Annotated in this window: 187 protein-coding genes, 1 tRNA gene, 1 other RNA gene and 1 pseudogene (1 of these 190 running past the window's edge); 115 read left to right on the plus strand and 75 right to left on the minus strand. The window is 65.2% G+C overall.

The features are described from left to right. The first annotated feature begins 91 nt into the window (after positions 1-91). Positions 92-1,096 (plus strand): pyridoxamine 5'-phosphate oxidase family protein, encoded by a 1,005-nt coding sequence (locus tag FQU96_RS09845; protein WP_218574671.1) that lies wholly within the window; start codon positions 92-94, stop codon positions 1,094-1,096. On the opposite strand, the gene FQU96_RS09850 is transcribed toward FQU96_RS09845, so the two are convergent. Both FQU96_RS09850 and FQU96_RS09855 read right to left on the minus strand, forming a co-directional pair. Beyond that, positions 1,090-2,628, minus strand: a complete 1,539-nt coding sequence (locus FQU96_RS09850; RefSeq protein WP_146540731.1) for an aldehyde dehydrogenase family protein — start codon at positions 2,626-2,628, stop codon at positions 1,090-1,092. The two genes, FQU96_RS09845 and FQU96_RS09850, sit on opposite strands and share 7 nt — an antisense overlap. Before the next feature lie 17 nt (positions 2,629-2,645). Further along, positions 2,646-3,812 (minus strand): saccharopine dehydrogenase family protein, encoded by a 1,167-nt coding sequence (locus FQU96_RS09855; protein WP_146540732.1) that lies wholly within the window; start codon positions 3,810-3,812, stop codon positions 2,646-2,648. A gap of 95 nt (positions 3,813-3,907) precedes the next feature. Between FQU96_RS09855 and FQU96_RS09860 the strand changes: the two genes are divergently transcribed. The 6 genes from FQU96_RS09860 to FQU96_RS09885 all read left to right on the plus strand — a co-directional run bounded on the left by FQU96_RS09860 (position 3,908) and on the right by FQU96_RS09885 (position 9,521). Continuing rightward, a complete protein-coding gene (locus FQU96_RS09860; RefSeq protein ID WP_146540733.1) occupies positions 3,908-4,360 on the plus strand; it encodes an Lrp/AsnC family transcriptional regulator in 453 nt (150 codons plus the stop codon). Positions 4,361-4,578: 218 nt separating this feature from the next. Next, positions 4,579-5,493, plus strand: coding sequence for a MurR/RpiR family transcriptional regulator (locus FQU96_RS09865; RefSeq protein WP_146540734.1), 915 nt, complete (start codon positions 4,579-4,581; stop codon positions 5,491-5,493). Beyond that, complete coding sequence (locus FQU96_RS09870) at positions 5,493-6,137, plus strand: cysteine hydrolase family protein (protein ID WP_146540735.1); 645 nt, start codon at positions 5,493-5,495, stop codon at positions 6,135-6,137. Before FQU96_RS09865 ends, FQU96_RS09870 begins: the two co-directional genes overlap by 1 nt. 17 nt (positions 6,138-6,154) lie before the next feature. Further along, complete coding sequence (locus FQU96_RS09875; protein ID WP_255467937.1) at positions 6,155-7,453, plus strand: glutamine synthetase family protein; 1,299 nt, start codon at positions 6,155-6,157, stop codon at positions 7,451-7,453. After that, on the plus strand, positions 7,453-8,208 hold the full coding sequence (locus FQU96_RS09880; RefSeq protein WP_146540737.1) for an N-formylglutamate amidohydrolase: 756 nt from the start codon (positions 7,453-7,455) through the stop codon (positions 8,206-8,208). The genes FQU96_RS09875 and FQU96_RS09880 overlap by 1 nt, the downstream gene beginning before the upstream one ends. Then, positions 8,205-9,521, plus strand: coding sequence for an aspartate aminotransferase family protein (locus FQU96_RS09885; protein WP_146540738.1), 1,317 nt, complete (start codon positions 8,205-8,207; stop codon positions 9,519-9,521). The genes FQU96_RS09880 and FQU96_RS09885 overlap by 4 nt, the downstream gene beginning before the upstream one ends. Positions 9,522-9,536: 15 nt before the next feature. Here FQU96_RS09885 and FQU96_RS09890 read toward each other — a convergent pair whose 3' ends face one another. From FQU96_RS09890 to FQU96_RS09910, 5 genes are all read right to left on the minus strand, one after another. After that, on the minus strand, positions 9,537-11,210 hold the full coding sequence (locus FQU96_RS09890; protein WP_146540739.1) for an ABC transporter ATP-binding protein: 1,674 nt from the start codon (positions 11,208-11,210) through the stop codon (positions 9,537-9,539). Continuing rightward, positions 11,207-12,091, minus strand: a complete 885-nt coding sequence (locus FQU96_RS09895) for an ABC transporter permease (RefSeq protein WP_146540740.1) — start codon at positions 12,089-12,091, stop codon at positions 11,207-11,209. The genes FQU96_RS09890 and FQU96_RS09895 overlap by 4 nt, the downstream gene beginning before the upstream one ends. Further along, positions 12,091-13,032: an ABC transporter permease gene (locus FQU96_RS09900; protein ID WP_146540741.1), complete on the minus strand. Its 942-nt coding sequence runs from the start codon at positions 13,030-13,032 to the stop codon at positions 12,091-12,093. The genes FQU96_RS09895 and FQU96_RS09900 overlap by 1 nt, the downstream gene beginning before the upstream one ends. Before the next feature lie 109 nt (positions 13,033-13,141). Continuing rightward, positions 13,142-14,785, minus strand: a complete 1,644-nt coding sequence (locus FQU96_RS09905; protein WP_255467938.1) for an ABC transporter substrate-binding protein — start codon at positions 14,783-14,785, stop codon at positions 13,142-13,144. A gap of 51 nt (positions 14,786-14,836) precedes the next feature. After that, entirely contained in the window at positions 14,837-16,273 is a 1,437-nt protein-coding gene (locus FQU96_RS09910) for an amidase (protein ID WP_178130422.1), read from the minus strand. Between the two features lie 326 nt (positions 16,274-16,599). Between FQU96_RS09910 and FQU96_RS09915 the strand changes: the two genes are divergently transcribed. Both FQU96_RS09915 and FQU96_RS09920 read left to right on the plus strand, forming a co-directional pair. Continuing rightward, positions 16,600-18,036, plus strand: a complete 1,437-nt coding sequence (locus FQU96_RS09915) for an amidase (protein ID WP_146540743.1) — start codon at positions 16,600-16,602, stop codon at positions 18,034-18,036. Positions 18,037-18,101: 65 nt separating this feature from the next. Then, entirely contained in the window at positions 18,102-19,712 is a 1,611-nt protein-coding gene (locus FQU96_RS09920) for an ABC transporter substrate-binding protein (protein WP_146540744.1), read from the plus strand. A gap of 16 nt (positions 19,713-19,728) precedes the next feature. Here the strand turns inward: FQU96_RS09920 and FQU96_RS09925 are convergent, their stop codons facing one another. The 5 genes from FQU96_RS09925 to FQU96_RS09945 all read right to left on the minus strand — a co-directional run bounded on the left by FQU96_RS09925 (position 19,729) and on the right by FQU96_RS09945 (position 25,054). Beyond that, a complete protein-coding gene (locus FQU96_RS09925) occupies positions 19,729-20,736 on the minus strand; it encodes a DUF808 domain-containing protein (RefSeq protein WP_146540745.1) in 1,008 nt (335 codons plus the stop codon). A gap of 214 nt (positions 20,737-20,950) precedes the next feature. Continuing rightward, positions 20,951-21,610 carry a dihydrofolate reductase family protein gene (locus FQU96_RS09930; protein ID WP_146540746.1) on the minus strand — a complete coding sequence of 220 codons (660 nt, stop codon included), beginning with the start codon at positions 21,608-21,610 and terminating at the stop codon, positions 20,951-20,953. A gap of 110 nt (positions 21,611-21,720) precedes the next feature. Next, a complete protein-coding gene (locus tag FQU96_RS09935) occupies positions 21,721-23,100 on the minus strand; it encodes an FAD-containing oxidoreductase (RefSeq protein ID WP_146540747.1) in 1,380 nt (459 codons plus the stop codon). A gap of 27 nt (positions 23,101-23,127) precedes the next feature. After that, positions 23,128-24,519, minus strand: a complete 1,392-nt coding sequence (locus FQU96_RS09940) for an amidase (RefSeq protein WP_146540748.1) — start codon at positions 24,517-24,519, stop codon at positions 23,128-23,130. Between the two features lie 52 nt (positions 24,520-24,571). Further along, positions 24,572-25,054, minus strand: coding sequence for a cupin domain-containing protein (locus FQU96_RS09945; protein ID WP_146540749.1), 483 nt, complete (start codon positions 25,052-25,054; stop codon positions 24,572-24,574). A 242-nt stretch (positions 25,055-25,296) separates the two neighbouring features. On the opposite strand from FQU96_RS09945, the gene FQU96_RS09950 reads away from it, so the two are divergent. The 3 genes from FQU96_RS09950 (at position 25,297) to FQU96_RS09960 (ending at position 26,618) form a co-directional block, all read left to right on the plus strand. After that, complete coding sequence (locus FQU96_RS09950) at positions 25,297-25,626, plus strand: helix-turn-helix transcriptional regulator (protein ID WP_146540750.1); 330 nt, start codon at positions 25,297-25,299, stop codon at positions 25,624-25,626. Continuing rightward, positions 25,623-26,129 (plus strand): SRPBCC domain-containing protein, encoded by a 507-nt coding sequence (locus tag FQU96_RS09955; protein WP_146540751.1) that lies wholly within the window; start codon positions 25,623-25,625, stop codon positions 26,127-26,129. Before FQU96_RS09950 ends, FQU96_RS09955 begins: the two co-directional genes overlap by 4 nt. A gap of 75 nt (positions 26,130-26,204) precedes the next feature. Then, positions 26,205-26,618 carry a GFA family protein gene (locus FQU96_RS09960; protein WP_146540752.1) on the plus strand — a complete coding sequence of 138 codons (414 nt, stop codon included), beginning with the start codon at positions 26,205-26,207 and terminating at the stop codon, positions 26,616-26,618. Between the two features lie 4 nt (positions 26,619-26,622). On the opposite strand, the gene FQU96_RS09965 is transcribed toward FQU96_RS09960, so the two are convergent. Both FQU96_RS09965 and FQU96_RS09970 read right to left on the minus strand, forming a co-directional pair. Beyond that, the gene (locus FQU96_RS09965) at positions 26,623-26,919 is read right to left on the minus strand and encodes a LysR substrate-binding domain-containing protein (RefSeq protein WP_146540753.1); all 297 of its coding nucleotides are present in this window, start codon (positions 26,917-26,919) and stop codon (positions 26,623-26,625) included. Positions 26,920-27,109: 190 nt separating this feature from the next. Further along, the gene (locus FQU96_RS09970; RefSeq protein WP_146540754.1) at positions 27,110-28,315 is read right to left on the minus strand and encodes an elongation factor Tu; all 1,206 of its coding nucleotides are present in this window, start codon (positions 28,313-28,315) and stop codon (positions 27,110-27,112) included. 582 nt (positions 28,316-28,897) lie between these two features. Between FQU96_RS09970 and purT the strand changes: the two genes are divergently transcribed. The 4 genes from purT (at position 28,898) to FQU96_RS09990 (ending at position 33,407) form a co-directional block, all read left to right on the plus strand. Then, positions 28,898-30,106: a formate-dependent phosphoribosylglycinamide formyltransferase gene (gene purT, locus FQU96_RS09975; RefSeq protein WP_255467940.1), complete on the plus strand. Its 1,209-nt coding sequence runs from the start codon at positions 28,898-28,900 to the stop codon at positions 30,104-30,106. A 147-nt stretch (positions 30,107-30,253) separates the two neighbouring features. After that, positions 30,254-31,240, plus strand: coding sequence for a zinc-binding dehydrogenase (locus FQU96_RS09980; protein WP_146540755.1), 987 nt, complete (start codon positions 30,254-30,256; stop codon positions 31,238-31,240). Positions 31,241-31,254: 14 nt separating this feature from the next. Next, complete coding sequence (locus FQU96_RS09985) at positions 31,255-32,238, plus strand: GntR family transcriptional regulator (protein WP_178130423.1); 984 nt, start codon at positions 31,255-31,257, stop codon at positions 32,236-32,238. Positions 32,239-32,282: 44 nt separating this feature from the next. Continuing rightward, a complete protein-coding gene (locus tag FQU96_RS09990; protein ID WP_146540757.1) occupies positions 32,283-33,407 on the plus strand; it encodes a PotD/PotF family extracellular solute-binding protein in 1,125 nt (374 codons plus the stop codon). A 117-nt stretch (positions 33,408-33,524) separates the two neighbouring features. Here FQU96_RS09990 and FQU96_RS09995 read toward each other — a convergent pair whose 3' ends face one another. Next, entirely contained in the window at positions 33,525-35,321 is a 1,797-nt protein-coding gene (locus tag FQU96_RS09995; protein WP_146540758.1) for a hydantoinase B/oxoprolinase family protein, read from the minus strand. Beyond that, positions 35,318-37,396, minus strand: a complete 2,079-nt coding sequence (locus tag FQU96_RS10000; protein WP_146540759.1) for a hydantoinase/oxoprolinase family protein — start codon at positions 37,394-37,396, stop codon at positions 35,318-35,320. Before FQU96_RS10000 ends, FQU96_RS09995 begins: the two co-directional genes overlap by 4 nt. Before the next feature lie 296 nt (positions 37,397-37,692). Between FQU96_RS10000 and FQU96_RS10005 the strand changes: the two genes are divergently transcribed. From FQU96_RS10005 to FQU96_RS10015, 3 genes are read left to right on the plus strand one after another with little or no spacing between them, the layout of a single operon-like run. After that, entirely contained in the window at positions 37,693-38,802 is a 1,110-nt protein-coding gene (locus FQU96_RS10005) for a sugar ABC transporter substrate-binding protein (RefSeq protein WP_146540760.1), read from the plus strand. After that, positions 38,799-40,385, plus strand: a complete 1,587-nt coding sequence (locus FQU96_RS10010; protein WP_218574672.1) for a sugar ABC transporter ATP-binding protein — start codon at positions 38,799-38,801, stop codon at positions 40,383-40,385. The genes FQU96_RS10005 and FQU96_RS10010 overlap by 4 nt, the downstream gene beginning before the upstream one ends. A 2-nt stretch (positions 40,386-40,387) precedes the next feature. Then, complete coding sequence (locus tag FQU96_RS10015; RefSeq protein ID WP_146541618.1) at positions 40,388-41,398, plus strand: ABC transporter permease; 1,011 nt, start codon at positions 40,388-40,390, stop codon at positions 41,396-41,398. 196 nt (positions 41,399-41,594) lie between these two features. On the opposite strand, the gene dinB is transcribed toward FQU96_RS10015, so the two are convergent. Beyond that, the gene (gene dinB / locus FQU96_RS10020; RefSeq protein ID WP_146540761.1) at positions 41,595-42,842 is read right to left on the minus strand and encodes a DNA polymerase IV; all 1,248 of its coding nucleotides are present in this window, start codon (positions 42,840-42,842) and stop codon (positions 41,595-41,597) included. Positions 42,843-42,878: 36 nt separating this feature from the next. Here dinB and FQU96_RS10025 point away from each other — a divergent pair, with 36 nt between their 5' ends. Next, positions 42,879-43,583 (plus strand): 2'-5' RNA ligase family protein, encoded by a 705-nt coding sequence (locus FQU96_RS10025; protein ID WP_146540762.1) that lies wholly within the window; start codon positions 42,879-42,881, stop codon positions 43,581-43,583. Continuing rightward, complete coding sequence (locus FQU96_RS10030; protein WP_146540763.1) at positions 43,580-44,197, plus strand: glutathione S-transferase family protein; 618 nt, start codon at positions 43,580-43,582, stop codon at positions 44,195-44,197. Before FQU96_RS10025 ends, FQU96_RS10030 begins: the two co-directional genes overlap by 4 nt. Here the strand turns inward: FQU96_RS10030 and FQU96_RS10035 are convergent. From FQU96_RS10035 to FQU96_RS10045, 3 genes are read right to left on the minus strand one after another with little or no spacing between them, the layout of a single operon-like run. Further along, entirely contained in the window at positions 44,194-44,601 is a 408-nt protein-coding gene (locus FQU96_RS10035; RefSeq protein ID WP_146540764.1) for a PaaI family thioesterase, read from the minus strand. The two genes, FQU96_RS10030 and FQU96_RS10035, sit on opposite strands and share 4 nt — an antisense overlap. Next, positions 44,598-45,509, minus strand: coding sequence for a haloalkane dehalogenase (locus tag FQU96_RS10040; RefSeq protein ID WP_146540765.1), 912 nt, complete (start codon positions 45,507-45,509; stop codon positions 44,598-44,600). Before FQU96_RS10040 ends, FQU96_RS10035 begins: the two co-directional genes overlap by 4 nt. 31 nt (positions 45,510-45,540) lie before the next feature. Next, a complete protein-coding gene (locus FQU96_RS10045) occupies positions 45,541-46,941 on the minus strand; it encodes an amidase (RefSeq protein WP_146540766.1) in 1,401 nt (466 codons plus the stop codon). 151 nt (positions 46,942-47,092) lie between these two features. Here FQU96_RS10045 and gcvA (FQU96_RS10050) point away from each other — a divergent pair, with 151 nt between their 5' ends. From gcvA (FQU96_RS10050) to FQU96_RS10060, 3 genes are all read left to right on the plus strand, one after another. After that, a complete protein-coding gene (gcvA, locus tag FQU96_RS10050; protein WP_255467944.1) occupies positions 47,093-48,004 on the plus strand; it encodes a transcriptional regulator GcvA in 912 nt (303 codons plus the stop codon). 408 nt (positions 48,005-48,412) lie between these two features. Further along, positions 48,413-49,780, plus strand: coding sequence for a Hint domain-containing protein (locus FQU96_RS10055; RefSeq protein ID WP_146540768.1), 1,368 nt, complete (start codon positions 48,413-48,415; stop codon positions 49,778-49,780). A gap of 88 nt (positions 49,781-49,868) precedes the next feature. After that, positions 49,869-50,741 carry an FkbM family methyltransferase gene (locus FQU96_RS10060; protein ID WP_146540769.1) on the plus strand — a complete coding sequence of 291 codons (873 nt, stop codon included), beginning with the start codon at positions 49,869-49,871 and terminating at the stop codon, positions 50,739-50,741. Here FQU96_RS10060 and FQU96_RS10065 read toward each other — a convergent pair. From FQU96_RS10065 to FQU96_RS10085, 5 genes are all read right to left on the minus strand, one after another. Continuing rightward, positions 50,722-52,392, minus strand: a complete 1,671-nt coding sequence (locus tag FQU96_RS10065) for a glycosyltransferase family 4 protein (protein ID WP_146540770.1) — start codon at positions 52,390-52,392, stop codon at positions 50,722-50,724. The two genes, FQU96_RS10060 and FQU96_RS10065, sit on opposite strands and share 20 nt — an antisense overlap. Positions 52,393-52,487: 95 nt before the next feature. Continuing rightward, positions 52,488-53,711, minus strand: coding sequence for a glycosyltransferase (locus FQU96_RS10070; RefSeq protein ID WP_146540771.1), 1,224 nt, complete (start codon positions 53,709-53,711; stop codon positions 52,488-52,490). Next, the gene (locus tag FQU96_RS10075; RefSeq protein WP_178130424.1) at positions 53,711-54,757 is read right to left on the minus strand and encodes a hypothetical protein; all 1,047 of its coding nucleotides are present in this window, start codon (positions 54,755-54,757) and stop codon (positions 53,711-53,713) included. Before FQU96_RS10075 ends, FQU96_RS10070 begins: the two co-directional genes overlap by 1 nt. Beyond that, on the minus strand, positions 54,754-56,058 hold the full coding sequence (locus FQU96_RS10080; RefSeq protein WP_178130425.1) for a glycosyltransferase family 4 protein: 1,305 nt from the start codon (positions 56,056-56,058) through the stop codon (positions 54,754-54,756). Before FQU96_RS10080 ends, FQU96_RS10075 begins: the two co-directional genes overlap by 4 nt. A 273-nt stretch (positions 56,059-56,331) precedes the next feature. Beyond that, positions 56,332-57,336 (minus strand): polysaccharide pyruvyl transferase family protein, encoded by a 1,005-nt coding sequence (locus FQU96_RS10085; protein ID WP_146540774.1) that lies wholly within the window; start codon positions 57,334-57,336, stop codon positions 56,332-56,334. A gap of 359 nt (positions 57,337-57,695) precedes the next feature. On the opposite strand from FQU96_RS10085, the gene FQU96_RS10090 reads away from it, so the two are divergent. The 3 genes from FQU96_RS10090 (at position 57,696) to FQU96_RS10100 (ending at position 61,605) form a co-directional block, all read left to right on the plus strand. Next, the gene (locus tag FQU96_RS10090) at positions 57,696-58,691 is read left to right on the plus strand and encodes a polysaccharide pyruvyl transferase family protein (RefSeq protein ID WP_146540775.1); all 996 of its coding nucleotides are present in this window, start codon (positions 57,696-57,698) and stop codon (positions 58,689-58,691) included. Between the two features lie 30 nt (positions 58,692-58,721). Beyond that, positions 58,722-60,179, plus strand: coding sequence for a lipopolysaccharide assembly protein LapB (locus tag FQU96_RS10095; protein ID WP_146540776.1), 1,458 nt, complete (start codon positions 58,722-58,724; stop codon positions 60,177-60,179). Positions 60,180-60,378: 199 nt separating this feature from the next. Then, the gene (locus FQU96_RS10100; protein ID WP_146540777.1) at positions 60,379-61,605 is read left to right on the plus strand and encodes a hypothetical protein; all 1,227 of its coding nucleotides are present in this window, start codon (positions 60,379-60,381) and stop codon (positions 61,603-61,605) included. Positions 61,606-61,634: 29 nt separating this feature from the next. On the opposite strand, the gene FQU96_RS10105 is transcribed toward FQU96_RS10100, so the two are convergent. The 3 genes from FQU96_RS10105 to FQU96_RS10115 form a co-directional block, all read right to left on the minus strand. After that, positions 61,635-62,960 (minus strand): hypothetical protein, encoded by a 1,326-nt coding sequence (locus FQU96_RS10105; RefSeq protein ID WP_146540778.1) that lies wholly within the window; start codon positions 62,958-62,960, stop codon positions 61,635-61,637. A 65-nt stretch (positions 62,961-63,025) separates the two neighbouring features. Further along, the gene (locus FQU96_RS10110) at positions 63,026-64,366 is read right to left on the minus strand and encodes an HlyD family type I secretion periplasmic adaptor subunit (RefSeq protein ID WP_146540779.1); all 1,341 of its coding nucleotides are present in this window, start codon (positions 64,364-64,366) and stop codon (positions 63,026-63,028) included. 2 nt (positions 64,367-64,368) lie between these two features. Further along, positions 64,369-66,099, minus strand: coding sequence for a type I secretion system permease/ATPase (locus FQU96_RS10115; protein ID WP_146540780.1), 1,731 nt, complete (start codon positions 66,097-66,099; stop codon positions 64,369-64,371). A gap of 291 nt (positions 66,100-66,390) precedes the next feature. Between FQU96_RS10115 and FQU96_RS10120 the strand changes: the two genes are divergently transcribed. Together FQU96_RS10120 and FQU96_RS10125 are read left to right on the plus strand one after the other, a co-directional pair. Further along, positions 66,391-67,017 (plus strand): methyltransferase domain-containing protein, encoded by a 627-nt coding sequence (locus tag FQU96_RS10120; protein ID WP_146540781.1) that lies wholly within the window; start codon positions 66,391-66,393, stop codon positions 67,015-67,017. A gap of 21 nt (positions 67,018-67,038) precedes the next feature. Then, on the plus strand, positions 67,039-69,561 hold the full coding sequence (locus FQU96_RS10125) for a glycosyltransferase family 2 protein (protein ID WP_146540782.1): 2,523 nt from the start codon (positions 67,039-67,041) through the stop codon (positions 69,559-69,561). Here FQU96_RS10125 and FQU96_RS10130 read toward each other — a convergent pair. The 5 genes from FQU96_RS10130 to FQU96_RS10150 all read right to left on the minus strand — a co-directional run bounded on the left by FQU96_RS10130 (position 69,524) and on the right by FQU96_RS10150 (position 74,529). Further along, on the minus strand, positions 69,524-70,783 hold the full coding sequence (locus FQU96_RS10130; protein WP_178130426.1) for a glycosyltransferase: 1,260 nt from the start codon (positions 70,781-70,783) through the stop codon (positions 69,524-69,526). The genes FQU96_RS10125 and FQU96_RS10130 overlap by 38 nt on opposite strands. Then, the gene (locus FQU96_RS10135; protein ID WP_146540784.1) at positions 70,770-71,606 is read right to left on the minus strand and encodes a SapC family protein; all 837 of its coding nucleotides are present in this window, start codon (positions 71,604-71,606) and stop codon (positions 70,770-70,772) included. Before FQU96_RS10135 ends, FQU96_RS10130 begins: the two co-directional genes overlap by 14 nt. After that, positions 71,603-72,358 carry a SapC family protein gene (locus tag FQU96_RS10140; RefSeq protein ID WP_146540785.1) on the minus strand — a complete coding sequence of 252 codons (756 nt, stop codon included), beginning with the start codon at positions 72,356-72,358 and terminating at the stop codon, positions 71,603-71,605. The genes FQU96_RS10135 and FQU96_RS10140 overlap by 4 nt, the downstream gene beginning before the upstream one ends. A gap of 158 nt (positions 72,359-72,516) precedes the next feature. Then, a complete protein-coding gene (locus FQU96_RS10145; RefSeq protein WP_146540786.1) occupies positions 72,517-73,578 on the minus strand; it encodes a calcium-binding protein in 1,062 nt (353 codons plus the stop codon). Positions 73,579-73,665: 87 nt separating this feature from the next. Beyond that, complete coding sequence (locus tag FQU96_RS10150) at positions 73,666-74,529, minus strand: hypothetical protein (RefSeq protein ID WP_146540787.1); 864 nt, start codon at positions 74,527-74,529, stop codon at positions 73,666-73,668. A gap of 658 nt (positions 74,530-75,187) precedes the next feature. On the opposite strand from FQU96_RS10150, the gene FQU96_RS10155 reads away from it, so the two are divergent. Continuing rightward, positions 75,188-75,547: an ArsC family reductase gene (locus FQU96_RS10155; RefSeq protein WP_146540788.1), complete on the plus strand. Its 360-nt coding sequence runs from the start codon at positions 75,188-75,190 to the stop codon at positions 75,545-75,547. Here the strand turns inward: FQU96_RS10155 and FQU96_RS10160 are convergent. Beyond that, positions 75,544-76,434, minus strand: a complete 891-nt coding sequence (locus FQU96_RS10160; protein WP_146540789.1) for a LysR family transcriptional regulator — start codon at positions 76,432-76,434, stop codon at positions 75,544-75,546. The genes FQU96_RS10155 and FQU96_RS10160 overlap by 4 nt on opposite strands. A 153-nt stretch (positions 76,435-76,587) precedes the next feature. Between FQU96_RS10160 and wrbA the strand changes: the two genes are divergently transcribed. Beyond that, entirely contained in the window at positions 76,588-77,187 is a 600-nt protein-coding gene (gene wrbA, locus FQU96_RS10165; RefSeq protein ID WP_146540790.1) for an NAD(P)H:quinone oxidoreductase, read from the plus strand. Between the two features lie 101 nt (positions 77,188-77,288). Continuing rightward, on the plus strand, positions 77,289-77,675 hold the full coding sequence (locus tag FQU96_RS10170) for a RidA family protein (RefSeq protein ID WP_146540791.1): 387 nt from the start codon (positions 77,289-77,291) through the stop codon (positions 77,673-77,675). Positions 77,676-77,679: 4 nt separating this feature from the next. On the opposite strand, the gene FQU96_RS10175 is transcribed toward FQU96_RS10170, so the two are convergent. Beyond that, entirely contained in the window at positions 77,680-78,915 is a 1,236-nt protein-coding gene (locus tag FQU96_RS10175) for a porin (RefSeq protein ID WP_146540792.1), read from the minus strand. Between the two features lie 171 nt (positions 78,916-79,086). Here FQU96_RS10175 and FQU96_RS10180 point away from each other — a divergent pair, with 171 nt between their 5' ends. Both FQU96_RS10180 and FQU96_RS10185 read left to right on the plus strand, forming a co-directional pair. Next, entirely contained in the window at positions 79,087-80,382 is a 1,296-nt protein-coding gene (locus tag FQU96_RS10180) for a dicarboxylate/amino acid:cation symporter (RefSeq protein WP_255467946.1), read from the plus strand. Then, positions 80,379-81,545, plus strand: a complete 1,167-nt coding sequence (locus FQU96_RS10185; RefSeq protein ID WP_370461361.1) for a pyridoxal-phosphate dependent enzyme — start codon at positions 80,379-80,381, stop codon at positions 81,543-81,545. Before FQU96_RS10180 ends, FQU96_RS10185 begins: the two co-directional genes overlap by 4 nt. A gap of 51 nt (positions 81,546-81,596) precedes the next feature. On the opposite strand, the gene FQU96_RS10190 is transcribed toward FQU96_RS10185, so the two are convergent. Continuing rightward, a complete protein-coding gene (locus FQU96_RS10190) occupies positions 81,597-82,400 on the minus strand; it encodes an alpha/beta fold hydrolase (RefSeq protein ID WP_146540793.1) in 804 nt (267 codons plus the stop codon). Between the two features lie 88 nt (positions 82,401-82,488). Between FQU96_RS10190 and FQU96_RS10195 the strand changes: the two genes are divergently transcribed. Continuing rightward, complete coding sequence (locus FQU96_RS10195; RefSeq protein WP_146540794.1) at positions 82,489-83,832, plus strand: PLP-dependent aminotransferase family protein; 1,344 nt, start codon at positions 82,489-82,491, stop codon at positions 83,830-83,832. A gap of 6 nt (positions 83,833-83,838) precedes the next feature. Here the strand turns inward: FQU96_RS10195 and FQU96_RS10200 are convergent, their stop codons facing one another. Together FQU96_RS10200 and FQU96_RS10205 are read right to left on the minus strand one after the other, a co-directional pair. Next, a complete protein-coding gene (locus tag FQU96_RS10200) occupies positions 83,839-84,588 on the minus strand; it encodes an MBL fold metallo-hydrolase (RefSeq protein ID WP_146540795.1) in 750 nt (249 codons plus the stop codon). Between the two features lie 8 nt (positions 84,589-84,596). Next, on the minus strand, positions 84,597-85,331 hold the full coding sequence (locus FQU96_RS10205; RefSeq protein WP_146540796.1) for an MBL fold metallo-hydrolase: 735 nt from the start codon (positions 85,329-85,331) through the stop codon (positions 84,597-84,599). Positions 85,332-85,406: 75 nt separating this feature from the next. On the opposite strand from FQU96_RS10205, the gene FQU96_RS10210 reads away from it, so the two are divergent. The 9 genes from FQU96_RS10210 to FQU96_RS10250 all read left to right on the plus strand — a co-directional run bounded on the left by FQU96_RS10210 (position 85,407) and on the right by FQU96_RS10250 (position 91,680). Further along, complete coding sequence (locus FQU96_RS10210; RefSeq protein WP_146540797.1) at positions 85,407-86,429, plus strand: phosphonate dehydrogenase; 1,023 nt, start codon at positions 85,407-85,409, stop codon at positions 86,427-86,429. After that, positions 86,426-87,325, plus strand: coding sequence for a LysR family transcriptional regulator (locus FQU96_RS10215; protein ID WP_178130427.1), 900 nt, complete (start codon positions 86,426-86,428; stop codon positions 87,323-87,325). Before FQU96_RS10210 ends, FQU96_RS10215 begins: the two co-directional genes overlap by 4 nt. 237 nt (positions 87,326-87,562) lie before the next feature. Next, entirely contained in the window at positions 87,563-87,805 is a 243-nt protein-coding gene (locus FQU96_RS10220; RefSeq protein WP_146540799.1) for a hypothetical protein, read from the plus strand. 316 nt (positions 87,806-88,121) lie between these two features. After that, positions 88,122-88,361: a bacteriocin gene (locus tag FQU96_RS10225; protein ID WP_255467947.1), complete on the plus strand. Its 240-nt coding sequence runs from the start codon at positions 88,122-88,124 to the stop codon at positions 88,359-88,361. A gap of 362 nt (positions 88,362-88,723) precedes the next feature. Then, positions 88,724-88,957: a hypothetical protein gene (locus FQU96_RS10230; protein WP_146540800.1), complete on the plus strand. Its 234-nt coding sequence runs from the start codon at positions 88,724-88,726 to the stop codon at positions 88,955-88,957. A gap of 9 nt (positions 88,958-88,966) precedes the next feature. Further along, positions 88,967-89,203 (plus strand): hypothetical protein, encoded by a 237-nt coding sequence (locus FQU96_RS10235; protein ID WP_146540801.1) that lies wholly within the window; start codon positions 88,967-88,969, stop codon positions 89,201-89,203. A gap of 112 nt (positions 89,204-89,315) precedes the next feature. Beyond that, on the plus strand, positions 89,316-90,206 hold the full coding sequence (locus FQU96_RS10240) for a S1C family serine protease (protein WP_178130428.1): 891 nt from the start codon (positions 89,316-89,318) through the stop codon (positions 90,204-90,206). A gap of 77 nt (positions 90,207-90,283) precedes the next feature. Further along, positions 90,284-91,057 (plus strand): sulfite exporter TauE/SafE family protein, encoded by a 774-nt coding sequence (locus tag FQU96_RS10245; protein WP_146540803.1) that lies wholly within the window; start codon positions 90,284-90,286, stop codon positions 91,055-91,057. Continuing rightward, positions 91,054-91,680 (plus strand): TIGR02466 family protein, encoded by a 627-nt coding sequence (locus FQU96_RS10250; RefSeq protein WP_146540804.1) that lies wholly within the window; start codon positions 91,054-91,056, stop codon positions 91,678-91,680. The genes FQU96_RS10245 and FQU96_RS10250 overlap by 4 nt, the downstream gene beginning before the upstream one ends. 31 nt (positions 91,681-91,711) lie before the next feature. Here the strand turns inward: FQU96_RS10250 and FQU96_RS10255 are convergent, their stop codons facing one another. Further along, positions 91,712-92,734 carry a LysR family transcriptional regulator gene (locus FQU96_RS10255; protein ID WP_146540805.1) on the minus strand — a complete coding sequence of 341 codons (1,023 nt, stop codon included), beginning with the start codon at positions 92,732-92,734 and terminating at the stop codon, positions 91,712-91,714. Between the two features lie 141 nt (positions 92,735-92,875). Between FQU96_RS10255 and FQU96_RS10260 the strand changes: the two genes are divergently transcribed. Further along, positions 92,876-93,259 (plus strand): nuclear transport factor 2 family protein, encoded by a 384-nt coding sequence (locus FQU96_RS10260; RefSeq protein WP_146540806.1) that lies wholly within the window; start codon positions 92,876-92,878, stop codon positions 93,257-93,259. A gap of 106 nt (positions 93,260-93,365) precedes the next feature. On the opposite strand, the gene FQU96_RS10265 is transcribed toward FQU96_RS10260, so the two are convergent. The 3 genes from FQU96_RS10265 to FQU96_RS10275 are packed head-to-tail and all read right to left on the minus strand — an operon-like array spanning position 93,366 to position 95,703. Further along, on the minus strand, positions 93,366-94,781 hold the full coding sequence (locus FQU96_RS10265) for an amidase (RefSeq protein ID WP_146540807.1): 1,416 nt from the start codon (positions 94,779-94,781) through the stop codon (positions 93,366-93,368). A 35-nt stretch (positions 94,782-94,816) separates the two neighbouring features. Next, entirely contained in the window at positions 94,817-95,257 is a 441-nt protein-coding gene (locus FQU96_RS10270; protein WP_178130429.1) for a VOC family protein, read from the minus strand. Between the two features lie 35 nt (positions 95,258-95,292). Further along, entirely contained in the window at positions 95,293-95,703 is a 411-nt protein-coding gene (locus FQU96_RS10275) for a RidA family protein (protein WP_146540809.1), read from the minus strand. A gap of 193 nt (positions 95,704-95,896) precedes the next feature. Here FQU96_RS10275 and FQU96_RS10280 point away from each other — a divergent pair, with 193 nt between their 5' ends. From FQU96_RS10280 to FQU96_RS10295, 4 genes are all read left to right on the plus strand, one after another. Further along, positions 95,897-97,255: an MFS transporter gene (locus tag FQU96_RS10280; protein ID WP_218574673.1), complete on the plus strand. Its 1,359-nt coding sequence runs from the start codon at positions 95,897-95,899 to the stop codon at positions 97,253-97,255. 32 nt (positions 97,256-97,287) lie between these two features. Beyond that, complete coding sequence (locus tag FQU96_RS10285; protein ID WP_146540810.1) at positions 97,288-98,112, plus strand: CmcJ/NvfI family oxidoreductase; 825 nt, start codon at positions 97,288-97,290, stop codon at positions 98,110-98,112. 114 nt (positions 98,113-98,226) lie between these two features. Next, positions 98,227-98,859 carry a TetR/AcrR family transcriptional regulator gene (locus tag FQU96_RS10290; RefSeq protein ID WP_146540811.1) on the plus strand — a complete coding sequence of 211 codons (633 nt, stop codon included), beginning with the start codon at positions 98,227-98,229 and terminating at the stop codon, positions 98,857-98,859. A gap of 74 nt (positions 98,860-98,933) precedes the next feature. Continuing rightward, the gene (locus FQU96_RS10295; RefSeq protein ID WP_146540812.1) at positions 98,934-99,350 is read left to right on the plus strand and encodes an MmcQ/YjbR family DNA-binding protein; all 417 of its coding nucleotides are present in this window, start codon (positions 98,934-98,936) and stop codon (positions 99,348-99,350) included. Between the two features lie 11 nt (positions 99,351-99,361). Here the strand turns inward: FQU96_RS10295 and FQU96_RS10300 are convergent, their stop codons facing one another. After that, entirely contained in the window at positions 99,362-100,906 is a 1,545-nt protein-coding gene (locus FQU96_RS10300) for a winged helix-turn-helix domain-containing protein (protein ID WP_146540813.1), read from the minus strand. A gap of 187 nt (positions 100,907-101,093) precedes the next feature. Here FQU96_RS10300 and FQU96_RS10305 point away from each other — a divergent pair, with 187 nt between their 5' ends. Together FQU96_RS10305 and FQU96_RS10310 are read left to right on the plus strand one after the other, a co-directional pair. Then, positions 101,094-102,914 carry an NAD(P)/FAD-dependent oxidoreductase gene (locus tag FQU96_RS10305; protein ID WP_146540814.1) on the plus strand — a complete coding sequence of 607 codons (1,821 nt, stop codon included), beginning with the start codon at positions 101,094-101,096 and terminating at the stop codon, positions 102,912-102,914. 88 nt (positions 102,915-103,002) lie between these two features. Next, the gene (locus FQU96_RS10310) at positions 103,003-103,974 is read left to right on the plus strand and encodes a hypothetical protein (RefSeq protein ID WP_146540815.1); all 972 of its coding nucleotides are present in this window, start codon (positions 103,003-103,005) and stop codon (positions 103,972-103,974) included. 5 nt (positions 103,975-103,979) lie between these two features. Here FQU96_RS10310 and FQU96_RS10315 read toward each other — a convergent pair whose 3' ends face one another. The 5 genes from FQU96_RS10315 to FQU96_RS10335 all read right to left on the minus strand — a co-directional run bounded on the left by FQU96_RS10315 (position 103,980) and on the right by FQU96_RS10335 (position 109,686). Further along, complete coding sequence (locus FQU96_RS10315; protein WP_146540817.1) at positions 103,980-104,312, minus strand: YnfA family protein; 333 nt, start codon at positions 104,310-104,312, stop codon at positions 103,980-103,982. 102 nt (positions 104,313-104,414) lie between these two features. Next, positions 104,415-104,726 carry a phosphoribosyl-ATP diphosphatase gene (hisE, locus tag FQU96_RS10320; protein ID WP_146540820.1) on the minus strand — a complete coding sequence of 104 codons (312 nt, stop codon included), beginning with the start codon at positions 104,724-104,726 and terminating at the stop codon, positions 104,415-104,417. Between the two features lie 20 nt (positions 104,727-104,746). Beyond that, on the minus strand, positions 104,747-104,944 hold the full coding sequence (locus FQU96_RS10325) for a hypothetical protein (protein ID WP_146540822.1): 198 nt from the start codon (positions 104,942-104,944) through the stop codon (positions 104,747-104,749). Between the two features lie 212 nt (positions 104,945-105,156). After that, positions 105,157-109,005 carry an autotransporter domain-containing protein gene (locus FQU96_RS10330; protein WP_146540824.1) on the minus strand — a complete coding sequence of 1,283 codons (3,849 nt, stop codon included), beginning with the start codon at positions 109,003-109,005 and terminating at the stop codon, positions 105,157-105,159. Positions 109,006-109,293: 288 nt separating this feature from the next. After that, positions 109,294-109,686 carry a TfoX/Sxy family protein gene (locus FQU96_RS10335; protein WP_370461362.1) on the minus strand — a complete coding sequence of 131 codons (393 nt, stop codon included), beginning with the start codon at positions 109,684-109,686 and terminating at the stop codon, positions 109,294-109,296. Between FQU96_RS10335 and gcvA (FQU96_RS10340) the strand changes: the two genes are divergently transcribed. Beyond that, entirely contained in the window at positions 109,628-110,767 is a 1,140-nt protein-coding gene (gene gcvA, locus FQU96_RS10340; protein ID WP_370461363.1) for a transcriptional regulator GcvA, read from the plus strand. The two genes, FQU96_RS10335 and gcvA (FQU96_RS10340), sit on opposite strands and share 59 nt — an antisense overlap. On the opposite strand, the gene FQU96_RS10345 is transcribed toward gcvA (FQU96_RS10340), so the two are convergent. Further along, positions 110,673-111,356: a haloacid dehalogenase type II gene (locus FQU96_RS10345; RefSeq protein WP_146540828.1), complete on the minus strand. Its 684-nt coding sequence runs from the start codon at positions 111,354-111,356 to the stop codon at positions 110,673-110,675. The genes gcvA (FQU96_RS10340) and FQU96_RS10345 overlap by 95 nt on opposite strands. A gap of 183 nt (positions 111,357-111,539) precedes the next feature. Further along, a complete protein-coding gene (locus FQU96_RS10350) occupies positions 111,540-113,720 on the minus strand; it encodes a lytic transglycosylase domain-containing protein (protein WP_178130430.1) in 2,181 nt (726 codons plus the stop codon). A 227-nt stretch (positions 113,721-113,947) separates the two neighbouring features. On the opposite strand from FQU96_RS10350, the gene FQU96_RS10355 reads away from it, so the two are divergent. The 14 genes from FQU96_RS10355 to FQU96_RS10420 all read left to right on the plus strand — a co-directional run bounded on the left by FQU96_RS10355 (position 113,948) and on the right by FQU96_RS10420 (position 129,732). Continuing rightward, positions 113,948-115,195: a branched-chain amino acid ABC transporter substrate-binding protein gene (locus FQU96_RS10355; protein ID WP_178130431.1), complete on the plus strand. Its 1,248-nt coding sequence runs from the start codon at positions 113,948-113,950 to the stop codon at positions 115,193-115,195. A gap of 151 nt (positions 115,196-115,346) precedes the next feature. Beyond that, positions 115,347-116,294 (plus strand): branched-chain amino acid ABC transporter permease, encoded by a 948-nt coding sequence (locus FQU96_RS10360; protein ID WP_146540834.1) that lies wholly within the window; start codon positions 115,347-115,349, stop codon positions 116,292-116,294. Next, on the plus strand, positions 116,291-117,634 hold the full coding sequence (locus FQU96_RS10365) for a branched-chain amino acid ABC transporter permease (RefSeq protein WP_146540836.1): 1,344 nt from the start codon (positions 116,291-116,293) through the stop codon (positions 117,632-117,634). The genes FQU96_RS10360 and FQU96_RS10365 overlap by 4 nt, the downstream gene beginning before the upstream one ends. After that, positions 117,631-118,383 carry an ABC transporter ATP-binding protein gene (locus FQU96_RS10370; RefSeq protein WP_146540838.1) on the plus strand — a complete coding sequence of 251 codons (753 nt, stop codon included), beginning with the start codon at positions 117,631-117,633 and terminating at the stop codon, positions 118,381-118,383. Before FQU96_RS10365 ends, FQU96_RS10370 begins: the two co-directional genes overlap by 4 nt. After that, on the plus strand, positions 118,383-119,078 hold the full coding sequence (locus tag FQU96_RS10375; protein WP_146540840.1) for an ABC transporter ATP-binding protein: 696 nt from the start codon (positions 118,383-118,385) through the stop codon (positions 119,076-119,078). The genes FQU96_RS10370 and FQU96_RS10375 overlap by 1 nt, the downstream gene beginning before the upstream one ends. Before the next feature lie 98 nt (positions 119,079-119,176). Continuing rightward, positions 119,177-121,063: a bifunctional serine/threonine-protein kinase/formylglycine-generating enzyme family protein gene (locus FQU96_RS10380; RefSeq protein WP_178130432.1), complete on the plus strand. Its 1,887-nt coding sequence runs from the start codon at positions 119,177-119,179 to the stop codon at positions 121,061-121,063. Positions 121,064-121,176: 113 nt separating this feature from the next. Continuing rightward, positions 121,177-122,058, plus strand: coding sequence for a 4-hydroxy-tetrahydrodipicolinate synthase (dapA, locus tag FQU96_RS10385; RefSeq protein WP_146540845.1), 882 nt, complete (start codon positions 121,177-121,179; stop codon positions 122,056-122,058). Positions 122,059-122,133: 75 nt separating this feature from the next. After that, a complete protein-coding gene (gene smpB, locus FQU96_RS10390) occupies positions 122,134-122,607 on the plus strand; it encodes an SsrA-binding protein SmpB (RefSeq protein ID WP_146540847.1) in 474 nt (157 codons plus the stop codon). A gap of 15 nt (positions 122,608-122,622) precedes the next feature. Then, the gene (locus tag FQU96_RS10395) at positions 122,623-123,138 is read left to right on the plus strand and encodes a sigma-70 family RNA polymerase sigma factor (protein WP_146540849.1); all 516 of its coding nucleotides are present in this window, start codon (positions 122,623-122,625) and stop codon (positions 123,136-123,138) included. A gap of 72 nt (positions 123,139-123,210) precedes the next feature. Beyond that, entirely contained in the window at positions 123,211-124,182 is a 972-nt protein-coding gene (locus FQU96_RS10400; protein WP_146540851.1) for a FecR domain-containing protein, read from the plus strand. 206 nt (positions 124,183-124,388) lie between these two features. Then, complete coding sequence (locus tag FQU96_RS10405) at positions 124,389-126,758, plus strand: TonB-dependent siderophore receptor (RefSeq protein WP_178130433.1); 2,370 nt, start codon at positions 124,389-124,391, stop codon at positions 126,756-126,758. A gap of 22 nt (positions 126,759-126,780) precedes the next feature. After that, positions 126,781-128,169 carry a PepSY domain-containing protein gene (locus FQU96_RS10410; RefSeq protein WP_146540855.1) on the plus strand — a complete coding sequence of 463 codons (1,389 nt, stop codon included), beginning with the start codon at positions 126,781-126,783 and terminating at the stop codon, positions 128,167-128,169. Positions 128,170-128,246: 77 nt separating this feature from the next. Beyond that, positions 128,247-129,032, plus strand: a complete 786-nt coding sequence (locus FQU96_RS10415) for a class II aldolase/adducin family protein (RefSeq protein ID WP_146540857.1) — start codon at positions 128,247-128,249, stop codon at positions 129,030-129,032. 19 nt (positions 129,033-129,051) lie between these two features. Further along, positions 129,052-129,732, plus strand: a complete 681-nt coding sequence (locus FQU96_RS10420; protein ID WP_146540859.1) for an SDR family oxidoreductase — start codon at positions 129,052-129,054, stop codon at positions 129,730-129,732. A 93-nt stretch (positions 129,733-129,825) separates the two neighbouring features. On the opposite strand, the gene thiE is transcribed toward FQU96_RS10420, so the two are convergent. From thiE to tkt, 7 genes are all read right to left on the minus strand, one after another. Continuing rightward, entirely contained in the window at positions 129,826-130,473 is a 648-nt protein-coding gene (gene thiE, locus FQU96_RS10425; protein WP_146540861.1) for a thiamine phosphate synthase, read from the minus strand. A 26-nt stretch (positions 130,474-130,499) separates the two neighbouring features. Then, positions 130,500-131,420, minus strand: a complete 921-nt coding sequence (locus FQU96_RS10430) for a class I fructose-bisphosphate aldolase (RefSeq protein ID WP_146540863.1) — start codon at positions 131,418-131,420, stop codon at positions 130,500-130,502. A gap of 128 nt (positions 131,421-131,548) precedes the next feature. Next, positions 131,549-132,475, minus strand: coding sequence for an allantoinase PuuE (locus FQU96_RS10435; RefSeq protein WP_146540865.1), 927 nt, complete (start codon positions 132,473-132,475; stop codon positions 131,549-131,551). 17 nt (positions 132,476-132,492) lie between these two features. After that, a complete protein-coding gene (locus FQU96_RS10440) occupies positions 132,493-132,969 on the minus strand; it encodes an ureidoglycolate lyase (RefSeq protein ID WP_146540867.1) in 477 nt (158 codons plus the stop codon). 9 nt (positions 132,970-132,978) lie between these two features. Next, on the minus strand, positions 132,979-133,446 hold the full coding sequence (locus tag FQU96_RS10445; RefSeq protein WP_146540869.1) for a hypothetical protein: 468 nt from the start codon (positions 133,444-133,446) through the stop codon (positions 132,979-132,981). 141 nt (positions 133,447-133,587) lie between these two features. Then, positions 133,588-134,595: a type I glyceraldehyde-3-phosphate dehydrogenase gene (gene gap, locus FQU96_RS10450; RefSeq protein WP_146540871.1), complete on the minus strand. Its 1,008-nt coding sequence runs from the start codon at positions 134,593-134,595 to the stop codon at positions 133,588-133,590. 53 nt (positions 134,596-134,648) lie between these two features. Then, the gene (gene tkt, locus FQU96_RS10455) at positions 134,649-136,667 is read right to left on the minus strand and encodes a transketolase (protein ID WP_146540873.1); all 2,019 of its coding nucleotides are present in this window, start codon (positions 136,665-136,667) and stop codon (positions 134,649-134,651) included. Positions 136,668-136,935: 268 nt separating this feature from the next. Here tkt and FQU96_RS10460 point away from each other — a divergent pair, with 268 nt between their 5' ends. The 6 genes from FQU96_RS10460 to FQU96_RS10485 all read left to right on the plus strand — a co-directional run bounded on the left by FQU96_RS10460 (position 136,936) and on the right by FQU96_RS10485 (position 140,416). Further along, positions 136,936-137,169 (plus strand): hypothetical protein, encoded by a 234-nt coding sequence (locus FQU96_RS10460; RefSeq protein ID WP_146540875.1) that lies wholly within the window; start codon positions 136,936-136,938, stop codon positions 137,167-137,169. 89 nt (positions 137,170-137,258) lie between these two features. Beyond that, positions 137,259-137,615 (plus strand): cell division protein ZapA, encoded by a 357-nt coding sequence (locus FQU96_RS10465; protein WP_146540877.1) that lies wholly within the window; start codon positions 137,259-137,261, stop codon positions 137,613-137,615. 46 nt (positions 137,616-137,661) lie between these two features. Continuing rightward, positions 137,662-137,817: non-coding RNA, 6S RNA (ssrS, locus tag FQU96_RS10470), on the plus strand. A gap of 73 nt (positions 137,818-137,890) precedes the next feature. Further along, a complete protein-coding gene (locus tag FQU96_RS10475; RefSeq protein ID WP_370461366.1) occupies positions 137,891-138,934 on the plus strand; it encodes an amidohydrolase in 1,044 nt (347 codons plus the stop codon). Between the two features lie 10 nt (positions 138,935-138,944). Next, complete coding sequence (locus FQU96_RS10480; RefSeq protein ID WP_178130434.1) at positions 138,945-139,694, plus strand: bifunctional 2-polyprenyl-6-hydroxyphenol methylase/3-demethylubiquinol 3-O-methyltransferase UbiG; 750 nt, start codon at positions 138,945-138,947, stop codon at positions 139,692-139,694. A gap of 140 nt (positions 139,695-139,834) precedes the next feature. Continuing rightward, positions 139,835-140,416, plus strand: coding sequence for an SGNH/GDSL hydrolase family protein (locus tag FQU96_RS10485; protein WP_146540883.1), 582 nt, complete (start codon positions 139,835-139,837; stop codon positions 140,414-140,416). A 31-nt stretch (positions 140,417-140,447) separates the two neighbouring features. Here the strand turns inward: FQU96_RS10485 and FQU96_RS10490 are convergent, their stop codons facing one another. After that, complete coding sequence (locus tag FQU96_RS10490; RefSeq protein WP_178130435.1) at positions 140,448-141,209, minus strand: mechanosensitive ion channel family protein; 762 nt, start codon at positions 141,207-141,209, stop codon at positions 140,448-140,450. Positions 141,210-141,542: 333 nt separating this feature from the next. Between FQU96_RS10490 and FQU96_RS10495 the strand changes: the two genes are divergently transcribed. Further along, positions 141,543-142,145 carry a 5-formyltetrahydrofolate cyclo-ligase gene (locus FQU96_RS10495; RefSeq protein WP_218574674.1) on the plus strand — a complete coding sequence of 201 codons (603 nt, stop codon included), beginning with the start codon at positions 141,543-141,545 and terminating at the stop codon, positions 142,143-142,145. Positions 142,146-142,149: 4 nt separating this feature from the next. Here the strand turns inward: FQU96_RS10495 and FQU96_RS10500 are convergent, their stop codons facing one another. Beyond that, positions 142,150-143,301, minus strand: a complete 1,152-nt coding sequence (locus FQU96_RS10500; protein WP_178130436.1) for an aromatic ring-hydroxylating dioxygenase subunit alpha — start codon at positions 143,299-143,301, stop codon at positions 142,150-142,152. Between the two features lie 178 nt (positions 143,302-143,479). On the opposite strand from FQU96_RS10500, the gene FQU96_RS10505 reads away from it, so the two are divergent. Next, the gene (locus FQU96_RS10505) at positions 143,480-144,289 is read left to right on the plus strand and encodes a TIGR00282 family metallophosphoesterase (RefSeq protein ID WP_146540891.1); all 810 of its coding nucleotides are present in this window, start codon (positions 143,480-143,482) and stop codon (positions 144,287-144,289) included. Between the two features lie 488 nt (positions 144,290-144,777). On the opposite strand, the gene FQU96_RS10510 is transcribed toward FQU96_RS10505, so the two are convergent. Further along, entirely contained in the window at positions 144,778-145,785 is a 1,008-nt protein-coding gene (locus FQU96_RS10510) for an NADPH:quinone reductase (RefSeq protein WP_146540893.1), read from the minus strand. Next, positions 145,782-146,426: a DJ-1/PfpI family protein gene (locus tag FQU96_RS10515; RefSeq protein WP_146540895.1), complete on the minus strand. Its 645-nt coding sequence runs from the start codon at positions 146,424-146,426 to the stop codon at positions 145,782-145,784. Before FQU96_RS10515 ends, FQU96_RS10510 begins: the two co-directional genes overlap by 4 nt. Positions 146,427-146,611: 185 nt before the next feature. Between FQU96_RS10515 and FQU96_RS10520 the strand changes: the two genes are divergently transcribed. From FQU96_RS10520 to ftsH, 13 genes and pseudogenes are all read left to right on the plus strand, one after another. Further along, positions 146,612-147,370 (plus strand): YebC/PmpR family DNA-binding transcriptional regulator, encoded by a 759-nt coding sequence (locus FQU96_RS10520; RefSeq protein WP_146540897.1) that lies wholly within the window; start codon positions 146,612-146,614, stop codon positions 147,368-147,370. 11 nt (positions 147,371-147,381) lie between these two features. Continuing rightward, a pseudogene (gene ruvC, locus FQU96_RS10525) lies at positions 147,382-147,840 on the plus strand (crossover junction endodeoxyribonuclease RuvC); the annotation flags it as partial. 176 nt (positions 147,841-148,016) lie between these two features. Further along, positions 148,017-148,634 (plus strand): Holliday junction branch migration protein RuvA, encoded by a 618-nt coding sequence (ruvA, locus tag FQU96_RS10530; RefSeq protein ID WP_146540901.1) that lies wholly within the window; start codon positions 148,017-148,019, stop codon positions 148,632-148,634. 110 nt (positions 148,635-148,744) lie between these two features. Next, complete coding sequence (gene ruvB / locus FQU96_RS10535; RefSeq protein ID WP_146540903.1) at positions 148,745-149,794, plus strand: Holliday junction branch migration DNA helicase RuvB; 1,050 nt, start codon at positions 148,745-148,747, stop codon at positions 149,792-149,794. Further along, a complete protein-coding gene (ybgC, locus tag FQU96_RS10540; RefSeq protein WP_146540905.1) occupies positions 149,791-150,237 on the plus strand; it encodes a tol-pal system-associated acyl-CoA thioesterase in 447 nt (148 codons plus the stop codon). Before ruvB ends, ybgC begins: the two co-directional genes overlap by 4 nt. A 244-nt stretch (positions 150,238-150,481) precedes the next feature. Continuing rightward, the gene (tolQ, locus tag FQU96_RS10545; protein WP_255468005.1) at positions 150,482-151,141 is read left to right on the plus strand and encodes a protein TolQ; all 660 of its coding nucleotides are present in this window, start codon (positions 150,482-150,484) and stop codon (positions 151,139-151,141) included. Then, the gene (gene tolR / locus FQU96_RS10550; protein ID WP_218574675.1) at positions 151,141-151,656 is read left to right on the plus strand and encodes a protein TolR; all 516 of its coding nucleotides are present in this window, start codon (positions 151,141-151,143) and stop codon (positions 151,654-151,656) included. The genes tolQ and tolR overlap by 1 nt, the downstream gene beginning before the upstream one ends. A gap of 17 nt (positions 151,657-151,673) precedes the next feature. Next, positions 151,674-152,681 carry a hypothetical protein gene (locus FQU96_RS43035; protein WP_146540909.1) on the plus strand — a complete coding sequence of 336 codons (1,008 nt, stop codon included), beginning with the start codon at positions 151,674-151,676 and terminating at the stop codon, positions 152,679-152,681. Between the two features lie 41 nt (positions 152,682-152,722). Further along, on the plus strand, positions 152,723-154,060 hold the full coding sequence (gene tolB, locus FQU96_RS10560; RefSeq protein WP_146540911.1) for a Tol-Pal system beta propeller repeat protein TolB: 1,338 nt from the start codon (positions 152,723-152,725) through the stop codon (positions 154,058-154,060). 264 nt (positions 154,061-154,324) lie between these two features. Further along, positions 154,325-154,789, plus strand: coding sequence for a peptidoglycan-associated lipoprotein Pal (gene pal, locus FQU96_RS10565; protein ID WP_255467949.1), 465 nt, complete (start codon positions 154,325-154,327; stop codon positions 154,787-154,789). A gap of 261 nt (positions 154,790-155,050) precedes the next feature. Beyond that, on the plus strand, positions 155,051-155,854 hold the full coding sequence (gene ybgF / locus FQU96_RS10570; RefSeq protein ID WP_146540915.1) for a tol-pal system protein YbgF: 804 nt from the start codon (positions 155,051-155,053) through the stop codon (positions 155,852-155,854). A 27-nt stretch (positions 155,855-155,881) separates the two neighbouring features. Beyond that, a complete protein-coding gene (gene tilS, locus FQU96_RS10575; RefSeq protein ID WP_146540918.1) occupies positions 155,882-157,213 on the plus strand; it encodes a tRNA lysidine(34) synthetase TilS in 1,332 nt (443 codons plus the stop codon). Positions 157,214-157,265: 52 nt separating this feature from the next. Continuing rightward, positions 157,266-159,197, plus strand: coding sequence for an ATP-dependent zinc metalloprotease FtsH (gene ftsH, locus FQU96_RS10580; RefSeq protein ID WP_146541625.1), 1,932 nt, complete (start codon positions 157,266-157,268; stop codon positions 159,195-159,197). 60 nt (positions 159,198-159,257) lie between these two features. Here the strand turns inward: ftsH and FQU96_RS10585 are convergent, their stop codons facing one another. Beyond that, complete coding sequence (locus tag FQU96_RS10585) at positions 159,258-160,208, minus strand: NAD(P)-dependent oxidoreductase (RefSeq protein ID WP_146540920.1); 951 nt, start codon at positions 160,206-160,208, stop codon at positions 159,258-159,260. A 65-nt stretch (positions 160,209-160,273) separates the two neighbouring features. Between FQU96_RS10585 and FQU96_RS10590 the strand changes: the two genes are divergently transcribed. After that, positions 160,274-160,618 carry a helix-turn-helix domain-containing protein gene (locus FQU96_RS10590; protein WP_146540922.1) on the plus strand — a complete coding sequence of 115 codons (345 nt, stop codon included), beginning with the start codon at positions 160,274-160,276 and terminating at the stop codon, positions 160,616-160,618. Between the two features lie 185 nt (positions 160,619-160,803). Next, complete coding sequence (locus tag FQU96_RS10595; protein WP_178130437.1) at positions 160,804-161,391, plus strand: serine protease; 588 nt, start codon at positions 160,804-160,806, stop codon at positions 161,389-161,391. A gap of 21 nt (positions 161,392-161,412) precedes the next feature. Here FQU96_RS10595 and FQU96_RS10600 read toward each other — a convergent pair whose 3' ends face one another. From FQU96_RS10600 to glmM, 5 genes are read right to left on the minus strand one after another with little or no spacing between them, the layout of a single operon-like run. After that, positions 161,413-161,868, minus strand: coding sequence for a hypothetical protein (locus FQU96_RS10600; protein ID WP_146540926.1), 456 nt, complete (start codon positions 161,866-161,868; stop codon positions 161,413-161,415). Between the two features lie 56 nt (positions 161,869-161,924). Next, a complete protein-coding gene (thiD, locus tag FQU96_RS10605; RefSeq protein ID WP_146540928.1) occupies positions 161,925-162,746 on the minus strand; it encodes a bifunctional hydroxymethylpyrimidine kinase/phosphomethylpyrimidine kinase in 822 nt (273 codons plus the stop codon). Continuing rightward, positions 162,743-163,009 (minus strand): hypothetical protein, encoded by a 267-nt coding sequence (locus FQU96_RS10610; protein WP_146540930.1) that lies wholly within the window; start codon positions 163,007-163,009, stop codon positions 162,743-162,745. Before FQU96_RS10610 ends, thiD begins: the two co-directional genes overlap by 4 nt. Positions 163,010-163,030: 21 nt before the next feature. Beyond that, positions 163,031-164,020 (minus strand): DUF2332 domain-containing protein, encoded by a 990-nt coding sequence (locus tag FQU96_RS10615; protein ID WP_146540932.1) that lies wholly within the window; start codon positions 164,018-164,020, stop codon positions 163,031-163,033. Positions 164,021-164,033: 13 nt separating this feature from the next. Next, positions 164,034-165,401 carry a phosphoglucosamine mutase gene (gene glmM / locus FQU96_RS10620; protein ID WP_146540934.1) on the minus strand — a complete coding sequence of 456 codons (1,368 nt, stop codon included), beginning with the start codon at positions 165,399-165,401 and terminating at the stop codon, positions 164,034-164,036. Positions 165,402-165,666: 265 nt separating this feature from the next. Between glmM and FQU96_RS10625 the strand changes: the two genes are divergently transcribed. The 8 genes from FQU96_RS10625 (at position 165,667) to FQU96_RS10660 (ending at position 175,587) form a co-directional block, all read left to right on the plus strand. Further along, positions 165,667-166,794: a TRAP transporter substrate-binding protein gene (locus tag FQU96_RS10625; RefSeq protein WP_178130438.1), complete on the plus strand. Its 1,128-nt coding sequence runs from the start codon at positions 165,667-165,669 to the stop codon at positions 166,792-166,794. Positions 166,795-167,058: 264 nt separating this feature from the next. After that, positions 167,059-167,487, plus strand: coding sequence for a CBS domain-containing protein (locus FQU96_RS10630; protein WP_146540939.1), 429 nt, complete (start codon positions 167,059-167,061; stop codon positions 167,485-167,487). Between the two features lie 574 nt (positions 167,488-168,061). Beyond that, positions 168,062-169,825 (plus strand): BTAD domain-containing putative transcriptional regulator, encoded by a 1,764-nt coding sequence (locus FQU96_RS10635; RefSeq protein WP_178130439.1) that lies wholly within the window; start codon positions 168,062-168,064, stop codon positions 169,823-169,825. Positions 169,826-170,025: 200 nt separating this feature from the next. Then, positions 170,026-170,232: a hypothetical protein gene (locus FQU96_RS10640; RefSeq protein WP_146540943.1), complete on the plus strand. Its 207-nt coding sequence runs from the start codon at positions 170,026-170,028 to the stop codon at positions 170,230-170,232. A gap of 197 nt (positions 170,233-170,429) precedes the next feature. Continuing rightward, positions 170,430-171,206 carry a DUF6065 family protein gene (locus FQU96_RS10645; RefSeq protein WP_146540945.1) on the plus strand — a complete coding sequence of 259 codons (777 nt, stop codon included), beginning with the start codon at positions 170,430-170,432 and terminating at the stop codon, positions 171,204-171,206. A gap of 278 nt (positions 171,207-171,484) precedes the next feature. Beyond that, positions 171,485-173,260 carry a dihydroxy-acid dehydratase gene (gene ilvD, locus FQU96_RS10650; protein ID WP_146540947.1) on the plus strand — a complete coding sequence of 592 codons (1,776 nt, stop codon included), beginning with the start codon at positions 171,485-171,487 and terminating at the stop codon, positions 173,258-173,260. Positions 173,261-173,392: 132 nt separating this feature from the next. Beyond that, complete coding sequence (locus FQU96_RS10655) at positions 173,393-174,376, plus strand: tripartite tricarboxylate transporter substrate binding protein (RefSeq protein ID WP_146540949.1); 984 nt, start codon at positions 173,393-173,395, stop codon at positions 174,374-174,376. Positions 174,377-174,393: 17 nt separating this feature from the next. Then, positions 174,394-175,587, plus strand: a complete 1,194-nt coding sequence (locus tag FQU96_RS10660; RefSeq protein WP_146540951.1) for an aromatic ring-hydroxylating dioxygenase subunit alpha — start codon at positions 174,394-174,396, stop codon at positions 175,585-175,587. A gap of 16 nt (positions 175,588-175,603) precedes the next feature. On the opposite strand, the gene FQU96_RS10665 is transcribed toward FQU96_RS10660, so the two are convergent. From FQU96_RS10665 to FQU96_RS10675, 3 genes are all read right to left on the minus strand, one after another. Continuing rightward, positions 175,604-176,323, minus strand: coding sequence for an alanyl-tRNA editing protein (locus FQU96_RS10665; RefSeq protein WP_146540953.1), 720 nt, complete (start codon positions 176,321-176,323; stop codon positions 175,604-175,606). 41 nt (positions 176,324-176,364) lie between these two features. Next, complete coding sequence (locus FQU96_RS10670; protein WP_146540955.1) at positions 176,365-177,225, minus strand: AraC family transcriptional regulator; 861 nt, start codon at positions 177,223-177,225, stop codon at positions 176,365-176,367. 64 nt (positions 177,226-177,289) lie between these two features. Beyond that, entirely contained in the window at positions 177,290-180,229 is a 2,940-nt protein-coding gene (locus FQU96_RS10675; protein WP_146540957.1) for an AAA family ATPase, read from the minus strand. Between the two features lie 122 nt (positions 180,230-180,351). Between FQU96_RS10675 and FQU96_RS10680 the strand changes: the two genes are divergently transcribed. From FQU96_RS10680 to FQU96_RS10690, 3 genes are all read left to right on the plus strand, one after another. Continuing rightward, positions 180,352-181,602, plus strand: coding sequence for a vanadium-dependent haloperoxidase (locus tag FQU96_RS10680; protein WP_146540959.1), 1,251 nt, complete (start codon positions 180,352-180,354; stop codon positions 181,600-181,602). Between the two features lie 64 nt (positions 181,603-181,666). Beyond that, the gene (locus FQU96_RS10685; RefSeq protein ID WP_178130440.1) at positions 181,667-182,851 is read left to right on the plus strand and encodes an acyl-CoA dehydrogenase family protein; all 1,185 of its coding nucleotides are present in this window, start codon (positions 181,667-181,669) and stop codon (positions 182,849-182,851) included. 1 nt (position 182,852) lies between these two features. Further along, complete coding sequence (locus FQU96_RS10690) at positions 182,853-183,173, plus strand: antibiotic biosynthesis monooxygenase (RefSeq protein ID WP_146540963.1); 321 nt, start codon at positions 182,853-182,855, stop codon at positions 183,171-183,173. Here FQU96_RS10690 and FQU96_RS10695 read toward each other — a convergent pair. Beyond that, a complete protein-coding gene (locus FQU96_RS10695) occupies positions 183,168-184,271 on the minus strand; it encodes an acyltransferase (protein ID WP_146540965.1) in 1,104 nt (367 codons plus the stop codon). The genes FQU96_RS10690 and FQU96_RS10695 overlap by 6 nt on opposite strands. Before the next feature lie 23 nt (positions 184,272-184,294). Then, positions 184,295-186,100, minus strand: coding sequence for an alpha/beta hydrolase (locus FQU96_RS10700; protein WP_146540967.1), 1,806 nt, complete (start codon positions 186,098-186,100; stop codon positions 184,295-184,297). 187 nt (positions 186,101-186,287) lie between these two features. Here FQU96_RS10700 and FQU96_RS10705 point away from each other — a divergent pair, with 187 nt between their 5' ends. The 11 genes from FQU96_RS10705 to FQU96_RS10755 all read left to right on the plus strand — a co-directional run bounded on the left by FQU96_RS10705 (position 186,288) and on the right by FQU96_RS10755 (position 221,978). Then, positions 186,288-186,677, plus strand: coding sequence for a hypothetical protein (locus FQU96_RS10705; RefSeq protein ID WP_146540969.1), 390 nt, complete (start codon positions 186,288-186,290; stop codon positions 186,675-186,677). 136 nt (positions 186,678-186,813) lie between these two features. After that, complete coding sequence (locus tag FQU96_RS10710) at positions 186,814-188,070, plus strand: LL-diaminopimelate aminotransferase (protein WP_146540972.1); 1,257 nt, start codon at positions 186,814-186,816, stop codon at positions 188,068-188,070. A gap of 18 nt (positions 188,071-188,088) precedes the next feature. Further along, positions 188,089-189,387 carry a homoserine dehydrogenase gene (locus tag FQU96_RS10715; protein ID WP_146540974.1) on the plus strand — a complete coding sequence of 433 codons (1,299 nt, stop codon included), beginning with the start codon at positions 188,089-188,091 and terminating at the stop codon, positions 189,385-189,387. A gap of 62 nt (positions 189,388-189,449) precedes the next feature. Then, positions 189,450-190,439, plus strand: a complete 990-nt coding sequence (glpX, locus tag FQU96_RS10720; RefSeq protein WP_218574677.1) for a class II fructose-bisphosphatase — start codon at positions 189,450-189,452, stop codon at positions 190,437-190,439. A 176-nt stretch (positions 190,440-190,615) separates the two neighbouring features. Further along, entirely contained in the window at positions 190,616-192,427 is a 1,812-nt protein-coding gene (gene recJ / locus FQU96_RS10725; RefSeq protein ID WP_146540976.1) for a single-stranded-DNA-specific exonuclease RecJ, read from the plus strand. A gap of 60 nt (positions 192,428-192,487) precedes the next feature. Continuing rightward, positions 192,488-192,563: transfer RNA gene (locus FQU96_RS10730), tRNA-Glu, on the plus strand. A 1,304-nt stretch (positions 192,564-193,867) separates the two neighbouring features. Next, on the plus strand, positions 193,868-216,109 hold the full coding sequence (locus FQU96_RS10735) for an Ig-like domain-containing protein (protein WP_178130441.1): 22,242 nt from the start codon (positions 193,868-193,870) through the stop codon (positions 216,107-216,109). Positions 216,110-216,143: 34 nt separating this feature from the next. Continuing rightward, on the plus strand, positions 216,144-217,649 hold the full coding sequence (locus tag FQU96_RS10740) for a TolC family protein (RefSeq protein ID WP_146540980.1): 1,506 nt from the start codon (positions 216,144-216,146) through the stop codon (positions 217,647-217,649). A gap of 9 nt (positions 217,650-217,658) precedes the next feature. Continuing rightward, the gene (locus FQU96_RS10745; RefSeq protein ID WP_178130442.1) at positions 217,659-218,480 is read left to right on the plus strand and encodes an efflux RND transporter periplasmic adaptor subunit; all 822 of its coding nucleotides are present in this window, start codon (positions 217,659-217,661) and stop codon (positions 218,478-218,480) included. 4 nt (positions 218,481-218,484) lie between these two features. Then, positions 218,485-219,861, plus strand: a complete 1,377-nt coding sequence (locus FQU96_RS10750; protein ID WP_146540984.1) for an efflux RND transporter periplasmic adaptor subunit — start codon at positions 218,485-218,487, stop codon at positions 219,859-219,861. After that, positions 219,861-221,978 carry an HlyD family efflux transporter periplasmic adaptor subunit gene (locus FQU96_RS10755; protein WP_146540986.1) on the plus strand — a complete coding sequence of 706 codons (2,118 nt, stop codon included), beginning with the start codon at positions 219,861-219,863 and terminating at the stop codon, positions 221,976-221,978. Before FQU96_RS10750 ends, FQU96_RS10755 begins: the two co-directional genes overlap by 1 nt. A gap of 48 nt (positions 221,979-222,026) precedes the next feature. On the opposite strand, the gene FQU96_RS10760 is transcribed toward FQU96_RS10755, so the two are convergent. Further along, the gene (locus FQU96_RS10760) at positions 222,027-222,578 is read right to left on the minus strand and encodes a carboxymuconolactone decarboxylase family protein (RefSeq protein ID WP_146540988.1); all 552 of its coding nucleotides are present in this window, start codon (positions 222,576-222,578) and stop codon (positions 222,027-222,029) included. Positions 222,579-222,803: 225 nt separating this feature from the next. Here FQU96_RS10760 and FQU96_RS10765 point away from each other — a divergent pair, with 225 nt between their 5' ends. Then, a complete protein-coding gene (locus FQU96_RS10765; protein WP_178130443.1) occupies positions 222,804-223,229 on the plus strand; it encodes a phasin family protein in 426 nt (141 codons plus the stop codon). A gap of 10 nt (positions 223,230-223,239) precedes the next feature. Here the strand turns inward: FQU96_RS10765 and FQU96_RS42155 are convergent, their stop codons facing one another. Continuing rightward, a complete protein-coding gene (locus FQU96_RS42155) occupies positions 223,240-223,461 on the minus strand; it encodes a hypothetical protein (protein WP_178130444.1) in 222 nt (73 codons plus the stop codon). A 46-nt stretch (positions 223,462-223,507) separates the two neighbouring features. On the opposite strand from FQU96_RS42155, the gene FQU96_RS42160 reads away from it, so the two are divergent. After that, positions 223,508-225,295 (plus strand): hypothetical protein, encoded by a 1,788-nt coding sequence (locus FQU96_RS42160; RefSeq protein WP_178130445.1) that lies wholly within the window; start codon positions 223,508-223,510, stop codon positions 225,293-225,295. A 27-nt stretch (positions 225,296-225,322) separates the two neighbouring features. Here the strand turns inward: FQU96_RS42160 and FQU96_RS10785 are convergent, their stop codons facing one another. Next, complete coding sequence (locus FQU96_RS10785; protein WP_146540998.1) at positions 225,323-228,901, minus strand: ABC transporter ATP-binding protein; 3,579 nt, start codon at positions 228,899-228,901, stop codon at positions 225,323-225,325. A 121-nt stretch (positions 228,902-229,022) separates the two neighbouring features. Here FQU96_RS10785 and FQU96_RS10790 point away from each other — a divergent pair, with 121 nt between their 5' ends. Further along, entirely contained in the window at positions 229,023-229,970 is a 948-nt protein-coding gene (locus FQU96_RS10790; protein ID WP_146541000.1) for a LysR family transcriptional regulator, read from the plus strand. A gap of 114 nt (positions 229,971-230,084) precedes the next feature. Beyond that, on the plus strand, positions 230,085-230,686 hold the 5' portion of the coding sequence (locus tag FQU96_RS10795; protein WP_146541002.1) for an aspartate aminotransferase family protein. Its footprint extends 706 nt past the window's final position; the window shows 602 of its 1,308 coding nt (coding positions 1-602); the start codon lies at positions 230,085-230,087; its stop codon lies off the right edge, out of view.

Below are 230,686 nucleotides of genomic sequence, written 5' to 3' on the forward strand. Positions count from 1 at the left end.
CCTTCGCCGGCCAAATATGCGAACGACTCGCAACTGCACCAGGGTGCCCGCCTCGGCCGCGGGTGGCGTACCGGATGAAAGAGGCCCGTCGTTGAGCGATCGCATCGAAACCGTCGCTGCGCTGGAAGGCGTGGTCGGCAAGACGCCGCCGCCGGTGAACCTCAAGGTCATCGACCATCTGGACGAAACCGCGCTGCGGTGGATCGCGGTATCGCCGCTGGCCTTCGCCGGGTTCGGCGACGGCGCTTCCATCGCCATCACGCTGGCCGGCGGCAACCCCGGTTTTGCTAGTGGGGATCGCGCCGGCTTGCGCTTGCCGCTGGCGATGCTCGACGATCCTGCGCTGGTCGAACCCGGCCGGGCTTTCAGCTCGCTGTTCCTGGCGCCCGGCATCGGTGAAACGCTGCGCGTGAACGGTCGCGTCGCCGAGGTGCGTGACGGCGACGCGCTGGTCACCGTCGAGGAATGCTATGTCCACTGTGCCAAGGCGTTGATCCGGTCGGGCTTCTGGTCGGCCACGCCCGTCGAGGCCGAGGCGAACGCGGTGGCGGACGTCGTGGCGGGCGCGCGCTTCATGGCACTGGCCACCATCGACGCCGGCGGCCGCGCCGATCTCAGTCCCAAGGGCGATCCGGCGGGCCGCATGGTGCGGCTCGACGATGGTTGCCTCTGGTTCGCCGACCGGCCGGGCAACCGGCGCACCGACAGCTTCCGCAACATCATCGTCCAGCCCCGCGTCGCGGCGGCGCTGCTCGTGCCGGGTTCACACAGCGTGGCGATCGTGCGCGGCACCGCGCGTCTCACCACGGACGAGGCTGTGCGGGCGCGCTTCACGGTACAGGACAAGGTGCCGCGTCTGGCCATCGGCATCGAAGACCTGGCGATGGAGCTGCGCCCCAGCCCGGCGCTCGAGCGCGCTCGCCTCTGGCCGGTCGGCGAGCGCGCAGCGGATATCAATCCCGCCGGCATGTTCGCGGCCCACGTCAAGCTCAACAAGAACAAGGGCCTTGCGGCACGACTGGCGGGCGCGGTGGTGTCGATCCCGGGCTTCATGCAGAAGGGGTTGGATAAGGACTACAAGTCCAACCTCTACTGATCGACGTCGAAGGCGACTCCCTGGGCCAGCGGCAGGGTGGTGCCGTAGTTGATGGTGTTGGTCGCGCGCCGCATGTAGGCCTTCCAGGAGTCGGAGCCGGCCTCGCGGCCGCCGCCGGTGTCCTTCTCGCCGCCGAAGGCGCCGCCGATCTCGGCGCCCGAGGGGCCGATGTTCACATTGGCAATGCCGCAGTCCGAGCCGCCCGCCGAGACGAAAGTTTCGGCCTCGCGCATGTCGAGAGTGAAGATCGACGAGGACAAGCCGGCATCGACAGCGTTCTGAAGCGCGATCGCGGCGGACAGCTCCGTGTAGCGCACGACGTAGAGAATGGGTGCGAATGTTTCTTCCAGCATCGGGCCTGTCTGATCCGGCATCTCGACCAGGGCGGGCCGCGCGTAGTAGGCCTGCGGCCATTGCGGGCGTTCGCAGCGCTCGCCGCCATGCACCGTGCCGCCGGCGTCGCGCGCCGCTTGCAGCGCCCGCTGCATCGCCTGGCCGGCCGCGGCGTCGATCAACGGGCCGACCAAGGTGTTGGACTCAAGCGGGCTGCCGATCGCGATCGTCCCGTAGACCTTGGTCAGCCGCGGCAGGAACGCATCGTAGATGCTGTCGTGCAGGAAGAGGCGGCGCAGCGTGGTGCAGCGCTGGCCGGCGGTGCCGATCGCGGCAAAGGCGATCGCCCGCAGCGCCAGGTCGAGGTCGGCCGATGGCGTGACGATGGCCGCGTTGTTGCCGCCGAGTTCCAGGATGGCGCGCGCAAACCGCTTGGCCAGGCGTGGCGCGACAGCGCGACCCATCGCCGTCGAGCCGGTCGCGGACACGACCCGCACGCGCTCATCGTCGGTCAGGATCTCGCCCAGCGCCGGGCCGCCGAGGAGCAGGCTGCTGAGACCCTGCGGCGCGTCGCTGCCGAACCGCGCCATTGCGCGATCGAGGATCGCCTGCGTCGCGAGCGCGGTGAGAGGGGTCTTTTCGGAGGGCTTCCACACGACGGGATCGCCGCACACCAGCGCCAAGGCGGCATTCCACGACCACACCGCCACGGGAAAGTTGAAGGCGGAGATCACGCCGCAGACGCCCAGCGGATGCCAGGTTTCCATCATGCGATGGTTCGGGCGTTCGCTGGCGATCGTGAGTCCGTAGAGCTGGCGGGATAGGCCGACGGCGAAGTCGCAGATGTCGATCATCTCCTGCACTTCGCCACGCCCTTCCGACAGGATCTTGCCGGTCTCCAGCGTGACGAGACGGCCGAGATCATCCTGTGCCCGGCGCAGTTCCTCGCCGAGCAGGCGGACCAGCTCGCCGCGCCGGGGCGCCGGCACATGGCGCCAGTGCAGGAATGCCGCCTGCGCCTGTGCGATGACGGCCTGGGCGTCGGCCGGCGACGTTTCATGGACCTGCGCAATGATCTCGCCGGAGATCGGCGTGCGGACGGCCAGCGCGCCACCGACATGGTGTTCGCGCGGGACACCGAGCCGGTGCAGGAGCGCGGTCGTTTCCGCGGCGAGATCCGATCGAGCCATTGACGGCATGGTTGTCATCTCCCGGTCTAGGCCGCGGTCCGGCCGGTTTCATGGATGGTCTGGAAGACTTCGGGGGCAGGTGAATGGACGGGATCATGTCGATCGGCCTGGATGACGTAGGGGCGTCCGAACCGGTTCGACAGGAAGGCATCGAGGTCGATGTCTTCCTGGCGCACGAAGCCCTGCCCGGGGATCCTGCCGGCGACCAGAAGATCCAGCACGGCGCAGATGCTCGTCGCCGTGGTGATCTGGATGGCGCTGCGGACCTGACCGTCGATCTCGCCGCCGTAGATCGTGTTGGCGTAGGTCTCCTGGACAAGCCGGCCCGCGCGCCTGCCCGCGACGGTGACGGAGATGACGACGACATCCTGCGTGGTCGAGGGCAGCGCGTGTTCCAGGATGTCCTTGAGGACATGGCGGCGTTCGCGCAGGCGCAGATCGCCCAGCAGGGTTTTCATGATCGCGGCGTGGCCGGGGTAGCGGACCGTCCGGTAGTTCAGTTCGCGGACGCGGCCCAGATAGGTGTCGCACAGCGTGCCCAGGCCGCCCGACGTGTTGAAGGCTTCGTATGCTGTGCCATCGAGCGTCAGCTCCTCGAGGTCCTCCAGCGGCGGCACCTGCCGCCGCACACCGCCGACGATCGCCTCGCAGGGTTCGCAGTATTCGTTGATGACGCCGTCCGTGCTCCAGGTCAGGCTGTATTTGAGCGCGTTGGCGGGAAAGCGCGGCAGCGCGCCGACGCGCAGCCGGATGCTGTCGAGCGTATCGAAGCGCTGCACCATGTCATGGGCGACGATCGACACGAACCCGGGCGCCAGGCCACATTGCGGGATGAAGGCTGTCACGGCGCCCTGCGCCAGTTGCTGCACATGATCGGCGCTGGCGACGTCTTCCGTGAGATCGAGATAGTTCACGCCAACGCGTCGGGCGCTTTCGGCGATGCGCGTGGTCAGATGGAACGGCGCCGCCGAAAGGACGGCAAACTTGCCGAGCAGCAGGCGGTCGAGCGATTCGGCTGCCGCCTCGATGTCGACCGCGGCGGTGAGGATGCCGGTGGCGGGCGCGATGCGGTCGAGCTGCGCGCGGTCCCGATCGATCACGGTGACGCGATAGTCGCCGCTGTGCACCAGCAACTCGGCGATGGTGACGCCGATCTTGCCCGCGCCGATGACTGCGATGTCCGTTCTGCTCATGGTACGCCCCTGGTTCGACCTGCCGGCAGTGTTGACGGACATCGATTCGGACGCTACCGGCAGATCGACGAAAATGAAGAGGGGCCGACGGCACTATGACCGACCTGATCGGCAGAACGCAGGCTGACGGCACTGACCGGCAGATCCTGGCTCTTCTGCGTGAGAATGCGCGAGCATCGACGGCGGAGTTGGCACGCCGGCTCGGCCTGTCGCGCACGACGATCCAGAGCCGGATCGAGCGACTGGAGCGGGCGGGCATCATTGTCGGCTACACGGTGCGCATCGCGGAGGAGCACGAGCGGGGTCAGCTCAAGGCCTACATCATGGTGACCTTGCAGCCCAAGCAATCGGGCTCGATCGAAGCGGCGTTGCGGAAGATGCCGGAAGTGCGGTCGTTGCATGCGGTCAGCGGACCTTTCGATCTTGTCGTCGTCGCCGTGGCACCATCGGTCGACGAGATGAATGCAACGATCGATCGCATCGGCGCGCTGACTGGTGTCGAACGCACCACCTCGGCCGTCGTTCTCTCGACGCGGATCGATCGTTAGCCGCCCCTGCATCAGGCTTGCCACCCGATCCGAAATGTAGGATAATCTTCAAAGTCTGAATGTTGTCGGAAAAATGTTGATTCGATTACCATCACCATCGTAAAGGGCGGTCATGGCAGGATGATCGTCGCGATGCGCGGGGGAGGGGCGTCAGCGAGCGCGAATGCATCCACTGCACCGGCTTCGGCATCGAGTTCACGCGATTGAGGACGCTGACAGTGGCGGTACGCGACTTGCTGATGAGGGAAGACCTCCCGCTGACGCCTTCGGAAGAGAAGATCGTTCGACTTCTCCTGGCCGAGTATCCCACATCGGGGCTGGGCACGGCGACCAGCCTCGCGCGCCGTGCCGGGGTCAGCGATCCCACGGTGGTTCGCCTGGTGATGAAGCTGGGATTCAGCGGTTTTCCTGACTTCCAGGCGAAACTGTTGGCGGAAGTCGAGGCGCGGCTTCACTCGCCCCTGCTGATGATGGAATCGAAACGCGCGCCGAAGGCGAGCGGAAGTCCCATCGTCACGTACCTTCGTTCCGTCGGCGAAGCGATCGAGAAGGCGCAGACCTCGGCACCCCTGCAGAGCTATGACCGGGCGGCGCGCCTGATCATGGGCGCCAAGGGGGAGGTCTTCACGCTGGGCGGCCGTTTCAGTCGCCATGTGGCCGGCATGTTTGCCGGCCATCTCGTGCAGTTGCGTCCGAGTGTGTCCGATATCGGCGCCGTTTCCGCCCAGACGTTTGACATTCTGGCCGAAGCCAGTAGCCGCGATGTCCTGATCGCATTCGACTATCGCCGCTATCAATCCGACGTCGTGGCGTTCGCGCGCCAGGCCAACGGCCGCGGCATCAGGATCATCCTGTTCACCGATCCGTGGCAGTCGCCGATCGCAGCCTTCTCGGAAGTGACGATCGTCAGTCCGGTGGAAGTGACATCGCCGTACGACACGCTGGCGCCGGCCGTCGGCCAGATGGAGGCGCTGGTCGCGCGCATCGTGTCGCTGGCCGACAGCGGCACGCGCGAACGCATCGAGCGGCTGGAGAAGGTGCGGGAGCAGAATGCGGTCACGGTGGATGACGCGGATGCCGAAGAAACCGCGCGGCCGTCGGCACGGAAGCCGAGAAAGGACCGAAACGCGTGATGGATCCGCCATCCCGACGGGATGCGATGTTCCGCAAGGGGCAGACCGCGGTTCTCGTCGTCGACATGCAGGTCATCTGGCTCGAGCCTGGCGCGGATCCGTTCCACCCCGAGCACGGACCGGACCACTATTTCTATCGCCAGACCGCCGCCACGACGATCCCCAATGTCCAGCGGATCCTGAAGGCGGCGCGCGCCAATGGAGTCGAGGTCGTTCACACGATCATCCAGAGCCTGACGGAAGACGGCCGCGACCGCTCGCTCGACCACAAGCTGACGCCGATTCACGTGCCGCCGAGCCTGCCGGCAGGGCGGCCTGTTGCGGCCCTCGCGCCGGTCGGCGACGAGATCGTGCTGCCGAAAACCTCGTCGGGCGTCTTCAATTCGACCAACATCGACTACGTCCTGAAGAACCTCGGCATCCGCTACCTGATCGTCGTCGGCGTCATGACGGATCAGTGCGTGGATATGGCGGTCCGTGACGCGGCCGATCGCAGCTACCTGGTGACCTGCGTTGCCGACGCCTGCGCGACGGCCTCGGAGGAACGGCATGAAGCGGCTCTCAGGGCCTTCGGCGGCTATTGCTGGGTCACGGATACCGACACCGTCGTTGCGCGCATTGAAGCCCTCGGGAAGGATGCATGAAATCGCCTGAAGCCCTGGTGAACGTGGTGACGACCGATCTCGGTGCGATCACACGTGGACGCCCCGTTGTCGAAAGCAGGCTCGAGAAGATCGCCCAGACCGGAGTCGGGTGGGTGCCGGCGAATCTCTCCATTACGCCGTTCAACTCCATTGCCGATCCGAATCCCTGGGGATCGACAGGAGATCTGCGGCTGATTCCCGACCTCGCCGCGCGTTTCCGCACCGCCAGCAGCGGCGCTGCGACACCGTTCGACATGGTCGCGGCCGATATCGTCGAGCTCGACGGCACGCCGTGGATCGGCTGTTCGCGGACCTTGCTGAAAGACGCGCTCGCCGATCTGAAGGCGGAAGCCGGGCTCGTGACGAAAGTGGCGGTGGAACAGGAGTTTCGCATCTTCGATGCCGGCTTCGGTGCAGCGCATGCCTTTTCGATCGGTGCCATGCGGCGGGCCGATCCGTTCTGTCCCACCCTGCTGGCGGCCCTGGAGGAGGCCGGCGTGGAGCCGGAGATGATCCTGGCCGAATACGGCAGCGAGCAGTTCGAGATCACCCACGCGCCCACGGATGCTCTGGCAGCCGCCGACCGTGCCGTCGCCATTCGGGAGATCACCCGGGATACCGCTCGCGTGAAGGGCTGGCGCGCCTCGTTTGCGCCCAAGACCGCACTGACCGAGGTCGGCAATGGCGTCCATATCCACTTCAGCTTTGTCGATACCGACGGACGTCCCGCGACCTACGATCCTGCAGGGGCGGGCAGTCTCTCGCGGCAGGCCGGCGCATTTTGCGCCGGCGTCTTGAATCATCTGCCGGCAATGACGGTTCTGACCGCATCGAGCGTGCCGTCCTACTATCGTCTCAAACCGCACAACTGGAGTTCTTCGTACACGTGGCTCGCCGATCGGGATCGCGAAGCAAGTCTGCGGATCTGTCCGACAGTGACGATCGGCGGCCGCGATCGCGCGCCTCAGTACAACATCGAGTTCCGCGTTGCCGATGCGACCGCGAACCCGTACCTGTCCCTTGCGGCCCTCGTTCGCGCCGGGCTGGACGGGCTGCGGCGCAGCCTGAAAGCACCGCCGCTGGTGACCGGCGATCCGACGCTGATGGGTGATGAGGAGCGAAAGGCCCTGGGCCTTGTGCGTCTGCCGCAATCCCTGCCAGAGGCGTTGGATGCGTTTCTCGCCGACAAGACCGTAACGGGCTGGTTCCATCCACTGCTCGTCGAAACCTTCGACGGGGTCAAGCGCCATGAGATTGCGCGATTGGCCCCGCTCGAAGACAGCGCGGTCTGCGACCTCTACGGAACCCTCTTCTGATGGATGTCGACGCAAAGTCGGCTGTCGAGGTTGTCAACGAAGCCGGCACATCGCAGATCGTGCTGCTGTGCGAGCACGCGTCGAACCATATACCGCGGGCGTACCATGCTCTCGGCTTGGAGGCGTCGCAGCTTCGCCGTCATATCGCCTGGGACATCGGCGCGGCCGGGCTGACGCGACTGCTGTCGCGGCGACTGGACGCACCGGCCTTTCTCGGCACCCACTCCCGGCTGCTCATCGATCTCAATCGGCCGCTGGGATCGAGCGACAGTATCCCGGTGTGCTCGGAAGACACGGATATTCCCGGCAACGCCGACCTCGGCGAGATGGAGAGGGAACACCGGGCACGGACGATCTTCACGCCGTATCATGACCGAGTAGCCGCGCACCTCGATCGTCGCGCACGGCAGGGAATGCCGACGTGCCTGCTGACGATCCATAGCTTCACACCGGTGTTCCTCGGCGTGTCGCGGCCATGGCATGCCGGCGTTCTGCATGGCGCGATGGACGGTTTCGCGCTGTCGATCCTGCGGAGCCTCCAGGCGGATCACGGATTGCATGCCGGCGCGAATGTTCCCTACGCCGTGAACCGGGACGACGATTACGCCATCCCGGTTCATGGCGAGGATCGTGGGATACCGTCGGCCCTGATCGAAATCAGGCAGGACCTCCTCGAGAGCGAGTCGGCGCAGCAAGCATGGAGTGTCCGCCTCGCGGCGACTCTGGGCAAAATTCTGGCGGAGAAAACCTCATGAGCAATCTCGGCCTTCGGCAGCGGGATGCCGCGGCGGTCGCGCAAATCGGCAAACTGCGTTTTTCACCGCTGAGCCTGATCGGCGGTCGCGGCAATCGGCTCATCGAAGAGGGCGGGCGGTCGTTGCTGGATCTGTCCGGCTCGGCGGGGCCGGCGATCCTGGGTTACAGCAACCCCAGGATTGCCGAGGCGGTCGAACGCGCCGTCAGGGACATGGCCGGTGCCAGCCTCCTGCTCTATCCCAACGGTCCCGCCGTGGCGCTCGCGGAACGCCTTCTCGCGATCACGCCGGGCGGGGAGGATCGTCGCGTATGGTTCGGGCATTCCGGTTCCGACGCCAACGACTGCGCCCTGCGTGTCGTCGTTCACGCGACGCGGCGGCCGCGCATTATCTCCTTCATCGGCTCCTATCACGGGAACCTGTCGGGCTCGATGGGAATCAGCGGGCACACCGCCATGACCCATACGCTGCCGCGGCCCGGCGTGCTGCTGCTGCCTTACCCGGACATGTTTCACCGGCGGTTCAGTGCCGAGGACGTCCTGGCGCAGCTCGACTATCACTTCGAGACGAGCTTTCCACCCGACCAGGTCGCAGCGGTATTCCTCGAGCCGCTGATGTCCGATGGCGGCTTCATCGTGCCGCCACCGGGTTTCCTGGCGGCGCTGCAGGAACGTTGCCGCCGGCACGGGATCAAGATCGTGGTCGACGAAGTGAAGGTCGGTCTCGCCCGTACCGGCCGGATGCACTGCTTCGAACACGAGGGCCTGTCGCCGGACCTGGTCGTGTTTGCGAAGGCACTGGGCGGCGGGCTGCCGATTTCCGCCGTCGTGGGACCCAGCGACATCATGGATTGCGCGCCGGCCTTCGCGCTGCTGACGACAGCCGGCAACCCGGTATCTGCCGCGGCCGGCAACGCCGTCCTCGACGCAATCGCGGAGGAGGGCCTTGTCGAACGCTCGGCCAGGGTGGGCAACCTGCTTCAGGAAGGCCTACGTCGGCTGGGCGACAAGTACGACATCGTGGGCGATGTGCGCGGCCGCGGCCTCGCCTTCGGCATGGAGCTTGTCGCCAACCGGGCAACGCGGGAAGCCGTGCCGGCGACAACGACAGCCAAGATCATCTACCGGGCCTATGAACTGGGCGCCGCCATGACCTATGTCGGCCTGAAGGCGAACGTGCTGGAGTTCATGCCGCCGTTGACGCTGACCGAGGACGAGGCGCACGAGGCGGTCGCCATTGTCGACCAGTCGATCGCCGATGTGCAGGCCGGCAAGGTGAGCGACGAGCAGGTGGCGTCCTTCATGATGTGGTAGGCCCGCCCCGGTTCCTCAGGGTGAGGCTTGTGCCAGTTCGCGGAAATTGGCGAAGTCCCAGCCGCGTCCGGGGGCCGCGCCGATGAGCGCCCGCGTGTAGTCGTGCTGCGGTCTCAGCAGCACGTTGGCAGCCGTGTCATGCTCGACGATGCGGCCCTTCTGCATCACCATCACTTCGTCGCAGACCTGGGCCGCGACCCGCAGATCGTGGGTGATGAACAGGATCGCGATACCGAGCTTCGCCTGCAGGTCGCTCAGCAGTGCGAGCACCTGCGCCTGCACCGACACGTCGAGTCCTGAGACGGCTTCGTCCGCCACGAGCAGGCTGGGCTCCATGGCGAGCGCCCGTGCAATGGCGATGCGCTGCCGCTGGCCGCCGGAGAACTGATGCGGAAACCGTTCCAGCGTGTCTTCCGGCATACCGACCATCGCAAGCAGCTCGGTGGCACGGGCCAGGGCAGTGTTCCGGTCGATCCCGAGATTGACCGGCCCCTCGATCAAGCTGCGCGCGATGGTCCAGCGCGGATTGAGCGAACGGAACGGGTCCTGGAACACGATCTGGACATGCTTGCGGTAAGGCTTGAGCGCCCGCGGCGGCAGTGTCGCGATATCGGTGCCGGCGATCCGTATCTTGCCGCTGGACGGGTCGATGAGCCTCACGATACAGCGTGCGACCGTCGACTTGCCCGAGCCGCTCTCGCCCACGATGCCGACCGTTCGACCAGGATGGACCGTGAAGTCGACTTCCTGGGCCGCAACATGCGGGCGGCTACGGCTGAAGATGCCAGCTTCGCCATACACTTTCTGAAGGCCCTGGACGGTGAGAATGGCCTCACCTTCCTGCGTGTCCCGAGGCGTCCGCGGCGTCAGGCTCGGCACCGCCCGGAGCAGCTGTTTGGTATAGGCGTCTCGCGGTTGACGCAGCACAGTCTCGATAGCCCCGTTTTCCACGATCCGGCCGTGCTTCATCACGTGGACCGTATCGGCGATGTCGGCCACGACACCCATGTCGTGCGTGATGAACAGCACGGCGGTGCCATGCCGCTGCTGCAGTTCGTCGATGAGTCCCAGGATCTGCTTCTGGGTCGTCACATCCAGCGCCGTGGTCGGCTCGTCTGCGATCAGCAGTCTCGGTTCGAGGATCAGGGCCATCGCGATCATGATGCGCTGGCGCTGGCCTCCGGAGAGCTGGTGCGGATAGGAAAGATAGATGCGTTCGATGTCGGGCAGGTGCACCTGAGCCAGCATGTCGAGCACGCGCGTTCGCCGGTCCCGGGCGGGCAGGGCAGTGTGTGCCTCCAGAACCTCCTCGATCTGCTCGCCGACGCGCATCAGCGGATTGAGCGCCGTCATCGGCTCCTGGAAAATCATCGAGATCTTGTGTGCCCGCAGCGCGCGGATGGCTGACGGCCCGAGATCCAGCAGGTTGCGGCCTTCGAACCCGATGCCGCCGCCGGTCGCTTCGAGCGACCCTTTGGGCAGCAATCCCATGATCGACAGCGAGGTGACGGACTTGCCGGAGCCCGACTCGCCGACCACGCAGGCCGTCTCGCCGGCACGGATGCGAAGGGAGACGCCGCCGAGCACCGTTGCGGCGTCGGGGTGTCCGGCAAACCCGACCGTCAGGTCGCGCACATCCAGCACGACCTCCGCATCGGTGAAGGAGCGATTCTTGAACTGGACGGTCATTCCCCACGTTTCCGCAGACGGGGATCCAGGCGGTCGCGCGCGGCATCACCCAGAAGATTGACGGAGAGGACACAGAGCGACAGCATCAGGCCCGGCCAGAGGATCAATGTCGGCTTGATCTGGAAGTAGCTGCGGCCTTGCGCGATGATGTTGCCCCAGGTCGGTATCTCGCTTGCGACGCCGGCGCCCAGGAATGACAGGATGGCTTCCGTCAGGATCGCGGAGGCGCAGACGTACGTTCCCTGTACGATCAGCGGTGCCAGCGTGTTGGGCATCAGGTGCTGGAACAGGATCTTCGGCATGGACGAGCCGAGTGCGATCGCAGCCTCGACATAGGGCTCCTCGCGTGCCGACAGCACAACGGAGCGTACAAGCCGCACGACACGGGGTACTTCGGGGATGGCGATCGCAGCCATGACCGACCAGAGGCTGGGTCCGTTCAGCGCCACGAGGGCGATCGCGATCATGATCGAGGGGATCGCCATCAGGCCGTCCATGATGCGCATGACGATCGCGTCCGCGCGCCGGAAGAAGCCGGCGACGAGTCCGATGGCAAGACCGATGCCGATGCTCGCCACGGCGACGCTGACGCCGATGACAAGCGAAATCCGGCCGCCGGTGATCACGCGCGAGAGGATGTCGCGACCATAGGAATCGGTACCCAGCGGATGCAGGCTGCTCGGCCCCTTCAGGCGCTGCGTGGCATCCATCAGCAGCGGGTCATGCGGTGCGATAAGGGGAGCAAAGACCGCCGACAGGATGATGAGAACGAGCACGGCCAGCGCAATTGTGGGACCGATACCCAGGCGGGCATGGCGCGGCAGCGTGATGGCGTTGAGCAACCACTGCAGGCCGGCTTCCGGTTTCGGCGCTGCGGCCATCAGTAGCGGATCCTCGGGTCGATGAAGGCGTAGCTCAGGTCGATCAGGAGATTGATCAGGACATAGATGCCGCTGGTCAGCAGCGTCATGGCCTGGATGACCGGATAGTCGCGGGCGAGGATGGCATCGACCGTCAGGCGGCCGATGCCTGGAATGTTGAACACGCTCTCGGTCACGACCGCGCCGCCGATCAGCAGTGCGAAACCGGTGCCGATGATGGTCAGGATCGGAACAGCGGCGTTGCGCAACGCATGCCGGAACAGAACCCAGCTTTCCTTGATGCCCTTGGCGCGCGCCGTGCGGATGAAGTCCTCGCCCAGGACCTCGAGCATGGAGGTGCGGGTCATGCGGGCGATCAGTGCGATGAACACGGTCGCCAGAGCGAGACACGGCAGGATGGCGCGTACGATGAACTGGCCGAAATCCTGGGTCGGTGCGACATAACCCTGGACCGGAAGCCAGCGCAGCTCGAGCGAGAAGACGAGGATGAAGGTATAGCCGATAACGAAGACCGGGACCGAAAAGCCGAGGACGGAGAAGCTCATCACCGCATAGTCGGCCCAGGTGCGGTGGCGCCATGCTGCGATCACGCCCAGCGGCACCGCGATGGCGATGGTCAGGATGAGCGTGAGGATGGCGATGTTCAGCGTCGGCCAGATGCGTTGGGCAATCATCCCGGTGACGGGACTGCCCGAGATCAGCGATGTGCCGAAATCACCCTGCGCCAGCAGTCCCAGCCAGCGCGCGAACTGTACGGGAAGGGAATCGGCGAGACCCAACGACTGCCGGATCCGTTCGAGCTGTTCGGCCGTTGCCGTGTCGCCCGCCAGGATCGCCGCCGGGTCGCCCGGTGTGAGCCGCAGGAGAAGGAATACGCAGACGACGACAATCGCCATCACCGGAACGATGGCGAGCACGCGCCGGATGAAATAGCCAGTCATCAACCTCTTCCGGTATCGCTCGGACGACTACAGATGGCGGGCCGTCCGACCGGCGGTGATCGGACGGCGTTCGCTTGCGATAGGGCGACGGTGATCGGCGCCTGGCCGATCAGCGTGCCTTCTCCAGGTTCCAGAACACCGTCACCGGTCCTGGGATCATGCCTGTGAGCTTGCGGCTGCGGGCCTGGGGGTTGAACCAGTTGCCGAGGGGAACGTAGGTGACGTTCTCCATCACGTGCTTCTGGATACGGGCCGCGACGTCCTTTTGCGCTTCGGCCGTGGAGGCCTCGGCGAACGCGCGGCGCATCGCTTCCAGCTCCGGATCATTCGGCCATCCCAGGTAGCCCTGGTCGCCGCGCGCATCCAGCAGGTTGCTGTACAGCGGCGAGTTGATGTCGAGCACATGGAAGCTTGAGAAGAACATGTTCCAGCCGCCTTCCGAGACCGGCTTCATGCTGGTGAGCCGGATCGTGCGCGTCTGGAAGTCGAGCTCCTTGACGTCGACCTTGAAGCCGGCCCGGCGCAGCGCCTGCACGCCGGCGTCATTGGGAGCGGCCAGCACGGGGAGGTCCGATGCCTTGAAGACGACGATCGGTTTGCCGTCGTAACCCGCCTCATCAAGGAGCTTCTTGGCACCCTTCGGATCACCGCCGCTGGTCAGCGTCTCGGCGCCGACGCTGCTGGCATAGGGGGCATTGCATCCGAAGATCGCGCCGCAGGGCTTGTAGTATTCCGGATCGCCGATGGCGATCTTCAGGAGCTCTTCCTGGCCCAGGGCCCGCAGCGCGGCCTGCCGGATCTTGACGTTGTCGAAGGGCGGATTCTTGAAGTTCATCCGGGCGATGAACTGGTAGCCGATGGTGTCCCGCTTTTCCACGACGATGTCGGGATTGTTGGCCATGACCGGCAGCAGATCGGCCGGCGGCATCTCGATATAGTCGATTTCGCCCGCCGACAGCGCGTTGATGGCCGTGAGCGAGTCGGGCATCGTGATCCACTCGACGCGATCGACCTTGGCAACCTTGCCGCCGGCCAGCCAGCTTGGCGCTTCGCTGCGCGGCACGTAGTCCTTGAATTTCTGGTAGACGGACTTCACGCCAGGCTGGAATTCCGCATCCACGAAACGGAAGGGACCGGAGCCGATGTGCTGCGGGATGGCCTCCGACGCGGGCGTCTTGGCGAGCCGCGCGGGCATGATGAAGGCGGGAACCGTCGACATCTTGCTGAGGACGCCCAGCAGCGCTGGAAACGGCTTCTTGAGGGTCCAGACGATGGTCTTGTCGTCCTTGGCCTCCAGGCTTGCCGTTTCCGAGAACAGCATCCTGCCGCCTGTATCCTTGCTGCCCCAGCGCTGCAGGGAAGCCACGGCGTCGGCGGCGGTCACGGCGGCCCCGTCGTGGAACTTCAAACCGTCGCGCAGGGTGAACGTATAGACCTTGCCGTCCGGCGATATCGTCCAGCTCGCCATCTGCGGCTGCGGGCGGAACTGATCGTCCTGGGCGATCAGGACGTCGTAGATAAGATAGGCGTGGTTCCGCGTGATGTGCGAGTTCACCAGGATCGGGTCGAGGTTGCGCAACGCCGAATGCATCACCACCTTGACCGTGCCGCCCTCGGCGCGCACCTCCGAAAGCCCGACGAGCGCCGAGCCCGGAAGCACGGCCGTGGTTGCGAGCGCGGCACCGATCGCGACGCTGCGCATGTCGGTGCGAAGCGTCGTCCAGGTTCTTGTCAAATCCTCAATGAAGCGCATGAAAAATCCCCCCTTGTTTCTGTCCGGGCACGACAGGCTGTGTCTTAACAGTCACACCCGGAATGGCGTTTGACGCAGCCGATCCATCCACGGCGACCTCTTTTCGATCTGCTCGCCAAGCTTGAGCAGCGTCGCCTCGTCGCCGATCCGGCCGATGAACTGGACACCGACGGGAATGTTGTCGCTCGCGACATGGAGCGGCAGGTTCAGTGACGGCTGGCCGGAAACGTTGAATGGACGGGTGAATACGGCGTTCGGTCCGCTGCGACGGTCATATTCTGCGACATCGGTCAGCGACATGTCGAAGTAGCCCGGCGGCTTGGGCAGCGTTGGCAATGTCGGTGCGATCAGGACGTCGACATCATCGAGACCCAGGACAATCTCGCGGCCAAACTGGCGTAGTTTCTCCAGGTCGGCGGCATGCTGGGCCGCGGTGAACTGGCCGCCGAACTCGGCAATGGCCCAGGTCAGGGGCTCGACGTCGTCCTGTGTGACCTTGCGTCCGAGGAATCCCTCGCAGCTCTCGAAGATGGCCTTCGTGAGAGCCGATGTGAGGCGGCGCATCGTCGTATGGAGCGCAGACACATCGTAGCGGAAGGCCTTCTCCACGACATCGTGGCCCAGGTCGCGGCACAACTGGGTAGCCTTGACGACGGCCTTCGCCACGTCGCTGTCGAGCGGCTTGCCGTCCGGCTCGGCCGTGACGAAGCCGATCCGCAGACGATCGACGGGGCCGCCGAGCATGGAGAAGTAGGGCGTCCCGGGCATTGGCAGGAAATAGGGATCACCGGGCAGCGAGCCACCGACGGCATCGAGGAAAGCCGCCGTGTCGCGCACGCTGCGCGAGACGCAGCCCAGCACACCCATGCCGTACCATGTATCGACCGCGCCGGGACCGAACGGAACGCGTCCCCGGGAGACCTTGAGGCCGACCAGTCCGTTCACCGAGGATGGAATGCGGATCGAGCCGCCGCCGTCGGAGGCGTCGGCGATCGGAACCATGCCGGCTGCCACGGCAACCGCGGATCCGCCGCTGGAGCCACCGGGTACGATGCGCGGGTTCCAGGGATTGATGGAGGCACCGTGCAAGCGGGGTTCGGTCGTCGGGCAGAGCCCGAACTCCGGCAGGTTCGACTTTCCGACAGCGATCAGCCCGGCGGCCGCCATCCGGTCGGCGAAATAGGAGTTAGGGCCCGTGGGGGCGTCCTTGAACAGCTTGCTGCCGTTGGTGACCGGGAACCCTTCATACTGGGTCGAGAGATCCTTGATGACGAAGGGGACGCCGGATAGCGGCGTGTTCGCAAGAGGGCCTGCGGCGCGCTTGCGCGCGTGATCGTAGGTCTTGAAGACGACCGCATTGACCTTCGGGTTCTTCTCTTCGATGCGCGCGATCGATTCCTCGACCAGCTCCGTCGCCGATATCTGCTTCGACTTGATCAGTTGCGCGAGACCGACGGCATCGTTGCCTTCATAGACGTCGTTGATCACATCCAACCTCATGCAGGGCGTATGGAATTGACCCGGGCCATCGTTGAATCCGCTCGATGCCGGTATGTTAATTTTACTACATAATAGACGGATTCATACGATCTTGTATACAGTCCTTCATTTGAGTGTCAATAGGCTCGGGCCGCGCGCGACCGGCGCTGGAGTGCGAAAGATGTCGGCAATCTGCATGGAATTTGCCGCCGATTGATGCACGCGCGCCAAGCGTTCCGAAGGGAATGGCGCTGTTTGAAGAGAAACATACAGAAATTTGACAATTATGTAGTTCTGTATGTTAATCGACATATAGAAGACAGAAAGGCGAGCGGATGATCGGTGAAGTTTACGAAAAGACAGATGCGGTAGGCCTGTCCCGTCTGATCGCGTCGAAGCAGATATCGCCGAGCGAACTGGTCGATGAGGCGATCAAACGCATCGAAGACAAGAACCCCCGGTTCAACGCCATTGTCTTCAAGTCCTATGACTATGCGCGACGGCAGGCGGCCGGGCAGCTGCCGGCGGGACCGCTGTCGGGTGTTCCGTTCGTCATCAAGGACCTGTTCACACAGTACGAGAACTTCCCGGTGACCAACGGCAGCCGGTTTCTCGATGGCTTCGTCGGGTCCCGGACGTCGTTGTTTGCCGATCGCATGAAGGCGGCGGGACTGATCGCGCTGGGCAAGTCGAACGTGCCGGAGATGGGGGCTGCTCCCACGACAGAGCCGGCCTTCCACGGCCCGACCATTAACCCGTGGAACAAGCGGATCGTGCCCGGCGGCTCCAGCGGTGGATCCGCGGTCGCTGTTGCATCGGCAATGGTGCCGATTGCGGATGCGTCCGACGGCGGCGGGTCGATCAGGATACCTGCATCTCTCAATGGGTTGGTCGGGCTGAAACCGTCACGGGGACGCGTGCCCTATGGACCTGACATCGTCGACATCTGGTACGGCAGCGCAGTGTTCGGGTGCGTGTCCCGCAGCGTCAGGGACACCGCCGCCTTCCTCGATGCCGTGGGCGGCTCGTTGCCTGGCGATCCCTATTTTCTACCCGATCCGGAAACGTCGTATTTCACGCAGGCCGATACGCCGCCGGGGCGGCTGAAGATCGGCTTCGTTGCGTGCGAGCCAGACGGTCAGCCCTTGCATGAAGAGGCGGGCAGGGCCGTGGCAGGCGCAGCGCGGCTTTGTGAAAAGCTGGGACACGACGTAAGCGAGGCAAGCTTCCGCTATGACGTCGACCGCATGCGCAAGACCATGCGCAGGGTGACGGCGGTCCTGAACGCCGGTTTCTTCGTATCCTGCGCCCAGTCGCTGGGCCGCCAGGTGACCGAGGCGGACGTCGAGCCGGTAACGTGGGCGCTCTACCAGTTCGGACTGGGAATCACGGGGGCGCAACACGCCGACGATATCGCGGCGCTGCGGCTCATGGGCCGCGACATCGTGCAGGATCTCCACGACTGGGACGTGCTGATTTCGCCCGTGTTGCCTGTTCCACCGAGGGACCGCGGGTGGTTTGACATGTCCCTGAAGGACCTGGCCGAGTACGACGCCCGTGTCGGCCACAATGGCATCTTCACGAGACCCTTCAACATCTCCGGCCAACCGGCCGTGTCACTGCCTCTGCACTTCACATCGGATGAAATTCCGATCGGGGTTCAGTTCGCCGGCCGGATCGGCGACGAGGCGACGCTGATCAAACTGGCAAGCCAGCTGGAGAAAGCCCAGCCGTGGATGGGCCGACTGCAGAAGACGCCGTTCAGGGCTTAGGCCTCCCAGCCCTTTTTGGCAGACATCCCTTCGGGCCCAACTGCATCACCGTGAGGAAGCACGTCATGCGCTTTGTCCGATTTCTGGTCGGAACCGTCATTGCGAGCCGCGGACGCGCTTCGCTGCTCGGCATGTTACTGCTCGCCCTGGCGCTGCCGGACGCCTACGCCAAGGGCGGCACCGTCAAGGCGGTCCTGCACTCCGGGTTGCGCAATCTCGACCCGGTCATGGTCATCTCCCATATCACCCGCAATCACGCATACATGATCTATGACGTGCTGATTGCGCAGGACGAGCACTTCCAACCGCAGCCGCAGATGGCGAGCTGGACGATATCGCCGGACGGCAAGGTCTATACGTTCACCTTGCGCGACGGCTTGAAGTTCCACGACGGGGCCGCCGTGACCGCTGCCGACGCCGTGGCGTCGCTGCAGCGCTGGGGCAGCAAGGACAGCGGTGGTCAGATGGTGTTCGCCGCCACCGAGAGCCTCACGGCCACGGACAGCCGGACCATCGTCTGGACGCTCAAGACGCCGTTTCCCGCCCTGCTCAATGTCGTCAGCAAGATGTCGACCATTCCGGCTTTCATCATGCCGCAGCGGACCGCCAGCACGCCGATCGACAAGGCCATTACCGAACATATCGGTTCGGGACCGTTCAAGTTTGTGGCCGCCGAGTTCCAGCCCGGCGTCAAGTCCGTCTACGAGCGCTTCGCCGACTACGTTCCGCGCCAGGAACCGCCCAGCTGGCTCGCTGGCGGCAAGGTCGTCAAGGTCGATCGCGTCGAATGGATCACGATGCCCGACCCGCAGACCGCTGTGAATGCGCTGGCGGGCGGTGAAATCGACTACATCGAGATGCCGCAAACCGACCTGCTGCCGATTCTCGACGGCAATCGCGATGTGGTCGTCGAACGGCGCGATGCCGTCGGCTACGAACTTCTGCTGCGCATGAACTTCAAGCATCCGCCCTTCGACAATCTGAAGATGCGGCAGGCCGTCCTGAAGGCGCTCAATCAGCGCGACATCCTGAAGATCATGTTTGGTGACGAGAAATACTACCGGGTGTGCGGTGCGATCTTCGGATGCGACTCGCCGCTGGCCAGCACGGCGGGATCGGAGAGCCTGACGGGCAGCGGCGATCTGGCGGCAGCCCGCAAGCTGATTGCCGAGGCAGGCTATGATGGAACGCCGATCATCGTCGTCAAGGCGACCGACGTGTACGACAACGCGACGGCGGTGGATGCCGTGACCCAATTGCTGCGCAAAGCTGGACTCAAGATCGAGGTCCAGGAAATGGACTGGCAGACACGGGCCATTCGCGTGACCAACAAGAAGCGCCCCGCTGAAGGCGGATGGAACTTCTTCCTGTCCAGCTTCCATATCCTGGACATCAATTCGCCGATCTACAGCTCACCGCTGAACGCCAGGGGAGAGCAGGGTTGGCTCGGATGGCCGGACGATCCGGTCCTCGAAGGCATGCGTGCCGAGTTCGCGGCGGCGCCGACACAAGAGGCCCAGAAGGCCGTCGCCGCCCGCATCCAGGCCCACGTGCTGGAGAACGTGATCTATGTCCCGCTCGGCAACTGGCTCAACGCACAAGCGCGCTCCGCCAAGTTGACCGGCATGATCCCCGGGCCGGTAACGGTGTTCTGGAATCTCGAGAAAGCCCGGTAGAAGCGGGCCGACCCTGTCAGGTCCGGTAGCGTGGGAGGATCCGGCGGGTGAGCGATTTGAACTGCCGCCACAGCGGCGACAGCACCTTGCTGGTCAGCGGGATGGCGAGGAGGCCGATACCAAATCCCGCCACGCCAGCTCCCGCGGCCTCCACCAGCCATGACACGAAGCCCCCGGCAACGGGAACTGCGCGCGCAGCGGCAATACCGGCATCATGAAGCGCATGGCTGGGCCAGCCGAGGCCATATTCTTCAAGACCATGCAGAACGATGCCCCCGCCGACCCAGATCATGGCCGCCGTGCCAACGATAGCCAGCCCGCTCAACAGGTATGGCATGCCATTGACGAGCGCGCGGCCGACCATGCGCAATGGCGCGCCCAGGCGCGAGCCGGGCGATAGACGAGCCAGCGCCAGGCCTGCATCGTCTGCTTTGACGATCAGGGCGACGACGCCGTAGACCGCCACCGTGATGATGGCACCGACGAAAGCAAGGATGATCGCTTGTCGCCCGATGCCGTCGCCGGGAAGGGTGGCAAGCGTAATGGCCATGATTTCGGCTGACAGAATGAAGTCCGTCTTGATCGCACTGGCGATCCGCTCGTCTTCCAGGGTCTTGGCGTCGAGAGCGATCGTTTCAACTTCGGCCTCGTGGGCATGTGCCTCGTGCGGGAAGAAGTGCTCGTAAACCTTTTCGGCACCCTCGTAGCAGAGGTATGCACCGCCAATCATCAGCAGCGGCGTTATGGCCTGAGGCAGCAGCAGGCTCAGGATCAGCGCTGCGGGCAGGAGGATGAGGAGCTTGTTCTTGAGCGAGCCGAGCGCGATCCTGCCGATGATCGGCAGTTCGCGCGCCGGGTTGAAGCCGGTCACATAGCGCGGGGTGACGGCTGTATCGTCGATCACCACGCCGGCGGCTTTCGCGCCGGCCTTCGTGGCCTGGGTGGCGACATCGTCAAGCGAGGCGGCGGCCATCTTCGCCAGCGCCGCGATATCGTCGAGAAGAGCCATCAGGCCAACGCTCACAGAAGCCCTCCCCGAATGCGGCGACACGACCGACATAACGCGGCGCCACCAGCTTGTCGAGGTGCCCTCCAGGCCCCAATGGCCTTTTTCCTAACGACTGCGTTTGACCGTTGAATGACAGGGTTCTGCGGGCTTTCCCACACGAGAAGCGCCAGCACGCGCCCGAAAGTCGAACAACCAGCGGGGGGCGACAAGCGTCACCCCGCGTCGCTGGTCAGGTGAGCTTGCGTCGGCGCTCGAGTTCGGCCGCGCTCGGCTCGGCGAGCCCGAAGTCACCGGTTTTGACCAAGCCGTCGGGCGTGTAGTTCGCCACGATCACGCCTGTGGGGTAGGACTGCGACTTTGCGAGCTTCAGACCCATGGGCACGGCACCGTCGCCGAAGAGGCGCTTGCCCTTGCCGAGCACCACCGGGAAGATCAGCACGCTCAGTTCGTCAACCAGACCCGCCGTCCACAAGGTCTGCAACAGGTTGCTCGAACCCTGGACAAGAAGGTCGGCGCCGGTGTCGCCCTTCAGCTTCTTCAACGACGCGACGATATCTTCGCCCAGCAGCTGACTGTTCTGCCAGGCGAGCGTCGGCTTGGCACGCGACGCGACGTATTTCGTCACCCGGTTGAAGACCGGGGCAATCGGATCGTTCGGATCGCTGACATAAGGCCAGTGCGCCGCGAAGATGTCGTAAGTCTTGCGGCCCAGCAGCAGGTCGAAGGGCCGGCCGAAGATATCGCCCAGGGAGGCGCCGAGCGCTTCATCGAAGTAGGGGGCGGTCCAGCCGCCCAGCGCGAAACCGCTGGTCGGATCCTCTTGCGGGCCGCCGGGCGCCTGCAGGATGCCATCGAGGCTGACAAAGGTAGCGACAACGATCCTGCGCATAACGTCTCCCGATCGGGCTGTCATGACCCGAGGACGAACAGCGATGCGTCGTGCCGACAGGATACTCGGAATATTTTGGAGCGCGCCTGGATCCCATCCGGAATGAGGGGTCACGGGGACAGCGGGACGAGATCACCGATGATCGTCGGGATGAACTCGGCGATGGTGGGGTGGATGTGCATGGCGCGCTGCAGGACGGTGTAGGGCGCTTTGGCGTACATGGCGTCGAGCACGCAATGGATCGCTTCGTCGCCGCTTGTGCCGAGGAATGAAGCGCCCAGAATTTCTTGCGAGTCGGCATCGACGAGGATCTTCATGAAGCCCTCGGTCTCGCCTTTCTCAAAGGCACGGGAGACATCCTCCATGGCAATCCTGCCAACGAGTGCACGGCGGCCGCTGCGACGAACCTCCGTCTCGGTCATGCCGGCGCGGCCCAGGGGCGGATCGGTATAGAGCGCGTAGGCGGGGATGCGATCGCTCAGGCGCCGCCGGTCGCCGTCGAGCAGGTTGGCGGCCACGATCTCGAAGTCATTGTAGGACGTGTGCGTGAAAGCGCCGCGCCCGTTGCAGTCACCCAGTGCCCAGATGCCCGGCACGTTTGTGCGCAGCTCGTCGTCGACCTCGATGTAGCCACGCTTGTCCATCGTCACGCCCGCGCGGTCGAGCCCGAGATCGTCCGTGTTGGGCCGCCGTCCCGTCGCGACCAGGAGGTGGGAGCCTTTGACCTCGCGCGCACCCTGATCGCAATCCAGCGCCATGACGATCTCTCCATTGCGCTGGGAGAGGCTGAGGCACGTGGCGTTGGTGCGGATCTCGACACCCTCGCGGCTCAGGAACGCCGCCACGGCTTCGGAGACGTCTTCATCTTCACGCGCAATGAGGCGCGGCCCGACCTCGACGATGGTGACCGGGCTGCCGAAGCGGCGATACATCTGTCCGAACTCGAGGCCGATGTAACTGCCGCCCAGCACCAGCAGGTGCTGAGGCAGGAAATCGATGTCCATCATCGAGCTGTTGGTGAGATAGTCGATCTGATCGAGGCCCGCGATCGCGGGCACCGCGGCCCGGCCGCCGACATTGATGAAGATCTTGTCGGCGCTGAGAATCTCGCTGCCGACCTCGACCTCATGCGGCGAGCGGAAACGCGCATGACCCTCGTAGACGGTGCCATTCTCGAGGTTCTTCAGCGATCGCTCGACACCCTTGTTGGACAGGCCGGCCACATAGTCCTTGCGCGCCTTGATGCGCTTCATGTCGACCTTGATGTCGCCGCCAACCGTGAAGCCATAGTCGGCGCCACGCCGTGCCACGTGCACGGCGTAGGCACTGGCGACCAGCGTTTTGGTCGGCGTGCATCCGGTATTGACGCAGGTGCCGCCGAAGCGACCGCGCTCGATGATCGCCACTTTCATGCCCGAGCCTGCCAGCCGCCGCGCGAGCGACGGTCCGGCCTGCCCGGTCCCGATGATGATCGCGTCGTAGGTCGTCATGCCTGGCTCCGGAAGTGACGAGGGCGATCACGCCGGGGCGGTGACCCGTTTCAAATTCTCAACGAGCCAGCGCGCCAACCCGGTCATACGCGCGTCCTCGTGTTGCTGACCCATGAGCTGCACGCCGACCGGCATGCCGCCGACGCTTATCAGCGGAACCGTCACGACAGGCGCGAACAGCATCGAGGAGGGGGCGTTGAACACAAAGTCGCCTGTCGGGCGCGGTGCCAGCGGCTGGCCTGGCACGTCGCCCGACCAGATCGGCGCGGGGCCGGGGCAGGCGAGGGTGATCGCAGCGTCGGCCAGGGACGCCGCGGCGACGTGCGCCAGCTGTGCCTGCTGGCGGGCGAGCAGATGGGTGCGATAGTCGTCGGGCGTCATCGCCTCGGCCTTCGCCAATGTTGCCTTGGCACGGTCGCTGAGGCCATCGGGCGCAGCGTCGAGCATGCCGCGCTGGTACCAGCGGTTCTCCCAGCTGGTGATGCCGTTGCAAACGGCACGCCCGTTGGCGATCGCGCGCTCCAGGGCTTCAATGAACGGATGATCGGTGCGACGGATCAGGGTGACGCCGGCTGCTTCGAGCTGGCGCAGCACCTGCGCGAAGCCCGCCCTGGTCGCCGCATCGACGTCGGGCCAGCCTTCGGTTTCAAGCACGATCAGCCGGTTGGGCTTGGCTGCGGCGGGCAGCGAGTCAGGGCCCATCAGGCCGAGCGTGCCGCGGTCGCCGCCGCAACGCTTGGCTATCTCGATCGCGACCTGCCACATATCCTCGAGGCAGCCGGCGTGCGGGCCGTGCGTGCTCTGGCTGGTGGCGAGCCGTTCGCCGCGGTTGATGCCGCCCTGCGTGGGCTTGAGTGCCACGTTCCCGCAATAGGCGGCCGGCCGGATGATCGAGCCGCCGACCTGGGTTCCGATCGCCACCGGCACCATGTTGGCGCCCACGGCCGCGGCCGAGCCCGACGACGAGCCGCCTGGGGTACGCTTGGGATCAAAGGGGTTGGTGGTGGGGCCCGGATGCGAACCGCCCAGTTCCGCCGTCACCGTCTTGGCGAGGATCACCGCGCCCGCCTGGCGCAGCGCCCAGACCGCGGCGTTATCGCGCTTGGGAAAGTTGCCCTTCATCGCCGCACAGCCCATCTCGGTGGGCATGTCCCTGGTCTCGAGCAGATCCTTGATGGCGACGGGCATGCCATCAATCGAAGACAAGGGCTTGCCGGCCTTCCAGCGTCCGGCGCTCGCGTCGGCGGCGGCGCGCGCAGCGGCCTCGTTCATGGCGGTGAGCGCCTTCACCACCGGCTCGCGCCGCGCGATGGTCTCAAGGCAACGCTCGAGGTAAGCGCGCGGACTGTCGCTGCCGTCTGCAAAGCGGCGGCTGGCGTCATGGAAGGTGAGCGGTTGGTAGTCGGCATATGTGGTCATGTCGGATACCCTAGCACGAGTCGTGATCCTGGTTTCCACGCGTGCCTTTCCGTCAGTTTTCTTCGCGGTCGTAGTAGTCGACGGTGTTCTCGGCGCGAAACAGCTTGCGAAGCACGCGCTGACCGCGCTTGCCCGCCACGATGGAGACTTTCTGGGAATCCGGATATTCGCACGTTTCGACATCGACAAGCGTCGAGAGTGCCAGGTAGCGCATCGTGGTCGTACCGGTGTTGATGATCTGATGCGCCACGTCGGGGCCACCGGGAGGACATGCAATCACGTCGTGCTTGCGGATCGGGTAGCGCTGGTTGCCGAACCGCAACTCGCCCTCTCCCTCCAGGATGAAGAACATTTCCTCTTCGCCATGATGGCAGTGGAAGGGGCATTGGGCTTTGCCGGCGGGTAGGACCGTCAGGTTGTAGCCGAGCCGCTGGGCACCGATGTGATCGCTGATCTGGCCACGGCTCGACGTGTAGCGGCCATTCTCTTCCACATCGTCGAACTGGACGTCCTCGAGGTTGAGGATGGGTTTCATCGCGTCGTTCTCCCGGAATGTGCGCTGTTCTTTCTCATAGCATGTCCCGCATGACATCCGATCGATGCGCTGCTGCCGGACGATTCAAACCGCACGCGCGGCGTACCGCGATTGCAGGACGCGATGTGCTTCCACCCATCTGCGCCACGATTGAAGACATATGACCGACGCGGACCTCACGCTGGCCGAACTGCAAATTAATTAGTATTGACTAATTGATTAGCGTGAGCTAATTAATCGCCATGCATGAAGCCGCTGCCATTGACGTCGTGATGCGTGCGCTTGCGGATCCCACACGGCGCGCCGTGTTCGAGCGGATCTCGAGCGCCGACGAGATCAGCGTGATCGAGCTGACGCGGGGCAGTGGTGTGACGCAGGGTGCTGTTTCCCAGCACCTCAAGACGTTGAAGCAGGCCGGCCTGGTCGCCGAGCGTCCTGAAGGCCGCAATGTCTACTACCGCGCCCAGCCCGAAGGCCTCGCGCCGCTGGTCGACTGGATGAACCACTACGGCGTGTTCTGGCGCAAGCGGTTCGCCAACCTGAGAGTTCTCCTGAAAGAGATTGACCCATGAAGACCGAAGGACAGCAGATCGAGACGCACGCCATCGTCGTGGACGAGGTCCTGCCGCATGCGCCTGAGACGATCTGGAAGGCACTGACGACCGGCGACCTGATCGCGCGGTGGCTGATGGCGCCGACCGGGTTCGAGCCTGTCGCGGGCAAGCGTTTCACATTCCAGACGAAGCCGGGCGGCGCCTGGGACGGCGTCATCCACTGCCAGGTATTGGAGACGAAACCGAACGAACGTTTCGTCTATGCCTGGAAAGGCGGTCACGCGGAAAACGTCGGATACGGTGCGCCGCTGGACACGATCGTCACGTGGACTCTCGCAAAGGTCGACAACGGCACGCGCGTTCGCCTGGTCCATTCCGGCTTCGTCAGGCCCAGGAACGACGGCGCTTTCGAGATCATGAGCAATGGCTGGAAGACCGTCGTGCGACGCCTCGGTGACATCGCGGCGACGGGAACCGACTCCGCCATCCCGGGCGCGGCGGGCGATCTACCCAGCGGCTGAGGGATGATGCGCGGCCGAAAGGTTCCGCGCTGCGCTCGGAATGACCGACATCTTGGACGTGAGGGGAGAAAGCATATGAGCGAGGCCTATACCGGCGGGTGCGCCTGCGGCGCGAACCGCTATGAAATCGACGGCGAACCAGTGGTGTCGGTTCATTGCCAATGCCGCGACTGCCAGCACAAGAGTGGCACCGGGCATGGATCCTACCTGGCCTTCCAGGGTGCTGGCGTTAAGCTGACCGGCGATCCAACGCGCTGGGATCTCGTGGGCGATAGCGGCAACGTAAAAACGCGCGCTTTTTGCCCGACCTGCGGCTCGCCACTCTACATCACGAATGCCGCCATGCCCGGCCTGATCGCCGTGCATGCCGCGAGCCTCGACGATCCTGGCCGCTTCAAGCCGCAGATGGTGATGTACACCGTTCGCGGCCATGCATGGGACTCTGTCGATCCGTCCCTGCCGACGTTCGAGAAGATGCCACCGGCCTGAAGCGTCAAGGGCCGGTGCGTTCGCTGGTCACGCAGCAACAGTCGGCCGCGACAGTCGCCGAGGGCATCTGCGAGCGGACATGCTTGGCAAGGTGCTCGACGACGATGCGGACGCGACCCGTCAGCCGGCGGCGTGGCGGGAAGAGTGCCGAGAGGGTGGCCGCCGGCATGGGAAAATCATCGAGGACCGTCACGAGTCGGCCGGCAGCAACAGCATCGGCGCTGATAAAGCGCGGCAGGCCGACAAGGCCCAATCCCTTGATCGCAGTAAGCAGGAGCGCCTCGCCGTTGTTGGTACGCAACCGACTCCGGCTTCTGGATCAAGCAGGAAGGCCTGCTCCTGACTCAGCTGCTGCTGGCGGCGTGGGGATTGTTGGGGTTCTTCGTTCTCAATGCCGCCCACCTGACGCTCCCGGCGTAGCGGTGATCGGCGATGATACGAGACCCGGCCTCGGGGGTCCCAAGGCCGGGCCTTTCAGGTCAGTGGCGCCGTCAGCCGGTCACGTCGGTCACCAATCCCGCGCCGACGGTCTTGCCGCCTTCACGGAACACGAAGCGGACACCCGGCTCGATCCCCACGGGCCGGTTCAGCTCGAAGCTGATCTCGGCCTGATCGCCCGGCGAGACCGTGGTCTCGCCGTCGGTGAGGATGACGCCCGTCACGTCCGTCACGCCGAAGAAGAATTGCGGGCGGTAGCCGCTCGCAAACGGCGTGTGACGACCGCCTTCGTCCTTGGTCAGGACGAAGATCTGCGCCTTGCCCCGGCTGCGCGCCTTGATCGCGCCCGGCACGCTCAGTACCTGCCCGCGCGCGACCGCGTCGCGCTTGAGGCCGCGCAAGAGAAGGCCGACATTCATGCCGGCCCGCACCTCGGCCACGTCCTTGCGAAAGGACTGGGTGCCGGTCACGGTCACGGCGGCGCCGTCGTTGTCGAAGCCGACGATCTCGACCACATCACCCACCTTGAGCACGCCGCGCTCGACCCGGCCGGAAACGACCGTGCCGCGGCCCGGGATGGTGTGGACGCCCTCGATCGGCATCAGGAACGGGCTGGCATAGTCCCGGACAGGATCCGGGATATGAGCATCCAGCGCCGCCACCAGATCGATGATCGCCTGTACCGCAGGATCGGAGAGATCGTCGCGGTCGACCGCTTGGGCCGCTTCCAGCGCGCTGCCGAAGATGAACGGCGATCCCACATAGCCGTGCGTGGCCAGCAGCTCGCCGGTCTCCAGCTCGATGAGCGCCTTCATGTCGGCGCGATCGGCGGGCGCGACCATGTCCATCTTGTTCACGAACACGACCATGTGCCGCACGTTCACCTGCCGCGCGAGCAGGACATGCTCGATCGTCTGCTTCGCGGCGCCATCGGTGGCGTCGACGAGCAGGATCGCGCCATCCATCTGCGAGGCGCCGGTGATCATGTTCTTCACGTAATCGGCGTGACCCGGGCAGTCGATGTGGGCGTAGTGCCGGCGCGCCGACTCATATTCCACATGACTGGTGTTGATGGTGATCCCGCGAGCCTTCTCTTCCGGTGCCTTGTCGATCTGATCGTATGACAGCGCCTGCCCGCCAAGCCGCGCTGCCTGGATCCGTGTGATGACGGAGGTCAGCGTGGTCTTGCCATGATCGACATGGCCGATCGTCCCGACATTGACGTGGATCTTGGTATCCATCTGCGTAGTCATAGGCATTGTCTTCTCCAGCCTAAGGCGCCACGCGAACCAGATTGGCCAGACCGGGCTCGCGTGGCATTGGCATTGGCGCGCCAATTCGACGAAGGGCCGCAGGGCGACCCCAAAAAGAAAAAGGCCCACCGGGTGAACCCGGTGAGCCTGTGTTCGGTGCCGGGTTCCGTCAGTGGTTCCCGGGCGATGTCGCTCAGGGATGCCTCAGAAATGCGATGGCCCACGCCGCGGCGTCACGCAGCGCGGCAGAGGCGTCATGCATTGCAGTGATCATCGATGCGTGGGCCATGGCCCGTTCCTTCCAGAAAGCGCGCCACCGTGCGCGCAACAAAAAACCCCGGAGGCGGTGCCATCCAGGGTCATCTGACGCAGCAGGAGGCGACCGCCTCCCTGTGGGAGACGAAGCTAGGTCTCGGTCGAATATAGGGCGTCAGCGCCGGCTGAAGCCGTCGCCGGGGGCACCGCGGGTAGATGTTCAATGCGAGACATTAGCCATTCGCCTTCAATAGTCGGGCGGGCATTTATCACAAATGATATCGCGCGACAACTCTGCCTTTGACCGACTACAAGTCGTCGGGAGCGTCGCTCATGGGTTTGAAGGGGAATGTGCGCACGATGACTGCCATCGCCAAAATCCTGTTGCTGGGTTCGGGAGAGCTTGGCCGCGAATTTGTGATCTCCGCGAAGCGGCTAGGGGCTCATGTCATTGCCTGTGACAGCTATGCCGGGGCGCCGGCCATGCAGGTCGCCGATGAGGCTGAGGTCTTTTCCATGCTCGATGGTGCGGCGCTAGGGGCTGTCATCGACCGGCACAAGCCGGATTTCATCGTGCCGGAGGTCGAGGCGATCCGCACCGAGGTGCTGAAGGACTACGAGGATCGCGGCTTCAATGTCGTGCCGTCGGCACGCGCGACGCTGATGACCATGAATCGCGACCGCATCCGCGATGTGGCGGCTACTGAACTCGGTTTGCCGACCTCCCACTATCTGTACGCCGAGACGTTGGAGGAGATGCGCGCCGCCGTGGCCAAGGTCGGCATTCCCTGCGTCGTGAAACCCGTGATGTCCTCCTCCGGCAAGGGCCAGAGCACGGTGCGCAACGCCGATGGCGTCGATGCCGCGTGGGATTACGCCGTCGCCGGCATGCGGGGCGATCGCAAGCGGGTGATCGTCGAGGCGTTTGTCGCTTTCGACTATGAGATCACGCTGCTTACCATCCGCACTCGCACCGGCGTCATCTTCTGCGACCCCATCGGGCACCGGCAGGAGCGGGGCGACTACCAGGAAAGCTGGCAGCCCGCCCTCATGTCGGCCAAGGCCATTGCGGCGGCACAGCAGCAGGCGAAAGCCGTCGTCGACAACCTCGGCGGCTATGGCCTGTTCGGCGTCGAGTTCTTCGTCGTCGGCGAGGATGTCATCTTCTCCGAACTCTCGCCGCGGCCGCATGACACGGGCATGGTGACGCTGATCTCGCAGAACCTGACCGAGTTCGACCTGCACGCCCGTGCGGTGCTGGGTCTGCCCATTCCGTCCATCAGGCAACATGGCCCCAGCGCGTCTGCTGTCATCCTCGCCGACCGCGATGCGCAGGATTTCACGGTTCAGGGCCTCGATGCGGCGCTGCAGTCGCCAAGCCCGGATATCGATGTCGATGTCCGCATCTTCAACAAGCCGACGACGCGACCCTACCGTCGCATGGGTGTGGCGCTGGCGCTCGCCAAGAAGGGCGACATCGACCACGCCCGCGAAGTCGCGCGAGCGGCCGCAGCCAAGGTGACGATCGCGTATCGCAGCTGAAAGAGGATCTGGCGGCATCCGCAAGGCGTTCTGCACGCCTGACTGGCCCGGAGAGACTCTGATCGCTGGCAAAGCCGGCTGGGCGCGGTATTCTCACGCGCGGCGGTGTCATCGCGACGCTGTGCCGAATGGATCTGTGAGTCGACCGTGCGCGCAATTCTTCTGAAGTCTCCCGGTGGCCGGGCCGAGGATCTCGTCGTGGCTGACACGCCCGAGCCGACGGCCGGAGCGGGTGAGGTGGTGGTGGCCGTGGCGTTTGGCGGCTGCAACTTCGCCGACACGATGATGCACAAGGGCACCTACCCGCATCCGAAGGGCTATCCGATCGTGGCCGGGCTGGAGATCGCCGGCCGGGTCACGGCAGTAGGGCCGGACGTGTCCGGCGTCCGGATCGGTGATCGCGTGGCGGCGTTCTCCGAGGGGGCCGGCGGTTTCGCCGAACGCTGCGTCGTGTCGGCCGAGCGGCTGATCCGGCTGCCCGATGGGATCGGCCTGGATGTCGGTGCTGCGTTTCCGATCCAGGCGCTGACGGCCTGGCACATCCTCCATACCGTCAGCACCACGCCCGCCGGCCAGACGATGCTGGTCCATGCCGTGGGCGGCGGACTGGGCCTCTACGTAACGCAACTCGCGGTGATGGCCGGCGCGCGTGTCATTGGCACTGTCGGCACGACAGGCAAGGAGCGGCGCGCGCTGGAATATGGCGCTTCACGGGTGATCAACCGCGAGCAGGAGGACTTCGTCGCGGCGGTGATGGCGCAGACTGGCGGCCGCGGCGTCGACAAGATCGTCGATTCGACCGGCGCCAGCATTCTCGACCGCAGCTTTGCTGCCATCCGCACGCTGGGGCATATCGTCAGTGTCGGCGAGGCGGAAGGCAAGCCGTTCACCAATCTGTGGGAGCGGCTGGTGCCCAAGTCACTCACCTTCACGCGCTTTCATCTCGGCCACAGCGATTTTGCCTCGGCGCAGTGGCGTGCCGGCGTCGATGCGGTGGTTAACGCCATCGCAGCGGGCACGTTGAAGGTGCCGATCGAAGAAGTCTTTCCTTTCGAGCGCGTCGCCGATATGTACGCGCGCCTCGGCTCGCGCCAGGTGGCGGGCAAGCTGGTGCTGGCCGTGCAGGGCGCATGATGGAGCGGCCGTCGTTGGCGACGAACAGACCGTACTACGAAGTGATCCGCGACCTTCTGGCCGCCAACATCGACGGCGGTCGCCTGCCGGTTGGGACCCGTCTGATCACCGCCGCGGTCGCCGACCGGCTGGGGGTCAGCCGGCCGCCGGTCAAGCGGGCGCTGGCGCGCCTGGAGCGGGAAGGGCGGCTGCGCTACTCCCGCAAGTCGGGTTATGTCGTCGGCGCCGCGCGCGATGGTGTCGAACCGGTGCGGCTCAACCTGCATGCGCTGGATCTCGACCTTTCCGGGCCGCTCTCACCGCCATCCCCGCAGGCGACCTGGGAGCGGATCTTCCAGACCGTGGAAAGCGACATCCTGAACTGCATGCCCTTCGGCACTTATCAGATCTCGGAGGCCGGCCTGGGCGACCATTTTTCGGTCAGCCGCACCGTCATCCGCGACGTGCTCTCGCGCATGCAGGACCGTGCGCTGATCAGCAAGGACCGCTCGTCGCACTGGATCGCCGGCCCCTTGAGCGCGCGCATGCTCGATGATGCGCACGCTGTCAGCCGCCTGCTGGAACCCAGCGCGCTCAGTGCCGCCATCCCGCACCTCGATGCCGCCCAGCTCTCCCAGATGCGTGAGCGCGTGCGCCAGGCGCTGGACAACCGCACGGCCGTCTCCCAGACGACGATCGACTTCCTCGAGACCGATCTGCACACGGGCTGCCTGGAGCCGGTCCGCAACCGGCGGCTGGCTGACGCAGCGCGCCTCTCGCAGCTGTCGCTGGTCGTCAACCGGCTGTTCGGCACCTATATCGGTGTGCACGATGAGACCGAGATGCTGATGGAGCATCGGCTGGTGCTGGACCACGTGATCCTGGGTGACGGCGCCGGCACCGAGACCGCGCTGCGCTATCATCTGGATGCCGACCACCAGCGCGCCCGGGCGCGGCTGAAGGTGCTGTCGGTGTTCAGCGCGCCGGAGATCGCGCCCTACCTGATCCGTGTCCACTGATGCGGCAGCGTCGTCACAGGAAAGGCGAGCCCAGGCTCCGGGTCGTGGGGCGCAGCGAGATCCTGCCGCCACCGATCCAGGCGCAAGCCCGACAGGATCTCGATGTCGATATCGACTTCGAGCTGATCGACGGCATCGAAGGCTTGCAGCGGGCCGTCACGCGTCCCGACAGCTTCGACGTCTATCACCAGTGGCACACGATCGATCTGATCTGGACGGCGCGCGCCGTTCAGGCAATCGACCTCGATCGCATCACGCACGGCGCCGAGATCAAGGCCATGGCCTCCGTCGGCAGTGGTCGCGCGCTGGCCACGGTCTTCGACAAGCTGTTTCTGCAGAAGGACGGCAAGCTCGGCCACACGCCGTCGAATCGTATTTCCATGCTGCCGTCCATCCATGGCGTTGATGCGTTCGGCTATCTGCGGTCCATCCGCGAACCACAGGACCAGCAATCCGAGAGTTGGGGCTGGCTGCTCGATAGCCGCTGGCATGGTCGTTCCGCCATCACGGCGCACCCCGTGCTGGGCATCATCGAGGCCGCGCTGGCGGTCGAGGCCGCGGAAGGCGTGGTGTTCGAGGATATCGGCAACCTGTCGATCGAGGAGATCGACCACGTCGCTGACCTGCTGATCCGCAAGAAGAAGATCGGCCATTTCAGGGGCACCTGGATCAACTACGAGGATGCCGCCCGGCTGATGCAGCGCGGCGGCGTGGTCGTGCAGAGCATGCTGTGGCCGGCATTGACCCGGTTGAAGGGGCAGGGCTTGCCCGTCTGCATCGCCACACCGCGTGAAGGCAGCCGCGGCTGGCACGCCGATCTCTGCATTTCCGCCGCAGCCGACGGCGATGTCCTGGAAGCGGCTTACGCCTACCTCAACTGGTGGCACGGCGGCTGGCCGAGCGCCTGCCTCGCGCGCCAAGGCTACTACGCGACCTTCCCGGACCGCGTACGCCGCCATCTTGCGCCGGAGGAATGGGCGTACTGGTACGAGGGGCGGCCCGCCGAGAAGCCGCTGTGCGACCCCTTCGGACAGGTCTGCATCGCGCCAGGCGAGACGCGCGAGGGCGGCGCTCACATGGAACGGATGTCCACCGTGCGCGTGTGGAACACCTTCATGGACGAGCACACCTACCTGGTGCGCCGCTGGAAGGAGTTCCTCGACGCGTGACTGTCTTTTTCGGACCGCGGGCGTCCACGCCCGCATCGGCGCGCAAGCGCCGACTGTTCGCTCTACGCTTTCGCTTCGAGCGAATGCGGGCGTGGACGCCCGCGGTCCGAAAAAATATCAAACCCGACGCGCGCGTTCCGCCGTCGTGGCGGCCGTGTCCAGCACCTTGCCGTTCAGCACCACGCCATACTCGGCCTTAGCCTGCTCGGACGAGATGTAGCCTTCCAGCACGTCGAACAGCACCGCCTCGGGATCGCGCTTCAGCGGATCGCCGTAACCGCCGCCGCAGGGGCCGAAGGAGATCAGGTGATCGCCGGCCTTGACCTTGTGGTAGGGCACTTTGGAAACCAGCGGCGTCTGTTTGCCCGCCTTGTCGATCAGGGTGAGCGATGCCGTCTGGCCGTCGGTGCCGCCGTCGAAGCCCCAGGGGCGAAAGCGGTGGCCGTCGCCCTCGATCGAGAAACCGCCGTCGGCCAGGCAGGTGAACTGGCGCACGGTCCCGATGCCGCCGCGCCATTGGCCCGCCGACGCCGTGTTGTCGCGCAGCTCGTAGCGGTCGACACGGATCGGCAGGTGCGATTCGATATCCTCGATCGGATTGTTGCGGGTGTTGGCGTAGAGCGTGTCGACCGCGTCCATGCCGTCGAGGCCATGGCGGCCGCCGTAGCTGCCCTCGAGGATTTCCATGTGCACCCAGTGCTTGCCTTCATTCAGGCCGGAAAAGGCGATCACGCGCAGATTGCCGATGCCGGCCGAGACCTGCGTCGGCACGGCCTGCGCCAGCGCCTTCATCACCGTGTCGGCTAGCGCATTGCCCGGGCAGAAGCGGGCGATCACGGGTGCCGGGAAGATGGGATTCGCCAGGCATCCCTTGGGTGCGATGATCTCGATCGGCCGCGTCAGGCCCGAATTCTGTGGGATGTTGCCGTAGGTGACGCTGTCCAGCAGGATCGAACGGATGGTGAGCCACACCGCGCAATCGACCGTGCCTTCGAGCGGCATGTTGATGGGCTTGTCGGGGAGTTGCGGCGCGGTGCCGGTCAGGTCGACCACCAGGCTGTCGCCGCGCACCCGGATCGTGGCCGTGATCGGCAGCTCGCGCCGGGCCGGGTCGGGATCGTCGAGGTAGCCGTCGAAGTAGGTTGTGGCGGTGTAGTCGCCGTCGGGCAAGGCGCGGATCGCATCGCGCATCAGCCGCTCGGAGTAATCCATCAGGTCTTCATAGGCCGCGTTGACGGTGGCCAGTCCGTATTGCTGCACCAGCGCCAGGTAGCGGCCGGCGCCGATCTCCGCCGCCTTGATCTGGGCCTCCATGTCACCGACCACCAGGTCGGAAGCGCGGATATTGTCGCGCAGCATGTGCCAGACCGCATCGTTGCGGCGGCCTTCGGATACCACCTTGATCGCCTTGAACTGCAGGCCTTCGGCATAGGTGTCGACGGCATCGACGATGCCGCAGCTGCCGGGTGACAAGGCGCCGATATCGAGGTGATGCGCGGTCGTGACCGAGAAGCCGATGAGGGCGCCGTCAAGAAACACCGGCACGCAGAATCCGACATCGGGTCCGTGGCTGGCGCCGTTGTAAGGGTCGTTGTGCATGATGACGTCGCCCGGCTTCAGCGTCTCGCCGCGCGCCGCCATGATCCTGAGGATGCCGCGGATGTAGCCGGGGATCGGCCCCGACTGCAGCGGCGTCGACATCTTGCATTCGCAGAGCTGCCGGCCCTCGGCGTCGGTCAGCGCGGCGCCGAAATCCTCCGACTCGCGAATGATCGAGGAGTAGCTCATGCGCATGAGCTTGTGGCCCATCTCGATCGCGATGTTCTCCAGGGCGCCGTGGATGACGGCAGCCGTTACCGGATCGATCCGCGTCTTGGCATCCGTCTTCGGACGAAGGGCAGTGTGGACGTTCATGCCGGCTCTCCCAGCGTGATGATGATGTTGCCTGTGTCATCGACGATCGCCGCCGTGCGGGGCGGCACGACCGTCGTGCTGTCCTTCTGCAGGATGATCGCCGGTCCGTCGAAGCGCTGCTGCACCGGGAGTTTCGCACGCTGGTAGACCGGCGTCTCGAAGCTCTTCAGCACACCATCGACGCGGAAGACGCAGGGGCTGGTGCGCAGGTGGGCCGCCTCCAGCGAGCCGCCGGATGGAGTTGGTGGCCGCGCCAGCTTGGGCATGACGCCGGCGCCGCTGACGCGGATGTTCACGATCTCGATCGGGCTCGCTTCGAAGGCGTGGCCGTATTCGGCCGCATGAGCCTTGTGGAAGGCAGCCCAGATCCGTGCCAGGCCTGCCGCATCGATCGTGCCGTCGGGCAGCGGGATCTTGAGCTCATAGCCCTGGCCGACATAGCGCAGGTCGCCGACGCGCCGGTAGGTCACGTCCTGCGCCGGGATCTTGTCAGCCTCGAACTGCGCGGCGAGCTCGGCCTGCATATCGCGGCAGTCGCGGTTGAGCCGGTCGAGATCGACCGCATCGGAGACCTGGAACTGCGTGCGGATGGTGTCGTACTTGAGATCGGTCGTGAGCAGCCCCACGGCCGACGTGATGCCGGGATGGGGTGGCACGATGACCTCGGGGATGCCCAACATCGCCGCCACCTCGGCGCCGTGCAGGGGACCGGCGCCACCGAACGCCACCAGTGCGAAGCCGCGCGGGTCGATGCCTTTCTGGACGGTGCGCGAGCGGATGGCGTTGGCCATATTGGCATTGAGGATGGTCAGCACACCTTCGGCGGCGTCATTGAGCGGCAGGCCCAGCTCGGTTGCCAGCGTGCCGATGACACGGCGGGCGGCATCGACATCGAGCGCCATGCTGCCACCCAGGAAATCGTCAGGATCGAGGCGTCCGAGGACCAGGTTGGCGTCCGTCACGGTGGGGCGGTCGCCGCCACGGCCGTAGGCCGCCGGTCCCGGCACTGCGCCGGCGCTTTGCGGGCCGACGCGGAAGGCGCCGCCGCGATCGACATAGGCGATCGAGCCGCCGCCGGCGCCGATGGTATGGATGTCCAGCATCGGCATCAGCAGTGGGAAGCCCGCGATCGACGTCGAGCGCGAGTCGGTCTCGGCGAAGGTGCCGTCGATGACGATGCCGATGTCGGCGCTGGTACCGCCGATGTCGAACGTGATCAGCCGGCGGCGGCCGGCAAGCTCGCCGACCCATGCGCCGCCGAGGACGCCGGCGACCAGGCCCGACAGCAGCGTCAGCGCCGGCTTCTCCGTCACCATGGTGGGCGTGGCGACGCCGCCGTTGGACGCCATGATGCGCAGGTCGCCTGAGATGCCGCTGTCGTGCAGGGCGCCGTCGAGGTGGTCGATGTAGCGTCCGACCTTGGGTCCGATGAAGGCCGCCAGCGACGCTGTGGTGAACCGCTCGAACTCGCGGAACTGTGGCGACAGGAATGACGATGTGGTGACGAAGGCGTCGGGCATCACTTCCGTGACGATCGCCTTGGCGCGCAGCTCGTGCGACGGATTGAGGTAGGAGAACAGGAAGCAGATGGCGACGGCCTCGACACCTTCGGCCTTCAGTTCCTGCGCGGCGCGGCGCACGGCGTCTTCGTCCAGCGGTTCCAGTTCGTGCCCCGTCGGTGGCGCCAGGCGTCCACCGACGGTCTTGCGGTAGCGTCGCTGGACCAGGGGGCGCGACTGCCAGGGCAGCTCCTGCATGATCGAGTAGTGCTCGACGCGCTGGTGGCGGCCGATATGCACAATGTCGCGGAAGCCGTGATTGGTGATGATGCCGGCCTTGGCGCCTTTGTTCTCGAGAACGGCATTGGTGGCCGTCGTGGTGCCGTGAAAGACGTAGCGGATGCCACCGGGATCGATGCTGTTCTGCTGGCACAGTTCGCGGATGCCGGTCAGCACGCCTTCGGAAGGATCATGCGGCGTGGTCGACACCTTGTGGATCGCCAGCGTGCCGGTCTTCAGATCACAGAACACCAGGTCCGTGAAAGTGCCGCCGACGTCCACGCCGATCGTTTGCATCAATGTCTCCTGTCTCGCTCCTCACAACCGTAACATGGATTCATAATTCACAAATAGATAGACATCGGTCACGCTGCCGATACGGCGGATCCGGTACCGGATCGCGCTCTGGATGAGGTGCTTGCCCACTCACTCGCATGCTGCGTGTGGCTGCACCTGCACAGTTTATCGGCGCACGGTGCCGACAATCCAGGCAACGCAAACCGGACAGCCAGGGCGGATGATTCTCGATTGTAAGAAATGAACTATGTATACATGATGTGGACACGCGGGATGGCGCATTGCAGGGGGGAACAATGATGATCTGGTCTGTCCTGAAACGAAGCGTTCTGGGGGCTGCGATCTGCACCGGGATCGCCGGCACGGCCGTTGCCGATGACCTTGTGAAGAAGGCCGAGGCGGAACTCGCCCAGTATCGCACCATTCCCAAGTTCGAGGCGCCGGGCGCACCCTTCGATGCCAAGGCTTGCATGGCCGGCAAGAAGATCCTGAGCGTGCCGGCATCGAGCGCGATTCCGTTCCTGTCGACCATCAACAAGGCGATGGCGCGCCTTGCCAAGGACATCGGCTTCCACTTCCAGGTCTGGGAGAACCAGGGGCAGGTGTCCCAGTGGGTGCAGGGATTGAACTATGGCGCATCGAACAAGTTCGACCTGATCGAGATGCTGGCCGGCGCCGATCCGCGCGCCGTCGAGCCGCAGATCAAGGCCGCCAGGGCCGCCGGTTCCAAGGTCGTCGCATCGCACCTCACCGGGTTTGAGCAGGCGGTGCCCGGCGGTGCCGATGGCGTCGTGCCGATCAACTACAAGCGGGCCGGCGAATTGCTGGCGTGGTGGGCCTTGGGCCGCACCAACGGCAAGACCAATGCGTTGGTCCTCATTGTCAGCGGCGCGCTGTCGACCGATTCGATGATGGACGGCCTCAAGGAGGTCTTCGCCAAGAACTGTACCGGCTGCAAGTACACGGTGATCGATGCGCCGGTGTCGGAGTGGGCGACGAAGATACAGCCGGCGGTTCAATCCGCCTTGCTGGCGGATCCCTCGATCAACGCCATCGTGCCGATCTATGATTCCATGGCGCAGTTCGTCCTGCCGGCGCTGACGATCACGGGCAAGGCTGGCCGCATTCCCATCGGCACGTTCAATGGCACGCCATTCGTCATCGGCCTGGTGCAAAGCGGCCAGGTCGAATTGGATATCGGTGAGAACCTCGATTGGATCGCGCACGGCGTGCTTGATTCACACATGCGCCGCCTGTGCGGACTGGGCGAGATCAAGGATCCCAAGATCCCGTTCCTCGTCTTCGACAAGTCGAATGCCGCAACCGCCGGCACCCCGCCGGTCGATTCCAAAGGCTACGGCGACGAATACGTCGCAGGTTTCCGCAAGCTGTGGAAGCTTCAGTGAATGCGGCCCTCGCGTCCGGTGTGGCGTCGCGACCCGACACCACACCGGTGCTTGAGATATCCCATCTGTCGAAGCGGTTCGGCGGCAGCAAGGCGCTGGATGACGTCAGTCTTGTCGTCGGCGCACGCGAAGTGCATGGCCTGCTGGGGCAGAACGGTTCCGGAAAATCGACGCTGATCAAGGTCCTGGCCGGATTTCACGCGCCAGACCCCGGTGCGCGGCTATGGATCAACGGACATGAGGTTTCTTTGCCGTTGCGGCCAGGAGACTTCCAGCGCCTAGGCATCAGCTTCGTGCACCAGCACCTGGGGCTGGTGCCGTCGATGAGCGTGCTGGAGAACCTGCTGATCGGCGAGCACGCCGTCGCACGGCGCTGGCGCATCGCCTGGGCTCGGCAGGCCGAGCGTGCGAATGCACTGTTTGCCCGCTTCGGGATGACGTTGGATCCTTTGGCCGCGGTCGAGACGCTGACATCCGTCGAACGCGCGCAGCTGGCGATCGTGCGCGCGTTTGATCAGCTGAGCAGACAGCCGGGTACGGGCACCCGGCTGCTGGTGCTCGATGAACCGACGCCGTTCCTGCCTGCCGCCGACGTGCAGAAGCTGTTCCAACTGGTGCGCACTCTGGTCAGCGAAGGCGCCAGCGTGCTCTTTGTCTCGCATGATATCGACGAAGTCATGGACATCACCGACCGGATCACCGTCCTGCGCGATGGCAGGGTCGCGGGCACCATGGCGACGGCGGGGACGAACAAGGCCGATATCGTGCGCACGATTGTCGGCCGTGCTGTCGATCTCGAGGCCATGCGCGCGCCGAAGCGCAACTTGGGGGGCGATGCGGTCCGCATCGATGGCATGCGCGGTGGGATTGTCGACGACGTGTCGATCGCCGTTCGCCGCGGCGAGATCGTCGGCCTGACAGGACTGATCGGATCCGGCTACGACGAGATCGTGCATCTGGCCTACAGCTCGGTGCGCGCCAGCGGCGGGCGGCTCTCGATCGATGGTGTAGTGCTTGATCTGGCACGCCTGACACCGGATGCGGCGATCGCGGCCGGTGTCGTCCTCGTTCCCGGCGATCGCCAGAACGATGCCGTCGTCGGCACGCTCTCGGTGGCGGCGAACGCCAGCCTGCCGGTGCTGAAACGGCGGCACGGCGGCTGGGCGATCTCGGAGAGCGGCATGAACCGCATCGCGCGCGATCTTGCCGAGACGTTCGATGTGCGGCCGCGCGATCCGTCGCGCCTAATGGCGCACCTGTCGGGTGGCAATCAGCAGAAGGTCGTGCTGGCCAAGTGGTTCCAGATCGATCCCAAGTTGATCCTGCTGGACGAGCCGACGCAGGGAGTCGACATTGGCGCCCGCGAGCAGATTTTCGGGGTCATCCGGCGCATGAGTGAAAACGGTACAGCGGTGCTGTGCGCCAGCTCCGACCACGAGCAACTCGCCGCGATCTGCGATCGGGTGATCGTGCTGTCGCGCGGCAGGATCGTCGCCAGCCTCGAGGGCGATGCCATCTCCAAGCCGGCGATCGCGGAACTCTGCTATGCCTCGTTTGGCGACACCACCGGGAGCGTTTCGTGACGATGACGTCGGCCAGGCGGCGGGACACAGACCGCGCGGCGCGGGAAGAGAGAACCGGCCAGGTCTGGATCGACCGCGGCGAGCGCTACGGCCTTATCGTGGCCTGGCTTGCCGTCATCGCCATCTTCGGCGCCATCCGCCCGGAGGTATTCCTCTCCTGGGCCAATTTCTCGACGATTTTCGGCTCCCAGGCGGTGCTGGTCGTGGTCACGCTCAGCCTGATCATCCCGCTCACGGCCGGCGATTACGATCTGTCGGTCGCCAGCGTATTGACCACGTGCTCCATGCTGGTCGCGGTTCTCAATGTCACGCATGGTTGGCCGATCGAAGCGGCGATCCTGACCGCGTTGCTGGTCGGGCTGCTGGTGGGCGCGGCGAACGCAGCCATCATTCTTTATTTCCGTATTCACTCCCTGATCGTGACGTTGGGCATGGGGACCTTCATCCACGGCGTCACGCTGTGGTTCTCCGATTCGCAGACGATCAGCGGCATCGATTCGAAGCTTATCACGGCCGTCATCGCCACACGCCTGTTCGGTATTCCGCTGGCGTTCTACTATGCCCTGATTGTCGCCTTGGTGATCTGGTACGTCTTCGGCCACACGGCGATCGGGCAGCGTCTGCTCTTCGTCGGACGGGGCCGCGAGGTCGCCCGCTTGTCCGGTATCAAAGTGGACCGGGTGAGGTTCGCCGCGCTGGTCGCATCGGCGGGCCTCGGTGGCGTGGCCGGTATCCTCTATGCCGGCACCACGGGCGCTGCCGATCCCAGTTCGGGATTGACGTATCTCCTGCCGGCGTTCGCCGCCGCCTTTCTCGGCGCGACAAGTATCGTGCCTGGTCGGTTCAATGCCATCGGGTCGGTGGTCGCGGTCTACTTCCTGGTCACCGGAATCACCGGCCTGTCGATCCTCGGTGTCTCGACCTACGTTCAGGACCTCTTCTACGGTGCAGCCCTGATCGTGGCGGTGGCGCTATCGCAGCTCGTGCGCGGCCGCGAAGAGCGCCTGACTTGAGGGGCGACGGGTTATCCTGCGAGGCCTCGTATCCGCTGTGGTGCTGACCGCCGTCGGCAGGACCGTCGCACGGGGGATCACGGGCTACGACCCTAACAACGCACTTCAATATGTGGGTAGCGGTCCGCTGACGGGTGAACCGAGGACTTGCTTGGCAGAGCAGGGCAAATTCCGCGGCCGGCAGACGCTGGTCCTCTCACAGCTCCTTCTCGGCCAGTTCGCGGAAGGCATCGGGAACCGACCGGGCGATGCCCAATGCCACGGACCCGTAGCCAACGGCGTTCCATCCGAAGCGCGCGCGGACCTTGTCGATGGCGCGGTCGGCGGCCCAACGTGCCAGGCCTTGGCGGCTTCCAGGGCGGCGTGGCTCGTCAGCGAGCCCCAGCGGCAGGTCGAGCTGCGTCTCGGCGTGCTCATCGAGATGAGATACGGAGATCGCCAGCAGCGAGATCGTCTTCTCCAGCGGATACTGATCCAGGATCGTGCGCACCAAGGTCTCGGCGATCTCGGCAAGGATTGCCGTTGCCGAGACCGGTGCATCGAGCGTGATCGAGCGTGTCACCGAACGCAGGTCGGCGAAACGAACGCGGACTGTCACCGTGCGCCCGGGGCGTGATTTGGCGCGCAGTCGCGTGGCGACCCTGTCCGCGAGATAGCGCAGGGTCGGCTGAAAGGTGTGCTCATCGGCGGGCTTCATGCCCAGGGCTGACTGCGCGCCAGCCGACCCGGCGCGATGGTGCGTCTTGATCTCGCGTGGGTCGCGGTTCCATGCCAGCGCTGTCAATTTCTCGCCGGCGGCTGGGCCCAGCAATCGATGGAGAGACCGTCCTGGGATGCGTGCCAGTTGACCGATCGTCAGCACGCCGCTCTCGGCCAGGCGCGCCTTGGTCACCGGACCCACGCCCCACATCAGGTCGACGGGCAGGTCATGCAGGAAGTTCAGCTCGGTCGCGGGATCGACGACGACAAGCCCATCGGGCTTGGCAACCTGTGATGCAATCTTGGCGAGATGCTTGGTGCGCGCGACGCCAACGGAAATCGGCAGGCCCAACTCGGTGCGCACCCGTCGCCGGATCGTCGCTGCGATGTCTGCTGGCGATCCGAAGAGGTGCGTACAGCCCGCCACGTCAGCAAACGCCTCGTCGATGGAGATCCGTTCCACGAGCGGCGTGAAGTCACCGAGCACGGCGATGGCGGCTTCTCCCAGCCGCTGGTACTCGTCGAAATGGCCGCCGACAAAGGTGAGCTGCGGACAAAGCTCGCGCGCCCGCCGTCCCGGCATGCCGCCGCGCACGCCAAACGCCTTGGCCTCATAAGACGCCGCCAGCACGACTCCGCCGCCGACGGCGATCGGCTTTCCGCGCAGCGACGGGTCGAGCAGCTGCTCGACCGAGGCATAGAAGGCATCGAGGTCGGCATGGAGGATGGTGGCTGTCGTCTCCATCCCGACCTCCCGTTCGGCCTGCCGCAACAGATCTGAATGACAAGAACAAAAGAAGAACATAAAGTGACGGAAGTCAAGTCCAACATTCTTCCGTTGCGCCAGCGCGGCACCGCTGTGAGGTCAACCATGTCACATCAGCCTTGGATCCCAGGTCTCGAGGACAAGCCGAGTCGTCCCGATGGTGTGTACTTCGCGCTCAAGCCGGAGATGGAGATTGCGTCGGAGATCAGACGGATGGCCGAGCGGGAGAAACGTCGCCATCGGTTGAGAGGACGTCCGATTACACCGGAATGCCTGCACGCGACGCTGCATTTCCTGGGGCGAGAACGCCAGCCGCGTCCCGGCGTGCTCTTCGCTGCACAGCGTGCCGGCGAAGCGGTTGCGATGCCCCCGTTCGATGTTGCCTTCGATCGTTTGGAGAGCTTCCTGACGCGGCCGGATCGTATGCCGCTTGTACTGCGCGGCGACGACGGGCTCGCCGGCGTGATGATGCTGTATCGGTTGCTGGGCGAGGCTATGGAAAAGGTCGGGCTCGGTCCCTATGTGCAGCCGCACTACACGCCGCACGTGACCGTGTTGTATGGCCACCGACCCATCACCGAACAGCGCATCGAGACCATTGGCTGGAGGGTGCGAGAGTTCGTTCTCGTGCGCAGCCTGTACGGCGAGGGTAGGCACGTCGAGCTGGGGCGGTGGCCCCTGTGTCCTTCCACCGAGGTGAATCTCCGGGGAGAACCATGAAGCTTCTCTATCAAACGCACTCGCCCTACGCCCGCAAGGCGCTGGTCTTCGCGCATGAAGTCGGGATCGCCGATCGGCTGGAGGTCGTGCATCACGAAACCAGCCCGACGCGCCGCAACGAGGCAGTGTTCGCCGAGAACCCCCTGGGCAAGGTCCCGGTCCTCATCCGTCCGGGCCTGACGCCGATCTTCGACTCCGATGTCATCTGTGCCTATCTCGACACCTTGCATGATGGGCGGAAGCTTGTTCCGCCCGATGGTGAGGCGCGCTGGCAGGCGCTGCGCATCCAGGCGGTGGCGCAGGGGCTGGGCGACGCTGGAATCGCCGTGCGCTGGGAGACAGTGCGCCGGCCGGAGGCGCTGCGCTTTCCGCCGCTGCGCGATGGGTACACGGCAAAGCTTATCGCGAGCTATGACTGGCTCGAACGGACGCTGGACATCAGTCCGGCGATCCATATTGGCCACGTCGCGCTGGCGACGATGCTGGGGTGGCTCGAATTCCGCGAACTGCCGTCGTTTCGTGACGGCCGACCGCGGTTGGCCGCATGGTTCGATGCCTTCGATGCCCGGCCATCGATGCGGGCGACGCCGCTCTCGGGCGAAACGCACGACTAGCGCGGGTAGAGAATGATCTGGGTGCAACGGAACAAGGCGATGGTCTTGCCGCTGCGTTCCTCTTTCACCATGGCATCCCAGACCTGGGTCGAGCGTCCGGCGTGGGCAAGGTACGCATCGCAGGTCACGCCGCCGGCGCGGACGGTGCCGATGAAGTTGGCTTTGAGCTCGGCGGTCGTGAAGCCGGACGCGCCTTCGGGCAAGGCACCGAGGCAGCCGAAACCGCACGCCGTGTCGGCCAGGGCAACGACCGTGGCGGCATGAAGGTAGCCGGTCGGCGCCAGATGCTGGCGCGAAACCGTGACCCGTCCGCGCACGAATCCCGGGCGCGCATCGACCCACTCGAACCCCAGCAGACCGGGCAGGCTGCCCGCCTGCTCGGCCTGGAATGTGGCCGCGTTCATGGTTTGCCAGGGGGCAGAGGCGCGATCTGTCCGGCGAGAACCTTCGCCACGAAGCGTGCGGTTGCGTCGCCGACCTCGGCCGGTGCGTCTTCCTGCAGGAAGTGCGCGCCCTTGACGGTGATCTCCTGCTGATTGGGCCAGGCGCGGCAGAATTCGCGCTGGGCGCCGATCAAGAAACCGGACGGATCGCCATTGATGAACAGCTTGGGGATCGGGCTGGTGCTGAGCCAGCGTGCGTACGACTCGACGATCCGCACGACGTCCTCGGGTTGGCCGGCGATCGGCAGTTCCCGCGACCAGGTCAGCATCGGTTGGCGTTGCGGGCCGGGGTTCCTGTAGTGCCGGCGGTAGATCTCCATCGCGTCAGGGGAAATGCCGCGCAGCGGCAACAGGTATTCGATGAAGAGGTTCTTCTGCAGGATCAAGTTCTCGCCGTCGCGCGACCGCTGTGCCTGGAAGAAACCGCGCGTGGCTTCAGGCCATTCGTCCCAGGACAGGAACGGCCGCACGATTCCTTCCATGTAGACCAGCGCTTTGATGCGGTCAGGATGGCGATGCGCCCAGGCGAACCCCAATGCCGATCCCCAGTCATGAACGACCAGTATGATATTCTTTTTCAGCCCCATCACCTCGAACCAGGCATCGAGATAGCGTTGATGATCCACGAAACGATATGAGCCGTTGGGCGCGGCGCCCGAGTTACCCATGCCGACGAAATCGGGGGCCAGGCAGCGACCCAACGGCAGCAGATAGGGGATGATGTTGCGCCACAGATACGAGGGCGTCGGGTTGCCGTGCAGGAAGACGATCGGATCGCCTTCTCCGACATCGACATACGCCATGTCCGTATCCAGCACCTGGACGCGCTTTCGGTAGCACGTCTCCTCGGTCGAAATGGGGGGATGCATCGCGGTCTCTCCTCGTGGCCCGTGGGTGATGTCAGATGGCAGGGTGACGGCGGTGCCAGGATGTCGCGCCCTGGAAGGCAGCGCCGGCGCGAACAAGCATGGCTTCGCCCAGATGTCCGGCCACGAGTTGAAAGGCGACCGGCAGGCCTTCCGTCGTAAAGCCGCCCGGCAGCGTGATCGTCGGATGGCCGGTCATGTTGAACGGGCAGGTGTAACGCTGGAGCTTGACGATGAGCTCGGGCTGCTCGCCCAGGGTGCGGATCATCGCGAGCGTCGGGGGCGCAAACGGATGCACCGGCGTCAGCAGCAGGTCGATCGTGTCGAACAGGGCAGCAACACGACCCCGCAGGTCCATGCGCCGCAGCAGAATCTTCTGATAGTCGATGCCGCTCAGCGCATGCCCGGCCTCGATGACGGATGCCAGGACGGGACCGTAGGCACTTTTCCGCGATGGGTAAGTGGACGCGTGCGCAACCGCGGTCTCGACGGCGCATTGCGGCACCCAGTCCAGGATGGCTTGCGTCACATCGGGAAAATCGACATCGACGATGGTGGCGCCCTGGTGACGAAAGACTGCCGCCGCCTCCGCCAACACCGCCTGGGTTGTCGTGTCGACATCATGGGTGTTCCATCTGGCGTCGACACCGATGCGCAATCCCCGCGCACCGCGTTCTGTCATTGCCACATAGTCCGGTACCGGATCGCGCAGCGCGGTCGGATCACGTGGATCACTGCCGGCGATGGCACCCAGCATGATGCCTGCGTCGATCGCGCTGCGGGCCATCGGCCCGACATGATCCAGCGACGCCGCGAGCTCGAACACGCCGTGACGGCTGACGCGGCCCCAACTCGGCTTCAAGCCCGTGATACCGTTGGCGGCCGAAGGCCAGCGGATGGAGCCGCCGGTGTCCGAGGCCAGTGCGCCGTAGCATAGACCTGCTGCGGTTGCCGCGCCGGGGCCGCTGGATGAAATGCCCGGCCAGTACGCGGCATGCCACGGGTTCTTCGGCGGCACCACGGAGGGATGATGGTCGGAATAGGCGCCTTCCGTGAGTTGCAGTTTGCCCAGCAACACCGCGCCGGCGTCCGCCAGGCGACGCACCACCGTCGCATCCTCGTCGGGGCAGTGGTCCTTGTGGATCGCCATGCCGGCGGTGGTCGGATAACCGCTGGTCCAACACAGGTCCTTGACCGCGACCGGCACGCCATGCAGCGGTCCACGGTACCGGCCGGCGGCGATCTCCGTTGCTGCGGCCTGTGCCTGCGCCATCGCCGTATCGGCCATCACCCCCGCGTAGCTGCCGAGCGCGCCGTCGGCGGCGGCAATGCGATCAAGCTGGGCGCGTGTGGCAGCCACAGGTGAAATCGAGCCTGCCCGGATGCGGGCCGCGAGAGCAGCGATGTCGAGGTAGTGCAGATCGATGCCGTTCACGTAAGTTCACCTTATCCGATATTGTTCGACGTGATTTATTGATGACGGCGCTGGTTCCCGAATAGGCGCTAAGGTGTGTCGTGTCGGCATGATCCGCAAACCAGATGATCTGGCCATTTCAGCTTAGGAAATCTAAATGAGCAGCCATCGCTTGCCGCCGCTGAACGCTCTGCGTGCCTTCGAGGCCACGGCGCGCCATCTGTCGGTCAAGAACGCGGCCGAGGAGCTGTGCGTGACGCCGGGGGCCGTGAGCCAGATGCTGAAGGCGCTTGAACTGCATCTCGGGATCAAGCTGTTTCAGCGCGTCAATCGCGGCATCTTCCTGACTGACGCGGGGCAGGGGTATCTGCCGCCGATCCGCAACGCGTTCCGGCAGATCAGCGAGGCCTCACGGCGCCTTGCCATGTCTGCCGATACCGGTGTCCTGACGGTGAGCGTGACGCCGTTCTTCGCCTCCGCCTGGCTCGTGCCGCGGCTGAGATCGTTCCAGAAGGTTCATCCCGATATCGACCTGCAGGTCGTGAGCAGCAATGCGCTGGTGGATTTTGCACGCGACGGCGTGGATGTCGCCGTGCGCCACGGGCTAGGTCGTTATCCGGGCCTGCGCAGCGAACGCGTTGTCGCCGTCGAGGTCGTGCCGGTCGCGGCACCGGATCTGATTGCGCAGTACGGGATGCCAGCCTCCCCGGATGATTTGACGCGATGGCCGCATGTCCATGATGCCGAGCGCAAGGGATGGCATCTGTGGTTTCAAGCGCAGGGGATCGATGACATCGGCGCGCCCCGTGGACCCGCGTTCGACGATTCGAGCCTGCTGCTGCAAGCCGTACTGACGGGGCAGGGTGCCGGCCTGTTGCCGGCGGCGATGGTGGCTCTCGATCTCGCCGACAAGCGACTCGTGAGACTAGCGAAAGTCACTCTGCTGGAAGCCTTCGCTTACTATCTCGTCTACCCGGAAGCCAGCCATGAGCAGGCGAAGGTTGCCGCTTTTCGCACGTGGATTCTCGATGCTGCCGCCGGCAATGTGATCCGCAAGACGACTTCCAAAAATCGCGCCGCATGAAAAGCGACAGCAGGCGCGATGCTGTGTCAATTCGGTGACGAATCGCATGTACAAGCGATGACGTTTGTTGGTCGATCACCGTGCGCAAAGGCGTAAGACAAAACGGTTAAAATCAGCGCGCGTGTGCACGCGAAAAACGAGCATGCGATACGCAGTTTCGTCGACAATGCAGCATCGGTTTGCTATGCTCGCAAATATTAGTGCGCCTTCCTGCAATATTGCGTAATTCATTTGGCGAGGACTACTCGATCGTCACAGTGATTGCGGGGAGATTACATGCAATAAATGAAAGTGCACTACGCGGTCCCCTTTCATCCTCCCAAACAGCGCAGAAACTTGCGTCATCGCGCCGTTACAAACGGCGGAGCAATGTGACTCATCATTTATTTTTTCTGCACGAGGTTCCACATGGCCAGTCTGAACGGAACGCCCACTGACGATACGCTCAGAGGGACGGGCGGTGATGATGAAATAAGAGGTGGTGCCGGTGACGATATCATCATCGGCGGCGCCGGCGATGACGTCATCCGCAGCGGCGCGGGTGACGATGAGGTCTGGGCCGGTGCGGGCGACGATGACGTTCGTGGTGGCGCCGGCGATGACGTGATCCGCGGCGGTTCGGGTGACGACGTTCTGCGTGGTGGTGCTGGCGACGATGTGATCCGGGGCGGTTCCGGCGATGATGTGATCGGCGGCGGCTCCGGCGACGATGAATTGAGCGGCGGTTCCGGCGACGACGAAATCAACGGCGGTTCCGGCGATGATGTTCTCGTCGGCGGCTCTGGTGACGACGTCCTGGCTGGCGGTGCCGGTGACGATGTGTTGCGTGGTGGCGCCGGCGATGACGTGCTGCGCGGCGGCGCTGGCGATGATGTGCTGAGAGGCGGCGCTGGTGACGATGTCATCGAGGGCGGCGCCGGTGACGATGTCCTCGACGGTGGGTCCGGTGACGACCGGTTCGTCTTCACAAGCCAGTCATCGTCGGCCGCATTCGCCGCCGCTGCAGCGACGGGAAATGGTCACGACACCATCGTGGGGTTTGACCCCGATGGCGATCGCCTGGATTTGAGCGGCTTCGGCAATTTTACCCTGACGCAGGTCGGCAACGACACGCTGGTGACGGGCGAGGACGGCACGCAGATCACAGTGGCCGGCGTGACACCCGAAGAACTCGAGTCGGCGATCATCCCGTGCGTCGTGCGCGGAACCATGGTTCGCACACCCGATGGCGACGTTCCTGTCGAAACGCTGGCCATCGGCGACAAGGTCCTGTCGATCGATGGCACGATCCGGCAGATCCGCTGGATCGGCCGGCGCAGCTACGCGCGGGCCTTCATCGAGCGTAACCCCAAGGTCGCACCGATCCGCATCCGGGCCGGCGCGCTGGGCGATGGGACGCCGACGGCGGATCTCATCGTGTCGCCGGAGCATGCGCTGTACCTGGACAATGCGCTCATCCCGGCACGTTTCCTGACCAACGGTGACACGATCAGCCCGATCAGCAGCCTCGAGACGGTCGACTACTTCCATGTCGAGCTGGACGGTCCGGATGTCGTCTGGACCAATGGCGCGCCGACGGAGACGTACGTGAACCACGGCAATCGCCGGATGTTCTCGAACTGGAACGAGTATGTCGCACGCTACGGCCGCGAGGATGAAGCGGCCAAAGGCTCGAATGGCGACTATGTTCGTCGCTTCAAGACCGTCTACAGCGGGCCGGCGCTGCAGGCGGTGCGTGCCCGACTGAACAAGGAGGCATTCGACAGCGCCGCCTGAGGCGCTGGTCGCGTTGTCGCAGATCACGATCCGGGCGACAGCTCGGATCGTGATCCAGTCCGCTCGCGGTACAGGTGGAGAGCGCACGATGACTCCCTCCGATCGCCACGCAGAGAAAACGGCAGAATGGGACGGCGGACTGGAGCGGGCGCGCGCCGCTCTGTACAAGAAATACCGGACATGGATCAGCGGCCACGATGGCGCATTCCTGTATGAGAAGATCATCCAGCAGCTCTATATGGCGATTCTGGAACCGGGCGATGCCTGCATCGATGTCGGCGCCAACAAGGGCTTTCACAGCTTTCCCATGGCCGCCGCCGTCGGTAACACTGGCAAGGTGTACGCTTTTGAGCCCATCAGTGAACTCAATGCCGCCCTGGTCGATCGCGCTCGACGCGAGGGCGTTGGACAGGTCGAATTCATCGTCGCCGCGCTGGGTTCCACGACCGGTGTTGCCGAGTTCTTCAATATCAAGAACTACACGCCACTCAGCGGACTGAAGCTGCGCTCGCCACCCGCCGACGCGGTCATTGAGAAGATCCGGGTACCGCTGATGCGCCTGGATGATCGCATTCCACGGGATGTACGGATCCGCTTCATCAAGATCGATGTCGAGGGCGGCGAACTCGACGTCATCAAAGGCAGCCTGGAGCTGATCAAGCGAGACCGTCCTGTCATTGTGTTCGAGGACGGGCGCGACAAGGCAGCCGAGAACTACCAGTACACGATCGACGACTACTTTGGCGTTCTGTCCGGGGCCGAATTGGTGCCGCTCGACATTCTTGGCGCTCGTATCACGCGGGCCAACTGGCAGGACAAACAAGTCTACTACACGGTTCTTTGTCCCAAAGAGCACCTGGACGATGTCAGTGAAATTCTACGGTTGACGGTCGCCGAGAAGGTGATTGGCGCTGCCGAGGCGATCCGCCGTGCCCGGGAACTCAAAGCTGCCGTGTCCTAGCCACGAAACCGGTCAGCCAGTCATCGATGCGGGACGCAGCCGTTGCCAGTCCATAGTGTTGCTGCATGGTTCGTCGTGCTTTTGCGGTTACCGCCGCAACGGCACGTGGATCGCGCGTGATGCGCCGCATCTTCTGCGCCGCATCGTCCGCCGACGGCTCGGCCCACACACTGCCTTCGGCATAGACGTACTCATCCGATCGCACACTGCGCAGTGTGCAGGAAACTGGGAAGCCGGTGGTTGAATCCAGGAATGACGTATTTCCAGACCAGTCCGTGGCGATGACGGGTGTTCCCAGCAGCATCGCCTCCGCCAGGATGCGGCCGAAGCCTTCGGAACGATGCAGCGAAACATAGCAATCGGCATCCTGCACCAGGCCACAGACTTCGCCGCGGGCGAAACTGCCGTCGATCAGGACGATGCGATCGTCATCCGCGACCTGTCGCTGCAGATCATGGAGCGCTTCCGGGTTGGCATGCCCGTTGATCGTCTTGATCAGCAGCCGTTCATCGCCGGCGCGTGATGGGAATGCCAGGCGGAAGGCTTCGATCGCCGCCGCCGGATTCTTGCGCGCGACGTAGGAGTTGAAGTCGAACATGCAAAGGAAGATGACGTCAGTTGCCGACAGTCCGAAGCGCTCACGGTCGAAGGGGACAACCTCGGGCACGGCGACGTGCGGCGGCATGAGCATGACCGGCTTGGATGTCAGGCGCTGGAAGACGTCCAACAGAAAGTGACTCGAGGCCCAGATCTCATCGACCAGATCGAAGGCGAACCGCCAGGTCGGCGGCAGGCTCGTGAGCTCCCATGGCCAGTATCCAATGTTGTGGCGGCCCGCAAAGAGATTTGCGCCGTGAGCCAGCTTGAGGCGCGCCGTTTCGAACGCGGGCAGACAGAAGACATTGATGGGGTAGACAGGCCTGTCGCTGAAGTACGTCTCTCGTCCGGATTTGTCAGTCGTCACGATCTCGGCTGGATAACGGACGTTGAACACCGACTGCTGAACGCCAGCCTTCAGCAAGACTTCGGTCAGAGCACGGGCGTCTTCGCCGATGCCTGAGACTCCGTCGGCGGATCCGATGACGTTGATACCGGGAAGGCCGGAGCGGTCTTCCGATGGTGGTGGGCAGTGCCATGGAACAGTGTTCCCACCGCGATTCTCGGACAGCCATGCCGCGGCATCGCGTTCATCGGGTGGCGCGTGGCGAAAGCCTCGTGTGTCCGCCTCGCGTTGCGCAAGAAAGCGAAAGAAGTCCCAGCGTGACATTGGCTTCGATCGTTGCGCACGGCGGTTATGGTCCTCCATCAAGAAGCTGCGCTCGCGCGCGGTGAGCAGGAGGGTGAGGCGTAACTGGTGAACACCGCTGACATAGTACCAGGCGTGAAAGTCGTCGACGCTCCCGTCAGGCGGTGCGGCGCCATCGGCGCGCCGCCTGTGAACGTAAGCAGCCAGTCGCGTCAAGAACGGTGGCTCCGGTGCTGCCAGGAACGCGATGTAGGCCGGCGAAAAGGTGACCTGCTGATACTGATGACGCCCCTCGAGGGCAAACCAGAGAAGGAACTGACTGGCGCCATTCTCATCCAGAGGTGGCGGCGAGGGGTTGCCGCCTGACGTCAGCAGGTAGGATGCCCGCAACGTGTCATCAGTCATCAGTATGTCGAGAGCGCGCACGCGCGCGCGACGCACACCGGCTCGGGTTTGCAGGTCGTCCAGTACCGTCGTGCGCAAGCGTATGATGACCCCCGCTAGCTGACTGTTCCTGCCGGATGGGCGGTTGACTGAAGCCGGTGCAGGAGCCGGCCCGAAGGCTGGGCTGGCATCGGCTCAGGTGGCTGGTGCGGCGGGCTGCCTTGGCGATGCTTCCGGATCAGGGACACAAGGTCATCATAGCTCCGGGTGACCTCCGCCATGTAGCGCACGAACAACGCTCGCGATGACAGCACCAGCTCTTCGCGCAGCGCGCCAGACGCCGTGTACGCCTTCATGGCGTCAATCATGTCGTCGATCGTATCCAGCTGGTGGAACGCATGTTCGGTGCGCAAGCCTTCGAACGCATCGCGGGTTCCGATCACGGGTTTGCCGAAAGCAATCGCCTCGATCGTCTTGATCTTGAGACCGGTACCACCCAGCATCGGGTTGAGCACGCATTCGACCACGTCGTAGAAGCGCTCGACCTGCTCGACGACACCGAGAAGGAAGGGATGCGACTGCAGCGTCAGGCGGCGACGGGAAATAGTGCCGGCCAAGGCCCATCGCGCGACGCGCTCCTGGGCGAGCGCGGAATCAATCGCGAGGACGGAACGCACATTCCACGGATTGCCACTGCCGAGGTAGCCGAACGTGAAACTGGGATGTTCAGTGTGTGGCCGCCTCAGAAAGCCTAGTTCGACCGGATGCCCGACAGTAACGACCGGGCCGGAGAATCTCTTTTGAATCTGCTCCGATTCGCGCTGCTGGATGCCGATCACCACGTTGGCGCGTTCGAAACCCCGATGCTCCTGATCGATTGTCGTAAAGAACCAGCGCGGCTCGAGGCTCTGTTCTTCCGCCGTGAGGTGCCGATCACCGAACAGGTCATGGGTATCGATCAGCTTCAACGGCCCGTCGAAGCCGGCAAGAACCTTCGACATCCACACGTAGTTGACGATGACCGCGTCATACTGGTGCACCGATACGAGGTCCTTGACGGTGTCGCAGAGCTGGTCCGCGCACCAATCATCAATGCCCCATGACTGGGCGAACGTCGGGCGCGCCAATGGCTGCGAGCGGACGAAAAAGAAGCGATGCCAGAAGCCGATCATGACTTCGGCTTGCTCCTTGGAGAGGCCCTCCATGCCGTAATAGAGGAAATCTGCCCTGACGCCGCGCCTCTTGAGCTCAAGGCCGAAGGCCTGGATCCGGACGGAATTGCCCTGAACGGCCGGATGCGACGGAATCGGCGAGACGACCAGGATCTTGAGGGGGGACATCACGAGATCATCTCGATTTTGTCGATACACAGACCGAGAAGGCGATGGCCCGCGCCATCGGGCACCATGTGGGGACAGACAAGCGACAGGACCGTCATGTCCTTGGCCGGCGCGCCGAGATCGACGGACACCTTGCCGCTGAGATTTGACCAGGGATCGAGGCGATGGGGTGTGTGCCGACCATCAACGAGCACGCGCAGCTCCGCCAGATTACGGGGATCCTCCGTCTTGATGACAGAGATGTTGAGTTTGACCGGCGTGTCGGGCGTGCCTGTCAGCAGAATACGGAAGTGATTCGAGGGACCGGTCCAGATCCACGAATAGTCACCTTCGTTCTCGCTGCGGTACCCGCCATCGTGAACCAGCGCGCTCGCCACCAGCCCTGTCGTCGGCGGTGGGGCCGTTTGTACCGCCAGTGTGAACGTTGCGTCCGGGCGCCGCGCCGCGTGGGTTGGCGGGGCGCTCTTGGCGCGCTTTTCGGGGGCGGGTTCCAGTGGGAGCGCGGCGCAGACGGTGTCGAAATCGGTCGTTGGTATCACCCACCAGAAGCAAATGCCGGGCGCGACCAGCGCGATAACCCGCCGACCCTCCAGCCAAGCCACCATTGCCGGACGTGTAATGATCGAGCGAGTCCGCGATACGCGGATCACCAGTGACCGGCTGCTGTCGATGAGGTCAAGGATGGCTTCAGCCTGGTCAAGCGAGTCGGCGAAGACTACGACTTTGCGCAACCGATCAATGGAATCGAACAGACTCGCCCAGGTTGACGGCAATGGCCGGCTGGGCGACGCCAAATAGATGTCCCGATGACCGCCGGCTTGTCGAAAGCGTTCCAGGAACTGGCGCGCTGTGGGTGCCAGATCGTTGCCGCAACCGAAAATCGCTTCTCTGTCGAGGCCGGCGCATTGGCCGATCGGTAGGCTGGCATCGATGACGGAGAACTTTCCAATGCCGGCCCGAAGCGCTGCGAACAGCGCGGCCATGGTCTTGGGTGCAATGCGCGATCGTACGCCGACAGCGGCCGCGCGTTTCACATCCATGGTCATGGTCGCCATCCGTGGGCTCGTCCGAGGATCGAGAGGCCCACGGCGTCGCTGCCGTCAGCGCGATCGCTGCTCCAGTTACGTCCGGACGGCCGTGGAAGGAAGCGCACGGTTTCGATGGTGACATGGGGGCCAAAGGCACCCTGCAGCAAACCCGGTGCATCCAGGCTGTAGCGCGCGACGTCATCGGCCGAATCGAACCATAGAATGGCTTCAAACGCGCCGTCGATGCCGGATATCCGTCGCCGTAGCTCGGATGCGTCCAGTTGGGCAGCCTTGTCGATTTCCACCCTGGCCACCGTTGCCCGCGAGGAAGGTTGACCCTTGGGTGATCGCCGCGGCGACGGGGTGGCGCGCATCGGCCGGGGACGATGAACAGCATCGACGACATCCGAATACTGACGTGCGACCGTCCTCAGTGAGAGCGCGTTGCGTGCGTAGTGCTGAGCCCGTTCGCCGAACAGGGCGCGCAAGGCAGTGTCACGGAGAAGCGCCTCCATGGCCCGTATCAGCGCGGGGACGGTATCAAAAATCGGGATATGGACCGCCGCTTCTCGGGGAATTTCGGTGTAGGCCGCCGTGTCGTTGACAATGCAGCAGCGGCCGGCGGAGAAGGCGCGTGCCAGCGTTCCGGAGCTCTCGCCGACCGACGGGAAACGCAGGTTGACCACGATGTCCGCCGCGACGATGTAGGCATCGAGATCGCTTTCGCTGACATACCCGGTGATCGTCGACACCTGGCGCAGCAGCGGGTGCCGCTCGAGGATTTCCCGCAGCGGGAACTCTGCCGGGCGTTCCTCGCCAGCATGGATCCAGCGAAACGGGATACCCCGCTGCAGCAACACCTCGAGGGCATCGATCAGCCAATCGAAGCGCTTCGCGCGCGTCGCGAAGCCCGATGTCAGGACGATGGTTTCGTCGGCCGGTAGCCCCAGCCGTCGCCTGGCATCCAATCGCGACGTGTACTTCAACGACGGCGCGAAATGGGGGATCACGGCAATCTTTGATGTCGCGTTGGTGCCGTAGGTGGCTCGAAGTTTGTTCAGCGCATAGTGCGAATGGACGACGATACCGTCGGCCAGGGACAGTATTTCGCCGACCATGTCGAACAGGACGTAATTGGCCTGCGTCTTGAGGCGATTCTCCTTCCACTGCCGGCCGAAGACGTCGCCCAGCGCGGGGTTCTGCGACAGCATGCCGGCCATGATCGACTCCAGGCGCGGCGAGCACAGTTCGTAGAGGTAAAGCAGGCAGAGGTCGTGCAGGGAAACGACCCCAGCATGGCGACGCAGCGCTTCCAGCACGAAAACGTGGCCGCCATTGTTGCCGATCTGGTGGAGAATGGGCGAATCGGGAGACAGAAACCGGAACGCCTGTGCCTGGTCGCGGATCTCGATTCCGGCCGGTGCCGTCGCCAGAACATCATCGCAGTAGACGACGCAGGAACGGATCTGTCTGAGCTCTTCCAGAAGCATGTACGCGTAATCGGCGATGCCATTGCGCGCCGGCGGCAGGGGGGTGAACCAGTTCAGGTCCTTGTGCAGCGATGGATTTGCCACCATACCCTCGGCAAAGGCTCAGTTCACGCCGAGATCGGCGCGAATGCGCTCTGCCAACCCTCTCAAGCCGTCGCGGGCCTGGGCCTTGATGGCGGCGCGGGTAACATCGGGAATCTTCGCCATGTAGCGCGGCAGCCGGTCGGGCAGCGTTTCATGCCGGTGGTGGGCGATCAGCTCCTCCCGTTCGATCAGCTTGTAGAAGTTTCGGAACTTGTCCGTGGTGATCAACGTGATGGCTGGCGTTCCGAACATCGTCGCCACGACGCAGCCATGGAACTTCATGCTGGCCAACACCGAGCATTCGCCGATGGCGCGGGTCAGGTCGGCAATCGACTCGGACAGCACGACTTCCATATCAGGGAAGGGAAACTCCGCGACAGCGTCGCGATCCTCCCGGCCGATCACGCCGGTGGCCAGGACGATATGGCGAAGCCGGTAGCCGTAGGCCTTGGCGCGCGTGCAGAGTGCATGAACGTTGCTCCACTGGATCGATCCTGGCTTCTGCTTGCGTGAAATCAGGCCGAACACAGGTTCGCCGGCGGGCCGGTCGACGGTGGGCATATCGAGCGCACAGACGATGTCGGGTGTGACCTGCACGTCACAGGACGGGCCGAGCTTGGCGATCATCCACTGCCGGGTCTGCTCGTCGCGAACATGGATATGCTTGACACTGGGATGCTGGAAGAATGTGGCGAGGCGGGCGACGATCGCCTGCTTTTCACCGCCCCAGGTCGGTACGCCCACGCCGTGGATATAGACCGGCTTTGCCAGGAACTCCGGCTCAAAGTACTGGTCCGTCCAGTAGCTGGGCTCCACCAGGTCGCCACCGCCGATGAGGATGGCGTCGACCTGCTGGACCTTGTCCTTCAGCGGCGTGTGGAAGTAGGGCCGATGCAGCGCGTCCTGAAAAAACACGAACTCGAAGTCGCCGAGATATTGATTGAAGACGTCCAGGAACAGTTCGTCGCCGTAGTTGCCATAGTGGTAGTAGCCGACAACGCCGAGTTTGCGCTTTTGTGTCATGACTGGGATTTCCGCGTGCCCGAGATCGCCGCAACTCGAGACCAAACTATCGTCGCATCGGATTTCATCGTCCTGACATCAGACGGCCGGTAAATCAGCCGAGCACATCGCAGAGCCGCTTTATGTTGCAGATCAGCCGGCACATCGGCCGAGTGAAGTCGGAAGTAAAATGTCACAGAAATTTCCACGTGAAATAAGAAATGGTGGCCGAAATATGTAGTGGTATGTCATTTATTATAGACGTGAAGGACAGTTTGTCTAGTACGGTGAAAAACAGACCGTGACTCGTTATTGATCGATGACTGGCGTATCGTCGGGCGATCGAAGGGGATCAGGTCATCAATATCACAGGTGACAACATGAGCCGCGCGCGCATCGGGCTGGTCGGATATTACGGGTATGGCAACTACGGCGATGAGCTTTTCAGGGTCGTCTTCGAGAAGATCTTTCACGACTGCGACATCATTACGATGCAGGATAACCCGTCACGGCCCTATTACAATGACGACATAAAAGAGAAAATTGCCTCTTTGGACTGCATCCTGATTGGCGGTGGGGATCTCGTCATCGCCAACTACTGGTCCGACCAGTATTTCGAGGATCCGTTTCTCGCGAAGCCGATCTATATTCACGGCGTGGGTGTGCCGACCTGGAGCGGCATTGACGACAAGGTCGTGCAGCGGCTGGCGAAATTCTTCAATCACCCCTCCGTTCGCTACATCAATGTGCGGGATCATGAGAGCCGGGTGTGGATCGAGCAGAAACTCAATCCGGCGACGCCCATCGATGTGACGGCCGATATCGTCTGTGCCCTCGATCTGCCGAAGGGACTCGAACGCAAGGAGGGACGGGTCTTTGGGCTCATCACCCGCAAACAGATGCCGGGGGAGATCCAATGGAAGAATGTCCGGGCCCTGTGCGACAAGGCACGGGGCCTCGGCTATGAGATCAAGAACATCATCCTGGGCACCGGCGCCGACCGCGCCGCGGATATCGCCGGATTGGCGGAGTTCCCGTACGAGAATATGCGCACGGTCGAGTCTGAAGACCTGTGGGAGCTGACGCGCGAAATCGGTTCCTGCGATGTCATCGCCAGTATGAAATTTCACGGCTGTGTCGTGTCGACCCTCTACGGCATTCCCGCCATCGGCATGATCACAACCGATAAGTTTCGCAATCTGTACGGCGGCATCGAGCGGCCGGACCTCATCGCGCATCACACACATGCCAATCTCGCCGACCGCCTGGCGCCGTTCATGGCGCGCATTCCACGGCTGACCCGCAATCATCTGCGCGAGAACGCAATGCGCGGCCTCACGCGGCTGCGGCGTCGCATGCTGGATGAGGTCGACTGAGTAAGGTGGCACCGGTAGGAGGGACAGACGTTGAACGTGGATACGCTTGCCGGCCTGTACATGTCCGGCCAGTATGACGCCGTCGTCAGAAACGCCGACACCGTGTTGTCGACCGGGAAAAACGGTGAGCGTGCACACCGCCTCACCGGGCTGGCCTTGGCGAGGCTCGGCCGGTACGGAGAGGCGCGGCGGAACATCGAAGCGGCCATGTCTCTGACGCCGCGGAATGCCACGATTACGTCGTGGCTGCCGGCAGACATGCTGCATTCGTTCCTGTCCGCAACGCCCGACTTCAGCTGGGTGTCGTACCAACTGGCGATTACGGCTTTCAACAAGGGCCAGCTTGATGAAGCCGTGACCCGCGCAACGACGCTCGTGCAAGACGCCGAGGCGCCCCAGCCGATCCGATCCGCCGCAGTGGAACTTCTATGCGAGTTTCACCGCCGTCGACTGCCGCTGAAGGACGCTGTCGAGGCGATCGAACAGGCGCTGGACCAAGCGACAGCCTTCATCGAGATACCGGCGGCGGGACTGTTCCGAGGCGCCATCGCTTATGAGCGCGGCGACCTCGATATTGCCGAGGCGTCCCTTTCTGTCGTTGCCGGAGAGGCTTCAGCGGGCTTGGTGGAACGAGTCAAACCAGCGGAAGGCGCTGCCACGTTCAGGGCGCACCTGCAAAGGCCGTCCGGTGCGCTGCAACTCTATTTCCGATGGCGCGGCCGGCAGTCTGTCGTCGATCCCGTCAAGCCGACGATCCATGACCGCCTTGTCATATTGTGCGCCGCCGAGGGGCGTGACGTTGCCGTGCTGGCGTCGAGCTTCATGGCATCGGTATTGCATCACTGTGGCGACGTCATCGTCCACCTGCACATCGTCAATCCGACCGACGAAAGTACAGCCGTGCTCGCTGATCTGCGGACCCAGGTGCCATGGTTGCGGGTCAGCACATCGAGCGAGGCGTTCGCCTTCAGCGCACCGCAACCCTATTACGCCGCCGTACGTTACCTCATCGCGCCCGAGATCCTGGCCCTTTATAAGCTGCCTGTCGTCGTCGTCGGTATCGACTCGGTGTTTGTCAAGTCGCCGTCGGCGGGCCTTGCGGCGTTGGCCGGTACCGACATTGCGCTCATGCGCAGTCCGCGAGATCGCCTGGAGTATCCATGGACAAAGATTGCAACGAGGTGTGCCTACTTCGCACCGTTTGCGGGCGCCTTCAGTTATCTGGCCGACGTGGGACGATTTTTCTGGGATGTCTACGATCCGGCCGGGAAGAAGAATTGCACATGGATTGACCGCAATGCGCTCCAGTATGCGGCTGCTGCGTCGGAATCGGGGCGGATCCGCATCGGCGATCTTGGGCGTGCGTCACTGGACAAGACCATCGAAACCAGATCGGCAATGGAGCAGAAGCAGGATTTCGGGAAGCGCATGAACGCCCGATATCCGCTGTCGGGTCTTCAGAAGAGACGTGCAGCGCCACAGAAGTAGGTTGGCCATGAGTTCCTTCAGCAAGCTTCCCAGGTTGATTGCGGCTGCGGCATTGATCCTGTTGCCGGGTGTATCGGCGCTGGCCGAGCCGCCGGCTTGCCCGGCCGAGGTCGTCAAATGCTGCGATGTATCGCGTGTTGCGGCATCGCCGGTGGAGCACCGCCTCCAGCTCGGACTGCAGATCTGGGTGGAAGGGAACATGGACACCACCATCGGCCGTCTGCAGGAGATCGAGCCTGCTGCGTTGCGGTATTCCACGGGGCCGAATTGGCGGCGTACGCCTCCGATCGACGATCGTGCTTCCTATGAAGACGTGCGCCGGTATGTCTCTGCGGCATTCCAGCAGGCCGGCAAACGGTCCGAGGAGCACGTGGCTTCCTTGAAGCGGATCTTCAGCGGGTCGAACACGGAGGCACATTTCATCATCTGGGAACCACCGGTGACTCTTGCCGAGTCGAAGGGAAAAAAGGCGACGCCGGACAAGAGAAGCCTGTCGGAATCGGCCATCACGGTCACCGCGATGTTCTATGTCGCGCTGTTGGCCGAGCTGCAGCAGCGAGGTTATCCGGTCGACGTCGTCGAGCTTTCCAATGAACCCGACGGTGACTGGAATATCCGGATCCCGCCAGCCCGCTATGTGAAGCTCGTGGCCGAAACGCGGCGCCAGGCCGCGCTCCATGGTGTAAAACTGCCGCGCATCGCGGGGCCGGGGGTGGGGCGGATCGCATCCCTGGGGGCCTATCTGGCCGACCCTCAGATCGCCAAGGCGCTGGTGCGCGATATTGATCATATCAGCGTTCATGCGTGGGATGACCGCACCAACCTCGATACCCTCAAGGAAGCACGCAACGCACGCCAGAAACTTGACCGTCTGGGCTACCAGAAGCCGATCCTGGTCAGCGAACTGGCGTTGACGTTTCTCAATCCCACGGACCGCGACCGCGGTGTCGGCGCCAACTTGCGGGCGGCGGATGCCGTGAGCAACCAGCCAGCCTATGCAGCGAAGACCCTGGCTCTGACCTTGGGGTTGGCTGCCGCCGGCTACGGCCCGCTCATGTATTGGGAACTCAACGATCAGCAGTGGGGAAAGGCCAGCTACGGACTCTATAGCCAGCGGGGCGATCAGCGGCCCATTCTCGATGCCTGGCGGGAACTATCCCGCCTCGTGCGACAGACCGGCCGTGTCGACGTTGTCCCGCTGGAGTCGAACACGATCTTCGGCTTGACCCGCGAAGGGCGGATGACAGCGATCGTCGCCGTCAATCCCTCGCCCAAGCCGGTCGGTCTCCTGCTCTCGCAGGACCTGCGCGGCTACGCTGCGTCCGCGTCCGACCGTCCCCACCGCAAGCTAGCCGAATGTAGCGGCGGTGCCAGCGGTACGCGCGTGATCGATCCCAACGGTATCGCGATCATCGAGGTCCGCTGAATCGAGCGGGCGGCAGGCGCTGTGTGGATTTACGCCGGATAGACGAACGCGATCTGCGACACCGCGATGGACAGCAGCCGCTGGTCACTCGACCCTTCCAGGGCCGCCGGTGAAGCACTCACCATGCTTTCGATGCGCAGCATGTCGCAGGAAATCGGTGACTTACCTTTGGGAGCCTGAAAGCGCAGTACGAGCGGGCCACCGGCCGCGGACCGCTCGCGCAGGACATTGGCCGGCGTGCCGTCAAAAAAGCAGTTCAACATCGGCAGCTCGGCGCCGTAGATCCCCAGCACGCTGATCTGCACTTCCAGCACCTTTTTCTCCGGTGCTGGATTGAAGACGATCGCTTCGCTGGCCATCCAGCGATACTCGTCGCCATCGTCGAGCTCGACGTCGTACCAACCCTGCGAGAAGGCGCTGGAGCGCAGTGGCACGACTTGTCGATCCGTCGTATGAGGTCGATCAGACATCTCGCCGCGCGTCTTGGCGCCTGACTTCACCAGATCCAGGAACATCTGCATCTTTTTCTGCTTGCCGGCATCGAGCGCAGGTGCGCCGGCGACGTGCTGGATGTCGGTTGCGGCGACACGATCGAAAAGCAGCGATGCCGAGTACTCGATGAACGCGTCGATCCGATCCTGCAGCAGGCCGATGCGCGCGGTGATCTCGTTGTCGAGTGCCTGGATCTGGTACCCGGTCGCTTGCTGGCTTTGGTCGAGGCGACTTTCGAGCTGAATGATTCGCCGTTCGCTGTCATCCGGGTCAGCCCGGCGGTACACGATGGATGACAGGGGGCCGTCTTTGCCGATGACGAACATATCGATCGTCAAGCCGTTCTCGGTGAGATCCTGCGGTTCCAGACGGACGTGGAATTGGAACGATGCTCCGCCGTCGTCGAGCAACCGGTGCTGATCGACGACAACGCCACGCGGCACGACGCCGTTGATCTTGGCGAACATCTCCGGCCGCAACAGTCCGTTCACGCGATTGACGGCAACGCCGCGCACGACGCCGTGCTCGATCGAAAGACTCTCGATCCGGACATCACCCAGTCCGACGAGGGCGATGGCGTCAGCCGGCGTTTTCAGTGTGAAGGGAGTGGCGATTTCGACGCCATCACGCATGCGCGCGAACCGGATCTCGCTCGGCAGGTCGACAAAGGGCAGGTACTGGATGGGATATTCGATGATCTCCCCGGCACGGAAGATGCCGCTGATGTAGTTTTCTCCCACCTTGATGCCGTTGACGTAGGCAACCACCACGTCGTCCAATTCGGCGTGGCCGACGCAGGACATACGAATGGTCTGGTAGGTAGCGCCGACAGTGCGGATGGGTGTGATGGAGTCTGTGGCCATGGTCGCTGCGGCGACATCCCGCGCTTTCGAAAGAGCTGACGAGGTCGAAGGAGGCAGATGATCCATCACCGTTCTCTCATGCTCTTGTTGAAGCGTTCCAGGATCGGATCCAGCAGATAGACCATCACGGTACGGCCCTCCGTCGGGATGATGACGTCTGCCGGAATCCCCGCCGACAGTCGGTTGGCGAATTCCTGTGGAATCGAGGACCGGTCGACAGTGACCTCGGCGGCAAAGTAGGGGTCGCGGTTGGATGTGTCTTCCAGCAGCCGGTCGCGCGACACGCTGCGCAGCGTGCCACGGATGACATCGGCGCCGAAGTAGCGGAAGGACGGGAAGCGAATCTCGGCGTTCAGGCCCGGACCGACACGATCGATGTCGAGCGGCGAGATTTTGGCCTGGATGACGAGTATGTCGTTGACCGGCACGATATCCAGCACGGGGTCGCCCGGCTTGATCACCCCGCCGACGGTGAAGATGCGCATCTGCTGGACGGCACCGGCAATCGGGGCCTTCAATTCGAATCGCCGCTGCGCGTCCTCGGCGACGACCAGCTGCTGGCGCACATCGCTGAGCTGTCGGCGGATATCCAGCAGCTGCGTCGATACCTCCTGGCGATAGTCGCCCTGAACCTGGTTGCGCTTGAGCTCTGCCTCGATGAGGCGCTCCTTGAGTTTCTGGGCCTGCAGTTCGCCGCTGGCGATGACGCCTTCCAGGCGCAGTTTCTCGCGTTCCAGCGGCATGACACGGTTGACCGAGACCAGCTTCTGCTTCAGCAGTTGCCGCATCGGCTCCAGTTCGCGCTGAATGTTCTCCAGAGTCTTCCTGGCCGTCGCCAGATCGCTGACGTTCTGGTCGGTTTCGCGCTTGATCTGCTCGATCTGCGCTTCGGCGACACTGAGATTGCGCTGCAGTACATCGCGGCGCGTGTCGAACAGACGCTTCTGGTCCGACATGGCCGCGGCGACAGCCAGATCGGTCGACCGTTGCAGAACCTCAGGCGGGAAGGCCAGCGACGGCGCACCGTCGCGTTCGGCGAGGAGCCTGGTCTCTTGTGCGAGCAGTCCCGCCAACTGGTTCCGGTAGAGGTCACCCTGGGCATCGACACGTGTCGGATCGAGACGCAACAAGACCTGGCCCGCGGTAACGACATCGCCGTCGCGCACCAGGATCTCGCGAATGATGCCGCCTTCAAGGTGTTGGATGGTCTTGCGGTTCGACTCGACGGCAACCACGCCGGGTGCGACGGCGGCACCGTCAAGCCGTGCCGTGACCGCCCAGGCGATGAACAAGCCCAGGCCGACAAAGACCGCGATATAACCGAGGCGGACGATGCTGGCCCAGTTGGCGGAAGGCAACGGCGCCAGACCGCTGGTCAGGACTTCCGTGCGCGGAGCGGCCGCCATGGTCACTGTGCTCCTGAACGCACGACGGCGAGTTTTTGCGACGACCGATTGTTCGCCAGCCGGGCAACGATCTGATCGCGCCCGCCATAGGCGTGCACGGCACCGGCATTCATGACCAGGACGTCATCGCAATAATTGATCATGTTCATGCGGTGCGTGACGATAATGACGATGGCGCCGCGGTCGCGCATCTGCGCCATGGTCTTGGCCAGGCTCTCCTCGCCGACGGCGTCGAGGTTGGAGTTCGGCTCATCCAGGACGAGAAGGCAGGGATTGCCATAAACGGCGCGTGCCAGCGCGATGCGCTGGCGTTGGCCGCCGGAAAGAACGTGGCCGTCCGGACCCAGTTTGGTGTTCAGTCCGTCCGGCAGGCCGCGGACGATATCCTGGATGCCCGCAACCTCGACCGCTTCCAGGATGGCCTCGTGATCAAGGCCGTTATCGTCCTGGAAGCGCCCGATGTTCTCGGCCACTGTCCCGGACAGCAGTTCGACATCCTGGGGAACGTAGCCGAGATAGCGTCCCAGTTCGTCGGGATCCCAGTGCGCCATGTCGTGACCGTCCAGCGAGACGGCGCCGCGCCACGGACGCCAGATGCCGACCAGCAGTTTCGCGAGCGACGACTTGCCGGCACCGCTGGGTCCGACGACTCCCAGGATCCGGCTGCGTTCGGCCGTAAACGAGATGTCGTTCAGGATCGCCGACTCGCGTTGGGGCGCCAGTACCGTGGCACGCGCCACCACCAGTGGCCCGGCAGGCCGTGGCAAGGCGAAGCGCTCGTCATCGTGCTTGGTGGCTTCCTGCAGCACCGTGTCGATCCGATTGGCCGAGAGCCGGACGGTCCAGAAGGCGCGCCAGCCCGAAAGAACGCCATCGACAGGTGCAATGGCCCGTGAGGAGAGAACGGACGCAGCAAAAATGATGCCGCCACCCGCCTGCTGTTCCAGGAAGAGCAGGACACCCACCGTCATCATGGCGGGCCCCTGGACGTGACGGACGAAACGCAGCGCATCGCCGATCAGGCCGGCACGTGACATGCCCGCCGACTGCCAACCCAGCATCTCCGTCTGCTTCTCGTGCCAGCGCGAGGCCAGGGCCGGCAGCATGCCCATCGCCCGGATCGGTTCGCTGTTGGCGATGATCGATCGTCCAAGTTCGGTCGCGTAGGCGCCGCTCACCTGGGCAGCACGGACCGAATCACGGACCAGCCATTGATGGGTAATGGTCAGGGCGATGACGATGAGGACCAGTACCAGCAGGGCCACACCCAGCAGAGGGTGGAACAGAAACGCCACCACGATGAAAAGCGGCGCGAAGCACAGATCGAGGAGCTGGATCAGAAGGTTTCCGGCGACGAATTCCCGGACCACGTTGATATCTTGCAGCATCGTATTACGGACGACGGAACTGAACTTGTCGTTCCTTCGATTGATCGCCTCGAATACTTTCTTGCTGACGTCGTTGTGCAGGGAAACGGCCATGCGACGCAGGACGTGCAGGCGCACGGCCTCCAGGATCGTCCACAGGGCGAGCATCCCCAATGTGATGATGATCAGGAACAGCAACGTCTGTTCATTACGACTGTGCATCACACGTTCGTAGAGTTGCAGCATGAATAAGGTCGGAGTCAGGCTCGACACGCTGATGACGAAGCTGAACAGCGTCAATGCGACGATCGCGGCATGGTACGGCCGCACCTCAAGCCACAGCAGATTGTGCTTCTGATCCAGCATCCGGGTTCCTATCGGGGGCAGTCGGTTCGACCCGTCTAGAACTTTGCGGCGGTCCGCTGCAATTTGGCCGGCATTCGCCCGTCTCTCGTTGCCAGCTCGTGCAATTTCTTTCGATAGACTACAAATCCGTGTAATCAATCATTGATCATTACCGAAATTTATCATGGGTCTAGTACGTCAACTTAAATAGACTATAAATCACGCCCAGACGACCTGCAACGAATCATGGGCGATCGATTTTCATCGATGCTTGACGTAGAGTCGCAGCACGCCGAACGGCGAGGGTTGGACATGGTACATGCAGTTCGTCGGCGACGTGTTTTGCATGCAGGCTGCGGTGTCTATGCACCGGGTAAGCTTCATCCGGTTTTCCGGGGTGAAGCATGGGCGGAAACAAGGCTCGATATCGATACCCAGGTGCAGCCCGACATCGTCTGCTCCATCCATGACATGTCGTCGGCAATACCGTCGCGCAGCTATGACGCATTGTGGTCGTCGCACAACATCGAGCACCTGCACGCACATGAAGTGGCGACTGCATTCAGGGAATTCTTTCGGATATTGAAGCCGGACGGGTTTGCGCTCATCCGCTGTCCCGACCTCGAAGCGGTCGCTGACATCCTGCTGCGCAAGGGGCCGGATCATCCGGCCTACATGTCGCCGGCGGGGCCGATCACGGCGCTGGACATGATCTATGGCCATAGCGCCTCTGTGGCGCGGGGCCATACGTCCATGCGGCATCACACCGGCTTCACGGCGGAGCGGCTGGGGCGGCTGCTGCTCAAGGCCGGCTTCATGGAGATTCACACCAAGCGTGCCGTCGAGTTCGATCTGTGGGCGGTCGCTTTCATGCCGGATGTCGCGCCCGCGCCCGTGCTGGCTGATCTGGCGCGCGGTGGATTGACGTTCGATGGCTAGCGCCAAGGCATCGTAGCGCCGATGGATACTGCCGAAATCTCGCCGCCACCGACGTCCGCGGTCCGGCGCGCCCTGGAGGGCTTGTCGTTGGCGTCGGCAGGTCATGCAGCAAGCCTTGCCGCACAGGCCAAGCGGTACCTCGAGGCTCGGGACGGCTGGACTGCGTGGTTGCTGGCCGAGCGCCTGATGCGGTTGCGGTCTGGCCTCATTGCCGATGATTATGTCCTGCGTGCCCTGGCATGGATGGCGGTCGGGGACAACGAAAGCGCCCGACGCGACATTCGTGGCGCGACGCTCATTGATCCGGGTCATGCCGTCGCCAATCGCTTGAGCCTGACGAGCACCGATCCCGGTGAGCGCAGCGAGGCTGCGCGCCGGCTGCTGCGGTCGGGGCAGGGCTCCACCATACGCCGCGAGGCCCTGCGGATTCTGCGGGCAGAAGGTGTTCAGGTCGCAGGTGGCTTCGAGAGCACTGTAACCGGTATTCGCGGCTGGATCGCCTGGCAGGGTGCGCCGACATTCGAATGCCATCTGGCTTTCAAGCAGGGCAGCGAACGTCACGGGGTCGAAGCCCGGTCCGACCATCCCATGGCCGGCGTGTTCGACCATGTGGCCGCTCTGGAATGGCCATGGCCACCGGCCGCCGACGCTGTGACCGTCACGTGCGATGCGCCCAGTAGCGTTCTGCAGCCGCGGCAATTGTGGAGAGCGGATCAACCGCCAGCGTTGTGGCGAGCGACATGCGCCATCGTCGCTGCACCGCCGGTCGGTCTGCGCCGTGTCGCCGTCATCGTACCGGTCTATGATGACCTGCCGGCCACGACAGCGTGCTTTCAGGCACTGCTGGCTCACCCAGAAGACTCCATCGCCCGGCGGATTATTGTTGTGGACGACGCGACGCCGGATCGCGGCATCGCGGCATTGCTGGACGACCTTGAACGCCAGGGCGATATCGTCCTGGCGAGGAACAAGGTCAATCTCGGCTTTGCCGCCAGCGTCAATCGCGCGCTGGCGATGCTCGAACCGGGCGAGGACGCCCTCCTGTTGAACGCGGACACGGTGCCGCCGCCGGCGCTCGGCACCCGTCTGGCCCATGTTGCTCATGCTCATGAGGACATCGCGACGGTGACACCGTTGTCGAACAATGGTGAATACACCAGCCTGCCGGTGCGCTTCCGGGAAAATCCGTTGCCGTCGCCGGAAACGCTGGCGGCGTTGGATCGCCTGGCCGCCGATCTCGGTGACGTCGACCCCGTTACCCTGCCCAATGGCATCGGGTTCTGCCTCTACGTGAAGCACGCCGTGCTCGAGGCGATCGGGCCATTGTCGCTGCGGTTCGGGCGCGGCTATGGCGAGGACATCGAGTTCTGCCTGCGTGCCCGGGCCATGGGATTTCGCCATGTCTGTGCCGGCAACGTCTTTGTCGGGCATGCTGGCTCGCGGTCGTTCAAGAGCGAGAAGCGGGCCCTGGTCGTCGAGAACCTCGCGCAGATCGACCGCCTCTACCCGTCGTATCGACGGGAGTCGGCGCGGTTCGTCCGCGAAGATCCGCTGCAGAGCGTGGCCGGCCGCCTGGAATGGGCCTGGTTGCTGGCCAGGCGGTCGCCATTTGCACTGGTGATCGCCGCCCGTGAGCGCGATCCGACGTTGATCGATCGATACGCAGACGCACAACGCGCCGTGGGGCTTGATACGATCATTGCGACACCGCAGGACGAGGGGACGGGCGTGACGGTCAGCCTGCGGGATCACGCCGGGCGCTTTCCACAGAACGTGTCTCTGAGCTGCGACTCGGCCGATGGATTGGCGCGCGACCTTGCCCGGTTGCCGATCGCCGTGCTCGCCGTCATGGATCCGGGCAAGCTCCCGGCTGGACTCATGCCGGCAATAGCGCGCGGGTTGGCGTGCGATGTGCTGATCTCCGATGCACTTTCGGCACGACAGGCCCATCCCGGCGCACACCGGATCGTTCCTGCGACGACACGACTGACCCGCGTTCTGAGGGCGCAGTCGCCCGAAAGCGCCTCCCGGATTCTCGACCTTCCGCATGCCAGCGCCGAGCCCGGCATTCGGCGTGCGCTGCCAGGGAGGTCCGGCGCGTTGTTGATCGTTGGCGAGGATGCGGCTTCCGACGATGTCGATCTGATCCGCCGCCTCGCGGCCGATCTGGGCCAGGCTGATGCTCGTGCCGGCATAATCGTCGATGGTGGCATGGACGACGATCTTGCGACGATGGTGCAGCAGAATATCTTCGTCCTGGGGCGTGAACCGGCTCGCAGGCGCGCGCTCGCGCACTGCCCGGTGCCGATCTCCGGTGTCGTTTTTACGTCGCGGCGCTGGGGGGCCGGCGATACGCGCGTCGACGACGTGGTGGCCTGCGGCGTGCCGGTGGCCTATTACGATCCGTCGACGGACCGCAGCGAAATTGTCGGCCACGATCTTCTTCTGTCTCTCGAGGAGTCTGTCGCGACAGCAACCACCATACTGCTTCAGTGGTGGTCGGGACTCAGCGCAGCAAAGGCAGATCGGCGTAGTCCCGGATGATCTCGAGATATTTCGGCAACGTTTGCTGCTCGAAGTCGTAAGCTTCGATCGTGCGTGCGCGGGCAGCGCGGCCCAGGTGGGCATGCTTGCGTGGGTTGGCCAATACGCCGACGATTCGCTCCGCCAGGCGATCGGGGTCGAAGAAGGGAGTCAGCAGTCCGTTGACGCCATCTTCGATCACCTCGGTGACCGGTGCCGTATCCGAAGCGACGAGCACACAGCCCAGCGACATCGCTTCCAGGATCGACCACGACAGCACGAAGGGGTAGGTCAGGTAGGTGTGGACACGCGAGACACGCAGCAGGTTTACGTAGTCTTCGTAGCGCAGATGGTTCAGCATGTGCACCCGCGAGCGATCGAGCTGGCCATCCAGCTCCGCCAGCATCTTTTCCCGCCAGCTGCCGTAGTCATCCGGTGGCGTTCCGTAGGAAACGCCATCGCCGCCAGCGATCAGAACGCGCGCATGCGGGCGATCGCGCAGGATCCGGGGCAGGGCACGCATGAAGATGTGGAAACCGCGATAGGGCTCCAGATTGCGCGCCACATAGGTGACGGTCTCGTCGCCGGTGCGAAAGACATGCCCAGTGTTGGGGTCGACGAAAGTGGCTTCTGCCGGGGCGAGACGCTTGGTGTCGATTCCGTCGTGGATCAGGCGGATTTTCGCGTGGTATTCGGTCGGAAAGAGGCTCTTCTGCCATTGCGTCGGCGCGATCGCCGCATCGGCGTCGGCCATGGCCAGGAGGGTGGAGGCATTGCGCAGCGACACCCGCACGGCGCCGTCGATGCCGAGCTGACCCGATTCCGGGTCGAAGCCGAGATCGGCGCCGCGCGTGCGGTAGAAGAACTCGGCGTAAGCCACGATGTGCGCCTGTGGAAACAGCTCACGCAAGGGAATGGATTCACCCCAGCCGGGATGGACGAAAATCAACCTGGGCTCGACGTTGTTCAAGCGCAGGGCATTCGCCGCGTAGATGACCTGTTCGGCACGCCGGCATTCGATCTCGAACCGGCGTGCCAGTGAATGGCTGGCCGCGATCTCATTGGCCGAGACACTGTAGCGGGTGAGGTTGACGCCCGGCGCGGCGGCGGCGGTGCGCGATCCGATGGCGTGCAGCCGCACATCAGGGCGTTGCGCCAGGAAGTGCGCGATCGCCTTGAACTGGCCGGGGAAGTTCGTGTGGACGAAGAGTATGTCGACCGCGGTCGCCTTACTGATCGTCACCTTCCGCGAAGGCTTCGAAAGAGAAGAGGGAGCTGTCATCAATCCTCAGGTCGACGGGCAGAACGGCATGGGCGTGGTAGTCAACGGAAGGCAGGCCGGCTGCGGCGTGGCCATCAGCGGTTTTTTCCGGCAAGAGATGCGAGGCCCAGAGGCGACTCGAAAAGCAGCAGGCCGTGGCGAGGTCCAGTGCCAGGAAGCCGTCCACGGCGAGCGCCACGGTTCGCGCTGGTGTCAGCCTGCGTAATCGGTCTTGGTCGACCACCAGCAGGTGCGTGTCGAGCGCCTTGCGTGCATTGGACGATGTGAGCTTGACGAGCACGTCGGCGGCGAGGAGCGTGGCGGCGGCTTTGGCGAGCCGCGTCTTGCCGATCTCAAGTCTATCCAGATGCGCCACGGTGGCGGCAAAGTCCCGATGCGGTCGTCCGGTGTTGAGGGTGAACGGCAGAACGGCGGTTTCGTCCGCCTCGTCAAGGCCCGTGGCGATCTCGAGTTTGACGGCACCGCCGTCCGCCCGACCGGCATGACGGAAGGGCAGGCATCGCAGCGCCAGCGGCATGTAGAACGGCAGCCATCGTCCGTCATCGCGAATGAGCGGACGTGCCAGAAAGTCGCTATGAACGACGGCGACGACTTCGCAGGCGCCTGCATCCTCGCGCACGGCGAGCGGCAGATAGAGTGCGCTTTGCAGGATTTCGCTGTCCGACAAAGAGATGGTTCCGATCCGATTGAGGAACCGGAATTGGCGCGGGCGGCTCCAGACGCCGGTCGGTTTCTCCGCCAACGCTTCGAAGCGCAGCGCGCTATCGAGCGAATTGGAGGTCACGTTATCGACGCCAGTTCGCGTGAGGGCGCGTCCTTGGCGATGGCAGCCCGCGCCGCCTGCAGCAGGATCGCGATCCGGAACAGCGAGATGCGGTGCGCCGTAAGAAACATCGCCGCTTCGGCTCCAAAGGCGTGCAGGAAGCGCAGCAGGCCGGCGTGTGCCTGAGCCGCGGGACGAACGACCTGGAGGTCATCGATGCGGACACGCTGCCCATCCGGGCCGAGTTCGAAATCCAGTGGCCAGGGTTCCAGAAGCTGGCCGTCGACAAGTGCCTCGGTGAAGCGTCGGCTTTGATCGATGGCTTGGCGAAGCGCAGCCGCGGACTGGACCCGCAGCGATGCACCGCGACTGAGCCGTCCGTCAGCCATCAGAAGAGGCGCGCCGATGTCGGTCGGCCGGTCGGCGACGATGTCGTCGATCCAGATGTCGTCGGTACCACCGGACGGTGCCGTCGCGATGACCGGAAAGGCGCGCAGCACCAGGGGCAGCGTGCCGGCCGCCGATGTCGGCCGGGCAGCATGTCCGCGGCCATCGTCAAGCAGGGAGCGCAGAATGCAAAGATCGACGCGATCCTTCTGCAACCGCCAGCAGATCGGAAAATGGGCGGCCAGTGTCAGCGCTTCGGTGTGTGCGATAGGGACCAACTGGCGGGTTCGGACGTGCGCATAGGCTTCCGGCGCAAAAATCCTGCTGTGGCCCCAGTCGGATGCCAGGCGCCGCGGATTCTCATAGAGTTCGTTCCAATAGATCATGGTGTGGTCAAGCTGGCGCAGCCGACAAAGACTGGATAACCACCGGGTTCCGCTCGGACCACCAACTGCAGCAACAACGCCGCCGATACTCAGATGCGCGGAAAAAAGGAGGGGCCGGCCGGCCCCTCCCCAGACATGTCTGTCGACGAGGCCGACAATCAGCTCTGTTCCTGATCGTGGAAGATGATCCGCTCGATGCTGGAGAAGCTGACCGTGCTGCCATCTTCGAACGTGTAGGTCGTGATGTCGCCATCGACCTCAACGGTCTTGGCGTCGGTGCTGTCGTAGTTCGTGATGTGGATGGTGTCGAAGCCCGATCCGCCCACGACCGTGTCGCCGCTGACGTTGACGAAGAAGTCGTCGCGGCCGGAACCGCCGACCAGGTCGTCGTCGCCGGCATCGTCCGAGTCGGCACGGAACACGTCGCCGCCGGAACCGCCCACGAGCGTATCGTTGCCGCTGCCGCCGACCAGCGTGTCGCTGCCGGCACCGCCACTGATGAAGTCGTCACCGGCTTCACCGAAGAGGATGTCGTTGCCCGCACCGCCCTCGATCGAGTCATCGCCGGCACCGGCTTCGACGTAGTCGCTGCCCGAACCACCTTCGATGGTGTCGCTGCCGGAACCGCCCAGGATGGTGTCGTCGCCGGAGCCGCCGCCGAGCCAGTCGTCGCCGGCACCGCCAGCGATCCAGTCGTCGCCGGCACCGCCGTCGATCGAGTCATCGCCGGCCTCACCAAACAGGTGATCGGAGCCGGCACCGCCGCTCAGCGTGTCGGCACCAGTGCCGCCATAGACGGTGTCATCGCCGGCGCCAGCCGACACCTGGTCGGAGCCGGCACCGGTGAACACGACATCATCGCCATGTCCGGTCAGGGTGATCTTGTCATCGCCGCCGGCGGAGGCGACGACCTTGCTGCCGCCGCCGATGCTGGCTTCGACATTCTCGTTGGTGGCGAAAATGATGGCGTTGGCATCATCGCCGCCGGTGATCGGGCCTTCCGGCGTACCCTGGTAGAACAGGATTTCCCTGTTCGCACCCGGCGCATCGCCGAACTGCAGTGCTTCGAGATTGGCCTTGTCTCCCGACGTCGAACCCGGTGCGAAAACACCGGTCGAGTCGATGGCCTCCAGAATGCGGTTCCACTCGGGGTCAGAGAACAGTCCTGTTCCCTGAACAAGGTCGCCTACTTCACTCCGACTCAGGTCGTAGGTCGCCATGCTCGGATCCTCATCAGTTGGGGGTTAATCGGTTGCCGTAAATCAGCTTGCTTCAATCCGGTTTGTCTTAAGCCATGCGTCTTAGACCTAGACTCGCTCCCTGATGAGACTGGGGGATTCGGCGTTCCCCTTTTTCAATCCTCGAAATACTCTGATGCGACCAGCCGAACTCCAATTAGATCCAGCTCTCGCCTGCTCTTGCACCTTTGCTCGTGGTTCCCCGCGATTGGATTCATAGACCTCCTGTGTGACGACCGAGAGACGAAGACCGACCAGTGGCTCGCGCCCCGTCGGACCCGTCAGAGAAATCGATCGTCCGCTTCTTGATTGCACCGACGCGCCGAGAAAGAGCGCATCAGCGAGCAGCGCGAACGCCTGCGCACGTTCACCGGTCAGCGAAAATTCGACACTGACAATCGGCGCCGCGCGGCCGCGCGTGCCGGCGAAGTCGCCCGTCACGCTGGCGGGCAGATGGCGGATACCGTTCTTGCTGACGGAAACCGTGGTGACGATCTCAAGTCCCGTCGGGCGTCGTGGCCAGCGCACTTCAAGGCCCTCGATCGCCATGGGATAATCGGGACCGCAGATCCATTCACCCGCCGGGATGACCACATCGCCGCGCCGCGAGACGTGCGCCAGGATTTCGATGTCGTCCACGGCAATGGCTTGTCGCGTGGGAACAGGCGGCGCCGCCGTTGCTTCGCCTCTGCCGAAGCCGGCGTGTGCCAGGCGCGATACCGGTTCCAGCTGCAACTCCGCGTCGACGCTGCCACCTTCGTATGCCGGCATGACTTCGAAGATGATCGTGGTGTCGCGCAGCGCGCGAATGACCAAGCCATCGCCGGGCGCACGCAGTTCATGCGACGACGCGTCGGGCCAAGCGATCAGCTCGACCTCGGCGGCATTCTGTGGCGCAACCCGAACCGCGGGAGCGGCATTGCGCCGCGTCATCGGACCGTTCGCTGCATTTGAAGCAACGTAACGCAAGATGAAGAGCCCGCGAGTTAACCGGTGGGTGCGCGTTCTTCCGTGTCTGCTTAGGTTTCGATCAGGCACGTTACATCCCCCAGCTACGCGGGCATACTTGTTGGGTGAGGAATTGGAGTCAACAGAAAGTTGTTTGATTTCAAGGCGCATACACGATTTACGTAAAGAGGGATGTAATCAAAACGGAACACATCGCGTTGCAGAAAATTATTTAAACTACAGCTAAAGATTTTCTGTAGTCGAAGACGCGAATATTTGGCGAGGTGATGAGGGATTGCACACAAGTGCCCGCGCATTGATCGCACGGTGGAGACTCCTTGAGCATGTTTGACGGCGATAGCGAAGAAGGAATTTGTGCAAAGTGAACCTACTTCAGCCTCGTGCAGCGGAGAGAGAGAGCATCGAGATCGCACAACATGAGTGTAGCAATGCGTTCGCATCGACGAAGCACACAGCGATGACGCGGCGCTCAGATTGAAACGATCCATGCGATGACGTTAGCGTTCCAGGGAAAGTAATGCTGCTTGATTCGCGCACTGTTCGAACGACAACGAAGCCTTGCTATTCGCAGCAAATCGCGACAAGTCCATCAGGGATGGGCGATGCGAAAAGAGGTGTGTGAATGAGCAAGGCCGTGACGATCTTCGGAATCAAGAATTGCGACACGATGAAGAAAGCACGCACATGGCTCGATAGCCATGAGGTTGCATACGCGTTTCACGACTACAAAGTCGTCGGCATCGAGCGTGATGTGCTCGAAGAGTGGGCGCGCGTGGTCGGCTGGGAGACCTTGCTCAATCGTGCGGGGACGACGTTTCGAGCGCTGCCGGCCAGTGACAAGGACGGGATCACGCAGGACAAGGCGATCGCACTGATGATCGCGCAGCCGTCGATGATCAAGAGACCAGTACTCGACGTCGACGGCAAGCTGATCGTCGGATTCAAGCCGGAACAGTATAAGGACGTGTTCGGCGCCGCCTAATCGGCCAGGCGCTCGATCAGCCACTGCGCCGCCGGCCCTGGCGGTCGATCGATGCGATGGATGGCCTCGAGCGGGTAGGGGCCGCCCTGCCACTCGCACAGGGCCAGGTGGACGAGCCGACCAGCCGCGAGATCAGCGCGAACCATGGGCTCGGGCATGTTGCCCCAGCCCAGCCCGGCCAGCAGCAGCGCGTGTTTCGCTCCGAGATCCGCCAGGCGCCAGGTCCGCACGCTCAGCACGGCGAAATCCTGACCCGCCGTGAGCGGCGAACGGTCGGTCAGCACAAGTTGCAGTTCGTTGCGCACCAGCGCCGCCATCTGCGGGCCTTTGATGCCGGCGAGCCTGTGTGTGGGTGCTGCAACGGGAATCAACTCGATACTCGAAATCCGCCGGCGCTCCAGGCCGTCGATCGTGCGGTGGAGCGGACCGCTGATCCCGACATTCGCCGTGCCGTCGAGGACGAGCTGAGCGACATAGCCCAGTGCCTCGACGTGGAGGCGCAAGGCCACGGTCGGGAATGCGGCCTGGAAGGCTTGCAGTGCCGCCACCAGGCGCTCGGTCGACAGCATAACGTCGACCGCCAGGACGACCTCTGCCTCCAGGCCGGCCAGCAGTCCACGCGCTTTGGCCTGCAGGCCGCCCAGTCCCAGCGATACTGTGCGTGCGTCCGCAAGGATGGCACGGCCGGCTTCGGTGAGCTGTGGCCTTTTTGTGCTCTCGCGATCGAAGAGCGCCAACCCGAGCTGAGCCTCGAGATTGCCGACGGCATAGCTCACCGCCGACGTGGCGCGTCCCAACTGCCGCGCGGCCGCGGCGAAGCTGCCGGTCTCGACGACCGTGAGAAACACCTGGATCTGGTCCAGCGTCGGTGTACCGGGCGCTTGCATGTCCATTTCCGTGAAGGCCGGTGGCCGATGCCCCCTGGCCGGCCACAACATGACGAATATTTAGAACGTTTCGGCCAAACTTATTCGGCTTTTTCCCAACGGATTTCCATCCCAGATAGGCGCCGTCACCCGCCGGACCCAAGGAGAGCTGCGGTGCCCAAGGTTCTTGTTCTTTATTATTCAAGCTACGGCCACATCGAAACGATGGCCCAGGCCGTCGCTGATGGCGCCCGGTCAGCCGGTGCGACGGTCGATATCAAACGTGTGCCGGAGACAGCGCCGGAAGCCGTCGCCAAGGCCGCGCACTTCAAGCTCGACCAGGCCGCGCCGGTCGCGACCATCGAGGATCTCGCAGGCTACGACGCGGTCATCATCGGCACCGGCACCCGCTTTGGCCGTATGTCATCGCAAATGGCGAGCTTCCTGGATCAGGCGGGCGGGCTTTGGCAGCGCGGTGCCTTGAACGGCAAGGTCGGTGCCGCATTCACGTCGACGGCGACCCAGCATGGCGGCCAGGAAACGACGCTTTTCTCCATCATCACCAACCTGCTGCATTTCGGTATGGTCGTCGTCGGTCTGCCCTACAGCTTCGCGGGCCAGATGAAGCTCGACGCAGTCACCGGCGGTGCGCCGTACGGCGCCACCACGATTTCCGGCGGCGACGGCTCGCGCCAGCCCAGCGAGAACGAACTGGCGGGTGCCCGCTTCCAGGGTGAGCTGGTCGCGCGAACCGCCCAGAAGCTGTCCGGCTGATCATCGTCGCGCCTCCCGAGCGCCGCTGGGCCCCGTCGCTGCGCTCGGGATGACGTGCGTCGTGGTACATAGCCTGTACCATCGGCACACAGGAGAGGCGCATGATCGGCACACGGATCTATTCAGGATCGCCCTACGAGGAGCGGGCGGGCTATGCCCGCGCCGCCGTGGTCGACGGCTGGGTCTATGTCTCCGGGACGACGGGCTTCGATCCCGTGACCAAGGAATTTCCCGCCGGCGCGGAAGAGCAGTGCGAGAACTGCTTCCGCAACATTGCGCGGGCGCTCACGGAGGCAGGTGCGACCCTCGACGACTTGGTGAAGGTCTACATCATCGTGGCCAGCCAGGAGGAATTCGGGCGGATCATGCCGATCATCCGCAAGCACTGCTACGGCGCACGCCCGGCCAACACGACCATACTGGCGCAGCTGGTCGAGCCGCATATGCGGGTCGAAGTCGAAGCGGTCGCCCGGCTTCGCACGGCGTGAAGGATCAGAACGTGAGGGCTGTACCGAGGATGATCGCCCAGGCGTCGGCTTTCTCGCTCTTCGACTGGCCGGATCCCATGACGTAGTTGAGGCCGGCCACGAGTCGGATGCCCGGCGATAGCGCGCAGGTGGTGCCCAGCTCGAAGACGTTGACCTTGTCCTTGCCCGGCGCGTTTTGTGCCGTGGGCACGGTCGCGTTGCCATCGTTGTTGCGGCCGCCCCACCAGCCGGCCGACATTTGCCAGCGGCCGGCATCGTACATCATGGCGGCTGTGTACCATCGCGTGGCATTGTTGCGGCGCAGGCCGTTGTTGTCGCGGCCCAGCCCGCCACCCAAGGTGAAGCCGCTATAATTGATCTGGGCGCCGGCTGCCCAGCTCTTCCAGCGCCCGCCCGTATTGTCGGCCACGCCGGTCGGTCCCGTCGCGCCGCGATCGAACCCGGCGGTCATGTAGCCACCCGACACGCGCACAGACACATCGCCGAACTTGTTGGCATAGTTGCCCGAGATGTCGAGCCCATTGTGCCAGGCGTTGTTGTTGCGCGGACAGTTGTTGAAGTTGGCCCCGCCGGGGCGGAACGGGCAGGTCGCCGTGCTGGCCTGTGCCGCGAACGATGGCGTGTAGGACAGGCCCAGCTGCAGGCCGGCGACCCGCGGCGTCAGGTAGGTGAGCTTGTTGGCATCGCCCGAATTGGCCGCCAGCGATGCGCTCATGCCGGTATTGGTGCCGCTGCGTCCGGCATTATTGGCGGCGTTGTAGCCGGCCCCCTTGTTGGCGAACGAGGGATCCTGGAAGCCCCAACCGGGCATCACCGACGGTGACGCGGTTTGCGTCTTGTATGACGCGGCATCGGTGGCACCGAATTCGATGCGCCCCCAGTTGCCAAACGCAAACAGATACTCCTCGTCGATCTGGTCCAACGTACCGCCGGGCACGTTGGCCGAAATGCCGGTATTGTTCGACCAGCCTTCGAGTTCGATGCGGATGCCGACCGTGGTGCCGTTGTCGAGCTTGGTCGAGCCGGTGAACCAGATCTCGCCTTCGTAGCGGAAGGTCTCTGGCCGGTACCGTGTGCTGGTCGTGCCGACGATGTCGCTGCCGATCCTGCCCAACGTGATGTAGCTGTTCCAGAAGCCACGCAGTTCGAGCTTGATCGGATCGGCGGCGAGAGTGGGGACCGCAGCCAAGTTTGCTGCAACGAGCGCCGTGCTGGCGGCAAGACCTGTCCGCAGTGACATGACGCAACTCCGTCCGTGATTGACCAGGCGCTCGCCTGAGGTTTGGCGTCAGGACTCCCTCCAGACGATGAAGAAGCGGCATAGTTTGGGTCGGAAAAAGCATTGGCCGCAAGGCTGTCCTGTGGGGCAGCATCCGGAAAAGGCCATGGCGGCCAAGGAGTTCAACGCAAGATGTCCGATAGCAATCCATCCGCGGCGTCGCATCGCGACGCCGCTCGACGTCGCGCACTGTCGTTGCCGGTCCAGATGCTGCTGGGGCTCAGTGCCGGCGTGGCGCTGGGTGCGCTCTGGCCGTCGGTCGGCGGCGCGCTGCAGCCGATCGGCACCGCCTTCATCGAGGCGATCAAGATGGTCGTGATCCCGCTGATATTCTCGGCGGTCACACTGGGCATCTACAAGATGGGGCAGGACATCCGTCAGCTCGGACGGGTATCGCTCGTGGCTTTCGGCTGGTTCTTCTTCGCCAGCTTCCTCGCCATCCTGATCGGAGTGGTGCTGGATCGCATCTTCCAGCCCGGCGTTGGCGCCGGATTGACGCCGACCGGCAAGCTGCCGCCGAATCTGATGCTGTCAGTCGACTGGGCGAAATACTTCGTCGACCTGATTCCATCCAACGTGGTTGCCGCCATGGCCGGCCAGAAAGTGCTGCCGACCATCGTGTTCTCCGTTCTCTTCGGCCTGGCGCTGGCCAGCATGGGCGAACGGTCGCGGCCGATCGTGAACACTCTGGAGGCGCTGTTGGGGGCGATGTTCACCCTGACCAAGTGGATCGTCGGCCTGGCGCCGTTGGCGGTCTTCGCCATCATGGCCTGGATCTTTGCGACCCAGGGGGCCCAGACGCTCTTCGCCCTCGCACGGCTGATCGGCGTGCTTTATCTCGGCCTCTTCATCCTGGTGTGCATCTTCTGGGCGGTGTTGTTGGCCATCGGCGAAAATCCGCTGACGGTAACCCGCAAGGTCCTGGAGCCGGTGCTGCTGGGTTTCACGACGCGTTCGTCCGAAGTTTCCCTGCCCGTGCACATGGAGAAGCTCGAGGCGATGGGGGTGCCCAATCGCACCGTGTCGATCGTGCTGCCGCTGGGCTACAGCTTCAATCTGGATGGCGCTGCCATGTACATGGCACTCGCAGTGACGTTCCTGGCCGAGGCCTATGGGATCACACTCAGTTGGTCGTCGCTGGCCACGATCCTGCTGACGACATGGATCGCGAGCAAGGGCCTGGCTAACGTGCCCTCGGGCAGCCTGGTGGCGCTGGCGACCGTGCTGACGGCGATCGGGTTGCCGGTCGAGGCGATCGCCATCATCGCCGGCGTCGACGCCTTCATGGACATGGGCCGCACCGCGATCAACGTCTACGGCAACACGGTTGCCGTGTTGCTGGTGCAGAAATTCGGTGGTGTCGTCGATGACAGGGCACCTGATGATGGCAGCACCGGAATGATCGCCCAGGGACAAGCCGCACAATGAGCACGCCAACGACGTTGCCGCCGCCGACATACATCGATCCTGTCACCGGGCGCCTGTACGCGCTCGATGAGCCACGGTGGCGTGCGGATACAGGCGGACCGCTGATGATCACGCCGCTGCCGGGCTGCACGCGCGACATGATTGCCAGCGACCAGCGATCGCTCTGGCGCTATGCCGCGGCCTTTCCCCTGACGGTCGAGGATCCCGTGACGATGGGCGAGGGATGCACGCCCCTGGTCGCGCGGCGCTGGCACGGCGCCAGCGCTCTCTTCAAGCTGGAGTGGTTTGCCCCGACCGGCAGCTTCAAGGACCGCGGTGCGTCCGTCATGGTTTCGGTGCTGCGCCAGCAAGGCGTGCGGCACCTCCTGGAGGACAGTTCGGGCAACGGCGGCGCCGCGATTGCCGCTTACGCCGCGGCAGCCGGGATCAAGGCCAGGATTCTGGTGCCCTCTTATACGCAGCCGGCGAAGACGGTGCAGATGCGCGCTTACGGCGCCGACGTCGAACTGGTGCCCGGCACGCGACAGGACACGGCCGACGAGGCCGAGCGCCAGGCAGCCAGCATCTTCTATGCCAGCCACAACTGGCAGGCGTTCTTCCTGCAGGGCACGAAAACGCTGGCTTATGAACTGTGGGAGGATCTTGGCTTCGCGGCACCGGATAACGTCATCATCCCGACCGGCGCCGGCAGCAATGTCCTGGGCTGCGATATCGGTTTCGACGAACTGCTGCGCAGCGGCGAAATCAAGCGGCGGCCGCGCCTGTTCGCGGTCCAGCCGGCGAATTGTGCGCCGATCCACGCCAGTTTCACGGCGGGCGCCGATGATCTGGTACCGGTCCAGACGCATCCGACCATTGCCGAGGGCACGGCGATCGCCAAGCCGATCAGAACCGGCGCCGTGCTGGCCGCGCTCCGTCGATCGGCCGGCGGCACCGTCGCCGTCACGGAGGACGAGATCAGCGCCGCCGTCATGGCGCTGGCGGCTCTGGGGCTCTATGTCGAGCCGACATCCGCCGCCGCCGCGGCCGGCTTGGCACGACTGCTCGACCAGAGCGTGATCAAACCCGATGAGAAGACGGTGGTGGTTCTCACCGGGGCCGGCCTCAAGGCCACGCAACGGCTCGGCGAGCTGATGGGTCTGTTTCCACCAACGGCAAGCTGACACCGCACGCACACAGGGAGTGTCGGCAGGCCGCAGCCCGATCAGGACGTGTCAGCCAACGACGCGATCCAGGAATTGCGCCAGCGCGTCGTTGAACGCCGCCTCGGCCTCCAGGTTCGGCATGTGGCCGATACCCTCCATCCACACCAGCGTCGAGTGCCGTATCAGTGCATGCATGCCGTCGGCATCGGCGCGTGTGGTGAAGGCGTCCTCGTTGCCCACCACGACAAGGCCGGGCACTGACAGCGCCGCCAGCGTGTCCTCGTAGGGCGGCCGTTCGGCGCGACCACGCAAGGCTGCCGCCGAACCCTTCGGCGGCGCCTGGCGCATCATGCGCATGACGTGGGCGGCAACCGCGGGCTGTTCGGCGATAGTACGCGCCGCCACCATCTTGGGCAGCAACTCCTCGGCATAAACCGCCATGCCTTCCTTCAGGAGCCGGTCGGCCGTGGCGTTGCGGACCTGCTTGCCTTCGTCGGTCTCGGCCCGCGGGAAGGTCGCGGCGAGCACGACGCCGCGAACGCGATCCGGGAACAGGCGGCAGAATTCCATCACGATCTGGCCGCCCATGGACAGGCCGCCGATCGCTACGCGCGCGATCCCGAGATGGTCGAGCAGGGCGGCAAGGTCCCGCGCGAACACATCCAGTGTCGTCTTGCCGGGGACGACGGTCGTTTCACCATAGCCGCGCAGATCGGGGACGATCACCCGCCAGCCGTGCCGGCTCATGGCCTCGCATTGCGGTTGCCACATCGAGCGGTCGAATGGATGCCCATGGACCAGGAGCAGCGTGTTGTCGCCGGTGCCGGTGTCGTCGTAGCCGATCGTGATTCCGTTCAACGTGACCGTACTCATGTCATCGCCTCTCGCTGCATCGGACGCGGCGGACATTGCTTTCACATGATGATCGGTGCAATAAATACATTGCACTCGGAGCAATATAATGAACGACACCTACCAGGCCATTGCCGACCGGCTGGCCGCTGACATCGCGCAGGGCCGGTTGCGGCCCGGCGAACGCCTTCCGCCGCAACGCGACTTCGCGCACCGGCACGGCATCGCCAATTCAACCGCCAGTCGCGTCTATGCCGAACTCCGGCGACGCGGCCTGGTGATCGGCGAAGTCGGGCGCGGCACCTTCGTGCGTGCGGCCTCGGCGCCGCCGCGCCGGGCGCTCGACGAGCCGGCCGTCGAGCGCGTCGACCTGGAACTCAATTTTCCAGCCGTGCCGGACCAGGCGGCGTTGCTGGCGCGCAGCCTAAGCGGCTTGGTGCGCCGGACAACCGATCTCGCGGCGAGCCTGCAGCCCATCGGGGTGCGCGGAACGGCGGCGGCGCGTCACGTGAGCGCGACGTTCCTCGCGCGCGGCGGCTGGTCGCCCGATCCGGCCGACGTTCTGTTCGCCGGCAATGGGAAACAGGCCATCACAGCGTCACTGGCGGCGCTCGTGCCGACCGGTGAGCGGCTGGGGGTCGAGGCGCTCACCTATCCGCTGGTGAAGGGCGTGGCGGCGCGCCTGGGCATGGATCTGGTGCCGCTGGCCATGGACGACGACGGCGTGCGGCCCGATGCCTTGGCCCGCGCGCAGCGGACGACACCGATGCGCGCGGTCTACCTGCAGCCGACATTGCACAATCCGCTGGGCACGACCATGCCACGCCGCCGCCGGGAAGCGCTGGCGACGTTGCTGCGGCAGCTCGATCTCGCCGTCGTCGAGGACGCGATCTACGACTTCCTCGCCGAGGGGCTGCCGCCGCTCGCCGCCCTGGCACCCGAGCGCGTGGTGCTGATCGACAGTTTGACCAAGCGGTTGTCGCCAGGCCTGACGGCGGGGTTCGTCGTCGCGCCGCCGGCGCTGTCGGAGCGTATCGCCCTGTCGCTGCGTACCGGGGCTTGGCTGGTGTCAGGCTTCGCGCTTGAGGCCGGCATGCGCTGGATGACCGACGGCACGGCGCTCACGATCATGGACGCCAAGCGCCGCGATGCCGCCGCACGCCAGGCGATCGCGCGCGAGCGGTTGTCGGGCCTGGCGGTGCGCGCCGATCCGCGAGCCTATCATTGCTGGGTGACGCTGCCCGAGGCTTGGCGGGCGGAAGCGTTCGTGGCCGCCGCGGCGCGACGTGGGATTGCCGTGACCCCGGCCGCCGCCTTCGCCGCCCGACCGGGGCATGCACCCAACGCCTGTCGGTTGGCGCTGGCATCCCCGGATATCGCCGCGCTCGGCGCCGCGCTCACCACGCTGGCTGGCCTGACCCGCAGCGATCCATTGGCATGGGACACGGAGTGATCGCGCTCAGAACGCGACAGTGAGGCCATCCTCCGCCACGGGCAGGTCGATCGTATCCCGCTGCCGCAGCATCTCGGCGCCGAGGTGGGTGAGGATGATGCGCTTGGGTTGGATCGCCGGCAGCTTTTCGCGGATCGTCGACAGGCCGAGATGGTGCGGGAAGGCCTGGTCCGGCGTGTAGGCTTCGCAGATGAACAGGTCGGCATCGCGGCCGACCTCGATCAGGCTGTCGAGCCAGCCGGTATCGCCGGTATAGGCGATGACGTGGCCGTCGACATCCAGCCGCAGGGACAGCGATGGCGCGCCGCTGCCGTGCTTGGCCGGAAAAGGTGTCGCGCGCACGCCGTCCACGTCGATCGTGATGCCAGGTTGCAGGGCGACGAAGCGCAGGTCGAAATCGCGTGGCACGGCCCAGCCGCCGGGGAAGAACGCCTCGAGCGCCACCCGCAGGCGATCCTCGGTGCCGACAGGGCCGGCGATCGTCAACGCCCGGCGGCGATGGCGGAACAACGTCGCTTCGCGCAGCAGGAAGACCAGGCCGCCGAAATGATCGCCGTGCAGGTGGGTGAGAAAAACCGTCGCGATGGCGTCCGGATCGACGCCGAAGCGCTTCATCGCGATCAGGCTGCTGGCACCGCAGTCGATCAGGACCGGCGGCGCCGGATCGCGGCGGACCCAGAAGCAGGTATTGTAGCGACCACCATTGCCGAACGCGTCGCCGCAACCCAGGAACCGCACTGCCGGCGTCGTTTCCATCGCCTGTCTCACACCGAGATCACCACACCGTCGTCGGCGATCTCGAAGCCGGTGGCGGCGGCGCGGGCCAGCATGTCGGGGCTCATGTGGGTGAGCACGACGCGCTTGGCGCCGAGGTCGGGCAGGTGTCGCGCCAGGGTCGCGAAGTCGAGATGGAACTTGATCGGCTTGTCGAAGAAGTAGGTTTCCGCAATGAAGAGATCGACGCCATGTGCCGCCTCGCGCAGGCCGTCGACCCATTCGGTATCGCCGGAATAGCACAGCGTCTTGTCGTCGACGCCCAGGCGCAGCGCGAAGGGCGGGGCGCCGCAGGCATGCTTCACCACGAAGGGCGTAACAGCGATACCGGCGACGTCGTGCGTGCGCCGCGGCTCCAGTTCGTGCACGTCAAGCACGAAGCGCTGCTGCACCTTGGTCGATCCCGGAAAGAAGTTCTCCATCGCCGTTGCCAGCCGGTCGCGCAGTCCGGGCGGACCGGCGATCACCAGCGGTGCGGTGCGGCGGCTGAAGAGCTGCGCATCGAGGATGAAGAAGGGCAGGCCGCCGAAATGATCGCCGTGCAGATGCGTGATCAGGATGGCGCGAATGGCGTTGGGATCGACGCCGAACTTGCGGATCGCGATCATCGACGAGGCGCCGCAATCCACCAGGAAGGCGCCGACGCTGTCGCGGACATGGAAGCAGGTGTTGAAGCGTCCGCCGCTGCCGAACGCATCGCCCGTTCCCAGGAACTGAATATCCATCGACCCCTCGTTTGACGGCAGCAGGCCGACCGTATAAATTACGAATTATAAAGTCAACGACAGTTAGATTGTATAATGAAAACTGACAAACCCACAGTCATCATCTCCAGTCGCGTTCATCAAGCGGTGATCGACGTCTTGGCGCCGACCTGCCGCGTGGTCGCCAACCAGACCGATGCAGCGCTGTCGCCCGATGAACTGCAGCGTCGCTGCCAGGATGCCGACGCCCTGATCGCGTTCATGCCCGAGCGCATCGATGCGGCCTTTCTCGATCAATGTCCGCGGCTGCGCATCGTTGCCTGCGCGTTGAAGGGCTATGACAACTTCGACGTGGCGGCCTGCAGCCGGCGCGGCGTCTGGCTGACGATCGTCCCTGACCTGCTGACGGCGCCGACCGCCGAACTCACCATCGGCCTGATGATCGCGCTGGCGCGCAACGTCCTGCCCGGCGACCGGCTGGTGCGTGGCGGCGGCTTCGGCGGCTGGCGCCCGATTCTCTATGGCCGCGGCATCGACGGCAGCACGGTCGGCCTGCTGGGCGCCGGGGCTGTCGGCAAGGCCGTGGCGCGCCGCCTCGCCGGCTTCCGCGCTCGCCTGCTGTACGCCGACGCCATGCCGCTGACACCGGACCAGGAGGATGAATTGCGCCTGCAGCGCGTGTCGCCGGATGAACTGCTGCGGCAGAGCGACTTCGTCGTGTTGTGCCTGCCATTGACCGATCGCACGCGACGCCTTGTCGATCGCGGCTTGCTGGCGCGCGTGAAGCCTGGTGCGTTCCTGATCAATACGGCGCGCGGGTCTCTGGTCGACGAGGATGCCGTCGCCGACGCCTTGGCCAGCGGTTCACTTGGTGGCTACGCGGCCGATGTCTTCGCCATGGAGGACTGGGCGCTGGCGGATCGTCCGAAGGACATCGCCGAGCGCCTGCGCGGCGCGACCGAACGCACGGTATTCACGCCGCATCTCGGGTCGGCCGTCGACGAGATCAGGCGCGACATCGCCCTGCAGGCCGCAGCCAGCGTGCTCGAATGCCTGAAGGGCGACAAGCCCTCCGGTGCCGTGAATCGTCCGTCCGATCCCGGGAGTGCATCGTCGTGATCGACCTCGACCAGGTGCGGACTTTCGTCGCGGTGATCGACACCGGCAGTTTCCGCGATGCCGCGGTGCACTTGGGCATCGCCCAACCCACGGCATCGCAGCACATCAAGAAGCTCGAAACCGCGTTGGGCCACGTGCTGATCGAGCGTACGCGGGTACAAGCCGAGACGACATCGCCGGGCGCGCGCTTCCTGCCGTTTGCCCGCGCTTTGCTGCGCGTCGCCGAGCGGGCGCGCGCGGCGGTGGATCGCGACGGTCTCGTCATCGGCGCCAGCAGCAACATCGGCGTCTATCTCCTGCAGCCTCTGGTGCGCACATTCCAGTCGGCACAGCCAGCGATCGGACCGCTCGACGTGCGCATCGGTTCCAATCTCGACACCGTGAAGCGGCTGCAGGATGCCGACGTCGATATCGGCCTGATGGAGTGGTGGGACGATCAGCCCGGTTTCGATGCTGCCGTGTGGCATCGCGAGGATCTCGTCGTGATCGTCGGGCCCGATCATCCCTGGTCGCGCCGCGCGTCGATCGACAAGGCATCGCTGCTGGCGCAACCGATGATCGGCGGCGAGCCGGGTACTGGCACCGCGCGCCTGCTGCAACGCGCCTTCGGCGTCGATGCGCATGCGTTGAAGGTGGGCTTGCAGCTAGGCAGCACGGAAGCCGTCAAGCGCGCGGTGCGCGCCGGGTTGGGCGTGTCGATCACCCTGCGCAGCGCCGTGCGCGATGAGGTCGATTCCGGTCACTTACACACGCTACGCGTGCGTGACGTCAGCCTGTCCAAACCCCTGTTTTCGGTGGTGCCGGACAGTCTGCCGGCCGGCAGCCCGGCGCGCCTGTTTGGCGCCCATCTGGCCCAGGCGACCGGCGGGCGGGCGGGGCGGTTCCTTCAACCTTGACGAGTCCGTGGTCCTGGCCGCGCAATAAAAGAATCAGAAAAATAATATTGAATCCAAGACTCTCCCGGTCTATCTTCGAGTCATAAACGAACGATTCCGGTTACCCCCTCAACCCCCCGGGGTCGTTCAGAACAAAGCGTATTGGTGGGCCATTCCCCAGTTTGCGGCCCGCGTCCCCCTCAGTTATTCGGCGGTGCGTATCTTGCCGCCTCTTTGTTTATTTTGGAGAAAAGACCGATGGCAAAGCGGGTGCTGATCCTGCTCTTGCCGGCTGCGATGACGCTTGCCGGTTGTGGTGACACCTGGGGTGAGCGGGCCGCCACCGGCGGTGCGATCGGCCTTGGTGCCGGCGTTGTCGCAGGCGCCCTGATCGGCGGTTTGCCGATCTGGGGTGGTGCTCTGATCGGAACGGCGGCTGGCGCCGCCATCGGTGCCGTGACGACTCCCGACAGCGGGACAACATCTTCGGGCACCCGTTAGCCGAGCCTCTTTAGTGGCGTAGAGTGGTGGATCGCGGCCGCGCCCTCGGGCGCGGCCGCCGGCGTTTCGGGCGGCGAGGGCGGCCCGCCGCCCGGACGCCGAATCGCGAGCCCATCGGAGCCGTGGAACCAGTGGCTTTTGCGGCCGTTATGCATTGATCACGATCTGGTGGTGATGACCGTGATCACCCACAGGTTTGCGTTTAACGTCTTGAGTTGGTGAGAAAAGTCGCGCCACATTGATGCCATCCTGCTCGGCGAGTTTGTTTGCTGGTGGGAGCAATGGGTTAGAGTCCCGCTGGAACAAGGAGGATCCCGTGTCGAACATTTCGAAGCCCGCAAGGATTGGGGCGCTGCTGGTACCGATCGTGCTGCTGGTTTCGGCATGCGGTGATACGTGGGGCCAGCGCGCGGTGACGGGCGGCGCCATCGGTGCCGGTACGGGCGCGGTTGTCGGTGCGGCAACCGGCGGTCTGTCGGTGCTGGGCGGCGCGCTGATCGGTGGCGCCATCGGCGCCGGTGTCGGCGCCGCGACGACGCCTGGCACGCGCTATTAAGGCCACGCGCTACCAAGCTCGATTTTTCCACTAACATTTATCGACGCCCGCCCAGGGCTTGCCCGGGCGGGCGTTGTCGTTTGCGAAATCAAGATCTAGGGCTCGGCGCCGCTTCGGCGGCGCAACGACTTGAGTGATTCGGTGGATTATGATGTTCCTGTTATGTTCTTTACATGGAACACACCCCGCGCATCGCGGCGAGTCCGCGCCGGTCTGACCCAGCCCCTCATGCCTCGACACGCGATAGCCTCGGCAGGCGACCGCAAAGCGCGCGCGATGGCGCTGCGCAGAACCGTGCCTACATGGAGATGGCAGGGCCATCGTCGGCATCCGGCGGCCGGCCAATATCCGTGGGGGGTGCCATGCGCGATGCACCGAAAACCCTGGGCGATCTCTCCGACGCCGATCTCGGCCTGGCCCTGGAGTGTCCCGGCTGCGGGCGCAAGACCGGCATGTTCCGCGATATGCTGATCGCCAGGCACGGCCGGCACGCGACATTGCAGGCTGTGGCCGCTGCCGCCGTCTGCAAGCGATGCCGGCGCCACGGTGCCAAGCTGCATGTCGTTCGCCCGCGTTACTGGCGGCCAGCGGCCTGACGGCACGCCATGACCGAAGAAGCCACGACGCTGCGCGCGCTCGAACGCGACGGCCTGTCGCTGCAGATCGTATGCCGGACATGCCGGCGATGGGCGGTCAAGGGACCGCAATGGTACGACGTGTGGATCAAGGAGTATGGGCAGGGCGCCGACGACATCCCGCTGCGACGGCTGGTCCCGAGTTTGAAATGTACCTGCGGCGCCAAGAACGCGCGCGTGACGATCGTCGAGCGGGTCGTCCGGTAGTGCGCTTGGCGCTCGTCACGGATCGCGCTTCGCGATCGGCTCCCCTATGCTACGCGTCATGAAACGATTGTGGTCTGTGCTGTTTGCGTCCGGGCTTGTCGCCGCTGTTGCCGTGCCGGCCGAGGCGCAGCAGTCCTATCCGGCGGTGTTCATCAGCCAATGGCAGAACGCCTGCCTGGGCGCCTGCGGGACTAACCCGGCATACAAAGGACGCGAGGCTGGTTGTCCGACATACTGCGCCTGTGTCGTGCACGATGCGCAGGCGTCCTTGCCGTTTGATGTCGTCCTGCAGGCGAACCGCGATGTGCAGAGTGGCGACGCCAGATCGGAATCGGTGCAGAAGCTCGACCACGTGCTGCGGCGTTGCCAGGTTCGCGTCATGAATGTCGGCCTCGGACCCCTGGCGCCGACGGACCGCAGCGGCCAGGTCGCGGGCATTCCGTTTCGTCGCGGCGGGATAGGGCGGGAACTGTCCACCGACGTGGTCTATGCGCGCGCCGCGCCTGCGGTCTACGTCGTGCGGTCGGATAACGGGCGCCTGGGGTCCGCCGTTGCGGTGAGTGCCAGGGCGCTGTTGACCAATTGCCACATCATGGCCGGCGGGACGGCAATCACCCTGGAACGGGCCGGCGTGCGGCGCGGTGCAAGTTTGGTTTCGGCCGATGAGGTCGCCGACCGATGCATCCTGCGCAGCGAGGCGCCCCTGCCGGCCTGGGCCGGCGTCAGGCCGTACGCCGACCTGAAGGTGGGCGAACACGTCTATGCGATCGGCTCGCCGGCGGGGCTCGAACTCAGCATTGCCGACGGCATCGTGACGGCAAAGCCTGTCATTGCCGATCAGCGTGTCATCCAGACCTCGGTGCCGCTGATGGTGGGATCGTCGGGTGGCGGACTGTTCGACGCCGCGGCGAATTTGATCGGGATCACGACGTTTCAGCTGAAGGGCGCGCAGAACGTGACCTTCGCGATCCCGGCCGAGGATTACGCAAAGGCGGCACCCTAGACTCTGGACTACTGCCGCGCGCCCACGATGACGTTTTTGTTTCCGCCGGTGCAGCTTGATCGGCTACATGTGACGCGATGTGGGAGGCGGCGTTCAGCGATATCTGGCGGCCCGAGCTCGCGGTCGTCGGTATCACCGCGCTCGCCGCCGGCTTCGTGCGCGGCATGGCCGGCTTCGGCGCCGCCCTGATCCTGACGCCGGTCTTTTCGGCCTTCTATAGTCCGGCAGTGGCGGTGCCGACCCTGGGCGTCGTCGATTTCCTGATCGGGCTGCCGCTCACCATCCAGGCCTGGCGGCGCTGCAACTGGCGCGAGGTGCTGCCGCTGGCGCTGGCCTCCGTCGTGATGCTGCCGTTGGGAACGTGGGTGCTGGCCAATGCACCCGCGGTGGTCCTGCGCATCGTGATGTCGCTCTTCGTGCTGCTGGCGGTGGCCGTGCTGGCCATGGGCTGGCGCTACAACGGCAAGCCGAGCCTGCCCACGACCCTGGCGGTGGGCGGTGCCTCGGGCATCATGAGCGGAGCGATCGGGATCGGCGGGCCGCCGGTCGTGGTGTTCTGGCTGGCCGGGCAGGCCAACGCTGCCCTGGCGCGGGCCAACACGATTGCTTTTTTCGGCATCGGTTCGATCGGCACGCAGTCCATGTACTGGCTCAACGGCCTTCTGACGCCGACCGTCTTCGTGCTGGCGGCCGTGCTGATCCCGGTCTACGGCATTGCGCTTTACGCCGGTGCGAAAGCCTTCAGCCTGGTGTCGGAGGGCACGTTCCGGCGCATTGCCTTTACTCTGGTCGCCGCCGTGGCGATCGTGACACTGGTGGCAGCCATCGTCTCTCTGCTGGCTTCGCGATGACCGTCCGCTCCCTGTTTCCGACCCTGATCTATCGCGCCCCGTTGGGCGGGCGCGATCCGCGCCACTTCACCCAGCGCCTGCTCGATGAGGCCGAGGCACTGCGGCTGCACGACGAGGCGGGGCAGGCGTGGTCGGACACCCACTATGTCGGCGGCTATACGTCGTACGCCACCCACGCCCGGCTGCACCGCACATCCTCGACGTTCGCCGAACTGCAGCGGCGCCTGATGCCGCACGCGCGCGCTTTCGCGGCGCGCCTGCGCTACGACCTGCGGCGTCGCACGATCGACATGACCGACTGCTGGGTGAATTTCATGCCGGCCCAGGTGGCACATGGCATGCACCTGCACCCGCTGTCGTTCCTCAGCGGCACGTACTATGCGCGCACGCCGCGCGGTTCGGCCGGCTTGAAGTTCGAGGACCCGCGGCTCTCCAAGCTGATGGCGGCGCCGCCGCGTCGGGCTGACGCGCCGCCAGCGCTGCGCCCGTTCGTCACCATGCCGGTACGCGCCGGCACGGTGATCCTGTTCGAGAGCTGGCTACGCCACGAAGTACCGGCTACCCGTGCCGCCGGCGAACGCGTCTCGATCAGCTTCAACTTCGCCTGGTCGGACAAACGCTAGGACCCGCGCTCCCAGGATCCCAAGGAAAGCGCTAAGCGGGCCTGCTGGTTGGTTGCGCGCCGTTGCGCTTACCCGTCGCCGGCCCTCCCTTGCGCACAGGGCTACCGCGGGCGGCAGTGTTGCGCGTCGACGCTGCTCCGATCGCCGTGCTGAGCGAGGCCACGATGAAGTCGATGAATGCTCTGACCTTCGCGGGCACGTGGTTGCGGGAGGCATAGTAGACGTAGAGCGGGAATCGTTCGTCCGGCCAATCGGGGAACAGGTCGATCAGAGCGCCGCTATTGAGATAGTGATCGAGTTCGAGGTCGATGATCTGCGCGATTCCGAACCCGGCCAGGCATACGCCCAGCTTGGTTCCCGAATCGGTGACCGTCAGCCGCCCGTTGACCGCGACCGAAACGCGTTCGCTGTCGCGCCAGAACTCCCACTCGAACGGGCGTCCCGTCGACGGATCGATCGCCAGGATGCATTGGTGGGCGTCACGCGCGAGGTCTTGTGGCTCGCTCGGTCGGCCGTGACGATCGATGTAGGCCGGCGCGGCAACCGTGAGAATGCGGGCCTCGAGCAGGCGGCGGGCGATGAGGGCCGATGGCATCGGCTCTCCAAAACGGATCGCGAGGTCGAAGCCGTCACTGACCAGGTCCGCGATCCGGTCCCGGGTCTCCAGCCGCAGCTCGATACCCGGGTTACGTTGGAGGAAGGCGCTCAGTTTCGGGGAGAGCGTCATGCGGGAGAACAGCGGATCGACATTGACCCGCAACCGGCCGCGGACGGCCTGTTGCGATGTCGCGGTCTGTTCCACCGCCTCGCTGATGCCCGCCAGGTGCTGGGCGGCCCGTTCGCACAGCGCGCGTCCCTCGTCGGTGAGGTCGACGGCACGGCTCGTGCGGTGGACCAGCCTCGCCCCGAGGCGCGCCTCGAGCTTCGCGATCGCCTTGCTGACGCCCGATTGCGTCATGCCCAGCCGTTCGCCGGCGCGGCCGAAGTTGCGCGCGTCGGCGACGGCGGCAAGGACTACCAGGCCGCTGACCAGCCCGCTGTCGATATCGTCCATGATGGATGCCTCTTCGTCATCCAAGAGATGACAGCCCAGCGGTAGCACTCCGCCGCCGCGCAGGCCACTGTCGCCGCCGCCAGGAACGCGGATTCAGTCCGCGAATCCAGCGTCTGTCGCACCTTGGCAACGGAGATTTGAATGGACCAGATTCCCACCATCGCGTCGGCGATCACCGCGTACTTCGACCTGATGTATGACGCGGATGATACCCGGTTCCCCGCGGTCTTCCATGACGCCTGCCTGATCCACGGCGTACGGGACGGCAAATTCGTGGCGTGGTCGGCGGCCGAATTCCGGGACGTGATCCGCAACCGGCCATCGCCCGCGTCGATGAAATCACGCCGTGAGCAGGGCATCCTCAGTATCGAACAGACCGCGCCCGAACTGGCGGCCGCCAAGGTGAGCATGACGATCGGCCAGACCCGCTACGTCGATCACCTCGTCTTCCACCGCTTCGACGGCAAATGGCGCATTACGTCGAAAGCATATCATATCACGCAGGTCACCTCGCCGCAGGCATGACCCTGCAGCGGGATGACGCACGGTCGCCTGTGCAGACGCCGGGGCGCGCGACGCTGTCGTGCGCCTCCGTTTCCGCGACGGATGACACGCCGCCCACCTCGAGCGATCACAGCGACGGGCGCGACGTCTGCAAGCCGAGACTGGCTTCGAGGGACAGGGCTGCGCGCAGGATGGTCCGTTCGCCGAACCGCGGGCCGACGATCTGCAGGCCGACGGGAAGGCCAGCTTGGGTGAAGCCGCAGGGCACCGAAATGGCGGGCTGGTGTGTCAGGTTGAAGGGAAACGTAAAAGGCGTCCAGGCGAGCAGATCCCCCGACGCTGCGAACGGTGCGGGCGCCGAAAGTTCGACCGCAAACGCGGGTGTGGCGACGGTCGGCGTGATGAGAATGTCGAACGCCTGGTGGAAGCGCGCCATCTGGGCTGCCAGGGTGCGCCGCGCGTCCCGAGCGGTAAAATAGGCACGCAGGTCAATGCGCGTGCCCTCGTGGGCCGCATCGCGCAATGCTTGGCCGAGCTGCGCCCGCTCGTGCGGGCGCAGTTTGCTCAACGCGTAGGGAAGTCCGGCCCGGTACAACGTCATGAAGATGTCGGCCGGATCCTTGAAACCGGGATCGCATACCTCGACCGTCGCTCCGAGACTCTCGAACCGGCGGACCGCGCCCATCACGAGGGCGAGCACTCCCGGATCGACGTTCGATGCGTAGCCCAGGTCTTGGCTGAAGGCGATGCGCATCCCGTGCACGCCCGCGTCGATGTCTTGCGTGAACGTGGTCCCGACGGTCGGGAAGGCCTCGACATCCCTGACGTCGAAGGCGTTGCTGGCGTCCAGCACGAGCGCCGCGTCGCCGACCGATCGCGTGATCACGCCCGGACATGCGACCGCTTCCAGCGGGCTCGCGGGATAGGTGGGGATAAGGCCACCCGTGGGTTTCAGTCCGACCACACCGCAAAGGCTCGCGGGAATTCGCGCGGATCCACCGGCATCGGTGGCAAGGCCGAAGTAGCCCAGGCCCGCGGCGACGCTGGCGGCGGCACCGCCGCTGGAACCGCCGGCGTGCATGCGGATATCCCAGGGATTGCGCGTGATGCCGGTGAGCGGGCTCACGGTGAGGGGCGAGAAGCCGAACTCAGGCATTGTCGTGATGCCGAGCAGTACCGCGCCGCTTGCCATGACGCGATCGACGATCGGGGCACTCTCGACGGCTGGCGCCGTGGATGTGGCGCGCGAGCCGCGACGGAAGGCGAACCCTTTGACCATCAAGAGATCCTTGACGGAAAACGGCACACCATCGAGCGGTCCCTGCGGCCTCCCGGCCGCCCAGCGCGCTTCGGACCGCTCAGCAGCGCGCAACGCAACAGCCGGGCTTGCCTCACGATAGGCATTGATCTTCGGATCAAGATTGCCGATGCGTTCCAGCATCATCCGGGCGACCTCGACGGGAGATCGCCGTCCGGTGCGAAAATCCGAGACGAGTTGCGTCAGCGGCAGGAACGCAACGTCATCGGACGTGGGGCTACCCATTTCTGTTCCTGGAGTGCGGCGAGGGATGGCCGATACTAGATGCCGTAATTTTCCTTCCCCCGACTTTGCATGGCGATGATGTCGGATGCCCGCGTCTCGGTCGCTGGAAAATTGAGTTCCACGGAGATCCCGTTAGGATCCTTCATGAAGAACTGCGTATTGCCGATGCCGGGAAGAACCACCACATTAAACGCTATCTTTGCCCGCTCGAGCCGCGTGCGGATGTCCTCGGCGCCGGTGCAGGCGAAGCTGACATGATTGAACAGTCCGGTCGTTGCTGTCTTGCGCGCGGCGTTGGGCGTGACTTCGACGATGTGCACCGTCGGCTGACCGTTCTCGCAGTACAGCCACACGCCGGGAAACGGCAACGGCGGCCTTTCGCCGTCGCGCAACCCAAGCAGGTCGCAGTAGAACGCTTTGGTTGCCGCGATATCCGCGGTGTCGATCGTGTAGTGATCGATATGATGCAATCCCATGGCCGATCTCTCTCTTGTGAAACAGGGTGTCGGAATCATGCGTCAGTTCTGAGGCCGACGACCGCTTCGATCTCCACCAGCATGTCCGGATGGGCCAGCGCCTTGACGCCGACCAACGTACTGGCCGGCCGCGAATCACCGAAGAATACCTGACGCACGGGGTTGATCTTGGTCCGATCATCCACGTCGAGGAGGAAGACGGTCACTTTCACCACATCGGCATAGGTGGCGCCGATCGCATCAAGGATCTTCTTCAGCGATTCGAATATGTGGCGCGTCTGGCCGACGACATCGTCCTTGCCAACGATTTTCGCATTCTCGTCCAGGCCCGTCAGTCCCGAGACGAACACCAGGTCCCCGAATCTCACGGCATCCGTGTAGTGACTGAGGGCAGGCAACAGCCCGTCTACATGGATCTCTTGTCGTTTCCCATTCAACTGACTCATGTCCATAACCCGGACTCCTGATTGTTGCGGGCTGTGCCGGTGCGGCAGCCGGAAATTTGATCAGCAATCCGTCAATCGTCAATAACGAATATAAATCGTTAATAAGATTGATTTCCATCTCTATGGAACAGGTATTATCGACATATTATGGTGCATTGTCATCTTAAACACGACTGATATTCGGTATTGACTCATGACAGTGGACCGTCTAGCAATCGCTAACGGTACGCGGGTGGCACCGGTCCGGCGGGATCGACGGTCACTTGCGAAGGACAAATCAAAAAAGTGGAGGGAGGTTATGGTCAGCCGGCCTGATGTCGTGGAGCCGAATCGGTTCGTCGTCCTTGGTGTCTTGTTCGTCGCTTACACCATCAACTTCATCGATCTGCAGATTTTCAGCATCCTCGCGGTGCCGATCAAAGCCGATCTCAAACTGACGGATACCCAGCTCGGATTGCTCGGTGGCCTTGCCTTCGCGATTCTCTACTCGACATTGGCGATCCCGCTCGCCGTGCTTGCCGATCGCACCAGCCGGACGTGGGTCATCACGGGAGCCTTGGTGGTCCTGAGCGGGTTCACTGCGCTCTGTGGTGCGGCGGCCAACTTCTGGCAACTGTTCCTGTGCCGGTTGGGCGTGGGTGTGGGCGAGGCGGGCGGAACCGCACCGTCATTCGCCATCATCGCGGACTATTTTCCCGGCAACAATCAGGCCAAGGCGTTTGCCATCTACTCGCTGGGCATACCCTTGGGCGCCGCGCTGGGTGTCTTGCTCGGCGGTTACATCGCGGCGGCGGGTGATTGGCGCACGGCCTTCGTCGTGATCGGCCTGGCCGGCATGCCCCTGGCGCTCATCTTTCGGAGACTGGTACCGGAACCCGCACGCGATGAGCCTTCGTCAGCGACAGCTTGCCGCTTGGGGCATGTCTTCGCGGTGCTGGCGGCAAAGCGCAGCTTTTGGTGGTTGTCCTTTGCGGCCGGGGTGAGCGCCATGCTGGGTTACGGGCTCGCCTTCTGGCTGCCGTCGCTGATGCGGCGCAGCTTCGGGCTGACGCTGATCGAGACCTCGCAATTCTACGGGTTTCTGTTGCTGATTGGCGGCGGCGCCGGCGTGTTGCTGGGCGGCTGGCTCGGCGACCGTTTCGGCAACCGGGATCGCGGCGCCTATGCCAGGCTTTCGGCCGTGGCCCTTGTCGGCGCGGTGCCGCTCTTCGCAGCTGGCGTCCTGTCCTCCAGCGCGATCGCCGCATTCGCCTTGTTTGTAATTCCCCAGGCGCTGGTCGTTTTCTATCTCGCGCCGGTTTTCTCCGCTGTTCAACACCTCGTCGCAGCACCGATGCGTGCGACGGCCTCGGCATGCTTCCTGTTCATCAACAATCTGATCGGGCTGGGTGGGGGTGCCTTCGTCCTGGGGGCGCTGAGTGATGCGCTGACCGCGCGCTACGGTGACGAGGCACTGCGATACGCGGTCCTGATCGCACTGGTCTTCTATCTCATCGGAGCGGCGCTGTTCGCGCTGGCTGTCAAGCCGCTACGCGAGGAATGGCTCGACTAGGAGTTCAGGCAAGGAAGACGATGGAGAACGTGATGCCAAGAAAAGCCGGTGATTACTCGGTCGACGCGACCATCCACTACCTGGGTCCGATGGCGCAGAGGCCGCAAGTCTGGAACGAGGACTTTTCGCGCAACATCCTGGCGCTCGAAGGCGTGACGATGCGCATCGAAGATGCCGGCGCGCGCGAACGTGCGCCGGACCTGGGCACTGAAGGCTTCGCTCTCGTGCCGCACAAGACGGACGTCGCCGGTCTTTCCGCTCCGGCCGCGTCCATGGAAGCCTACCTCGACGAACTCCGCTCGCTTCTGCTGGCGTTGACCCGGGCAGATCACATCGACATGGCCACAGCCAGTGTCGTGCGGACCAGCGCGCGGAGCGCTGTCGGTACTGAGACAAGCCCCGCCGTTCCGTTCGTACACTGCGATTGCAGTGAGGCCGGGCTGCCCGGCATGTTGCAATGGGCATATCCACCGGCTCCGGCAAAGCCGCGTCGCCGGATGGCGCTGTACAATCTGTGGCGCCTGCTGTCGCCGGGGCCAACGGGGTTGCCGCTCGCGGTGTGCGACGCGCGCACTTTTGCGCGTGACGACATTGTTCCCGGCAGCTCGCACTTCACGAGTTCCAGTTTCACGGCGGAAGCGGTGTTCGTTCGTCCGAATGCGGCCCACCGCTGGTTCTATTTCCCGCGGATGACGTCGGCGGAGGTCCTGATTTTCAAGCAGTATGACTCCGACCGCCGCTATCCCTCGCAGGTGCCCCACACCGCTTTTGACAATCGCGCGCTCTTCCCCGAGGCACCGCCGCGGGTCAGCGTCGAAAGCCGGGCCGTCGCCTACTGGTATGAGGAGGGGTGCTGACCTTCCGGCAAGCCGGGCCGGGCATGCTGGCTGGCGAAGCGTGCTCGAAAAGACTAGTGTCGGCGGCTGTCGAATCGATCGTCGAGCCGACGTTTTCACCGAGTTGTCTTTACAATGGTGCAGGTCAAGAAAGACATCGTTCGCGACAGGATCATCGACGCTGCGGCCAGGCTTTTCGAGAAGAAGGGATACGTCGAGTGTACGATCAGTGAAATCGCCAAGCATGCCCGCATCGGCGCCGCGAGCGTTTACGTCTACTTTCCATCCAAGCTGGACATCGTCTTTGCCGTCTATGAGCCGTGGATCCTGGCCCGGATCGCCGAGACGGAAATCGAGGCCGCCAAGATCGTGAATCTGCGGAGCCGCCTCGAATATGTCCTCAAACGCTTCTGGCACGTGCTGCCGCACGAACGTAACCACTACCTCAGAAGTTTCCTGCAGGCGCTGGCCGTATCGGCCGGCGACGACAGCAACAAGTCGCGGCTTTACGCCGAATCGCGCGATCGTATCAGTCGGCTCGTGTACCACTGCCTGCCGGAAGACCGCAAAAAGGACTTCGATACGGCATCGATGGCGGACATCATCATCATGGCGTTCGACGGCTTCGTCATCAACAGCCATCTCGAATGCGGCGAGCGCGTCATAGCGATGGTCTGCGACCTGATCCTGGGCAAACCCCACCGCACCCTGAACTCCCGGGAGCGCAGGCGAGACACCCGCTCGAATCAGCGCCTGGCACCGCGGTAGAGACCTTTCATGAGGCGGCCGCGATGTTGTCGGGTACAATTGGGTCGCCCAAGCCTGGATGACAGAAGCGGTTCATGGCCAAGCGTCACCCGGATGTCCCACCCAAGTTCGTCGCCCGCCTGCGCGCGGCATGCCTTGACCTGCCCGAGGCCTATGAGGAGCAGGCCTGGGTCGGCACGCGATGGTGCATCCGCAAGAAGACGTTCGCCCATGTGCTGATGATTGCCGACGGCTGGCCACCGGCCTATGCGCGCGCTGCCGGCGCACCGGGCCCGATCTGCGTGCTGACGTTCCAATCCTGGCTGCCGACGGCCGACCCGGAACGGTTTTCGACGTTTCCTTATTTCCTGCCGCGTTGGCGCCCCGACATCGTCGGCCGCGTGCTCGAGGGCCGCATCGACTGGAACGAGATCACGCGGTTTCTCGCCGCGAGCTATAGCATGTTGGCACCGAAGGCACTGGTTGAACGGGTGCGGCAGCGGCAGGCGTGACTGCGCTGGCGTTACGCGGCCAGTCCCGCTTGTCGAAGCCCCTCCGCCAGCAGCAGGCGATCGTCTGGCCGACCGAAGGGGAACAGGTCGGCAAGGTCGCTGATGCGCAACGCCGGATCCAATCGGCGCAGGATCGCGACGAGCTGACGGGCATCGCCGGCGTGGCCGGCCAGTGCGCAGCTGGCGGCGGCCACGCACAGGGAAATACGGATGTCGGGCCATTGGCGGATCGCCGTCCGCGCGCAAGCCGCCGCCGTATCGTAGCGGCCGGCCAGGAAATGACAGTACGCTGTCGCGGTCTGCGTGAAGAACAGCACCTCGGGATCCTGCGGGCTGAGCTGTTGGGCGCGTGCCGCGCGGTCCAGCGCCGCGTCGGCCTCGCCGCGCCAGATCTTGACCCAACTGCCGAACACCCATGCCCACGCCAGGTTGGGATCCAGGGCCAGCGCCTGATCGACCAATGCATCGCCGTCCGCCAGGTGGCCGGCGACGTAGGCGAGCACAATACCCGCGGTGCACAGCGCGATTGGATCATCGCCGCCGCGTGCCGCCGCCAGCCACGCCAGCCGTTCGGCTTCCTCGGTCTCCTGCTGCCGATCGTGCTCCCAACCACAGGCCTTGCGTTGCGAGTAGCAGCGACCGGCAAGGCCGTAGGCGGGCGCGAAGTTGGGATCCAGGACGATAGCCTGCCGGAAATGATGCAGGGCCTCGTCACTGTCCGCGCGTGTCCAGCGGTGAAGGTGGGCCATGCCGCGCAGGAAATAGTCGTAGGCGTCGAGGTTCTCCGTCGGCTTGCGCCGGGCGCGCTCGATCTCGGCCTTGCCCAGGCGCGGTGCGATGGCGCCCACCACACGGGACGTCACCTGGTCCTGCAGATCGAAGATATCGGCCAGAGTACCGTCGAAGCGGTCGGCCCACAGGTGGGTGCCGGTGGCGGCGTCGATCAGTCGGCCGCTGATGCGCACCCGCTGCGCCGCCTTGCGCACACTGCCTTCCAGTACATAGCGCGCTCCCAGCGCGTGTCCGACCTGCTTGCTGTCGATGGTTTGTCCTTTGTAGGCGAAACTCGAGTTGCGGGCGATCACCGAGAGCCAGCGCAGGCGCGACAGGGCGGTGATGATTTCCTCCACCATGCCGTCGGCGAAGTAGTCCTGCTCGGGATCGCCGCCGATGTTGGCGAAGGGCAGTACGGCAATCGACGGCCGGTCCGGCGTCGGGGTGGATGCTGGCGTCGATGTCGGCGCGGCCTGCTCGCGGATGATGCCGACAAAGCGAAGGCCGCGGCGCGGCAGGGTCTTGATCAGCCGCTGTGCCTCGCCGCTGTCGCCGATGGCGCCGCGGGCCGCGTTGATGCGGGTTGCCAGGGTCGAGTCCGACACGGTTCGTCCCTGCCAGACGGCGGCCAGGATGTCGTCCTTGCTGACGACCCGGTCGCGGTTGTGGATGAGATAGGCCAGCAGATCGAAGACCTGGGGCTCGAGCGCGACCAGCCCGTCCGGTCCGCGAAGCTCGCGGCGGGCGGTGTCGAGCACGAAGTCGTCGAACGAAAACAACAAGGCGATCCGATCCGGCCGGTCTACGGACCAACAATGCGGACCGGATCACGCGGAATCAACGGCTTCTCAAGAGCAAATCAAGCCCGTCTGGAAGCACGCCGACCGGTAAGCTGGCATGCTGGTCGAACAGGGCTAGGGGCCTTGTCATCCGGCGCGCAGCGCAGGATGACAGCGTCGGAGGAAGCGCATGACGATGGCAATGACGGACGTCGGAACGCCGGCCGCTCAGTGGCTTGCCGCGTTTGAAAAAGCACTGGCAGCTGCCGATGATTCCGCGCTGCGGTCGTTGTTCCATGCCGACAGCTACTGGCGGGATGTACTGGCTTTGACCTGGACCATCCAGACCGTCAACGGGCGGGATGCTGTCGTGAAGGGACTGTTCGGCCCACGCGGGCAGGTGACGCCGTCGCGTTTCGTCATCGATCCGGATCGCATGCCACCGCGTCTCGTGACACGCGCCGGCACGCAGGCGATCGAAGCGATCTTCCGGTTCGAGACGACCGACGGGCAGGGCAGCGGCGTGCTGCGGCTCACGCCGGGCCCCGATGATGCCACGCTCAAGGCATGGACCCTGCTCACGACATTGGAAGCTTTGCAGGGGCACGAGGAGCGGATCGCGAAAGCGCGTCCGCACGGCCAATCCTATTCGCGTGATTTCCGCGGGCCCAATTGGCTCGACCTGCGCAACGAAGCGGCCGCCTACAGCGATCGCGATCCCGTTGTGCTGGTCGTCGGTGGCGGGCAGGCGGGGCTCTCGATCGCGGCGCGGCTCACCCAGCTTCAGGTCGACACGCTGATCGTCGATCGCATGGCGCGGATCGGTGACAACTGGCGCAAGCGCTACCACGCGCTCACCCTGCACAACCAGGTGCAGGTCAATCATCTGCCGTACATGCCGTTTCCGCCGACCTGGCCGACCTACATTCCCAAGGACAAGCTGGCCGCCTGGTTCGAGGCCTATGTCGAGAGTCTGGAGCTCAACTATTGGACCGGCACCACGTTCGAAGGCGGCCGCTACGACGAGGGGGAGGGACGCTGGACGGTGACGCTGCGCCGGCCCGACGGTAGCCAGCGGGTCATGCACCCGCGCCACGTCGTCATGGCCACCGGGGTCAGCGGCATTCCCAGCATCCCCGACATCCCGTCCTTGCGCGACTTCGAGGGCACGGTGCTGCACGCCAGCCAGTACGAGGACGGCGAGGCCTGGCAGGGCAAACGCGCGATCGTCATCGGCACCGGCAACAGCGGACACGACATCGCCCAGGATCTCCACTCCGGTGGCGCCGAGGTCACGCTGGTGCAGCGCAGTCCGACTCTGATCGTCAATGTCGAGCCCAGCGCACAGCTGCCCTATGCGCTCTACGATGAAGGCCCGCTGGAAGACTGCGATCTTATCACCGTGTCGATGCCGCTGGCGCTGACGAAGAAGAGCCACGTCCTCTTCACCGAGCGCGCCCGGCAGATGGACAAGACCCTGCTCGAAGGGCTGGCGCGCACCGGCTTCAGGCTCGATTTCGGCGAAGACGGCACGGGCTGGCAGTTCAAGTATCTCACCCGCGGCGGCGGCTACTATTTCAACGTCGGCTGCTCCGATCTGCTGGTCGAGGGCAAGATCGGGCTGCTGCCGTTTGGCGATATCGATCGCTTCGTTGCCCAGGGCGCACGGTTGCGGTCCGGCGAAACGCGGCCGGCCGACCTGGTCGTTCTCGCGACGGGCTACAAGGGCCAGGAAGTCCTGGTCCAGAAGCTGTTCGGCGAGGACGTCGCCCAGCGGGTGGGGGCGATCTGGGGCTTCGGCGATGCCCAGGAACTGCGCAACATGTTCCAGCGCACGCCGCAGCCCGGGCTGTGGTTCATCGCCGGCAGCCTGGCGCAGTGCCGCATCTACTCCAAGTACCTGGCACTGCAGATCAAGGCGCTCGAGCTGGGCCTGCTGGGGGATGGTGGTGATCTGTCGTCGTCGGTAGAAAAGGCGTCGGCGCCAGTCCACTCCATTCAGGCGCCATAATCGCGTCGGAATTCTCTGGTCTTGACGTCGGCAGGCTGGCGGTGCGTCCTGGGATGCCTGAGCTCAGCCCTTGGGAACGTCATTGGTCATGCGTACCACGCCGAGACAGATCTCAACGCTCTTGCTGTGCATGGCGCTGGCGGCGCCCGCGTGGGCGCAGACGACCAGCCTCGACGGCGATTGGGAAGGCACCTGGCGCGGCGAAGGCGTTGATGGTGCTGGCGCGTCGACATCCGCGGCCGTCGCGACCATCGACGGCAGCCGGATCAAGCTGTCGCGTGTTGGCGCGGCCACCGACGTGGTCCTGAATGGAACGATCGACCCTGGCGGCACCGTCACGCTGAACGGGCGCGGCACCGGGCCGGACGGCGAGGCCATCCTGTCACTGTTCAGTGGAACAGTATCAAGGCGCGCACTGACGGCGACGGGCCGCGCCGTCCCTGTCGGTCAAGGCGCACTGCAGGCGTGTGCGCTTGCCCTGGTTCCGGTCAATGCGACGGCCGGTCCGATCGTGCTAAGGGGCTCCGCCGCGCCGAGCGAACCGCCGGCACCACCGCCAAGCATCCCCGCACCGCCCGACAATCCGCAGGCGTCGGCGCGGGCGCAGTACGACGACGACCTCTACTGGCGGTATCAACGCCTGCAGCGCTGGGAGCACTGGCGCCGCGCGCGCGACGGGCATCGGCATCAGCCGTTGCCCGTCTGCCCGCCGGGCCAGATCGTTTCGCCCGGCACCTGCCGGACAGGTCCGCCGAACGCGATCGGGCTGACCCCGCCGCCGCAGGCCCCGAAGCCGGCGGCGGGCGCAACCGCGCCATCCCCCGATGTCGTCCGGCCGGCGCACACGCTTCCGCAAACGGGTCGTCCGCTGCCCGCCGCGCCCGCCGGTGCGATCGGCCCCACACCGCCGTCGGTGGGTGCGACGCAGGGTGCGCGCCCGGTGGCGGCGCCCGCCGGCAATGGGGCATCGTTCGGGAGGCCTGCTGCGCCGGCACAAGGGTCAGCATCACCACGCACCGGCAGCTTCGGTCCGCCGGCGTGCAGTCGCGGCACGTGCTGACATTCTCATGCCGCCGCTCTCGGACCGAACAGGATGACGCCGGCGCCCGCGATGCAGATAGCTGCTCCGATGAGATCCCATCGGTCAGGGCGGACGCCTTCCGCCAGCCATAGCCAGAAGATCGCGGCGACGATGTAGATGCCGCCGTAGGTCGCATAGCTACGACCGGCGTGCTCCGTATCCACCAACGTCAGGAACCACGCGAACAGCGCCAGCGAGATCATGCCGGGTACGAGCCACAGGATCGACTTGCCCAGGCGCAGCCACGCCCAGAACGCGAAGCAACCGGCGATTTCGGTGATGGCGGCACCGACGAACGCCAAAAGCCACAGCTTCATCCTTCCACCGCCGACAGTTGAACTGCCGGTGATCGTACGCCGTTCATCGTGTGTTGTACGGTCACGGCCTGACGGGCAACAGCCACCCATCATCCATGGGCTTCATGGCTTCGTTTTTTCGGCGATCCCCCGTTGGGCTTCGCGCTGGTCCATTTCCTTCCAGATCTCCTTGGGTGGAATCCCAAGATCTGCCCAGACCATCACCAGGTGATAGAGAAGGTCGGCACTTTCATGGATGACCTTCTGGCGGTCTCCCTTGACGGCTTCAATCACGACCTCCATCGCCTCTTCGCCGAGCTTCTTGGCGAGCTTGCCGCGGCCGGCCGCGAACAATCGAGACGTCTTGGACTTGGTCGCGTCTTTGCCCTTGAGGGCCAGACCAGCCTCGTAAAGCCTTTGAATGCGAGCCGACATGTTCCTCACTACGCGACGTGCTAATGGATACAACGCACCTTGCGGCCATCACCCAGAATCAGGGTGAGTTCTCCGACCACCTCGGCCCACATCTGCTGAGCGGCGACCTCTCTTGCCGTCCGACATTCCTCGAACTGCGCACGGGCGACCGGCAGGGCGGCATCGCCCAACTGCGCTGCCAGCAGGGCAGCGATCAGCGTTGGATTGCGCTCCGCCACGTCGCGGTCCCTCTCGCGTTGTTGCTTTGTCGAATCAATATTACAATTTTATGACATTGCGTGCGGTTGTCAAATTTCGGCGCAAAATCATGGGGCTGAGCGGGCATCAACCGGCTTCTGACAATCAGCTCGTCGTGCCATTTGAAAGCGCAGGAAGTGGTCCGCTGCAGCGGACCACTTCTTTGAGGGAGACGGAGGCGCGCGCGGGCGCGTCAGAAGCGATAGGCGAGGTTGCCCTTGATGCTGTGGTCCTGGGCATCGCCGGAGAGGACGCCGGCATAGGCGGCGCCGACAGTGAGCGATTTGCCGATCTTGAGGTCGAAGCCGGCCTCGACCACCACGGCGTCACGCGCGATGGGTATGCCCTCGACACCAAACGATGTGCCGCCGGCGAAGGCCAACCGCGCCGCCGGTGTCACATCGCCGAAGGCATGGCGCCAGCCCAGCTTGCCGCGCAGGGTCAGGCTCTTGCTCTCGTCGTTCCACACCTGCGCCGCCGCCCGCACGCCGAGCGTGGTGAACAGGTTGCTGTCGCTGCCGCCACGGCCGCGCAGCGCGGCGGCACCGCCGCTCTCGCCGATGCGGTCGCTGTCGAGGTGGACCCAGGCCAGGCTGCCGAACGGCTCGATGGCGGCACTGCCCAGCGCCAGGGTGTAGCCGACGTCGCCGAAGAGCTGCGTGGTGCGCGCGTTGTAGTCGGCCTTGGTCGAGTCGGTGAAACCGCCGAAGGCGATGCCGCGCGTGGTGTCGATGCTGTGCCAGGTATGGGCGGCACCGACGCGCACGCCAAGGGCGCCGAAGCGCGCGCCGCCATAGAGCGCCAAGTGGTAGCTGTCGATCGACGCCCGCGAGCGTCGACCATCGACATCCAGCGTGGTGCGGCTGTAGCCGGTGGCGAGACCGATGGTCCAGGTGCTGTCGATGGTGGTGTCGGCGCCGACGAAGAGGCCGCCGGTGCTGCGGTCGGCGCGCGCGGCATTGCCGTCGCCGCCGATATGGCCCCAGGCGCCGAACGCCTGCATCCACGCCGTGATGGCGGTGCCGTCCTGCGGCCGCTGGGCCTGGTCGTTCATCTGCGCCAGTGCCGCGAACTGCGGTGCCGCGCCGCCTGATGTGCCGGCCTGGGCGGTGCGGCCCGTGATGGCGTCGCGCAGGTAGCGGCTCTCGTCGATCAGCACGCTGCGGGTCGAGGCATGGATCTCGCCGGACAGCGCGTTGAAGGCCTGTCGGGCCGAAGCGGCATCAGGCAGGCTGGCGATGGCGTCGTAGACCGCGTTGCCGGCGCCCAGGCTCTCGGCGCCGCGGCCGGCGGCGCACTGGTTGCGCGAAGCCGCGACGTCGCAGAAGGCGACGGCGTTGCGGGTGACGTCGAGGTAGACGTTGCTGGGATCGTAGGTCAGCGCCAGGTTGAGGAAGGGCAGGTTCTGGGTGAAGCCGGAGAAGGTGCCGTTCACACCGGCATCGGCGGTGAGGATGGTGTAGCGGCTGCCGATGGCATAGGTGCCGCCGGCCTTGACGACGGAGACGGTGCCGCCGGTGAGGGTTGCGGTACCGGTGGCGTGCAACAGATCGCCGGTGCCGGAAGGTTCGATCTCGACCTCGTAGGTCGAGCCGGGCGCGAAGCTGACGTTGCCCGCCACATTCAGCGTGCCGATGGAGTTGCCCGGCGCCACGGTACTGCCACTGTTGGCGACGATGCCGCCCACGGTACCGGTGCCGGCGAGCGCACCGCCGGTGACGCTGACGACGGAGGCGATGCTGCCGTTCACCGCCAGGCGGCCGCTCTCGACGGCGGTACCGCCGGTGTAGGTGCTGGTACCGGTCAGCACAGTGGTGCCACTGCCGATCTGGCGCACGCCGCCGCTGCCGGCGATCACATTGCCGAAGGTGGCGACGTCGCTGCGGTTGAAGGCCAAGGTGCCGTTGTTGGCGATGGCGCCCGCGATCGCGCCTGATGTGCCGCCATTGCCCAGCTGCAGGGTGCCGGCATTGATGGTGGTGCCGCCGCCATAGGTGTTGGCGGCCGTGAGCACCGTGGTGCCGGCGCCGTTCTGCTGCAGCGCGCCGCTGCCGGTGATGGTGCCGGCCAGCACCAGCGTGTCGCTGCGGTTGACGGCCAGCGTCGCATTGTTGACGACATCGCCCGTGATGGCGCCCGAGGTGCCACCATTGCCGAGCTGCAACACGCCTGATGTGATCGTGGTGGTGCCGGCGTAGGTGTTGTTGCCGGTCAGGGTCAGCGTGGCGGTGCCGGTCTTGGTGAGGCCGCCGGCGCCGGCGATGACGCCGCTCATGGCCAGGTCGGCGTCGGTCTGCAGGGTGCCGCCGGCGCTGCCCAGCGTGGCGCTGCGCGCGGTGGCGAACGCGGCGGTGTTCTGCAGGGTACCGCCGTTGAAGATAAGGCCGCCGCCGGCAGCGCCGAGGTTGGCGTCGGCGGCGACGGCGAGCGTGCCGGCGTTGAACACGGTGCCGCCGGCATAGGTGTTGGTGCCGGTGAGCGTCGTGGTGCCGCTGCCGTTGTGCTCGACGGCACCACTGCCGCTGATGATGCCGGCGAACGTCACGACGTCTGAACGGTTGAACGCGAAAATGCTGTTGTTGGTGACGTCACCCGCGATCGAACCCGTGGTGCCGCCGTCGCCTAGCTGCAGGCGGCCGGCGCTGATCGTCGTGCCGCCGGTGTAGGTGTTGGTGGCGGTGAGCACCGTGGTGCCGGTGCCGATCTGGCTCACCGAGCCGCCGCCGCTGATGATGCCGGCATGGACCAGCGTATCGCTGCGGTTGAAGGCGAGCGTGCCGTCGTTGGCGACGTCGCCGATGATCGAGCCCGTGGTGCCGCCGTTGCCGATCTGCAGGGTGCCGGCCTGGATCTGCCAGGGGGTGGCCACGGTACCGTTGCCGGTCAGGATCCAGGTGCCGGTGCCGGTCTTCTCGAAGCGATCGAAGTTCTGGTACTGCGCGCCGACCGCCGAGACGTCGAACGTGTCGGTGCCCGTGCCGCCCAGCCGCAGCGTGTCGGTGGTGCCCGCGGCGTTCGCGATCACGTTGCCGACGATGGTCGATCCGCTCTGCAGTTCCAGGATGGTCGTCCCGGCGGTCGCCACGATCGCATCGGTGCCGCCGGTGCCGGCGCGGATGGTGCCGCTGTTGATGATGGTGAGCGTCACACCGCCAACCCCGAAGATCCCGGCGGCGCGGTTGCCGCCCTCGATCGTGCCGGTGTTGACGATCGGCCCCGCGCTCAGTCGCGCAACGACACCAACCCCGCCCGCGTTGACGCCCGTCAGGTCGGATCCGCCACGGATTGTGCCGCGGTTGATCAGCTCGCTGCTTAGCGCGACGGACCCGAGTTCAACGCCCGAGCCACCGGTCACCCCTTGGCCGTTCGCTCCCTGAATAATGCCGGTGCTGCTGTTGGTCACCGACGATCCGGCGGTGATCCGAACACCATACCCTGATATCGGATTGCTGGCGGCGGTGTTGGTCCCGGCGCTGATCGTGCCGTTGTTCACCAGGATGGCGCGGCCGGACATATTGACGCCACCGCCGCCGGCACTTCCGGCAGCGCTGCCGTCGCCGCCGCGGATCGTTCCGTTGTTGATGACGGTCCTTTGCGATGACAGGGCAACACCTGTCTGACCCTGGTCCGCCGCGGGCGCGTTGGCGCCCGCGATCGTACCCTCCAACGTTACCACGCCGGTAGTAGGCGTGCCCCCGATCGTCAGCGCTCCGATCACGGCTTGCGTTGTGTAGGTGCCCGTGATCGTGAAGCCGTTCGTGTTGATCGTGATGGGCTTGGCCGCCGCCGGCAGCTGGGCGTTCGCCGCCACGAAACTGGCGGTCAGCGTGATCGTAGAGCTGGCATCGGGGTGGGCGTTGGCTGCTGTGATGGCGGCGCGCAGCTCGGTGTCGTTGCTGACGGGGAAGTCCGCTGCCGATGCCGGCGGCGGGAACCAGCAGGCGATCGTCAATGCAACGCAGGAGACACCGGAAAGAAGGCCTGCTCTCGCCGTGGCCCGTGCGCACGCACTGCCATGACCACCACCCACGCTCGCGACCATGTTGCCCTCTACACGAAAAAATATACGCCATAGGGTGGCGGATCATGCTGAGGCGTGCGGGGGTGAACAAGAACACTATGCAGGGCCGTGCGGTATAATGGCTCCACGGTGGACTGAACGGGCCGACCTTCATGTATCGCATGCGGTGTCGATCGGCATCTCACCAAGAGGCCGATGCAACATTCACACGACCGTAAATTCTGGCAGATCGAGATCGATTCGATCGTCGCGATGATCTCACGGGCCGAACGAGTTGGCGCCTATGGGCATTCGCCAATTTCTTCCCGGTCACTTGGCGCGTCGCGGTCTTCTGGCGGAGACCCGCTTGGCGGCCGCGAGAGCGACGCGTGCCCACGCGACAAGCTCTTCAGGTTCGTCGATGAGCCGGTCGGGGATGCGCCAGAAGGCGAGATCGATGGTCGTTCCCGCCTTCTTGTAGTTGAGGGGAGCAGAGGTCGAGGCCTCCTGGAAGAACGCGCGACTGTGGTCATCGACGCGCAAATAGAGCGTGTTCTCCGCGATCATCCCCAGCATCACCCCGTCGCAAAACACGCCGGTCTTGCCGAACATGCGCCGTGCCGTGATGTGCCCTAGTGGCGTCAGCTGTTCGAAGAGAAAGTCCGTGAACCCGTGGCCGGCCGGCATGCCACATCCTCGCAACGATGTTCTGCGATCACGCATGGATACTGGAAGAGACCCAATCTGCTGGGTGAATACAAACGAGAACCGTGCCACGATTTGTGAGCATGACTCACAGATGAGCCCTTTCATGAGACGCCGCCTGCCGCCGCTCAGCACGCTTCCGAGTTTCGAAGCCACGGCCCGGCTGCTCAGTTTCTCGCGGGCGGCTGACGAACTCGGCGTAACCCACGGCGCCGTCAGTCGCGCGGTACGCAATCTGGAAGATCAACTCGGCGTCCGGCTGATGATCCGTGCAACCCGCAGCGTTCGACTGACGCCGGCCGGGGTGTCGTTTGCCGCCGAGGTCGCCGATGCTCTGGAGCGACTCGCCGTTGCGGCGTCGACGGCCGCCGGACGATCCTCGTCGATCGTCAATGTGAGTACCATCGATTCGTTTGCGGCCAGATGGCTCATGCCGCGGCTGCCGCGCTTTCGCCGCGCCCATAGCGGGATCGACGTGCGCGTCTCGATGTCGGAGCGTCTCGCCGATTTCGTCAACGATGGGATCGACCTGGCGATCCGATGCGGTGGCGGTCGCTATCCCGGGATGACATCCGAGTTGCTGATGACGGAGGATCATTTTCCGGTCTGCAGCCCCAAACTGCTCCAGGGCCGCCGCCCGCTACGATCGCCGGCAGATCTGTTGCGCCACACGCTCCTGCACGATGTCTTTACCGTCGACTGGGCGGTCTGGTTGCAGAGCGCCGGTATCGAGCATGTCCATTCGCAACGGGGACCGACATTTCTGTCGTCGGATCATGCCATCCAGGCGGCGGTCCGCGGCGAGGGTGTGATCCTCGGGCGCAGTGCGCTCATCGCCGACGAGCTTGCATCCGGTCGTCTGGTGCGGCCATTCGAGTTCAAGCTGCCGGCCAGTTTTGCCTACTACGCGGTATACCCGGCTCGGGCCTTGAAACGTGCCAGCGTGAAGGCATTTCGTGACTGGCTTATTGCCGAGGCGCGGACTGAGGCAAAGAGGGGCCGCGTTACGTCAGCACCAGCGACGGCAGCGGCTGCAGGGAGGTCAGTTCCCGGGCGAGCTGGCCAGGGAGCCGCTCGCGCGGTGCGGCGGCGCGGTTGATCCAGCACACCTGGAAGCCGAAATGAGCGGCCGCATGAGCATCCCAGCCATTGGACGAGAGGAAGCAGATCTCGTGCGGCGCGATCCCAAGCCCGTCAACCGCCAGCTGGTAGACCCGCGGGTCGGTCTTGAAGGTCTTCACCGCATCGACGCTGTAGAGCGCATCGAACAGCGATGTGAACGCAGCGTTGCGCACGACGGCGCTGAGCATCTGGGGATCGCCATTGGACAGGATCGCCGTCTTCATTCGTCCGGCGCGCAACGCCTCCAAGGTCCCGCGCACTTCGGGGAAGGGATCGAGTTCGAGGTAGGCGGCCATCAGCTTGTCGCGGATGCCAGGTACCGTTACGCCACAGGCTTCCAGGCAATGATCGAGCGCTTCGCCGGTGACCTGCCAGAAGGGTGCGTAGGTGCCGGCCAGCGTGCGCAGCCATGTGTAGCTGATCTGCTTGTGCCGCCACATCTCCGACAGGCGATCCGCTTGCGGTCCGATGGCATCGCGCTGGCGCGCCACCGCGGCGTTGAAGTCGAACAGCGTGCCATAGGCATCGAACACACAGGCTTTGATGCCGGTCAGGCGGTCGGTCATGGTCAAACTCCCCATAGACCTCTCCCCGCCGGGGAGAGGTCGACGCGCGCGCAGCGTGCGTCGGGTGAGGGGGCGTCGAAGCCGTACGCGATGCCAGATGACAAGCACCCCGCGCGTGCCGTGGCCCCCTCACCCGACGCTGGCGCGCCGACCTCCCCCCGCTGGGGAGAGGTCACAACACCCTCACCGCTGCGGCGCGGGCACCGTGCGGAACTGGCCGTTGAGACGGTCGCGGTAGACGACGACGCCTTCCATCACGCGCTGCACGTAGTTGCGGGTCTCACGGAACGGGATCAGTTCGATCCAGTCGACCATGTCGATGGCGCCGGTGCGCGGGTCGCCGATGCTCTCCAGCCAACGTGCGACGCGGTTGGGGCCGGCGTTGTAGCCGGCCAGCGCCAGCTCGTAGGAGCCGCCGAACTTCTCCAGCATGTCGCCGAGATAGCGCGTGCCCAGGGTGACGTTGTAGGCGGGATCGCGCGTCAGCCGGCCGGCGTCGAAAGGCTGGCCGAGCTTGCCCGCCACGTCACGCGCCGTGCCGGGCATCAGCTGCATCATGCCCAGCGCGCCGGAGGAGGAGACGGCTGCCGTGTTGAAGCTGCTTTCCTGGCGTGTCAGTGACAGCACCAGCGCGCGCTCGATGGCGCCGGTGGCACCGAGGTCGACCACGGGGTAGGCGGCATCGAACAGCACCACGCCGGTCTCGACGCCGCGGCGGGCCATCGCCACCGCCACGTCGGGCCGGCCCATGTCGAGCGCCAGCGCCGCGCTCAGGCCCAGTTCGCCGGCGCTGCCGGCCAGCCGGCCCAGCCGCAGCAGGAACAGCCGGGCGCGATCATCCTCGCCGACCTGCTTCAGCCAGCGCGCCACCGACACGATCTCGCGCCGCTCGACGGTGCGGCGCTCGACATCGGTCACCACCGGGTCGGTGGGCATCTGCATGGCGTTGTTGGGCAGCTTCTTGGCGGCCAGCTGGCCATAAAAGGTCTGGCCGTACTGTGCGCCGCGATCGTACCACACGGTGGCGTCGCGCGTGCGTCGCGCCGCTTCGTGTGTGCGGCCCAGCCAATAGGCGGCTCGGCTCTTGGAGACCGGTGTCGACACGTTGTCTTCCAGCGTCTGGAAGTGATGCAGCGCCTGGTCCGGCTTCTTCAGCCAGCGCAACGCGATCCAGCCGGCCATGAACTCGGCCTCGGCGAACGCCACGCCGCGCTTCAGCCCGTGCGCCGCCACCAGGCGATAGGCCTGCTCGACCCGCTTGGCCTGCAGGGCATCGCGCGCCATGGTCTGGCGCTCCGACCACCAGTTGTCATCCTGCTCGAAGGTCGCCGGCAAGCTTTGCAGAAGGCTGAGCGCGCCTGCGTTGTCGCCGCTGCGACGCAGGTAGCGTACGCGGTCGAGCAGCAGGCGACCGTCCTGCTGCTGTGCCGCCGGCACGGCCTTCAGCACGGTCACCACCTCGGGCGCCTTGGCCGCCATCGCCAGGCGCGCCTCGGCGATCGGCCGGTAGTCGTCGGGCAACTTGGGCACCAGATCGCGCGCGACCTTGTCGCGTCCCTCGCGCATCAGGCGGTCGAAGCGCTCGACATGGTCGGTCGCTTGCAGATGCTTGCCGTAGACCGTGAGGAGCGAGATCTCGTCGTTGGGACGGAACGTGCCGGTGCGCCAGCTTTCCCGCGCCAGCGCCGGCACTTGGTCCGGCGCAACCTGCTCGGCCGCTTCGAGGCGCCGCATCAGGCCGGCGCTGGTGAGTGGCGGGAAATCCTTGAAGAACGCCATCACCTCGGCAGGCGGTGTCTCCGAGACGATCTTGTCCTCGGCCTGGCGCCGCAACACGGCATCGTCGGGCCAGTCGGGGCTGGCGCGCAGGAAGGCGACGATGGCAGCGAAGGTCGTGTCGCTCTTGGGCTGCCGCGCGATCGACCACTCGATGTATTTCATCAGGCCGCCGTTGCGCGTCGGCGCAATGGTGCGGCGCGCATCGTCCCAGCGCTGCTCGTCGACTGCCTTCAGGGCGTCGGTGAAGGCGCGCGCGGCGTCGGCCGGCAGTGGCGCCACCTCGGCCAGGGCGCCGGCCACTTTGTCGGGCTGTTGCGGGGCGATGGTAGAACCGCCTTCACCGAGTGGCACATAGCCGCCGGTGGACGGCCGCGGGCCGCTGGGCGGTGGTGCCGACGCGGGACCTTGTACCGTGCGTCCACCGGGGGTACGCACGGCCGGGCCTGGCGACTCCGTGGCCGGCGCGCCGGCACTGTCGCCGCTGCCTTTGAGGATGGTCACCTGCGCCTGCAGCGGCGATGCCGTCAGCACCACCGACAGCGTCGCCGCGACCGACAGCGCGCGACCTGCACAAAGGATAGGCAAGGGAACCCACTTTTCCACGGGTCGGCAAGGTATCGGCGCCGGAACGCCCTGTCCAATGCGTCGGGTCATCGGGAAGTCGCCGCGGATTGTTTCGCATGGCATGGCGATGGCCATGCTGGCATGCATGATGACGGTGGCGGATTGTCGTGGCCTTGATAAGCTGCCTGCCAAGTCGGCACCGGATGCTCCCCATACGCATCAATCAAACAGCCGATCGGAGGAAACACATGAGACGCAAGCTGGACATGATTCCGGCCGCGCTGGCCATTGCGGCGTCCCTGGGCGCTGGTGCCACCGCCTGGGCCCAGGGCACGATCAAGATCGCTTACACGGACCCGCTGTCGGGTCCGTTTGCACAGGTGGGCGATTCGAACCTCAAGCAATTCCAGTACATCCTCGACTACATCAATTCCAAGGGCGGGGCGCTGGGCAAGAAGTTCGAGCTGGTGCCGTTCGACAACAAGTCGCAGCCGTCCGACGCGCTGCTGGCGCTCAAGAGCGCCACCGACCAGAATATGCCGTTCATCATGCAATGCAGCGGCTCCAATATCGCGGCGGCGCTGATCGAAGCGGTCGACAAGCACAACGAGCGCAACCCGGATAACCGCATCATTTACGTCAATTGCGGCGCGATCGCGACCGAACTGACGAACGAGAAGTGCAGCTTCTGGCATTTCCGCTTCGATATCCACGCCGCCATGAAGGCCGAGACCGTGGTGCGGGCGCTGCCCAAGGAAGTGACCAAGATCTACCTGCTGAACCAGGACTACCTGTTCGGCCAGTCCGTGCAGCGCGACATCAAGGAGTTCCTGAAGAAGCTGCGCCCCGATGTGCAGGTGGTGGGCGAGGAACTGATCCCCCTGGGCAAGGTCAAGGACTTCTCGCCCTACATCACCAAGATCAAGGCAGCCGGCACCCAGGCGCTGATCACGGGCAACTGGGGCCCCGACATGACCTTGCTGATCAAGGCCGGCATGGATGCCGGTCTCGATATTCGCTACTACACGATGTACGCGCACCTGACCGGTGGGCCGACCGCGATCGGCCCGGGCGGTGACGGCAAGGTGCGTGCCATCATGCCGTTCAGCGAGAACATCGCGGTCGAGGACAAGAACGCCGAGGTCGAGGCCTGGACTAAGGCGTTCCGCGACAAGCACAGCTTCGACTTCTATGCCGCCGGCTTCCGCACCATCTTCGAGTTCCTGCAGGCCGGCGTCGCCAAGGCCGGTGCCGTCGATGCGACCAAGATCGCCTACGCAATGGAAGGCATGGAACTGAAGGACTTCCTGGGCCATCCCGCGATCATGCGCAAGGACGACCACCAGGTGCTCACCAACTACTATGTCGGCGTCTTCAAGAAGGGCGTGAAATACGACTCCGAGAAGACCGGCCTGGGCTGGGCGACCGAGGCCACCGTGACCGCCAAGGACCTCGACCAACCCAGCACCTGCAAGATGAAGCGGCCGAAGTCGTAAGGTGGCGCGCAGCGGCGCCTTCATGGTGAGCTTGTCGAACCATGAAGGCCTCGCACAGCGGTAGTGCGAGACGCTTCATGGTTCGACAAGCTCACCATGAAGCGTTGCTGCAGCGAAGAACATCCGATTCTGTTCGTACGGACCCCACCCCATGGAAGTCTTCCTCGTCTCGCTGTTGAACGGCCTTGTCTACGGCATGCTGCTGTTCATGCTGGCCAGCGGACTGACGTTGATCTTCAGCATGATGGGCGTGCTGAATTTCGCGCATGCCAGCGCCTACATGCTGGGCGCCTATTTCGCCTTCACCATCAGCCTCTATGTCGGCTTCTGGCCGGCACTGATCCTGGCGCCGCTGCTGTGCGGCCTGGTCGGGGCCGCGATCGAGATGTACGGGCTGCGGCGGGTGCACAAGAACGGCCACATCGCCGAGCTGTTGTTCACCTTCGGCCTGGCGCTGATCATCGAGAAGTGCGTGCAGATGACGTGGGGCCTGGTCGCGGTACCGTACCGCGTGCCGGCCGGCCTCGATTTTCCGCTGTTCAGCGTCTATGGCACCAACTTCCATGCCTATCGCGCCTTCATGCTGCTGATCTCGGCGCTGATGTTCGTCTCGATCTGGCTGGTGCTGACCCGCACGCGGGTCGGACTCATCATCCAGGCCTCGCTCACGCATCCGGAGATGGTGGGGGCGCTGGGGCACAACGTGCCGCGCGTGTTCACCATGGTGTTCGCCGGCGGCACGGCGCTGGCGGGCCTCGCCGGGGTCATCGGCGGCAACTACCAGGTCACCGAACCGTCGATGGCGTTCGCCATGGGACCCATCGTCTTCGTGGTCGTGGTGTTCGGCGGCCTGGGCTCGCTGACCGGCTGCTTCATCGCCTCGCTGCTGATGGGCCTGATCCAGACCTTCGCCATCGTGCTCGACTATTCGCTGGCCGACCTGCTGAAGCAGTTCGGCATCGTCATCACCAGCAGCACGCCGTTTGCCGAGGTGCTGAACGTACCCATCCCGCGCATCGGCGCGCTGCTGCCCTACATCCTGCTGGTGCTGATCCTGCTGTTCAAACCCCGCGGCCTGATGGGGACACGCGACACATGAGTGCCGATGCCGACTCCCTGCCGGGCGTGAACGCCTCGGCGGCCGACCGAATGGTCGCGCCGCGGCCCTTCCTGCGCGAGCACTGGCCATGGTTCGCGGCGATCCTGATCGCCATCGTGATGCCGTGGTTCTTCTTCAACTGGTCGACCGGCCGGCATTCGGGCTTCGTGCTCACCATGCTGAGCGAGATCGGCCTGATGACCATCTTCGCCCTGTCCTTCAACATGCAGATGGGCCACACCGGCCTGCTGTCGTTCGGTCATGCCATCCTGTTCGGGCTGGGCGGCTACTGCACCGCGCATGCGCTTAATGCCGTCAAGGACGGCGGCGTGTGGCTGCCGACCGAGCTGGTGCCGCTGGTCGGCGGCCTGGGCGGCCTGTTCTTCGGCATCCTGTTCGGCTACCTCGCCACCAAGCAGCGCGCCACGGCGTTCGCCATGATCACCATGGGCATGGGCGAGCTGGTGGCCGCCGCGGCCCTGATGTTCATGGGTTTCTTCGGCGGCGAGGGTGGTGTGAGCACCAACCGCGTGACCGGCGTCAGCCTGCTGGGCGCCAGCTACAGCAGTTCGTGGCAGGTCTACTATCTGATCGTGGTGTGGGTTGTGATCTGCGTGGTGCTGATGCGTCTGCAGACCATGACGCCGCTGGGTCGCATGGCCAATGCCTGCCGCGACAATTTCGAGCGCGCCCAGTTCGTGGGCTACGACCCGCGCATGGTGCGCTTCTACCAGTTTGTGCTGTCGGGCTTCTTCGCCGGCATCGCCGGCGCGCTCTACGCCATCCTCTACGAGATCGTGACCTTTGATACGGTGGCGGCGCCGAAATCGGCCACGGCACTGCTGGCGACCTATATCGGCGGCGCCGGCGGCTTCTTCGGCCCGATCCTGGGCACCATCCTGGTGGTGCTGCTGCAGAGCGGTGTCAGCCTGCTGAGCAATGCCTGGCTGCTCTATGTCGGCGTACTGTTCATCATCATGGTGATGTTCGCGCCCGGCGGCATCGTCGGCCTGATCGCCGCCCACGCACCGATCGCGCGTATCGGGCGGCTGCGGGAGCTGATCGTGCCCTATATCCGCGTCCTGATCCCCGGGCTGTTCGCTGTCCTGGGCTTCGTGGCGCTGGTCGAACTGGCCTCGTTCACCACCATCGGCGCCGGGCAGGGCAAGAAGCTCGCTATCGCCGATATGGCCATCGATACGGCCAGCGCCACGCCCTGGATCGTGGCCGCCGCGGCGCTGGTGCTGGGTGGCTTCTGGCTTCGCCATGAAGCGCGTGCGTTCCGCCGTCGTTGGGACGTGCTGATCGATGAAGCCAAACGGCAGGGAGTGGCGGCATGAGCGACGTCGCCATCGCGCTCAAATCGGTGCGCAAGAGCTTTGGCGCCACGGAGATCATCCGCGGCGTCGACCTCGATATCCCCCGGGGCCAGCGGCACGCGATCATCGGTCCCAACGGCGCCGGCAAGACGACGCTGTTCAACCTCATCAGCGGTCGTTTTCCCGTCACGTCGGGCACCATCGCGCTCAACGGCGTGTCGATCAACGGCCTGGCGCCGCACGAGATCAATCGCCGCGGTTTGTCGCGCAGCTTCCAGATCACCTCGATCTTTCCCCGCATGACGGTGTTCGAGAATATCCGTTGCGGTCTGCTGTGGGCGCGCGGCTACAAGTACGCGTTCTGGCGCCTGCTGGGACGTCAGAAGAGCCTCAACGAGGAAAGCGAGCGGCTGCTGGAGCGCCTGAACCTCGGCGCCCGGCGCAACCTGATGGCCGGCCTGTTGTCCTATGCCGAGCAGCGGGCGCTGGAAGTCGGCATCACGATCGCCGGCGGCGCCGACGTGGTGCTGCTCGATGAGCCCACCGCCGGCATGAGTCACAGCGAGACCGATTATGCCGTGTCCCTGATCCGCAGCGTCACAGAGGGCAAGACCTTGCTGATGGTCGAGCACGACATGAGCGTCATCTTCGGACTGGCCGACGTGATCACGGTGCTGGTCTACGGCGAGGTGATCGCCAGCGACGTGCCGTCCAAGATCCGCGCCAACAAGGCGGTGCAGGAAGCCTATCTCGGCACGGAGGCCGCGTGATGCTCGAGGTCCGCGACCTGCACGCTTATTATGGCAAGAGCCACATCCTGCAGGGCGTCGACCTGCGCATCGGCGAAGGCGAGATCGTGAGCCTCCTGGGCCGCAACGGGGTGGGGCGGTCGACGACCTGCAAGGCAATCATGGGCCTGGTGCCGCCGCAGGGCATGATCGCGTTCAAAGGCAAGCCGATCGCCGGACTGCGCTCGGACCAGATCGCGCACGCCGGGATCGGTTACGTGCCGGAGGACCGCCAGATCTTCCCGACCCTGACGGTGCGGCAGAACCTGGAGCTCGGTCTCAAGCGCTCGGGCGTTTTCGGGCGCTGGACGTTCGATGACACGTTTCGGCTGTTTCCCAACCTGGGCGAGCGGCGCGACAATCCGGCTGGCGTGCTGTCGGGCGGCGAGCAGCAGATGCTGACCATGTGCCGCGCCCTGATGGGTGATCCCGATCTGGTCATCATCGATGAGCCGACCGAGGGTCTGGCGCCCAAGCTGGTGGAACAGGTGGCGCGCCTGCTCGACGAGATCGCCCATCGCGGGGTGGCCATCCTGCTGGTCGAGCAGAAGCTCACGATCGCGCTCAAGATCTCGCGTCGGCTCTATGTCATGGGCCACGGCCACATCGTGTTCGAGGGCACGCCGGCCGAACTGTCGGCCAATGCCGCCGTGCGCAAGGAGTGGCTGGAAGTCTGACATCGGTCCGCCCTGGACGGAAAAGCCGGGGTGCGATGCCAGAAGATCGTTGACCATCCGCGCCACGCTTGATGTTGTCCCCGACCCAAGGGGAGATCATGAGCAATAGCGCGGAGCAGGCGGGCGACACGTCGTCGGGGCGGCCGACCCGGGTCGTGGCCGAGGCATCGTCGCCGGCGTTCGACCGGCTGATGGACGATGACGCGCTCATGCCGCTGCGGCCGGGCGCGGTGCTCAACAACACGCATCGCGTCGAACGGCTGCTGGCGCGCGGCGGCATGGGCGAGGTGTACAGCGCCACCAACCTGCTGACCGGCGATGCGGTGGCGGTGAAGGTCATTCGCCCCGAGCTGGTCAGCGACCGGCAGATGCGGGCGCTGTTCCTGCGCGAGGCGACGGCGCTGCGCCAGATCCGCCATGCCACCATCGTCGCCTACGAAGGCGTGCACGCCGAGGCGGACGGGCGCGTCTATCTGGTGATGGACCTGATCGAAGGTCCGTCGCTGGCGAAGCGGATGGCCGAGCGTCCGCTGACGGTGCCGCAGGTACGGGCGCTGCGGCATCGGCTGGCGCTGGGTCTGCTGGCCGCGCACGAGCAGAATATCGTTCACCGCGATCTGTCGCCCGACAACGTCGTGCTGCGAGACGGCGATCTGGAGCGCGCGACCATCATCGACTTCGGCATCGCCAAGAAGACCGATGGTCTTGGCATCAGCGTCATCGGCAGCAGCTTTGCCGGCAAGATGGAGTATGCCTCGCCCGAGCAGATGGGCCTCTTCGGCAATGCCGTCGACCGGCGCTCGGATATTTACAGCCTGGGGCTGGTGCTGGCTGCGGCGGCCCTCGGCCGGCCGCTGCCGATGGCCGATACGCCGGCGCTGGCCGTCGAGCAGCGCAAGCGCGTGCCGGACCTCTCGGCGTTGCCGGCGGCGCTGCGGCCCGAGCTGGCCGCGATGCTGCAACCCGACCCGGCGCGCCGCCTGAGCTCGATGCGCGAGGTTCTGGCGCTCGACGATGGCACTGTGCCACGGCCGCGCCGACTCGGGCGGATCGCCGCGGCTGCTGTCGTGGCGCTCGTCCTGGTGGCGGCGGGGCTGATCGGCGTCTTCCGGCCGGACTGGGTGGCCGACGGCATGAGCCGCATCGAGAGCATGACGGCAAAGCCCGCCGCGCCCAAGCCCGAGCCTCAACCCGAACGACGGGAGGCCGTGGCACGACCGGTGCCGGGACAGACCTTCCGCGACTGCGCCGACTGTCCGGAGATGGTGCAACTGGCGCCGGGGTCATTCGTGATGGGGTCCAGCCCGGAGGAGCGGGAACGTGAAGGCGTGCCGGCGGTGTGGGGCGATGCCGAGGGACCACCGCGCGAGGTGACGATCGGTTCCGGCTACGCCATCGGCCGGTACGAGGTGAGCCTGGGTGAATTCGCCCTGTTCGTGCACACGACCGGACACCCCATGGGTGACTCGTGTTGGCGCAACCCGGGCTTCGAGCAGACCTATGGCGATCCGGTGGTCTGTGTGACGTGGAACGACGCCAAGGCGTACGCGGCGTGGCTGAGCCGCATCACGGGCAAGACCTACCGCCTGCCCCTGGAGGTGGAGTGGGAGTACGCCGCTCGTGCCAACACGACGACGGCGCGCTACTGGGGCGATGACCTGCAGAATGTCTGCAGCCATGCCAATGTGCTGGAGACCGTGGTCAAGTGTACCGACGGCTACACCCACACTGCGCCGGTCGGTCAGTTCAAGCCCAATGCATTCCACCTGCACGATACGCTGGGCAATGTCGCGGAGTGGATCGAGGATTGCTGGACGCCGCGCAACGATGGAGCCCCCGCGGATAGCAACATCTGTGCGGTCCGCGGCACGCGTGGCGGGTCGTGGAATGCGGAGCCCTGGCGGGTGCGCGCCGCCGCCCGCAGCGGCACGCCGCCCGGCACCCGCAGCGGCGAGATCGGGTTCCGCCTGGTCCGGGTCGACTGATACCCCTGTGGCTAGTTTTAAGGCAGCCCGCCTTGCCCCTGCGGGAGGGAGGGGCTAATTTGCCGAATCACGTTCGGGCGCGGTCCATTCACCGCGCTGTCAGGGAGATCACCATGTTCAGCGGATCGCTCGTCGCGCTCATTACGCCCTTCAAGAACGGCGGAGTCGACGAGAAAGCCTTCCAGGACTTCGTGTCCTGGCAGATCAAGGAGGGCACCGACGGGTTGATCCCGTGCGGCACCACCGGCGAGTCGCCGACGCTCAGCCACGACGAGCACAAGCGCGTGGTCGAGCTCTGTATCGAGGCGGCCAAGGGCACGGGCGTACCGGTCATCGCCGGCACCGGCTCGAACTCGACGGCCGAGGCGATCGATTTCACGAAACATGCCAAGAAAGCCGGCGCCGATGCCTGCCTGGTGGTGACGCCGTACTACAACAAGCCGACGCAGGAAGGCCTCTACCAGCACTTCAAGGCGATCAACGACGCCGTCGACCTGCCGATCATCATCTACAACATCCCGCCGCGTTCGGTGATCGACATGTCGATCGACACCATGGCGCGACTGGCGACGGACTGTAAGAATATCGTGGGCGTCAAGGACGCGACTTACGATATGGCGCGAGTGACGTTGACGCGGCTGAAGATCGGCAAGGATTTCTGCCAGCTCTCGGGTGAGGACGCCTCGGCGGTGGGCTTCCTGGGGCAGGGCGGCCACGGCTGCATCTCGGTGACGGCCAACATCGCCCCGCGCCTGTGCGCGGAGATGCACGATGCCTGGAAGGCGCGCGATCTCGATAAGGTGTTCGAGATCCAGGACCGCCTGATGCCGCTGCATAAGGCGCTGTTCGTCGAGACCAGCCCGTCACCGGTCAAGTACGGTGCCGAGCTGCTGGGCAAGTCCGACAGCAAGGTGCGCCTGCCGCTGGTGGCGCCGTTCGACGCCACCAAAAAGCAGGTGCGCGACGCCATGGTGCACGCCGGCCTGCTGAACTAGATATATACGAGGAGACCACGCACGGGCCGCGCCGGCACAGTCGGCGCGGCCCGTGCCGTCAGGAATGATGACGTCATGGCACGGCCGGTACTGATCGAAGGGCACATCGCGGCCCAAAACCGCAAGGCGCTGCACAACTACTTCATCGAGGAGCGGATCGAGGCCGGCATTGCGCTTACCGGTACCGAAGTGAAGTCGCTGCGCGGCGGCAAGAGCAATATCATCGATGCGCATGCCGCCGTCGTTCGCGACGAGCTGTGGCTGGTGAACGCCTACATCCCTGAATATACCCAGGGCAACCGCTTCAACCACGAGCCGCGTCGCAAGCGACGGCTGCTGCTGCATCGCCGCCAGATCAGCCGCCTGACGGGTGCTATCCAGCGCGAAGGCTACACGGTGGTGCCGCTGTCGATTTTCTTCAATACCCGCGGCATGGCCAAGGTGGAGCTGGGCCTGGCCAAGGGCAAGAAGCAGCACGACAAGCGGGCGACTGAAAAGACGCGCGACTGGCAACGCACCCGCCAGCGCTTGCTGAAGCGCGGCGAATAACGTCGGGCTGCTCGTGTGACCCCCCGGAACGGCGCGATCCTCAGCCTCTTTGCGGCCAACCGGGGCACGCTTGTCGACTATGCCAGCGGCATTGTCGGCAACCGTGCGCAGGCCGAGGACCTGGTTCAGGAAGCCTGGCTGCGGGTCGATGAGGCCGCCGGGCGGCGTCGGCTCGACGAACCGCTGCGTTACCTGTTTCGCATCGTGCGCAACCTCGCGCTGGACGGCCGCCGTCGGATGGCACGCGAGCGCCGCGTCGTTGTCGCCGACGACACGGGCGCGGAGGCCGTTACGACGGCCGCGGCCGATGCCACGCCGGAGAGCGTGACGCTCTACAAGGACGAGCTGCAACGCGTCATGGCGGCGATGGCCGAGCTTCCGGAGCGCACCCGCATCGCGCTCGAGATGCATCGTCTCGGCGGTTGCAAGCTCAGGGAGATCGCGGCGTTCCTCGATATATCCGTGGCGCTGGCGCACGTGCTGGTCGTCGAAGGCGTCGAACACTGCAAGCGCCGCGTCGGGCGGCCGTGACGGCGTGGCCCCGCCGGTCTCTGGAAAAGACGGCTTCGCCGGCGTCTGATAAGTAGAACGCCCGGGAGAGGCATGGTCATCAAACCGGATCGGACCCAGGAACAGGCCTCGAAGGAAGCGACGGAATGGCTCATCCTGTTGCAGGAGGAGCCCGACGACCCTGATCTTCGGCGGCGGTTCGAAACGTGGCGGTGTGAACGCCCCGGGAATGCAGCGGCCTGGGCCGCCACCATGCGCGTTTCAAGCCTGGTCGAAGCTGTTCCGCCAGCCGCCGCCGAGCGCTGGCGGCCCTTCGTTGCCGGCACGCGGCGGACACGCCTGCGCCGGCGCGGCCTGCAAATGGCCGCGCTGGCGGTTGCCGCCAGCCTCGCCGTTCTGGTCATGCCGGACATCCTGCTGCAGGTACGGTCGGACTATGCCACCGGCTCGGCGCAGACCCGTACCGTGACGCTGGACGACGGCAGCATCGTTGTGCTGGCGCCCGACAGCGCCATCGCGGTCGCCTACAGTGCCACCGAGCGGCGCATCGATCTGCTGGCGGGCGAAGCGTTCTTCGAGGTCACGGCGAATTCCGCCCGTCCATTCCGCGTGCTGGCGCGGCAGATCCGGGCGACCGTTGTCGGCACGGCGTTCGATATGGCCCGCCATGCCGATGGCGCGATGATCGCGGTGGAGCAGGGTGCGGTGCGGGTCGACTACCCGGCCGTATCGCCGCCGGTGACGGAGAGGCTGGAGCCGGGGCAGTCCGTGCGCGTCAGCTGGACCGGTGCGGTCGACCGCCGCGGCGGTCCGCCTTCCCAGGTGGCAGCCTGGCGGCGCCGGCAGCTCATCGCCCAGGACCAGCCCATGCGGGACGTGATCGACCAGCTCCGCCGCTACTATCGCGGCGCCATCATCGTGGCGGACTCGACGCTGGGCGACCGCCCGGTGACCGGCGTCTACAACCTGTCCGACCCCGTCGATGCCCTGCGCGGCATCGCGCGTGCCCATGGGGCGAGCGTGCGCCAGATCACGCCCTGGGTTCTCGTCGTCAATCGACCCTGACCAAAAAGATAAGCGATAACAATAAATTAGAAGGGACTGAAAATTTTCCTGGAAAATCCAGACCTGTCGTCGTCACCCCTGTAAAGGGTCAAGAATGAGACGCATTCGCATAATCTGCGGGTCGTCGGCAGCCTTGGCTAGCCAGTGACGACGGAGCAGCGACCATGGGGGTGATCAAGGGGAGCCGGAGAGGCCGGTGCCGGACGATGGCACCCGGCGTTCTCGTCATGGCGGTGGCCATGACCATGAATGCGGCCGTGCCGTCGTCGTTCGCCCAGAGTCCGATGACGGAGACTCGCCTGGCGCAGCTTGGCGCGCAGCGGAACTTCGAGATCCCGGCGCAGCCGCTGTCGAGTGCGCTGGTGCTCTTCGGCCAGCAATCCGGTCTTCAGGTCACCGTCGACGGCAGCGTCGTGCGCAGCCTCTCGGCCCAGGCCGTGAGCGGTACGATGACGGCGCAGCAGGCGCTTCAACGCCTTTTGGCAGGAACGGGCCTCACATATGCCGTGTCCGGCGGCACGACGATTGCCATCCAGAGTGCCCCGCGGGAATCGGAGGGACGCATCGAACTGGGACCGATCACGGTCGAGGGCAACAAGGAGTCGGGCTACGGCCCGGTCAGCGGGTACAAAGCGTCGCGATCGGCCACGGCCACCAAGACCGATACGCCGATCATCGACATTCCGTCCGCCGTCCAGGTCGTGCCGCGGGAGGTCATCCGGGACCAGAACGCGACCCGGCTGTTGGACGCGGTGAGGAACGTCAGTGGCGTGCAGGGCGGCGGCACGTCCGGCAATCGGTCCGACGGTTTTCTGCTGCGCGGCTTCTCGACCACGCGCGTGGCCAAGGATGGATTTCTGTCTGCATCGTCGTTCGGTGATGTCGGCTTCATTGACCTGGTCAACATCGAGCGCGTCGAAGTCCTGAAAGGCCCGGCGTCCGTGCTGTATGGACAGAACAACCCGGGTGGATTGATCAACCTGGTCTCCCGGAAGCCGCAGCCCAAGGCGTTCTACGGCTTCGACGGGACCTATGGCAGCAATGACTTCTATCGCGGCGAGATCGACCTCAATCAACCGCTGACCACCGATGGCAAGCTGCTGTTCCGGTTGAACGCGGCGTACCAGAACACCGACAGCTTCCGCGATTTCTTCGTCAATGCGAAACGTGCGGTGATCGCACCGTCGCTGCGCCTGGCTCTGCCGGACACCACCGTCGACCTGCAACTCGAATACTATTATCAGCGCCAGCAGTTCGATCGCGGGCTGGTGGCCATCGGCAAGCGCGCCGACCTGCTGCCCCGGGATCGCTATCTCGGCGAGCGCTTCTCGCGCGGCCCGTCAAGCGAGCTGCGTGTCAACGCCGTCGTCGATCACCGCTTCAATGAAGCGTGGTCGTGGCGCTCGTCATTTCGCGCCGCCTGGGGCGACCAGGATCGCTTGAGCGCCGATCCCCAGGGCCTGCGCGCCGATAATCGCACCCTGAACCGGCGCGCCGCCGATCTGCGGACGGACATCGGCAACTACGCGGCGCAGACTGAGGTCACGGGCAAGTTCGACACCGGTTTCCTGAACCACCAGCTGTTGGTCGGCTTCGACGCCAACTTCACGCGCTTCCGCTCCAGCTTGCGCACGGCATCGCTGGCTCCGATCGACATCTTCAATCCTGTGTACGGCGCCCGGCCGGGTGCGTTCGGTCCGGCCACCACCCAGAACCGGCAGATCGACCTCTACGGCTTCTATCTGCAGGATCTGGTTTCCATCGGCACGCAATGGAAACTGCTGCTGGGCGGACGGTTCGACTATGCGAAATCGAAGTTCAAGCGGGACGGCCAGATCATTACCGATGCAACGGACAAGGTGTTTTCCCCTCGGGTTGGCCTGGTGTTCCAGCCGGTGGAGAACTTGAGTCTGTATGCCAGCTACACCGAGTCGTTCCTGCCGTTCGTAACCGCGGTGAGCGCCAATGGCACACCCTTCAAACCGGAAGAGGGCCGGCAGATCGAGGTCGGCATCAAGCGCGACTGGCTGGATGGGCGTCTGTCGACCACGCTTGCCGTCTTTCAACTGACGCGCCGCAACGTGTTGACAGCCGATCCGGCCAATCCCGGCTTCTCCATTCAAACCGGGGAGCAGCGCAGTCGCGGCGTGGAAGTGGACATCAGCGGCGAGGTCATGCCGAACTGGAAGGTGTTCGGTTCGATCACCTATCTCGACGCCAAGATCACGGCCGATAGAACATTCGCCGTCGGCAACCAGCTGGCGAGCGTCCCGCGCTGGAGCGGCAGTATCTGGACCACGTACGCCATCAAGGGTGGGACGTTCGATGGCCTGGAGCTTGGCGGCGGTGTCTTCGCTGTTGGCCGCCGCAAGGGCGACCTGAACAACAGCTTCTCGGTGGCGGGCTACGCGAGTGTCGATCTGCTCGTGCGCTATCGGATCAACCAGAACCTGGAAGCGTCGTTCAACGTCAGCAACCTGTTCAATGCCAACTTCGTCGAAGCGGCGGTCAGCCGCACGGAGATCTATCCCGGGACACCGCGCTCGTTCTTCGGCCGGCTCAGTCTGAAGCTCTGAGCGGCGATCGTCGCCGACGTCGATGTTGCCCGAGCGACCGATCCAGAAAACCCGCCCAGGCATCCGAACCTGGTTCCGGGTTCACAGCTTCACCGGCGTGATCACCGGCTTGTTGCTGTTCGTCATTTGCTGGAGCGGCACGTTCGCGGTGATCGCCAACGAGATCGACTGGCTGATCACGCCGGCGTTGCGCGTGCGACCGCAAGATCAGCGCGCCGGCTGGGCCGAGATCAAGGCTGCAGCCGAGGCCGCCTATCCCACGGCAACGGTGACCATGATCAACGCGCCGCTGTATGACCGCGCCGCTGCCGTCGTTCGAATGACCCGGACGGACGGGGAGGGCGTGTGGGTGTTCGTGGATCCGTATCGGGCCCGGGTCACGGGCATCGCCAATGGGATGACCGTGCAGCGTTTCTTTCGCGATTTTCACCGCCGGCTGTTCTTCCCCAATCCGTGGGGCATATACGCGGTGTCCCTGTTCAGCGTGACCATGCTGACGTCGCTCGTTGCCGCGCTTTGTTTCTACAAGCGATGGTGGCGGCGCTTTTTCCAGTTCAAGGCCGGCGGTGGCCGCAGCCTGTGGAGCCAGCTGCACAAGATCGTGGGGTTGTGGAGCCTCTGGTTTGTGGTCGTCATCGGTCTCACGGGTCTGTGGTACCTGTTCGAGAACGCCCGCACCCACATTGGCGATGGCAAGGATGCCTATGCTGGGGAGCTCCGTTTCGCGGTCCACGCCGTGCCGCGACCGGCATCCGCGCGCAACCTGCCGCCGCTGCCGCTGAGCACACTGTTGGAGCAGGTCCGGCACCGTCGGGCGGATATCGATATCCAGACGATTCGCCAAGGCAGGGACGGCAGGCTGTACGTAGATGGTCAAGCCGGCCATCTGCTGGTCAGGGACAGGGCCAACCAGCTCTATCTGGACGCGCGAACCGGTGATGTCCTCTATGATCAACGCGCCTCCGACCTGCCGCTCTACTGGCGCTGGTCGGACACCGCTGATCCCTTGCACTTTGGCGATTTCGGTGGGTTGGTCAGCAAGCTGATCTGGTTCGTGTTCGGCCTGGCCTTGAGCGGACTCATCCTGACGGGGGCCTACCTTCATGCTCGGCGCCTCGCGCGGGAGGCCACTGGCCACCCGCGCGCGCGCATGCCCGGCGTTTTTGCCGCCTGCGTTGTCTCCCTCGTCTTGCTTGGCGCTTCAGTACCGTTCGGTGTCGACCTGGCCCGCTCCTATGGTCCGGTCGTCGATAACGTCAAACACCTTCCGGCAATGGCGCCGGGCATTCAGGCGGTGATCGGTGCGTGGGTGATCGTAACGCTCGCCATCATTGCAGCCTGGGTTTTCATGCTTTGGCGCCCGCAGGCCGTGGTCCCGCTGCGGGCGCCGGCCGGAAACCGCCAAACGTAGGGATCGCAATCCGCCGGCGTGTGCTCTAGATTTCGCTCCCGACGAACATCAGGGCGATCATCCGGGAGGACAACGCCATGGCCGCGACATCACGTTCCGTCGTCGATTCGACCAAGCGCGCCAAGTACAGTGAAGCCGAATGGCAGATGCGGCTGGATCTCGCCGCTGCCTATCGGCTGATCCGCCATTTCGGCTGGGACGATCTGATCTACAACCACGTGACCGCTCGGATTCCCGATCAGGACGATCGCTACCTGATCAATCCCTACGGGCACAACTACCACGAGATCACCGCGTCGAACCTGGTGCGCATCGACATCAAGGGCAACCTCTGCGAAGAGACGTCATCCGAGATCAACCCGGCGGGCTACGTCATCCACTCGGCCGTGCACGAGGCGCGCGAGGATGTCGTGTGCGTCCTGCACGTTCACAGCCACTACGCCACTCTGGTCTCGACCTTGGAGACGGGGTTCATGGCGCTCACCCAGGCCGGTTTCCAGTTCTACAATCGCGTCGCCTATCATGACTACGAGGGCTTCGCGCTCGATCTCGAGGAGCGCCGTCGCCTGGTGACCGATCTCGGCGAGCGCAACGTCATGGTGCTGCGCAACCACGGCGTCCTGACGACGGGCCGCAGTGTCGCCGAAGCCTTCCGACGCCTTTACTATTTCGAGCAGGCCTGCCGCACGCAGGTCGATGCCATGGCCGCCGGCAAGGTCAGCCAGCCGTCGGGCCAGGTCATGGAACACACGGCGCGCCAGTGGGAAGGCGGCGCCGCCGGCATCGGCGGCGGCACGACGACCCGCGAGTGGCCGGCGTTGCTGCGGCTGCTCGACGAGAAGGATCCGAGCTGGCGGACATAAGCCTTCCGAGGAGATCAAGATGCCGACTCTGCTGATCACGGGCGCCAACCGTGGGCTGGGGCTTGAGTTCGTGAAGCACTACGCCGCGGCCGGCTGGCGGGTGCACGCCTGCGCGCGCCAGCCCGACGCGCCGGCGTTGAAAGCCATCGCGGGCGACGTGCGCACCTACAAGCTCGATGCGACGGACTGGGCCGGTATCGCCACCCTGGCACAGGCGCTGCGCGGTGAGGCGATCGACCTGCTGCTGGCCAACGCCGGCATTTCAGGGCAGGCGGCCGGCGAACTCGGTACGATCGAGCCCAGTGTGTGGACACAGACGTTTCTCACCAACGCGCTGGCGCCGGTGAAGCTGGCCGAGGCGTTTGTGACCCATGTCGCCGAATCCAAGCTGCGGCTGATGATCGCCATCAGCAGCCGCCTGGGCAGCATCTCGCTGAACGACGGCGGCGGACGCTATGCCTACAACGCCAGCAAGTCGGCATTGAACATGGGCTGGAAGAGCCTGTCGGTCGACCTCAAGGGACGCGGCATCACCTGCGTGGTCCTGCACCCGGGCTGGGTGTCGACCGACATGGGCGGCGCGCAAGCGCCGGTCACGCCGCCGCAGTCGGTCGCCGGGATGACGCACGTCATCGCCGAACTGAAGCCGACCGACTCGGGCAAGTTTTTCAACTTCGACGGTGCGCCGCTGACGTACTGACCCCTGTCATTCCGGGCGGAGCGAGGAATCTTTCGGCAGCGATGGGTTGGTGCAGCGCGGAAAGATCCCTCGCTGCGCTCGGGATGACAGCAATTACGCGCAGGAGTCGAAGACGGCGTTGAACCGGCGCACGGCTTCGGTGGGGCCATCAGCATGGCCCCATACGCCGTTGGCGACCGCGAGGAAATCGGTGCCGGCTTCGACCAGTGGGCGGCAGTTGTCGGCGGTGATGCCGCCGATGGCGACCGACGGCACGGTCATGATCTCGCTCCACCAGGCGAGGATCTCGACCGGCGCCGGCGTGGTGACATCCTTGGTCTGCGACGGGAAGAACGCACCGAAGGCGACATAGTCGGCGCCGGCTTCGGCGGCTTCCATGGCCAGATGGCGCGAAGCGTGGCAGGTCACGCCGACGATGCGGTCCGGGCCGAGCAGGCGGCGTGCCTCGGCGTAGGATGCGTCCTCCTGGCCGACATGCACGCCATCGCAGTCGAGCTTCAGTGCCAGGTCCGGCCGGTCGTTCATCACGAACGCGACGCCGCGTTGTTGGCAGACTGGCCGCAATACATCGGCGGTACGCGCGATCACGTCGTCCGCCACGTCCTTGAGGCGCAGCTGCAGCACGGCGACGTCACCGCCGTCGAGCGCCGCGCGCAGCTCGTTGGCGAACAGCGACGGATGCGCGATCGTCGGTGGCGTGATGAGGTAGAGGCGGCAGCGGGCCGGGCCTTCGGTTGACATGATGGAAGGCCCGGCCCGTTGGATCGTTACATCTTGCCCTGATAGATCGCGATGATCTTGTCGAGCATGTCGAGCGCCTCGTCGCGTGGGCGCTGGAAGGTGTTGCGGCCGATGATCGAGCCGTTGGCGCCGCCGTCGCGCAGGCCGCGGATCTCGTTGTAGAGGCCGTCGAGATCCTTCGCCTCGCCGCCCGAGAACACCACGATGCGCCGGCCGTTGAAAGACGACTGCATGACGTGGGCGATGCGCTTGGCCAGCGTCGAGATGTCGATCTTCTGCTTCTCGTAGACAGCCTTGGCCTCGGGTTGCCACAGCACGTCCGTCGGCGGCTTCACCTTGATGATGTGGGCGCCGAGCAGTGCCGCCATGTGGGCGGCATAGGCGCACACGTCCATCGCCGTCTCGCCCGCCTTGTCGAGCTTGCCGCCGCGCGGATACGACCAGATGACGACGGCAAGTCCGTAGGACTTGGCCTCGCTCGCCATCTCGCGGATCTCCTCGAACATCGCGTACTGGTCTTCGGAGCCGGGGTAGATCGTGAAGCCGATGGCCGAGCAGCCGATGCGCAGCGCGTCTCTCACCGAGGCGGTGACGGCCTGGTCCTTGTTGGTCGACAGGCTGTTGGCGCTGTTGACCTTGAGGATGGTCGGAATGGCGCCGGCGAAGGTGCCGGCACCGGCCTCGAGCGGGCCCAGCGGCGCGGCATAGGCATTGAGGCCGGCGTCGATCGCGAGCTGGTAATGATAGTGCGGATCGTAGGCGTCGGGGTTGGGCGCGAACGAGCGCGCCGGGCCATGCTCGAAGCCCTGATCGACCGGCAAGATCACCATCTTGCCGCTGCCGCCCAGCTTGCCGTGCATGAGCATGCGGGCAAGGTTGCCCTTGGTGCCGGGGTTGTCGCTTTCGTAGTTGTCGAGGATCTTCTTGACCGTCCGGGTGATCTTCACGGGGGCACTCCTTGGATCGATATGCGAAAGCCCACCGGGGGCCGGGTGGACGTCACGGCACGCTTCAAAATGCGGCGTTTTCTTACCGACGGATGACCTTTTTGTCTATCGGTCAGGCCCGCGGGGCCTCACTCATTGAGGCCTTTGCCCGGGTAGGGGTGTGTGACCATCCAGTGGCGCGCGATATCGACACGGCGCGTGACCCAGACATCCTTGTGGCGCATGACGTGGTCGAGCAGCCGCTGTAGTCCGGCCGCGCGTGCCGGATGGCCGATCAGGCGCATGTGCAGGCCGACCGACATCATCTTGGGATGCTGTGCGCCTTCGGCGTAGAGCATGTCGAAGGCATCGCGCACAAAGGAGAACCACTGATCCGACGTGCCCATCCAGCCGGCATATTTGCCGTCATTGGTCGTGAGCGAATAGGGCACGACCAGGTGTGCCTTGCCGTCGACCGTCTGCCAGAAGGGCAGTTCGTCGGCGTACGAATCGGAATCGTAGAGGAAGCCGCCTTCCTCGACCACGAGACGGCGGGTGTTGATGCTGGGTCCATAGCGGCAGTACCAGCCCAAGGGTCGCTCGCCGACGGTGTTCTGGAGGGAGGCGACGGCCTTCTGGATATGCTCGCGTTCCTCGGCTTCGGTGAGCTCGAAATGCTGGATCCAGCGCCAACCGTGGCAGCATACGTCGGAGCCCGAGTCGCGGATCGCCTGGGCCGCCTGTGGATTGCGCTCCAGCGCCAGCGCACATCCGAACACGGTGAGCGGCAGGTTGCGCTCCTGGAACAGTCGCATCAGGCGCCAGAACCCGACCCGGCTGCCGTACTCGAACATGCCTTCGCCGGCAAGATCGCGGCCGATCTTCACGTCGGGCGGGCGGCCCCAGGCTTCGGTCAGGGCGGTTTCCGTGCGGCCTTCGCCGTCCTGCACCGAGGGCTCGGAACCTTCCTCGTAATTCATCACGAAGTTGATCGCGAGCCGCGCGCCGTTGGGCCATTTCGGATCGGGCGGATGGGCGCCATAACCAATGAAGTCGCGCTCGGGCTGCCAGACCATGCGGGAACCTCCAACAATCAACCAGGTGCGTCGACAGTGAACGGCGTGACAGGCACGAATTCCTCGTCGCCGGCGCTGCCGTCACGCCACATGAAGACGGCGAAATGCGCCGGCCGATCGAGCACGGTCAGGCCGTGGTGCCATGTGTTGGGACGGTAGGTGACGCCCTGCCATCCGGTCGCGACGAAGGCCTCGGCCTTGGCCGCATCGGGCCCGCCGGCAGCTGCGTGAGGACAGACGATGATGACCCACCGCGACGCATCGATCGGCACGAATGTCTGCGATGAGAATTCATGGCGCTCCAGCATGCTGACATCCAGCGGCAGGCCGTCGATCGGTGCGCGATGCGACACTGACATGCTCGGCCGGGCGCTGGGCCGTGCGTTGCCAAGCCCATTCTCGAAGTAGGTTCGCCCCGGTTCGGCCGGGGCCGTCAGCACGTCGCCGTAGGGCGCGAACGCCTCTGCCGTCAGTGCCTTGACGATCAATCGCATGCCATTCTCCTAGGCTTGCGCCGCCATGCGTTGACGGCAGGCGCGCAGCGGGTCCTTTTCGTGGATCAGGTCGAGTGCCGCCGCCGGTCGTTGCCGCAGGCTGGCGCCGTGCTTGGCGACGATGTCTGTCAGGCGGGTGCGCGCTGCATCGTTGCCATCGAAAATCAGGTGCTTCAGACCGACTCGCAAGGCGGCCATGACATGGCCGGGTGCACCGTCGCAGTCGACGATCAGCTCGGCGTCGACATCGGCAAACAGTTCCTGGCGGCGTCGCTCGATCGCAGCCCAGAAACCGACACCGCCCGTATAAGTGCTGCCCGGTGGCGCCAACAGGGTGACGGCTCGCGACGCTTCGCGGGCCGACGTCAGCGCCGCCGCGACGTGCTTCCAGCCATGCACGCGCACAACGAGCGCGTCGCGCCGCGTCGACTTCGCCGACGGGCGGTGGCGGGGCAGCGCAATGACGTTGTCGCTCAACGGATCCGGCTCATACAGGTGTCTGCCGCGGCCAGCATGGCGCAAGCGCGCTCACCGGAGAAGCGAATTGGCACGCCGACAACGACGAAGGCCCCGTCAGTGACGGGGCCTTCAACATCACGCTGCAGAATTTGGAAAGGATCAGCCCAGCTTGCCCATGGCGACGGCGGTGTCGCTCATGCGGTTGGAGAAGCCCCACTCATTGTCGTACCAGCTCATGACGCGCACCAGCGTGCCGTCCATCACCTTGGTCTGGTCCATGTGGAAGATGGACGAGTGCGGATCGTGGTTGAAGTCCATCGACACGTTCGGGCTGTCCGTGAAACCCAGGATACCCTTGAGCTTGTTGCCGGCGGCACGACGGATGGCGTCGTTGATCTCTTCCTTGGTGGTCTTCTTCTTGGCCACGATCTTGAGATCGATCACCGAAACGTTGGGTGTCGGCACGCGGATCGAAACGCCGTCGAGCTTGCCGACGAGTTCCGGCAGCACCAGGCCGATGGCCTTGGCGGCACCGGTCGACGTCGGGATCATCGATAGCGCCGCGGCGCGGCCGCGATAGAGATCCTTGTGCAGCGTGTCGAGCGTCGGCTGGTCGCCGGTGTAGGCGTGCACCGTGGTCATGAAGCCCTTGTCGATGCCGACGACGTCGTTCAGCACCTGTGCCACCGGCGCCAGGCAGTTGGTCGTGCACGAGCCGTTGGACACCACGAGGTGATCCTTGGTGAGCTTGTCGTGATTGACGCCGTAGACGACCGTGAGGTCGGCGTTGTCGGCCGGCGCCGAAACCAGCACGCGCTTGGCGCCGGCGGTCAGATGCGCCGATGCCTTGTCCTTGCTGGTGAAGATGCCGGTGCACTCCAGTGCCACGTCGATGCCCATCGCCTTATGCGGCAGCTTCGACGGATCGCGCTCGGCGGTGACCTTGATCTTGCCGCGGCCGGCATCGATCGTGTCGCCGTCGACCTTCACCTCGTGCGGAAAGCGGCCGTGCACCGAATCGAAGCGCAGAAGATGCGCATTGGTCTCGACCGGGCCGAGATCGTTGATGGCCACGACCTCGATATCCTTGCGGCCGGACTCGATGATGGCGCGCAGCACGTTACGGCCGATGCGGCCAAATCCGTTGATGGCAACTCGAACAGCCATGGTTCATCACCCTCCAATTGTTTGAGATCGTAGCGTGCAGCCTTGCCGGGCGACTACGCCATTCTTGTGACCATTGTTTTCGCCGCGGCGGCGATCGCGTCCGACGTGATGCCGAAGTGCTTGTAAAGCTCCTGGTATTTGCCCGACGCGCCGAAGCCGGTCATGCCGACGAACGTGCCGTCCGTGCCCAGCCAGCGTTCCCAGCCGAAGCCGCTGGCCGCCTCGCAGGCGACCCGCGCCGTGCCGGCGCCGCCGAGCACTTCAGCGCGGTAGGCATCGGATTGCCGTGCGAACAGTTCCCACGAGGGCATCGAGACCACTGCGGCGGCGATGCCGTCCTTGGCGAGGATCTCGCGGGCGGCCAGGGCCAGATGCACCTCCGAGCCGGTGGCGATCAGCCGCACTTTGTCCGATGCGGCGCCGGCCAGGATGTAAGCGCCCTTGGCCGAGCGGTTCTCGGCATCGGCGCCGCGGATCGTCGGCAGGTTCTGGCGCGTGAGCGCCAGTACGCTGGGATGGTCCTGCGTCCGCAGCGCCAGCTCCCAGCACTCGGCGGTCTCGATGGCATCGGCCGGGCGAAACACATGCAGGTTGGGAATCGCGCGCAGGGCCGCCAGTTGCTCGACTGGCTGATGCGTCGGTCCGTCTTCGCCCAGGCCGATCGAATCATGCGTCATGACGTAGACGACGCGCTGGTGCATCAGCGCCGACAGGCGGATCGATGGCCGGCAATAGTCGGTGAACACCAGGAACGTGCCGCCGTAGGGGATGACGCCGCCATGCAGCGCCATGCCGTTCATCGCGGCCGCCATCGCGTGTTCGCGGATGCCGTAGTAGACGTAGCGCCCATCGTAGCTGCCGTGCTTGATCGGCCCCGTGGTCGCGGTCTTGGTGTTGTTGGAACCGGTCAGGTCGGCCGAGCCGCCGATGGTTTCCGGCACCACGGGGTTGATCGCCTCCAGCACTTCCTGGCTCGACTTGCGCGTGGCCCACGACGGCTTGTCCGCCGCGACCTTGGCCTTGAAGGCCGTGAGCGCCGTCGCCAATGCTTCGGGTAACGCGCCGGACTGCCGGCGGTTCCATTCCTGCCGGTCGGCTTCGGGCAGTGCCGCGACCTGGTTCTCCCACGCCGTGCGCTGCGCGGTGCCGCGGGCGCCGGCTGTGCGCCATGCCGACAGGATCGCTGACGGTACATCGAATGGCGCGTACGGCCAACCCAGCTTGGCGCGGGCGCCAGCCACCTCATCCTTGCCCAGCGGCGAGCCGTGCGTCGCCGCCGTGCCTGCCTTGGTCGGTGCGCCGTAGCCGATGGTCGTGCGGCAGGCGATCAGCGAGGGCCGATCGGTGACGGTGCGGGCGTGGCGGATGGCGGCCTCGATTTCCGCCGGGTCATGCCCGTTGACGCGCGAGACGTGCCAGTTCGCCGCCGCGAAGCGCATCAGGTGGTCTTCGGATGTCGATAGCGACGTGGGACCATCGATCGAGATGCCGTTGTCATCGAACAGCACGGTCAGCCGGCCGAGGCCAAGATGGCCGGCCAGCGTGATGGCCTCCTGGCCCACGCCCTCCATCAGGCAGCCGTCGCCGGCGATGGCGTAGGTGTAGTGATCGACCACGCCGTCACCGAAGCGGGCCGCCAGGATGCGCTCGGCGAGGGCCATCCCGACGGCGTTGCCCAGCCCCTGGCCCAACGGACCGGTGGTGGTTTCGATACCGCTGGCATGGCCGTATTCCGGGTGGCCGGCGGTCTTCGACCCGAGCTGGCGGAAATGCTTGATCTCGTCCAGCGTCATGTCCTGGTAGCCGGTGAGATACAACAGCCCATACAGCAGCATCGAGCCGTGCCCGGCCGACAGCACGAAGCGATCGCGATCGGGCCAGCGCGGCGCCGACGCGTCGAACTTCAGGAACTTGGTGAACAGCACCGTGGCCACGTCGGCCATGCCCATGGGCATACCGGGATGGCCCGAGTCGGCTTGCTGGACCGCGTCCATGGCGAGCGCCCGGATCGCGTTGGCCATGTCGTTGTGGGAAACGGACTGCGCGTCCGCCGTGGGGGCGGGGGCGGTCATCTTGGGCATCGGACCCCTGATCGGGTAAACATGCCGGCGCAGCTATACCGCCCGGGCCTTGGCAGGCGGCGGCAAAATGCCGGCCGTGCCGCGCGGCGTCAATCCGCCTTTGCCGTGACCGAGCTCTGCGCGCTGGTGTATGCCTGTGGACAACCCACGAGATGTAGTGGAAGAAACCGGCAATTTACCGCGAGATGTTGACCTTTGCCGGTCTCGCCGTCATGCTTGTAGATGAGGTATGGGACCGAGTGGGTTGGGAATGCAGCCAATGTCGAAACTCGACGAAGCCAAGGGCAAGGTGAACACTGCCCTGAGCCGTCTGGAGCGGATGGTCGAGGACCGATTGCGGGTCGAGACCGAACGCGCCGACGAGCTTGCCGCCAAGCTGACGCGGCTGGAGCGCGATCATGAGCAGCTCAAGCGGGTAGCGACCGACGTCGAGGCCCGCCTTGAGCGCGCCATGGAGCACATTCGGACACTGCTGGCGGAAGACCAGCGATAATTCGCGTACGAACGTTGACCGAAGCAACAGCTTCGGCAAAAGTCTTCGTGTCAGAAATCAAGAACGAAACCCCTCAAGAGACTAATATCATGCCCCAAATCACGATTCGTATCGGTTCCCGCAGCTATGATCTGGCCTGCGGTGAGGGTCAGGAAGACCGCACGCACGCCTTGGCTGCCGAGGTCGACGCCTGCCTGACCGAGTTGCGCATCCAGATGCCGAACGCGCCCGAGGCCAAGCTGCTGGTGTTCGTCGGCCTGATGATGGCCGACCGCGTCCAGGAGGCGCAGCGGGACGCCGAGGCAGCACGGGCGGAACTTGCCGAGGCCCGTGGTGAGCTCGATGCGGATGCGCCGCAGAAGGGAGACACCATCCCGGTGGAAGAACTGTTCTCCCGCCTGGAGAATCGTATCGAGACGTTTGCCCGCAAAGTCGCAGCCGCGTAAGGCGCGGTTGCCGCGACGCCGCCTCGCCCCTACATTGAGGTGGGGCGGATGTCTGCGTGGTGCGTGAGCCGCACTGAACCCTGGGGCCAATGCTCTCCTCTAGGGAGCTGTTCCTGGCCTTGATCCTGGTCTCGGCCACACGGTGCCCACCTGCGTTTGCAGGCCACAGAGGTTAGACACGGCGCACGGCCAACGTGGTGCCGCCCCACTTTTTCCCTACCGCTCTCGTCCGTCTCCTATGGCAGGCTCGGCCCGACGCAAACGCTGGAGGCCGCCTGATGACATCGCAAACGCCGACGCCCCCGCTGGGCAATGTCTTTCCGCCCAACGCCGATTGGCTTGCGCAGCGGCACGAAGCGGCACTGGAGCCCGGCCTGCCGATCGTCGATCCGCATCATCATCTGTGGGAGCGGTCCGATCATCGCTATCTGATGCAGGACCTGCTCGATGACACCGGCGCCGGTCACAACGTGATCGCCACGGTGTTTGTCGAGTGCATGGCGATGTATCGCGCCGCCGGGCCCGAAGAAGCCAAGCCGGTGGGCGAGACGGAGTTCGTCAATGGCGTCGCCGCCATGAGCGCCAGCGGCGGCTACGGTACGACCAGGCTGTGCGCCGGCATTGTCGGTTTCGCCGACCTCATGCTGGGCGATCGCGTGACGCCGGTCCTCGAGGCGCACGTGCGCGCCGGCGGCGGGCGGTTCCGCGGCATCCGCCACGCCGCGGGCTGGGATGCCAGCCCCGACATCCGCAACAGCCACACCAATCCGCCGCAGGGTTTGCTTGGCGATGCCACGTTTCGCGCCGGCTTTGCCCGACTGGCGCCTCTGGACCTCACGTTCGACGCCTGGCTGTATCACCCGCAGCTTGAGGAACTCCTGGGGCTCGCGCGGGCGTTTCCCGGCACCACGATCATCCTCGACCATGTCGGTGGTCCGCTCGGCTACGGCCCCTATGCCGGCAAATCCGATGACACGTTCCAACAGTGGTCGTCGTCGATCCGGGCGCTGGCGGCGTGCCCCAACGTCGTTGTGAAGCTGGGTGGCCTCGGCATGCGCATCGGCGTCTTCGATTTCCACAAGCGCGCCGCGCCTGTGCCGTCGCAGGATCTGGCTGCTGCCTGGAAACCGTGGATCGATACCTGCATCAATGCCTTCGGCGCCGAGCGGTGCATGTTCGAAAGCAACTTCCCGGTCGACAAGATCACCTGCAGCTACGCCGTGCTGTGGAATGCCTTCAAGCGCCTGGCTGCCGGTGCCTCGCCGTCGGACAAGGCGGCGTTGTTCAGCGGTACGGCAAGCCGCGTTTATCGGCTTTGATGCGACGACCATGAGTGGCGCCAATCAGGTCTTCGAGGATGACGGCGCTGCGGCGATCTACGATGCCTTCAACCAATGGTCAGCGGGCGACGACTTCTATCGTGCGCTGGCGCGGCAGAGCGGTGGCCGGGTCCTCGACCTCGGCTGCGGCACGGGCATGCTGGCGTGTCGCATCGCGTCCGACGGCCGGGATGTGACCGGTGTCGATCCGGCGGAGGCCATGTTGCGCGTCGCACGGGCGCGGCCGGGCGCAGACGAGGTCACGTGGGTGAACAGCAATGGCCAGAGGCTGGATCTGACACAGCGCTTCGATCTGATCTACATGACCGGTCACGCTTTTCAGGCCTTGCTGACGGACGAAGACGTGCTGGCGGTTCTCTCCAACGTCGTTCGTCATCTGGCGGCTGATGGCCGGTTCGCTTTCGAGACCCGAAATCCGGCGGCACAGGCCTGGCGGCGCTGGACGCCGGCGCGGACACGCACTGTTGTTGAAACGGCCGAGCATGGCCGGATCGAGCAGTGCTTCGACGCCGTCGCCGACGACAGGACAGGAGTCGTCGCGATTACGCAACACGATCACTATCTCGATACGGGCGTGCGGCGGGCCGGCCACAGCCGCATTCGTTTCATCAGCCAGGATCACGTTTCGGATCTGCTGACGCGTGCGGGTCTGGCGGCCGTGGCCTGGTACGGTGATTGGGACCGCGGGCCTTTCACCGCCGCAAGCCGGGAGATTATCGCAGTGACCCGGGGAGCTTGACGGATCACTGCTGCTCAACGGTAAGGCGCAAATCAGCCACGCAATTGCTGCGCTTCCGGCAGTGCCGCACAACAGCCACCATCGACCCACCAGGGCCACGACACAAGGCGGCCGATGAAGGTTTGTGCGGGGAGGGCAGGATGTGGGGGCGTTTCCTGCTGGCGTCGCTGTTGACGGGATGGATTTACCCGGCGCTGGCTGAGCCGCCCGCGATCGCGCTGCTGGGCGACAGCTTCGCCGTGGGCTTGGCGCCGTATGTCAAAGCCAAGGTACAGCGGGCCGTGGTCGGTGGATCCGTCCAGTATTTCTGGGAGGACACGCCGGGCATCGACAACCATACGCACGTCATTGTCGTGCTGGGCACCAACGACAGCCTGGAATACGGACTGGAGAACAGCGCCGCCTATGTTCACCAGGTTGGGCGCATCGTGACCAACCTGACCCAGCGCGGCCGTGAAGTGCTCTGGGTCGGTCCACCCTGCATCCTGCCCGGTCACACGACGCTGTCCGACGAGCGGGTACGCAAGGTGGATGCGCTGCAACAGGAAACCATGGCGCGCCTGGACCTGCCGCGCGCCCATCATATTTCGTTGAGGCCCATGACCGAACGCGGTGGCATCTGTTCGCCCGAGAATCGCGAACCGGACCAGGTTCATTTCACCGCCCGCGGCTACGAGGCCGTCACCCGTTTCATTCTCTCGCGGCTGACACAGGTTCCCTGATGGGGTTCTTCGGCCATCGGCCGCGGCATGATCAGGCGGCCCGGCGCAGCTCATCAACGACGTTGGCAACGCTCCACGCCAGTGACTCGGTGACCTGATCCGCCTGATGCGCCTCGGTCCATGCGCTCACACGGAACGTGACGCCGGCGGCATCGATGGTTGCTGCCGCGGCCGTGGCTGGCGGATCTGCGGCCACGCCTGAGACATTGGCTGCCGCCTGCGTCAGCGCCGCGCGGGCTCGCGGCAGGTCCTGGTTCCAGGGAACGAGACAGTTGACGGTAATCCGCAGGCGCGGGTTGACGCTCAGGTTTTGGATGATGTCACCCCAGACCTTACCGTTGGGCAGGATGACGCGGACATTGTCGATCGAATCGAGGTGGGTCGTGAACATGTCGAGGTCCCGCACCTGGCCGCGGTACGAACCAAGCTGCACCAGGTCGCCGACAGCGAAGGGCCGGAACAGCAACAGCATTACGCCGGCGGCGAGATTCGACAGCGTTCCCTGCAGCGCCAGTCCGATCGCCAGGCCCGTCGCGCCGAACACGGCAATGACACTGGCGGTCTGCACGCCGAACTGGCTCAGCACCGCAATGCCGACCAGCGCCAGCACGCCATAGTGGACGATGCTGGCGAGAAAGCCGACCAGCATGCTGTCGATGCGGGGCACCCGGCGCAGCAGCCGCTCGGTCGTGCGACCCGCCCAGCCCGCCAGCAGCCAGCCGACAACGAGGATCGCGATGCCGCCCAGGACACTGAGCGCATAGGTCGCAATCAGCGCCCACAGTGATTTCAAGGCATCTTCCATCGCCAGTTAACGCCTCTTCGGAAGCTCGGTGGACAGGTGGAGAGCGCTGCATCTCGTCAGTGTAGGCCGACGATCTGCCCCGGGGCATGATCCCGCCGTCTAATACGGGCTGTGCAGGGTGTTGGAATGGGTCGGCCGCCGGGACCGCGATGGTGACCTTGCCCCCACGCAACACGCGGACTTGGGGGAGAACTTGCCGTCCGGCGTCACGCGGGGACAAGGCCTATCGCCGGATCACTCCGGCTGTGAATTCAACGTCGGTGCCGGGGCAAGGTTCCTCGGAACTGGACGCCGACAAAGCGGTGCCGCATGGTCGTTCGCATGACGATGGCATCGGTCGAGCACGAGAAACGGGCATTGCGCGCGGCCATGCGTGCCCGGCGCGCGGCGATAGACCCGGCGGACCGGGCGGCCGCCGGCCCGGCGCTGGCGTCCATCTGGCGGCGCGAAAAGCCGGTGCTCACGCCCCATGCGGATGGGAGATCGGCGTCGATCGCCGGCTTCTGGCCCAAGGGCGACGAGATCGATCTGCGGCCGCTGCTGCGGGCCCTGCATGACGATCAGTACGAAGTGGCCCTGCCGGTGACGCCTGCGGATGCATCGCCTCTGCGCTTTGCGCTGTGGACTCCGGATGCGGTGCTGGTGCCGGGTGTCTTCGGCACATCCGAACCGTCCGCCGAGGCGACAATCGTCGAGCCCGACGCGCTGCTGGTGCCGCTACTGGCTGTCGATGCCGACGGCTATCGGCTGGGCTATGGCGGTGGCTACTATGATCGTACGCTGGCGGCGCTGCGTTCACGTCGCCGCGTGATCGCCATCGGTATCGGCTTCGAGGCGCAGCGCGTGGACCAGGTGCCACGCGGCGCCCACGATCATCGGCTCGACTGGCTGCTGACCGATCGCCGATTGCTGGCGTTCGCCTGAGTCCTCAGGCCGCCGCCAGCGCTTCCTTCAGCGATCGGTGGAATTCGTGCAGACCCAGTTCGTTGCGGCCGAAGATCACGTGATCCTGGGCGCCGCTGGAGAAGCCCTGTTGGATGGTACGGGCCATCGGGAAGTCCTCGGCATGCACCGTGCCGCGCACGATGTCCCAGTTCTTCTCCCAGCGCAGCCGATCCTCCTCGCCCACGACCTTGTCCGGGCTGAGCAGCCACAGGCGCACCATGCAGCGGTTGGGATCGTCGCCGTCCGGTACCGCGGTCCAGAATTCGACGTGATCGCGCTGCCAGACGACCACGGCATTGGGGAAGACGCGGTGAATGATCACCGTGTGATCGGCAACGTTGCGCTGATCCGCCGGGATATCCTTCAGCGCCGGCAGGAAGCTCTTGCGCGGCGCGATGAACCGGCTGTGCGGGCCAAACTGCTCATTCAGCGCACCCTTGCCTTCGATGAAGCGGCCCACCGTCTTCGTGTGCAGGTACGGCAGGTGATAGAGCTCCAGGAAGGTGTCGACCACCAGCTTCCAGTTCAGCTTCTCGGGAAACCGCTCGAAGCGGAACACGGCAGCCCCTGGAATCTTCAGGTCGGCCAGAACCTGGTTCATGGGGCCGAGAAAGGTGTCGATGTCCATCGCCATGCCGGCGGTCGGGATCAACCAGACCAAGCCGTGCTTCTCGACGACGGGTAGCGACACCAGCCCGCGCTGGGCGCGGTCGATCCCGGCAAAACCCTCGGCCATGGGGACGTGCCGCAACGCGCCGTCGCCGCCGTAGACCCAGCTGTGGAATTTGCAGGTGAACGTGCGCGCGGTACCGCATTCGGCCTCGACCACCCGGCAGCCGCGGTGCCGGCAGACATTGTGGAATGCCTTCAGCGAGCCGTCGTCCTGGCGCACGATCACCGCCGATATGCCATCGATGTCGACGGTGCGGAACTCGCCGGGTTTGGCGAGTTCATCAGCGGCAGCCACGATCAGGGGCGTACGGCGAAACAGCAGGTCGCGCTCGCGGCGGGCATGTGCCGGATCGATGTAGTCGGCGACCGGCTGCACATACTCGTCGTCGGCCATCTGGGTGGTGTTGGCAGCCAGCAGGGCGAACATCTGATCGCCCCAGCGGCGCTGGGTCGCGGCATCCATGGGCGTTCCTCCTGCCCCAGTATGATCAAGAGCGATCCGGTGCGCGAGTGGCCGCGCCACTGGACCGGATCGCATGGCAAAACGCAGCCGAGCGGTGGTGCCTGTCGCCGGCGTCGCGTTGCCGCCGCCGCGGCGAGGCGGTAAGGGGATGGCGGGGCGAGCGAGCACAGTCGAGGTCATGAAAGTTCTATTCTGCGGTGACATCGTCGGGCGGTCCGGCCGCGACATCGTGATTCGCGAAGTGCCGGCGCTGCGCTCCCGGCTGGGATTGGATTTCGTCGTCGTGAACGGCGAGAACGCTGCGGCTGGCTTCGGCATCACGGGACGGATTTGCGAGGACCTGCACGCCGCCGGGGTCGACGTCATCACTGGCGGCAATCATTCCTGGGACCAGAAAGATATCCAGGGCTACATCGCCCAGGACAAACGCCTGCTGCGTCCGATCAATTATCCGGCGGGGACACCCGGGTTCGGCAGCGGCATCTACGAGACGGCGTCTCGCAAGCGGGTCGTGGTGATCAACGTTATGACGCGCCTGTTCATGGATCCGCTGGATGATCCGTTTCAGGCGTTGGAGGCGCAGCTCAAGCTCCATCGACTGGGGACCACGGCCGATTTCATCCTGATCGATGTCCATGGCGAGGCCACCAGCGAAAAGCAGGTCGTCGGCTACGCCTGTGACGGGCGGGCCTCGCTGGTGGTCGGCACGCACACCCATGTGCCGACCGCCGATGCGCGCATCCTGCCGGGCGGCACGGCATATCAGTCTGACGCCGGCATGTGCGGCGACTACGACTCGATCATCGGCATGAAGAAGGAAATCGCCATGCCGCGCATGATCCGCAAGCTGCCGGGCGAACGCCTGGCGCCGGCGGAAGGGAACGCAACCCTCTGTGGTGTCTACATCGAGACCGATGACCGCACGGGCCTGGCAATGGCTGTGAAACCGGTACGCATCGGAGCAACGCTCGCCGAGACCGTCATCTAGTCTAAAGATTTCAAGGATGTGTTCGATATTTTCGAACCAAGAATTTAACAGGATCGCCTGACTGGAAGGAGAGGGAGGCAGCCTGCTCGTGTGCGCCGTTGGAAGTGAAGTTTTGGGTGATAAAATAATAGGAATTTAAATCAGTCGACTATCAGACTCTTCTAATGTGGAAGATCAGATTCGTGGCGAGATCTCACCAGATCCTGACCAACTTTGGCACCAGTCTCGATTGACCGCCTCAGTCCAGCCACGTTGACGCAGGATGTTGTATGCGGGGGCCCTGCGATAACCCCAGGGGCTGTGGGTTGCACTTCGCTGTTGACGTCATCGCAAAAAGAATCAAAAGTCATTGTTATTGAACGGTTTTTAGCCCAATCGTTCGCCGGATTTTCTCGGTTAGAGGGGGCGTCGGAACCACGGTTCCGACGTTTTTTAGGCGGGGGTCTCGTACCCCCGCCCTTTTTTTGCGCTGTGGACCTCTGCCGCGATCAGTCGATATCCACCACGACATGGCCAATCTTGGCGCCGGCTTCGACACAGGCATGGGCGTCGGCCGTCGCGGCCAGGGAAAAGCGCTGCGCGATGGCGAAGCGGGCGCCGTTGGGATTGTCGGTGCTGGCAAGACCGCGATCGGCGAGCCAGCGTGCGATGTCGCGGATCGCCTGGGCGCGTTGCTGCGCAGTGATCGTGTACATCAGCACCGGCCGGATCACGACGTTCTTCAGGATGCTGGCGTAGAAGGGGAGTTGCGCGACCGGCGTCTTGGAGCCGTAGTACACGAGCACGCCCTGATCGCGCAGCAACGTGAGATCCATGTCGAGGTTTTCGCCGAGTTCGACCTCGATGATGCGATGCACGCCAGCGCCGGCCGTCAGCTGCATCACCCGCGCGATGACATCTTCGGTCCGGTAGTTGATCACGGCATGCGCGCCGGCCGCCTCGGCGTGAGCCGCCTTCTCCGGACCGCTGACCGTTGCGATCACGTAGGCACCGGCCCAGCGCGCCAGCTGCACGGCATAGTGGCCGACAACGCCGGCGGCGCCGCAGACCAGGATCGTCTCGCCGGTCGGTGGTCCGTCGGCGAACAGGCAGCGATGGGCTGTCAGCAAGGGGATCGCAACGCACGCGCCCTGGGCGTAGTCCAGCGTCGATGGCAGGCGCACGGCCATGTCGGACGGCAGGGCGCAGAGCTGGGCCGCCGTGCCGTTCCAGCGGCCATAGGCGGCATTCCATGTCCAGACCCGCTCACCGATGCGCGCCGCCGGTACGCCGGCACCGACGGCGACGATCTCGCCGGCAGCGTCGCTGTGCGGGATCTGGCGCGGCACAGCCATCTTGGCGCGCAGGCCGGCGCGCGACTTGACGTCTGACGGGTTCACCGCCGATGCGCGGATGCGCACCAACACCTCGCCGGGGCCCGGCTCGGGATCCGGCAGGTCACCGACCTGGATCACGGCATGCGCAGGGCCGTTGCGCTCGTACCACGCTGCTCTCATGACGGAACTCCGGTCGGGGGTGCCGATAGCAGTGCACGGGCGCGCACCAGCGTCGGCATGGTCGATTTCGCGGGGTGGCCGCAGTCGAATGGTGGCTGCGGATCGTACTCGATGACCAGCTGCACGGCCTCTGCGGTGGCGGCGTCGGTGAGCCGTGCCGCCAGGGCAAGGGCCATGTCGATACCGGCCGACACGCCGGCCGCCGTGATCGTCTTGCCGTCTTCGACGATGCGGGCCGTGACCGGCGTGGCGCCGTGCTTGCGCAGGCTGTCCAGGACGGCCCAATGCGTGGTCGCGCGCTTGTCGCGCAACAGTCGGGCGGCGCCCAGGACCAGCGCGCCGGTGCAGACCGACGTGGTCCACTGCGTCGTGGCGTCGATGGCCCGTACCCAGTCCAGGACGCGCGCATCGCGCAAGAGCGGGCGCACGTCCGAGGCGCCGGGCACCAGCAGCACGTCGGCTCGGGCAATATCGGCGATCGCCGCGCATTGCTCGAACACCAAGCCTGTGTCGGTGGTGACGCGCCCACCGGCAGGGCTGGCCACGCGGCCGAGAACCCCCGGCACGCGCGACAACACTTCCCACGGGCCGATCGCGTCGAGCGTGGTCATGCCGTCGTAGAAGAGGAAGACGATCTCCAAGGAAAACCTCCGCGGCGAATGGCGACAGGACACCACAGGTTCCGTGCCGGATGCCAGCGCTCGCCTCTTGCGGTCGGGTTCGCTCCCGCGCTACCAGACACGGCCGGGGCAGGCGCGTCGATAGGCGAGGCCAGCCTCATATGGTATAGCCCAGTCACACCCAATACAGGATTTCGGGACCGCGCATGGCCGGCCATTCCCAGTTCAAGAACATCATGCACCGCAAAGGCGCTCAGGACGCGCGGCGGGCCAAGGTGTTCACCAAGATCATCCGCGAGCTGACGACGGCGGCGCGCAGCGGCCTGCCCGATCCGGCGGCCAACCCGCGCTTGCGTGCGGCGGTCATCGCGGCCCGCGATGCCAACATGCCCAAGGACACCGTCGACCGCGCCATCAAGCGCGGTGCCGGTGCCGATGCGGCGGATAACTATGTCGAAGTCCGCTACGAGGGGTACGGCCCCGGCGGTATCGCCATTGTCGTCGAGGCGCTGACCGACAACCGCAACCGCACGGCCTCCGATGTGCGGTCCACGTTCACCAAGTACGGCGGCAATCTCGGGGAAACCAACAGCGTCTCGTTCATGTTCGATCATGTCGGCGAGTTCCGCTATCCGCTGAAAGCGGGCAGCGCTGACGACATGATGGAGAAGGCGATCGAGGCGGGCGCCGACGACGTGCAGACGGTCGATGGCGATGAGGGTTACCACGAGATCATCTGCGCCCAGGACAATTTCAGCACCGTGCGCGACGCGCTGGAGAAAGCCCTCGGCGGGCCCAGCAGCGCCAAGCTGGTGTGGCGGCCCAAGAGCCTGACGGCAGTCGATGGCGATGCGGCCCAGACGCTGTTCAAGCTGATCGAAATGCTCGAGGACAGTGACGACGTACAGTCCGTCTATGCCAACTTCGAGGTCTCCGACGACACGCTCGCCCGCCTCGCAGGATGAGGTGACGCAACATGCGCCTGATCGGTCTCGACCCCGGACTGCGCAACACGGGCTGGGGCATCATTGAGGCCGAGGGCAACCGCCTGGCGCATGTGGCGAGCGGCATTGTGCAGTCCGACCAGGATAAACCGCTGGCCGAGCGGCTGTGCCAGCTTTTCGATGGCATTACCGCGGTCATCGTGGAGTGGCAGCCGCGTGAGGCGGCCATTGAAGAAACGTTCGTCAACAAGAACCCGACGTCGACGTTGAAGCTGGGCCAGGCCCGCGGTGCCGTCCTGATGGCGCCGGCCAAGCTTGGCTTGCCGGTGCGGGAGTATGGCGCCAACCACGTCAAGAAATCGGTCGTCGGCGTCGGTCATGCCGAGAAGCGCCAGGTCGAAATGATGGTGCGTCGTCTGCTGCCGGGCAGCACGGCGACGGCCGACGCGGCGGACGCTTTGGCCATCGCCATCTGCCATGCCCACCATCGCGGCACGTCGGGACGATGGGCCGGCGGCGCGGTGATGGCCGGCGTCGAAGGCGGTGATCTCGGCGCGGTACGCGGTGGCCGTGTCGGTGCCGGGCGCGGCAAGAGCGGTGTGCGTGGCTCGAAGGCCGCGTGGGAACAGGCGTTGCTGGCGCGTGCCGCCGATGGGAAGGGCGGGCGATGATCGGCAAGCTGCGCGGCATCATCGATGCGGTTGCCGACGATTCCTGTCTCGTCGATGTCGGCGGGGTGGGTTACGTCGCGTTCGCGTCCAGCCGCACGTTGCGCGACCTGGCGCCGGGCCGCGAAGCAACCCTGCTGATCGAGACCATCGTGCGCGAGGACGCGATCGCGCTCTATGGGTTCCTGACCCTGGCCGAGCGCGACTGGTTCCGGATCCTCACCACGGTGCAGGGCGTGGGCGCCCGTGTCGCACTGTCACTGCTCTCCACGCTGGCGCCCGAACAGCTGGCCAACGCCATCGTGGCACAGGATCGAGCGTCGCTGAGCCGTGCATCGGGAGTAGGTCCCAAGCTCGCGGCACGCCTGCTGACCGAGTTGAAGGACAAGGCTGCCGCATGGGGTGCGGTGCCGGGGGCTGCGCGCGTACCCGCGACTGCCGCCGGCCCGGCCGAGTCCGCGGCGTCAGTCAACGAGGATGCCGTCTCGGCGCTGGTCAATCTCGGCTACAAGCGGCCCGAAGCATTCGGTGCCATCGCCCGCGTTGCCACGCGCCTGGGCGGCGATGCGCGCATCGATACCTTGATCCGCGAAGGGCTGCGGGAACTGGGGAAATAGCCGCCCGTGGAATGACCGCGGCTTGCCTACCCGGCGGCCGGCGATCATGGTAAAGGTAATCGCAACCCCCTGCATGGGCCGGCATCCGGCCACAAAAACAACGATTGCTAATGAACGATTCCCGCCTCACATCAGGCGTTCGTCACGATGAAGACGCAGCCGAGGTCAAGCTCCGGCCGCAGGTACTGGACGATTTCATCGGCCAGCGACAGGTGCGCGAGAACCTGAAGGTGTTCATCGCTGCCGCCCGTGCGCGCGGCGAACCGCTCGATCACACGCTCTTCCACGGACCGCCCGGCCTGGGCAAGACGACCCTGTCCCAGATCGTCGCCAAGGAAATGGGGGCGGGTTTCCGCGCAACCTCGGGACCGGTGATCGCCAAGGCTGGCGACCTGGCCTCGCTGTTGACCAATCTCGAACGCGGTGACGTCCTGTTCATCGACGAGATCCATCGCCTCAACCCGGCGATCGAGGAAATCCTCTATCCCGCCATGGAGGACTTCCAGCTCGACATCATGATCGGCGAGGGGCCGGCAGCGCGGTCGGTGCGCATCGACCTGCCGCCTTTCACGTTGGTGGGGGCCACCACGCGATCCGGCCTGATGACGACTCCCTTGCGCGAGCGTTTCGGTATTCCGCTGCGATTGGAGTTTTACACACCCGACGAACTGGAAACGATCGTACGGCGCGCAGCCGGCGTGCTGAAGGTCGTGATGACCGACGACGGTGCGGCCGAAGTGGCGCGCCGCAGCCGCGGCACGCCGCGTGTCGCCAACCGCCTGCTGCGCCGGGTGCGCGATTTTGCCGCCGTTGCGGGTGCCGCGACGATCGACGCCAAGGCGGCCGACCAGGCGTTACGGCGTCTGGAGGTCGATCAGCTCGGGCTCGATCTGATGGACCGCAAGTATCTCACGTGTATCGGTGAGACCTACAACGGCGGGCCGGTGGGTGTGGAGACGCTGTCGGCGGCGCTCAGTGAACAGCGCGACGTCATCGAGGATGTGATCGAGCCATATCTGATGCAGCTTGGCCTGCTGATGCGTACGCCACGTGGGCGCGTGCTGGCGGAAGGCGGCTGGCGGCACATCGGTCTGAAGATGCCGCGCGCCGCGCGCGCGCAGCTCGACCTGCTCGATCCCGATGCCGGAGAGAGCGCGTGACATCGCCGGCTGGCACGCACGTGCTGCCGGTGCGGGTGTATTACGAGGACACCGACGCCGGCGGCATCGTCTATCACGCCAACTACCTTCGGTTCATGGAGCGCGGGCGCACTGAAATGCTGCGCCAGATCGGACATGACCTCGCCGCCGTGCGGCAGGCCAGCGGCATCAACTGGACGGTCGCGCGGCTGGCGATCCGCTACCTCAAGCCGGCGCGCCTCGATGAGCCGCTGGAGGTCGTCACCCGGATGGCCGAACTGCGCGGCGCGTCGGTCGATCTCATACAGCAGGTGCGGCACGCCGACGGGCAGGGCACCGGTGGTTTGCTGACCGACGCGACGCTGACGTTGGCCTGCATGGGGGCCGATGGACGGCCCGTGCGTCTGCCGGTCGACGCCCGTGTCGCCCTGGCCCAGGCAGCCCAAAATCACGGTGCATCGTGAGTAGGGAGGGCCAAGGCCTTGTATATGTTGCGGAAATGCAACGACAGGTGCCGCCGTGACGCCACATTCGACAGCTACCGGAAGATAACCAAGCGGAGTCCCAATGGATCCCTTCACCCAGCTTGCGCAGGCTAGCCCCCCGCCCGCGCCGGTACCATCCACACCCGTACTGCCACCGCCAGGGGCGGGCTCGACCGTTGCCGGCACTGTGGGCACGGGCGCTATCGACGTCAGCTTCGTCGGCATGTTCCTGCACGCCCACCTGGTGGTGCAGATCGTCATGGTGCTGCTGTTGCTGGCCTCGGTATGGTCGTGGGCCATCATTATCGAAAAGACGTTGAAGCTGCGCGCGCTGCGCCGCAAGGCCGAGGCGTTCGAGGATACGTTCTGGTCGGGCGTGTCGCTTGACGATCTCTATGACCGCGTCGGCGACAAGCCGGAGGAACCGCTGTCGAGCGTGTTCTCTGGCGCCATGCGTGAATGGCGGCGCTCGCTGAGCAAGGGCCTCGCCAATACGGCGGCCGCGCGCCACAACCTGCAGGCGCGCATCGAGCAGGTGATGGCGGTGACGGTCCAGCGCGAGATGGAGTCGATCGAGAAGCGCATGACCTTCCTGGCCTCGACCGGCGCGGCGGCACCGTTCGTCGGTCTGTTCGGCACGGTCTGGGGCATCATGACGTCGTTCCAGGGCATCGCCGCGTCGAAGAACACGTCGCTGGCCGTCGTGGCCCCCGGCATCGCCGAGGCGCTGTTTGCGACGGCGCTGGGCCTGGTTGCCGCCATTCCGGCGGTGCTGGCCTACAACAAGATCAGCAGTGACATCGGCCGCTACGGGCAACGCCTGGAGAATTTCGCGCAGGAGTTCGTCACCATCCTGTCGCGTCAGCTCGAGGAGCAGAACTGATGGCCGTGCAGATGGGCGGTGCCATGCAGACGCGCGGCGGCAGCCGGTTCCGCCGCCGCATCTACACGCCCATGGCCGACATCAACGTCACGCCGTTCGTCGACGTGATGCTGGTGCTGCTGATCATCTTCATGGTGGCTGCGCCGCTGATGAATGTCGGCGTGCCGGTTGACCTGCCCAAGACCACGGCTGATCCGATCCAGGGCCAGGACGAGCCCATCGTGGTGAGCGTCAAGGCCAAGGGCGAGGTTTTTCTCGGCGACACCGAGTACTCGGTCGATGATCTGGTCAGCAAGCTCAAGGCCGTGCAGACCGAGAAGCCCGACCAGCGCATCTTCGTGCGCGGCGACAAGGCCGTCGACTACGGTCGGGTGATGGAAGTGCTGGGTGCGTTGCGGGCCGCCGGGTTCACCAAGGCCGGGCTGGTCGGCGACCTGGCGCCAGGCGACGGCAAACCCGCGCCGACACCGGGTGCGAAGCCGCCAGCCGGCGCGCAGCCCGGCCGCAAGAACTGATCGAAGGAGCAAGGGCCATGCGCTGGCGTGGCGACTCCAGTGGCGATATGACGACCCCGGCCGTGCTGTCGGCCGGGGCGCATGTCGTGTTGCTGGCGGTCGCCCTGTTCGGGCTGCCGAACCTGACGCGGGCGCCGGATGATTCGCTGGCGGACGTGCCGATCTACGATGCCGCAGAGATCGGTCCGCAATCCAAGGCGCCTGTTGTCTCTCAGGATCGGCCGCAGGATCGCAAGCTGCCGGAAGCCGAAAAGAACACGCCGGCACCACCTGCGCCGCAGGTCGAGGCGGCGCCCAAGCCGCAACCCGACCCGAAGCCCGATCCCAAGCCCGAGCCTCAGGTCGCCGCTGTTCAGCCCAAGCCGGAGGACAAACCGGCGCCCAAGCCTGAACCGAAAGTCGAGAAGCCCAAGGACCCCGACGCCGAGGCGCTGAAGCCCAAGCCGCCGGAGCCAGCCGTCGAGCGTAAGCCCGATCCGAAGCCCGAGCCGCCCAAGCCGGAGGTCAAGAAACCGGAGCCGCCGAAGCCCGAGGCGCCCAAGCCCGAGGTCAAGAAACCGGAGCCGCCCAAGGCGCCGCCGAAGACCCTCGACCAGATCCTGTCGGAGCAGACCAACCGCACGCCGCGGCCACCGCAACCGGTCGCGGGCGACGGTCGGCCGAATGTGCCCGGCACGCGTACGCCGCAAACGGCGCTCGCGGCCGGCCGGTTGACCGCCAGCGAGAACGCGGCGATGGCCGACAAGGTTCGGCCGTGCTGGTCCGTCAACGATGGTGGGCGCGATGCCTCGCAGTTGATCGTCTACATTATCGTGGACATGGCGCCCGACGGGCGCGTGACCGAGGCGCGTATTTCCGACGAGACGCGGTCGGCGATGGCGGGCAACCCGCTCCTGCGGGCGTTCGCCGAAGCGGGGCAGCGCGCCGTGCTCAACCCGCGCTGCCAGCCGCTTCCGTACCCACAGAACAAGTATGAATCGCTCAAGCGATTCGTATTCAAGTTCGATCCGCGCGACCTGCGCTGACGAGATGTAAAGAGCCAGAGAAGACTGGGGAGTAACGATAGATGACACCAGCAACGACGGGGCACCGTCTCATGGCCGTGGGCCTCGCCCTGATCGCGATCCTGATCGCGCCGGCCGTGTGGGCCCAGACACGCGGATTGCAGCAGGTCACGGTCGAGGGTGCCAGCGCCAATCCGATTCCGATCGCCGTGACCGATTTCGTCGGTGACGGCGTTGGAGGGCAGATCTCGCAGGTGATTGCCGCCGACCTGGAGCGCTCCGGCCTGTTCCGCCCGATCGACAAGGGCGCCTTCATCGAGCGCATCGCCGATGCCGGCCGCACGCCGCGGTTCCAGGACTGGCGCGCCATCAACGCCGATGCATTGGTGGTCGGGTCGGCGACGCAGCAGGCCGACGGCAGGCTGCGCGTCGAGTTCCGCCTATGGGACGTCGCCGCCGGCGCTCAAATGACGGGCCGCGCCTATTTCACCCAGAACGCCAACTGGCGGCGCATCGCGCACATCATCGCCGACGAGATCTTCAAGCGCATCACCGGCGAGGACGGCTTCTTCGATACACGCGTCGTCTACGTCGCCGAAACGGGGCCCGGCAACGCGCGTGTCAAGCGGCTGGCGATCATGGACCAGGATGGCGCCAACCACCGTTACCTCACCGACGGCCGGTCGCTGGCGCTGACACCGCGCTTCTCGCCGACGTTGCAGGAGGTCGTCTACATGTCGTACGCCCAGGGCACGCCGCGCGTGTACCTGATGAACGTCGACAGCCAGCGCCAGGAGCTGCTGGGCAACTTCCCCAACATGACGTTCGCGCCGCGGTTCTCGCCCGACGGCAATCGGGTCGTCATGAGTCTCGCAGCGGACGGCAGCTCCGACATCTACTCGATGGACATGCGGTCGCGCTCGATGACCCGGCTGACCAACAACCCGGCCATCGATACCTCGCCCAGCTATTCACCGGATGGCGGTCGGGTCGTGTTCACGTCCGATCGCGGCGGCAGCATGCAGATCTACGTCATGAGCGCCGGCGGCGGCGAGCCGCAGCGCATCAGCTTCGGCAACGGCCGCTACAGCACGCCGGTGTGGTCGCCGCGCGGCGACTACATCGCATTCACCAAGCAGGACGGCGGCAGTTTCTCGATCGGCATCATGCGCGCCGACGGCTCGGGCGAACGCATTCTGGCCTCGAGCTATCTCGACGAAGGGCCGACCTGGGCCCCCAACGGCCGTTATCTGATGTTCTTCCGACAGGCCCCCAACGCCGGCGGCCGGGCGGGCTCGGTACGCCTGTATATGGTCGACACCACCGGGCGCATCCTGCGGCCGGTGCCGACGCCGACGGATGCATCCGATCCGGCGTGGTCGTCGCTGATCCCCCAGTGAGGCGCGGGTTGACGACACTAAATTCGCTCAGCGGCGCGCACTTAGCGTCGCCACGGCGGCTTGAATGGAGTGGGGTGAATGTTATGATGCGCTGCGAAATGACCCGGGTATTCGAGCGCGTCAGCGGTTGATGACCCGGGTCATCCTTTTCCAGGGCCCCGGGTCGAACGAGGGATGGCGGTTCCCCTCAATGAATGGCCGCCGACGCAAGAGCCGGATGACGCAGCCGGCACGTACCGGTTGTGCAGGAGAGCGACAATGAAAATGAGCATCAAGATTCTTGGCGCGGTGGCTGTGTTGATGCTGGCTGCGGCGTGCAGCAGCAGCACAACGCCCGGGCCGGAAGGCGCAACCGCGTCCGTCGCCCCGGGGACCCCCGGACACTTCCAGCAGGTCGCGGGCGATCGCATTTACTTCGAGACGGACATGTCGACGCTGACGCCCGATGCGCGCGCCACACTCGACAAGCAGGCGGCTTGGCTGAAGCAGTACGGCGATCGCTACCAGACATTCATGATCGAGGGGCATGCCGACGAGCGCGGCACGCGCGAGTACAACCTGGCGCTGGGCGAGCGGCGCGCCAACATGGCACGGACGTACCTGTCGTCACAGGGCATACCGGCCGCGAAGCTGCGGACGATCAGCTACGGCAAGGAGCGTCCGGAAGTCGTCGGCAGCGACGAAGGCGCCTGGTCACGCAACCGCCGCGCGGTGACGGTGCTGCAGTAAGCAGCGCGTGCCACGATAGAACCGGCCGGTCGGACATGTCCGACCGGCTTTTTTGTTCCATGAACGGAATGAAAGTGGACCCGCGAAGACACATGAAGGTTGAATGAGAACGCCCCGAATTCGCCGCCCTTTGGTCCCATCATGAGCCGAGTGCGAGCGTGAGGGTGCATTGCGTGGTGCTTGAACCTGACAGAGCCGTTGTCGATAGTTCCCGTGGTTGCTCCGCCCCTGGGTAACCTTGAATTGCCGTGGAGGCCCACAATGAACCGGATCGCGAATGCGACCATTGCCCTGGTGTTCGCTGCTGCCGGCGCGTCATTCGTCGTGCCCCTGCCGGCGGCCGCGCAAGGCAATTACGCCGTCGAGCAGCGCTTCCAGGACATGGAGCGGCTGATCATGCAGCTCACGGGACAGGTGGAGCGGCTGCAGAATCAGGTGCAGCAGCTTCAGCAACAGCTCGAGCGCCAGCAGGCGGACTATGATTTTCGCATTCAGCAGTTGGAAACCGGCCGCGGTGGTCGGCCGGCTGCACCACCGCCGCGGCCCAACCCGGCGCCGCGAGGGGAAGCGCCGTCGCCCGTGGCGCCCTCATCGACGGCAGGCGACGTGCGGCCCTTGGGCACCACGCCCTCCAGCGGCGCGCCGCCGTCCACGGCCGCTGTACCCCCGGCCGGCGGCGGAACGCCCGAGCACATGTACGGTGAGGCGCAGATGGCCATGCGCAGCGGGGACTATGCAACGGCGGAGCGCGAGTTCCGCAGCTTCATGGCCAAGTACCCGCGCCATCAGCTTGCCGGCAATGCCCAGTACTGGCTCGGCGAGACCTATTACGTGCGCAAAGATTATTCCAGTGCTGCAACAGCTTATGCCAATGGCTTCAAGAACTACCGGAACAGTTCGGTAGGGCCTGACAACCTGCTGAAGCTCGGCATGTCGCTGCAGGCCACCGGCAAGTCGGCCGACGCCTGCATCGTGTACGGGCAATTTGGGCAGGTCTATCCCCAGGCCCCGGATGCCATGAAGCGGCGCATTGCCGCCGAACGCCAGCGCAGCCGCTGCGGCTGAGCCACCGGTTCGGACCGTGTCCCGGACATGCCGGAGTCACCTGTCTCGGAGTCTGAATTCGCCACTCTGATGCGGCCCTTCGCACCGTTCGAAGCGCGACCGACACTGGCCGTCGCGGTTTCCGGCGGCCGCGATTCACGCGCACTGGCGTTGCTGGCGCGGCAATGGACGTCGCGCCGCGGCGGCAGGGTCGTCGCGTTGGTGGTTGATCATGGTTTGCGGCCTGAGTCCGCGGCGGAAGCGCGACAGACACGCCTATGGCTGACCGCGCGCGGCATCGAGGCTCACGTGCTGCGCTGGCGATCGATGTCGCGGCCGCGCGCCGGTTTGCAAGAGGTAGCCCGCGCCGCGCGTTATCGTCTGTTGCTCGATTGGTGCGGTCGGCAGGGGGTGCTGCATCTGCTGACGGCGCATCAGGCCGATGACCAGGCCGAGACCTACGCTCTGCGCGCCGAGCGCGACAGCGGCCCGATGGGCTTGGCCGCGATGTCGGCTGTGGTCGAGTTTCCCGAGGCGAGACTGCTGCGGCCGTTGTTGCCGGTGGCGCGTGCGCGCCTCACGGCGAGTCTGCGCGCACGCGCGCAGACCTGGATCGACGATCCCAGCAACAGTGACCCGCGTTTTGCCCGCGGCCAGCTGCGTCGCGATGGTCTGCCGATGCCATCGGCGGCGGCGCTGCGGCATGCCGCGGCGTTCGCGGTGCGCCGGGTCGCCGATGAGGGCGCCATTGCCGACGCATTGGCGTGCTGCGCCACGCCCCATCCGCTGGGGGCCGTGCTGATCGACCACGCCATCTGGCTCGGCGTGCCGGCCGAGCGCTCGCCATCGGTGCTGGCAGCCGTGATCGCCATGGTGGCGGGGACGGCCTATCCGCCGCGCCGGGATCGCACGCAGCGGGCCGTGGCGCACATGCGCGCCGTGGCGTGGCCTCCGGGCCGGCCGCCTGCCGGCGTGACACTGGGCGGCTGCCGCATCCTGTGGCGCGGCAACGGCTGGCTCGTCGTGCGCGAGCCGGCATCGATCGTCGGGCCGGGCGGTGGCGATGCCGAAGCGGGCCTGTGGGATGGACGATTTGATCTTGGCCGAGCCCAGGGCGCGGGGCCGGGCAAGCTGCCGGTCTCCGCCGCCAGCCGGGAACATTGGGCAAAGGCGTGGCCGTCGACACCGGGGCTGCCGGTCCTGCTGGCGGCGCTGCCGTGCGGGAAGCGGACCGGGCGCCTCTACCTGCTGCCGGTCGAGGGAGGATGTCCGCAGACCGGTCGGCGCAGCATCAAGGCGTGCTTCCGGCCTCTCCGTCCTCTCGCCGCAGGACCATTTTTCCCTTGTTTTGACACTGCCAAGGGCCAAATAGTGAACTGATGAATGCTGCCGGGAGGATGGTCTCTTGGGTGGCGCCGACCGGACGAATGCCGTGAACCTGTTCAATCGCAACGCCGCCCTATGGGTGGTGATCCTGCTTCTTCTGGCCTTGCTTTACACCGTCTTCCAAGGGGGTGTGGGCGGCAACCGTTCGTCCGCAATGGCCTACTCGGAATTCCTGCGACTGACCGAGACCGAGCAGGTCTCCGAGGTCCGCATCCAGGGCAATAATATTACGGGCACGACCAAGGATGGGCGCCAGTTCAGCACCTATGCGCCGTTCGATCCCGATCTTGTGAACAGGCTGAAGGGCAAAGTCGACCGCATCGTGGCCGGACCGCCGGACGAGGGCGTCAATCTGGGCAGCGTGCTGATCAACTGGCTGCCGCTGTTGATCCTGGTCGGTGTCTACATATTCTTCATGCGCCAGATGCAGGGCAACGGGCGCGGCGGCGCCATGGGCTTCGGCAAGAGCCGCGCGCGACTGCTGACCGAGAAGCACGGGCGCGTTACGTTCGACGACGTTGCCGGCATCGAGGAAGCCAAGGGCGAGCTCGAGGAGATCGTCGACTTCCTGAAGGATCCGCAGAAGTTCCAGCGCCTGGGCGGCAAGATTCCCAAGGGTTGTCTGCTGGTGGGCCCGCCGGGTACCGGCAAGACCTTGCTGGCGCGCGCCATCGCCGGCGAAGCCAACGTGCCGTTCTTCACCATCTCGGGTTCCGATTTCGTCGAGATGTTCGTGGGCGTCGGTGCCAGCCGCGTACGCGACATGTTCGAGCAAGCCAAGAAGAACGCGCCCTGCATCATCTTCATCGACGAGATCGACGCGGTCGGCCGCCATCGCGGCGCCGGCCTGGGCGGCGGCAACGACGAGCGCGAGCAGACGCTGAACCAGCTGCTGGTCGAAATGGACGGCTTCGAGGCCAACGAGGGCGTAATCCTGATCGCGGCTACCAACCGGCCTGACGTGCTCGATCCGGCGCTGCTGCGTCCGGGCCGCTTCGATCGCCAGGTCGTCGTGCCGAACCCCGACATCGTGGGCCGCGAAAAGATTCTGAAGGTGCATCTGCGCAAGGTGCCGATCGCGCCCGACGTCGATCCGAAGACGATTTCGCGTGGTACGCCCGGCTTCTCCGGTGCCGACCTGGCCAATCTGGTGAACGAGGCTGCGTTGCGCGCTGCACGGCAAGGCAAGCGGCTTGTCACCATGTCCGACATGGAGCATGCCAAGGACAAGGTGCTGATGGGCGCCGAGCGGCGGTCGATGGCCATGACCGAGGACGAGAAGCGGCTGACGGCCTATCACGAAGCGGGCCATGCGCTTGTGAACATCCACATGCCCAAGAGCGATCCGCTGCACAAAGTGACGATCATCCCGCGCGGCCGCGCGCTGGGCCTCACCATGATGCTGCCGGAGCGTGACAAGTACGGCCACTCCAAGATCGAGCTGGAGAGCAAGCTTGCGATGAGCTTCGGCGGTCGTATCGCCGAGGAACTGATCTTCGGACCTGAGAACGTCACGACCGGTGCCGGCGGCGACATCCAGCAGGCGACTGCCATGGCGCGGCGCATGGTCACCGAGTTCGGCATGTCCGACAAGCTGGGTCGGGTGCGCTACAACGCCAACGAGCAGGAGGTCTTTCTCGGCCACTCCGTGACCCAGACGCAGAACGTGTCGGAGGCCACCTCGCAGATGATCGACGCCGAGGTGCGCCGGTTGATCGAGGAAGCCGAAGCCAAGGCACGCCAGGTGCTGACCGAGCGCATGGACGATCTGCACGCCATCGCCAAGGGGCTGCTGGAGTACGAAACCCTGTCGGGTGACGAGGTCCAGACCTTGCTGCGCGGCGAGAAGATCGTGCGCGACGAGACCGGCGGTGCTGGTCCGCCGTCCGGCGCCAAGCCGCGGCGCGCGTCGGTACCGACCAGCCGGCCGACGCCGACACCGGAGGGGGGCGATCCCGCACCTCAGCCTGGCGCCTGATGCGGCAATAATCACGAAGACGGCCGGAAGACCTCCGGCCGTTTTCTTTTTGAGGGTCGGTCAAGGGCGCAGGATCTTGATGAGCGCGGCGTGCTCCTCGGCGCCGTGGCCGGCATCGATGGCACGTCGGAAGAGGGCGGCCGCAAACGCCGGTACCTCGGTGCTGATCCCGGCTTCCTTAGCCTGCTGCACCAGGCGTTCGACGTCCTCGCCTGCGGTCTTCAGAGTGCTTTCGGGATGGCCATAGTTCCCGGACTCGATGACCTCGCCGAGGTGCTTGGATTCGGCACCCAGGATCGGCGCCAGGCTTGCGAGCGTGGCGCCGAAAGAGGCCACGCTGGCGCCCTCCGCCTGGCAGATCAGCGCGCCGTGGCACAGGCCGATCCATCGCCCCGCCATGTACGACAATACGGCGCTGAACAACGTCGACGACTGGCCGACGGCCTCGCCCATGTAGGTCAGGTTGCCGGCGAGGTCGCGCAGCAGCGCGCTGTTCAGACGGAACACAGCCTCCGCACCCGACACCAGGATGGTCGTCTCCGCGCCGCCGATCTGACTTGGCCAGGCGAGGATCGCGCCATCGAGGTACGCTGCCCTCTGTACCTGCGCCCAGGCCTGGGTGTCGCGCGCTTCCTGCGGCGTGCCGGTGCTCAGCTGAACCAGGGTGCGGCCACGCAGTGCGGCCGCCGTATTGCCAGCCAGGAGAATGTCGCGCGTGGCGCCATAGTTCGACACGCAGACGATAACGACGGCGCTTGCGCCGATGGCGGCCTCGGCGCTGGGCGCCAGCACGGCACCCTGTTGTACCAGCGGCTGGGCTTTCGCCGCCGTACGATTCCACACCGTGACGCGATGGCCGGCGCGCAGCAGCGCTGCGGCCAGCGCCGAGCCCATTTCACCCAGTCCAATGACTGTTGCTTCCGTCATGTCGTGCTCGCTAGGTTGCCTCCCCCGGGAGGAGCCGGCGCGTGTTTGCGTACGTCTCGCCCGGGTTCCTCGTAGATGAGAAATAGGCTTGCCTTATCAAGCACTTACAGAAATGTAAGGGATCTCGAAAATGGCGACGAGACGGGCGCATGAAGGTTGATCTGCCTTACAATTGCGGTCTGGGCCCCGCGCTCAACATCATCGGCGGCAAGTGGAAAGCGACGATCCTGTGGGAACTGCACGCCAAGCCCGTACGCTTCGGTGCGTTGCGGCGGCGTGTGCCGGGGATCAGCGAGAAAATCCTGTTTGAACAACTGCGGGAAATGGAAGCCGACGGCATCGTGCGGCGTGCCGTCTTTGACGAAGTACCGCCACGTGTCGAATACTCGGTGACCGAAGCCGGCGCCGCGCTCAACGATGCCGTGCACGCGCTGGCCGAGTGGGGCACCAAGCATGTCCCTGACTTCAAGGCCGGGTATGATGGCGCGCAATAGCAAGGGCGGATAGGCGCCAGCCGATGGTTGTCCATACTGTCATCGTGAAACCGCTTGCCGTGCGCGTTGCCCTGTTTCTGAGCGCTGCCCTTGCGGGCATCGTCGCCGCCTGTACGCCCGATATGGGTCCAGGAGCGGATCGAGGTTCGCTGGCGGCTGCGCCACGTACGTCCAGACCAGGCCTCGTGCTGTCCGGCACAGGATTTTTCGTCAACGACGATGGTTATCTGCTGACGGCGGCACACGCCGCGACGGGATGCAGCAACCTGCACATCACCAAGGATGGTCGGACACTGCGATCGCAGCTTATCGCCCGGTCGCGATCGGGTGATCTTGCGATCCTCAAGATCGACGAAACGATGGGACTGCCGGCGGTGTTCGTCCGATCGGAGACCGTCGTCGCCAATGATCTGGTGTTCGCTGCGAGCTACGCCATGCTGCAGGAAGATGCCAGCCGGTCGCGTGGCATGCTCTCCAATGCCGTGGTCGCCAGTGCCGATCCCGCCATGGGGCTTTCGCTTGTCTCCAGCGCGCCCGAGGGGACCAGCGGTGCGCCGGTGATCAATTCGCGCGGGCTCGTCGTCGGCATCGTCACGCAGCGCATTGACAGGACGCATGTGCAGGCGACCAGCGCCCAGAGCGCCAAGGCCTTTCTGTCAGCCAACGGCGTGGCTTTCGCGCAGGACGATCAGCCCCAGGTCGGAGCGCTGCAGGACCGTGCCGCCCGGGCGGCGACTCTTTCGGTAGGCGTGGTCTGCTTCAAGCCAGCGTAATGGCTGGGTCCCTGCGGACCGTTACTTCCACTTCAGCGCGATCTTGAGGTGCATCGGCTGCAGCATGTCCGAAGGCGGCGCTTCACCCACGACGCCGCGCTCGAGAATGGTCCGCAAATCAGTGTTTGCCTGAGCGTCCGCGAGGGGGTGGAACTCGGCGCGTGACACCTTACCGGTCTGGCTGACCCAGATCTTGACGATCAGTGTTTGCGGCGGACCTGGTTCATTGATGATCCGGTTTTCGAGATAGACATGAAAGCGATGGGTGATGTCATCGTCCGCCCGCATCCAGTCGCCGATCCGATATTGCACGAGTTGGGCGTAGCGCTGCCATGACACCGGGACCGCGGTCGGAGAGCGGTAGTTGAGATCCTGGGCGAGAGCAGGGGCGCCTATCAGGCTCGCGCCAAGCACGATGCTGTAGCACCACAGGCGCACCTGGCGGGCATCGCGTTTCAATCCAGGCATGGTCGGCAAGCCGCGCTCGCAGCAGGAACTCGTCGCCGGCCTTCATAGGCGGCTTTTGTGACAGTTCAGCGATCCGCGCGATCGCGCCAGGCCGGATCGAAAGTGACCGCGTGATTCAGCGGCCCGTGCCCTGAACCGAAGCCCGGTGCCGTTTCGATCGCGCGGCGCACGTAGTCGCGGGCGCGGCCGACGGCGTCGATCAATGTCAGGTGCTGCGCCAGGCCGCAGGCGATCGCCGAGGCCAGGGTGCAGCCGGTCCCATGCGTGGATCGTGTCGCGATCCGCGGATGCGAAAACCGCGTCACGCCGTCGGCGCTGACCAGCAGGTCGACGACCTCGGGGCTGCCATCGAGGTGGCCGCCTTTCACGAGGACAGCTTTCGGTCCCAGTGCCAGCACGGCGCGGCCGGCGCGCACCATGTCGGTCTCGTTGGCGATGGTGAAGCCGGCCAAGGCCTCGGCCTCGGGCAGGTTCGGTGTCACCACCGTGGCGCGCGGCAGCAGCCGTTCGATCAGCGTGCGCTCGGCTGCTTCCTGCAGCAGTCGATGGCCGCCCTTGGCCACCATTACCGGATCGACCACCACGGGCACGGTCGGTGCCTGCGCGGCCAGGACCGTGGCCACAGTGCCGATCACGGCGGCACTGTGCAGCATGCCGGTCTTGATGGCATCGGCGCCCAGATCGGCCAGCACCAGAGCCATTTGTTGCGCGATGAACGCTGGATCGACGCCGACGACGCCGTGCACGCCGCGTGTATCCTGGGCCGTCAGCGCAGTGATGGCCGTCATGCCAAAACCATCGAGCGCGGTGACGGCCTTGATGTCGGCTTGGATACCGGCACCGCCCCCGGAATCGGAACCGGCGACGATGAGTACGCGCCCCTTCATGATGGCCGAGCTCCGAGCACTGCGATGATGGCAATAGCCAGAATGCAGATGAAGAAGCCGGCAAACGCCAGCAGGAACGTGCGGTGGAGGCCGGCGGCCTCGGGCTTGAAATTGCGATGATCGAACCAGGCCATGCCGCGCACCATCATGGCGCCCGTCGACAGGCGTCCGCTGCGCTGCTGTATCAGGCGGATCCCGGTGACGACCGCAAGAAGCCAAGCGATCGCCGCAGCCGCGGCGGCGATGCCGATCAGTACGTTCATCGCTGTGTCATACCAGATCGCCTATGGCCCGAACCAGTCGATCGATTGTCCGTGCGGGCCGGTCCAGGCAACGGGCTGCGCATCGACCGCGAGCAGGAAGCGGCCGCGCGCTGGCGGCGCGGGCGCATGCTGGGCAATCGACGGCAGGATTCCCGGCGCTTCGTTACTGATCCAGGTTGCGCCGGAGCGATGCATGATGCCGGCAAACCGGCTGCGATCGGCCGGCGTCACGTAGGCCAGCACCGCCGTGTGGAACACGACCAGGGTCGCGTCGGCGGGCGCCTGCGCCATGATCTCTTCGATATCCGCCAGCAGATCACCACGAACAACGACCGGCGGCGCGCGCCGTGCGATCGCGAGCGCCGCCTGGAGGCGGCCTGCACGGTCCTCCTGATCAGGCCAGATGAGCGCCTGCAGCCATGCCGTATCCTCTGCCGAACGGACATCGATCGGATTCAAATCCAGCCCGCGGCGCCATGCGATCGTCGGCAGCTCGGTCGGGACGGGTACGGCGCCTGTGATCGCGCAGGGAAACGCCGGCAGCGGCAGGTCTCCCGGAGGGCGAGGCCCCAGGCGAGTGCCGCCGCCATAATCGTAGGCATAGCGGTCGGGCAGCAGACACAGGCCGGCCGATGCGCCGACCTCCAGCAGCGCCAGCGGCTGCGGCAGGCGAGCCAGCACCGGTAACAGCACGGCGCAGCGGGCCGGCTCGTTGGTCTGCGTCGTGCGTGCGAGCATCAACGCTCGAATGGGCGCAGGGTTGGCCCGGATGATGTCGATCAGGTGATCCGCGTCGCGGGCGACGCCATACAGATGGCGGACCGCGGCCAGAAGCAGGTTCGGCTGTTGCCGCGCTGCCGGCAGGGTCGCAACGAATGACAACACGGCCTCCGAACCCGCGATGGCGCGTGCGAAGGCCTCGTAAAGGGCGGAGGAATCCTTGGCCTCGTTGTCGGCAAACGCCCGATAGCGTGCCGCCAGACGCTGCACTGTGTCCTGGGCGCCCGGCATGGACGGGATGCCGTCACTCTGCGGCTTGCGGCGCGGCCTGGCCGATGGCGGTGCACAGCTCGGTGACGACGTTCTCGACCAGGCGCGCGTCATCGCCTTCGGCCATGACGCGAATCAGCGGCTCGGTTCCCGATTTGCGCACCACGATGCGTCCGCCGGCCAGCCGTGCCTCGGCGAGGCCGAGCGCGTTCTTGATTGACGCTGTGTCGAGAACCAGCCCGGCATTGACGCCAGGCGCGAGCCGCACGTTGCGCAGAAGCTGGGGCACCGGCCGGAAACGCTGGCACACCTCGGATACCGGCCGCCTATCCTGCTTGACCGCCGCCAGAACCTGCAGCGCTGCCAGCAGACCATCACCGGTGGTTGCGACGTCGGTCATGATGAGGTGACCCGACTGCTCGCCGCCCAGATTGAAGCCGGCCTCGCGCATGCGCTCCAGCACATAGCGGTCGCCCACGGCGGTCCGTTCCAGGGTCAGGCCGCGCGACTGCAGATGCCGCTCCAATCCCAGGTTCGACATCAGCGTTGCCACGACGCCGCCGCCCTTGAGCCGCCCATCATGGGACCAGACATCGGCGATGGTGGCCATGATCTGATCGCCGTCGATGATCTCGCCGCGTTCGCTCACCAGCACCAGGCGATCGGCGTCACCATCAAGCGCGATGCCGACATCGGCGCCCCGTTCGCGGACGGTCTCGGCAAGCACGCCGGGATGCGTCGAGCCGCAGTCGTGATTGATGTTGAAGCCGTCCGGGTCGATGCCCAACGGGATCACTTTGGCGCCGAGCTCCATCAGCACGCGCGGCGCCACCTTGTAGGCGGCCCCATTGGCGCAATCGATCGCCACAGTCAGGTCTTCGAGGGTGAGACCGCGCGACAGACTGGCCTTGACGGCCTCGATATAGCGGCCGCCGGCATCCTCGATACGCCGGGCCCGGCCAAGGGCGCGGCTTTCAGCTCGCCTGTTGCCGAGGTCGTCCGCCATCAGCGCCTCGATCTCGGCCTCGATGCGGTCGGAGAGCTTGAAGCCGTCCGGGCCAAAGAATTTGACGCCGTTGTCCTGGAACGGATTGTGGGACGCCGAGATCATGACACCGATGTCGGCACGCATCGAGCGAGTCAGGTAGCCGACGGCTGGCGTTGGTACGGGGCCTAGCAACAGGACGTCCATGCCAATCGACAGGAAGCCCGCGGTCAGCGCCTGTTCGAGCATGTAGCCGGAGAGTCGCGTGTCCTTGCCGATAACGACTCGATGGCGATGATCGCCGCGTACGAAGCGTGCGCCGGCGGCCATGCCCAGGCGCAACGCCGTGTCGGCGGTCATCGGCTCGACGTTCGCGCGTCCACGCACACCGTCAGTCCCAAACAATTGTCTTTTCATGTCAATATCTTAGCATGCGGTCTCATGTTTTGCCACAGACCGTGGACTGGTCCATTGCGGATCCGGACGGGGCTTCCCATCATAGCAATGGCTTGCGGCAAAGACTGTGTGCGCGTAGATGATGCACCTAAAAGCAACCATCTTTGGCTGCCAACAATCGGTGCGGAACCGTCGCCGCATCTGGACACAGGGGGTGGCGAGACGGCGCCGAGCGGCAGGAAGCAGCGTGCGCTTACTATCCACCAGACTCGTTGGTTCGTTTGCCATGGCGATGGCGCTGTTGATTGCAGCCGTGCCGGGTGACGTATTCGCTCAGCAAGACCCCAGCCTGCCGTCCGCCGGGCCGTCACCGACATCGGACACGGTAAAGGAGGGCGACGCGCCGGCGCCATCGGCCGGGCCGTCCCAAGGCAGTGACGCTGATCACGGGCGTCTGCGGCTGCGGATGCAGACGGCGTTCAACCCCGGCATATCGGTGCTGGGCGAGGCGGCCCGCCAGTTCGTCACCGCCGTGAAGGCGATGTCCGCCGGCACGGTGTCGGTGAAACTGCTGGAAGCGGGCGCCAAGGCACCCACGTCCGAATTGCTGGAAGCCGTGCTGCGCGGCGACGTCGATGCCGCCTTCACCTCGCCGTCCTATGCCGCCACGAAAGTGCCGGCGCTGCAGGTCTTCGCCTCGCTGCCGTTCGGCCCGACACCGGAAGAGTATGTCGCCTGGATGATCGGCGGTGAGGGCGGCCGCTTTCATCGCGAGCTGTACGAGAAGCTGGGCGTGCATGCGGTCATGTGCGGTGTGGCCGGTTCTGAAGCCGGAGGCTGGTTTCGAAACGAGATGCGGTCGGTCGCCGATCTCAAGGGCCTGCGGGTGCGTTATGCCGGGCTGGCCGGCGAGGTCCTGGCGCGGTTCGGGGCAGAGATCGTGACGCTGTCGCCGGGCGAGGTGTTCTACAAGTTGCAGCAGGGCAAGATCGACGCGGCGGAATTCTCCATGCCGTCGGTCGACCGGGCGCTGGGGTTCGACAAGCTGTCGTTGATCTACTACTTCCCCGGCTGGCATCAGCCGGCGTCGCTGGTCGACTTCTACATGCGCAAGGACAAATGGGACGAGCTGCCGCCTGAGCGTCGGGCGCTGATCGAGACGGCATGCAGGGCCAATGTCACATGGATGCTGGCGCGTGCGCCAGTCGAACAGGCCCGCGCCATGGAGTATTTCCGCAAGCAGGGTGTCACGATCCGGGTGTGGCCGGCTTCGGTGATGGAGGCTTTTCGAGAGACGTCGTCGGACGTGCTGCGCGAGCAGGCCGAAAAAGACCCGGAGTTCCGCCTGGTGCTGGACGATTTGCGCCAGTTCCTGGATGGCCCGCGCGCCTGGAAGCGGTTGGTCCGGCCGTAGCACCAGGTGCAGCGGCCGCCTGGGAAAAACGGTTGGGCATCAACCGATTGCCGTCGGCAGATGGCAAGTTAGATGCACATAAGTGATAGTTGACGGCATTGCCATCTTCAGGCCGCTGGGAGATGATCGACAGCTTGGTTTGCCATGGCTTGACCGTATCAGGCGCCACGGCGGGCCACGTACGCAAGGATTGCGGAGTCCAACGTCCGCGACAGGCAAGCGGTGCCTGGGCTCTGCTTCCCACTTCATGGGAGGAGAAGGCCCATGTTCGTGTCTGATATCCTGGGGCATAAAGGCAGTCGTGTGATCGCGGTCACGCCGGACGAGACGCTGGCATCCGCCATTGCGACATTGTCAGCGCGGCGTATTGGTGCGGTGCTGGTTCTCGATGCGGACAAGAAACTTGTCGGCATCCTCTCTGAACGCGACATTCTGCATGCGGTGGCACGACGGGCCGCCGAGGCCCTGACATTGCGTGTCGGCGAGGCGATGACGACGCCCGTAGTGACCTGCGATCCTGACGACACGGTCGAACACGTCATGGAACTGATGACCAACGGCCGGTTCCGTCACTTGCCGGTCGTCCGGCGTGGCGATCTGCTCGGCGTCGTGTCCATCGGTGACGTCGTCAAGTGGCGACTGGACGAAACGCGGCAAGAGGCCGAAGTCCTGCGCCAATATATTGCGACATAAGATTAACTCGGGCGATCGGCGGCGAACACCGCCGCGCACGCCTCGGCGCGTTCAGAATATGAGTGAGCGCGCCCTATGTTCGTGCGCTATGCAATTAGTGTTTCGCCGGATTCACTTTCTGCCTTTATAATCAGGCGGTTGACGTTGATGATCGGGCCTGGGAAAAGGCGCGATATGCTGCAGTCTGGCGTGAACTGTGTGTCAATTGACTGATATAAAACAGTATCTTATAAGGCTTTGTGAATGTATGACTTTAGCTTTGTGGCGTAGGGGTTTGTAACCTTATCTCGTGGGAAGGGTGATGTTACGGATATACCTTCTGGGCGGCTGTCGGGTGACCCTGTCAGATGGGTCCGACGGAACGCCGCGGGCGAAGAAGACCCGGGCCGTACTCGCTTTTCTGGCGTTGACCCCGGATGCGTCGGCAACGCGCGAGCGGGTTGCCGGCCTGGTGTGGAGCGATCGCCTGGAGGAGCAGGCACGCGGTTCGCTGCGCCAGGCCATTACTGAATTGCGCGCCCTGTTTCGCGATGCCGATGCCGGCGCGCTGCACATTGACCGCGACGTGATGCGGGTGAATCTCGACCAGGTGTGGATCGATGCCCGCGAGGTCGAGCGCATGGCCGACGGGCCGCTGGAGGAAAAGCGCAAGATTCCCGAGCTGTACCGAGGCGACCTGTTGGCGGATTTGTCGGCCATCGGTGGTGCGTTTCAGGATTGGTTGTATGGCGAGCGCGCCTGGCGGCGCGAGCAGGCCTTCGGCGGCATGGCCGCGGCGATGCGCGAGCTGATCGCGCTGCGCGACCTGACCGCAGCCGAATCGATTGCACGTCACATGCTGGCGCTGGAGCCCTCGCATGAGGAGGCTCATCGCGGGTTGATGGAGGCCTTTGCCCGTAGCGGCGACAAGGCGGCGGCTTTGCGCCAGTTTCAGGTCTGTGTCGACGCGCTCAAGCGCACCCTGGACGCCAAGCCCGGGCAGCCGACGATCCAGCTGTACGAGCGCATCCGCGCCGACCGGCTCGACGCACCGATGCCCGAGCTGGCTGCGGCGGCCGCGCTCCCGACAGCTGCGCCATCCCCGGCGACAGCCGTGACCGCCGCCAGGGCGGCGCCGGCTTCGGCCCAGGAAGGGCAGATCGAAACCCTGCCGGTGGCGGTCCTGCCGTTTCGCAACGTCGGCGGCGACCCCGAGCAGGAATACCTCGGTGAAGGCTTCGCCGAGGACATCGTCGATGGCCTCTCTCGCTTCAAGTGGCTGTCCGTCATCACCGGCGGGTCGACAAGCGTTTTCCGCGGACAGGAGGCCGACCCTCGCGAAGTCGGGCGCCGGTTGGGTGTGCGATATGCCATCGAGGGCACGGTACGCCGTCAGGGCAGCGTCATTCGAATCGGCGTGCGACTGGTCGATTGCGAGGATGCCCGGGCGCTGTGGACCGATCAGCGCACGGTGGAGTTCGCGCGTCTGTTCGACGTGCAGGAAGAGGTCGTCCGCGGGGTCGTCGGGCAGCTCAATCCCAAAATCCTTCAGGCGGAAATCGATCGGGTTCGGCGCCGACCGCCGGACAACGCCAACGCCTACGACTGCCTCCTGCGGGCAGTGCCGCTCATCTACCAAGCCTCTCCCACGGCTTTCCGGACGGCAGGCGAGTTCCTCGAGCGGGCCCTGCGCCTGGATCCCGAGTACGGCCACGCCCATGCATGGATGTCGTTCTGGCATCTGATGGGGGTGGGGCAGGGATGGCTGGCCGACCGCGACAAGAGCGGCGAGGCCGCCGAGCGACACGCCCAGGCGGCGATCGAACAAAACCCGGACGACCCCATGGGGCTCTCGTTCGCCGGCCACGTGGAAGCCTTCCTGCGCCACAACTATGATCTGGCCGAGCACTTCCACCAGCGCTCGTTATCGGTGAATCCGAACTTCGGCTGGGGGTGGGCGCTGAGCGCGCTGGTCGCGTGCTACCGGGGCCGCCCGCAAGATGCGCTCGAGCGCATGGAACGATATCGGACGCTCTCGCCGTTCGACGGCTTCCGTTATTTCTGGGAAACGGTCACGGTCATTTCGTTGACGCTGTCGGGGCGATACCAGGACGCGGTGACCGCGGCGCAGCCGATCCTGCGTGAACATCCCAATTTTACAGCCGTTTACGTGCCCGTCATTGTCAGCATGGCTTATCTCGGCCGGCCGGACGATGCACGTAATCTCGTGAAACAGCTTCTGGCGCTACAGCCAGGTTTTTCCATCAAAGTATACGTGTCGACATCGCCCCTGGAACGCTCCGAGGATCGTGATCGCTATGCGGTCGGCCTTCGCATGGCCGGTCTTCCGGAGCAGTGACAGAAGGGTTCTGTGCAAGCGTCTTTCTGTTTTTCGCATTCCGATCGCGTCTAATTCACGGTCCTTTCGTTATGGAGGACACATTCTACTCACGTACCGCATCGGGGTTGATGCGGATCGGTCTTTTGGGCGGGTCGCCCCGGTTTGCCAGTCGCAACCGGTCGCTCACTGACTGAACGGTTTCTGAGGAGGATGCAGTAATGGTTAAGATCGGTATGATGTCGCCTGCGTTCGGTAAGGCGAAGAAGGTCAAGCTGGGCATGATGTCGCCGGCTTTCGGCAAGGCGAAGGTCAAGCTGGGCATGATGTCGCCCGCGTTCGGCAAGGCGAAGGTCAAGCTGGGCATGATGGCGCCGGCTTTCGGCAAGTCCAAGGTCAAGCTTGGCATGATGGCGCCGACTTTCTAGTCGGCAACTTCAATCATCCAGTCTATTGAAGGCGGGTGCGGCCGGGTTGTCGCACTCGCTTTTCAGCGTTGCTGTTTCTGATCAAGATCTTCTTAGATCCGATTTGCCTCGGTCGCGACTGAGCGATACGTGTCGGCGGACGCCGCGTCGTTCGTGGCTTGGCCGCCAAATCCGAATACGCCAGCGTCGGTAGAGTCATGAGCAAGACGGCAAAATCGGAAATCCCCAAGCCTCTGATCACGTTCTACCGGATGCTGCCGGATGCCCGGCCGCCACTGCGTGCCGATCAGGCGGCCGGTGGAACCTATCCGACGCGCGCCTTCCGCTATTGCGAGCCGATGCGTACGGCATCAGCGTTCGGCTGGTACTTGTTTCCACCCATGGACTTCCAGGTCCTGTGGGACGGTCGGGAGACTTTCTGGAGTCACGAGGGCGCGGAAGGGCAGTGGCTGCCGCTGGGACAGAGCCACTATCCGGACTTCGATACGTACTTTGATGAGCGTGCGCCCGAAGACTGCAAGGGCTTCGCGTTACCCTTCCTGGGCGCGCCGAATGAGCCGGGGCTGCTCCAGATCTGGAGCGGCTATGTCGCCCGCTCGGCGCCGGGATGGAGCGTGTTGGCGCGGCCGCTCGCCAATTTTCCGCGTCCCTCCGGATACGAGGCTTACGAAGGCATCATCGAGACCGATCGCTGGTTCGGCCCGATCTTCACGAACGTGCGGCTGACGCGCACTGGCGTACCGATCCACATCCGCAGCGAGGTGCCGCTGCTGCAAGTGCAGCCATTCCCTCGCTGGCTCTATGCCGACGGCGTGTCAGAGAATTTCGATCTCGTTGAAAGTCTCGAAGACTTCAAGAACGAAGACTGGGACCATTTCCGCGCCACCATCGTCAATCCGATGAACGACGAAAATCGCCCGCGCGGCGAGTACGCCGTGAAAGCCCGCAAGCGACGCAAGCAGGAAGACGAATAATCGGACGGTGAAGAGAAGCGACGGGGCATCGCTATCTCGCTCGCGGTTTTTTCGTAAGTCATTGAATAAATTAATAAAAGAGGCATATCCGAAGTGCGGATTCGGGCAGCCAGGCGTTGCCGTCGGCTGCAAGGTTGAGGCGTCGCCTTTTCCGACATCGTTGCCGTTCGAATCCGATGCCGTAGTGATGGCGGGCGGCGAACATGCGCCGCTGGAGTGGCGCTGGCCCAGCGTTTATGGTGCGCCCCGCACACGGACCGACCGAAGAGAGGAAGACAATGGCTGGCAACAAGAAGAAAAAGGGCACGGGAGCCAAGGCCCGGAAGCTGCATCCCAATCCGACGCTGGACAAATCGAAGCTGCCGAGCCGCTACACGACGGTCGGCCCGGAGCGCGCGCCGCATCGCTCGTACCTCTACGCGATGGGGCTGAACGAACAGCAGATCAGCCAGCCGCTGGTCGGTGTCGCGACATGCTGGAACGAGGCGGCGCCCTGCAACATCGCGCTCAATCGCCAGGCCCAGGCCGTGAAGAAGGGTGTCGACGCTGCCGGCGGCACGCCGCGCGAGTTCACGACGATCACGGTGACCGATGGCATCGCCATGGGCCATCAAGGCATGAAGTCGTCGCTGGCCAGCCGCGACCTGATCGCCGATTCCGTCGAGCTGACCATGCGCGGCCATTGCTACGATGCGATGGTGACCCTGGCCGGTTGCGACAAGTCGCTGCCCGGCATGATGATGGCGATGCTGCGGCTCAACGTGCCGTCCGTATTCATGTACGGCGGCTCGATCCTGCCCGGCAAGTTCCGCGACCGCGACGTGACCGTGGTCGACGTTTTCGAAGGCGTCGGCATGCATGCGGCCGGCAAGTTCAGCGACGCCGATCTGCATGAGCTGGAATGCGCCGCCTGTCCGTCGGCGGGATCATGCGGTGGCCAGTTCACGGCCAACACCATGGCCTGCGTCTCCGAGGCCATCGGGTTGGCGCTGCCGGGTTCGGCCGGCGCGCCGGCGCCCTACGAGACGCGCGACGAATACGCCACGGCCTCGGGCGAGGCGGCGATGAACCTGCTGCGGCTGGGCATTCGGCCGCGCGACATCGCCACCCGCGAGGCATTCGAGAATGCCGCCGTCGTCGTTGCGGCGACCGGCGGTTCGACCAACGCGGCCTTGCACCTGCCGGCGATGGCGCACGAGTGCGGCATCAAGTTCGACCTGCACGACGTGGCGCGCATCTTCAAGAAGACGCCGTACATCGCCGACCTGAAGCCTGGCGGCAAGTACGTGGCATTGGACATGTTCCGCATCGGCGGCATCCCGGTGGTGATCAAGGAGCTGCTCGACAATGGCCTGCTGCACGGCGACTGCCTCACCGTGACCGGCAAGACCCTGGCCGAGAACCACCAGGGCGTGACGTTCCCCGAGGACCAGGACGTCGTCTATCGCGTGAAGAACTGCATCACGCCGACCGGTGGTGTCGTCGGCCTGAAGGGCAACCTGGCGCCCGACGGCGCCATCGTGAAGGTCGCCGGCATGAAGAAGCTCGTCTTCCGCGGTCCGGCGCGCTGCTTCGACAGCGAGGAGGCGGCGTTCGATGCCGTGGTGAAGGGCAAGTTCAAGAAGGGCGAGGTGCTTGTCATTCGCTATGAGGGACCCAAGGGTGGCCCCGGCATGCGCGAGATGCTGTCGACCACGGCCGCGTTGTACGGCCAGGGCGTCGGCGAGGACGTGGCGCTGATCACCGACGGCCGCTTCTCCGGCGGCACGCGCGGGTTCTGCATCGGCCACATCGGGCCGGAAGCCGCGGTCGGCGGGCCGATCGGCCTGCTCAAGAGCGGCGATATCATCCGCATCGATGCCGTCAAGGGGCGTCTCGACGTGGAGCTCTCCGATAAGGAGCTGAAGGCGCGGGCCAAGAAGTGGAAGCCGCGCAAGAACGGCTACACGGCGGGCGCGCTGTGGAAGTACGCCCAGCTTGTCGGCCCCGCTGTCGATGGCGCCGTGACGCATCCTGGCGGCAAGAAGGAAAGCCACGTCTTCGCCGACATCTGAGCGATGACGGTCATCCCGTGCCCAGCACGGGATGACCGAGCGCCGCTTGGTTGACCATGCCGCTGGCACCGGTCTACCGTTTCTGCATCGATACAACCCGCGCAGACGGGTGATCGGGGCAGGAAAGGTCTGATGATGCGGCGGGTGATGGCATTCCTCGCGGCAGCCGGCATGGCTGTCACGCTTGCGGCGGGCCATGCGTGGGGCCAGCTGACGGTCTATCCCAACAAGCCGATCCGGCTCGTCTCGCCTTTCAATCCGGGCGGTGCGATCGATGTGCTGAACCGGCTGATCGCCGAACGTCTGTCGGCGCGGCTGGGCCAGCAGGTGATCGTCGACGCCCGGCCGGGCGCCAACACCATCATCGGTACCGAGATCGTCGCGCGCGCGCCGGCCGATGGCTACACGTTCCTGATCACCACCAACTCGACGCACACCAACAATCCGGCGCTCTACAAGAGCCTGCCCTACGACCCTGTGAAGGACTTCACGGCCGTCTCGCTGGTGTCGCTGGGCAGCGTGCTGTTCGTCGTGGCCAAGGATGCGCCCTACAACGACATCAACGGTTTTATCGCCTGGGCGAAGGCGCTGGGCCGTCCGGTGAGCTACGGCAGCTGGGGTATCGGGTCGTCCGGCCATCTCTACGGCACGCTGCTCGAGAAGACGGTGCCCGGTCGGCTGAGCCATGTGCCCTACAAGGGCGAGGTGCCGGCCATCGGCGACGTCCACGGCGGCAATCTGGACAGCACCTTCTGCAGCCCGGTCGGCGCCAAGGCACAGATTGCCGCCGGGCGCATCAAGCCGCTGGCCATGACCGGCGCGCAACGGTCGGCGGCGATGCCGGAATTGGCGACCTTCAAGGAGCAGGGGATCGACGGACTCGACCTGACCCTGTTTGTTGCCGCCTACGTGCCGGCGGGCACGCCGCCGGACATCGTGGCGCGACTGCAGCGTGAGATCAAAGCGGTGATTGCCGAACCCGAGGTGCGCCAGAAGATGCTGGACCAGGGACAGACACCGGTCGGTTCGACTTCGGAGGAACTCCAGGCGGTGCTCGCGCGTGAGTCGCCCAAATGGGCCGAACTGATCCGGCTGTCGGGTGCGAAGGTGGAGTGACGGAGAGGGAGCGGACGATGGACGGACGGCAGACTTCGGCGCGGCCCGCCGGCGACGGCAGCGCCTATCACCTGAAGGCGCCGACCTATAATGCGCGCCTGACGGAAGTGGGTCGCGGTACGCCAATGGGCGAGCTGCTGCGGCGGTACTGGCATCCGATCGGTCTGGTGAAAGACGCGGCAGCGACGCCGCGGCCCGTCAAGGTGCTGGGTGAGGAGCTGATCCTGTTTCGCGACGGTGCCGGCCGGCCGGGCCTGGTCTATCCGCGCTGCTGCCATCGCGGCACCACGCTCTACTACGGCAAGATCGAGGACCGTGGCATCCGCTGCTGTTATCACGGCTGGCTGTTCGACGTTGAAGGCCGTTGCCTGGAGCAGCCCTGCGAGCCTGATGGCGGCCGCCAGCGTGATCGTGTGCGCCAGCCCTGGTATCCGGTGCAGGAGCGCTACGGCCTGGTCTTCGCCTATATGGGCCCGCCGGAGCGGCGACCTGTGCTGCCGCGCTACGACTGCCTCGAGGTGCTGGAGGACGGCGAGTTCGTCGAAGCCGATGATTCCAGCATCGGTACCGGTGGCGTCGTGATTGCGGCTTGCAACTGGCTGCAGCATTTCGAGAACGTGGTCGATCCCTACCATGTGCCGATCCTGCACGGCTCGTTCAGCGGCGCGCAGTTCGTCGAGCAGATGGCGGCGATGCCGAAGGTGAAGTTCGAATATGGCCCGCGCGGCGTGAAGAGTACCCAGCTGCGCGGCCTGCTGGAGGGCGGCACCTTTCGGCGCATCACCGAAGCCGTGCTGCCGACGTTACGCATCGTGCCCAACCCACAGGTTGGCCGCTACGGCATGGTCGAGTCGATCGGTTGGACCCTGCCGATCGACGACACGCACTACCGCATCTACGCCGCCGGCCGGGTGCGCGAGGCGGGCGCGCTCGGCAAGATGAAGTCGCGCTACAACGGCAAGACCTGGGACGAGCTGACGCCGGAGGAGCACCAGCGCTTTCCGGGTGACGTCGAAGCGCAGACCGGGCAGGGGCCGATCACGTTCCATTCCGAGGAGCACCTCGTCTCCAGCGATCAGGGCGTCTCCATGCTGCGCATCCTGTTCCAGAAGCAGCTCGAGGTCATTGCCGCCGGCGGCGATCCCGTGGGTGTCGCCTTCGATGAAAAGGACGCCTACGTAAAGTTCGACGCCGGCCAGTATCTCGAGTGATCGGCGCCAGCAGGCTCTATCCTGCCAGCCCGATGCGGACACGGCGGTTGTGGCGGCCCTTGTTGTCGATCTTGAGGATGCGGATCGGTGGTGACTCGCCGGTGGCATTGAGATGGGTGCCGCCGCAGGCCTGTCGATCCAGCCCGACGATCTCGACGATGCGGATCGTGCCGTCCGACGTCGGTGGCGGTGCGACGGAGCGGCTGCGGATCAGGCCGTGCTGGGCCTGCGCCTCTTCGAGCGGGACATGGCTGAAATTGAGTGCGAGGTTCTGTGCAATCAGGTCGTTGATCGGGCCTTCCAACGCGCGGATGCGATCATTGTCGGCGCCGGGAACGTCGAAATCCATGCGTGCCGTACCGTCGTCGTACATCTGCACGCCGGTCACCAGTGCGCCGTCGAACGCCTGATAGACCAGGGCATTGAGGATGTGCGTGTCGGTGTGCAACTGGCGCATCATGCGCCGGAACGCCGGATCGACCGATGCCTCGACGGCGCCGGCGATCTCAACGGCGCTGTCCAGCACATGCCAGACCTGGCCATCGACGGACTCGAAGCCGCTGACGGCAACGGCGCCGCCATCCCAGCGCAGCGTGCCGCGATCCGCCGGCTGGCCGCCGCCGCCGGTGTAGAAGGGTGATTGCGCGAGCACCACGCGGCCGGGCCGGGCGTCGAGCACCGTGGTTTCGAGCGTCAGCGTCTCGGGGTGGTCGTGACAGAACAAATGGGCAGCCATCGCTTCGCGAGCCCTCAAGAATCGCCAGGGATGGCCGAGGGTTACGCCGCGACGTCCGACGGGTATTGGCGAAAATTGAAGGCCGCGCGGGCGAACTGCAGGGGCGTGATGCCGTAGCAGCGCTTGAAGTGCTTGTTGAGCGCGCTCTGGTCGTAGAAGCCGCACAGGGCCGCGACTTCGGCTGGCGGCACCCCATGCCGTAGCTGCCGACAGGCGGCGCTCAGCCGGATCTGCGTCAGGTAGGCGTGCGGCGTCAGGCCGACGGTGCGCTTGAACAGGCCGATCAGCTGGAAAGCCGTCAGGCCGGCCACGTGCGCGAGGTCTTCGAGATGAATTGTCTCGGCATGCCGCGCCTGCATGAGGTCGATGGCGTTGCGCATCGCGACCTGGTCGCGCGGCGCCCGTTCGATGCGGCCGCCGCCGCTGCCGTGGCGCTGGAACAGGCAGCCGAAGGAGTCGATCAGCAGCTCCTGCTCGCGCAGGACATCGCGCCCGTCCTCGATCGCACGGTGCATGGCCAGGAAACCCGCGATCAGGTCGGCGTCGCCGAACATGTTGCGGGTGAAGTAGGGCACCGCATCGATGCCCAGGCCATGGGCAACGGTGTCGATGGCGGACTGTGTCAGATAGAGCGACCGGTAGCGCCAGCGATGGCTCCAGCCCATCCAGCCGGCATGCGGTTCCTCGGGATTGAAGACGAACAGCGTCGAGGGGTGCGCTTCCTCGATCTGGCCGCGGCTCTTGATCACCGAGCCACCGGTCTCGGTCACGGCGACGACGAAGGCCTCGTGTGAATGGGGCGGATATTCGTGTGTCGTGAAATCGGCGCGCAGCAGGCTGAGCCCGGGGACGTGTCGATCCCACCAGTAGCGCGTGATGTTCCTCGGGTCGGTACGGGCCATCCGGCGTCGATATGAGCAGCAGGCGCCGATATGTCAATCCGTGCCCCGGCCGGGTCTTGGGCGGTTACCAGACGGATGACGCACTGAGTTCGGCCAGTACGGCCCTTGCGTCAGCCATATCCGGCCCGTCGACGTTACCGGCGACACGGGCGCATAGCGCCGTCAGCAGCTGACGGGCCGTTGTCGGGTTGCCGCGGGCGTGCCAGACGCGAGCCAGACCCGTGCCGGCGCGAAGCGCATGCAGGGCCGCGTCGGCCTGTCGCGCAACGTCAAGCGCCGCCTCCATGTGCGCGTCGACCTGTGCCGGCGCGGCGTTTTCCAATGCGAGCAACTGAGCCCACAGGCGAGGCCGTTCGGCTGCGTAGTAGCGCTCGCCATGGACGTCGATGTGGTCCCGCATGGCCTCCAGATGCAGCCGTGCCTTGTCCGCCTGACCGACGGCGAGGTAGCTCTCCGCCAGGTTGGCCAGCATCCGGCTGGTGTGCGTGCGGGCGCCGGTGGCGCGCAACGTACGCAATCCCTCTTCCTGCAAGCCGATCCCGGCCGCCCGGTCGCCGTGTTGAAATGTTGCCCAGCCCTTGATCTCCAGTCCGAAGGCGAGCCATTGCGGCAACTCATGCTCGTGCGCCAAGGCGAGAGCTTCGCTGGCGGATTCGTCGGCACGGCGTGTGTCGCGCTGGAAAAGGTAGGCAAGCCCGCTCGACACCAGGGCGAAGGCCAGGCTATGGGCATTGCGGCGCTCTCGGGCGTGTTCGATCGCCGCATCGGCCAGTCGTGTCGCCTCGTCGAGACGGCCCATGAGGGCCTGGACCCAGGCCGCGAATGCCCGACAGATCATTCCCGGATGCTCGCCGAAGTCAGCGAAGAGATCGTCAGGCACGCTATCTGCCATCGCAGCCCCCCGCGTCAACGTTTCGGCTGCTTCGCGCAAATGTCCTGCGAGCTTGAGCGAGGTGCCGAGCGCACGGTGGGCGAGGGCGAGCCGGACGGGATCGCCGGTGGCGACGGCGATGTCCATCAGCGCGCGTGCATGTTCCAACGTCTGCGGTACCGGATGGCGCATCAGGCAGACGTTCCACACCATGCGGCTGGCGGCGAATTTGCTGGATCCATCCGCCAGGTGGTCCGACAACGCTTTCGCCGCCAGGGCGCAAGCCTCGACCTCGGCGGAGCCATAACCGTGCACGGCGCGAAGCGGGACGCAGAGCGCCAGATGCAAGCCTGCTTCAAGAGTGTCGCGTGATGGATCTTTCGGCAGGGTGGCGATCAGATCCAAGGCGTGCCTGAAGTGAGCCACGGCTTCACGCGCAGCGCCGCGATTGCCGGCGAACCGGCCTGCCTTGCGCAGATGGGTAACGGCTCGGGAGGTGTCCCGCGCCCGTTCGAAATGCATGGCCAGTTCGCCGGCAATTTCGTCGGCCCGCCCGGCATAGGCCTGTTCGAGGCGATCGCCGATGCGTCCGTGCAGCGCGGCACACTGACCCGCCGGCAGGCGGCCGTAGAGCGTTTGCCGATAGAGCGCATGACGGAACGTGAAGCGGCTGGCAACGGTCCCATCCGGCCACGCTTCCGTTCCGGCGGCGTCGATGAGCTGATGACGCTGCGCGATATCCCGGCACAACGTTTCGGCATCTTCCGCAGCAATACAGGCGCCGGCAGCGGCCGCGGCCGCGGAGAACGTCCCGCCGACGACACAGGCGGCTTCCAGCAGGTGCGACGCGGCGGGATGCAGCCGGCCGATCTGGCGACCGATGAGACGCTGCAGGTTGTCGGGGATGCCCAGTGGTGCCGATCCGATGTCGGCCTCACGAACGATCCATGTGCCGTTGCCTTTCACGAGCAGGCCCTGACTGACAAGGTCGTCGACGATGCCGACCATGAACAGCGGCGTGCCTTCCGTGTGCTGATGAACGCGGCGTGCCAGACGCGACATCGGCCCGGCATCGTCCTCGGTCGGCGTGAATCGGACCTGGCAGTAGTCCGTGACGGCGGCCTCGGTGAGCGGTGGCAGGGCGATTTCCAGGCAGTTGTGGCGGCGGCGCAGTTCATCGTGCATGCCCTGCAGCGGGTGGCCGGTGATCAACGACTCGACCGGCCGATATGTCCCGATCAGCAGGACGCAGGCGTGTTCGGGTCGACGCGCAAACCAGGCCAGCCAATCGATCGTTGAGTGGTCGGCCCAGTGCAGGTCTTCCAGCCAGAGCACTATCGTTGCGTGGTGCGAGACGGCTTCGAGAGCGTCGGTCAGCTCGCGCAGCATGCGCTCCTGGGTTACGCCCGCGGTGCGGTGGCGCAATGCCCGGTTCTGCTCGGGTCCAAGCAGTGACGGCATCTGGGCAAGCCAGCTGGGTGCATGTCGATCCAGAGCAGCGATGAACTGATCACCGGAGGGACCGCGGCAGGATCGTGTGAGGGCATCCATCAACGGAAGATACGGTTCGGTTGCCCCATGGTGATCAGCCGACTGGCCCCAGGTCACGTGGATGTCGGCGGACAGCGCCGCAGGCGATACGAAGGCTCGCACCAGCGATGTCTTGCCGATCCCCGGCTCACCCGTCACGAACACGACTTGCCGCTCTCCCGTCGCGGCGCGGCCAAGGCACGCTTGCAACGCGCGGAGCTCATCGTCGCGACCGACGACGATGGCAGACGCGGCGGGCGACTTGGTCTGTTGGGCTCGCGCCTCGGTGACAGTCCCAGGCTTTTCGATGAACCGATAGCCGCGCCGATGCCGTGTTTCGATGTACCGGGGATGTCGGGCGTTATCCCCGAGTGCCTTGCGCAACTCCAGGATGCAAGTTACCAGCGCCGCATCGCCAACCGTCGTCTCGGGCCACACGCCGGCGAACAGCTCGTCCTTGGTCATCACCTGTCCGGCATGCTCGGCCAGGAAACACAGGAGCGAGAGTGCCTTGGGCGTCAGCCGGATCTCCCGGCTGCCGAGCCGTAGTCCACCACGTGGATCGAGCCGGTAGCGGCCGAATGTAACAGCCTGGCGCAACATGAATTTCCCTGAGCCGAAGGTACCACAAGGCGCCTATGGAAATCCCGTGTTCCGCTTATGACTTGCCGCGGTGCTGCATGCTGTCATCGGCGCTTCGCGATGAACCGAACCGGGAAGCCTAGATGATCGTGCAGAAACATGTCCGCCGGATGGCCGTTGCCGCCGCCATCCTGACCGTTATCGCAACGCCGGCGCGATCCGACATGGTCTCGGTGTGGAATGCCAAGGCCGAAGCGATTGCCATCGAGAAGCGGCTGCTGCCGCCGCCGAATGCGCGCGGCATGGCGCTGCTGCACGTCGCCATGTTCGAGGCGGTCAATGCCGTCGACCAGCGCTACACACCCTACAAGGTCAAGCTTGCCGCTGACCGGGGCGTTTCAAAGGAAGCCGCCGCCGCGGCGGCGGCGCATGCCGTACTCACCGCTCTTCATCCCGAGCAATCGCCGGGCTTGGACGCGGTGCTGAAAGCCTCGCTGACAAGCGTTCCCGACGACGACGCGAAGTCTAAGGGAATCGAACTGGGCAAGCGGGCGGCCGCCGAGATTCTGTCGTTGCGCCAAAATGATGGAGCCGACGTTCCCGAGGCCTATCGGCCTGCCACGACTGTCGGAGTCTATGTTCCGACAACCGTACCCGTGAGCTCGACTTACGGTGGGGTCAAGCCGTGGGTGATGGAAAAGGGATCGCAGTTCCGTCCGCCGCCGCCGCCGGCCCTGACGTCACGGACATGGGCGGACGATCTCAACGAGATCAGGGACCTGGGGCGCCGCGACAGTACGAAACGAACGCCGGAACAAACCGCCATCGCCCGCTTCTGGTTCGTCACCGGACCGCAGGCCTGGAACCCGATCGTCAGGCAGCTGGTCGCCGTCAAGAAGATGGACCTCGTCGACAGCGCGCGCCTGTTTGCGCTCGTCGCCATCGCCAGCGACGATGCGTTCATCGCCGTATTCGATGCCAAGTATCACTATAATTTCTGGCGCCCGATCACCGCGATCCGCAATGCCGATCTGACCGGCAACAAGGCCACGCCGCGCGACGCATCGTGGCTGCCACTGGGCGACACGCCGATGCACCCTGAATATCCCTGCGCGCATTGCATTACGTCCGGCGCCGCGGCGGTCGTGTTGATGAGTGTGCTGGGCAACGACATTCCGGAAGTGTCGATGACCAGTCCGACGGCGCCGGGAGTCACGCGCACGTGGACGCGGCTGCAGGACTATGCCGACGAGGTGGCGGCGGCGCGGATCTATGCCGGCTTCCACTACCGCTTCTCGAACAAGATTGCCCTGGGCATGGGGCGCAAGATCGGCGAACTCACGGTCTCCACGCGGATGCGTAGCGCGGCCATCCCGGCAGCATCGCAGCGATAGCGGTGCCGGCGACGGCCTGGTGATGGTCAAATTTTGACCAATACCACCGACGCAGCCTGTCCCCATGATCGCCCGTCCTTGCGGGAGGGTGAAGGTGCTGACAGAGCGGCAGAGGATGATCCGGGACACCGCCCGGCAATTCGCGCAGCGTGAACTGGCGCCCGGCGCCGCCGGGCGCGATCGCGAGGGACAGTTTCCCGCCGATGCATTCGCCCGGATGGGCGGGCTTGGCCTGATGGGCATGATGGTGCCGGAGGAATTCGGCGGTGCCGGTACGGACAGCACGTCCTACTATCTGGCGTTGATGGAGATCGCCGCGGCGGACGGCGCTGCCTCGACGGCGTTCCAGGTCCACAACTCGCTCGCCTGCATGCCGATCCTCAGGTTCGGTACGGCCGAACAGAAGGAACGGTTCCTGCGGCCCATGGCGACGGGCCAGTACTTGGGCGCCTTCTGTCTGACCGAACCGGAAGCCGGCTCGGACGCGGCGGCGATCAAGACGCGGGCGCGGCGCGCCGGCAACAAGTTCGTGCTGAACGGCGTGAAGCAGTTCATCACGTCGGGTCGTAGCGCCGATGTCGCTGTCGTTTTTGCGGTCACCGACCCGACGGCCGGCAAGAAAGGTATATCGGCCTTCGTCGTGCCGACGAAGACTCCGGGCTACAGCGTGGCACGGGTCGAGCACACGATGGGTCAGCGCTCGACCGATCACTGCCAGATCGTCTTCGACGACTGTGAGGTGACGCCCGACCAGATGCTGGGCGAGGAGGGACAGGGGTTGTCGATCGCACTCGCCAATCTCGAAGGCGGTCGCGTCGGCGTGGCGGCGCAATCGGTCGGCATGGCGCGCGCCGCCTACGAAGCGGCGCTGGCCTATGCCAAGGATCGTCGCACCTTCGGCAAGCCGATCATCGAGCATCAAGCCGTTTCCTTCCGGCTGGCCGACATGGCGACGGCATTGCATGCCGCCGAGCTGATGGTGCTGCGCGCGGCGGCGCTGCGTGACGCCGGGCAGCCGTGCCTGAAGGAAGCCTCCATGGCCAAGCTGTTCGCTTCGGAAGCGGCCGAGAAGGTTTGCTCTGCCGCTATCCAGATCCACGGCGGCTACGGCTATCTCAGCGACTTTCCGGTCGAGCGCATCTACCGCGACGTGCGCGTGTGCTCGATCTATGAGGGCACGTCCGACATTCAACGCCTGGTCATCGGCCGGCAACTGGCAGCCGATGCGGGTTTCCACGGAGTGAACTGACATGATCGCCCGGCTTTGGCGCGGAGAGGCGATGCCAGACAATGCCGCCGCATACCAGGAACACTTCAACCAGCAGGTTTACCCGGCGCTCAACGCACTGGCCGGCTATCGGGGCGCCTGGCTGTTGCGTCGTGATGTCGATGGGCGCGTTGAATTCCTCGCCATGACGATGTGGGACTCGGTGGAGTCGATCAAGGCCTTCGCCGGCGATGATGTGCAGAGAGCGGTTGTCGAGCCGGAAGCGCGTGCTGTTTTGGCTTCGTTCGACAGCTTTGCCCGGCACTTCGAGGTTGTGTCACACCCCCAAGTGCAAGGCCTATGACGGCACCGCTCGCCACTGCATGCGCAGGAAGGCCTTGGCCGGTAGTTCCAGGCGATGGTAGGTCACGTGTGCAATGGCGAGTGTAATTGCGGCCACGACGGGAATCAGCGCCCACTGCTTCCAGAGGGCACCGACGATCCATCCATGTTGGACTGCGGTCAAATAGAGGGCGCTGATCGCCAGCACGACCATGTAGTGCGTCAGGTACAAAGCGTAGGAGATCCGTCCCAGCCATTGCAGCGGTGGCAGCAGCAGGATCGGACACAGCCCGGCGCGGTCATAGGCGAATCCCACGATCAGGAAGGCACATAGGATCGGGGTGGTGTAGATCGCATAAGGCGCCACGCGGATCGGCAGGGCCAGCAGGCCGAGGAGCAGGACCACAGCGCCGGCCTGCAGTACCGTCAGCGTCCGTGCCGTGGGTGTCGGCAGCGATGCGAACACGCCGCGCGCGATGATGCCGACGGCAAATCCGAGCGTGTTGCGGATGAAGCCCAGATCTTCCATGACCTGAAACTGGGAGGCCTGGGTCACCAACAGGAAATAGCTGGCAACAACGATGACGACGGGAACGACGAAGGGTTTGTCGGGCCTGATCAGGCCGGCCCAGAACAGGGCCCCGAACACGGCGTATGTGTAGAGTTCGGTGCTGATGCTCCAGCTCGGGATATTGAATGTCGGTCCGGCGAATGTATTGAGCCCTTGTATGGCCAATACATTGCCGATGAACGACCAGACGTCGTTGTGAGCGAGCATGGGCTTGATGGTCGCTTCGAAGTCTCCGCCGATGGCCGTGACCACGGCTTGAAAGGCCGCGAAGGCGATCAATGTCGCGAAGTGCAGCGGATAGATGCGGGCGAACCGTAGCCAGAGAAACCGGGCATAGCCGGTCCTGTCGTTGATCCGCCCACCATAGACGTGGAAGATCACGAAGCCCGACAGGACGAAGAACAGATCGACGCCGATAAAGAAGTTGTCGAAGTAGAACGGCAGGCCTAGCCGGTCGTCCAGATGATAGAGGACGATGGCGAGCGCCGTGAGGCCGCGAATCGCCTCCAGCGCCCGGAAGTAGCTCCCGACGTGAGTCTCACCGGACATGCGTCCGGTATATCATCCTGCCGTCAGTCGACAATACGCACTTTGACGTAACTGCCCGGTGCATCCTCGAGTGCTGGCAGGCCGCCCGTGGCAGGGTCGCGCGCCGGCACCTTGGGCCCGCTGAGCGGCGCCAGCCACTTGTCCCAGTCATGCCACCAGGAACCCTTGTGCTCGGTGGCGCCGGCCATCCACGCCTCGAACGTCGGCGGGTTCTTCGGCGTATCGTTCAGCCAGTGCTGATACTTGTTGGCTTTGGGCGGGTTGATCACCCCGGCGATGTGGCCGGAACCGGCGAGCATGAAGCGCACCGGCCCGTTGAAGACCTGGGTGAGCTTGTAGACCGACTTCAACGGCGCGATGTGGTCTTCCTTGCCGGCCTGAATGTAGCAGGGGATCGCCACCTTGCGCAGATCGATCGGTATGTTGGAGAGCGTGATGCCGCCGGGCTGCACCAGCAGGTTCCGCTGGTACATGTTGCGCAGGTAGTAGCTGTGCATCGCCGCCGGCAGGCGCGTGGCGTCGGAGTTCCAGTACAGCAGGTCGAACGGGAAGGGGTCCTTGCCCATCAGGTAGTTGTTGACCACGAACGACCAGATCAGGTCGTTGGCGCGCAGCAGGTTGAACGTGGTTGCCATCTCGGCCCCGTCCATGTAGCCGCGCTGCTTGGCCATCGCCTCGATATTGCTGATCTGCTCCTCGTCGATGAACACCGTCAGCTCGCCCGCCTCGGTGAAATCGACCTGTGCCGTGAAGAAGGTGCAGGCAGCGATCCGGTTGTCGTTGCGCGCTGCCATCCAAGCCAGCGTGGCGGCCATCAGGGTGCCGCCAATGCAGTAGCCGATCGCCGTCACCTCGCGGGCGCCGACGGCTTTCTCGATGGCATCCAGCGCCGCCAGCGGGCCTTCGAGCATGTAGTCCTCGAAACTCTTGGCGGCGAGTTTCTCGTCCGGGTTGACCCAGGAGATCACGAACACCGTGTAGCCCTGGTCGACGGCCCAGCGGATGAACGAGTTCTCGGCCTTCAGGTCGAGGATGTAGAACTTGTTGATCCACGGCGGCACGATCAGCAGCGGCCGCTCGTAGACTTCGCTGGTCGTCGGGCTGTACTGCAGCAGCTGCATCATCGCGTTCTGGAACACGACCTTGCCGGGCGCCGTCGCCACGTTGCGACCGACTTCGAACGCCTTCATGTCGGTCTGGCGGATCGCCAGGCGTCCCTTGCCGCGCTCGAGGTCCTCCAGCACGTTGCGCAGGCCCTTCACCAGGTTCTCGCCACCGCTCTCGACCGTGGCGCGCAGCACCTGCGGATTGGTGGCAACGAAGTTGGTCGGCGCCATCGCGTCAACGAACTGTCGCATATGGAAGTCGACCTTCTTGCGCTCGTGCGGACTGAGGCCCTCGACGTCCTTGCTGAGCCCCGTCAGCCAGCGCGAGGTCAGCAGGTAGGATTGCTTGACGTGATCGAAGATCGCTTCGTCGCGCCAGGCGGGATCGGCAAACCGCTTGTCCTTGGGTGCGTCGATCACGGTTTCGGCGGGCTTGCCCATCATGCGGTCGGCCGTCGCCTGCCATAGCCGCATGTACTGCTGCATCAGCTCCATCTGGGCCGTCACGACCTTCTGCGGATCGGCCATCAGCTTGGCGGTGAAATCGAGGAATGTGCCGGTCAGGTTGAGGACGTCACCCGAGGCGGCGACGGGGCCGTCCTTGGCCTGCTTTTCGGCGAACTCCTGCAGCAGGCGCTGGCTGCGCTCGGCGATGTCTTTCCATGCCTCCTGCAAGGCGGCCGGGTCGGGCAGACGTGGTGTTGGGCCTGTGGTATCCGCCATTTTGCACTCCTCCCACTGACGCAGATTCTCTTGTCAAATCATTGCCTTTGTGTCGATTAGGGCGATAATCGCACAGGGGCTCCGATCGGCTGTTTGTGGCAGCTTAGGAAGCCTGCCGGCGGGCGTCAAACGAATGGCAGGAGTGGGTGGTTTCATGGCTTCAGGAACGCATTGCAGGAGTTTGCGCATGGGCCGCAGCCGCTTGTTCATCGCCCTGCCGTTGGCTTTGCTGGTGACCGGTCTGGCCGCCTGCAGCGACCCGACGCCCGAACCGCCGCAACGGGTGCAGCCGCCGCCCGCGGGCAGCGATCAGAACTACCCTAACCTCGGGACGGTGCCCGACCGGCCGCAAACTTCGACGACCGCCGATCGCGCCGCCGTCGCCGGCCAGCTGGCATCCGATCGCGCTCGCGCCCGCTACGGCAGCGAGGCCCAGCCGGTCGATGAAACGCGCGGATCGGCGATCGGATCCCTGGTGCGGGGCAAGCCGCCGCAGGCCGACGAACCGCCGTCACGATCCGAACCGCCGCCTGCCTCGGAGCCGCCCGCCCCGGCGCCGACCCCGACGCCACGCTGATCGCCCTCGACTTCGGAGGCTCAAAGCGGCAAAAGGCGCCCAGCCAGCCTGGATCCAGGTCTTTCCCGGGGCTGGCGTGTCAGCAAGAACCCCCGCCCGCCGCGTTCGCGCGGTCACAAAAACAAGGCTACCGGCCATGGACGACACCGAGTTCCACCGCATCAAGCGCCTGCCGCCCTACGTGTTCGCCGAAGTGAACGCGATGAAGGCCAAGGCGCGCGCGGCCGGGCAGGACGTGATCGACCTTGGCATGGGTAATCCGGATCTGCCGACCCCGCCGCATATCGTCGCCAAACTGGCCGAGGTGGCGGGCAATCCGGCAACCCACGGCTACTCGAATTCGCGGGGCATCCCCGGCCTGCGCAAGGCACAGGCGCGCTACTATGCCCGCCGTTTCGGCGTTGAGCTCGATTTCGAGAACGAGATCATCGTCACCATCGGGTCCAAGGAAGGGTTGGCCAACCTGGCGCAGGCCATCACGTCGCCAGGCGATATCATCCTGGTGCCCAACCCGAGCTACCCGATCCATCCCTACGGCTTCATCATCGCCGGCGGCTCGATCCGCCACATCCCGGTGCCGGGCCAGACCACCATCGACGAGTTCATGCCGGCGCTCGATCGCGCCGTGCGCCACAGCGTGCCCAAGCCGCTGGCGCTGGTGCTGAACTACCCATCCAATCCCACGGCGCAGGTCGTCGACCTCGATTTCTATCGGCCGGTGGTGGAGTACTGCCGCAAGGCCGGGATCTGGATCTTGTCCGATCTCGCCTATGCCGAGATCTATTTCGACGACCAGCCGCCGCCGTCGATCCTCCAGGTGCCGGGCGCGCGCGACATCGCCATCGAGTTCACCTCGATGAGCAAGACCTACTCGATGGCCGGCTGGCGCATCGGTTTTGCCGCCGGCAACCGTCGACTGATCCAGGCGCTGACCCGCATCAAGTCCTACCTCGACTACGGTGCTTTCACGCCGGTGCAGGTGGCGGCGGTGGCGGCCATTGATGGGCCGCAGGATTGCGTCGCCGAGGCGCGCGATACCTACAAGGAGCGCCGTGACGTGCTGATCGAGGGCATGAAGGCGGCGGGCTGGGATATTCCCGCGCCACCGGCCAGCATGTTCGCCTGGGCGCCGCTGCCGTCAGCTTTCGCCGAGCTGGGATCGCTGGCGTTCTCCAAGCTGCTGCTCACGCAGGCCAACGTCGCGGTGTCGCCGGGTATCGGCTTCGGCGAATACGGCGACCATCACGTGCGCATCGCCATGGTCGAGAACAAGCACCGGATCCGCCAGGCCATTCGGAACATCCGGACGGTCATTGCCGATCCCGACAAGGCGATCGATCTGTACCAGCGCGGCCTGGGCGACAATATCACCCGCCTGAAGGCACGCGCCTGACCCTTGGATTTGTCCGTCATGTCCCAACCGATTCGCATCGGCATCGCCGGCCTTGGCACGGTCGGTGCCGGCACTGTCAAGTTGCTGCGCGAGCATGCCGACCTGCTGGCGCTGCGCTGCGGCCGTCCGCTGCAGGTCGTCGCAGCCAGTGCCCGTGACATCACGAAGGATCGCGGGATCGACCTGTCGGGCATTCGCCTTGAGAACGATCCGCTGGCCCTGGCCACGGCATCCGACATCGACGTCGTCGTCGAGGTCATCGGCGGCAGCGATGGTATCGCGCGGCAGGTGATCGAAACGGCGATCGCGCGCTCCAAGCATGTCGTGACCGCCAACAAGGCGCTTCTGGCGCTGCACGGCAGTGCCATTGCCGCCCAGGCCGAGGCCAAGCAGGTCATTCTGGCTTTCGAGGCAGCCGTCGCCGGCGGTATCCCCATCATCAAGGCGCTGCGCGAGGGGTTGGTCGGCAACCGCGTGAAGCGGCTCTACGGCATCTTGAACGGCACCTGCAATTACATCCTCACGACCATGCGCGAGACCGGCCGCGACTTTGCCGACGTGCTGGCCGATGCGCAGAAGCTCGGTTACGCCGAGGCCGATCCGACGTTCGATGTCGATGGTATCGATGCGGCGCACAAGCTTGCGCTGTTGACGGCGGTCGCTTTCGGGCGCCCGGTCGATTTCGAGGGCGTCTACGTCGAGGGCATCCGCAAGGTCGGCGCACTCGATATCCGTTTCGCTGACGAGCTCGACTGTCGCATCAAGCTGCTGGGACTGGCGCGCGAGACCGAGCACGGCATCGAGCAGCGGGTCCACCCTTGCCTGGTGCCGAAGAACGCGCCGATCGCGTCGGTCGATGGCGTGTTCAACGCCGTGGCCGTGGAAGGCGACTTCGTCGGCCAGACGATGTTCGAAGGTCGCGGCGCCGGCGCCGGCCCGACCGCAAGTGCTGTCGTTGCCGACCTTGTCGCCGTGGCGCGTGGTCATGGCCTGCCGGCGTTTGTGGTGCCGGCGGCACGGCTTGTACCGCGGCCGGGATCGCCGATCGAGCGGCACCGCGGCGCCTACTATTTGCGCCTGATGGTGCTCGATCGGCCGGGCGTGATCGCTGACGTGACAGCGTCGCTGCGTGATGAAAATGTCTCGCTGGAGTCGATGCTGCAGCATGGCCGCGCCCGCGGGCCGGATGATACAGTACCGGTGGTGCTGACGACGCACGTGACGGAAGAGGCGGCAATGCGCCGCGCGCTGCAGCGTATCGCCGGCCTGGCGATGATGCGCGAAAAGCCGATCCTGATCCGGATCGAGGATCTCTAGCAGGCGCTTCTCGCGCCGCAACCGACGGCAGCCCGCGAGGGCGACGCATGGGAGGAAAGACGATGGCTGACACCCAATCCGCGATGGACCGCAACCTGGCGCTCGAAGCCGTGCGGGTGACGGAAGCCGCGGCGCTGGCGGCGTCGAAGCTGATGGGACGCGGCAATGAGAAGGCGGCTGACCAGGCTGCCGTCGACTCCATGCGCCAGGCGCTCAATGCGCTCAGCATCGAAGGCACCGTCGTGATCGGCGAGGGCGAGCGCGATGAGGCGCCGATGCTCTATATCGGCGAGAAGGTCGGCACCGGCAACGGACCCAAGATCGACATCGCGCTCGATCCGCTGGAAGGCACGACGATCACCGCCAAGGGCGGCCCCAACGCGCTGGCCGTGATCGCCATGGCTGAACACGGCAACTTCCTGAACGCACCTGACGTCTACATGGACAAGATCGCGGTCGGCGGCGGCCTGCCGGACGGGATCGTCGATATCGACGCCACGCCGGCGGAGAACCTGAAGAATCTCGCCAAGGCCAAGAAGGCCGACGTGTCGGACCTGGTCGCCTGCATCCTCGATCGCCCGCGGCATTCCGAGCTGATCGCCAAGGTCCGCGAGGCCGGTGCGCGCATCATGCTGATCGGCGACGGCGACGTCTCGGGCGTGATCGCCACCTCGCAGCCCGACTCGGGCGTCGACATCTATATCGGTTCCGGCGGTGCGCCGGAGGGCGTGCTGGCGGCGGCAGCGCTGCGCTGCATCGGCGGCCAGATGCAGGGCCGTCTGCTGTTTCGCAACGATGACGAGAAGGGCCGCGCGGCGCGCTGGGGCATCAAGGACCTCAACCGCAAATACAGCATGCTCGACCTGGCCAAGGGCGATGTGATGTTCGCCGCCACCGGCGTCACCAACGGCTCGATGCTCAAGGGTGTGCGCCGCTTCGCTGGTGGTGCTGAAACGCACTCGCTGGTGATGCGGTCGAAGACCGGCACCGTTCGCTACGTCGAGGCCAAGCACAACTTCAACGTCAAGAGCGGCCTGCCGAGCTGGGCATGATAGGCGTGTCTCTGCCTGGGAGCGCGGGTGTCCTGTCCGCATCAAGGCGAAAGCTCGCCGTCGCCTGACATGAGCGGGCGAGACGTCCGCTCTCCCACGGAGGCCAAAGTTATCTGCGACTCTCACAGCCCGGCGCCCTTGTCGGCGGTGATCCGCGGTGCTTGGGTGGCAGCTGCATGACATTGGCTTTGGCACCTCTGCCGCCGGCAATCGAGTCCGCGTTCCTCGGCGTCGAGCAATCGCTGTCGGGGCGGCGCTGGCGCCTGCGGGCGGGCGAGGAGGCCAGCGCCATGGCCATTGCCCAGCGTCATGGCCTGCCCGACGTCGTGGCGCGGCTGCTGTCGGCCCGTGGCGTGGCGCCTGACGCGGTCGATGACTTCTTGGCACCGACCTTGCGGCGCTTCTTGCCGGATCCGTCGCATCTCAAGGACATGGATATCGCTGTCGATCGCCTCGTGCGGGCCGTACGTGCCGGCGAGAAGATCGCGGTGTTCGGCGACTACGATGTCGACGGCGCCACGTCGTCGGCGCTGCTGCTGCGCTTCTTCCGTGCGGTGGGTGGCAACGTCCAGGCGTACATCCCCGATCGCCTGAAAGAGGGCTATGGCCCCAACGCGGCGGCATTGCTGGGCCTGAAGGCGGCGGGTGTCGCCGTCGCCGTCACGGTCGATTGCGGCATCACCGCGTTCGAGCCCCTCGAGGCTGCCACGCAGGCCGGGCTCGACATGATCGTGATCGATCACCACAAGGCCGAGGCCCGACTGCCGCGGGCGGTGGCGGTGGTCGATCCCAACCGGCAGGACGAAGCCAGCCCGCACACCCAGATGGCGGCGGTGGGTGTCGCCTTTCTGCTCGTGGTGGGGGTGAACCGGGCGCTGCGGGCGGCCGGCTGGTACGGGACGGCGCGGCCAGAGCCCGATCTGCGGCTGTGGCTTGACCTCGTCGCCCTGGGGACGGTTTGCGATGTCGTGCCGTTGACCGGCGTCAACCGTATGCTGGTCCGCCAGGGCCTGAAGATCCTCGATAGCCGTGCCAATGCCGGAATCGCGGCGCTGGCCACGCTGACCCGCCTGGCCGAAACGCCCGGCACGTTCCATCTCGGCTTTCTGCTGGGGCCGCGGGTCAATGCCGGCGGTCGCGTCGGCGCCGCCGATCTGGGCACCCGGTTGCTGTCGACCGACGATCCCCAGGAAGCGATGGGCCTGGCGATGCGCCTGGACGGCTACAATGCCGAGCGGCGGGCCATCGAGGCCGCCGTCCTTGATGCGGCTATTGTGCAAATAGAGGCCCTGGGCGCGGTGCCGCCGGCCATCGTGGCGGTGGGTGAGGGCTGGCACCCTGGCGTGATCGGCATTGTCGCCAGCCGGCTGGTCGAGCGCTTCCACCGGCCGGTTTTCGTGATCGGCATGGATGGCGACGTCGGCAAGGGGTCGGGCCGTTCGGTTCGTGACGTCGATTTGGGGGCGATCGTGATCGCCGCCCGACAGAACGGCCTGCTGGTCAATGGCGGCGGCCATCCGGCGGCGGCCGGGCTGACGATCGAGCGCAGCCGGCTGGCCGACTGGACCCGCTTTTTCAACGATCACGTGGAAGCCCGGATCGGGGTGTCGCCGCCGGTGCGCGACCTGGCGGTCGACGGTGCGCTGGGCACCCAGGCCGCCACGACCGACCTTGTCCGGACCATCGAGCAGGTCGGACCGTTCGGTGTCGGCAACCCCGAACCCCGCTTCGTCCTCTCCCACGTACGGGCCACCTGGTCACGGCCGGTGGGGGAGGCGCATGTCCGCTGTACGCTTGCCGGCAGCGATGGCGGGCGCCTCCAGGCGATCGCATTCCGCGCTGCGGGGGGACCTGTGGGCGCCGCGCTGCTCGACGCGACGTCGCCGACCCTGCACGTGGCCGGCATCCTGCGGGTCGACCGCTGGAACGGCAGCGAAACGGTCAACCTGCATGTCGAGGATGCCGCACCGGCCCGCGCCATCCCCTGACTGTGAGCCGCCGCTTGATTCGCCGCCGCCGACACTGTAGACGAACCGCGCCGACTAGCTGTCCCCATCGTCTAGAGGCCTAGGACACCAGCCTTTCACGTTGGTAACACGGGTTCGAATCCCGTTGGGGACGCCAAGGTCGTGGCGCAGCCGGGCGGCCAATGGCTGCCGGGTATCAACGTCTTCTAGACGGGCCAAACGGCTAAGCTCCCGGTTCTCGCAGAACGTTCAGTGACGCCATTGAAGTAGCCGTCGGGTGTGATCATGTCCCGCTCGAACGGGCGCGACAAGGGCGCGCCGGTCATGACCGCAAGTATATATGAACCTTCATTCTTGGAAGGTAAGAGCACACTTGCAATTGAGGAAATCCGGTAAGTACTACCGTGATGAACTTAAATGAAATGGACAATCGTTTGTCATTCTACTTGCAGGGACTGAGTTCACGGTCGTCTCGCAATGTTTCAGAGAAGCAGTGGGCAGTCTGATGGTCACACAGGAGATTCCCGCTGTGATTGTATGAAGGATAGTTTGCGGTGCCGTGACGATGAGAAGGATATTGATAAACTGTTGACCTGCCGTGGCGGGTGAAGCCAGAATTGTTCGCGCTCGTGGAAACAAAATCGCAGGCTAATGATATAAATCACAGTGGAGGATCTTCGTAAGGCTGATCGCTGTGAGGATTGTCGCAAGGAGCGGCTATAGCTGACGACATGTTTTGTGACGGCGTGTGAATGTGCGCCCTTCCTAGTTGTATTTCTCTGACGCGAAAACGTGTGCCCGTTTGGAGTCGCGCTTTGGTGCGCCCAATTCTTGCGGGTGGATTTTGACAATTGTCAGAAATTTGATTAGATAGTGCAACGTTTTGATAAATGGTTCGTATCCCGTTCTTATTAATGTCGAATGGACCTGGTCAGCCCTATTTCGTGGCTAGTCTGTTAGCGGTGCCTCATGAATAAATTTTGGCGTCCGAAGTCCTCCAAGAGCAAACGCCGCGCAGAATACAATCCCGTTGTACGGATCAGTCCAACCGTCTTTGCGCTTGAAGCGCGCATAGCGCTGGATGCCGCTGCCGCCGTGGATGACGGCAGCAAGGCGGCGGCGCTGTCGGTGGCGGCTTTGGCGGGCGAGCCGCTGGTTCAGGATGCGGCGGCGAGCGGCAGTCACGCGTCCGAGGCAGCAACCGCCGCGCCGCAGCAACCATCAACATCTCAACCGTCGGCGGACAGTGGCGCCAAGGCCGGTGCTTCCGCGCCTCATCAGGGTAATGCTGCGCCATCTCAGATTGCAACGCAGGCGCCGCCTCAGGATCGCCCGAGCGCATCGAAGACCATTGCGAACGACGCATCGGGGGTGGTCGGAGATGCCGTCGCTGAAGCGTCGGCAGCGCCTGATCAGCCTGCATCGCAAACAACGAACGCCGCAGACGCGGCGGCCCGGCCGTTGTTTGCCGATAAGGAAGTCGGTGTTGTCACACCGGACAGCAATGAGTCCGTTGGCCGCGAGATCGTGTTCATCGACAGCAATGTCGGCGATATCCAGCCGTGGCTGCAGGACATCCGGCCCGGATCCGAGATTGTCGTTCTCGACAGTGCGCGAAGCGGTTTGGCGCAGATCGCCGCGTTCATGGCCGGCCGGTCGAACATCGATGCGATCCACATCATCTCGCACGGCGCTCAGGGGCAGCTCGATCTCGGATCGGACGTACTGACGCCCGAAACGCTGGCAGACCATCAGACAGAGCTGGCCGCGATCGGTCGGGCACTCAGCGCCGACGGTGATATTCTTCTCTACGGCTGCAATATCGCCGCGGGCACCGATGGCGCGCAGACGGTCGACCTCCTGGCATCCCTGACCAGTGCTGACGTCGCGGCGTCGACGGACGGCACCGGCGCGACGGCGCAGGGCGGTGACTGGACCCTCGAAGAGCAGCAGGGCGTGATCGATGCGCGATCGCTGAGCGCGCCGGCGTGGGATGGGCTGCTGGTCCAGACCACGATCAATCCAAGCGGCGGCGTGCAGACCGACGGATCGGATGGCCTGAGAATCCACGTGACGAATCTCGGCCAGATGCAGGTGAGGTACCAGAATCAGCTGCAGTTCTTCAGCGGCAGCGTCACGGACACGAGTACCCAGCTGTTCAACGGCATGTACATGGCGGTCGGGACGCAGGTGATTGGACCTGATACCGGCGCTGAGAACATGGCCAAGGTGGCGTGGACGTCGGCGGGCACGCAGACGCTGACCGGCACGGGTACGGCGGCTGATCCCTTCGTCGTGACGACGACGATGTTCTACAATGCCAATGGAGTTGCCGGCTATCAGGCGGCAGCCGATACGCTGGCGGTCGTTCGCACCTCGTACATTTCCGGGACGGCGTATTTCACCAACACGGTGACCATCACGCCGCCATCGACGAACACGGCGGACATCAAGTGGTATCAGGCGGCCGATACGCTGCTGGGCGGAACGGATGCGGGCCCGGCTTATGCCGTGGCGCCGGGGATCGGTTCGACCACCAATGTCAATGACAACATCTCGGTCATCGCGACGCGACAGAATGCCGGCACGGCCAGCGAACGTTTCGTGGGTTTTGCCGAAGTCGACGGTGACCGCCAGTTCGATCGCTTCTATTCCGGCGTCTACAACGGCTCGGGCCTGTACGGTGCCGGCATCGCCGGCGGCGGCAACATCACGAACACGATCACCACGAGTGCCTCGACCGACAACGGCCTGGGCGTCCAGTTCAATCTGGGCGCGATCAACTCGGCGACGACCTTCAGCTACCGGATCGTTTTCGACAGCACCACCACGCTGGATCTGGATGCGAACAACAGCACCGCCACCGGCAATGACTACGTAACGACCTATGGTGTCGGCAGCGGCACGCCCGTCAAGGTTGTCGATTCGGACGTCGCCGTCGCCAACGTGGTTGCCGACATCTCCCGGGCGACGGTGACGATCAACAATGCGCAGAGCGGCGATACGTTGAGCGTCAGCGGCGCGCTTCCGGCGGGAATCACCGCGTCGATTGTCGGCAGTACATTGACCCTGACGGGCAGCGCCAGCGAGGCCGCTTACCAGACGGCACTGCAGCAGATTCTGTTCAATTCGACCAGTCTGTCGACCGTCAGTCGGAATCTGACGATCTCCGTCTTCAACGAAATAACGTCGGATGCGACCACGGCCAGTGCCACGATCAATGTGGCCGCGGCGCCGGTGGTCGACCTGAATTCAGGCACGAACCAGACGCAGATCATCACCAACGGCGGTTTTACGACGGATCTCTCGGGTTGGACCCAGACCGGCACAGGTGGCCGGCTCGCCTCCAGCGGTGACAACGGCTTTGCATGGACGGCGGACAATTCGACCGGAACCCTGCGGCAGACCGGCATTACCGGCTGGAATTCCGGAACGGCACCTTCCGGCGCCGCGCAGCTGACGTTCGAGCTGGGCTGGAACAACCGGAATCCCGATACCGCCGCTGCCGCGACCCTGGACATCAGTGTCGGTGGCGTCGTCTATGCGCGCATCACGACCGGTATCAACGGCTCGAACACGGCGACGATCACCTACATGAACGGCGCCAGCGGCAGTCCGGCGTCCGTTACGAGTTCGACGTTCGGGTCGTGGGCCAGGACCGGGATCACGATCAATCTGCCGGCGACGGTCGCGGCCACCGGCGATCTTCTGTTCTCCTATGCGTCGGGCAGCGGCGGCGACGATATCTTTATCGATGGTGTCAGCGTCCAGACGGTCTCCGACGTCACGCCGGGTGTGAACTTCACCACCACCTATACCGAGAACGGGGCGGGTGTGTCGATCGCCGACACCGACAATGACGTGCGCGACAACGACAGCACGAACATGGTCTCGGCCCGGATCGTGCTCACCAATGCCGCCGCGGGCGACGTGCTCAACGTCGGCAGCCTGCCGGCCGGTATCACGGCGTCTGTCGACACGAGCGTCGCGGGGCAGATCACGGTCACGCTCACAGGCAGTGCCACCCGGGCAAGCTACGCCGCGGCGATCCGCGCGATCACGTTCTCCAACACCACCGACAATCCATCGACGACGCCGCGCACGGTCAATGTCACGGTCAATGATGGTGCGCTCGACTCGGCAGTGGCCACCACGACGATCAACGTCATCGCGGTCAACGATGCCCCGGTCAACACGGTGCCGGGGGCGCGAACGACAAACGAGGACGCGACGCTGGCGATCACCGGCGTGTCGATCGCCGATCCCGACAGCAGCACGCTGACGACGACGTTGACGGTGACGAACGGCACGCTGTCGGTGACGGCAGGCGGCGGCGCGACCATCTCGGGCAACGGCAGCGCGACAGTGACCATCAGTGGCACGGTGGCGCAGATCAACGCGGCGCTGGCCGGCCTCACCTACATCAACACGCCGGACTACAACGGGCCGGCACAGCTGACGATATCGACCAACGACGGTGCGCTGACAGACACGGATACCGTGGCGATCACGGTGACGCCGGTAGCAGACATCACCAATGACACGGTGACGACGAACGAGGACACGCCGATCACGTTCAACGTGATCACCGGCTCGAACGGGGCGAGTGCGGACAGCTTTGAGAATAGTGGTCGCGTGGTGACGTCGGTGACGCAGCCGGCGGCGGGCCAGGGGACGGTGACGTTCGCGGCCGACGGCACGATCACCTACACGCCGCCGGCGAATTTCAACGGGACGACGACGTTCACCTACACGGTGACGTCGGGTGGCGTGACGGAGACGGCGACGGTCACGGTGAACGTGACGGCGGTGAACGATGCGCCGGTGAACACGGTGCCGGCTGCGCAGACGACGGCGGAAGACACGCCGAAGGCGATCACCGGCGTGTCTGTTGCCGATGTCGACAGCGGATCGCTGACGACGACGCTGAGCGTGACGAACGGCACACTGGCGGTCGCGGCCGGCGGCGGTGCGGCGATCACCGGAAACGGCTCCGGTACCGTGACCATTGTCGGCACGGCGGCGCAGATCAACGCGGCGTTGCTGGGGCTGACGTACACGAACACGGCGGATTACAACGGCCCGGCGCAGCTGACGGTATCGACGAGTGACGGCGCCCTGACGGACGTCGACACGGTGGGAATCACCGTGACGCCGGTGGCCGACATCACGAACGACACGGTGACGACGGCGGAGGATACGCCGATCAGCTTCAACGTCATCACCGGCACGAACGGGGCAAGCGCGGACAGCTTCGAGAATGCCGGTCGCGCGGTGACCAGCGTGACGCAGCCTGCAGCAGGCCAGGGCACGGTGACATTCGCCGCCGATGGCACGATCACGTATACGCCGGCGACAAACTTCAACGGCGTGGCGACGTTCACGTACACGGTGACGTCTGGCGGTGTGACGGAGACGGCGACAGTTACGGTGAACGTGACGGCGGTGAACGATGCGCCGGTGAACACGGTACCGGGGCCACAGACGACAGCAGAGGACACGTCGCTGGCCATCCCGGGCGTGTCGGTGTCGGACGTCGACAACGCGTCACTAACGACGACGCTGACGGTGACGAACGGGACATTGTCGGTGACGGCCGGCGGTGGCGCGACGATTGCAGGTAACGGCAGCAGCGTTGTCACGATTGCCGGCACAGCGGCGCAGATCAATGCAGCGTTGCTGGGCCTGACGTATACGAACACGGCGGACTACAACGGCCCGGCGCAGCTGACGGTGTCGACGAGCGATGGCGCGTTGACGGACGTCGATACGGTGGCGATCACCGTGACGCCGGTGGCGGACATCACGAACGACACAGTGGCGACGGCGGAGGACACGCCGATCAGCTTCAACGTGATCACCGGGACGAACGGCGCGACGGTGGACAGTTTCGAGAATGGCGGTCGCGTGGTGACGTCGGTGACGCAGCCGCCGGCAGGTCAGGGGACCGTAACGTTCGCGGCCGATGGAACACTCACCTACACACCAGCGGCGAACTTCAACGGGACGACGAGTTTCACGTACACGGTGACGTCGGGCGGTGTGACGGAGACGGCGACGGTCACGGTGAACGTGACGGCTGTGAACGATGCGCCGGTGAATACGGTGCCGGGCCCGCGGACGACGGCGGAGGACACGCCGCTGGCGATCGCCGGGGTATCGGTCGCTGACGTTGACAGCGGTGCGTTGACGACGACGCTGACGGTGACGAACGGCACGCTGGCGGTCACGGCCGGCGGCGGTGCAACGATCACCGGCAACGGGACGGGAACGGTCACGGTCTCGGGTACGGCGGCGCAGATCAACGCAGCGCTGGCGGGTCTGACGTATACGAACACCGCGGACTACAACGGCCCGGCGCAGCTGACGGTATCGACGAGCGATGGCGCGCTGACGGATGTCGACACGGTGGCGATCACCGTGACGCCGGTGGCGGACATCGTGAATGACACGGTGACGACGGCAGAGGACACGCCGATCACGTTCAATGTGATCACCGGAACGAACGGGGCGAGTGTCGACAGTTTCGAGAATACCGGTCGCGTGGTGACGAGCGTCACGCAGCCGAGCCAAGGTTCGGTGACATTTGCGGCGGACGGCACGATCACGTACACGCCACCGGCGAACTTCAACGGGACGACGAGCTTCACCTACACGGTGACATCGGGCGGCGTGACGGAGACGGCGACGGTCACGGTGAACGTGACGGCTGTGAACGATGCGCCGGTGAACACAGTGCCGGCGGCACAGACGACGGCAGAGGATACGCCGCTGGCGATCACCGGGGTATCGGTTGCCGACGTTGACAGCGGTGCGTTGACGACGACGCTGACGGTGACCAACGGCACGCTGGCGGTCACGGCCGGCGGTGGTGCGACGATCACTGGCAACGGGACGGGAACGGTCACGGTCTCCGGCACGGCGGCGCAGATCAACGCGGCGCTGCTGGGCCTGACCTATACGAACACGGCAGACTACAACGGCCCGGCGCAGCTGACGGTGTCGACGAGCGATGGTGTGCTGACGGACACCGATACGGTGGCGATCACGGTGACGCCGGTAGCGGACATTACCAATGACACGGTGACGACGGCGGAGGATACCCCGATTACGTTCAACGTGATCACGGGCTCGAACGGGGCGAGCGCGGACAGCTTCGAGAATACCGGCCGTGTGGTGTCGTCGGTGACGCAGCCGGCGGCGGGCCAGGGGACGGTGACGTTCGCCGCCGACGGCACGATCACCTACACGCCGCCGTCGAATTTCAACGGCACGACGAGTTTCACGTACACGGTGACGTCGGGTGGCGTGACGGAGACGGCAACGGTCACGTTGAATGTGACGGCGGTGAACGATGCGCCGGTGAACACGGTGCCGGCGGCGCAGACGACGGCGGAAGACACGCCGCTGGCCATCCCGAGCGTGTCGGTATCGGACGTCGATGGCGGTACGCTGACGACGACATTGACGGTGACGAACGGGACGCTGACGGTCACGGCCGGCGGCGGAGCCGGGATCGTGGGCAACGGCGGCAGCACGGTGACGATCACCGGCACGGCGGCGCAGATCAACGCGGCGTTGCTGGGGCTGACGTACACGAACACGGCGGATTACAACGGCCCGGCGCAGCTGACGGTGTCGACCAGCGACGGTGTGCTGACGGATACCGACACGGTGGGCATCACCGTAACGCCGGTGGCGGACATCACGAACGACACGGTGACGACGAACGAGGATACGCCGATCACGTTCAATGTGATCACGGGCTCGAACGGCGCGACGGTGGACAGCTTCGAGAACGCCGGCCGCGTGGTGACGTCGGTGACGCAGCCGGCGGCCGGCCAGGGCACGGTGACGTTCGCGGCCGACGGCACGATCACGTACACGCCGGCGGCAAACTTCAACGGCGTGGCGACGTTCACGTACACGGTGACGTCTGGCGGCGTGACGGAGACGGCGACGGTCACGGTGAACGTGACGGCGCAGAACGATGCGCCGGCGAACACGGTGCCGGTCGCACAGACGACGGCGGAGGACACGGCGCTCGCGATCGGTGGCGTGTCGGTTTCCGACGTCGATGGCGGCACGCTGACGACGACACTGACGGTGACGAGCGGTACGCTGACGGTCGCGACGGGCGGTGGCGCCGGGATCGTGGGCAATGGCGGCAGCACGGTAACGATCACCGGCACGGCAGCACAGATCAACGCGGCCTTGCTGGGTCTGACCTACACGAACACGGCGGATTACAACGGTCCGGACACGCTGACGGTATCGACGACCGATGGCGCCCTGACCGACACCGACACGGTGGCGATCACGGTGACGCCGGTGGCGGACATCACGAACGACACGGTGACGACGAACGAGGACACGCCGATCACGTTCAACGTGATCACCGGCTCGGACGGCGCGACGGTGGACAGCTTCGAGAACGCCGGCCGCGCGGTGACGTCGGTGACGCAGCCGGCGGCGGGCCAGGGGACGGTGACGTTCGCCGCCGATGGCACGATCACGTATACGCCCGCCGCGAACTTCAACGGCGTCGCGACATTCACCTACACGGTGACGTCGGGTGGCGTGACGGAGACGGCGACGGTCACGGTGAACGTGACAGCGCAGAACGACGCGCCGGTGAATGCGGTACCGGCTGCGCAGACGACGGCGGAAGATACGCCGCTGGCCATTCCGGGCGTGTCGGTATCGGATGTCGACGGCGGTCCGCTGACGACGACATTGACGGTAGCCAACGGAACGCTGTCCATCACGGCGGGCGGTGGCGCCGCGGTTTCGGGCAGCGGCACCGCGACGGTCACCTTGTCCGGTACCGCGGCACAGATCAACGCGGCCCTGGCGAGCCTGACGTATACCAACACAGCGGACTACAACGGCCCGGACACGCTGACGGTGTCGACGAGCGACGGTGCGCTGACGGACGTCGACACGGTGGCGATCACCGTGACGCCGGTCGTCGACGTCACGAACGATGAGGTCACGACGAACGAGGATGCGCCGATCAGCTTCAACGTCCTGACGGGGACGAACGGGGCGAGTGCGGACAGCTTTGAGAATAGCGGTCGTGTGGTGACGTCGGTGACGCAGCCGGCCGCCGGCCAGGGCACGGTGACCTTCGCGGCCGACGGCACGATCACGTATACGCCGGCGGCGAATTTCAACGGGACGGCGACCTTTACCTACACGGTGACGTCGGGTGGCGTGACGGAGACGGCAACGGTCACGGTGAACGTGACGGCGGTGAACGATGCGCCAGTGAACACGGTGCCGGCAACGGCGCAGGAAACCGAGGAAGATGCGCCGCTGGCGATTGGCAACGTAACGGTATCGGATGTCGACGGCGGCGCGTTGACGACGACGCTGACGGTGGCCAACGGGACGCTGGCGGTGGCCACCGGCGGTGGTGCCGGGATCACCGGCAACGGTAGTGGCACGGTGACGATCACCGGCACGGCGGCGCAGATCAATGCGGCATTGCTGGGCCTGACCTACACGAACACGGCGGACTACAACGGTCCGGACACGCTGACGGTGTCGACGAGCGATGGTGTTCTGACCGACACCGATACGGTGGCGATCACCGTGACACCGGTGGCCGATATCACGAACGACACGGTAACGACGAACGAGGACACGCCGATCACGTTCAACGTCCTGACGGGAACGAACGGGGCGAGTGAGGACAGCTTCGAGAACAGCGGCCGCGCCGTGACAAGCGTGACGCAGCCGCCGTCGGGCCAGGGGACGGTGACATTCGCGGCCGACGGCACGATCACCTACACGCCGCCGGCGGACTTCAACGGGACGACGAGTTTCACGTACACGGTGACGTCGGGCGGCGTGACGGAGACGGCGACGGTCACGGTGAACGTGACGGCGCAGAACGACGCGCCGACGAACACGGTGCCGGGCCCGCGGACGACGGCGGAAGATTCGCCGCTGCCGATTTCGGGCGTATCGGTGTCGGACGTCGATAGCGGCACGCTGACGACGACATTGACGGTGATCAACGGCACGCTGTCAGTCGGCACCAGTGGCGGCGCCGTCATCAACGGCAACGGCAGCAGCACGGTCACGATCACGGGCACGGCAGCCGAGATCAACCTCGCGTTGGCGGGTCTGACCTATACGAATACGGCGGATTACAACGGTCCGGACACGCTGACCGTGTCGACGACCGATGGCGCCCTGACCGACACCGACACGGTGGCGATCACCGTGACACCGGTGGCGGATGTCACGGATGACACCGTGACAACGACGGAAGACACGCCGATCACGTTCAATGTGATCACGGGCTCGAACGGGGCGAGTGCAGACAGCTTCGAGAACGACGGCCGTGTGGTGACGTCGGTGACGCAGCCGGCGCCGGGCCAGGGGACGGTGACGTTCGCCGCCGACGGCACGATCACCTACACGCCGCCGGCGGACTTCAACGGGACGACGAGTTTCACGTACACGGTGACGTCGGGCGGCGTGACGGAGACGGCGACGGTCACGGTGAACGTGACGGCGGCGAACGACGCGCCGGTGAACACGGTACCGGGTCCGCGGACGACGGCGGAGGACACGCCGCTGGCGATCACCGGTGTGTCGGTGTCGGACGTCGATAGCGTGTCGCTGACGACGACGCTGACCGTGACGAACGGGACACTGACAGTCACAGCTGGCGGCGGGGCCGGGATCGTGGGCAACGGCAGCAACACCGTGGTCCTTACCGGTACGGCGGCGCAGATCAACGCGGCGCTGGCCGGTCTGACCTACACGAACACGGCGGACTACAATGGTCCGGCGCAGCTGACGGTGACGACAAGCGACGGCGCGCTGACGGATGTCGATACGGTGGCGATCACGGTGACGCCCGTCGACGACATTGCCAACGACGCGGTGACGACGGACGAGGACACGCCGGTCACGATCAGCGTCCTGACCAACGACAGTTTCGAGAATCCGGGCCGCACCATCACCGCGGTCAATGGCCAGTCGATTGTCGTCGGCGGCAGCGTGACGGTGGTCAATGGCACGGTCCGCCTGAACGGCGACGGCACATTGACGTTCTCGCCGACGTTGAACTTCAACGGACCGACCAGCTTCACCTACTCGGTGACGTCGGGTGGCGATACCGAGACCGCGACGGTCTTCGTCACTGTGACGGCCGTGGAGGATGCGCCTGTCGTGACGGTGCCGGGCCCGCAGGAGACGGCGGAGGATACGCCGCTCGCCATCGACAGCGTGCGCGTCACGGTGTTCGATGCCGACGATGACCCGTTGACCACGACGCTGACGGTGCAGAACGGCACGTTGACGGTGGCGACCGGCGGCGGCGCCGGGATCACCGGCAACGGTACCGGTACCGTGACGATCACCGGTACGGCGGCCGAGATTAACGCCGCCCTGGCCGGCCTGACCTACACCAACGTCGGCGACTACAACGGCCCCGACCTGCTGCAAGTAGTGACGAACGATGGCGTGCTGACGGACAGCGCGGACGTGACCATCACGGTGACGGCTGTGGCGGACATTGCCGGCGACAATGCCAATACGGATGAGGATACGGAAGTCACGATCAGTGTCCTGTCCAATGACAGCTTCGAGAATCCGGGACGTGCCATCACCGCGGTCAATGGCCAGGCCATTACCGCCAACGGTCCCGCCATCGCCGTCGGCAATGGCACCGTGCGCCTGAATGGTGCAGGCCAGCTGATCTTCCTCCCGACACTGGATTTCACCGGGCCGACGAGCTTCACCTATACGGTGACGTCGGGCGGCGTGATGGAGACAGCGTCGGTTACGGTGGACGTTGGCACGGATAACGACGCACCGGTGAACACGGTGCCGGGCGTGCAGACAATGGCGGAAGACGCGGCACTGCAGATCACGGGCGTGAGCGTCAGTGACCCGGACGGTGCCGGCGAACCGTTGACGACGACGCTGACGGTGACGAACGGCACGCTGTCGGTGACCGAAGGGGGCGGCGCGACCATCGCGGGCAACAACAGCGGCACGGTGACAATCACCGGTACTGCGGCGCAGATCAACGCGGCCCTGCTGGGCCTGACGTACAGGAACACGGCGGACTACAACGGCCCGGCGCAGCTGACGGTGTCGACGAGCGACGGCGCGCTGACGGATGTCGACACGGTGGCGATCACGGTGACGCCTGTCCGGGACATCGACAATGACGCGGTGACAACGGCGGAAGACACGCCGGCCACGATTGACGTCCTGGCCAACGACAGCTTCGAGAACCCGGGCAGCACCATCACCGCGATCAACGGCCAGTCGATTGTCGTGGGCGGCGACGTGGCGGTGGCCAACGGCACGGTCCGTCTGAACGGCGACGGCACGTTGACGTTCTCACCGACGTTGAATTTCAACGGAGAAGTCAGCTTCACCTACACGGTAACGTCAGGTGGTCGCACGGAGACGGCGACGGTCGACGTGACCGTCACGGCGGTGAACGACGCGCCGGTGCTCACCATACCGGGCGCGCAGACGACCGACGAGGATACGCCGCTGGACATCGACGGCGTGCGCGTCACGGTGTTCGATGCCGACGATGACGTCCTGACCACGACGCTGTCGGTCGCCAACGGAACGGTGTTCGTGACCGAGGGTGGCGGCGCGACAGTCACGGCCAATGGCACGGCGACAGTGACGATCGTCGGAACGGCAACGCAGGTGAATGCGGCGCTGGCCGGGCTGCGGTACGTGAACACCGGCGACTATAACGGCTCTGATGTGATGACGGTGACGGTCAGCGACGGCACGCTGGACGACGGCGGCACCGTGGCGATCACGGTGAGGCCGGTCGCGGACATCACCAACGATACGGTGACGACGGCGGAGGATACCCCGATCACGTTCAACGTGATCACGGGCTCGAACGGGGCGAGCGCGGACAGCTTCGAGAATACCAGCCGTGTGGTGACGTCGGTGACGCAGCCCGCGTCAGGTCAGGGGACGGTGACGTTCGCGGCCGATGGAACGCTGACCTATACGCCGCCGGCGAACTTCAACGGGACGACGACGTTCACGTACACGGTGACGTCAGGCGGTGTGACGGAGACGGCGACGGTCACGGTGAACGTGACGGCGGTGAACGATGATCCGGTGGGAACGGCGCCACCGGCGACGACACTCGAGGACACGCCGGTCAGCGGTGCGGTGACGGCGACGGACGTCGATGGCGATACGCTGACGTTCAGCCTCGCCGGCGGCCCGGCGCAGGGCACGGTGCTCGTCAACGCGGACGGTACCTACACGTACACGCCGAACGCGAACTACAACGGTGCGGACAGCTTCACGGTTCTGGTGGACGACGGCCACGGCGGCACGACGACGGTGACGGTGAACGTCACGGTGACGCCGGTGAACGATAATCCGGTGGGAACAGCGCCGCCGGTGACGACACCCGAGGACACGCCGGTCAGCGGTGCGGTGACGGCGACGGACGTCGATGGCGATACCCTGACGCTCAGTCTCGCCGGCGGCCCGGCGCAGGGCACGGTGCTCGTCAACGCGGACGGCACCTATACGTACACGCCGAACGCGAACTACAACGGTCCGGACAGCTTCACGGTCCTGGTGGACGACGGCCACGGCGGCACGACGACGGTGACGGTGAATGTCACGGTGACGCCCGAGAACGATGCGCCGGTGGGAACGGCGCCGCCGGCGACGACACCTGAGGACACGCCGGTCAGCGGTGCGGTGACGGCGACGGACGTCGATGGCGATACGCTGACGTTCAGCCTCGCCGGCGGCCCGGCGCAGGGCACGGTGCTCGTCAACGCGGACGGTACCTACACGTACACGCCGAACGCGAACTACAACGGTCCGGACAGCTTCACGGTCCTGGTGGACGACGGCCACGGCGGCACGACGACGGTGACGGTGAACGTCACGGTGACACCGGTGAACGATGCGCCGGTGGCGACGGCGCCGCCGGTGACGACGCCTGAGGATACGCCGGTCAGCGGCGCGGTGACGGCGACGGACGTCGATGGCGATACCCTGACGTTCAGTCTCGACAGCGGCCCGGCGCAGGGCACGGTGATCGTCAACGCGGACGGCACCTATACGTACACGCCGAACGCGAACTACAACGGTGCGGACAGCTTCACGGTCCTGGTGGATGACGGTCACGGCGGTAGGACGCCGGTGACGGTGAACGTCACGGTGACGCCGGAGAACGATGTGCCGGTGAACACGGTGCCGGTCGCGCAGACGACGGCGGAGGACGCGCTGCTGTCGATTCCAGGTGTGTCGGTTTCCGACATCGATGGCGGCGCGCTGACGACGACCCTGACGGTGACGAACGGCACGCTGACGGTCGCGACGGGCGGCGGCGCCGGGATCGTGGGTAACGGCGGCAGCACGGTGACGATCACCGGCACGGCGGCCGAGATCAACCTGGCGCTGGCGGGCCTGACCTACAGGAACACGGCGGACTACAACGGTCCGGATACGCTGACGGTATCGACGACCGACGGCGCCCTGACGGACACCGACACGGTGGGCATCACCGTGTCGCCGGTGGCGGACATCACTGATGATACGGTGACGACGGACGAGGATACGCCGATCACGTTCAATGTGATCCTGGGCTCGAACGGCGCGACAGTGGACAGTTTCGAGAACAGCGGTCGCGTGGTGACGTCGGTGACACAGCCGGCGCCGGGCCAGGGCACGGTGACATTCTCGGCCGACGGCACGATCACCTACACGCCGCCGGCGGATTTCAACGGGACGACGACGTTCACCTACACGGTGACGTCGGGCGGCGTGACGGAGACGGCGACGGTCACGGTGAACGTGACGGCGCAGAACGACGCACCGGTGAACGCGGTGCCGGGGCCACAGACGACCGCGGAAGACACGCCACTGTCGATTCCAGACGTGTCGGTTTCCGACATCGATGGCGGCACGTTGACGACGACCCTGACGGTGACCAACGGCACGTTGTCGGTGACGGCGGGCGGTGGCGCGCTGATCTCAGGCAGTGGTACGGGCACGGTGGTGATCGAAGGCACGGCGGCGCAGATCAACGCGGCCCTGGCCGGTCTGACGTACAGGAACACGGCGGACTACAACGGCCCGGCGCAGCTGACGGTATCGACGACCGACGGTGCGACGACGGACACCGACACGGTGGCGATCACCGTGACACCGGTGGCGGACATCACGAACGACACGGTCACGACGAACGAGGACACGCCGATCACGTTCAACGTGATCACCGGCTCGAACGGCGCGTCGGAGGACAGCTTCGAGAATAGCGGCCGCGTGGTGACGTCGGTGACGCAGCCGGCGGCGGGCCAGGGGACGGTGACGTTCCTGGCCGACGGTACGATCACCTACACGCCGCCGGCGGACTTCAACGGGACGACGACGTTCACCTACACGGTGACGTCGGGTGGTGTGACGGAGACGGCGACGGTCACGGTGAACGTAACAGCGCAGAACGACGCGCCGGTGAACACGGTGCCCGGCTCGCAGGAGACGGATGAGGATACGCTGTTGGCGATCGGCGGGGTGTCGGTTGCGGATGTCGACGGCGGCACGCTGACGACGACATTGACGGTGACGAACGGCACGCTGTCGGTGGCCACCGGTGGTGGCGCCGTTATCAACGGCAACGGCGGCGCGACCGTGACGATCACCGGCACGGCAGCCGAGATCAACCTGGCGTTGGCGGGCCTGACCTATACGAACACGGCGGACTACAACGGTCCGGACACGCTGACGGTGTCGACGAGCGATGGCGTGCTGACGGATACCGACACGGTGGGCATCGCCGTGACGCCGGTGACGGATATTACGAATGACACGGTGACGACGGACGAGGACACGCCGATCACGTTCAATGTGATCCTGGGCTCGAACGGCGCGACAGTGGACAGCTTCGAGAATAGCGGCCGCGTGGTGAGCAGCGTGACTCAGCCGCCGGCGGGTCAAGGGACGGTGACGTTCGCCGCTGACGGTACGATCACCTACACGCCGCCAGCGGACTTCAATGGGACGACGACATTCACCTACACGGTGACGTCGGGCGGCGTGACAGAGACGGCAACGGTCACGGTGAACGTGACGGCGGTGAACGACGAACCGGTGAACGCGGTGCCTGGCCCGCAGACCACAGCGGAGGACGCGCTGCTGTCGATTCCAGGTGTGTCGGTTGCCGACGTCGACGGCGGTACACTGACGACGACCCTGACAGTGACGAGCGGGACGCTGACGGTGGCCACTGGCGGCGGCGCCGGGATCACCGGCAACGGTAGCGGCACGGTGACGATCACGGGCACAGCAGCCGACATCAACCTCGCGCTGGCCGGGCTGACCTATCGGAACACGGCGGACTATAACGGTCCGGACACGCTGACGGTGTCGACGAGCGACGGTGTTCTGACGGACACCGACACGGTAGGCATTACCGTGACGCCGGTGGCAGATATCACTGATGACACGGTGACGACGAACGAGGACACGCCGATCACGTTCAACGTGATCACCGGCTCGAACGGCGCGTCGGAGGATAGCTTCGAGAATAGCGGTCGCGTGGTGACGTCGGTGACACAGCCGGCGCCGGGCCAGGGGACCGTGGTGTTCGCGGCCGACGGCACGATCACCTACACGCCGCCGGCGGACTTCAATGGGACGACGACGTTCACCTACACGGTGACGTCGGGTGGCGTGACGGAGACGGCGACGGTCACGGTGAACGTGACGGCGGTGAACGACGCACCGGTGAACGCGGTGCCGGTGGCGCAGACGACGGCGGAAGACTCGCCACTGCCGATTCCAGGCGTGTCGGTATCGGATGTCGACGGCGGTACGCTGACGACGACGCTGACGGTGGCGAACGGGACGCTGACGGTCGCGACCGGCGGCGGCGCCGGGATCGTGGGTAACGGCGGCAGCACCGTGACGATCACCGGTACGGCATTGCAGATCAATGCGGCACTGGCGGGTCTGATCTATACGAACACGGCGGACTACAACGGTCCGGACACGCTGACGGTGTCGACGAGCGACGGCGTGCTGACGGATACCGACACGGTAGCGATCACCGTGACGCCGGTGGCCGACATCACGAACGACACGGTGACGACGAACGAGGACACGCCGATCACGTTCAATGTGATCCTGGGCTCGAACGGCGCGACAGTGGACAGTTTCGAGAACAGCGGTCGCGTGGTGACGTCGGTGACACAGCCGGCGCCGGGCCAGGGCACGGTGACATTCTCGGCCGACGGCACGATCACCTACACGCCGCCGGCGGATTTCAACGGGACGACGACGTTCACCTACACGGTGACGTCGGGCGGCGTGACGGAGACGGCGACGGTCACGGTGAACGTGACGGCGCAGAACGATGCGCCGGTGAACACGGTGCCGGCAACGGCGCAGGAAACCGAGGAAGATGCGCCGCTGGCGATCGGTGGCGTAACGGTATCGGATGTCGATGGCGGCACGTTGACGACGACGCTGACGGTGACCAGCGGCACATTGTCGGTGACGGCGGGCGGTGGCGCGCTGATCTCAGGCAGTGGTACGGGCACAGTGGTGATCGAAGGCACGGCGGCGCAGATCAACGCGGCGCTGGCGGGCCTGACCTACAGGAACACGGCGGACTACAACGGTCCGGACACGCTGACGGTGTCGACGACCGATGGCGCCCTGACCGACACCGATACGGTGGCGATCACGGTGACGCCGGTGGCGGACATCACGAACGACACGGTGACGACGAACGAGGACACGCCGATCACGTTCAACGTCCTGACGGGCACGAACGGGGCGAGTGCGGACAGCTTCGAGAACGCCGGCCACATGGTGACGGCGGTGACGCAACCGCCGCCCGGCCAGGGCTCGGTGTCGTTCGCCGCCGACGGGACGATCACCTACACGCCGCCCGTGAACTTCAACGGCACGACCAGTTTCACCTATACCGTGTCGTCGGGCGGTGTCACCGAGACGGCGACGGTCACGGTGAACGTGACGGCGGTGAACGATGCGCCGGTGGTCGTCATACCGGGCGGCCCAACGCTGCCGCCGGTACAGGAGGACGCACCGGTGTCCATCCCCGGTGTCACCGTCAGCGACATCGACAGCGGATCCCTGACGACCACCCTGTCGGTGGCGAACGGCACGCTGTCGGTGACGACCGGCGGCGGCGCCGGAATCACGGGTAACGGTACCGGGTCGGTGACGATCACCGGCACGGCGGCCGAGATCAACGCGGCGCTGGCCGGCCTGACCTACAGGAACACGGCGGACTACAACGGCCCGGACACGCTGACCGTCTCGACGAGCGACGGTGCGCTTGACACCACGGTGACGGCGAACATCACGGTCGTACCCGTGGTGGACGTGACCAATGACTCGGTGACGACAGCGGAAGACACGCCGATCAGCTTCAACGTGCTGACCGGGACGAACGGGGCGAGCGCGGACAGCTTCGAGAATACCGGTCGCGTGGTGACGTCCGTGACGCAACCGCCGGCCGGTCAGGGAACGGTGACGTTCCTGGCCGACGGCACGATCACCTACACGCCGCCGGCGAACTTCAACGGGACAACGACGTTCACGTACACGGTGACGTCAGGCGGCGTGACGGAGACGGCGACAGTCACGGTGAACGTAGCATCGGTCAACGATGCACCGGTGAACACGGTTCCCGGCCCGCAGGAGACGGATGAGGACGCGCAACTGGCAATTCCCGGCGTAACGGTCTCGGATGTCGACGGCGATCCATTGACCACGACGTTGACCGTGACGAACGGCACGCTGTCCGTGGCGGCCGGCGGCGGCGCCGGGATCGTGGGCGAGGGCACCGGTACGGTGACGCTCACCGGTACGGCGGCGCAGATCAATGCGGCGCTCGCCGGCCTGACCTACACCAACACGGCGGACTATAACGGCCCGGCACAACTCACGATATCGACCACCGATGGGGCGGCGACGGATACCGACACGGTGGCGATCACCGTGAGGCCGGTGATTGACATCGACAACGACGCGGTGACAACGCCGGAAGACACGCCGGCCACCATCGACGTCCTGAACAACGACAGCTTCGAGAACACCGGCCGGACGATCGTTGCCATCAACGGTCAGGCGATCGCTGTTGACGGCAGCGTGACCGTGGCCAATGGCACGGTCCGTCTCAACGGCGATAACACATTGACGTTCTCGCCGAACCTGAACTTCAACGGGCAGATCACCTTCACGTACTCGGTTGCATCGGGTGGAGACGTCGAGACAGCGACGGTCACGGTGACCGTGACACCGGTGAACGACGCACCTGTCGTCACGGTGCCCGGCGCGCAGACGACGCTGGAAGACCGGCCGCTGGAGGTCGACGGCGTGCGTGTCATCGTCATCGACGCCGATGACGATGCGCTCACGACCACGGTGACGGTGCAGAACGGAACGTTGACCGTATCGACGGGCGGCGGTGTCGTGGTGAGCGGCAACGGCACGGCGACGGTGACGATCTCCGGGTCTGCGGCGCAGATCAATGCGGCGCTCGCCGACCTCGTCTACACCAGCAGGGCGGACTACAACGGGCCCGACCAGATGCAGGTGAGGACCAGCGACGGGACATTGGAAGGCACCGGGTCGGTGACCATCACGGTGACGCCGGTGGCGGACATCGACGACGATACGGTCGACACGGACGAGGACACGCCGGTCATAGTCAGCGTACTGACCAACGACAGTTTCGAGAATCCAGGCCGTGCCATCACCGCGGTCGACGGCCAAACCATCACGGTCGGCGCGACGGTCAACGTCGCCAACGGTACCGTGCGCCTGAACGGCGACGGGACGTTGACATTCGATCCCACCGACAACTTCAACGGCGTGACCAGTTTCACGTACACAGTGACGTCGGGCGGCGTGACCGAGACGGCGACCGTGACCGTGGACGTGGGCGGCGTCAACGATACGCCGCAGAACACGGTGCCCGGTCCGCAACCCGTAACAGAGGATACGCTGACGCCAATCCCCGGCCTCAGTGTGGCGGATCCAGACGGCGCCGATGAGCTGCTGACAACGACGCTGACGGTGCAGAACGGCACGCTGAGCGTGACGGGGGGCAGCGGCAGCGGTACCAGCACCGTGGTTCTGACCGGCACGGCGGCGCAGATTAACGCTGCACTGGCTACTCTGCAGTACAGGGGAACCGCTGATTACAACGGTCCCGACCAGCTTAGGATCTCCACCACCGACGCGGGCGGCCTGACGGATATCGATACCGTGGCGATCACGGTGGCACCGGTACGAGACATTGTCGACGACTCGGTGGTGACGCGAGAAGACACACCGATCGCCATCAGTGTCCTGGGCAACGACACGTTCTCGAACCCGGGGCGCACCATCACCGCCGTCGACGGTTTTGCGATCACGGTCGGTGGCCCGGCGATTGCGGTGGCCAACGGGACCGTGAGCCTGAACAGCGCCGGCCAGCTGGTCTTTACGCCGACCGCGAACTTCAACGGCACGACGACGTTCACCTACGCGGTGCAGTCCAACGGCGATTCGGAGACGGCCACGGTAACGGTGAATGTGCAGGCGGAGAACGATCCGCCGGTCAACACCGTGCCCGGCGCGCAGGAGACAGCGGAAGATACACCGCTTGCGATCGACGGCGTGCGCGTCTCGGTGTTCGACGCCGAGGACGACGCGCTGACCACGACACTGACCGTGCTGCACGGAACGCTGACGGTGGCCGCGGGCAGCGGCGCCGGCGTGTCGGGTGACGGCACCGGCACGGTGATCCTCACCGGCACGGCGGCACAGATCAACGCGGCGCTGGCCGGCCTGACCTACACCAGCACGGCCGACTACAACGGTGCGGATCTGATGACCGTCACGACCAGCGACGGCATCTTGTCGGATCAGGACTCGGTCGCGATCACCGTCAGGCCGGCGGTCGACATCACCAGTGACGCCGTGACGACGCTGGAAGACACACCGATCACCTTCAACGTCCTGACCGGAACGAACGGCGCCAGCGCCGATACGTTCACCAACCCGGATCGTGCGGTCACGGCCGTCACGCAGCCGTCGGTGGGCCAGGTGACCTTCGCCGCCGATGGTACGTTGACCTACACGCCACTGGCCAATTTCCACGGTCAGGTCTCGTTCACCTACACGGTGACATCGGGTGGGGTCACGGAAACGGCGACCGTCACGGTGAATGTGACGTCGGTGAACGACAACCCGGTGGTCGATCCGCCGCCGGGGCCGGTGACGACGGTGGAGGATACGCCGGTCAGTGGCCGGGTGACGGCGACCGACGCCGATGGCGATGCGCTGACCTATGCCCGCGACGGCGGTCCGGCCAACGGCTCGGTGGTGGTCAATCTCGACGGGACATACACCTACACGCCCAACCCGAACTATTTCGGGCCGGACAGCTTCACGGTGCTGGTCTCGGACGGCAACGGCGGCACGACGACGGTGACGATCAACGTCACGGTGACGCCCGTCAACGACCCGCCGGTCAGTGCGCCCGTGACGGCGACGACGCCGGAGGACACACCGGTCAGCGGCGCGGTCGTGGCGACGGATCCCGAGGGCGACGCGCTGACCTACAGCCGCGCCAGCGATCCGTCTAACGGCACCGTCATGGTCAATGCCGACGGCACGTTCATCTATACGCCGAACGCCAATTACAATGGTGCCGACAGCTTCACCGTTCTGGTGGATGACGGCCACGGTGGCACGACGACCGTGGCGGTCAGCGTCACCGTCACGCCGGTGAACGACGCGCCGACAGGCTCGGCGCAGCCGGTGACGACGCTCGAAGACACGCCGGTCAACGGCGTCGTCATTGGCACGGACGTCGACGGCGACCCGCTCACCTTCACGTTGAACGGCGGCCCGTCCCAGGGAACGGTCGTGGTCAACCCCGACGGCACCTATACCTACACGCCGAACCCGAATGCCAATGGGCCCGACAGCTTCACGGTCCTGGTGGACGACGGCAACGGTGGCACCACCGTCGTGACGGTGAATGTCACGGTGACGCCGGTGAATGATACGCCGGTCGCGACGGCGCCGCCGGTGACGACGTCGGAAGACACGCCGGTCAGCGGCGCCGTGACGGCAACCGACGCCGACGGCGATCCGCTGACCTTCACGCTGGATACCGGTCCGACCCGCGGTACGGTAGTGATCAACCCCGATGGCACCTACACCTACACGCCGAACCCCAACGCCAGCGGTCCGGACAGTTTCACGGTGCTGGTGGATGATGGCCAGGGCGGCACGACGCTGGTCACGGTCAACGTCACCGTCACGCCGGTCAACGACGTCCCGGTCGTGACATCGCCGATTGCGACGCAGACGGGCACTGACGGGTCGGCGATCAGACCGCTGGACGTGAGTGCCGGGTTCGCCGACGCCGATGGCGAGCCGCTCACCTATACCGCGACGGGCCTGCCGCCCGGCCTCAGTCTTGATCCGGTGACCGGCGTTGTTTCCGGCACGATCGACCGGTCGGCCTCGCTGTCGGGACCGTTCACCGTCACGGTGACGGCGACGGATCCTTCGGGCGCCGCGGTGTCGCAGACCTTTACCTGGGATGTCGCCAATCCCGCACCGTTGGTGCAATCGGACTCGGCGTCGACGCTGCAGGGCGAGCCGACGTCGGGCAACGTCCTGGCCAACGACAGCGATCCCGACGGTGATCCGCTTGATGTGGTCGCCTTCACCGTCGGCGGCATCACCTACACCGCGGGCCAGATGGCCGATATCGCCGGCGTCGGCACGCTGACCATCGGCGCCGACGGCAGCTATGCCTTCACGCCGGTGGCCGGCTTTGTCGGATCGGTCCCGTCGATCACCTACACGGTCAGTGACGGGCAGGGTGGCACGGCGTCGGCGTCGCTGGCGATCACCGTGAGGGCCAACGCGGCCGACCCCATCCCGCTGTCGGATCGCCATGTGCCGGATCTGCCGGATATCGATCGCCGTCCCGATCTCGGGATTGCGCGTGATCCTGGCATCGTCGTTGAAGCGGCGAACGGCTTGGGGTCGCTGGGCTCGATCGATGGGCCGCCGCGGGTCGGCAACAACATTGTCGTCAATGTCGTCAATCGCATTGACCGTCTGGGTGTCGTCGGATCGATGGATCCCACCCCGCAGCGCAACATCATCGATACCATGACGGGGCCGCTATTCTCGGCGCCAGAGCGGCATGGCTGGATCAGGCCCATCCTGTCGGTCCATGAAATCTACGGACCGTCGGTGCGCATCCTGGTCGACGGCAGCGGCGATCGGATCGCGCATGCCGGGCCGCCCCTCCACGTCGATGTCCAGCAGCGACCGGAAGATCTTCGGTTGGCGATCGGTGACGACCAGTCCCGGCTCTTCCATGTCAGCGCCACGCTGGCTGACGGCATGCCGCTGCCGGCCGGCATCACGATCGACGAGGACCAGGCGATCACCATCCGCCGTGACCTGGTAAAGCAGCCGCTTGATCTCATGCTGTTCGCCCAGGCGGGCGATCAGGGCGACTATCAGCTCCTGCTGACGATCGATCCCGCCGACGGGCGCATCGATGCCCGCCATACGCGTGATGTCGCGGCGGCCAGCGCGACGTTCGACCAGATCATTTTCGAGAAGCACCAGTCGACAGCACGGCTGGCGACGAACCTGATGACGGAACTCTAAGCGTCAATCAGCAAACCGAACGAGTGGGGAAACCATGCGTAGTTGGGATGTCATGACAGTGTTGGCGGCCAAACCGGTGGCGGTGTTGTCATGTGCGGCATTTCTGGCGGCGGGCTGCTCCGTAACCCCGCAACCGTTGTCACAGGCGGAGGTCAAGGACTTCGTCAACGAGCGCATGGCTCAGGTCGCCGCCAACAACGAACCGATCACCGGCAAGATCGATCTCTACGAGGCATTGGCGCGCAGCCTGAAGTTCAACCTCGATCACCGGGTTGAGATGATGGCCGCGACGCTGGCCATGCGCGAGCTCGACCAGGCCAACATGGACATGCTGCCACGGGTGGTCGCGAACTCGAACTATTTCGGCCGCAGCAACATCCAGGCATCCAGCAGCCAGTCCGTGCTGACCGGGCGGCAATCGCTGGAGCCATCGACCTCGACCGAGAAGAACACACTGGCGGCCGATCTGACGTTCGGCTGGAACATCCTCGACTTCGGCCTGTCCTATGTTCGCGCCAAGCAGCAGGCCGACAAGGCGCTGATCGCCGAGGAGCAGCGGCGCAAGGCGGCCCAGCGCATCCTGGAGGATACGCGTACCGCCTTTTGGCGTGCGATCAGCGCCGAGCGGCTGGTGCGCGACACCAAGACGCTGGAGGCCGGCGTACAGCAGGCGCTGGGCAATGCACGTTCGCTGTCGGCGACCGGCCAGGCATCGCCGTTGCCGGCGCTGATCTACGAGCGGGAGCTGATCTCGATCAAGCGGGAGCTGCAGGAACTGGAGCGCAGCCTGGCCGTGGCGCGGGCCCAGCTGGCGGCGCTGATCAATGTGCCGCCCGACACGCCGTTCGCGCTGGAGGTGCCGGCACGTCCGCCCATGCCGCGTCCGCCCGCCATGTCTCCGGAGGACATGATCCGCACGGCGCTCGAGCAGCGCACCGAGGTGCGTCAGGTCATGTACGAGATGCGGATCAACAAGTCGGAGGCGGATGCCGCGATCCTGGCCATGCTGCCGGGCATTAATCTCTATGCCGGGGTCAATGCCGATACCAACAAGTTCCTCTACAATAACCACTGGATCGCCTGGGGTGCGCGCGCCAGCTGGAACCTGATGAGCATCTTTACATACCCCAGCAAGAAGGCGACGATTTCCGCGCGGGACGATCTGCTCAAGGAGCGGACACTGGCGGTGATGATGGCGATCATGACGCAGGTGCATGTGAGCCGGGCGCGCCTGGCGGAGTACACGCAGGCCTATCAGACCACGACGGAGCTGTTGAACGTTCAGGGTCGTATCCTGAAACAGACCCAAGCCGAAGCGGCGACCGACTTCACCGGCGAGCAGAGCCTGATCCGTGAGCGGATGAACCTGCTGGCCAGCCGGGCGCGCCACGACATAGCCTATGCCGATCTGCAGAACGCCCATGCCAACCTGATGGCGTCGATGGGCTTCGATCCGATCGGTGCCGACATCGTTCTCACGCGGCCCGTGGCGGAGGTCGCAAACGACCTGCGCCAGGCCATGGCCGGCCGGGACTACTAGGAGAAGGTGGTGCAACGCGGCGGATCGCGGACACGTCTCACCATCGTACAACTGGCGGCGGCCATCCTGCTGGCCGCGGGTTCTGCCGGCGTGTCGTCGGCCGGCGCCCAGGCGCCGCGGCCCGGGGTTGACGTTGTGCCTGCCGGCGATGGTCGGGAGGGTGTCCGCGGCGTCGTCAAGCCACTGGCCGAGGCACAGATCACATCGGATCTGGCCCGGCGGATCCAGGAACTGCCCTGGCGTGATGGCGACCGCTTCCGCAAGGGCGATCTGCTGATACGCTTCGACTGCCAGGAGCTGCAGGCCGAAGCCAACGCCGCCCGTGCGGTCTGGCGCGGCAAGAAGCTGGCGCACACCAACGCCGCCGAACTGCATCGCCGGCAGGCCGCCGGCGCCTTGGCCGTCGCGATCGCGGCCGCCGATGCCGACAAGGCCGAAGCCGATGCACAAGCCCTGGAAGCAAGGCTCGACCGTTGTGCGATCGCGGCGCCCTTCGACGGCCGGATCGTCGAGCGTCTGGCGGCACCGTATGAGACACCGACGCCCTCGCAGCCGATTCTGCGCATCGTCGACGACTCGGCATTAGAGATCCAGATCATCGTGCCGTCCCGGTGGTTGAAGTGGATCCGCGAAGGCCTCGATTTCACGTTCCGGATCGACGAGACCGGGGAACCAGCCAAGGCAAAGGTTCGTCGCATCGGCGCCAGCGTCGATCCCGTCAGCCAGACGGTGCGGATTGCCGGTGAATTCGTGACGCGCTCACCCGACGTGCTCGGCGGCATGAGCGGCACGGCCGTGTTTGAAGCGGCGCCGCACCGGCCGGCGGAGTAGGGCGATGGATCCGGTACGCCAGCCGCTGCCGAAGCCCCCGGAAGACGACCGTGCCGCGCGCTTCAGCGTCGTGCTGGCGCTTGAAATGCAGGCCCGCCGCCAGACCTCGGGACAGGCGTTGCGTTTCTTCGCCGTCAACGAGACCCGCAAGGCAGCGCCCTATCGGCAGGCGTTCCTGGTCGAAACCGCCGGCGGTCGGGCGCGGATCACGGCGATCTCCAGCATTTCCTCGGTCGAGCGCGATGCGCCCCTGGTGCGCAGCTTCGAGCACGTGGCGAATGCCTTCCGCAACAAGCTGCAGGACGATGCTCGGCTGAAGCCGCAGTACTTCCTGCTGGGCGCCTTCAGCGAGGAAGACGACAGCACGCGCGACTATCCATTCAAGCATCTGTGCTGGCTGCCGCTGCCGCAGCGATGGTCTGCCGCCGATACCGCACTTCTGCTGGCCCGCGATACACCCTGGCGACAGCACGAGATGGCGCTGCTGGAACCGCTGGCGGATACCTACGGCCACGCGCTCGACACGTTGCAGTCGCGCCGCCGGGTGTGGAAAGCCGGGGGAAAGTGGCGTCCGATTCTGTACGCCGGCATCGTCGCGGGGCTGGTCGCGGTCTGCCTGTTGCCGGTGCGTCTGACGGCGCTGGCGCCCGCCGAAGTCGTCGCGGCAAAACCGATTGTCGTGTCGGCGCCGGTCGAGGGCGTCATTGCCGATCTGCCCGTCGATCCCAATACGCAAGTGCGGGAGGGCGATCTCATCCTGACCTTCGTCGACACCAAGCTGCGCAATGCCGCCGAGGTGGCGGCACGCAATGCGGTGGTCGCCGAAGCCAAGCATCGCAAGGCGGTGCAGGGCGCTTTCGGCTCGGCGCGTGACAACCAGGAGGTAGCGATCGCGCGGGCCGAACTGGACGTCAAGAAGGCGGAAGCGGCGTACGCGGCGGAGATGCTCGAGCGGGCCAGCGTGCGTGCCAAGGCGTCCGGACTGCTGCTGTACTCGTCGAAGTCGGACTGGATCGGACGCCCGGTGGTGACCGGCGAACGGATCATGGAAATCGCCGATCCGCGCCGGCTGGAGCTGCAGATCGACCTGCCGCTGGCCGATATCGTGACCGCCAAGGAGGGCGGCAGGGTCGTCTTCTATCTCGACAGCGATCCGTTGCACCCGGTGGAAGGAACACTGTATCGCGTCAGCTATCAGGCCACGCTGACGGGTGAATCCCAGTACGCTTTCCGGCTGCTGGCGCGGATCCCGCTCGATGGCGAGCATGCGCCCCGGATCGGTACACGCGGCACGGCCCAGGTCTACGGCGAGCGGGTGAGCCTGTTCTTCTATCTCTTCCGCCGCCCGATCACGGCGCTGAGACAGCGCCTGGGCATCTGATGAACACCGCCGTCTCCGCTCTGCTGCCCGCGCTGCGGCCGGATCTGCGCCTGTTCGACGGCGGCCGCGACGCCACGGGCGAGCCGACGTTCCTCATCTTCGATGCCGTTCGGCATCGCTACTTTCATATCGGCTGGCACGCATTCGCGATGCTGGCGCGTTGGGGCCACAGAACCCGCCGCGATCTGCAGGACAGCATTCGGACCGAACTCGATATCGAGATCGACGACAACGAGGTCGAGGCCCTGGTCCGCTTCCTCGATACGCAGGAGCTGACGGTCGACGGCGTCAACACGGGGTGGCGCCGCAACCTCGTCCTGGCGGGCATGCGCCGTACCGGCCCTGCCAAGTGGCTGCTGCACAATTACCTCTACTTCCGTATTCCGCTGCTGCGTCCCGACCGGTGGCTGTCGCAGGTGTCGCGCTACACGGCCTTCGTGTTCAGCAGGACATTCTGGTTGTGCTGGCTCGCGCTGACACTGGCGGCCATCTATCTGGCGACGCGCGAATGGGCCGATTTTGCCGGTTCGTGGCATCGCGTGTTCGACATCCAGGGCCTGCTGGCCTTTGCCGGCGGCCTGATCGTCCTGAAGTCGATTCACGAACTGGGACATGCCCTGGTGGCGAAGCGGCTGGGGTGCCGGATCGCCTCGATGGGTATCGTGTTCATGGTCCTGGCACCCATTCTCTACACCGATACCACCGACTGCTGGCGCCTGCCGTCACGCCTGCAGCGCTGGCGCATCGCCTCGGCGGGCGTACTGGCGGAAATCATGATTGCGCCCGTCGCGTTGCTGATCTGGGCGTTCATGACCACCGGATTCGTGCGCGACCTGTTCTTTGCGGCCGCGGTTCTGGCGCCGACGCTGTCGTTGCTGGTGAACCTCAATCCGCTGATGCGGTTCGATGGCTATTTCATGCTGTCGGATCTGCTGGGCGTCTACAATTTGCAGCCACGCAGCTTCGCCTATGGCCGCTGGAAGCTGCGCGAGACACTGTTTGCCCATGGCGCGCCGCCGCCGGAGAACCTGCCGGCACCGCTGGCGCGCCTGCTGATCGCCTATGCCTACGCGACGTGGATCTATCGGCTGCTGTTGTTCGTTGCGATCGCCGTCTTCGTCTACGCCTTCATCGTGAAAGTGGTGGGCATCATCCTGTTCATCGTCGAGATCGGCTTTTTTGTCGTGCGCCCGGTCGTGGCCGAACTGTCGGTGTGGTGGAAGATGCGCAAGCAGGCCCGGCTGCGGCCGAAGACCATGCTGGTGTGGGGCTGCCTGCTGGTCGTCCTGCTGGCCTTCGTGCTGCCATGGCGCACGACGATCACCATTCCGGCCGTCGTCGAGGCTGGTCGCCTGGAGGCGATCCATGTGCCGGCGCCGGCGCAGATCGTCGAGATCCTGGTCAAGGACGGTGAGGCGGTGTCGGCGGGACAGCCGTTGCTTCGCCTGCAGGCCCCCGATCTGGAGAGCCTGGCGGTGATCTCTCGCCGCCGCATTACGTTGCTCGAACTGCGTCTGGCGCGAATCGCAGGCAGCACCATCGATTTGGAAGACCGCCTCGTCGCCGAACAGGAACTGCAGTCGGAACGGCTGAGCCTGGCCGGAATTGAGCGGCTTCGGCAGGATCTCGTCGTGAAGGCGGCGGCTGACGGCTTCGTTCGCGACCTGGACCGGAAGATTCAGGCCGGCCAGTGGATCGGCCCCCGCGATCAGATCGCGATGCTCGTCGACGCCAAGGCCTATCGCCTGCGCGGGCTGGTATCGCTGACCGATGTCCGGCGCCTCAAGGAAGGCATGACCGGCTCATTCATCGCCGACGACGGCGTGATCGAGTTGGCCAAGGTGCGGCTCGACAGTATCAATCGCGCGGCGGACCGCAGACTGAGCATACCCGTTCTGGCCGAGCCTCATGGCGGCAAGGTGGAAGCGGTCGTCGATGACAAGAAGGCGATCTATTCGCACGAGGCGATGTTCAGCGTGCGCCTGACGCTGGAGAGCGGTGAACAGGTCGGGCACCTGCTGCGGGGCGTCGTGGTGATCGACGGTGAGCCCGAGTCATTTGTCATGCGCCTGCTGCGGCGCGTCAGCCAGGTGCTGATGCGGGAGAGCGGCTTCTGATGCCAAGAGCCAGTGCGGGGTAGGACACCCGCACTGGCTCGACGGGGGTCAGTCCTTGGCCTTGGGCAGGAAGTCGTCCAGCGGCACGCCGAAGCTGTTCAGCGCCCAGGAGACCAGGTTGTACTGGCCGATGGTGAACACCACGTCCATCATCTGTTCGGTCGAATAGGTCTTCGACAAGGCGGCCCAGGTGGCGTCCGACACGACGGAGTTCTCGTACAGATCGTCGGCCGCCTGCATCAATGCCGCCTCGTGCGCGTTCCAGGTTCCCTTCGGGCCTTTCTTGATCTGCTCGATGTCCTGATCGGTGATGCCGCCGCGCTTGGCGATCAACTCGTGCTGGGCGAACTCGTACTCGGCCTGGTTCAGCCAACCGATTCGCAAGATCAGCAGTTCACGATCGCGGAAGGGAAGGGTCTGCTTGGACAGGATGTGCCCGGCGAACGGCGTCCATCGCTTGACGAGCCTGGGATGGTGGGCCAGCACCTTGAAGATATTGAAGATCTGGCCGTTCATCGCGTTCTTCTCGACGGTCTCGCGATCTTCGGCTGCCATGGTCGCCAGATCACGCATCGGGATGCGTTGCGTGCGTTTGATCACCGGGTTCCTCCGCGTCCACTCTGTTCAGTCACCCGGTCGCTATAACCCAATCCGGTAGGGTGGCAAATCCCGCCCATGCCGCACTTGTCGTTCCAATACCGCCTGGCAAGATCACCGATCGGGCGCATCATGGGACGCCGCCCGGGGCGATTCAGGACAGGCCCTCGGCCGGTGGCCGGATGCTGCAAACCGGCGTACAAGGGGATTGGCTACAGGGAGGCAGATATGGCCGATCAGACCTCATCGTTTTTCGACATGTTCAACAAACTGGCGCAGGATTTGAAAGTGCCGGGCGTCGATCTCGAGCGACTGATGGAAGGCCACCGCAAGAACATGGACGCGATGGTTCGCGCCGCGCAGGCGACGTCATCGGGCGTCGGCGCCGTGGCTAGCAAGCAGGCCGAAATCGCGCAGGCAGCGTTCACCGAGGTCACCGCGCTGGTGCACGATTTCAAACCGACAGGCAATCCGCAGGAAGTGATCGCCAAGCAGACCGAGTTCGCGCGCAAGGCGTTTGAAGCCGCCATGCAGCACACACGCGATATCGCCGACCTGATACAGAAGTCAGGCGCCGAGGCCACCAAGATCGTCCAGGATCGCCTGCGCGAGAGCCTCGAGGAGATTCGCGGAACCGTCGATCCCAAGAAGTAGCGCGCATCGCTCAACCACCGACGTGGATACCCGGCGCGATGCCGATCGCGCCGCTCACCGCTGTGATCAAGCGGTGACGAGGCGCTCCCGTATTTGCTCTTAAGGTATCGCTGCAATTCGCGATGCGCCGGATTTCAACGGCATCGCGCATATCGATGACGCAGCGGGTCAGCTGTGACGCTGGCATGACGATCGGCACGACACGACACATCTCCAGCATCCATCCGCGCATGCGTTGATATCCTCTCGACGTGCGAGCGTTTGCGGTCGGGGTTGTCATGTTCAATGCGCAGCGACTGTCGTGGAGCCTTTCGCTCCCGGTCATCGGCTCTGTCGTCCTGCATGCGGTGATTGTCGTCGGGCTTGTTGCCGGACGATTGGGGCCGCCGCAGGCCGCCGACACTGCCGCCGGCGACGTCGGCACGGCGGCCACATCCGTCGATTTGCGGACGTTCCCCGGGCAGAAGGCGCCGGGCCGGCCGGCGTCCGAGGACGATACCGCCGTTGCTGCAACCGCAACACCGGGCGCACCGGAGTCCCAGCCCGGCGTCTCCGATCGGACCATCCTGCCGGTTGATCGGCCGCCGACGCTGTTTCTGGGCAATCCGGAAGCCCTGCTGACCGAAGCGGCCGCGACAATACCGTTCGTATCGCCGCCGCGCCTGATATCGGAACCCGGCATCGCCGATATCGCGATTCTTCCCGTCGACCTGGCCATCAGGCTGATCATCGGCATGCCGGTCCGGCCGTTGCCTGAACCGTCTCTGCCGGTGGCACTCGCTGCTCGCCCTCATCCGACATCACCGGAGTCCGGCACCGCCGACAGAAGCTTCACACCCGCCGATGCGCCATCAGCGCCTGTGTCGGGTGTGCCACGTCCGAACGGCGCCGTGCCGAAAGCGACGGTCACGGCCATGGTCGCGCCGCCTGGCCCGGCATCGGGTCCGGGTGTGTCGAGCAGAACGACGATACCGCTGGACGTGCTGGCGGTGCCCTCTCCACCGGCGCCCCCGAAACCGGTCGATACCAGGCCGGCGGCGGTGTTCAAGATCAACGCGCCACGTCCTGCGCCGCAACCGCCGGCGCCCGCGCTTGCCCGAAGGCCACCGCAGCGCCCCAATGCGGGCGTTCCGGAGCCGATCGCCACGACGGACGTGCACGATGTTCCGACAGCGGGCAGGGCGTCGCGCCACCGTGCGTTGGATCCGTTCCAGGACTACGGACTGTATGGCGGAGGGCCGATCTCCAGCGTTCACGGCATCGGAGCGCCCAGCCCGACAGCGGTATCATCGAGCGCAAGTCCGTCGGTTGGCAGTAGCAGCGGTGGCATCGGTGGTCCCGCGACGATAGGGCCGGGAACCAGCATGAGTGTCAGCGCCAGCGTCGGTGCCGCCAACAGTGGCCCTGGTGCAGGTACGGGGGCCGATGGTGGCAGTGGCGGTGGGGCCGGTAGTGGTGGCGGCGCTGGCGCCGGCGGCGGGGATGGCGGCAGCGCCGCAGGCGCGAGCGCCGGAGTCAGCGGCAGCGCGAGTGCCGCCGGTGTCAGTGCGGGCGTCAGCGCCGGTGCGACAGCCGGTGCCGGTGGTGTCGGCGCGGGCGTGAGCGGCGGCGTTGGCGCCGCTGGTGTCAGTGCAGGCGTCAGCGCCGGCGCGACAGCCGGTCCGGGCGGTGTCGGCGCGGGCGTGAGTGGTGGCGTCAGCGCTGCTGGTGTCAGTGCCGGCGTCAGTGCTGGCGCGTCGGCGGGGCCTGGCGGTGTTGGCGCTGGCGTGAGTGGCAATGCCGGTGCCGCCGGCGCTACCGCGGGAGTCGGCGCTGGCGCCTCGGCAGGACCTGGTGGTGTCGGCGCTGGCGCCTCGGCAGGACCTGGTGGTGTCGGCGCCGGGGCTAGCGGTTCCGTCGGTGCCGCCGGCACCGGCGTCGGCGTGAGTGCCGGTGTGTCGGCAGGCCCAGGCGGTGTCGGCGTGGGTATCAGCGCCAGCGTCGGCGGTATTGGTGTTGGCGTTGGTGTCGGCGGCGGCGGTGGTGGCGCTGGTTCAGGTGGCGATGCTGGAGCGGCAGGTCCCTGACGCCTCAGGATTCCTGGACGGTCGTGGCTACTGGGCGGCGGGTGCGTATGCCGCGGCGAGTTGATGCGAGACGAGCTGCGCATAGAGTCCGCCCTTGGCCAGCAGGCTCGTGTGCGTGCCGGTTTCGGCGATGCGGCCCTCATCGAGAACGACGATGAGGTCGGCATCGCGAATGGTCGACAGCCGATGCGCAATGACGATGGTGGTGCGGTCAGCCTGCAGCCGGTCGAGCGAGCGACGCACGGCCTGTTCATTCACCGCATCGAGATGTGATGTCGCCTCGTCGAGGATCAGCACCGGCGCGTCCTTGAGGAATGCGCGTGCGATGGCGACACGCTGACGCTGCCCACCCGAAAGGCTGGTGCCGCGTTCGCCGACGGGGGAATCGAGACCATCGGGCAGTGCTTCGACCAAGTCTGTGAGCGACGCGTGCGTGACAGCGGCCGTCAGGTCCTGTTCGCTGGCATCGGGCCGCGCGATCATGATGTTGCTGCGCAGGGTGTCGTTGAACAGATAGGTGTCCTGCGCCACCAGCGCGATGCAGCGGCGCAGGTCGTCGAGCTTGTAGTCGCGCAGGTCGCTGCCACCCATGGTGATGCGGCCCTGGTCCGGATCCCAGAAACGCATCAGCAGTTGGGCTGTCGTCGTCTTGCCGGCACCCGACGTGCCGACCAGCGCCACCGTCTTGCCGGCCGGGATGCCGACGCTGACGCCGGTGAGGGCCCGCCGGTGCTGGCCGGGATAGGTGAAACCGACATCGTCGAGCGACAGGGCCACGGCGCCGGCGCGCAGCGGCACACCCGGCCCGTCGGTCACCGGTACGGGTTCGTTGGTGAGTGCATAGATGCGCCGCGTGGCACCCAGGGTGTCGGCGAGCTGGCGTCCGACCTGCGCGATCTCCGACACCGGCAGAAACGCAGCCATCGCCAGCAAGGTCAGCAACGGCAGGAGTGCCGGATCGATCGTTCCACGCGTTGCCAGCACGGCGCCGGTGACCACGACGGCAAGGCCGCCCAGGCCGGTGAACACCTCGAGCAGGCTGTGCTGCAGGGTGAGCTCGCTGAAGAAGGGCAGGCGCAGGCGGATGTGGCGGTCCGACAGGGCATCGAGCTGCTGGCCGCGGTTGCGTTCCTGCTGGAACGCCACGATCTCGCCCAGGCCCTGGACCGAGTCGACAGCAAAGGCGCCGAGCTCACCGGCAGCTTCGCGCGCCTGCGAGCCCAGGCGATCGACACGCTTGCGCATGAGGAACGGGCTGACGCTGACCGCGAGCAGGAACGGCACCAGCGCCAGTGCCAGCCAGCCGCTGGCCGATGCCAGCACGGCCAGGACGGCCGCCGGGACCAGCACGGCGACGAATGCCGGCGCGACGGTGTGGGCGAAGAAATACTCGACCAGCTCGACGTCATGCGTGGCAAGCGCCAGCAGGTCGCCGGTGCGCCGCCGCACCAGGTAGGCCGGCGCCAGCGCATCGAGCTTGCGGAACACGTCGATGCGCATCTCGGCCAGCAGGCGGAACGCCATGTCGTGTGCGATCCACGATTCCAGCCAGTGCAGAAGGCCCGACAGCGGTGCGACGACGGCCAGCGCCCACAAATAGGGCGCATAGGGTTGGCCGTTCTTCAGTGCCAGCACCACCAGTGCGCTCAGCACACCGACGCCGATGAAAGCCAGCACGCGCAGGACGCCGAAGACGAAGGTCGCCGTCAGGCGGCCTTTCCACGGCATGATCAGCTTCATCAGTTCGCTGACGAGCTGATACCAGCCCAGGCCTTCCGCCTTGATCACGCCTTCGGTGACGACCTTCGCCGTGCCGGCCTGGCCGCCGGCCATGGCCTCGACGCTGGTGCGGGTTGGCGAGGCATCGATGACGTCGGTGGTCGCCTCGTTGATCTGTTCCGCCATCAGGCGGGCATAGACGCCGCCCTGGCGCATCAGGGCATCGTGGCGGCCGCTCTCGACGACACGGCCGCTATCGAGCACCAGAATGCGGTCGCAGTCGATGACGCTGGACAGCCGGTGGGCGAGGATCAACGTCGTGCGGCCGCGCATCAGGCGGTCGAGCGCTTCCTGGATCACGGCCTCGTTCTCGGCATCGACCGCCGATAGCGCTTCGTCGAGCACGAGGATCGGGGTATCGCGCAGCAGGGCGCGCGCGATGGCGACGCGCTGCCGCTGTCCGCCCGACAGCTTGACACCTTTTTCACCGACAACAGTGCCGTAGCCCTGCGGCAGGGACATCACGAAATCATGGATGTTGGCAGCCCGCGCCACGGCTTCGATGTCGGCGTGCGATGCATCCGGCCGGCCCATGCGGATATTGTCCTCGATGGTGCCGTGGAACAGGAAGGTGTCCTGGTTCACCACCGAGATCATCGAGCGGATGCGTTCGAAGGGCAGGCTGCGCAGGTCGTGACCGCCGATGCGAACGGTGCCGGCGTCGGGATCGTAGAAGCGCAGCAGCAGGCGCACGATCGATGACTTGCCGACGCCGGACGAGCCGACCAGGCCGACGCGTTCACCCGCCGAAGCCTTGAAATCAAGTGCCTCGTGCACCGTGCGCCGCGTGCCGGGGTAGCGGAAACGGACGCCGTCGAAGGCGATGGTAGGTTCCAGCGTCGCCGTCGTGCCGGCGGCCGGTGCGTCGGGCACGATCGGCTTGTCGTCGAGCACGCGATAGATGCCCTGGGCCGCCGACATGCCCACCATCCCCTGGTGCAGCACCGACCGCAATTCACGCATGGGCCGGAAGATCTCGACACCCAGCATCAGGATGATCAGCAGCGGCGTCAGCGCCATGGCACCCGAATCGACGCGCCAGGCGCCCAGCGCCAGGGCCGCGGCGGCGCCGCAGGCGATGGCGCTGTCGGTGATGCCGCGGGCCAGCACGTTGGTGCCCAGCACCCACATGGTGCGCTGGAAGAGATCGCGCGCTTCGACCTCGAGCTTGTCAGCGCGCGCCTGGCTCTGGCCGAAGGCCTTGAGCGTGGCCAGCCCCTGGATCGAGTCGAGGAACTCGGCGGCGAAGGCGGCGTACGCCTTCTGTCGGCCCTGCGCGTTGGCGACGTCGCGCTTGTGCCATAGCGCCGGTGCGAACAGTGCGATCAGCGCGAACCCCAGCATCACGGCCGCCACCGGCAGGTCGATGAAGGCAACGGCGGCGAAGATCAGGATGGGGGTCAGCAGCGAGATCAGGAACTGCGGCAGGAACTGGCCGAAATAGACTTCCAGCTGCTCCACACCGTCGGTCAGCGACAGCGTCAGGGCGCCCGAGCGCTGGCGACCCACGGTACCCGGTCCCAGCACCGCGATCTGGTCATAGATCGCGCGGCGCAGCTTCTTCTGGACGCGCGCGGCCGTCTCGTGCGCCACCACCGCACGCCAGTGCTCGAAGGCACCGCGCAGCACCATGACGACGGCAATCAGCCCGATCGGCAGCGCCAGGTTCTCGACGTTGCGGCCGGCGAACACCTCACCGATGAGCCAGCCCAGCAGGCCCAGCCGCGCCACGCCGAGCCCGACGGCCATCAGGCCGATCAGGACCGCCCAGGCGATGCGCCACCGCACGCCCTCAGTGAAAACCCACAGACGCGGCTCGAAATGCATCGACCGACTCCAGTGCCATCGTTGTGAGCAAAACTAGGGTGAACGTCGATGTTCCGCCAATCGACAAAATCGAAGATCGCTTGTACATTTCTGAACAGGTGAACAATCGGAGATTCCGATCATGATCGCGGCCTGGGATGATCTGCGCATCTTTCTGATCCTGGCGCGCGAGGGCAACCTGACCGCGGCGGCGCGTAAGCTCGATGTCAGCCATCCCACGGTCGCGCGGCGCATCAAGGCGCTGGAGGAAGCCATCGGTGCCCGCCTGTTCGACCGTCTGCCCGATCGCTTCGGGCTCACGGTGGCCGGCGAGGCGCTGATGGCCGATGCGCAGGCCATGGAACAGGCGGCCGAGTCGATCCATCGCCGCAGCAGCGGGCTTGTTGCCGATACCACCAAAGGCACCGTGCGCATCTCGGCTGGTGAAGCGATGATCTCGTTCCTGGCGCTGCACCTGCCATACCTGAGGCGCGGCCTGAAGTGCGTCGAGTTCGAATTGTCGGAGAATCATATGCCGGCAAATCTCTCGCGCCGCGAAGCCGACCTGATGATCCGCGAGCAGGTGCCGGATCTCGCCGACATCGTGACGCGCCGTCTCGGCCGCGTGTCCTACGCCGTCTACGGTCATGCGCAGCTGGTGGCGGGCACGAGCGCCACGCGCGAGGCGATGCGGCGCATGCCATGGGCCGGTTTCGATGAGGCGCACAACTACATGCCGGGCCAGAAATGGGTGCTGGATTTGCTCGGTGGGCCACGGCCGATCGCGCGGGTCAACAACTGGATGATCCTGCACGACGTGGTGCGCGCCGGTGCCGGTCTTGCCGTGCTGCCCTGCTATCTGGGCGACGGCGATCCTGATCTGCGGCGGTTGGGCGGCGTGTTGGATGATGTTGCGACCGACCAGTGGTTGCTGGTGCACCGCGATCTGCGCACGCTCTCGCGCGTGCGGCTCGTCATGGACGCCGTTGTCGAGTTGTTCCAGGAACAACGCGTGGCGCTGGAAGGGCGCCGCAAGAACGCCGTGTCGATCGTCGACCACCCGCGCAAGCAGGCGGCATCGCGCGCGTAGGGTCCTTCAACCATCTCGACATCGTTCGGGCGAGGTATGCACGGGTATCGATTGCAGATGCTGCCGCGCTATGCTCAATGATGGCCCAAGGAAGAAGCCGGAGGAAACGCGATCATGCCGAGTTACGATCGGTCGGTGGCGCTGTGGGAGGAAGCCAAGCGTCATCTGGCCGGTGGAGTCAGCAGCAACGTGCGCTACGCCAGTGCGCCGGTGCCGCTGTTCTTTGCCCGTGGCGAGGGCGCGCGTCTGTATGACGTCGATGGCAATGTCCATATCGACTACATCCTCGGCAATGGACCGGCGATTCTCGGGCACGCGCCGCCGGCGGTGCTGAAGGCAGTCGCCGAAAGCCTGGCCGACGGCCAGGTTTTCGCCGCCCAGCACGAACGCGAACTGGCGCTGGCGCAAGCGCTGACGCGGCTGATTCCCGGCGCCGAGCTGGTGCGGTTCGCAACGTCGGGCACCGAAGCGGTGCACATGGCGTTTCGCATCGCGCGCGCCTTCACCGGGCGACGCAAGATCGTGAAGTTCGAGGGCCACTATCACGGCTGGACCGATCAGACCTACATCAGCGTGCGGCCATCTCTCAACGAAGCCGGGCCGGCGAGCGAACCCGTTGCGGTGCCCGAGTCGCCGGGCATGGCACCCGGTGCGCTCGACGATGTGCTGGTGCTGGGCTGGAACGATCTGGCGGCGGTGGAAGCGTTGTTCGCGCG

This window comes from Reyranella sp. CPCC 100927, from assembly GCF_007859315.1.
GTDB lineage: Bacteria > Pseudomonadota > Alphaproteobacteria > Reyranellales > Reyranellaceae > Vineibacter.

Excerpts from the sequence above, each read along its gene's own strand:
- FQU96_RS10015 (WP_146541618.1), top strand. The coding sequence starts at position 40,388 with ATGACGTCGGCCAGGCGGCGGGACACAGACCGCGCGGCGCGGGAAGAG.
- FQU96_RS10110 (WP_146540779.1), bottom strand. The coding sequence starts at position 64,366 with ATGGCGGCCGCTCCGCGCACGGAAGTCCTGACCAGCGGTCTGGCGCCG.
- FQU96_RS10200 (WP_146540795.1), bottom strand. The coding sequence starts at position 84,588 with ATGGAAACGACGCCGGCAGTGCGGTTCCTGGGTTGCGGCGACGCGTTC.
- FQU96_RS10035 (WP_146540764.1), bottom strand. The coding sequence starts at position 44,601 with ATGAACGCGGCCACATTCCAGGCCGAGCAGGCGGGCAGCCTGCCCGGT.
- FQU96_RS10065 (WP_146540770.1), bottom strand. The coding sequence starts at position 52,392 with ATGACTGATGACACGTTGCGGGCATCCTACCTGCTGACGTCAGGCGGC.
- FQU96_RS10270 (WP_178130429.1), bottom strand. The coding sequence starts at position 95,257 with ATGGGATTGCATCATATCGATCACTACACGATCGACACCGCGGATATC.
- FQU96_RS10155 (WP_146540788.1), top strand. The coding sequence starts at position 75,188 with ATGAGCAAGGCCGTGACGATCTTCGGAATCAAGAATTGCGACACGATG.
- FQU96_RS10245 (WP_146540803.1), top strand. The coding sequence starts at position 90,284 with ATGTGGGAGGCGGCGTTCAGCGATATCTGGCGGCCCGAGCTCGCGGTC.
- FQU96_RS10140 (WP_146540785.1), bottom strand. The coding sequence starts at position 72,358 with ATGATCTATTGGAACGAACTCTATGAGAATCCGCGGCGCCTGGCATCC.
- ilvD (WP_146540947.1), top strand. The coding sequence starts at position 171,485 with ATGGCTGGCAACAAGAAGAAAAAGGGCACGGGAGCCAAGGCCCGGAAG.
- FQU96_RS10700 (WP_146540967.1), bottom strand. The coding sequence starts at position 186,100 with ATGGCGGATACCACAGGCCCAACACCACGTCTGCCCGACCCGGCCGCC.
- FQU96_RS10100 (WP_146540777.1), top strand. The coding sequence starts at position 60,379 with ATGGACACCACCATCGGCCGTCTGCAGGAGATCGAGCCTGCTGCGTTG.
- FQU96_RS09900 (WP_146540741.1), bottom strand. The coding sequence starts at position 13,032 with ATGACTGGCTATTTCATCCGGCGCGTGCTCGCCATCGTTCCGGTGATG.
- FQU96_RS10625 (WP_178130438.1), top strand. The coding sequence starts at position 165,667 with ATGGCGATGGCGCTGTTGATTGCAGCCGTGCCGGGTGACGTATTCGCT.
- FQU96_RS10500 (WP_178130436.1), bottom strand. The coding sequence starts at position 143,301 with ATGGATGCCGCGACCCAGCGCCGCTGGGGCGATCAGATGTTCGCCCTG.
- FQU96_RS10705 (WP_146540969.1), top strand. The coding sequence starts at position 186,288 with ATGGGCCGCAGCCGCTTGTTCATCGCCCTGCCGTTGGCTTTGCTGGTG.
- FQU96_RS10060 (WP_146540769.1), top strand. The coding sequence starts at position 49,869 with ATGACTCCCTCCGATCGCCACGCAGAGAAAACGGCAGAATGGGACGGC.
- FQU96_RS09920 (WP_146540744.1), top strand. The coding sequence starts at position 18,102 with ATGCGCTTTGTCCGATTTCTGGTCGGAACCGTCATTGCGAGCCGCGGA.
- thiE (WP_146540861.1), bottom strand. The coding sequence starts at position 130,473 with ATGTCAACCGAAGGCCCGGCCCGCTGCCGCCTCTACCTCATCACGCCA.
- pal (WP_255467949.1), top strand. The coding sequence starts at position 154,325 with ATGAGCATCAAGATTCTTGGCGCGGTGGCTGTGTTGATGCTGGCTGCG.
- FQU96_RS10280 (WP_218574673.1), top strand. The coding sequence starts at position 95,897 with ATGACAGTGGACCGTCTAGCAATCGCTAACGGTACGCGGGTGGCACCG.
- tolQ (WP_255468005.1), top strand. The coding sequence starts at position 150,482 with ATGTTCCTGCACGCCCACCTGGTGGTGCAGATCGTCATGGTGCTGCTG.
- FQU96_RS10175 (WP_146540792.1), bottom strand. The coding sequence starts at position 78,915 with ATGTCACTGCGGACAGGTCTTGCCGCCAGCACGGCGCTCGTTGCAGCA.
- FQU96_RS10750 (WP_146540984.1), top strand. The coding sequence starts at position 218,485 with ATGGATCCGGTACGCCAGCCGCTGCCGAAGCCCCCGGAAGACGACCGT.
- FQU96_RS10520 (WP_146540897.1), top strand. The coding sequence starts at position 146,612 with ATGGCCGGCCATTCCCAGTTCAAGAACATCATGCACCGCAAAGGCGCT.
- FQU96_RS10055 (WP_146540768.1), top strand. The coding sequence starts at position 48,413 with ATGGCCAGTCTGAACGGAACGCCCACTGACGATACGCTCAGAGGGACG.
- FQU96_RS10085 (WP_146540774.1), bottom strand. The coding sequence starts at position 57,336 with ATGACACAAAAGCGCAAACTCGGCGTTGTCGGCTACTACCACTATGGC.
- FQU96_RS10195 (WP_146540794.1), top strand. The coding sequence starts at position 82,489 with ATGAACGACACCTACCAGGCCATTGCCGACCGGCTGGCCGCTGACATC.
- FQU96_RS10295 (WP_146540812.1), top strand. The coding sequence starts at position 98,934 with ATGGCCAAGCGTCACCCGGATGTCCCACCCAAGTTCGTCGCCCGCCTG.
- tilS (WP_146540918.1), top strand. The coding sequence starts at position 155,882 with ATGCCGGAGTCACCTGTCTCGGAGTCTGAATTCGCCACTCTGATGCGG.
- FQU96_RS42160 (WP_178130445.1), top strand. The coding sequence starts at position 223,508 with ATGTTCAATGCGCAGCGACTGTCGTGGAGCCTTTCGCTCCCGGTCATC.
- FQU96_RS10460 (WP_146540875.1), top strand. The coding sequence starts at position 136,936 with ATGTCGAAACTCGACGAAGCCAAGGGCAAGGTGAACACTGCCCTGAGC.
- ybgF (WP_146540915.1), top strand. The coding sequence starts at position 155,051 with ATGAACCGGATCGCGAATGCGACCATTGCCCTGGTGTTCGCTGCTGCC.
- tolB (WP_146540911.1), top strand. The coding sequence starts at position 152,723 with ATGACACCAGCAACGACGGGGCACCGTCTCATGGCCGTGGGCCTCGCC.
- FQU96_RS10370 (WP_146540838.1), top strand. The coding sequence starts at position 117,631 with ATGAGCGACGTCGCCATCGCGCTCAAATCGGTGCGCAAGAGCTTTGGC.
- FQU96_RS09915 (WP_146540743.1), top strand. The coding sequence starts at position 16,600 with ATGATCGGTGAAGTTTACGAAAAGACAGATGCGGTAGGCCTGTCCCGT.
- FQU96_RS09855 (WP_146540732.1), bottom strand. The coding sequence starts at position 3,812 with ATGAGCAGAACGGACATCGCAGTCATCGGCGCGGGCAAGATCGGCGTC.
- tkt (WP_146540873.1), bottom strand. The coding sequence starts at position 136,667 with ATGACCGCCCCCGCCCCCACGGCGGACGCGCAGTCCGTTTCCCACAAC.
- FQU96_RS09950 (WP_146540750.1), top strand. The coding sequence starts at position 25,297 with ATGCATGAAGCCGCTGCCATTGACGTCGTGATGCGTGCGCTTGCGGAT.
- dapA (WP_146540845.1), top strand. The coding sequence starts at position 121,177 with ATGTTCAGCGGATCGCTCGTCGCGCTCATTACGCCCTTCAAGAACGGC.
- FQU96_RS10160 (WP_146540789.1), bottom strand. The coding sequence starts at position 76,434 with ATGCAAGCGCCCGGTACACCGACGCTGGACCAGATCCAGGTGTTTCTC.
- FQU96_RS10040 (WP_146540765.1), bottom strand. The coding sequence starts at position 45,509 with ATGCATCCCCCCATTTCGACCGAGGAGACGTGCTACCGAAAGCGCGTC.
- FQU96_RS10405 (WP_178130433.1), top strand. The coding sequence starts at position 124,389 with ATGGCACCCGGCGTTCTCGTCATGGCGGTGGCCATGACCATGAATGCG.
- smpB (WP_146540847.1), top strand. The coding sequence starts at position 122,134 with ATGGCACGGCCGGTACTGATCGAAGGGCACATCGCGGCCCAAAACCGC.
- FQU96_RS10715 (WP_146540974.1), top strand. The coding sequence starts at position 188,089 with ATGTCCCAACCGATTCGCATCGGCATCGCCGGCCTTGGCACGGTCGGT.
- FQU96_RS10185 (WP_370461361.1), top strand. The coding sequence starts at position 80,379 with ATGAGCACGCCAACGACGTTGCCGCCGCCGACATACATCGATCCTGTC.
- FQU96_RS10180 (WP_255467946.1), top strand. The coding sequence starts at position 79,087 with ATGTCCGATAGCAATCCATCCGCGGCGTCGCATCGCGACGCCGCTCGA.
- FQU96_RS09890 (WP_146540739.1), bottom strand. The coding sequence starts at position 11,210 with ATGACCGTCCAGTTCAAGAATCGCTCCTTCACCGATGCGGAGGTCGTG.
- FQU96_RS09935 (WP_146540747.1), bottom strand. The coding sequence starts at position 23,100 with ATGACGACCTACGACGCGATCATCATCGGGACCGGGCAGGCCGGACCG.
- FQU96_RS09940 (WP_146540748.1), bottom strand. The coding sequence starts at position 24,519 with ATGACCACATATGCCGACTACCAACCGCTCACCTTCCATGACGCCAGC.
- FQU96_RS10345 (WP_146540828.1), bottom strand. The coding sequence starts at position 111,356 with ATGACCGACCGCCTGACCGGCATCAAAGCCTGTGTGTTCGATGCCTAT.
- FQU96_RS42155 (WP_178130444.1), bottom strand. The coding sequence starts at position 223,461 with ATGCGCGGATGGATGCTGGAGATGTGTCGTGTCGTGCCGATCGTCATG.
- gap (WP_146540871.1), bottom strand. The coding sequence starts at position 134,595 with ATGGCTGTTCGAGTTGCCATCAACGGATTTGGCCGCATCGGCCGTAAC.
- FQU96_RS10090 (WP_146540775.1), top strand. The coding sequence starts at position 57,696 with ATGAGCCGCGCGCGCATCGGGCTGGTCGGATATTACGGGTATGGCAAC.
- FQU96_RS10360 (WP_146540834.1), top strand. The coding sequence starts at position 115,347 with ATGGAAGTCTTCCTCGTCTCGCTGTTGAACGGCCTTGTCTACGGCATG.
- FQU96_RS10365 (WP_146540836.1), top strand. The coding sequence starts at position 116,291 with ATGAGTGCCGATGCCGACTCCCTGCCGGGCGTGAACGCCTCGGCGGCC.
- FQU96_RS10655 (WP_146540949.1), top strand. The coding sequence starts at position 173,393 with ATGATGCGGCGGGTGATGGCATTCCTCGCGGCAGCCGGCATGGCTGTC.
- FQU96_RS43035 (WP_146540909.1), top strand. The coding sequence starts at position 151,674 with ATGCGCTGGCGTGGCGACTCCAGTGGCGATATGACGACCCCGGCCGTG.
- tolR (WP_218574675.1), top strand. The coding sequence starts at position 151,141 with ATGGCCGTGCAGATGGGCGGTGCCATGCAGACGCGCGGCGGCAGCCGG.
- FQU96_RS10690 (WP_146540963.1), top strand. The coding sequence starts at position 182,853 with ATGATCGCCCGGCTTTGGCGCGGAGAGGCGATGCCAGACAATGCCGCC.
- recJ (WP_146540976.1), top strand. The coding sequence starts at position 190,616 with ATGACATTGGCTTTGGCACCTCTGCCGCCGGCAATCGAGTCCGCGTTC.
- FQU96_RS10765 (WP_178130443.1), top strand. The coding sequence starts at position 222,804 with ATGGCCGATCAGACCTCATCGTTTTTCGACATGTTCAACAAACTGGCG.
- FQU96_RS09970 (WP_146540754.1), bottom strand. The coding sequence starts at position 28,315 with ATGCCTATGACTACGCAGATGGATACCAAGATCCACGTCAATGTCGGG.
- FQU96_RS09960 (WP_146540752.1), top strand. The coding sequence starts at position 26,205 with ATGAGCGAGGCCTATACCGGCGGGTGCGCCTGCGGCGCGAACCGCTAT.
- FQU96_RS10510 (WP_146540893.1), bottom strand. The coding sequence starts at position 145,785 with ATGAGAGCAGCGTGGTACGAGCGCAACGGCCCTGCGCATGCCGTGATC.
- FQU96_RS10355 (WP_178130431.1), top strand. The coding sequence starts at position 113,948 with ATGAGACGCAAGCTGGACATGATTCCGGCCGCGCTGGCCATTGCGGCG.
- FQU96_RS10660 (WP_146540951.1), top strand. The coding sequence starts at position 174,394 with ATGGACGGACGGCAGACTTCGGCGCGGCCCGCCGGCGACGGCAGCGCC.
- FQU96_RS10315 (WP_146540817.1), bottom strand. The coding sequence starts at position 104,312 with ATGAAGCTGTGGCTTTTGGCGTTCGTCGGTGCCGCCATCACCGAAATC.
- FQU96_RS10125 (WP_146540782.1), top strand. The coding sequence starts at position 67,039 with ATGGATACTGCCGAAATCTCGCCGCCACCGACGTCCGCGGTCCGGCGC.
- FQU96_RS10670 (WP_146540955.1), bottom strand. The coding sequence starts at position 177,225 with ATGGCCCGTACCGACCCGAGGAACATCACGCGCTACTGGTGGGATCGA.
- thiD (WP_146540928.1), bottom strand. The coding sequence starts at position 162,746 with ATGAAGGGGCGCGTACTCATCGTCGCCGGTTCCGATTCCGGGGGCGGT.
- FQU96_RS10335 (WP_370461362.1), bottom strand. The coding sequence starts at position 109,686 with ATGCGTGATCGCAGAACATCGTTGCGAGGATGTGGCATGCCGGCCGGC.
- FQU96_RS10230 (WP_146540800.1), top strand. The coding sequence starts at position 88,724 with ATGCGCGATGCACCGAAAACCCTGGGCGATCTCTCCGACGCCGATCTC.
- FQU96_RS10665 (WP_146540953.1), bottom strand. The coding sequence starts at position 176,323 with ATGGCTGCCCATTTGTTCTGTCACGACCACCCCGAGACGCTGACGCTC.
- FQU96_RS10480 (WP_178130434.1), top strand. The coding sequence starts at position 138,945 with ATGAGTGGCGCCAATCAGGTCTTCGAGGATGACGGCGCTGCGGCGATC.
- FQU96_RS09945 (WP_146540749.1), bottom strand. The coding sequence starts at position 25,054 with ATGAAACCCATCCTCAACCTCGAGGACGTCCAGTTCGACGATGTGGAA.
- FQU96_RS10790 (WP_146541000.1), top strand. The coding sequence starts at position 229,023 with ATGATCGCGGCCTGGGATGATCTGCGCATCTTTCTGATCCTGGCGCGC.
- FQU96_RS10640 (WP_146540943.1), top strand. The coding sequence starts at position 170,026 with ATGGTTAAGATCGGTATGATGTCGCCTGCGTTCGGTAAGGCGAAGAAG.
- FQU96_RS10120 (WP_146540781.1), top strand. The coding sequence starts at position 66,391 with ATGGTACATGCAGTTCGTCGGCGACGTGTTTTGCATGCAGGCTGCGGT.
- FQU96_RS10465 (WP_146540877.1), top strand. The coding sequence starts at position 137,259 with ATGCCCCAAATCACGATTCGTATCGGTTCCCGCAGCTATGATCTGGCC.
- FQU96_RS09905 (WP_255467938.1), bottom strand. The coding sequence starts at position 14,785 with ATGCGCTTCATTGAGGATTTGACAAGAACCTGGACGACGCTTCGCACC.
- FQU96_RS10380 (WP_178130432.1), top strand. The coding sequence starts at position 119,177 with ATGAGCAATAGCGCGGAGCAGGCGGGCGACACGTCGTCGGGGCGGCCG.
- FQU96_RS10485 (WP_146540883.1), top strand. The coding sequence starts at position 139,835 with ATGTGGGGGCGTTTCCTGCTGGCGTCGCTGTTGACGGGATGGATTTAC.
- FQU96_RS10435 (WP_146540865.1), bottom strand. The coding sequence starts at position 132,475 with ATGGTCTGGCAGCCCGAGCGCGACTTCATTGGTTATGGCGCCCATCCG.
- FQU96_RS10710 (WP_146540972.1), top strand. The coding sequence starts at position 186,814 with ATGGACGACACCGAGTTCCACCGCATCAAGCGCCTGCCGCCCTACGTG.
- FQU96_RS10785 (WP_146540998.1), bottom strand. The coding sequence starts at position 228,901 with ATGCATTTCGAGCCGCGTCTGTGGGTTTTCACTGAGGGCGTGCGGTGG.
- FQU96_RS10150 (WP_146540787.1), bottom strand. The coding sequence starts at position 74,529 with ATGACGCGGCGCAATGCCGCTCCCGCGGTTCGGGTTGCGCCACAGAAT.
- FQU96_RS10440 (WP_146540867.1), bottom strand. The coding sequence starts at position 132,969 with ATGCGATTGATCGTCAAGGCACTGACGGCAGAGGCGTTCGCGCCCTAC.
- FQU96_RS10330 (WP_146540824.1), bottom strand. The coding sequence starts at position 109,005 with ATGGTCGCGAGCGTGGGTGGTGGTCATGGCAGTGCGTGCGCACGGGCC.
- FQU96_RS10265 (WP_146540807.1), bottom strand. The coding sequence starts at position 94,781 with ATGGGTAGCCCCACGTCCGATGACGTTGCGTTCCTGCCGCTGACGCAA.
- FQU96_RS10145 (WP_146540786.1), bottom strand. The coding sequence starts at position 73,578 with ATGGCGACCTACGACCTGAGTCGGAGTGAAGTAGGCGACCTTGTTCAG.
- FQU96_RS09930 (WP_146540746.1), bottom strand. The coding sequence starts at position 21,610 with ATGCGCAGGATCGTTGTCGCTACCTTTGTCAGCCTCGATGGCATCCTG.
- glpX (WP_218574677.1), top strand. The coding sequence starts at position 189,450 with ATGGCTGACACCCAATCCGCGATGGACCGCAACCTGGCGCTCGAAGCC.
- FQU96_RS10220 (WP_146540799.1), top strand. The coding sequence starts at position 87,563 with ATGGCAAAGCGGGTGCTGATCCTGCTCTTGCCGGCTGCGATGACGCTT.
- FQU96_RS09850 (WP_146540731.1), bottom strand. The coding sequence starts at position 2,628 with ATGCCGTCAATGGCTCGATCGGATCTCGCCGCGGAAACGACCGCGCTC.
- FQU96_RS10250 (WP_146540804.1), top strand. The coding sequence starts at position 91,054 with ATGACCGTCCGCTCCCTGTTTCCGACCCTGATCTATCGCGCCCCGTTG.
- FQU96_RS10755 (WP_146540986.1), top strand. The coding sequence starts at position 219,861 with ATGAACACCGCCGTCTCCGCTCTGCTGCCCGCGCTGCGGCCGGATCTG.
- FQU96_RS10260 (WP_146540806.1), top strand. The coding sequence starts at position 92,876 with ATGGACCAGATTCCCACCATCGCGTCGGCGATCACCGCGTACTTCGAC.
- FQU96_RS10740 (WP_146540980.1), top strand. The coding sequence starts at position 216,144 with ATGCGTAGTTGGGATGTCATGACAGTGTTGGCGGCCAAACCGGTGGCG.
- FQU96_RS09995 (WP_146540758.1), bottom strand. The coding sequence starts at position 35,321 with ATGAACGTCCACACTGCCCTTCGTCCGAAGACGGATGCCAAGACGCGG.
- FQU96_RS10170 (WP_146540791.1), top strand. The coding sequence starts at position 77,289 with ATGATCGGCACACGGATCTATTCAGGATCGCCCTACGAGGAGCGGGCG.
- FQU96_RS10495 (WP_218574674.1), top strand. The coding sequence starts at position 141,543 with ATGACGATGGCATCGGTCGAGCACGAGAAACGGGCATTGCGCGCGGCC.
- ruvA (WP_146540901.1), top strand. The coding sequence starts at position 148,017 with ATGATCGGCAAGCTGCGCGGCATCATCGATGCGGTTGCCGACGATTCC.
- FQU96_RS10505 (WP_146540891.1), top strand. The coding sequence starts at position 143,480 with ATGAAAGTTCTATTCTGCGGTGACATCGTCGGGCGGTCCGGCCGCGAC.
- FQU96_RS10375 (WP_146540840.1), top strand. The coding sequence starts at position 118,383 with ATGCTCGAGGTCCGCGACCTGCACGCTTATTATGGCAAGAGCCACATC.
- FQU96_RS10070 (WP_146540771.1), bottom strand. The coding sequence starts at position 53,711 with ATGTCCCCCCTCAAGATCCTGGTCGTCTCGCCGATTCCGTCGCATCCG.
- FQU96_RS10275 (WP_146540809.1), bottom strand. The coding sequence starts at position 95,703 with ATGAGTCAGTTGAATGGGAAACGACAAGAGATCCATGTAGACGGGCTG.
- purT (WP_255467940.1), top strand. The coding sequence starts at position 28,898 with ATGGGTTTGAAGGGGAATGTGCGCACGATGACTGCCATCGCCAAAATC.
- FQU96_RS10115 (WP_146540780.1), bottom strand. The coding sequence starts at position 66,099 with ATGCTGGATCAGAAGCACAATCTGCTGTGGCTTGAGGTGCGGCCGTAC.
- FQU96_RS10310 (WP_146540815.1), top strand. The coding sequence starts at position 103,003 with ATGCGTACCACGCCGAGACAGATCTCAACGCTCTTGCTGTGCATGGCG.
- FQU96_RS10610 (WP_146540930.1), bottom strand. The coding sequence starts at position 163,009 with ATGAACGTACTGATCGGCATCGCCGCCGCGGCTGCGGCGATCGCTTGG.
- FQU96_RS10255 (WP_146540805.1), bottom strand. The coding sequence starts at position 92,734 with ATGGACGATATCGACAGCGGGCTGGTCAGCGGCCTGGTAGTCCTTGCC.
- FQU96_RS10000 (WP_146540759.1), bottom strand. The coding sequence starts at position 37,396 with ATGCAAACGATCGGCGTGGACGTCGGCGGCACTTTCACGGACCTGGTG.
- FQU96_RS09870 (WP_146540735.1), top strand. The coding sequence starts at position 5,493 with ATGGATCCGCCATCCCGACGGGATGCGATGTTCCGCAAGGGGCAGACC.
- FQU96_RS09885 (WP_146540738.1), top strand. The coding sequence starts at position 8,205 with ATGAGCAATCTCGGCCTTCGGCAGCGGGATGCCGCGGCGGTCGCGCAA.
- FQU96_RS10675 (WP_146540957.1), bottom strand. The coding sequence starts at position 180,229 with ATGTTGCGCCAGGCTGTTACATTCGGCCGCTACCGGCTCGATCCACGT.
- FQU96_RS10415 (WP_146540857.1), top strand. The coding sequence starts at position 128,247 with ATGGCCGCGACATCACGTTCCGTCGTCGATTCGACCAAGCGCGCCAAG.
- FQU96_RS10645 (WP_146540945.1), top strand. The coding sequence starts at position 170,430 with ATGAGCAAGACGGCAAAATCGGAAATCCCCAAGCCTCTGATCACGTTC.
- FQU96_RS10235 (WP_146540801.1), top strand. The coding sequence starts at position 88,967 with ATGACCGAAGAAGCCACGACGCTGCGCGCGCTCGAACGCGACGGCCTG.
- ruvB (WP_146540903.1), top strand. The coding sequence starts at position 148,745 with ATGAACGATTCCCGCCTCACATCAGGCGTTCGTCACGATGAAGACGCA.
- FQU96_RS09880 (WP_146540737.1), top strand. The coding sequence starts at position 7,453 with ATGGATGTCGACGCAAAGTCGGCTGTCGAGGTTGTCAACGAAGCCGGC.
- FQU96_RS10695 (WP_146540965.1), bottom strand. The coding sequence starts at position 184,271 with ATGTCCGGTGAGACTCACGTCGGGAGCTACTTCCGGGCGCTGGAGGCG.
- FQU96_RS10190 (WP_146540793.1), bottom strand. The coding sequence starts at position 82,400 with ATGAGTACGGTCACGTTGAACGGAATCACGATCGGCTACGACGACACC.
- FQU96_RS10630 (WP_146540939.1), top strand. The coding sequence starts at position 167,059 with ATGTTCGTGTCTGATATCCTGGGGCATAAAGGCAGTCGTGTGATCGCG.
- FQU96_RS10680 (WP_146540959.1), top strand. The coding sequence starts at position 180,352 with ATGATCGTGCAGAAACATGTCCGCCGGATGGCCGTTGCCGCCGCCATC.
- FQU96_RS10590 (WP_146540922.1), top strand. The coding sequence starts at position 160,274 with ATGAAGGTTGATCTGCCTTACAATTGCGGTCTGGGCCCCGCGCTCAAC.
- FQU96_RS09895 (WP_146540740.1), bottom strand. The coding sequence starts at position 12,091 with ATGGCCGCAGCGCCGAAACCGGAAGCCGGCCTGCAGTGGTTGCTCAAC.
- FQU96_RS10420 (WP_146540859.1), top strand. The coding sequence starts at position 129,052 with ATGCCGACTCTGCTGATCACGGGCGCCAACCGTGGGCTGGGGCTTGAG.
- FQU96_RS09955 (WP_146540751.1), top strand. The coding sequence starts at position 25,623 with ATGAAGACCGAAGGACAGCAGATCGAGACGCACGCCATCGTCGTGGAC.
- hisE (WP_146540820.1), bottom strand. The coding sequence starts at position 104,726 with ATGTCGGCTCGCATTCAAAGGCTTTACGAGGCTGGTCTGGCCCTCAAG.
- FQU96_RS10005 (WP_146540760.1), top strand. The coding sequence starts at position 37,693 with ATGATGATCTGGTCTGTCCTGAAACGAAGCGTTCTGGGGGCTGCGATC.
- FQU96_RS10285 (WP_146540810.1), top strand. The coding sequence starts at position 97,288 with ATGCCAAGAAAAGCCGGTGATTACTCGGTCGACGCGACCATCCACTAC.
- FQU96_RS10305 (WP_146540814.1), top strand. The coding sequence starts at position 101,094 with ATGACGATGGCAATGACGGACGTCGGAACGCCGGCCGCTCAGTGGCTT.
- FQU96_RS10290 (WP_146540811.1), top strand. The coding sequence starts at position 98,227 with ATGGTGCAGGTCAAGAAAGACATCGTTCGCGACAGGATCATCGACGCT.
- FQU96_RS10210 (WP_146540797.1), top strand. The coding sequence starts at position 85,407 with ATGAAAACTGACAAACCCACAGTCATCATCTCCAGTCGCGTTCATCAA.
- FQU96_RS10400 (WP_146540851.1), top strand. The coding sequence starts at position 123,211 with ATGGTCATCAAACCGGATCGGACCCAGGAACAGGCCTCGAAGGAAGCG.
- FQU96_RS10410 (WP_146540855.1), top strand. The coding sequence starts at position 126,781 with ATGTTGCCCGAGCGACCGATCCAGAAAACCCGCCCAGGCATCCGAACC.
- FQU96_RS10685 (WP_178130440.1), top strand. The coding sequence starts at position 181,667 with ATGATCGCCCGTCCTTGCGGGAGGGTGAAGGTGCTGACAGAGCGGCAG.
- dinB (WP_146540761.1), bottom strand. The coding sequence starts at position 42,842 with ATGGAGACGACAGCCACCATCCTCCATGCCGACCTCGATGCCTTCTAT.
- FQU96_RS10075 (WP_178130424.1), bottom strand. The coding sequence starts at position 54,757 with ATGACCATGGATGTGAAACGCGCGGCCGCTGTCGGCGTACGATCGCGC.
- FQU96_RS10105 (WP_146540778.1), bottom strand. The coding sequence starts at position 62,960 with ATGGCCACAGACTCCATCACACCCATCCGCACTGTCGGCGCTACCTAC.
- FQU96_RS09860 (WP_146540733.1), top strand. The coding sequence starts at position 3,908 with ATGACCGACCTGATCGGCAGAACGCAGGCTGACGGCACTGACCGGCAG.
- FQU96_RS10025 (WP_146540762.1), top strand. The coding sequence starts at position 42,879 with ATGACAAGAACAAAAGAAGAACATAAAGTGACGGAAGTCAAGTCCAAC.
- FQU96_RS10615 (WP_146540932.1), bottom strand. The coding sequence starts at position 164,020 with ATGCCGGGCGCCCAGGACACAGTGCAGCGTCTGGCGGCACGCTATCGG.
- FQU96_RS10205 (WP_146540796.1), bottom strand. The coding sequence starts at position 85,331 with ATGGATATTCAGTTCCTGGGAACGGGCGATGCGTTCGGCAGCGGCGGA.
- FQU96_RS10030 (WP_146540763.1), top strand. The coding sequence starts at position 43,580 with ATGAAGCTTCTCTATCAAACGCACTCGCCCTACGCCCGCAAGGCGCTG.
- glmM (WP_146540934.1), bottom strand. The coding sequence starts at position 165,401 with ATGAAAAGACAATTGTTTGGGACTGACGGTGTGCGTGGACGCGCGAAC.